Genomic DNA, 230,686 nt, shown 5'->3' with positions numbered 1-230,686 from the left:
GGCTCCCTCGTGGACCGCGCGGTCACCTCCGCCGCGTACGTGCTGGAGGCCGCGCCGGTCTTCTGGATCGCGCTGCTCGCGGTGTGGCTGTTCGCCCTCCAGCTGGACGTCCTCCCGGCGGGCGGCCTCACCGACACCGGCAGCGACCGGGTCACCTTCGGCGGCCTGATCGAGCACCTGGTCCTCCCCGCCGGTGTCCTCGCCGTCTCCCAACTGCCCTGGTTCACGCTCTACGTCCGCCAGGGCGTCGGCGACGCGCTCGCGGAGGACCCCGTCCGCGGGGCGCGGGCGCGCGGCCTGAGCGAACGCACCGTGCTGCTCGGCCACGCCCTGCGCTCCGGGCTGCTGCCGGTGCTCACCCTCATCGGCTCCCGCGTGCCGGAACTCATCACCGGGGCGCTCCTGGTGGAGACCGTCTTCAGCTGGCCCGGCATCGCCTCGGCCACGGTGGAGGCGGCCACGGCGGTCGACTTCCCGCTGCTCGCCGCGCTCACCACGCTCGCCACCGCCGCGGTCCTCGCCGGCAACCTGCTCGCCGACCTGCTCTACGGGCTGATCGACCCGAGGGTGAAGCTGGAGGAGATGTGACGACCGACGCCGACACGGCGGACGTGAGGCCGGCCTGGCGCGCGCACGGGACCTCCCGCCGCTCCACGCACGTCCTGCGGTTGCGCGCCTGCGCCGCCCTGGTCGCCGTGACCGTGCTGGCGGTGCTGCTCGTCCCGCCGCTGGTCCAGCTCGACCAGCAGGCTGTCGACCTGGCCGCCAAGCTCGAACCGCCCAGCTGGGCGCACCCGTTCGGCACCGACGACGTGGGCCGCGACCTGCTGCTGCGCTGCGTCTACGGGCTGCGGGTGTCGCTGCTGGTGGGCGTGGTGGCCGCACTCACCGCCACGGTCATCGGCACGGCGGTGGGGGCCGCCGCCGGCGCCCTGGGCGGCTGGGCCGACCGCCTGGTGATGCGCCTCGTCGACACCCTGTCCTCCGTGCCGCACCTGCTGCTCGGCATCTTCATCGTGGCCATGTTCCGTCCGGGCGTCTGGCCGGTGGTGATCTCCGTCGCCCTCACCCACTGGCTGTCCACCGCGCGCATCGTCCGCGCGGAGGTGCTGTCGCTGCGGTCCCGGCCCTTCATCGACGCGGCCGTCTCCGGCGGGGCGTCGCGGTGGCGGGTGACGGTACGCCACCTGCTGCCGGGCGTGCTGCCGCAGGCCGGTCTCGCCGCCGTCCTGATGGTCCCGCACGCCATGTGGCACGAGTCGGCCCTGTCCTTCCTCGGCCTGGGCCTGCCCACCCACACCGCGAGCCTCGGCACGCTGATCCAGGGCGCCCGAGGCTCCCTCCTCGCCGGCCAGTGGTGGCCCACCCTCTTCCCCGGCCTGTTCCTGATCGTCCCCACCCTCGCGGTCGCCGGCCTGGCCGGTGCCTGGCGCGAACGGATCAACCCCCGCCGCCGATCGGAGCTGATGCTGTGACGCCCGCGCCCCTGCTTGCGGTACGCGACCTGTCCGTCCGCTTCCTGCTCCCCGGAGGGCGCCGCGTCGACGCCGTGTCGGACGCGTCGTTCGACGTGGCGCCGGGGGAGTGCCTCGCGCTCGTCGGGGAGAGCGGGTGCGGCAAGTCCGTGCTGGCGTCCGCCCTGCTCGGTCTCCTCCCGGGCAACGCCCGCACCGCCGGCCACGCCCACCTGGGCGACCTCGACCTGCTCACGGCGGACGAACGCACCCTCGCCCGCACCGTACGCGGCCGCCGTGTCGGCCTGGTCCCGCAGTCACCGGCGGCCCACCTCACCCCCGTGCGCACGATCCGCTCGCACATCGAGGAGACGGTCGCCCGCCTCACCGGCGTCCGCGGCCGTGCCGCCCGCCGCAAGGCGGCCGAACAGGCTTCGCTGCGCGCCGAGTTCCCCCTGGACCACCTCGACCGGCACCCGCACGAACTGTCCGGCGGGCTGGCCCAGCGCGCCGTGACCGCCCTCGCGCTGATCGGCGGCGCCCCGCTGCTGCTCGCGGACGAACCGACCACCGGCCTGGACCGCGACCTGGTGGACCGCACGGTCGACGAACTGCGCCGGCACGTGGACGACGGTCACGCCCTGTTGATGATCACGCACGACCTGGCGGCCGCCGAGCGCATCGCCGACCGTGTCGCGGTCATGTACGCGGGCCGCATCGTCGAACTCACGGACGCGGCCGCCTTCTTCGGCTCCCCGGGTCCTCGCCACCCCTACAGCCGGGGCCTGCTGGAGGCGCTCCCCGAGCGATCCTTCACGCCCGTCCCGGGTCTGCCCCCGGAGCTGGGCAGCCTCCCCGACGGGTGCGCCTTCGCCCCCCGCTGCGACCGCGCGACGGACGCCTGCGGCGCGCTCCCGCCGTTCGCGGACTCCGTCGCCTGCCACCACCCGGTGACGGCCCCCGCCGACGCCTCTCACGCGACCCGCACCCCGGAGGACACCCGTGCTTGAGCTGCGCGCCGTCACCGCCGGCTACGACCGCCGCGCCCCCGTCGTCCGCGACGCGCACCTCACCGTCACCCCGGGCGAGGCGGTGGGCCTGCTCGGCCCGAGCGGCTGCGGAAAGTCGACCCTCGCCCGGGTCGCCGCGCTGCTGCACCGGCCGGACGCCGGGGAGGTCGTCCTCGACGGCACGCCCGTCCGCGGCTTCCGGCACCGCGCCCCCCGCGAGCAGCGCACCGCGATCGGCGTGGTCTTCCAGCAGCCCCGCCTCGCCGCCGACCCCCGGCTGCGCCTCGCCGACCTGATCGCGGAACCCCTGCGGGCCACGGGCCGGCGCGCATCGGCCGCCGAGCGCGTACGGGAACTGGCCGACACCGTGGCCCTCACCCCGGACCTGCTCGGCCGCCGCCCGCACGAGGTGAGCGACGGCCAGCTGCAACGGGCCTGCCTCGCCCGGGCGTTGTCCCTGGAGCCCCGCTGGCTGGTGTGCGACGAGATGACGGCGATGCTCGACGCGTCGACCACGGCCGCACTGGTGCGGGTCGTGGAGGACTACCGGGCGTCGACGGGCGCGGGCCTGCTGTCGGTCGGCCACGACCGCACCCTGCTGAACCGCTGGTGCGACCGTACGCTCCCCTGGGAGGCGGTGACCGCGGGCTGAGGCCCGGGAGGCCAGGACCCGCCTCCCGGAGACCGGGTCACCACATCTGGGCGTCGCCCGCGAGGTCCCCCTCCTCGAGCGGGACGTCCCCGAACTCCTCGTCGGCGGCGGCCCCGCCGAAGGCGCCGGAGAGCATGCTGGTCATCAGTTCCTCGATGTTCAGCTCGGTCGCCCCGGCGGGCGCCTCGGGCTTGTCGCCCTCGCTCACGCGCAGCACCAGCGCGAGCTTCTTGGGCTTCGCCTTCTCCGCCAGCTTCGCGAGGTCGACGGACACCTCGGTCAGCTCGCCGTTCTTCAGCGTGAAGTCGGCGCTGACCTTCTTGTTGGGGGCGTCGGCGAAGTCCTTGGCGGTGGGCAGCTCCTCGCCGCCCGGCAGCTCGTTCTGCAGCGGCTTCAGCGCACCGAACAGCTCGGTCACCAGCGTGCGGAACGGCGCGGTCGCCTTGATGTGCTCGGTGCCGTCCGAGCCGCCGGAGGTGGTGAAGTCGACCTCCTCGGCGATGACCTTCTTCAACGCGTCCGTCAGCTTCTTCTGCGTCTTGGCGTCGAGGCTGGGCTCCGCGGACGGCTCCTCGGTCCCGAAGCCCTCCGCCCCCGACATGTTCTTGCCGGCCTTCTCCATCTCCTTCATGGAGAGCTTGATCCACCCGCCTTCGAGGAGCTTCTTGAACGCCCCCGCCTCCGGCGGCAGTTCACCGGCCGACGGCAGCGGGCTGCCCGACATCTCGCCGAGCGCCGCGGCGTCGACACGGGCGTAGATCCAGTCCCCGACCAGCCGGTACTCGAGGAGGGCGCCGTCCGGACCGCTGACCTTCATCGCCATCGCCGTGAAGTCCTTCTCCTCGGACTCCTCGATCGGCTTCTTCGAGTGCATGGAGACGCTGATCGTCGCCTCGCTGAGCAGCTCGGCGATCTCGGGGGTCATCTCCTCGCCCGGCTCCGACGCCTCGGCGTCCAGCGCCATCAGCGACTTCGCGTCGGTGTCGAGGTCCAGCTCGAAGGCGACCGAACGCTCCTTGCCGAGCTTCTCGAAGGCGTTGTCCAGCTTCTGTCCGGCGGACAGGTTCTCCACGGTCCCGCAGGCGGCGGTGCCGGCGAGCACCATGCCGGCGACGGCGGTGGTGGTCAGGGTCTTGCGCAGCGCGAAAATGACGATCTCCTTGTCAAGCGACCGGTCCGGTCGTCATGTCAGACGACCGACCAACTCGAACGGTTGTATGGCAAAAGCAAGTTCAGCGGAGAAATGGCGCACGGAAGCGGCCCGCGCGCGACTCACCGGCCCGTACGCCGGGAAGAACCGGACCATGTCCACTCACACCACTGCCGCCGGAGGGGTCCAGGTCTGTTCCCTCAAACGGGACACCCCGCAGACCGTCCCGGCGAACAGTCCCTACACGGTCGTCCGGTTCCCCTTCGGATCCGCCGAGTCCAGCGACGCCTTCGCCATGCACCAGGTCAACCAGCCGGACGGCTACGTCATCACCAACTGGGACTCCGACCCCCGCTCCGGCCTGATATGGCCCAGCGTGGCGGGCTGGGGCACCCTCTACGCGATGATCCAGTGGGAGGCCGGCAACTACGCCGAACTCCGCGACCAGTTCGTCCGTGACCCCCTCGGTCTCACTCCCAACCCCGACGACACCACGGCCACGGAACACCGCCCGCCCAGCCCGGGCATGCAGTGCTGGACCAAGAGCTGGGGCATCTTCGTCGACCCGTCCGTCCCCCTCGCGGTGCGGGCCACCCACGACGACAGCGTGGCCCGCAGAATCGTGCTGGCGGAGTTCAAGCTGGTGATTCACGAGGCGGCGTGAGCAGGTGACCCCGGCCGCACGCCCCGGGGTCACCGCCACGGCTTCCCGGCGCCGACGGTGACGCAGGAGAAGACCTCGCCCTCCCGGGGCGCGCGGCTCCAGGACCGGGTGGTCGGCTCCGGCAGGACGCTCTCGGCCAGGGCCTGCCGGGGAAGGGAGAGGCCGAACCCCTCCTCCGGAGCGGCCCAGCAGGCGGCGCTCCGCGTCGGCAGCCTCGGCCTCGGACGCCGGCGGGGCCGCGAGCGCCGGACCGGCGAGGGTCGTGTCCCCCTCCGCCAGTTCCACGGCCTCGTCCTCGCTCGGCACCCGCTCGTCCTGCCAACGGCACGGGAGCGCCCCCCGGTCGAACTCCTCGCTGTCCATGCGCCGATGGTGGCAGCCACCACTGACATCACTGCTTCCTTGGTCCCGTCGGGCGGGGCCGACCGTGGACGAAAGTCGCCCGGCTGCCGACTTCCGCCGGATACCTCCGCAGGACGTCCGCGGATGAACTGGACGCATGCCGACCCGAACGTCCGAGCCGACCGCCGTCACCGCCCGTGCCCTCGCGCCCGATCTGGCGCGGGGCTTCATGCTCCTGTTCATCGCGCTGGCCAACTCCCACTACTTCCTGTCCGGCCGCCCGGTGCTCGGCGGCCATCCGCAGGAAGGCTCGTCCCTCGACTCGGCCGTCACCTGGCTGATCGCGACCTTCGTGGACGGCCGCGCGTTCCCGATGTTCGGCCTGCTCTTCGGCTACGGCGTCGCCCACATGGTGCGCCGCCGGACCGACGCCGGCCCGCGCGCGGTGCGGCGGCTGCTGTGGCGGCGCGCCCTGGCCCTGGTCGTCATCGGCACCCTGCACGGCCTGCTGCTCTACGCGGGCGACATCCTGACCGCGTACGGCGTCCTGCTGTTCCTGGGCGCGTGGACGGTCCGCTGGAAGGACGGCTGGCTGCTGGCGACCGCAGCGCTCTTCTTCGTGTTCTGCGCCCTGCCCGGCGACGACTCGCTGAGCATCAGCACGGATCCGCCGGACGCCGCGCTGCTCCCGCCGGACGTCGCGACGGCGGTTGTCGAGCGCGCGCAGGTGACGCCCTGGATCGCGCTGCTCGGACCGCTTGGCTTCCTGTGCCCTTTCCTGCTCGGCCTGTGGGCGGGACGCTGCCGCATCCTCGAACGGCCCGAGGGGTACGGCACGTTGCTACGGGTGACGGCGTCCGTGGGCATCGGCGCGGCCGTGCTGGGCGCTCAGCCGGTGTCCCTGATGCTCGCCGGGATCACGCCGGTGCCGGACCGTCCGGCCCTGGAACTGATCGGCCCTCTGCACGACGCGACAGGCGTCCTCGGCGGCCTCGGCTACGCGGCGGCGGTGACGCTGCTGGCGCACCGGCTCGGGAACCGGCGCGGAAAGGTGGTGGAGGCCGTCGCGGCGACGGGCCGGCGGTCGATGACCTGCTACCTGGCGCAGTCGGTCGTCTGGACGCTGGTCTTCACGCCGTTCCTTCTGGACCTGTCCGCGGACCTGACGGTCACCTCCACGGCGATCCTCGCCCTCGCGACGTGGACCGCGACCGTCCTCCTCGCCCGCCATCTCCACCTCAAGGGCCGCCGGGGTCCGTTCGAGGTGCTGGTCAGGCGGGTGACGTACGGGCGGTGACGCGTATGACCCGGGTGTCAGGCCCAGAATCAGCCGAGTACCTTCGGCGCACCTCCGCGACATGTAGCATTTGTCAACACGCTTTACTCTCAGGTCCTGGTCGCACCCCGTGTACGCTGGGCGTATGACGGACAACGCCGCTTCTTCGGCCGGGCCCCTTGTCACCGGCTCCGAGATCGCTCGGCTGGCAGGCGTCACCCGGGCCGCCGTCTCCAACTGGCGGCGCCGCTACGAGGACTTCCCCGCGCCGGCCGGAGGATCGGCGAACAGCCCGCTTTACGCGATGAGCGAAGTGCAGGCCTGGCTCGAGAAGCAGCGCAAGGGCCAGGAGGTCTCACCGGAGGTCGAACTCTGGCAGACGATGCGGGCCGCGTACGGGGAGCAGATGCTCACAGGCCTCGCCGACGTGGCCGCGCTGCTGGCCGGAGAGGACACACCCGCGCCGCCGGAGGACGTCGCCTCTCGTGTGCAAGAGCTCCTGCGCACCCACACCCCCGCCGACGTGGCCAACGGACTGGCGGAACGTTTCATGGACTCGGCCCGGCGCTCCGGCTCCGACCTGGTGACGTCCGAAAGGCTGGTGCGTGCGGTCCGCCACTTCGCTCCTGAGCTCCCGGCCGACGCGACAGTTCTCGACCCGGCCTGCGGCATCGGATCGCTGCTCCTGTCCGTCGCGCCCGCCGTCGATACCGACTGTCGGGGGCAGGAACTGGATGCCGACAGCGCGCGCTTCGCGCAGCACCGGGCCGACCTCATGGGCCGGTCGGATGTGCGCATCGTCGCGGGCGATTCGCTGCGCGCGGACCAGTGGTCGGACGTCAAGGCGGACCTGGTGGTCTGCGACCCCCCTGCCGGCGTGACCGATTGGGGCCGGGAGGAATTGCTGCTCGATGCCCGCTGGGAACTGGGCACGCCGTCCAAAGCCGAGGGCGAGCTCGCCTGGCTCCAGCATGCCTACGCCCACACGGCGCCCGGCGGCAGAGTTCTCATGGTCATGCCCGCCTCGGTGGCCTACCGCAAGGCGGGCCGGCGCATCAGGGCCGAACTCGTCCGCAGGGGCATCGTGTGCCAGGTGGTCGCCCTTCCGCCGGGGACGGCGACCTCCCACGCCCTGCCGGTTCACCTGTGGTGCCTGCGGCGTCCCGCGAACGCGAACGCCGGTGACGGCAACCGAACGGTGCGCATGGTCGACCTGACCGACAACGACCCCGACGCGAGCCTGGACCCGCGCCCCGACCAAGTCGCGGACGTGCCGCTGATCGAGCTCATGGACGACACGGTCGACCTGACACCCGGCAGACACATGAGGGCGCTCCACCGCGACTACCCCGGTGAGTACGCCGCCCTGCGGGAGGAACTGGCGGAGGAACTCGGCCGGCTGGCCGCCCTTCTGCCCCAGCTCGGCCCCGGCGACGGACCGGGTGCACTGGACGTCGCCACGACCAGCGTCGCGGAGCTCGCCCGCGCCGGTCTGGTCGCGTACGACGGCGCGGAACCGGTCTCGACCAGCGACCAGCTCGACACGGACTATTTGCAGGGTTTCCTGCGCAGTTCCGTCAACGCACGCAGATCCACGAGCGCCAGTGGCACGTATCGCCTGGATGGCAAGGGTTCACGTGTCCCCCGCATGGGCATCGACGATCAGCGCCGTTACGGATCGGCCTTCCGGGTCCTGTCAGAGTTCGAGGAGAGCATTCGCAAGGTCGACGAGCTGAGCCGCCGGCTCGCGGACATCGCCCGCGAAGGGCTGGCGACCGGCGCCCTGACACCGGAGAAGTGAGGCCAGGCCGCCGGCCGGATCATCAGGCGACGTGCGCGAGGAACGGGCTCGCGGCACCGCTCCACGTCACACTCAGCGCCTCCCGGGCACGCGTGCACGCGACGAACAGGAGACACCGCTCCCGGAGCAGGTCGGCTTCGTGCTGCGGTGCGTCCGCCTCGCGCGGGGTGATCTCCCGGGCGAAGGGGACTGATCCCTCGCCGACACCGAGCACGAACACCGCCCGGAACTCCAGCCCCTTCATCGCGTGCATCGTCGCCAACCGCACTCCCTCGGCGCCCTGAGCGGTCTGGCCCTTGACCCGGACCACGGGTATCCCGGCGGTCTTCAGCTTCTCCTCCGCGGCATCAAGGGAGAGGTTGAAGCGTGCGCACACGCCGATCTCGTGCGGGGCCAGGCCGTCGTCCAGCAGTTCGCGCACCCGGTCCACCAGGGCCTCCGTCTCCTCCTGACGCGTGGCGTAGCCCTGCGCCCGGGGGTGGCGCCCGTGCAGCAGAGAACGGTATCCGGCGAGCGAGTCCGTGCCCTCGCCCTCCAGCGCCTCGACCGTAACGGGCGCCAGAAGCCGCGCCGACCAGGTGAGGATCTCCTCGGTCGAGCGGTAGTTCACGCGCAGGCGGAAGCTGCGGCCGGCCGTAGCGATGCCCAGGGAGCCGAGCGACACACGGGAGTCGTAGATCCGCTGATGAGGGTCGCCGGTGATGAACAGATCATCGGAACCCGTCGCCACGGCGGCACGCAGCACACGCCACTGCGCGGGGTGCAGGTCCTGCGCCTCGTCGACCACGACATGGGCGTACGGGGCCGGCCCCTCGGCCAGGAGATCCGCGGCGCGTGCGCAGATGCCGAGGTGCGTGGTCTCACCGCGGTCCCGCAGCAGCCGCTCGAAACGCTCGACGCCGCTCCACACCTCCCGGCGGCGCGCCGGCCCGAGACCGGTGCCGCGTCCCCGGCGGCTCGCGCCGAGGTAGGCGTCGAGGTCGCGGAGGTCCTGACCGAGGACGACGTGACGATACTCCTGCGCCAGGAACCGGGCGGTGAACGGCAGGTCGAGCTGTTTGACGACCTTCTCCCACAGCTGCCGTTGGTCCCGGTCCCCGACCGGTTTGGGTGCGTTCGCCGACCCTGCCCGCACCACACCGTTGGCGAAGGCGTCCACGGTGGTCACGTCGACCCGCACCAGCAGCTTCTCGTCCTCGTCGAGCAGCAGGCCGAGCATGTCACGCAGTCCGGCGGCGAGCGCGTTCGTGTACGTGGTGAGCAGGACGCGGCTGTCGTCGGAGCGTCCCAGCAGGTGCTTGACACGGTGCAGGGCCGCCACCGTCTTGCCCGTTCCGGGGCCGCCGGTGACCTGGACAGGGCCGCCGAACGAGGCGCGGTAGGCGACGCGTCGCTGGGAAGGGTGGAGGAAGACCCGCCAGGCGGCGAACGGCTTGTCCAGGGCCTCCTCCAGCTCCCGCGGGCCCGTGACCAGGCGGATGCGCGCAGAGGTGTTGGCGATCACCGTGGCCAGGTCCTCGACCGGCTCGGCGGGCGCGTCGGCGGGCCGGCGGACGGCCACGACGTCCCGGTACACCTCTTCCGGGTTGAAGCCTTCGGCGAGGTACTGCAGCACCTCCAGCTGGTCCTCCGGAAGGAGCGTGGAGAACGCCTCCAGCTGGGCCTTGCTCGCCAAGGAGCGCGCGGCGCGCAGCACCTGGTCGTCGATGCCGAGCTCACGCAGCGTGCCGTCCGAGACGTGCTCGAAGAGCAGCCGGGAGGCGGAGCGGGCCGCGTTCTCGTACACCGGGGTCAGCTCGTCCAGGGCGACGGCGTTGCGCACCTCCAGGGCCCGGGTCGCGGAGTTCGCGCTGTAGAGGCGTTTCGCGGCCCAGGTGTAGGCGTCGTCGTGCGGCAGCACGTTGACGAGGAGGAAGACGTCGCTGCCGTCGTCGGGCGCCAGGACGACGCCGCGCCAGAAGTCCGTGATGCGGATGGTGCGCATGCGTTTGTCACGGGCATTTTCGACGGACTCCAGGTGCAGTCCCTTGTCCGCGTTGAGTTCTGCGGCGCTCATGGCCTGGAACTTCGCCATGGCCTTGCGCACTCCGGCTCTGACGGGCTTCTCCAGGGACTCGTAGCCGTCCCAGAAACTCTGGGCGAAGGCGAGCTGGGGCATACGGTGTCTTTCCTTTCCGTCGGGCCGGTGGTCGTGATCACGTGGAGGAGCAGGCACGGGTCAGGAGGACGGCGATGTCGCTCAGGGTCGAGAGGAGCTGCCGCGGTTCACGGGCGAGGTCGACGCTGTGCCGGTACAGCCGCAGTCCGCCTCCGTCCGCCCCGGCCGCGGTACCGCGCACCTCGTGGAAGCGCGTGGGCTCCCGCCCGGCCGCGTAGACCAGGTGTGCCTCGCGCAGGCCGAGCACCGTGGCGTACGCCAGGGCCTGGTAGAGGTCGGCGTTGAGACGGCCGTCGGCCTTCTCCACCTTGTACTTGGCGTCGACGACGGCGACCGGTGTTCGGCCGTCGCGGGTGCGCACCACGAGGTCGGGACGGATTCGCACGAGGCCGGCGGTGTCCAGGTGGTGGGGGTCCTGCGGACGAGGAGCCAGTCCCCGCTCCTTCAGCGCCGCGCTCAGCGCGGCGGTGATGAAGTCCTCGAACAACTGGTTCATGTCGAAGAGGAAGCCGTCCACGGCGAGCGGATCGGCGCCTGGGAGCAGGTGCTCCGGCGAGGAGCCCCGCAGGACGGCCTCGCAGAGCCGCAAGGCGGGCTGATAGCGGGAGTTGAGACGGGAGGGCTGCCAGCGCGGCAGTTCCTGTCCTCTGACCAGGGGCAGTGCGTCGGCGAGACGGACCCGCTGGTGCGCCAGGCGCCGCCGCACGGGTCCGGGAACGCCGGGCAACCGCAGGAGCCGCTCGACGGCGGCCCGCAGGATGCGGTTCTCGGCGGTGTCCGCGGTGTAGGCGTCGTACGCGATCTCCACGGGGGGCGTGCGACCGAAGTGCCGCCGGATCTGGTCGGCCTCGCGTATCCGCCCGCGCACCACCAGAGAGGACTCCTCCACCTCCCGGTAACCCTGGAGGACCCCTTGGCGCAGTGCCGCGTCGATCCGTCGTTCCACGGCGTGGGCGAGCGCGGGCACCACGTCGTCGTACGCGCCGGTGTCGACGGTGCCCTCCCGGTCGTCGCGCCAGGCCCGCTCCGGGTCGAGACTGAACCCGAGCAGGAAGAAGATCCGGCTCACCGGGGTCTTGGGCATGATCCGTACGATCGGACCGCCGGGCGTGCGGAGCGCGCCGACCCGGCTCCCCGCCCGCAGCAGCCAGTGCCCGTCCCGGGCGGGGTCCGGAGTGGCGGACTGGAGTATGCCGGAGGCGGCGAGGGCCCGGCCGGCCGCGGCGCCGAGCGGCACGGAGACGGCGGGCCCGTACTCGTGCAGCACCACATCCGGCACGGGTGCGGTCATGCCGGCCGCTCGCGCAGCGAGTCGAGGCCGTAACGGGCGGCGACGTCGATGCCCTCGCCGTAGTGGTGCTCTTCGAGGAGTGGCAGGATCTTCGTGCGCCAGGTCCGCTCGAGGCCGCCGTCGCGGTACACGCCCGGCTTCATCAGGTACGAGGGGCCGATTGCGAAGTCGGCGTCGTTGACCCGGGAGTTCAGGGCGTCGAGGAGGCGGGCCGGCTCCGGGTCGCGCCCTTCGCGCTCGAGCCAGCGTCCGAGCAGCCCGGCGGTCGGCTCGGTGCGCGGGGACAGCTCCACGAAGGCGAAGCGGCGCCGCATGGCCGCGTCGACCAGGGCGATCGACCGGTCGGCGGTGTTCATCGTGCCGATCACGAAGAGGTTGGGCGGCAGCGGGAAGTCGTCCCCGGAGTAGGTGAGCCGCACGGACCGGTCCCGGTACTCCAGCAGGAAGTACAGTTCACCGAACACCTTGGCCAGGTTGGCCCGGTTGATCTCGTCGATGATCAGGAAGTGCGGGACGTGCCGGTTGCCCTCGCGGGAGGCGAGGTCGGCGAGCTCCCGCAGCGGGCCGGCGGTCAGCCGGAACGCCACCTCCCGCGTCTCCGGATCCTCCACCGGCCGGAACCCCTCGAAGAAGTCCTCGTACGCGTACGACGGATGGAACTGCACGATTTTGACCTGTTCCGGGCCGCCGCCGAAGTACTCGGCCAGCTTCATCGCCAGGAATGTCTTGCCCGTGCCAGGCGGACCGTAGAACACCAGCTGCTTCTCGTCGAGCAGGAGCTCGCGCAGTTCCTCCAGCCACGCCCGGTCATGGACCAGAAGCTCGTCGGCGAGCGCGTCGCTGATCTCGGGCAGGGCCAGCTCCTTCGGCGCGGGCCGCTCAAGGGTCTCCGCGACCTCGGCCTCGTCCGTGCCGGCCGCCTCACCGGCCAGCCCGTCCAGCGCGTCCAGGACGCCGGTCAGATCGACCACGTCGTGCTGCACGGACAGCTTCTGCCGCACTTCTCCCGGTAGTTCGTCGTACGCGTGACCGTCCGTGCGCCAGGTGACCGGCCGGCGCAGGTTGGACAGCCCGCCGGGCGACGTGGTCTGCACGGCGTCCCCGGTGATCCGGCCGAGGTAGAGCCGGTCGTCGTCGTAGGTCGCCACCGTGTCCCCGACACGCATCTGCGTCAGGAAGGCGTGCAACTCGTCCACCAGCCCCTGCTTCTGGTGGTACGAGGCCGCTCCCTCGTAGCCCTCCTCGACGAAGCGGCGCAGCGCGCTCTTGGTCGGGTCGGATTCCTCCAGCGGGGGCAGGTGCGCGCCCGACAGCGACACGAAGCCTTCCTTCAGCCACAGTTGCCGCACCAGGTTGTGACCCGAGACGTTCGAGCCGCGCACCAGCCACGCCTTGAGCGGGGGACGCCAACCGGTGGACAGGTAGTCGGAGAGCGGATGGCCCTCGTCGGTGCGCCAGGACTCCGGCCCGGAGGCGTCGTAGCCGTACACGAGCGAGGCGGCGGCCGACGAGGAGTTGCACTCGATGTCCCGGGTCACCACCCAGCGTGCGGGCGCGTCCTGAATACGGCCGGGGACGGCCGGAGCATCCACGAGGGCGCCGTCCGCGCGGAGTTCCGCCCGGAAGCGGCGCGCGTGGCGGCCGAGCCCCGGCCACTCGTCGGCGGTCACGAGGGACCCCTCCCGCAGCAGGAACTTGTTCGTGCCGTTGCCGCCGAACGGCGTCAGCAGGTACCCGCGCGCCTCGGCGCCGTCCTGCGGCAGCTTGATGCGGAAGTCGGGCGTACCGGGGAGGCGGTCGGGGTGGGGCATGGGGTGACCTTCCAGAAGGGCGGGCCTGCGGGAAACAGACTACGCGTTGACGTTGTCAACGCGTTGGGGTGAGCGGTCTCAGGCTTCCTCGGACAGAGTCGCGCGCAGGTCGGCCAGCGTGACCTGGCCCTCAGGGGTGTCGGCCAGCCAGAAGGTCCAGCCGTTGGTGCCCGCGCCGACCGCGTTGGCGGCTCCGGACGGGGTGTCGTGGATCTGCTCGTCGATCCGGATGCGGCCCTGCTCGTCGACGACGGCCACCTGCTCGTGCTCCTCCCACGCCGGGGTCAGGACGGTTCCCGCGCTGATCAGGCCGGCGTCCAAGAGTTCCGACAGCTTGATCCGGCGGGAGGGGAGCCGGCCCGCCGTGCGCTGCTCGGGCACGACCGACGGAGGGCTGTAGACGGGGCGGTAGGAGTCGCTCTCCAGCTGCCCGAAGGCGTCACGGACGACCTGCGCCATCAGGGCGCGTCGAGCGGTGAGGAAGGTGTCGTAGTCCATCGACGGCCAGTCCTCCGGCAGCGCGTGCAGGTAGAGCTGACGGGCCAGAACGTCGGCGGGCAGCCCCTTGGCGGCCAGCTGCGCGGGCCAGTACTGCGCCGGCGCCTGGTCCGAGATGGAGATGTTGTCGCTCCACTCCAGCAGCGCCATGTTGGCGATCTGGTTGATGCGTGTGCTCGTGGTGATCTTGAGGGTGTTCTGCAGGTACTTCCGGGGGAAGAGGTGATGCCGTTCGACGCCCTTGCGCGCGAGGATGGCCGGGTCGAGCCGGGTACGGACCTTGACGTCGGACAGCAGGACGTCCGCGTCCAAAATGTTGAGAGCCGCGATGTACGCGAGCAGGGCGGGCGATTTGGCGGCGGAGCTGTTCAGCGTGTTGGGCAGGGTGATGGTCCAGAAGTCCGAGGTGAGGGTTTCCCGGACGACCCGGTCGAGGGTGGTGGTGTAACCGTCCGCGTCGCCGTGCGGGACGTCCCGCAGCAGGGCGAGATCGTGCTCCATCTGGGACTCCACCGAACCGGTGTAGCGGCCGGTGAGCTGAGCCATGAAGAACCAGCGCGCCATGACGGACCGGAGCCGGTCGAGGGGGACGCCGTAGCGGACACGGCCGATCAGCCAGAGCGCGTAGCTGTAGAGCAGCGCGTTCTGACTGGAGATCATCTTCTCGCCGCGGAAGCCGGCGCGCTCCAGGCAGAGGAAGAACTCGTGCCAGTGCTGCAGGTCGAGGACGTGCTTCTGCGCCTGCTGGAGCTGTTCGAAGCGTGCTTCGCGCTGCTCGGGGGACAGCTTCCCCGAGGCGTCCCGTCCGCGCAGGGTCGCGTACACCTGCTTGAGCACGGCGGAGTCCAGGCCGACGGCGGCGACCACGCGCAGCAGCTGGGGCGGCTTGGGCTTGATGTACCAGTTGAAGGGTGACGCACCGTGGAGCGCGGGAGTACGCGACTGCCGGCAGAACTCCTCCAAGGCGCGGCGTCCGTCCTCCCAGAACACGGAGGTGAGCGTCAGGATGAAGTCGGCCTGGTCGAGCTTCACGCCTTCGCTGTTGATGCGGACGAAGATCTCCGCGACCTGCTCCTCGTCGATGTCGGCGGAGAGCACCACCCCCTTGAACGGGTAGCTCTCCAGGTCGTGCAGTCGGTCGAGCGCGTCCTGGATGCGGTCCTCCTCGGCCTCGGTGAGGGGACGCTTGTCGTTCAGGCGGGCGAGGAAGTCACGGATGACCTTGCGGCGTCCTGTGGCGGTGTCCCACAGCACGCTGATGTCCGGGAGGTACTCGGGGTCCCTCTCGATAGCCGCGTCCGTGACGGCGAAGGTGTCGTCCGAGGGGCGGAAGGCGAGCCGGACGCGTGTCGTGCGGTAGTCCTCTCTCACCACGGGCGTGCCGGTCATGACGGCGAAGAGCGAGGTGAGGCGCTGCTGGCCGTCGACGATGAGCCGGCGAGCCGCCTCCGGCTTGGCCCCTTCGCCGATCTGCCGTGCGCCGGGCTCGATCCCGGTCTCCCAGAAGAGCAGGTAGCCGACCGGGAAGCCCTTGTACATCGAGTCGAACAGCTCGCGCGCCTTCGCCGGTTGCCACACGTAAGGCCGCTGCAGGTCGGGCAAGGCGATCTCACCACGCCGGATGTCGGTGATCAGGTCGGCTACCTGGTGGGTCGTGTCCTTGAACAGCACGGTGGCCATCGGCCGGGTCTCCTCGGGAAGTGTGGATGAAACTGGCGGACTGTGGGATCAGCCGGTCATGGTGAGCAACGCGGCGGTCGCAGTTCCGGTACTTCGACAGGTGTCGATTCGGCCGCTTCTTCGCCGCATCCGGACTCGTCGTCCCGGTTGCGCAGTCGGCCGACGGCCCACTTCAGACCCGCCCCGGCCAGGGTGAGGGCGAGGACGCCGGCAGTGGCCTCCACTCGCCCTTTCGTCCTGTAGTGGCCTCGTAAGTCGTCAGGCCCGCCCAGCTCCCCGGCTTCTTGGGTGAGCCGTGTCCAGTCGTTTCCCATGACTCCACTCGATCCGTCCGTGGTCCGATCGCCCGACGGGCAGCCGGCTCTCTCAGTCGCGCCTGGGACGCCGATGCCGCCAGTACTGGTGGACTTTCAGAACCTCGTAGCTCCACGTCATCCGTTGCTGCGCGGCAGTGCCCGAGCACGGCAAGCCGAGTTGCTCCGCGATAACCGGAAAACGGGGGTGCATCTGCCGGTCGCCGACCGTGAGGAGAGCACAGAGAAGGGGTTCGCCCTCACGGCGCTCCTCGTCCACCAGCCACAGGATGACGCTCTGGTCGTCCCGGTGGAGCCGCGGCAGTCCGGGGAGGCGCTTGCTGATACGGGACCAGGTGGTGGTCGCGCCCATGCGGGCGGTCTGTTCCAGCAGCGGGCGGAGCTCGGTGGCGATCTCCGACAGCTGACCGGTCCCCAACAGGGGCGGCTCGTCACGACGAACCGGTGTCCGAGCACCGGAACCGTCCGCCGGTGAGGGCGCGCGGTGCGCCGCGGTCTCCGTGGCAGGCTTCGCCTCACGACGCGGCACCTGACCGTTCGCGCGCTTCGCGGCAGGGCGGCGCCCCGGACGCGCCGTGGAGCGCTGCCCGGCCGGGGGCTCGTGCCGGACTTCGGCCGTCGCCGCGCGCCGGCGCCCCTCCTCCAGCCAGGATGCGGAGTTGATCACCTTCTTGAACGCCTGGAGTTCTTCCCGCTGCTTCCGGGTCTCACTGGGCGGTGCCTCGGCCACCTGAGACCAGGCCAGCCCGTAGAGGTCGGCCGCCTCGGCCACCGCGTACGTGTCCACGGCGCGCTGCAGGTCCAGGAGGATGTGGTTGACGTTTCGGTGGAGGCGGGCGACGTCCATGGCGGTGCGCACGGGGCGCCCCGTTGTCCTGCGACGGAAGTCCGTCTGCCAGCTCGAGCCGCCGCTGAGACGTACCCGGTTCCGCGTCAAGCCATCCCCCAACAGTGACACGCTGTGCGTCTCGTCCACGGCACGGACGAGGAAGCCGTCCCCCTCGACGACACCCGCCGATGCAGGCAACGCTAGATCGACGTGTTGGCAGTGTCAACAGAGTGTATGCTGGGTGTTGCTCGCGTCGTCGCGCCGACCGGCTGTGCCGAGAGGCGCTTGATGGGGACCGAGTGACAGACGGTGTGCTGATTCGGCTATACCGTTCTGCTGGGACGTCAGACACGGGCTGACGTGGGGAAGACTTGGGGGGACGATGATCGACTACCGCAAGGCACCGAACGTTCCGGTCTGGACGCTGGCGACACGCGATGTCCAGGTACCGGCAGTCATCGGGGACGGGCCGATGACGGCGGAGCGGCTGAGTGAACTGCGGGGTGTGCTCGCGGCACTGGCAGACCAGCGGATCGCCACGCTGGAGGCGCACCCGCTGCCCGACAAGCTCGACCGCAGCCGGGGCATCCCACTCGATGCCGCCAGCCCGCTTGCGCAGCACCTGTCGCAGCTCATCACCGAGTCGGCGAAGACGTCCGCTGCGGCTGCCAAGGCGACGGCGTCGGGAGAGCTCCTGTGCCGCGTGGTGGTCCCGGCGAAGGTCGCGGCCGAGATGGGACAGGGCTTGGTCCGCTGGGCGGAGCCGAAGGGGCCCGGGCTCTCGAGCGGGTTCTACGGCGACATCGTGCATACGGCGACCGGCCAGTTCGCTGCCAAGGCGAACCTCGTGCCGGTCAGCGGCGCTGCCGCGGCCGGCACGGTCGGTGGCGCGGGTGCGACTGCCGGCGCCGCCGCCGCAGGCGGCGCGGTGCTCACCGTGGCCGCTCCGCTCGTGCTCATGGCGGTGGCCGTCGGCGTGAGCGCGCGGGCCGACCGTCAGCGGCAGCAGGCCATCGAGCACATCACGGACCTTCTGGAGCAGCTCCAGGCCGACAAGCTCGACGACGAGCACAGCGCACTCAACGGCTGCCGTCCCGCCATCGACAAGGCCACGGCCATCCTGCTCGACCAGGGCAGGCTCGGTGTCTCGCTGGGCCTCGACTCCGCGGTGCACGCCATCGACACGGCCCTGAGCAAGGCCGACATCCGTCTCGCCCGCTGGCGGAGCGCGCTCGACAAGCTGCCCGCCGGTGAGCCCGTCGAGATGGGCTCGCTGACCGAGGTGTTCCCCGGCATCGACGAGCAGGGAGGAGTGTTCCGCACCCACCTCGAACTGGTCTCGCTGGCCATCGCGTTGAAGCGACGCGTCAACGTCCTCCAGGCGGTCGAGCGGGCCCAGAGCGAGCCCGACAACCTGTTCGAGAACTTCGCCCGTGCCCTCAAGGACGACGAGCAGCGTCTTGAGGAACTGGAGAAGGGCATCGCCGGAGTGCTGCTGGGTCTGTCGACGGTTGAGCTGGCCCGCCCGAGCAGCAAGCGCCCCGTCCTCCTGAACGCTGAGGTCGACCGGCTCCTGCGCTCGGCATACCAGCTCCGCAGCATGGGCGACGGCGTCGCACTCAACGGCCGCCCGGCGGACGTGGCGATCGAGATCGCCCGCGACCGGGACGGCTCGGTGGTGGTGTTCCCGGCGCTGCCCGCGGAGGCATAGCGCTGCGGAGGGGAGGGTGAGGGTGCGTGGCTCCGGCGCGATCGTGTGGCTCGGCGGGGAAGTCTGCCCGACGTGCGTCGCATCCTCGCCCGCACGCATGCTGGTGAGAGTTTCGGCGTTCTGAGGAGTGATCAGGTGGATGGTGCTTAAGGTCACCGCATGGTGGGGTTGAAAACGCTGAAGGGGTACCTGCTCGAAGAGGTGCTCGCCTGGCTGCTGAGATCGAGTGGATACCGTCTGCTGACGGAGGCGGACGACACGGCCAGGCCCCCGTGGAAGGTGCTGGAGAAGCGCAAACACGGGCTGGTGGTCCGGGGACGGGGGGCCTGGCACCAGGCGGACGCTTTGGGTGAGTTCCCCTACGTCCCTCCGTTCTCGCTCCCGATCCGTCTGTTCGCCGAGGCCAAGTTCACCAGCCCCCCGGTCGGACTCAGTGTCGTACGCAACGGCCACGGTGTCGTGCACGATCTGAACGCAGGCGACGTCACCACGCTGGGCAACGGTGCGGGTCCTCGGCGCCCGAGGACGCGCTACCACTACAGTTACGCGATCTTCTCGACGTCAGGGTTCACGCGGGACGCGCAGGAGTTCGCGCTGGCCCATCAGATCTCGCTCATCGATCTGTCGCTGCCTGACTTCAACCCCCTGTGCAAGCTGGTGAAGGACGCTGCCGAGGCGGTTTACGACGTGACCAAGTCGATGCCTCCGAGTCAGCGGCCCGCCGTGTACAGGATCCGCAACTACGTACGCCGCCACCTGCTGGACATGTACGAGGACCCCGTGCCTAGCTCCGCCGCGGTGACTCGTCCGCTCGACACGCTGGTGGCCGACCTGCAGCGTCTGCCGCTCGGGCTCGTACTCGCCTTTCCCGCGGCTCCGTTCGTCCTCGGGCTCGTCTCCGACGACCTCGAGCACTTCTTCAGATACGCGCGGGCACATCCCACTCACGCAGTGCGCGTGCGCAGGAGCCAGCGGAGCGCAGGGCATCCCCTCTGGTCCCTCGAACCCCGTGAAGGACGTGCCTACACGCTGACCTTCAGCCTCCCGGAGTACGTCGAGGACTGGATTCTCGACCAGGAAGAGGGGATCAGGTCCCGCACCCGTCGGACGGCGCGTGACCTGCTCTCCGCCATCACTGTCTACTGGGTCGAGGGCGGACACACTCACACCTTCCGGCTTCACTACGACCCGGACGAGTTCCGTGAGGTCAGCGGAAGGCCCAGAACACCGTTCAGCGACTTGGACCTCCTGTACTGATCCCGAGGGTGGTCGGCTTGGTGTGATCGAGGTCGTCTGCCGAGGCCGGGTGGGAAAGCCGGCGCGGTCGGTCGGCGAAGTGATCAGGGGATGGTGTCGAGCAGGTCCGCCCGGACGGTCTTGCCACTGGGCGGGTAGGGGACGCAGTCCCAGTGGTCGGCGAGGGCGGTGACGAGGGTCAGGCCGCGTCCGGTGGTGCCGAGTGGGTCGGTGTCCGTGGGGCGGGGGAGCAGGCGGAGGTCCCCGCGGGCGTCGCTGACCTCGATACGGAGGCGGCCGGCCGCCGGGTCGAGGGTGAGCGTGAGCCGGAAGCAGCGCCCCGGCACGCGTCCGTGCAGGACGGCGTTGGCGGCCAGCTCCGCCACGACGAGTTCGGCACGCTCCGTGAGGTCCTGCGAGACGTCCCAGGAACGCAGTTCGGTCACCGCGAGGAGCCGCGCGAGACGGGCGCCGCGCCGTGTGGACGAGAGCAGCTGGGTGAAGGTGCCGACGGGGGCGCCGACGTGAGGTGTTGCCTGGTTCATGGCGTCAGCGTGGCGGGAGTTGACGGGCGGAGGCGAGACCCGAGCCCCGTACGCTGAGTGAGCGTACGGAGCCGGAGCGAGCGGTCTTCTACGCGCAGGGGCACGGCAGTTCGAGGGCCGCGCGGTTCGGGGAGCACGTCACCACGGCGAGGGCGAGGTACGAGGGGCGTTCGAGGTAGTGGCCGTACGACATGTCACCGCCCGCGTGCAGCCGTTCGGCGGCGGCGTCCAACAGCAGGGCCAGGCGCGCGGTGTCCCGGTCGTGCTCCGCGGCGAACCGGGGGGCGTACTCGGCCAGGCGCTCGCCCAACCAGGTCGCCGCCTCCTTCGCGTCCTCCCAGGTGCCCCGCACCAACGAGCGGGGCTTGACGAGCCAGTACGCCGTCTCCAGGGGCGGCAGGTCCGACGGGCGGAACTCCGCGGCGACCTGGCGGTAGCGCTCGATCAGTTCCGGCCTGCTCCCGGCCGGGGGCGGGTCGGGGTGCGGAGGCCGTCGCAGGGCCTCGTCGTCGAAGCGCGCCTTCGGGCCGGTCCAGAGGTAGGCATGGTGGTGCACGTGCTGCTCCCGGAGGGCGGAGCGCCGGCCGGACGCGGGGAGGGACCCGGTCCGGCCGGCGACAGGGGGGAGGAGGGTCAGGCGCCGAGGCCGAAGCGGGCCGGGTCGATACCGGCGGCGTCCAGTTCCTCCGTGGTGAACCGCAGCGGCTCTGCGTCCGGCCGCTTGCTGTCGCCCAGCGCCCAGGCGTCCTCGCCGATCCGGGCGAGGGTCACGCACCCTTCCGTGCAGGGGCCGCCGCACGCCTTCGTGAACGAGGCCGCGCTGGTTCCGTTCTGCATGACTGCACCTTCCAGCTCGTCTGACGCGGCCGGGTCCGGCCCCGGCCGCCCGTAGGGGGCGGGAGTGCACGGAGGGGGCGTGCCGCCTGGGTGTTTCCGCAGGTGAGCGGTAGACACGGACGGCTCGTCCCGGATCTCCGTGACCTCAGAGTGGCGGTCGGACGGGGGCGGGGACGAGTGTGGCACCCCGTACGCTGAGTCAGCGTACGGACACGAAGAGTGGGCGGTACGTCTGATGATCCGTCAGGCTGGAGGCGGACGCGGGCGGCGTGAGAGGCGGCCGGCGCAGCGCGGTGCGGAGTCGAGGAAAGGGGCGGCGGATGGACGTGGTCGGGGTCGAGGGGGAGGCAGCGGCCGGGAGCGTCGGCGGTATGCGGGCGGTTCCGGCGGGGCCGGTGGGGGAGTGGGAGCGGGAGCCGCAGCCGTCGGACAGCCTACGGACGTTCGGGGCCGTCATCCAGGCGCTGCGCGAGCACGCGGGGCTGAGCCGGGCGGACCTCGGTGCGAGGGTCCAGTACTCGAAACACACGGTCGAGTCGGCGGAGTTGGGACGCCGGATGCCGGACGAGGCGTTCGTGGAGCGGGCGGAGGAGGCCCTCGGCAACACGGGGGCGCTGCGGAGGGCGGCTCGGCATCTGACGCGGGGGGAGGCGGGGCTGGCGGCGTGGTTCCGGCGGTGGGCGAGGTTGGAGCGGGAGGCGGTGAGTCTGTGCACGTATGAGTGCCGGTTGGTTCCGGGGCTGTTGCAGTCGGAGGCGTGTGCGCGGGCGGTGTTCGAGGGCACTATCCCCCTGCGGACGGACGAGGAGTTGGAGATGCAGCTCGCCGCACGGATGGAGCGGCAGGCGACGATGAGGGAGCGGCCCACGGTGCCGTTCAGCTTCATCGTCGAGGAGCACGTGTTCCGACGGCAGTTTGGTGATGCCGAGGCGATGCGTGGGTTGGTGGACCACGTCCTTGAGCTCACGGCTCCGCGTAACGTGACGCTCCAGGTGGTGCCGGTGGAGGCGCGGTTGCACGCGTGTCTGGATGGGCCGTTGCAGATTCTGAAAACCTTGGAGGGGCGGCGGCTTGCTTACTCTGAGGGGCAGAAGAACGGGCGGCTGATCTCCGACGCGAAAGAGGTGACCGTGCTGTGCCAGCGCTATGACACACTGCGCTCGCAGGCCCTGAACCCCACAGACTCCCGGGACCTGTTGGAGCGACTCCGAGGAGAGCTATGAGTAGCGGTACGTCGGAACTCGCCTGGTTCAAGTCCAGCTACAGCGGCAGCGAGGGCGACAGCTGCGTGGAGGTCGCGATCGCCGAACAGGCTGTCCACGTACGGGACTCCAAGGACGTGACCCGCCCGGCCTTCGCTGTCGGCCGCGAAGGCTGGGGACAGTTCGTACGGTTCGCGTCGGAGCGCTGAGCGACTTGGGTGTGTCGTCCGCCGAAGTGGCGGACGGCACACCCTTTGCAGCGCAAGGCGTCAGGTGAGGGTGTTACGCAGGTGCGGACCGAGGTACCGGACGTATACCGCTTCCGGAGCGCAGGAAGTCGTCGGAGAAGGAGGCGTGGGGCGATGGTGTCTCCTTCGCCAATCTTCAAATGAGCTTGAGTGAAGACCTGGCCGACGGGGTCCACGTCCTGCGATACCGGTAGCACGAACTCATTGCGAAGTATCGTCTAGCGGGCGTCCATGTCCGACTCGTCTCAGCTCGGAGAATCGTCAGAGGGCCTGGAGGATCGCACGCTGTTGATCATGTGAGGAATGAGGTTAGACTCCACCCTTCCTGCGATTGTCGTTCTTGCAGAGCATCTTGCAGTTTGCTGGGATGGTCGGTCCGCCGGCATGCCAAGGCGTAATGTGATCCGCCTCCATCTCGGTGAGCTCAAAATGTTTCTTACAGACAGGGCAGATGCCTTTCTGTCGCTCGTACGCCTCGCGCTTATGATTGTCGGTAAACGAGCGGATGCTCAGATGACGCTCTTCCCGATTAAGGACGTAGATATATATACCACTCTTTTTGGTGACGTCTTCGTCCTGCATGAGCCTGGAAATCTCGGCTTCCAGCTCAGTCGGATTAAGGTCAGCGTTTTTGAACTCATTGTAAAGAAACCCCCACTGGACAGGGCGCATCTCCTTGCGCCACTTGGGGAAGGTTGTCTTTACCCACTTCATGACATCCTGGAAGTACAGCCACAGCGCTTCGGCGCTGGCGTCATGCTGATGTTTGGCCATGTACCCGTCGACGTCACCATTATTAATCCACTTGATGGCTGTCTCGAGATAGTCCTGCCGGATATGCGATCCCGTCATGTAATTGGACGCGATAGCGTGGGCAGGGCAGTTGTTCTTCGAGAAGTACTTCTTAGCCGCAGAGACCCAGACACCATGGTAGACAGCGTTGCGCAGCTCCTGATCGGTGAGCTCCTCGCCAGCAATGTTGATCGTCTTGAACCATTCTAACTTTTCGGAATCGGTTCCCTCGCAGATGTAGACCATAAGCTCGTAGTCGAGGATCTGTTCTCGCTGGTCTTGCTGCAAGTTATGGAAAGCAAGCCGGTGCCCGTCAATTGGTATTGAGAAGTCGCCCTCAACGTACTGGCAGATCGAGATGGTGCGCTGCTGCCCGTCGATCACCTCGAAGGTGCCGTCGTGACGCACAGCCCAGTACATGACGTTCAACGGGAAACCCCGGCGCAGTGTCTCTATGACGGCATTGCGCTGCTTGTCCTTGTAGACGAACTCACGCTGATAAGGCGGACGTACGTCGAGCTTGTCACCATAGGCCCTCACGCCCAACTCGTCATTATCCTCGTAGCCTTCGACGAGGTCGCGCACCCGGATATTTTTGAGATCGATTTTCATGCGATCACTCTCTTGTGTCGGATAAGAATGCGTGCGTACAGTTGGACGTAGTACTCGCCATCGATTTCGTAGTAGGTTTTGTCGGTCGGCGGCGTCTCCACTTTTAGGGCAGGACCATCATTAAGCTTCGTGACCGTGCTCCGCGCGCCGTTCGCGCTGACCTGTGTCTGCTTCGGATAGATCTTAGACGGCTCTCCTAGCGGGGCCTTAGCGATCCCTACTATCTCGAACTGGTCGGGATTGTATTTACCAAGAAAGGTGATCGGCACACCCATTACCCCCTCCCAGTCAACGGGGATGTTGACAGCCTTGCCAACCTCGATGCCGTTGTAGTTGTCGTAGGAGAGGTAGGCGTCAGGGGCGTGAGTGCGATAGAGCGTGAGCTCCTCGTGCCGCTTTGAGTGATCAAGGTTCGTGAACCATGCTGAGTGGCCAATGGTCTGGTAGCGGTCGCCGTTCTCATCGACGCGCTGCCCCTTCTTCACCGGCGCGTCGTTCTTGATGCGAAACCACATCTGCCCGGTGCCGGTGCGGGTGACGCCGAGCCAGATTCGATTCTGCTGGATGTAGGGCCAGATCTCCTTGTACGTGACTGCGTTCATGTTCCCAATGATCAGGAACTTTTTGTTGTACTTCATTAGCTGCGCGACGTACTCGCGGAACAAGGAGAAGGGAGGGTTGGTTACGACAATGTCGGCTTCTTTAAGGAGAGTGATGCTCTCCTGGGAGCGAAAGTCCCCGTCACCGTTGAGGCACTTCACCTCGATCTCATTACGGCCCGGAATTCGATCACCATCCTTGTCACCTGTGTATTCCAGGTAGATGGCTCTCTCGCTATCCCCCGCGGAGAACAGGTCCATGTCTTGGCTTTTATAACAGGTGGCAATAAGTTTTTTCAGACCAAGTCTCTCAAAGTTGTAGCTGAAGTAGTGGAAGAACTGAGATGCGCGAGGGTCATCGCAGTTAAGGTAGACGACCTTACCTTTGAAGTGCTTCTTGTAGTGTCGAACCTCCTTCTCGATGTCGGATAGCTGTGTGTAGAACTCATCCAGCTTGGCCAGTTTGGCATCACCGAGACTCTGCCGCTTTGACGCCATATTTATTCGGTCCGTTCACCTAGTGCTCTATCGCGTTTCTCGTTTAAGGGATGCATCTGCGGATTCACCCTATCGGCGCGGTGGGACATTGCAAGGGTTGACCTCGATTATTCGATGAGTTTCCGATCGGCTGAGGTGTTGTATAAGCAGGTCAACCGTGGCGAGGGCCCTCGCCCGGCGGCGGGGTCAAGGTGGAGCGGTAGGTGCCGAATTCGCCCTCAGCGAGCGGGGTTTCCAGAGTCAGGCCGGCAGTGGCCATGCGGTCGTATTCGGCGAGAACCAGTCGCTTGGTGCGATATTCACCAAACTTGGCAATTTCGTTGTTCTTAAGGCCTCCCCTCTCTGTCTGGAAAGACTCAAGAATGTAGTCAGTGTCCTCGCGACTGATTCCATACAGGTGGAAAAAGTAAGCGTCCAGCTCGGCGCGCAGTTGGGCGCGGCGATGGTCGTTCCAGCGGAACGGCTCTCCTGTGTCGTCCAGATCGCGGGCGAAGGCAGTCAAGTCGCGGGCGGTGTACGTGAGCTCAAGGAATCGGGTGAGGATGAAATCCATGTGAGGTTCCACTGAGTCAGGGGGAAGCACTGGCAGCTGTTTTACAATGAAGTAGTTGAAGTTCACGCCGCCGATTTTCTGACGGGCGATATAGTCAAGCATCATGCTCGACAGAAGGGCTGCCAGGGTTGCCGTCTTCTTTGGGCTCTCGCGCGAGATGATGATGTTCCCTGAATCGCCTAGGCCGACGCGCGGCATGATGGACCCGATGAACGTACGCTCATCTGTTGAGCTCGTAATCTTACGGAACGCGAAGAACCACTCCCTGTCCCATTTATTTCGCCCAAGCTTCTCAGCAATTTCGCTTTCGGGTACCCAGTAGCGGCCTTGCGGCAGGTGTGTCGGATCATCCAGCATTTCGACGGATGGTGTCGGAAGTTGACGAACTGCCTTTCCGGTTTCTCCATCTGCGAGCTGGTAGTCGCCGAATCTGTGATTGTACAGGTGAAACATTTTCGCCTCGTAAAGAGGGAGGAGGCGTTCGTCGTTTCTTACTAGAGAACTGCCGTCAAAACGCCAACCGTCGATCAGTATCGACTCAAGGGTTTCTTGGTTAGCGGCGGAGGGGCGGAAGAGGTCAGATTCGTTGGCCATGTGAAACATGGTCATGAAAGATACGCCCCAGGGATCACCGCTTACCGTTCCGGGCTCCGTGAGTAGCGCCGGTGTCCGGCGGTAAATGTCAAGCGTAATTTTGGCGTCGCGGTGATTTGTGAAGATCGGGCAGGTTCCGGTGTTTGGGTTGAGGATGTTGATCTCTTGATTTGTGATATGCACGTGACGCTTAGGGTCTTCAAGATCGCTCAAACTCGTTGCTCGGAAGACGATGTCGATTGGATTTTCGTTTTTCCGTCCGGTGAGGGAGAGCAGGCAAAACCGGTTGCCTTGGGCGCCGGCGACATCTGCGAAAAACCCAGCGTTGCGGAAATCGTAAAGAGATGCCAATGCGCCGTGACTGGTCAAATCCTTGAAGAAGTACTGTGTAGTGTCGTCTGTTGCGATTCCCGTCGGAACAATCACTCCCGTGCGCCCTCGGTTTCCCGTCAATATGCGGTCGGTCTCCGTGAAGACGGCATACGTGTTGATGTCCCCTCGACCTGTGAGCGGGTAGCGGCCGCTAACGCGCAAGAAGTGGCTTTCCCCTTCCGCGCGCCGTTTAGCGGCCTCAAATTCCGCAGCGAGATGCGCGCGGTCAGGGTCGCTACGAAGCGTCACGATCAGACGCTTGCGGGCGGCTGCGTTCTTGGCGTTCGCGATTTCAGTGTCGCGCTGCGCGAAGAACTCTTGCTCCTGAAGCTTCACCCGCTCCCACGGAGGATTCCCCACCACCGCGTCGAACCCGCCGACCCAACCCGTCCCCTGCTGGATGCCCATCACCGATTCCTGGACGCCGAACACCTCCGGGAACTCAAGGTGCCAGTGGAAGAACCGGTACTGATCCCGCAGACTCATGATCTCGGCGTGCGTGGCCTCCGGCACCGCAGACTGGTCACGCCCGCGCAGCGCGCGGAACACCTGGTCGGTCGGCGCCTCTGGCGCTCCCTCCCGCTTGGGCCAGACGAACGCGGCGCACCATGCGTCAGCGGCGTGCAAGTCCTGGATGTACGTCGTGGACTCGACGTAGGCGCGGTACGCGGACTCCTGAGCCCGCACCTGCTCTAGAGAGTCGGCCGGGGCGGCGGTGATCCGGGCCAGCTCGGCGGCGTACTGGTCATTGCCGGGCAGGACGTCCGTGTCGAAGAGCAGCTCGTCCTGGCCACCGCGCTGAGCCTTGTTCCGCTTGACCAGTCCGGCCGCATACTTTTTGTCGTCCCCCTCGATCGGCTTGAACGCGTCGTCCGGGACGCCCTCCGCCAACAGCTTGGGCGTCGCGCCGATCAGACCATTGCCGTGCTTGACGTGGGCGTCCAGGAACCCGAGCGGCTTCCCCGGCTCCAGCGCCTCCAGCCACAGCGAGACCTTCGCCAGTTCCACCGCCATCGGGTTGAGGTCCACCCCGTAGATGCAGCGCGCGATGACCTCGTGCAGGGCGTGCCGTACCGCGTCGACCGTAGGCTCCGGGTTGCGCTCGCGCACCGACGCCACCCGCTTGGCGATACGCCGAGCCGAGGCGACCAGGAAGTGCCCGGAACCACAAGCCGGGTCGCAGACCGTCAGGGAGAGCAGCTCGTCGACGATGTCGTCGGCCGGGTCGGGCCGGCAGGCCTCAGTGGCCCGCTGCTCGCCCCGCTTCACCGCGTCGTCTATGACCGGATCCAACGTCGTGTCCAACAGGCACTCGATCAGCGACGACGGGGTGTAGTAACTACCCGTAGTCTTCCTGCTGTTGCCCGCGACCTCGATCAGCTCAAAGGTCCGGTCCGCAGCCGAGTGCTTCGGCTCCAGCTCCAGCAGCGACTCGTAGACCGAGCCCAGCTCCTCCGCGTCCAGGTGCCGGTAGTCGACGGACCGCCACCGCCGCGCACCCGGGTCCCGCACCTGAGCCAAATGCCGCACGGCAGCCAGCAGCGACTCGTTGGACAGCTTCAGCCCGTCCAGCGGCGCGTCGGCCTCCGTGTGCGTGAACAGACCACCGAGGCCGGGCAGCCCCAGCTCAGGACGGCCCCCCTCCTTACCCAGCGCGTCAAGAACGATCCGCAACGCCTCGTACTGGTCGCCATGTGCCGTGCCCTGCCGTCGCCGGGCCCGCTCCCGCAGTCGCGCCGACGAGAAGTACCGCTCGTACGCCTCCCGCTGCCGCTCACCCGCGTTCGGGTCGAGCAGAGCGTCCCGGTCCTCAGCCACAAACACGAACAACAACCGGTACACCAGCCGCAGCAGCGCATCCCGCAGTGCCTTCGGGTCCACGTCCTCCCGCAACCGGACGTTCTCCGGATGCCGCAGGAACCCGGTCCCGAGCACGGTCAGCGCGTTCTGCACGCCCAGCCGAAGCTGGTCCAGTGCCCGCGCCCCCGACGTGACGGCCTCCGCCCGCCACTTCTCCAGCCAGCACCCCGAAGGCGCCGCCCCCTCCGGCACAGCGAACCGCGACGCGTGCAGCACGCAGTACAGCAGCACGAACTCGCTGAACAGTTCCCCGTCGAAGATCGCCTCGAGGTCGAACTCGACGTACGCCGCCGTCGCGAAGGACGACGAGTCCCGCAGCAGCCGCAGCCGGCGCCCGTTAGTGAGCACCGCCCACAGGTGGGTCTCCGTACGGTTCAGGCAGTCCTGGAGCATCGACTGCGCCGGGACCTGACCGGCCGCCGGACGCTTGTCCAACTCCTGGTTCCACGGCACCAGATGCACCAGCGCGGGACCGTGCCGGTGCGACACGGGGAACCGCTTCTCCGGGTCCGAGTCGGCAGGGATGCCCGCCGCCCCGACCTCCGTCAGCGCACCGAAGTCCAGCTTGCGGAAGAGCTGGGCGAGCCAGTCGGAGCCGGCGCGGCCCGTCGGGTCGGCGGAGGGCGCGCCCGTGACCGGGTCCGAGGGCAGGGCGGCGCGCAGCTCGCGCCAGAGCGGCTTGAGGTACTCCCAGGCACGCTCGGCCTCGTCCCGCACGGGCACGGACGCGGGCAGGCCGTAGTCGGCGGGCTTGGTGCCCGGCAGGTTCCGCGCCTCGGCGATGCGCAGCAGCATGTCGGCGGGGAGCAGACCGCCGACCGTGGTGACGGCGGTGAAGGCCAGGGCGGTGCGAGTGGCGGCGGCGGACATCAGGCTTCGGCTCCGTACACGGTAGAGGCGGCGGGCGGCACGTAGACGTACACGCCGAGGACGTCGGCGGGCTCCTGCGGGACGACCTTCAGACCGCGGACGATCTCTTCGTTGGCCTTGCGCACGCGGCGGTGCGAGGCGTCGAGTTCGGCGGCCAGACGGGTGCCGTACTCGGTGAGGTGGTCGGCGAGGCCGGGCAGGCCCTCCAGCGCGCGGGTGATGGCCTTGCGGGCGGCCAGCTCGTGCGTGTTGGCGGTGGCGCGGGCCCCGAGCAGCGCGGCGGCCGCGTCGTCGTCCAGCCAGCGGGCGCGCTGCGGCAGACCCTCGTAGGCGAGCAGCCGCGCGTCCTCGGCAACCACCTGCCGCTCACCCGAACGGGACGGCAGGGTGAGGTGGAAGCGGTAGCGGACCAGCAGCAGCGTGGTGCGGACGCTGACCGCGTCCGTCGTCACCACACCGCAGCGGCGGGCCGGGCGCGGACCCAGCGCCTTTTCGTCCAGCGCCGAGTCCAGGACGTAGGAGGCGATGGCCCCGATCGCCGGGTCGGTGCGGACGAGGGCGGCCTCGCCGCGGCCGATCGCCGGCGTGGTGCGGAACGGGATCTCGCGGTCCTCCTCGACCAGCCGGTTGCCCAGCGTGGCCGCGAGCGCGTCCCGCAGTCCCGCCGGGGTGCCGCCGACCTGCGCGGTGAAGTCACCACTGCCGTCACGCGGGTCGCGGATCAGCGCGTCCAGGTCCCGCAGCGCCTCCAGCGTGAACTCGCGCACCTCCTCCGCACCGCCGAGCGCGGCCCGTACGGCGGCGACCTCGCGGGCCACCTCCTCCGGGTGGATGGCACGCTGCGCGTACTTGGAACGGGAGGTCTTCTCCCGTTCGGCGGCCGACGTCCACTCCCGCTCGATGCGGTCGAACGACTCCTGATGGGCGTCCATCTCGAACAGGCTCTCCTGGCTGCCCTGCCGCCCGTGCAGCAGCAGCCACTCCACCACGGCGTCGGTGACGCCGCTGGCGGTCTCGTCGGGGACGGAGACGGAGATGCCGAGGTCCTTCTTGATCTGGCGGTGCTTCTTGAACAGCACCTCCAGGACTTTGCCGTCGATGCCGTTGTCCTCGCCGTACATCGTGATGACGCGGACCTGGTCGCGCTTCTGCCCGTACCGGTCGACGCGGCCCTCGCGCTGGTCGTGGCGGGTCGGGTTCCACGCCAGGTCGTAGTGGACGACGGCGTCGAAGTGGTGCTGGAGGTTGACGCCCTCGGAGAGGCAGTCGGTGGCGATCAGAACGCGTCGCACGGACGGGTCGCCGCCCTCCTCGGCGGCGAGCTGCTCGATCCGCTCCAGCCGCTGCTGCGGGGAGAGCGTGCCGGTCACGGCGGCGATCCTCGTCTTCTTGCCGAGCTTGCCGTCCAGCTGCTGGGCGAGGTAGTCGGCCGTGGGGATGTAGCGGCAGAAGACGATCGGGTTGTAGCCCTTGCCGATCAGGTCCTTCAGGTGCTTGGTCAGCGCCTTCAGCTTCGCGTCCCCCGCCGGACCCATCAACTCCTCGGCACGTCCGGCGAGTTCCAGCAGGCGGGCGCCCGCGTCCTCCGACTCGGCGGCGCCGGGCGCCACGTCCATGCCCTCGTGCCGGTCGTTCTCGGCGGAGTCGGCGGCCACCGGGGACCCCAGCACGTCCGCCTCCTGCGCGGTGCGGGCGGTGGCGGACTCGGAGCGCGTCTTCAAGGTCTGCGCGGCGGCGGCCGGGGACGACACCATGGAGCGCAGCAGGGCGATCACCGACCACCAGGCGATGCGGGCCTCCCGCTTGCCCTGCTCGCCGGCCGCGTGGACGCGGTCCGCGGCGTAGGCGATCGCGTCGTCAAGGAGCGCCCGGTAGGCGGGCGTCAGCTTGTACGGCTCATCCTTCGTCCAGCGGTCGGACGGGAAAGCGGTCCGCTCCGCCAGGGAGTCGTCGGCGAGACCGTCCTCCTTGGTGAGGTAGTCGCGCACGTCGGCGCGCTTGCGGGCCACGAAGTGCTCGGCGAGCTTCGCCCGCCCCGCCGGCGTCTCCAGGTCCAGCGTCGCCAGCTCGGGCCGCACCAGGCCGAGCAGGTTGCGGAACGCGGACTCCTTGCCGGAGTGCGGGGTCGCCGTCAGCAGCAGCAGGTGGCGGTCGGCGTCGGCGGACACCTTGCGCAGCAGCTCGTAGCGGAGCTGGTTCGTCGCGGAGGACGCGCCGCCCTGCGCGGGGTCGTCGGCGGCCACACAGGTGTGCGCCTCGTCGACGATCACCAGGTCGGGGCAGTGCTTGACGAAGTCCTCACGGTGACGGGTCGACTTGATGAAGTCCGTCGAGATGATGGTGAACGGGTGCCGGTCGAAGAGGGACTGGCCCAGCTCCAGGTTCCGCTCCAGACGCGACACCGTGGACGCCAGCACCAGCTCCGCGTCGATGCCGAACTTCTCCCGCAGCTCGCCCTGCCACTGCTCGGCCAGCGCGGGGGAGCACAGCACCGCCAGCCGGGTCGCCTCGCCCTGCGCCAGCAGCTCCTTGGCGATCAGCCCCGCCTCGACCGTCTTGCCGATGCCGACGTCGTCCGAGATGAGCAGCCGTACCGTGCGCTGCCGCAGCGCCATCAGCAGCGGCACCAGCTGGTAGGCGCGGGGCTCGACGGCGATGGACGCCAGCGAGCGGAACGGGCCCGCGCCCGACCGGAACCCGATGCGCAGCGCCGTGCGCAGCAGACCGGCGGCACGCTGGTCGCCCAGGTCGTCCGGGCTCGGCGCGGCGAACTCGGCGGGGCGCACCTCCTCGAACGAGGGGAAGACGGCCGCGATGTCGTCCTCGCTCCCGCCCAGCGGGCGCAGCACCAGCATGTCGGGGGCGCTCTCGGGCAGCACCACCCATTCCCGGCCACGGGCCGCGACCAGCGAGCCGGCTGTGTACGTGGGGCTCATGGGATGTCTCAGTTCCTCGGATCGATACGTCGGGAGGTCGAAAGGGGGCGCGGAACGGTCAGCGCAGGTGGAAGTAGGCGGCGTGGTGCTCGACGACGGCGTCCCAGTCCGCGTCCGCCGGGAAGCGCACCACGTCCCAGCCGGCCTCCTCCAGGCGGTAGCCGGCCTCCACGTCACGGGAGGAGTCGGCCGGCCGGTCCGGGGTGTCGACGAACACGGCGAGGTGGACGCCGTCCAGGCGGAACACCAGGTCGGGCCGGGCCGCCGCCGCGTCGACGAACACGTCGACCTCGTCCGGCAGCCGGTAGCCCTTCGCCTTCAGCCAGCCGACCAGATCGCCCTGCGCGACGAGCGCCGCCAGGTCCGTCTCCAGCGGCGTCGGCACGGACACGGGGGAGTCCTCGGCAGCGGCGGGAGTCTCCGCGGCCGCCGTGGTGCCGCCCGTGCCGGCGGCCGTCACCGCCGGGACCAGCCTGCGGAACGCCTCGCTGCGCGACTCGCCCCGGTCCTCCCGCTCGGTGCGGGCGCCGGCCAGACGCAGCAGCAGCGGACGGGCGGTGTGCCGGCTCAGCTGCCGGTGGTGCCCTTGGTTGGCGTACGTCAGCAGGCAGGTGTAACAGCCGCGGGCGCACTTCTCGTGCTCCGAGGGACCGCCCAGGTCCTCGCCCGTGTCCGGGTCGAAGTGGCAGATCTCCAGCGCGGTCCGGGCGGCCTTCGCGAGGGCGTCCTTCTCGTGCTGGATGCGGCGCAGCACGCCCGCGCCGCCCTCCGCGGCCTCCGTGAACAGCATGCGGCGGCGCGGCCCGTCCTCCGGGGGCAGCAGCTCCGCCGTCAGCTCGGAGTCCTCCAGCTCGAACGCCGCCTCGATGCCCCGCTCCAGGGCGTACAGGAACGACAGCGCCACCGGCTCCGGCTGCGGCTCGTCCAGCGTCACCACGAGGATGTTCCGGCGGTCCTCCACGTACGGCAGGACCCGCTTCTTGCGGCGCTTCTCGTTGCCGTCCTCGTCGACCACCGGCATGCCGGTGCCCTCGATGGCGTCCGCGGCGGCCCGGTCGTTCAGCCAGCGGCCGTCGCCCAGGTCCAGCCAGTAGCCGTCCGGCTCGCCCTCCTTGTCGCGGACCCGGCCCAGGTTGGTGATGCGGACGGTCGCCGAGTCGCCGTAGTCCAGGTCGAGGACGGGCGCGCCGTCCCCGTCGCTGACGTGCGAGGTGAGACGGCCCTTGCGGGCGCCGTGGTCCTGGAACGCGTACGACGTCTCCAGGCGGAAACCGGCCCTGCGCCGCTCCTCCTCGTCGGAGGAGATCCGCTCGCGCGGGGTGGTGTACACGGTGTGCAGCTGGAGCAGGCCCGTGCGCTTGCCGCGCAGCGGCTCGCCGCACATCGCGCACAGGTCCGAACCCGCCTTGACGTCGTGGTGGTAGCCGCAGGCGTCACAGCGCCGGGCCTCCGCCGTGGCCAGGTCGCCCGAGGCGTCAGGCGGCAGCTGCACCCGGGTCACCTGGTAGCGGGCGCCCTCGTGGTAGATGAGCGCGCCGGGGCCGAACTCGCGGATCGCGAGGAACCGGGGCCGCTGCAGATAGTCGCCGTCGGCATTGCGGCGGTTGCCGGAACGCGGGATGTACGCGGCCAGCGGCAACCTCGGGAAGCTGTAGCCGGGCAGGAACCCCTCGGACGCCAGGTACCGGTACGGGTTGAAGTCGCTCATCACCGACTTGCTGTCGGTGGAGCGGTTCAGCAGCAGGTTCGTCTGCGTCTCCGCCTCCCGACGGCGGGTGCGCGCCCGCGCCTGCTCACCGGGGGAGAGGGTGTGGTCGACGACCCGCTTGTTCTGCTCGTACTGGTCGATGACCGCCGCCCGAAACAGGTCCCGCCACCGGTCGAACGCCGCGTCGAACTTCGCCGGGGCCCGCTCGATCCGGTCCTCGATCCACTCGTCGTACCACCAGGTCGTCGCCTCGAAGTCCGCGATCAGCGGGGCAAGGACCGTACGGGCGGCGGCGACCGCACGCCGGCGCGCGCCCTCGTCCAGGGACAGGTCACGGATCCGGTCGAGCAGCGGCAGCGGCATCTGCGGATCGGGGCGGTCGTCGCCGTCCGGGTCGTAGGCGACGTCGATGACGTCCGGGATCGCGGCACCGAGCTTCATCTCGGTCTCCGCCAGCCAGATGCCTTGGAGATGCGAACGGACCAGGTCCTCGTTCGCGAGGTCCAGGCGCGGCGGGGCCACCTGCCCCGACACCATGTCCTGGGAACGCCGGAAGTAGTACTGGTCGTGGCTGTTGCCCGTCGCGCAGTACGTGGTGACCAGCGCGGGCTGGCCGGAGCGGCCCGCCCGGCCCGAGCGCTGCGCGTAGTTCGCCGGGGTCGGCGGCACGTTGCGCATCATCACCGCGTTGAGCGAGGAGATGTCCACGCCCAGCTCCATCGTCGGCGAGCAGTACAGCAGCGGCAGTTCGGCGTCACGGAACTGCCGCTCGCGCTCCAGCCGGTCCTCCGGCGTGACCTGCGCGGTGTGCTCCCGCGCGAACAGGCCGGCCAGTTCGGCCGCCGCCGTACGGTACAGGTCGCGGAAGAATGGGTTGACGCGCGGTCCCTCGCCGCTGCTGTACGTGCGCGCCAGCGGGTCGACCGCGCCCCGCTCGCCGTCGCCGGCCCGCCAGATCAACGCGGCGGCCGCCACCCGGTAGCCGGTGCGCTTCTCCGACGCGCGGCGGCGGAAGGCAGGCCCCGATCGCTCAGGGGTCGCCTCCACCTCACGCACGAGCTCGGCGTCCCGCAGCACCTTCAACAGGTCCTCAATGACGCACTGGACGTCGTCGAGCGTGATGGACGCCTCGCGCAGTGCGGGCAGATTCCGCCGCAGGTACTTGCCGAACTTGCCGCGCGCCGACAGGAACAGCGCGGACCGCTCCATGCCGGGCCGCGAGCCGTACGGGTAGGCGGTGCCGACGGTCGGCTGGTCCGAGTCGCTCAGCACCCACGGCCCGGTCAGCCGCTCCTCGCTCGCCCGCTGCAAGGTGTCGAAGTCGTCGCGGAAGTACTGCACGTCGATGGCGAGTTCACGCCGCATGTAGTCGAGCAGCGTGCGACCGATCTCCTCGCGCAGTTCCGGGTCGGCGTCACGCAGCACCGCGTGCGCGGACTGCCAGCGGTCCGGCTGGGCGGCGACCCAGGCCAGGTCCTCGTAGTCGATCCGCAGCAGACCGGTCTGCTCCAGGTTCGGCATCGTGATGCGCCAGCCGCGCTCCAGGTCGCGGTAGAGGCGGTACCCGACGACGTCCCGGAACACCTTCGCCGCCCGCTTCTCCATGGACGGAGGCAGGTTGGTGCCCGCCGCGTAGTCGCGGGGCGTCAGGCCCATCACCTCGGTGACGGCCTCCGCGAGGTCGTCATGGCGCAGCCCGTCCTCACCCGCCTGCACCGCCGCCTGGTACAGCGCGCCACGCAACTGCGTCACCTGGGCGAAGTCGTTGAAGTGCCCTGCCTGCAGCGACGCGTCCTGCCGGTTGTCGACGAAGGTGAGGAGCTTGCGCGCCTCCTTGCCCAAGCTGTCCTCGGGCACCGCCCGCAGGGACTTCACGATCGACGCGGAGATCAGCGAGGTCGCGGACGAACGCCCCTCCTGGTCCAGGGTGGCCAGCTTGGCGAAGTCCCGACCGCGCGTCTGCTCGTAGCTGACCTGGCAGTGCACGCAGAAGAGGAACGGCGCCGGCACGAACGCCGCCACCAGGCCCTCCCCGGACTCGTTGCCGTGGGCGTCCACGACGACGCGCTTCGGCAGGCGGGGGCGGTAGGACTTCTTGACGGTCATCCCGCCGTTCGCGTCCGGCTCCAGCCATGACTCCGGCAGTCGGCGGTCGTCCACGGCCTTCTGCGGATCGGCCGGCCACTCGTAGTCCTGCCCGGGCATGCCGAGGTACAGGTAGCCCTCGCCCGCGCGTCCCCCAGAGGCGGAGGTGTCCCGGCGCGGCTCGTACCGGAAGGCGCCGCCGTCCTCGGTGCGCCAGACCGTCAGGTACTCCTGGCCGCACTCGCGGCAGAACGCCAGCGGGAACAGCGGCTTGCCGCCGCTGTCCGGCTGCTCCAGCTGATAGATGCGGGTCAGCGGCCGGGTGAGCGGGTCCTCCAGCGTCGTGTAGACGGTGTCGCCCTTGGACAGGAACTGGTGCAGCCGGAACGCGAACAGCGGCCGCTCCGTCACCGGGTGCTTGGCCTGCGCGCCCGCCTCCAGCGTCGTGCGGATCGCCTCCCGCACGGTCTCCTCGGCGACACCGGACACGGCGGACAGCTCCGCCGCCGCCTCCTCGACGGTCGCCGGGGCACGCCGGCGCAGCCGGCCCGTGCCCTCCTCCCGCTCCAGCCCGAACCGCGACTCCACCCAGCGCGCCAGCGGGTCCTTCGTCAGCGCCTCGTACGACCGGGGCGCCGAGGGCACCCGCAGCCGCTCGGCGGGCACGGACTCCGGCGCCTCGTCGGTGGCCCGCACCAGAGTCTCGCCGATGACCCGCTCGGGCAGCACCGTCGTGCCGAACAGCCGCTTGGCGACCTTGGCGACCTCACGCCGCTGGTCGTCCCAGGTGCCCTCGGTCGACATGGTCGCCGAGGTGCCGATGCACTGGAGGGACTCCGACGCCCGGCAGGCCTGCCGGACCCGGCGGATCAGGAACGCCACGTCGGCGCCCTGCCGGCCCCGGTAGGTGTGCAGCTCGTCGAAGACGAGGAACTGAAGGCCTTCCGCCATGCGGATCAGGCTGTCCCGGTCGTCCGGCCGGGTCAGCATCAGCTCCAGCATCACGTAGTTGGTCAGCAGGATGTCCGGCGGGTTCTTGCGCAGCTCACGGCGCTCCTCGCTGGACTCCTGACCGGTGTACCGGGCGAAGGTGACCGGCTCGCGGCCCTTCCCGAAACCGTGGCGCAGGTACTTCTCCAGCTCCCCGAGCTGCGAGTTGGCCAGCGCGTTCATCGGGTAGACGACGATCGCCCGCACCCGGCGCTCGGCGTTCGGTCCCGCCGCCTCACGCTCCTTCAGGACGCGGTCGACGATCGGCACGATGTACGACAGCGACTTGCCGGAACCGGTGCCGGTGGTCAGCACGTAGGAGTCGCCCGCCTGCGCGGCCTCGATCGCCTGGCGCTGGTGCAGGTGGAAGGTCAGCGGCCGTCCGTCGGGACGCGCCGACGTCTCCTTCTTGCCGGCCTGGAAGATCTCCGCGCACCTCGGGTGCAGGATGCCGTCCCGCACCAGATCGGTCACCTGGCCGCCGTCGGCGAAGAACGGGTTCAGCGACAGCCACGGGTCGGGCCACTGCGACTTCGCCCGCAGATCGTCGGCGACGAAGCCCTCGATGCGCGCGTCCCGGATCACCGTGCCGCTCTTGGTGAAGCTCTCGTACTCGGTGATCAGGTCGGCGTGGATGCCGAAGACGTCCATCGCCTCCGGCAGACGCGGCTGCCTGCGCGGCGCGGGCGCGGGTACGGTGGGGGCCCGCTCGGGGAGCAGGGCGCGCAGCCGCGCCACCGGGTCGGACTCCTGCCAGTGCGGAGCGAGCAGGGCGGCCGTCGGGTCGTGGGAGAGCGCGAGCGGGACCAGCACCTCGCGGACCAACGCGGCGTTCTCCGGGCGGTGTTCGGCGTCCTTCTCCAGCAAACGCTCCACCAGCCGGACCAGAGCGGCAGGCAGATCCGGACGCACCAGCGTCAACTGCGGGGGCAGTTCACGCAGATGCTGCTCGGAGATCTCGTAATGGGTCCGGCCGGAGAACGGCGGACGGCCGATGAGCAGTTCGTACAGGATGCAGCCGAGTGCGTAGAGGTCGGCCGAGGCGGAGACCTGCTCGGCGCGGAACTGCTCGGGCGCCATGTAGCGGGCCGTGCCGAGGCTGACGCCGGTGCTGGTCAGTCGCGTCTGGTCGGGGTCGTCGACGATCGAGCCCATCCCGAAGTCGAGGACCTTGACGGTGCCGTCACCGGTCAGCATCACGTTGGCCGGCTTCAGGTCGCGGTGGACGACCCCGGCGGTGTGCGCGGCGGTGAGCCCGGACGCGATCTGCGCACCGATGGCGGCGACCCAGGAGACCGGCAGCTGGGGCTCCTCGTCGATGAGGTCCGCGAGCGGACTGCCGTCCAGCAGCTCCATCGCCAGGTACGGCAGTCCGCCGCCGTCCGCGGTGTCGTCCACGCCGCCGTCGATCAGGAGGGTCAGGTTCGGGTGTCCCTGGGAGAGCATGCGCATGATGCGCACCTCGCGGCGGAAACGGGCGGTCTCCTTACCCGACCCGGAGGCGTCGATCGCGCCTCCGGTGCGGCTGCGCAGCAGGGTCTTGACGGCGACCTGCCGGTGCGGGGAGTCCGGGGCGGCCTCGAGGTCCTCGGCCCGGTGCACCTCGCCCATGTTCCCGCGCCCGACCACGCCCGTGATGCGGAAACGTCCGCCGACTGTCCCCAACCCCACTTACCCCTCCCCATGACGCCCGTCTCGTGCAAGATGGGTACATCTTGCTGGAGCGTACACCTTAGCCCGTACGGGCAGTCCACGTCTATGTGTTGAGGGTGTCAACACACTGGGCGTGCGTGAACCTCGTAGTCGTGTACGAAGGTGGTCTTGAGGTGGGCGTGACGTCGGTCCCCCCTACTCCCCGAGCGAAGCCACCGCCTCCTCGTAACCCCCCGTCGGCGGAGCCGTGTCCGGCCCGTACACCAGGTTCAGCACACCCGTGCCGAACGTCTCCGACTTCAGCAGCTTCAGCGGCACGGAGGACTCCCCCTCGTCGAACAGACGCATCCCCTTGCGCACGGCGATCGGGTGCACGAGGAGCTGCAGCTCGTCCAGCAGTCCGGCGGCGAGCAGCTGCCGGATGATCGAGATCGAGCCGCTCAGCCCGATGTCGCCGCCCGGCTCCCGCTTCAGCGCGGCGGCCACCTCCGCGACGTCGCCCTGCGCCTGCTCGGAGTTGCGCCACCGGAAGTCGAGGGGGCTGCGGGAGAACACGATCTTCCGCATGTCGCCGAGCTGCTTGGCGAAGCCCGCGTCCTCCCCGCCCGCGGACTCCCGCTCCGGCCAGGCGCCGGCGAAGCTGTCGTACGTCACGCGGCCGAAGAGCATGGTGTCGGCGTTGCTCAGACCCGCGCCCACGGCCGCGCCCATCTCGTCGTTGAAGTAGGGGAAGTGCCACTGGTCGGGCGCCTCGACGACGCCGTCGAGCGAGATGAACACGCTGGCCACGATCTTGCGGGACATGGGGTCCTCCTGTGCTGTCGGTCCGTGTACCGGTTACGACCGTGGCAGTCCCCGGAACTCATCGCCGGACGGCACGCGAAGAAGTGACTCCGGACGGCCGCCCCGCCCCGCCCGTCCGGCGCCGCCGGTCCGTGACGCTGCCCAGCCAGCCCAGCAGGAACCCGGCCGGCACGGTCACCACCCCCGGGATCGTCACGTCCCACAGCCGGAAGTCGTGCCCGGGCATGATCGCCCCGGGCGCACCCGACACGTACGGCGACACGGCGAGCGCGACCACGCACACCGCGGTCGCTCCCCACAGGCACCACAGCGCGCCGCGGGCGGTGAACCCCGGCCAGTACAGGGCGTACAGCAGGACCGGCGCGAGTGCCGCGCCGCAGAGGGCGAGCCAGAGCGTGGAGACCACGACGAGGTTCCAGTCGGCGCAGACGACGGCCACGGCCGCGGCGGCCAGCCCGGTCAGCGCGGCCGACCAGCGCGACGCGGTGCCGTCGAGCCGCCCGGCCGGCCGGTCACCGGAAGCGGCCAGTACGTCCCGGCCGAGGGTGATCCCGGCGGCGAGGGTGACGTCCACGACGGCGGCCAGCGCGGTGAGGAAGAGGACGCAGGCGAGGGCCGCGACCAGGAGGCCGCCGTCGTCCAGCGCCCGTCCCAGCAGCAGCGGCGTGAACACCTGCGCCGACGGTCCGGCCTCCCGCAGCACCCCGCCGACCAGCGCCGCCGCACCCACACCGACGACGGCGAGAGCCCCGTACAGCAGGACCAGCTCACCGAGCATCCAGCGGCCCACGGTCCGCGCCCCGCGCGGGCTCTTCGTCGCGATGGCCCGCATCAGCACGGCGGGCATGGCGAGCGTGGCCATGGTCATGCCGAAGATCTGCCCGACCCGGTTCACCGCCCCGACCCACCCGTCGCCCGTGTAGCCGCCCGGCCGCAGGAACGCCTCACCCGTCCCGGACCCGGCGGCGGCCGCGTCGAGCAGCCGCCCCAGGTCCCCGCCGAAGCGGTGCAGAACGAGCAGGGCCGCGACCACCAGCACGGGCAGCGCGATCGCCGACTTGGTAATCATCACCACGCCCGTGCCCCGGATCCCGCCGCTGACGGCCAGCGCGGTCATCACACAGCCGATGACGACGATGCACCCGGTCCGGGCTCCCGGCTGCCCGAGCAGGGCGGCGGCGACATTCCCGACCACCACCAGCTGCACGACCAGCAGGGGGAAACAGACCAGCAGCGTCACCACACCCCACGCCACCCGCACACCGGGCCCGCCGCTGCCGCGCGCGTCCAGCAGATCCGGCGTGGTGAGCGAGGCGTGCGCCCGCAACGGCTCGACGACGAGCACGAGGAAGAGCAGCACCCCGACGAGGCTGCCCAGCATGACGCCGAGCCCGTCGAACCCGGTCGTGGCGACCATGCCCACCAGCACGGTGACGGTCGCGACGGTCGTGGTGTCACCGCCCATCGCGATGCCCTGCTGCCAGGAGCGCAGCCGCCGGCTGTCGGACCGCACGAGAGCGCGGTCGTCCTCGTCGGCGCCGGTGACGACGCACAGCATCAGACAGATGACGACGAACACGGAGAACACGGCGAAGACGAGCGACCGTGAGGAGGAGTCGAGCAGCTCGGTCACGACCACCTCCGGTGTTCGGCATCGGCCGCCGTGACCCGGTCGACCCGGCGCCCGTACGCGACGACCCCGTGCACCCCGACCCCGAGCGGCACCAGGGCGAGCACGGCCCCGAGACTCACGGTCCCGGCGACCGGCGTGCCGTACACGCCCGGCACGAGCGCGGCGCCCGTCACGTAGACCAACCACACGACGGCGATCCGGGCCCCGATCCGCCGCCCGACGCTCAGGCGCGCCGCCGCCTCGACGTCGTCACGCTCGTGCTCGGCGGGAGGCCGGGTGGGGGCCGACCACGGGTCGGGATGGTGGTGCGGCGGCGGCCCGGACCAGGGCTGCTGTCCGAAGGACATGGGGCGACTCCGCTCATGCTGCTCGGGCACCCCCGACAGGGGCGCGGGCACGGTGTGGGGGTGAGCGCCGGAGTCAACCAGACCCACACCGCACCACGGAGCGCCTCGGAGGCCATGTTGTTCCGGCACCCAACGGGAGGCGGCGCGGACAGTGCACGGGCACTGCGGGGGCGGGGATTTCACATGCGTGACGGCGTCAGTGAGCGGCACGCCGGCCCCACTCAACACGCCCAGCGGTCACTTACTCAGGCCGCGGTGAGTATCCGCGCTCATTGTCCGTGCTTCCCCGCCCGGCGAGGATCGACGGCAAGGAAGGGCGGCCGTGGAGCGCCGCCCGGCTCGACCGATGACGTGGGGGAATCGTGATGTCGCCTCGTGTGACTCTGTCCGTTTTCGCAGGTGCCGTGGTCCTCGCCGCTGGTGCCGGAGCCTTCGCTCTCGCTCACGCGGACGAGCAGCCGCCGGCTCTGGGCGACAGCGTGGCGCGGTACACCGCTCCCCGCGTCGACCGCGACGGCTCGCTCACGTTCACCACCGACGTCGCCGCCTCCTCGGGCGTCGAGAGCGTCACGATTCTGGCCTACCCCGAGAACTCCTCCCTCGCCCGGCAGAAGCCGACCGCGAAGGACATGGCCGCGGCGGAATCCGCCACCTGCGAGCCCTCCGGCCACGACACCGCCCGCTGCACCTACACCGTCCCCGTCACCGCCACCGACGCCGACGCGTCGCCGGGCGGCCTGTGGCACGTCGCGGTCCTGGCCACCGCGGACGACGGTTCCAGCACCCTTGACCCGGAGGCGGCCGACTTCACCGTCCAGTAGCGCGGTCGGGGGAGGGACCGTCCCGTGCCCGTTGCCGAGGGCGTACGGGACGCCGTCGAGCGCGGCTGCCGGATCCTCGGATCGCCGGTCAGTGGTTCGAGCGGCCCTGAATGCGGACGTCGTTCCCTGTCACGGTGGGAGGCAACGACACACCGTTGAGGAGCCGACATGCCACGCAAGCCCATCGACATCACCGTCCCCGACCTGTCCGGCCGGCGCGCCGTCGTCACCGGAGCCAGCGACGGCGTGGGGCTGGAGCTGGCGGCGCGACTCGCGGCGGCCGGCGCCGAGGTCGTCATGCCTGTCCGCAACCCGCGCAAGGGAGAGGCGGCGATCGCCAAGATCCGTGAGAGCAGTCCCGCCGCCGACGTGTCGCTGCGCGAGCTCGACCTGTCCTCGCTGAGCTCCGTCGCGGCGCTCGGCAAGACGCTGGCGGACGAGGGGCGGCCGATCCACATCCTCGTCAACAACGCCGGCGTCATGACCCCGCCCGACCGGCGGACGACCGCTGACGGCTTCGAGCTCCAGTTCGGCACGAACCACCTCGGCCACGTCGCCCTCGTCGCCCACCTGCTGCCCCTGCTGCGGGCCGGCGGTGCGCGGGTGACCTCACAGAGCAGCATCGCCGCGCGCAGCGGCGCCATCAACTGGGACGACCTGAACTTCGAACGCTCCTACGACGGCGCGCGCGCCTACCGGCAGTCGAAGATCGCGGGCGGCCTGTTCGGGCTCGAGCTCGACCGGCGCAGCCGTGCCCACGGCTGGGGCATCACCAGTAACATCGCGCATCCCGGCGTCGCCCCGACGAGCCTGCTGGCCGCCCGCCCGGAGATCGGGCGCGGCAGCGACACTGTCGCCTTCCGCGTGATCAAGGCGTTGTCCCGGCGCGGCATCCTCCTCGGCACGCCACGGACCGCGATGCTCCCCGCCCTGTACGCCGCCACCTCGCCGGACGCCCGGGGTGAGCTGTTCTACGGGCCCCAGGGTCCCGGCAGGCTCGGCGGAGCCCCCGGGCAGCAGGCGCTGTGGCGTCCCCTGCGCAGCGCCGAGGACGCCGCGCGCGTCTGGCAGATCTCCCAGCAGCTCGCCGAGGTCCGCTTCCCCGACAGCTGAGCGGAGCTTCGCCGGACGCTCGCCGCACGGGAAGGTCGTACGGGGGGACCCGTAAGGGGGGACCGGCAGGCCGTGGATACGCGCGTCCACGGCCGGTAGAAGTGAACCGGGACGGAAGGAGGTGCGGCATGGAGATCGACCGGAGCGGACTGGCGGAGTTCCTCCGCAGCCGCCGGGCGGCGCTGCAACCCGAGGACGTCGGCCTGCCTCGCGGGCGACGCCGCCGGACCAGCGGGCTGCGGAGGGAAGAAGCCGCCCTGCTGTGCAGTATGTCGACCGACTACTACGCGCGTCTCGAGAGGGAGCGCGGACCCCGGCCGTCCGAACAGATGATCGCCTCCATCGCGCAAGGGCTCCACCTCTCCCTCGACGAGCGCGACCACCTGTTCCGTCTCGCCGGCCACAACCCGCCCGCGCGCGGCCCGGCCAGCGAACACATCAGCCCCGGTCTGCTGCGCATCTTCGACCGCCTTCAGGACACCCCCGCCGAGATCGTCACCGAGCTCGGCGAAACCCTGCGGCAGACTCCCCTCGGCGTCGCCCTCACCGGCGACCTGACCCTCTACCAGGGCCCGGCCCGCAGCCTCGGCTACCGCTGGTTCACCGACCCCGCCACCCGTGAGCTCTACGCCGACGACGAACACGCCTACCTCAGCCGCCTGTTCGCCTCGGGCCTGCGCGCCCTGGCCACCCGGCGGGGCCCCGGCTCCCGGGCGGCCCACCTCGCCGACCTGCTCCTGGCGCAGAGCGAGGAGTTCAAGGACGTGTGGAACGACCACGAGATCGGCCTCCGCCCCCGCGAGGTAAAACGCTTCAACCACCCCGGGCTCGGCATCATGGAGCTGAGCTGCCAGACGCTTCTCGATCCCGACCAGTCGCATCTGCTGCTCGTCTACACCGCCGTTCCCGGCAGCGAGAGTCACGAGAAGCTGCAACTGCTGTCCGTGATGGGGCCGCGGACGAGGCTGCATTGAGCCGGTCCCAGAAATGACCCAGACAGGCACCGGAGACGTCCCGGAGACGCCGCCGCACCCCTTCCTGACCCGCTGAACCGCAGGCCGGACGGGGTGCGGCGGCGGCCGTCGCTCAGATGTCCCGGGGAGAGACCGGCCAAGGCTGTGACCTGCGCCGTCCGACTGCCGTGAGTCGTTGACCTGCTGCAGGTTCGCTCTGTCCGCGTCCGAATTCCGCGTCCATGTCGGTCGCCTCGCAGCGCGGCGCGGACCGGTCCCGCCACCGCCCCTGGTCACGCACCTCGAGGGTCAGCGAGTGACGGCCGGCTTCGAGGGTCACCGTCAGGTCGGGGGCTGCCGCTGTGCAGGGTGTCCAGAGCCGTTCCATGTACGAATCGGAGTCTGACGACAACTTCTGAGCAGGTGTATGACGGATCGCCCGCGGGGGTTCGCGCTCCTCCTCCGCGGCCGGTCAGACGTTGACGAGGTCGAACGACTCGGAGGGGCCGATCGTTGTGCGGTTGGCGATGAGCGGGGCGGTTCCGGCGTTCCCGGCGCAGACGTACAGGCTGTTGGCCTGTGCGCGCAGGCTGGTGGTGCCGTCGGAGTTGTTCACGCGCTGGAAGGTCTCCCAGGGTCCGACGGCGGTGCGGTTGGCGATGAGCGCGTTGGCACCGGCGTTCTCGGCGCAGACGTACCGGCCGTTGACGTGGGCGCGCAGTGCGACGGCGCCTCCGCCGAGGTCGAGCAGGTCGAATCGTTCCCAGTCGCCGATGGCGGTTCGGTTGGCGATGAGTGGGTCGGTTCCGGCGTTCTCCGCGCACACATACTGGTTGTTGGCCCGGGATCGGAGGCTGACGATCCGCCCGGTGGGGAGGGGGGTGAGGACGGCTTCCCAGGTGGTGGTGCTGGTGTTGGAGGTGGCGTCGGCGGGGAGGCGGTCGCGGGCGGCGGTGTCGCCGTAGAGACTCCAGCGCATCCAGTCCACGTAGGTGGCGACGGTCTGGGTGTGGTTGTAGCCGCTCCATATGTACTGATCGTGGCCCGTGCCGCGGTGGGTGAGGAACGCCTTGGGCGCGGGAAGTTCCCCGTACGCCTGGCGGGCGGAGGAGTACTGCGTGAGGGTGTCTTGATCGCCGTGGACGAAGAGGACCTTGGCGGCGACCGTGCTGCTGGGGTTGCCCATGTCGACACAGGCGAAGGGGACGGCGGCGGCTATCCGGCTGTCCGGCCAGGCCGTCAGCAGCCCGTGGGTGGTCATGCCGCCCAGCGAATGGCCCGCGACGCCGACGCCGGTTCCGGTGTCGAGGTGCCCGGCGAGCGGGTCGCCGGCCGTGGTGTTGAGGGCGAGGGTGTTGGTGATGACCTGGGAGACGTCCATGGACTGGTTGCCGTTGTAGACGTCCTGGACGTTGCCCTGGGTGCCGCTGGAGGTCGTGGGGAAGACGGGTGCGGGGACGACGAATCCTGCCTCGGCCAGGGGCCGGACCAGGGGTGCGTAGCTCTCCGGGTTGCCGCCGAGGCCGTGGCTGAACTCACAGATGGGGAAGACGCCGTCCGCGATGGGGGCGTTGACGACGGGAGCGCCGCCCGGTGTGCCGGTGGCGGGGTAGAAGATCCGGGTGGTCAGCCGACGGCTGCCGCGGCTCCAGGCGTACTCCCTCACCCCGATGGCGAAGCGCTGGGTCGGCGCGGCTGCCGGGGCGAGCGAGGATGCCGTTGCCGCGGTGGTGCCGTACGCATGGACGGCGGCCACGGCTCCGGCTGCGCCCAGTCCCAGGAAGGTACGCCTGTTCATGGCCATGTTGTGCTCCTTGTCGGATGGTGTGGCTGGACAGGGGGGTTCCGGGGTGGCGGGTCTGCCAGGAGGTGAGCGGGCTCGCGGGCCAGCGGCTGAAGCCCTCAGCCCCCCTCGGTGGGAAGTCGTCGGATTCCACGGACGGAGAGCGGATCCGCCCGGCCGATCGCGTCTGCTCTCACAAGCGGGCAGCCGTATCGGGCCGCCGTTTCCAGCAGGGAGAGCAGGTGGTGGCGAGGCCGGGACGGCAGGGGAGTCGGGCGTAGTCGCCGCCGTCCGGGTTTCAGACCCTGGTGATGGAGCTGGATGTTTCAGGGGCCGATGGTCATGGTCCGGTCGGTGAAGCCGGTGTACGCCGGACTCCGTGCGCCGGCGGCGCCGACGAGGTGGAGAGCGCCGTGACGCGCCACGTTGGCCGCGTGCGCGGTCCGGGCGGCGATGACATCGTGTGACGGCGTGTGATGCTACCCATGGGATTCCTCTTCTGTGTTCGCGCTGGCGCTGAAGTGCGGAAGGCGGCGATCAGTGGAGGTGTACGGGCGGGCGACGCGTGCTGGTGGACCACGGTCCGGAGTCCAGCCGTGTCGGGGCGGCTCCTGACCGACGCTGGGACCGATGTGAGCGATCGTCTCTTGGGACGTCCCACCGGCCCGCCTGACGATTGTTCGATATATCGTTCAACGTTCGCCGACCTGAACGGAGAGTAGGTTGGGGCTGACGGGGTGTCAATCGCGGGATGTGGCGCCTGTCGGTCACATTTGCCGCGGCTCTGAGGTGACGTTCGAAGAGGTCGCTCTTGAGTGAAGCGTGAGGAGCTACGAAATATTATCGAAATCCGAAGCGGGGGCCGACGATGCGGGAAACAGGTACCGGTTTATCGGCGCTCCCGCAGGGTGTCACTTCCGAAACTCAACGAAATCGATCTGCCCGCTCGCTGTCCGAAACTGTTCCACGCCAGGAAGGGGAGGCTCCGGACCGCTCTGCGGTCGGCTGCGGCGATCAGCTGATCCAGAACGAGGGATTGCGCCTGCCGCCTGCTGCGGCGGCCCACCATACGAAGCCCGGGCCGCCGACACGATCGCCCGGGCCGAGCGCGAGGGCCTTGTCCCACACGGGCTTACATGTTGAGGTGTCGTGCCCCTTGCCTCCAAGAGGCACGACACCACGACGGTCAGATGTCCCGGAAGATCTCGATCTGCGCCCCGATCGAGTTCAGCCGCTCCGCCAGGTCCTCGTAACCGCGGTTGATGACGTACACGTTGCGCAGCACCGACGTCCCTTCCGCCGCCATCATGGCGAGGAGGACGACCACGGCCGGGCGCAGGGCCGGCGGGCACATCATCTCGGCCGCGCGCCAGCGGGTCGGGCCCTCGACCAGGACGCGGTGCGGGTCCAGCAACTGCAGGCGGCCGCCCAGGCGGTTGAGGTCGGTCAGGTAGATCGCGCGGTTGTCGTAGACCCAGTCGTGGATGAGGGTCTTGCCCTGCGCCACCGCCGCGATCGCCGCGAAGAACGGCACGTTGTCGATGTTCAGGCCCGGGAACGGCATCGGGTGGATCTTGTCGATCGGCGCCTCCAGCTTGGAGGGCCGGACGGTCAGGTCCACCAGCCGCGTACGGCCGTTGTCCGCGAAGTACTCCGGCGTGCGGTCGTGGTCGAGGCCCATCTCCTCCAGGACCGCCAGCTCGATCTCCAGGAACTCGATCGGCACCCGGCGGACCGTCAGCTCCGACTCCGTCACCACCGCGGCAGCCACCAGGCTCATCGCCTCGACCGGGTCCTCGGAGGGGGAGTAGTCCACGTCCACGTCGATCTTCGGCACACCGTGCACGGTCAGCGTCGTCGTGCCGATGCCGTCGACCTTGACGCCCAGCGCCTCCAGGAAGAAGCACAGGTCCTGGACCATGTAGTTGGAGGACGCGTTGCGGATGACGGTCGTGCCGTCGTGCCGCGCCGCGGCCAGCAGCGCGTTCTCGGTGACCGTGTCCCCGCGCTCGGTCAGCACGATGGGACGGTCCGGGGCGACGGCGCGGTCGACCACCGCGTGGTACTGGCCCTCCGTCGCCGCGATGTCCAGGCCGAACCGGCGCAGCGCGATCATGTGCGGCTCCACCGTGCGCGTGCCGAGGTCGCACCCGCCGGCGTACGGCAGCATGAAGCGGTCCATGCGGTGCAGCAGCGGGCCGAGGAACATGATGATCGAGCGGGTGCGGCGGGCCGCCTCCGCGTCGATCGCCGCGAGGTCCAGCTCGGCGGGCGGCACGATCTCCAGGTCGACGCCGTCGTTGATCCAGCGGGTGCGCACGCCGATGGAGTTCAGCACCTCCAGGAGGCGGTACACCTCCTCGATGCGGGCGACGCGGCGCAGCACCGTGCGGCCGCTGTTGAGCAGCGACGCGCACAGCAGTGCCACGCACGCGTTCTTGCTCGTCTTCACGTCGATGGCGCCGGAGAGCCGGCGGCCGCCCACCACACGCAGATGCATCGGACCGGCGTAGCCGAGGGAGACGATCTCACTGTCCAGCGCCTCGCCGATGCGGGCGATCATCTCAAGGCTGATGTTCTGGTTGCCGCGCTCGATCCGGTTGACGGCGCTCTGACTGGTGCCCAGAGCCTCCGCGAGCTGGGTTTGTGTCCAGCCGCGGTGCTGCCTGGCGTCACGGATGAGCTTGCCGATGCGTACGAGGTAGTCGTCTGCCATGAGGTTGAGGCTATCTCAGATATGAGATGGCACCTCTTGGGGGGTCCGTTCGGGTGACAGTCGGGTGATGTGACGTCAATGCGCCCCGGCTATCCGCTGGTCCGGCTGCTGCGGGTGGTGCGCCGCCACCCGAAAGGTCCGGGCAAATCCATCGATGTCGTACGACGTCCGGTACTGCTCCGCGTGTGCCGGGGTCCGTTCTTCCCGCCGGTGGTGATGGACCACGACTTCTTGTTGATGTTCAGCCGCACTCCCGGAAGGATCCGGAAACTCTTACGGAACGTGAGGGGCATCCTCGCCTCCCTGGTCGGGCCCGTTCGGGCCTGCCGTGACTGACTGTGTCTCAGTCGGATACCCCGGTCCGCGGCCGTCATGGCAGCCGCCGGCGGCCGTCACGGCCGTCATGGCGCCCGTCAGCCGTCACGGCCGCCCGTCCTCGTCGGCCGTCACGGCCGCCCGTCCTCGTCGGCCGTCACGGCCGCCCGTCCTCGTCGGCCGGCACGGCGCCGCCGGCCGTGTCAGCCGTGGCGCCGAGCCGCCCGCGGCGGGAGGGTGGGGGAAGCGAAGGAAGGGAAGGGCGAAGGCGTGCCCGAGAGGGCACGGGAAGGGCGCACCGGAACCCGGGCATGACCATTCCGCGCCCGTGTACTAGAGTTATCTCGACATCGAGATATCTGCCGAGGCGCACCGCGGTCGCCACGCGAGTTAGGCCTACCTAACTTAGCCTGACCTCACCGGAACGGCCAAGCCGGCGTGGCGGCACGATTGACGGTGGTACGCGCACATCAATGAAGGAGACTGTCGTGTCGGCGAACAGCTTCGACGCCCGCAGCACGCTGCAGGTGGGCGACGAGTCGTACGAGATCTTCCGGCTGGACAAGGTCGAGGGCTCCGCGCGCCTTCCCTACAGCCTGAAGGTGCTGCTGGAGAACCTCCTCCGCACCGAGGACGGCGCGAACATCACCGCCGACCACATCCGCGCCCTGGGCGGCTGGGACTCCCAGGCGCAGCCGTCGCAGGAGATCCAGTTCACGCCGGCCCGCGTGATCATGCAGGACTTCACCGGCGTGCCCTGTGTCGTCGACCTCGCCACGATGCGTGAGGCCGTGAAGGAGCTCGGCGGCGACCCGGCCAAGATCAACCCGCTGGCCCCGGCCGAGCTGGTCATCGACCACTCCGTCATCGCCGACAAGTTCGGCACCAACGACGCCTTCAAGCAGAACGTCGACCTGGAGTACGGCCGCAACAAGGAGCGCTACCAGTTCCTGCGCTGGGGCCAGACCGCGTTCGACGAGTTCAAGGTCGTCCCGCCCGGCACCGGCATCGTCCACCAGGTGAACATCGAGCACCTGGCCCGCGTCGTCATGATCCGTGACGGCAAGGCGTACCCCGACACCCTGGTCGGCACCGACTCGCACACCACGATGGTCAACGGCCTCGGCGTCCTCGGCTGGGGCGTCGGCGGCATCGAGGCCGAGGCGGCCATGCTCGGCCAGCCGGTCTCCATGCTGATCCCGCGCGTCGTCGGCTTCAAGCTCACCGGTGAGCTGCAGCCCGGCACCACCGCCACCGACCTGGTGCTCACCATCACCGAGATGCTGCGCAAGCACGGCGTCGTCGGCAAGTTCGTCGAGTTCTACGGCGAGGGTGTGGCCGCCACGAGCCTCGCCAACCGCGCGACCATCGGCAACATGTCCCCGGAGTTCGGCTCCACCGCGGCGATCTTCCCGATCGACGACGAGACCCTGAGCTACCTCCGTCTGACCGGCCGCTCCGAGCAGCAGGTCGCCCTGGTCGAGGCGTACGCCAAGGAGCAGGGCCTCTGGCTGGACCCGACGGCCGAGCCGGACTTCTCCGAGAAGCTCGAGCTGGACCTGGCCACGGTCGTCCCGTCCATCGCCGGCCCGAAGCGCCCGCAGGACCGCATCGTCCTCGCCGACGCCAAGGCCCAGTTCGCCCAGGACGTACGCAACTACGTCAAGGACGGCGGCGACGTCGACGAGGCCAGCAAGGAGTCCTTCCCGGCCTCCGACGCCCCGGCCATCTCCAACGGCGCCCCCTCCCACCCGGTCGAGGTCACCGCCCCCGACGGCACGACCTACACCCTGGACCACGGCGCGGTGACGGTCGCGGCCATCACCTCCTGCACCAACACCTCCAACCCGTACGTCATGGTCGCCGCCGCGCTGGTGGCCAAGAAGGCGGTGGAGAAGGGCCTGACCCGCAAGCCGTGGGTGAAGACCACCCTCGCCCCGGGCTCCAAGGTCGTCACCGACTACTTCGAGAAGGCGGGCCTGACCCCCTACCTCGACAAGGTCGGCTTCAACCTGGTCGGTTACGGCTGCACCACCTGCATCGGCAACTCCGGCCCGCTGCCGGAGGAGGTCTCCAAGGCCGTCAACGAGCACGACCTGGCCGTCACCTCGGTGCTGTCCGGCAACCGCAACTTCGAGGGCCGGATCAACCCCGACGTCAAGATGAACTACTTGGCGTCCCCGCCGCTGGTCGTCGCCTACGCGATCGCCGGTTCCATGAAGGTGGACATCACCCGCGAGGCCCTCGGCTACGACCAGGACAACAACCCGGTCTTCCTGAAGGACATCTGGCCCTCCGAGGCCGAGGTCAACGACGTCGTGGCCAACGCCATCGGCGAGGACATGTTCTCCAAGTCCTACGCCGACGTCTTCGCCGGCGACGCCCAGTGGCAGGCGCTGCCCGTTCCGACCGGCGACACCTTCGAGTGGGACAGCGAGTCCACCTACGTCCGCAAGCCCCCGTACTTCGAGGGCATGCAGATGGAGCCGGCCCCGGTCGAGGACATCACCGGCGCCCGCGTGCTGGCCAAGCTGGGCGACTCGGTCACCACCGACCACATCTCCCCGGCCGGCGCCATCAAGGCCGACACCCCGGCAGGCAAGTACCTCACGGAGCACGGCATCGAGCGCCGTGACTTCAACAGCTACGGCTCCCGTCGCGGCAACCACGAGGTCATGATCCGCGGCACTTTCGCCAACATCCGCCTGCGCAACCAGATCGCGCCGGGCACCGAGGGCGGCTACACCCGCGACTTCACGCAGGACGGCGGCCCGGTCTCCTTCATCTACGACGCCTCGCAGAACTACCAGAAGGCCGGCATCCCGCTGGTCGTCCTGGCCGGCAAGGAGTACGGCTCCGGTTCCTCCCGTGACTGGGCCGCCAAGGGCACCGCGCTCCTCGGCGTCAAGGCCGTCATCGCCGAGTCGTACGAGCGCATCCACCGCTCGAACCTCATCGGCATGGGCGTTCTGCCGCTGCAGTTCCCCGAGGGCCACACCGCCGAGTCCCTCGGCCTGACCGGCGAGGAGACCTTCTCCGTCTCCGGCGTCACCGCGCTCAACGAGGGCACCACCCCGCGCACGGTGAAGGTCACCACCGACACCGGTGTCGAGTTCGACGCGGTCGTCCGCATCGACACCCCCGGTGAGGCCGACTACTACCGCAACGGCGGCATCCTGCAGTACGTGCTGCGCAGCCTGATCCGCAAGTAAGCGGCTCGATCCGCGAGCAAGCGGCAGGCAGGGCGGACCGAGGGCCGCATCCCCGCGCGGGGATGCGGCCCTCGGGCGTCCCCGGGCCGCGCCGGCGTCCGCGGCCGATACGTGCGGTAACCGTTTACATCCCCGCCCCCCGGCGCTACCGTCCCTGTCACGGACGAGGTGGGAGCGCTCCCATGAGCGTGGCGGACCGGAACCCGTCGCCGGAGCGCCGCCACCTCGTCCGCCCCCACAGTCGCGGACGGGAGTGTCATGATCACGTCACCGAGCGACCCCGGCGCGAGGACGGCCCGGCACAGGGGCGACAGGGTTCTGTTCGTCGTCCTCGTCTGTGTCCTGGCCGCGGTGCCGGCGGCCGGCCTGGCTCTGACCTCGGGCGCCGTGACCCACACCCGCCCGGACACGCTGCCACGCTCCGAACTGCGCGCCGTGCTCTGCCGCGCGGGCCCGCTCACGGCCCCCGGGGCACTCACGCGCCCAGCACCGCGCGCAGCCATCCCAGTTGCCGCCGGACATGCACCGCGTCCCCGCCCTCATGCCCGTTGAACGGGTACGCGTGCAGCACCTTCTCCTCCTGGCCGCCCGTCAGCTCCGCATACCGGTTGTACGCCGCGTACGCCCCGCTCGGCGGGCACACCGTGTCGCGCAGGCCCACGCCGAAGTGGGCGGGCGCCTGGGCGCGACGGGCGAAGGAGATGCCCTCGACGTAGGACAGGGTGCGGTGGACCGCCTCCTCCGCGTCCCGGTGCACGGCGAGATACGCGCTGATCTCGCCGTACGGGGAGGCGTCCGTGAGGTCCAGAGCACGGCGGATCCCGCACAGGAAGGGCGCGGTGACCAGGACCGCCGCGAGGTCCGGCACCAGTCCCGCGACCGCCAGCGCGACGCCCCCGCCCTGGCTGTTGCCGACCGCCGCGACCCGGGAGGCGTCCACACCCGGCAGCGTGCGCACCGCCTCCACCGCGCGCACCGCGTCGGTGATCAGCCGGCGGTAGTGGTGGTCGCGCGGGTCGAGCAGTCCCCGCGTGGCCGGTCCGGGGCCGCCGGGCGCGCCGGCGTGCGGGTCGGGGGTGTCCCCGCCGCACCCGTACTGGTCGCCCTGGCCCCGGTTGTCCATCAGCAGGTGTGCGTACCCGGCGTTGACCCAGGTGAGCCGCTCGTGGGGGAGGCCCCGCCCGCGCCCGTACCCGGTGAACTCCACCACGGCCGGGAGGGGTTCGCCCACCCCGGCCGGGCGGCTGAACCACCCCCGCACCGGATCGCCCGCGAACCCGCGGAACGCCACGTCCCATGTCTGGATGAGCCGCAGCCCGTTGTCCACCGGGTCGGCGGAGACCAGCGCGTCGCCCGCGCCGGCCGCCTCCTCGAGCGTGCGCTTCCAGAAGTCGTCGAAGTCCGCGGGCTCGGCGACGTCCGGACGGTAGCGCTCCAGGTCGGCAGGGGGCAGGTCGAAGGCGGGCACGCGGCACCTCGCAGGCTCGGACGGCCGGCGCCCCCGATCGTTGCGGGCGGACCGCAGGAAATTTCGGGGACGGTAACAGATCATGGCCGGGTTCCACAGCGGTTCGTTCCGGACTTCCGTGCGGCCGTGTCGGAGACAAAAGTCGTGCGCACACCACCCATTGACACCGCTTACTACGACTCATAAGTTGCCGCGAAGTTATCGGCAGGCGCTCGAAAGTTTCGGTTCTGTGTCAGGCACGGGAGGCCCGGGCAATGAGCAGCTCCACCACGTCCGCTCCACCTCCGGGCACCCAGGAGCCGCCGCCCGCGCCCCCGCCCCGCGGGCGCCCCCGGTCGTCCTCGGCCACCACCAACTGGCGGCGCGCGCTGCGCAGGGACTGGCAGCTCTACTCGCTGGCCGTGCTGCCGCTGCTGTTCTTCCTGGTGTTCCGCTATCTGCCGATGATCGGCAACGTGATCGCGTTCCGCCGCTTCGAACCGGGCGGGTCGATCCTCGGCGAGTACTGGGCGGGCCTGCGCTACGTCGAGATGTTCCTGTCCGACCCGACGTTCTGGCAGGTCTTCCGCAACACCCTGTGGATCGGCGGGCTGACGCTCGTCTTCTGCTTCCCCGTCCCCCTCGTGCTCGCCCTGCTGCTCAACGAGGTCCGCCGCAGGTCGTTGAAACGACTCGTGCAGTCGGTGTCGTACCTGCCGCACTTCCTGTCCGTCGTGATCGTCGCCGGCATCACGATGCAGATGCTCGCCACGGACGGCCCGGTCAACCATGTCCTCGGCTGGTTCGGGCACGACCCGATCCGCTTCATCCAGGAGCCCGACTGGTTCCGCACCGTCTACGTCGGATCCGAGATCTGGCAGACCGCCGGCTGGGGCACGATCCTCTACCTCGCCGCGCTCACCACCATCGACGAGGACCTGTACGAGGCCGCCCGGATCGACGGCGCGAACCGCTGGCGGCAGATCTGGCACGTCACCCTGCCCGGCATCCGCCCCACCATGATCACGCTGCTGATCCTCAACATCGGCACGTTCCTGGCCGTCGGTTTCGAGAAGGTCCTGTTGCTCTACAACCCGCTGACATATCCCACCGCCGACGTGATCTCCACGTACCTCTACCGCACCGGTGTGGAGTCCAACAGCTTCAGTTACGCCGCCGCCATCGGCCTGTTCGAGGCGGTCATCGGCCTGGTGCTGATCACCTCCGCCAACCAGCTGTCGCGCCGCACGGTGGGGACGAGCCTGTGGTGAGCACGATCCGCCCCTCCCGGGGGTACCGCGTCTTCCAGGGCGTCAACGGCGTGATCCTCACCCTGGTCGTGCTGATCACGCTGTACCCGTTCGTCAACATCGTCGCCCGCTCGTTCAGCGGCGAGAAGGAGATCCGCGCCGGTGACGTGACGCTGTGGCCCAAGGGCTTCAACCTCACCACCTACGAGATCGTCTTCTCCGACTCGATGTTCTGGCGGAACTACGGCAACACCGTCCTCTACACGGTCGTCGCCACCGCCGTCGCCATGGTGCTCACCACCTGCTACGCCTACGTCCTGTCCAAGCACCACCTCAGGGGCCGCGGGGCGCTGGTCGGGATCGCCGTGTTCACCATGTTCTTCACCGGCGGCCTCATCCCCAACTACGTCCTGATCACCAGCCTCGGGCTGAAGAACAGCGTGTGGGCCATCGCCCTGCCGAACGCGATCAGCGTCTTCAACCTGCTGGTGATGAAGGCCTTCTTCGAGAGTCTGCCGTCGGAGCTGGAGGAGGCAGCGCAGATCGACGGCCTCAGCACCTACGGCATCCTGCTGCGGATCGTGCTGCCGCTGTCCAAGGCGGTCGTCGCGACCATGGTGCTGTTCTACTCGGTGTCCTTCTGGAACTCCTGGTTCTCGGCGTTCCTCTACATGGACCGCACCGAGCTGATGCCGGTCACGGTGTATCTGCGCAACCTCCTCGCCGGCGCCACCGGAGGCACCGCCGCCGGCGCGGGCACCGAAAGCCTCACCCAGGTCAACGCCAACATCCAGGCGGTGACGATCGTGCTCACCTCGCTGCCGATCCTCTGTGTGTACCCGTTCGTGCAGCGCTACTTCGTCTCCGGCGTGATGCTCGGCGCGGTCAAGGGCTGACGGCCGCCGGCGCTCCACCCATCCCCCCTTCAGGCAACCCCCACGTCACAGGAGTCCCCGTGAAGAACGACGGACAGCTCTCCCGGCGCCGGATGCTCGCCGCAGCGGGCTTCATCGGCCTCACAGCCCTCACCGGCTGCGGCAGCGGCGGCGACGGCGAGGACACCAAGGACCTGTCGAAGAAGCGCACGGGCGCCATGAAGAACTATCGCGCCGGACAGCAGTTCAAGGCCACCGAGCCGCTCACCTTCACCGTCCTGCACAACGACAACCCGGTCTACCCGATGAAGGAGAGCTGGCTGTTCTGGAAGGAACTCACCCGGCGCACCGGCGTCACCCTGGACGCCACCCCGGTCCCGCTCAGCGACTACGAGAAGAAGCGCAGCCTTCTCATCGGCGCGGGCGACGCCCCCCTGCTCATCCCCAAGACCTACCCGGGCGCGGAGACCGCCTTCGTCTCCTCCGGCGCGATCCTGCCGGTCAGCGAGTACATCGACCTGATGCCCAACTTCCAGGAGAAGGTCAGGAGATGGAACCTCCGGCCGGAGATCGACTCGCTGCGCCAGTCCGACGGCCGCTACTACCTGCTCCCCGGCCTTCACCAGAAGGTGCGCCAGCAGTACTCGCTGTCCTTCCGCACCGACGTCCTGGACAAGCACGGCCTCGCCCTGCCCACCACCTGGGACGAGGTGTACACGACCCTGAAGGCGCTCCGTGAGGAGTACCCGGACCGCTACCCCTTCACCGACCGCTGGAGCACCAACACCCCCTTCCCGGCGGGCGCGTTGTTCCAGTACCTCGGGCAGGCGCACGGCGTCCGCGCCGGCTGGTCGTACCTCAACACCACCTGGGACGCCAAGGCGGAGAAGTTCGTGTTCACCGGCGCCACCGACGCCTTCCGCCAGGTCGTGGAGTACCTGCGCAAGCTGGTCGCGGAGAAGCTGATGGACCCGGAGAGCTTCACCCAGACCGACGAGGAGGCGGTCAGGAAGCTGCTGGGGGAGAAGTCCTTCGCGATCAGCGCCAACGCGCAGGAGCTGGTGCAGAACTACCGCTACAACCTCCAGCGGCAGGTCAAGGGCGCCACCATCGAGATGATCCCGGTGCCGCTCGGTCCGGCGGGACCGGTCGTCATGGGCGGCGGACGCCTGGAGAACGGCATGATGGTCTCCAGCAAGGCGCTGGAGCGGGACGACTTCGTCGCGCTGATGCAGTTCGTGGACTGGCTCTGGTACTCCGACGCCGGCCAGGAGTTCTGCAAGTGGGGCGTGGAGAACACCACGTTCACCCGCTCCGGCGGCACCGGATACCGGCTCGAGCCAGGCATCTCCCTGATGGGCTCCGACCCGGACGCCCCGAAGGACCTGCAGAAGGACTTCGGCTTCTTCAACGGCGTGTTCACCTACGGCGGCAGCTGGGCCCTGGTGTCCTCGTCCTTCAGCCCGGACGAGAAGAAGTTCACCGACGCGATGGCCGCCCGCAAGGAGCTGCCCACCGACCCGCCGCACCCGCTGCGCGCCGAGGAGCAGGAGCAGGCCACCCTCTGGGACACCCCGCTGAAGGACCACGTCACCCAGAACGCCCTGCGCTTCGTCCTCGGCAAGCGTCCCCTGTCCGAGTGGGAGGACTACGTCAAGGAGCTCGAGGCGAAGAACATGGACCGCTACATCGAGCTGCACAACCAGGCGTACGAGCGCTTCCGGAAGGAGAACGCGTGATCCACGTGCCCCTGGAGCCGGCGGGCCGGCTGTCCGACGCCTGGCGCGCCTGCGTCGGCACCGGCCGGCTCGACCTCGCCCTGCGCCGCGACTACCAGGACTCCCTCGCTCTGCTCCAGCGCGACATCGGCTTCCGCCATCTGCGGGGTCACGGCCTGCTCAGCGACGGCATGGGCGTCCACCGCCCCTACGAGTGGCAGGGCGCCCGCCGCACCCACCACTCGTTCACCTACCTCGACCAGGTGTTCGACGCCCTCCTCGCCACCGGCATCCGGCCCTTCCTCGAACTCGGCTTCATGCCCGAGGAGATGGCGTCGGGCACGCAGACGGTGTTCTGGTGGGAGGGCAACGTCACCCCGCCCGCCGACGAGAAGGAGTGGACCCGCCTGGTGCGCGCGGTCCTCACCCACCTGATCGACCGCTACGGCCTCGACGAGGTGCGCACCTGGCCCGTCGAGGTGTGGAACGAGCCGGACCTGCCCCCGTTCTGGCAGGACGCCGACGAGGCGGCCTACCACCGGCTGTACGAGGCGACGGCGCACACCGTGAAGGAGGTGGACGCGGAGCTGGCGGTCGGCGGGCCCGCGCTGTCCCCGGCCGCCGACGGCTGGCTGGAGCGGTTCGCTGAGTTCGCCGAACGCCGTGACGTGCCCGTGGACTTCGTGTCCCGGCACGCCTACGCCTCCGGGCCCGCGCAGAACGTCCCGTTCGGCACCCACCAGACCCTCGCCCCGGCGAGCACCCTCCTCGACCAGTTCGCCCAGCCGCGCACGGCCCTCGCGGGCACCGGCCTGGCCGGACTCCCGGTCCACATCACCGAGTTCAACTCCTCCTACCGGCCCGACAACCTGATCCACGACACCGCGTTCCACGCCGCTTACCTTGCCCCGGTGGTGGCGGCGGGCGGCGACCACGCCGACTCCTTCTCCTACTGGACGTTCAGTGACGTCTTCGAGGAGACCGGCATCCCCACCGCCCTGTTCCACGGCGGCTTCGGCCTGCTCACCCACCGGCAGATCCGCAAGCCGACCTACCACCTGTACGCGTTCATGGCGCGGATGGGGGAGGAGCGACTGGCGCGCGGCGAGGACCACTTGGTGACCCGACACGCCGACGGCCGGCTCACGGTCCTCGCCTGGGCCCCCGTCGACCCCACAGGGCGGACTCCCGGCCCGGACCGGCACACCCTGCGCCTGTCCCTCCCCGTGGCCGGCGAAGGGCGCGGCGAGATGTTCGTACGCCGCTCCACCGTCGACGAGGAGCACGGCAACGCCTACACCGCCTGGCGGCGCATGGGATCCCCGCGCTCCCCGCGCCCCGGACAGCTCGACATGCTGCGCGAGGCCTCCGAGCCCGCCCGCAGCCACTCCCGGCTGCTCGTCGAGGACGGCCGGACGGACCTCACCGTCACCCTGGCCCGCCACGAGGTCACCCTCGTCGAGCTGACCCCGGTGGACGACGAGACCCCGCCCTGGTGGGACGAGCGGCGGCTGCTCGGAGCGGACACGGCATGAGCACCCTACGCGCCGACGCCTTCGGCACCGGCCCGCTGTCCCGGGCCGCCGCCCTGATCCACACGCTCGTCACCGTCGAGGCCCTGCTGCTGCTCACCGCGGCGCCGGGCCTCGCCGGCCTCCTGCTGCTCGCCCCCGACCCCGCCAACCTGCCCCTCGCCGCGCTCTGCCTGCTGCCGCTCGGCCCGTCCGCCGCCGCGGCCCTCTACGCCCTGCACCACCGCAGCGGCGACCTCACCGAACTCCGCCCGTCCCGCGCCTTCCTGCGCGGCTGGCGGCTGGGCGCCGTGCCCGCGCTGAAGCTGTGGGCGCCGCTGCTCGCCTGGCTCACGGTGATCGCGTTCACCCTCACGCACTTCCCGGCCACCGGACTGCCCGGCTGGTGGGCGTTCCTGCTCGCCCTGATCGGCGTGGGAAGCCTGTTGTGGGCCGCGCACGGGCTGGTGCTGACCGCCCTGTTCGCGTTCCGCGCCCGCGACACCGCACGCCTCGCCGCGTACTTCCTGGCGCAGCAGCCGCGGACCACCCTGGGCGCCCTGTCGCTGCTGATCCTCACGGCCGCCGGCACCGCGCTGCTCACGGAGGCGCTGCCCGCCCTGCTCGCCGCGCCGCTGCTGCTGTCACTGCTGCACGCCGGCCGCCCGGTGATCGAGGAGACCCGGGAGCACTTCACGGCCTGAGGCCGCGGGGGGCGCTCAGTGGATGGTGCGCCCGTGCGCGTCCGGCACCCCGGACTTGCGCAGGAAGTAGCTGTTGATCTGGTCCCGCCACTCACGGGCGCTGCGCAGCTGCTCCTCGAACCGCCGAGTCACACGCGTGTGCCGCTCCGGCTCCACCAGGTCCGCGAGTCCCGCCCACACCCGGCGGGCCTCCTCGGCCTCCTCCACGCCCTCGAAGTGGGTGTCGTAGATGTGCTGGATCACCGTCTTCCCGCTGTGCAGCACATGGCCGTACGGGACGTGGTGGAAGAACAGCAGCAGCTCGTCGGGGCAGGTGTCCGGGGACTCGTAGAGTCTCGCCCACGGCTCGGCGTACTGCCCGGCGTAGCCGGTGCCGGTCGCCACGGAACGGTCGACGCCGATGCCGTCCCGGTCGGCGAAGTGGTAGGTGCCCCAGGGGCTGTACTCGTAGCCGTCGACGCTCGGCCCGTAGTGGTGGCCCGGCTGCACCATGAAGCCCACGCCGAGCGGCGCCGTGTACTTCTCGTACGTCGCGCGGGAGCCGTCCAGGATCGCGTGCAGCCCCCCGGCCAGCCGGTCCGGGGCGTCCGGGTGGGTCAGCGCGATCCACTCGTCGAGGACGGCCCGCGGGTCCGCCGCCGGGTCCCACGCGAGGCGTCCGAAGGTGTACAGGTTGGCCTGGGCGAGCGGGTGCCCGGTCCAGAACCGGTCGTCGCCGGCGTTGGACACCGCGACCAGACCGTCCGCGAGCCGCCCGGCGGGCACCTCGCCGTCCGGACGGAACCGCAGCACCTCGCTCCACATCGGGCCCAGCCAGCACACGTGCTTCTGCTGTCCGGTGTACTCCTGGGTGACCTGGAGCTCCACCGCGAGCCGGGTGTCCGGCATCGCGCCGATCAGCGGCGAGACCGGCTCACGCACCTGGAAGTCCATCGGCCCGTGCTTCACCTGGAGCACCGCGTTGTCCGCGAACTCCCCGTCCAGCGGGGTGAAGTGGTCGTAGGCGGCCCGCGCCCGGTCGGTCGAGCGGTCGCGCCAGTCCTGGCGGTGGTCGTAGACGAAGGCCCGCCAGTGCACCGTGCCGCCGTGCGGCTTCAGGGCGGCGGCCAGCATGTTGGCCCCGTCGGCGTGCGAGCGGCCGTAGGCGAAGGGGCCCGGCTGCCCCTCGGAGTCGGCCTTCACCACATACCCGCCGAAGTCCGGGACCGCCTCGTACACCCGTGCGGTCGCCGCCGCCCACCAGTCGCGCACGGCCGGGTCCAGCGGGTCGGCGGTGTCCGGTCCACCCAGCAGCATCGGCGCGGCGAAGCTGACGGAGAGGTGCGTGCGGATGCCGTACGGGCGCAGCGCGCCGGCGATCGCGGCCACGTCCCCGATCCGGTCGGTCAGCAGCCGCGCCTCCGTGGCGTGCACGTTGACGTTGTTGACGGCGACGGCGTTGATCCCGCACGCGGCCAGCAGCCTGCCGTACGCCCGCACCCGGCCGAGGTCGCCGTGCGCCTCGCCGTCCGCCCAGAACAGGGAGCCGCCCGCGTAACCGCGCTCGACCTGCCCCATCACCGGGTGCACGGCCACGTTGTCCCAGTGGTCCAGCATGCGGGTGTCGAGGGCGGGCCGGTGCGTGCGCGGCGCCAGGTCCCCGGTGAAGGCGTCCTCGCCGAGCCGCACGACGTGGAACAGCCCGTACAGCAGCCCGCGCCCGCTCGGCGCGGTCAACGTCGTCGTCCCGCGCTCGCGTTGCAGGGTGTAACTCTCGTCGTCCGGGCTGCCGCCGGTCACTTCGAGGACGAACTCGGCCGCGTCCCGGTCCCGGACCGCCGCACCGCCGAACCGGGCGCGGGCATCGGCGAGTTCACCGCGCACCGTGTCCGCCAGCGGATCCGGGCCGCCCCGGACGAGTGAACGGCGGGCGCCGACCGCGCGGAACGCGGCGTCGGGCAGCCAGGCGGCGTCGAAGTCCCCCGGGTCCGTCATGGGTCCATTCTGGTGCACCGGGTGCTCCGGAGGTACCCGTGGTGATCCGGCCGGCCGAGGGGAAGCGGCAAGGAAAAGGCGGGTCCGGACCACGTCCGGACCCGCCAGGAGAGCGCGGGTCAGCTCAGCAGCTCCACCTCCGCCAGCGTCGCCTCACCGGTCAGCACCAGCCGGTAGTGCTCGTACGGTTCCGGCTTCGCCACCGAGAAGACGCGGGTCTGCCGGTCCCAGCGGAAGGACTCGTCCGTCCGCCGGTCCAGGTCCTGCCACGTCTTCCCGTCCGCGGAGCCCTGGAGCACCCAGCCGGTGGGCGCCTCGGCGGCCTTGGAGGAGGTCAGCGTGTACTGCACCGCCGTGGCGGCCTTCTCCACGGGCAGCTCCACCTCGGTCACCACGCCGCTGGTCTCCGACGTGTTGTCGAACAGCGGGCCCTCGCCCTTCACGGCGTCCTCGCGCGGGGCGGGCACCTCGTCGTCCTGGGTGATCGACACCGGGGCGGCGTCCTTGCCGGTGCCCCACGACGACGGGCGCGGGCCCATGTCGAACTCGAGCACGCCGCCCTTGGCGATCGCCGAGTGCGGCAGCGCCGTGGAGTTCCACCGCTTGCCGTTGACCTTCAACCCCTGCACGTAGACGTTCTTCGCGCTGTTCTTCGGCGCCTTGACGACCAGCTCGCGGCCGTTCTCCAGGTGCACGGTGACCTTCGTGAACAGCGGGGAGCCGATGGCGTACTCGCCGCTGCCCATCACCAGCGGGTAGAAGCCGAGCGAGGAGAACAGGTACCAGGCGGACTGCTCGCCGTTGTCCTCGTCGCCGTGGTAGCCCTGCCCGATCTCGCTGCCGGTGTAGAGGCGGGACAGCACCTCACGCACGTTCTTCTGCGTCTTCCAGGGCTGCCCGGCCGCGTCGTACATGTACAGGGCGTGGTGGGCCACCTGGTTGGAGTGGCCGTACATGCCCATGCGGACGTCGCGCGCCTCGATCATCTCGTGGATGACGCCGCCGTAGGAGCCCTTGAGCTCCGGGGAGGCCGTCTCGGGCGTGGAGAGGTACTCGTCCAGCTTGTCGGCGAGGCCCTTGCGCCCGCCGTACAGGTTGGCGAGGCCCCGGCTGTCCTGGGCGGCGGTGAACGCGTAACCCCAGCCGTTCGTCTCCGTGTAGTCGTAGCCCCACACGCGCGGGTCGTACTGCGAGGACTTCACCCGCCAGTCGCCCTTGAGGTCGCGGCCCTGGAAGAAGCCGGCCTCGGAGTCGAACAGGTTGACGTAGTCCTGCGCCCGGTCGAGGAAGTACGCCGACTCGTCCTTGTAGCGCTTCTCGCCGGTCTTCCTGTAGAGGGCCTCGCCCATCTTGGCGATGCCGTAGTCGTTGAGGTAGCCCTCCAGGGCCCAGGACAGGCCCTCGTGGGTCTCGGTGCTGGTGTAGCCGAGGAACGGCGAGGTCGCCATGCCCTTGCGGCCCACACCGGACGACGGGGGCACCACGGTGGCGTTCTTCACCGCCGCGTCGTACGCGGCCTTCACGTCGAAGCCGTCGACGCCCTTGACGTAGGCGTCCGCGAAGGCGACGTCCGAGGAGGTGCCGGTCATCAGGTCCGCGTACCCGGGGGAGGACCAGCGGGAGGTCCAGCCGCCGTCCTTGTAGTGCTGCACGAACCCGTCGACCAGCTCACCGGCCTTGGAGGGGGTGAGGAAGGAGTACGCGGGCCAGGTCGTCCGGTAGGTGTCCCAGAAGCCGTTGTTGACGTAGACCTTGCCGTCCACGATCTTCGCGCCCGTGTGGGTCGGCGTGTCCTGCTCCGGCATCCTCGAGAACGGCGAGGCGTACTTGTACGTCCCGTCGACCTTCTCGAAGCCCGAGTTCGGGTACAGGTACAGCCGGTACAGGCTGGAGTAGAGCGTGGTCAGCTGGTCCGGCGTGGCGCCCTCGACCTCGACCTTGCCGAGGATCTTGTCCCACTGCTTCCGGGCGTCGCGCTTGACCTTGTCGAAGGAGGTGCGCTCGCCGATCTCCTGGCGCAGGTTGTCCTTCGCCTGCTCCACGCTGATCAGCGAGGTGGCCAGGCGCAGGGTGACCGTGCGGTCCTTGCCCGCGTCGAAGCGCAGATATCCCTTGACGCCGCTCGCGTCGCCCTCGACGACCTTCTTGTCGAACTCGCCGTAGACGAACAGCCGGGTCGCGCCCGTGGACAGCCCGGACTTGACGTCCGAGTAGCCCGTGAAGGTGCCGTTCTCCTCGTCGAGGGTCAGGCCCGCCTGGTCGGTGACGTTGTCGAAGAGCACGCTCGCGTCGTCACCGGGGAAGGTGAAGCGCATCATCGCCGCGTGGTCCGTCGGCGCCATCTCGGCCTTCAGGCCGTTCTCGAACCGCACCCCGTAGTAGTACGGCCGGGCGGTCTCGTTCTCGTGCCGGAACGCCAGTTCGCGCTCCTCACGGCCCAGGTCCGGGGTGCCGGAGGCGGCGGACGGCATCACCTGGAAGGTCTGCCGGTCGCCCATCCAGGGGCTCGGCTCGTGGCTCGCGCTGAACGCCTGGATCGTCGGCAGGTTGTCCGCGTTGTTGCCGCGCGCGTAGTCGTACAGCCAGCTCAGCGAACCGGCGTTGGTGACCGGGGTCCAGAAGTTGAACCCGTGCGGCACGGCCGTCGCGGGGAAGTTGTTGCCGCGCGAGAAGCTGCCGCTGGAGTTGGTGCCCCGGGTCGTCACCGCGTAGTCGGAGAGATGGGCCTTCGGCCGCTCGGGCTTGACCGGCTTCAGCGACACGTCGTCGAGCCAGCCGCGGAACTTGGTCTCGCCCTTGGGGGAGTCGTACGCCACCAGGATCCGGTCGACGGTCTTGCCGGCGGCCACCGAGCCGATCCGGGAGACCACGTTGTTCCACTGGTTGACGTAGAGGATCTTCGACGCGCCCTGCCCCTGCGGGGTGAGCGGGAATCCGTGCTGGTCGGTGGCGCGCAGGTCGCTCAGATAGGTGCCGTCGGTGAAGGCGAGGTCGACGGAGACGTTGGTGGAGTCGTAGTCGAGGTCGCCGTCCGCCATCGACGGGAAGATGCGGTAGGACAGTTCGGTGTCCCGCTCGACCTTCGTGTTGACGTCGAACACCTTGTTGTACGAGTACGCCCGTCCCTCGCTGGTGTGCCGGCCGGCGTAGCGCAGGGCGCGCTTGCCGGTGAACCCGGCGCCCGCCTTGGCCGTCGGCGAGCCGGTGGGGCCGCGGTCGACCAGCGAGAGCATGTCCTGCGGTATCGGCGCCTCGTCGTCACCCGTGGAGAACTGGACGTCGGCGAGCTGGACGATGCCGCCGCTGCCGTTCTTGGTGATCTCCAGCCGGAAGTGCTGGTACTCGGCGACCGCGGAGGCGTCGATGTCGTAGATCCTGGTCTGGAAGCGTTCCGCGAACGTCTCGCCCGAGCGGGTGTCGAGGGTCTGCCAGTTCTCGCCGTCGGCGGAGCCCTTGAGGGTCCAGTCCCTCGGGTCGCGCTCGGCGGCGTCGTTGGCGGACGTGAGGGCGTAACGGAGCACCTTCACGGGGGCGTCCAGGTCGAACTCCACCCAGCCGGTGGACTCGAACGCCAGCCACTTGCTGCCGGGTTCGCCGTCGACGAGGTTCTCCTTCACCTCCCCGCCGCCGGTGTTCTCCGCGCTGGCGCGGACGTCCGTGACATGGTCGGTGACGTTGCCCGGGATGCCCGAGCTGTAGCCGCCGTCCACGCCCGAGGCGCGCTTCTCGCCGCCCCGCGTGGTGTCGACGGTGTTCTGCCAGTCCGGGGCGGGGTCCCCGGACTCGAACGACGAGGAGAACTCCCGGTCGGTCCTCGGCGGCGCCTGGGGGAGCGCCACGGCGACGCCCTGTGAGCCCGCGGCCAAGGCGAAGGCGGTCGTCGCGACGACCGCCGTTCCCCATCTGTGCCGAACCCTCTGTTGCATGCGCGAGCACCCTCCCTGCGCTGGACAACGTTGTCAATTTCAGTGCGCAAGGACCAGTAGTGGGTCAAGTGGCCTGGGATGTCAAGGGGTTGATTGTGGCATTCGCGAGCGATGGCGCGGACTTTTCCGTTGCGTAAGGTGCCCGAGGCTCTTATTTCCGCGAGGTCTCAACTCGGAAAAGACGTAAGGGGAACCTTGCATTCGATCTTGCTCCGTCGGCGTGAAGTGGACTATACCTGTCGGCACTCCGGGGCAATCTTCACCGCACCCGACCAGTACCAGCCGCACTTCCTGCACGACCCAGCTTGACCCGAACGCGGTGCCGGGAAGGATCCGGTTCACCGCCTGAGTCCTGGAGAAGGCGAGGACTTGAGCATGGGATCCACTTCCGGCACAGGCCATTGCGATCTGATCAGGTGGAGTGCGACCGCCGCTTTGGCCCCGGCGACTTCTGGGCCGGCATCGCTCAGCTGATCACCGGGGCCGCACCGCGGCTCCGAGACGACGGCGACAACGCCCCCCGGGCGGCCGGCGCAGGACCGGTCCGGCCACGGCGGGCGCACACGCAGCACACCCGTACAGAGCCCATCGATCAGTGAGGATGCAGAGATGACCATTCGTGCCGGCTCTCTTGACAGGCGGACGCTCCTGCGCGGGGCCATCGCCACCGCGGCGATGGGCTCGTTCGCGGTAGCGTGCAGCTCTCCCTCCAGCAAGGACGGCGACGGCGACAGCGGCCCGAAGGGCGAGAAGAGCGCCACGAATCCGTTCGGTGTCGCCGCGAACTCCACGGTCGAGGCGGCCATCTTCGACGGCGGCTACGGCACCGACTACGTCGACTACACCAACCAGGTGCTCGGCAGCCAGGTCAAGGGCCTCAAGGTCCAGGTCAAGCCGGTCGTCGACATCGCCCCCCAGCTTCAGCCGCGCTTCGTCGGCGGCAACCCGCCGGACCTCATCGACAACTCCGGTGAGGACCAGATCGGCTTCCTGGGCATCCTCGACCAGTTGGAGGAGCTCGACGACCTCTTCGAGGCCAACACCTACGAAGGCAAGAAGATCGCCGACATCGTCTACCCCGGCGTCAAGGCCCCCGGCACGTTCAAGGACAAGTTCGTCGCGCTCAACTACGTGATGACCGTGTACGGCGTCTGGTACTCGAAGACGCTCTTCGAGGAGAACGGCTGGACCCCGCCGAAGACCTGGGACGAGGCGCTCGACCTCGGCCAGCAGGCGAAGAAGAAGGGCAAGTACCTCTTCGTCCACGGCAAGGAGGCGGCGACCTACTACCGCACGCTCCTGATCGACTCGGCGATCAAGGAGGGCGGCGACGAGGTCCGGCTGGCCCTGGAGAACCTGGAGAAGGGCTGTTGGTCGCACCCGGCCGTCCAGGGCGTGATCAAGGTCATGGAGACCATGGTCAAGCAGAAGATGTTCGTCCCCGGCGGCTCCGGCACCCAGTTCCAGAAGGCGCAGGCTATCTGGAGCAACGACCAGAAGGCGCTGCTCTACCCGTCCGGCGGCTGGATCGAGAACGAGATGAAGAAGGCCACGAAGGCCGACTTCCAGATGACCGGCTTCCCGTCGATGACGCTCACCGACAAGCCGGCGCTGCCCTGGGAGTCGCTCCGCGCGGCCGCCGGAGAGCCGTTCATCGTGCCCCGGCAGGGCAAGAACCCGGCCGGCGCCAAGGAGGTGCTGCGGGCGATGCTGTCGGAGAAGGCGGCCGCCAACTTCTCCAGGACGAAGCTGGCCCCGACGATCGTCAAGGGCACCGTGCCCGCCGACGGTTACGGATCGACGGCCCTCGTCTCGCAGACCAAGATGCTGGAGGCCGCGGGCACCAACATCTTCAACTACATGTTCGTCGAGACCTACGGGATGAACACCGACCAGCTGGTGCCGTGGAACTCGTTCCTCGCCGGTGACCTCGACGGCAAGGGCCTGACCTCGGCCCTGCAGAAGATCTCCGACAAGGTCCGCGAGGACGACTCCGTCGACAAGGTCAAGGTCAGCTAGCACCGCGATGAAGGACACGATCCCCACTGCCAAGACCGCGAGCCGCCGGCCCGAGCCGGCCGCTCGCGGTGGGCGGCCACGGCGCCGCAAGCTCACGTTCGACCGGGTGACGTTCTTCCTCGCGTTCCTCGGTGTCCCGCTGGCCATCTTCGTGATCTTCGTCCTGATCCCGTTCGGCCAGGCGATCTTCTGGGCGATGACCGACTGGCGCGGCTTCAGCCCGGACTACAACTTCGTCGGCCTCGACAACTTCACGAAGATGTTCCAGGACGACGTCTTCCTGAAGGCGTTGCGCAACGTCGCACTCCTCGCGGTCTTCGTGCCGCTGGTGACGCTGACGCTCGCCCTCGGGGTCGCCGTGGCCATCACTCTGGGGGGACCCGGCAAGGGCCCCGTCCGGGGGATCCGCGGAGCGTCGTTCTACCGGATCGTCTCGTTCTTCCCCTACGTGGTGCCGGCGATCATCGTCGGTCTGATCTGGGCACAGATGTACGACCCGAACGCCGGGCTGCTCAACGGCGTCCTCACGGGCCTCGGCCTCGACCGGTTCGACACGTTCGCGTGGCTGGGCGAGAAGACGACGGCGATGCCGGCCGTGATGTTCGTCATCATCTGGGGGCTCGTCGGGTTCTACGCGGTGCTCTTCATCGCCGCGATCAAGGGCGTTCCCGCCGAGCTGTACGAGGCGGCGAGGATCGACGGGGCCGGGCGGCTGCGCACCACGGTCTCGATCACCCTGCCGGCGATCCGGGACAGCGTGCAGACGGCGTACATCTACCTGGGCATCGCCGCCCTCGACGCGTTCGTCTACGTCCAGGCGATGGTGCCGAACGGCGGCCCGGACAACTCGACCCTGACGATCAGCCAGCGTCTGTTCAACGTCGCTTTCGCCAAGCAGCAGTTCGGCTACGCCACCGCGATGGGCGTCGTCCTCGCCGTCGTCACCCTGGTGTTCGCGGCGCTGGTGTTCCTCGTCAACCGCCTCACGGGCGGCGGCGAGGGCGAGAGCAGGAGGAAGGCACCCGGGTCCGGAGCCCGGCGTGCCGCAGCCGAGGGAGGTGCCGGGTGAGCGTCATCGCCGCCGACCGGAAGCCGGTCGGTGACCGTGAACCGGCGAGGGACCGGAGGCTGACGCGCGTCGCCACGAGCAGCGACCGCAGATTCGCGGCGATCTCGCACGCCCTGCTGATCGTGTGGTCCGTGATCGTGATCGTGCCCATGCTGTGGGTGCTGATGTCGTCGTTCAAATCGACCGGCGAGATCCTTTCGTCGCCGTTCTCGCTGCCGGATCACTGGCGCATCGAGAACTACGCGAACGCGTGGACCGACGCGAACATCGGAAGGTATTTCCTGAATTCCGTGATCGTCGTGGTCTCGGCACTGATCCTGGTGATGCTGCTCGGCGCGATGTGCGCCTACATCCTCGCCCGGTTCGAATTCCCCGGCCGCCGGCTGATCTACTACGTCATGCTCGCCGGCCTGACTTTTCCGGTCTTCCTGGCGATCGTTCCGCTTTTCTTCCAGTTGCAGAACTTCGGGCTGCTGAATACGCGTCCAGGACTGATCCTCACCTATGTCGCGTTCGCGCTGCCGTTCACGATGTTCTTCCTCTACTCGTTCTTCCGGTCGCTGCCGCACGACGTGTACGAGGCCGCGCTGATCGACGGTGCCGGGGACTGGCGGGCGTTCTTCCAGGTGATGCTGCCGATGGCCCGTCCGGGCATGGCGGCAGTGGCGATCTTCAACTTCCTGGGTCTGTGGAACCAGTTCCTGCTGCCGGTGGCGCTCAACACCGACCAGGACATGTGGGTCCTCACCCAGGGCATGGCCGCCTACGCGTCCTCGCAGGTCTACGACATCGACTACGGCGCGCTGTTCGCGGCGATCGTGATCACGGTGGTGCCCGTACTGATCGTCTACTGCGTCTTCCAGCGGCGGATCGCCGGTTCGGTGTCCCAGGGAACCTTCCGCTGACGCCGCCGTCGCTCCACCCGTCGTACACAGGGGTCCGGCCCCGGAGAGACAGCTCTCCGGGGCCGGACCCCTGTGACGCACCGCACGTAGTCGGCCGGACACGGCCTGGAACCGATTTCTGTCAAGGTCTTGACGGCACTGGGCGATTCAGCGGAGCTTGGACTTCATAACTTGTACAAGGCCTCGTCGCCCCAGGGTGACGCGGGCCAGGGATGAGGGTGAGAGTCAATGGAGACTCCGGGGTCGCAGTCGTCGCTGCACCGAGCCAACCTGGAGCGGGTCGTCCGAGCAGTGCGTCTGGCGGGTTCCCTGACCCAGGCGGAGATCGCGAGGACGACCGGCCTGTCCGCGGCCACGGTCTCCAACATCGTCCGGGAACTGAAGGAGGGCGGGACGGTCGAGGTCACCCCCACCTCGTCGGGGGGACGCCGGGCGCGGAGCGTATCGCTGAGCGGGGACGCCGGCATCGTCATCGGGGTCGACTTCGGCCACACCCACCTGCGGGTCGCGGTGGGCAACCTGGCCCACCAGGTGCTGGCGGAGGAGTCCGAGCCGCTCGACGTCGACGCCTCCTCCTCGCAGGGCTTCGACCGGGCGGAACAGCTGGTCAACCGGCTGATCGAGGCCACCGGCGTGGACCGGTCCAAGGTCGCGGGCGTCGGTCTCGGCGTGCCGGGGCCGATCGACGTGGAGTCCGGCACCCTCGGGTCCACCGCGATCCTGCCCGGCTGGACCGGGACCCGCCCCGCCGAGGAGCTGCGGGGGCGGCTCGGCGTGCCGGTGCACGTGGACAACGACGCCAACCTGGGCGCTCTCGGCGAGATGGTCTGGGGAAGCGGCAGGGGCGTGCGCGACCTCGCGTACATCAAGGTCGCCAGCGGTGTCGGCGCCGGTCTGGTGATCAGCGGGAAGATCTACCGGGGCCCGGGCGGCACGGCGGGCGAGATCGGACACATCACCCTGGACGAGTCCGGCCCGGTCTGCCGCTGCGGCAACCGCGGCTGCCTGGAGACCTTCACGGCGGCGCGCTACGTGCTGCCGCTGCTCCAGCCCAGCCACGGCACGGACTTGACCATGGAAAGCGTCGTGAGGATGGCCAGGGACGGCGACCCGGGGTGCCGTCGGGTGGTCGCCGACGTGGGCCGCCACATCGGCAGCGGTGTAGCCAATCTGTGCAACCTCCTGAACCCGAGCCGGGTCGTGCTCGGCGGTGATCTCGCGGAGGCCGGGGAGCTGGTCCTTGGCCCCATAAGGGAGTCCGTGGGACGCTACGCCATCCCCAGCGCCGCGCGCCAACTGTCCATACTTCCAGGGGCACTTGGGGGCCGCGCGGAGGTGCTCGGGGCCCTCGCGCTGGCGCTGAGCGAGATGGGCGATTCGACCCTTCTGGACGGAACGGCGACGGGGTCCCTCGCCGCGTCCTCCCCTGCCTTCACTTAGAGAACGGATGGCACCGTTGCCATCTCGTTAAGGATTTACTTCTTGACGTCGCACGTGCGGCCGAGTTGACTTCCAGCCACCTCGGCCGCAACGACGCGGCCTCGTCAGGGAGGTTTGTAGAAGTGAACACGCGTATGCGTCGTGCCGCCTTCGCCATCGCCGCGGGTGCGATGGCCGTCTCGCTCGCCGCCTGTGGCAGCGCCGCCGAGTCCGGCGACAAGAGCGACTCGGGCGACTCCGCCGCCAAGGGCGACAACATCAAGGTCGGTCTGCTCCTGCCGGAGAACCAGACCGCGCGGTACGAGAAGCTCGACAAGCCCTTGATCGAGAAGAAGGTCAAGGAGCTCACGAACAACAAGGGCGAGGTCGTCTACGCCAACGCCAAGCAGGACGCCAGCCTGCAGAACCAGCAGGTCGACACGATGGTGACCAACAAGGTCGACGTGCTCATCGTGGACGCGGTGGACTCCAAGGCCATCGCCGGCTCCGTGAAGAAGGCCAAGGACGCGGGCATCCCCGTCGTGGCCTACGACCGCCTCGCCGAGGGCCCGATCGACGCCTACACGTCGTTCGACAACGTGACCGTCGGCAAGACGCAGGGCGAGGCCCTGCTCCAGGCGCTGGGCGCGAAGGCCAAGAGCGGCCAGATCGTCATGATGAACGGCTCCTCCACGGACCCGAACGCCGCCATGTTCAAGGAGGGCGCGCACTCCGTCCTCGACGGCAAGGTCAAGATCGGGCGCGAGTACGACACCAAGGAGTGGAAGCCCGAGAACGCCAACGCCAACATGGAGGGCGCCATCTCCGCCCTCGGCAAGGACAAGATCGTCGGCGTCTACTCCGCCAACGACGGCATGGCGGGCGGCATCATCACCGCCCTCAAGGCCGCGGGCCTGAAGAACATCCCGGTCACCGGCCAGGACGCCGAGCTCGCGGGCGTGCAGCGCATCGTGACCGGTGAGCAGTACATGAGCGTCTACAAGCCGTACCCGCAGGAGGCGAACGTCGCCGCGGAGATGGCCGTCGCGCTGGCCCAGGGCAAGTCGCTGGACTCCATCGCCAAGGACAAGGTCGACAGCCCCACCAACAAGGGCATCCCGTCGGTGATCGTCCCGGTCGTCTCGCTGACCAAGGACAACATCAACGACACCGTGATCAAGGACGGCATCTACACCGTCCAGGAGATCTGCACGGGCAAGTACAAGGCCGCCTGCGACAAGATCGGCCTCAAGTAAGCAGTCCCGCATCCCGTGACTGAGGGGAGTCCGCAGACCCGGACTCCCCGACGGGACGACTGCCCAGCGCTTCCGCCGGCGCCCCGCACACACCAGCCCCGCAAGCTACGCGGGGCGCCGGACGGAACACCCCCCAATCCCTTGCACAACCTCCCGCCGGGTCAGGCGGCGAAGGAGATGGTTCACGTGTCCGCTACGCCCGTGCTGGCGTTGCGCGGGGTCTCCAAGCGGTTCGGTGCCGTCCAGGCGCTCACCGACGTCGAGCTTGAGGTCCACGCCGGTGAAGTGGTCGCCCTGGTGGGCGACAACGGCGCCGGAAAGTCCACGCTGGTCAAGACGATCGCCGGCGTGCATCCCATCGATGAGGGCGTCATCGAGTGGGACGGCAAGGCCGTGCAGATCAGCAAGCCGCACGACGCCCAGAACCTGGGCATCGCGACGGTCTACCAGGACCTCGCGCTGTGCGACAACATCGATGTCGTCGGCAACCTCTACCTGGGCCGGGAGCTGCGCAGGCGCGGCGTCCTGGACGAGGTGGAGATGGAGCGCCGCTCCCGCGAGCTCCTCGACACCCTGTCGATCCGCATCCCCAGCGTCCGCATCCCGATCGCCTCGCTGTCCGGTGGTCAGCGTCAGGTGGTCGCCATCGCCCGGTCCATGCTCGGCGAGCCCAAGCTGGTCATCCTGGACGAGCCCACCGCCGCCCTCGGCGTCGAGCAGACCGCGCAGGTCCTCGACCTCGTCGAGCGGCTGCGCGAGCGCGGCCACGCGGTCATCCTCATCAGCCACAACATGGCGGACGTGAAGGCCGTGGCGGACAAGGTCGCCGTCCTGCGCCTCGGGCGCAACAACGGCGTCTTCGAGGTCAAGTCGACCTCGCAGGAAGAAATCATCTCCGCCATCACGGGCGCCACGGACAACGCCGTGACCCGTCGTGCGGCGCGCACCAATGGGGAGATCAAGAAGTGAGCACCGAGAAGACCTCCACCCCCACCGCCGAGGAACACTCCGTGGCGAACCCCGACGCGGCCGCCAAGGCGGTCACCGCGGTCGACCCCCGGCTGCTGGTGCGCGAACAGGGCCTGATGGGCTACTGGAACGAGTTCAAGCGGAAGATGAAGGCGGGTGACCTCGGCTCCATCCCCGTGGTGGTCGGCCTCCTCGTCATCTGGGCCATCTTCACCAGCCTGAACGGCAACTTCCTCACCGCCGGCAACTTCTCCGACATGTCCGTCGCCATGGTCGGCACCGGCATGATCGCCGTCGGCATCGTCTTCGTCCTGCTGCTCGGCGAGATCGACCTGTCGGTCGGTTCCGTCAGCGGTGTCGCGGGCGCCACGTTCGCCGTGCTGAACATCACGCACGGCATGAACGAGATACTCGCCCTCGTGCTGGCGATCCTCACCGGCACGGTGGCCGGCGCGATCCACGGCTTCATCTTCGCCCGGATCGGCGTGCCCGCCTTCGCCGTCACCCTGGCCGGCCTGCTGTTCTGGCAGGGCTTCATGCTCCAGATCCTCGGTGACAACGGCACCATCAACCTGGACTCCGAGGGCCTGGTCGTCAAGCTGACCAGCTACTACTTCAGCGATGTGGCCGCCGCGTACGGTCTGGCGCTGTTCGCGACCGTGGCGTACTTCCTCGCCGCGTTCTTCGACAACCGCCGCCGCGAGGCCGCCGGGGTGCCCTCCCGCCCGCTGAACGAGATCATCGTCCGTACGGCGCTGCTCGCGATCCTGGCCTTCGCCGTCGCGATCGTGTTCAACCAGTACAAGGGCCTGCCGCTGGCCGTGGTGATCTTCCTGGCCTTCCTGGTCCTCACGGACTTCGTGCTGCGCCGCACCTCCTACGGCCGCAAGGTGTTCGCGCTCGGCGGCAGCGTCGAGGCGTCCCGCCGTGCGGGTATCAACGTCGAGCTGATCCGGATCTCGGTCTTCGCGATCGCCGGTACGTTCGCCGCGATGGGCGGCCTGTTCGTGGCGTCGAAGATCGCCTCCGCGAACCAGGGCGCCGGTACCGGTGAGTTCCTGATGAACGTCATCGCGGCCGCGGTGATCGGTGGTACGTCGCTGTTCGGCGGCCGTGGGCGTACGTGGGACGCGCTGCTCGGTGTGATGGTCATCGTGTCCATCCAGTACGGACTGGCGCTGGAGGGCATCGCCTCGCCGGTGCAGTACATGATCACCGGTGGTGTTCTGCTGGCGACGGTCGTGATCGACGCCGTCACCCGGAAGACGCAGAAGACCGCGGGGCGGGCCTAGGCCTAGTCGCTCGGCCGCGGGCCGGTTCCGGCCGGTCGCGCCCAGGCGGCGGAGCCGCACGCCGATACGGTCCCCCGCTCCTTGGGGTGTCTGTGCCCGGTGCCTTCACAGGTGCCGGGCACAGCCGTGTCGTAGGGGCACCGTACGGGGGTACTGCCCGAACGGGTGATGTACGACGCACCGCCCTGGGAACGATCGGTTGAGCGGAAGATTAGACTCGACCCGCCCGGCAACAGCTCGATCAGCTCTACTGCAAGGAGGCACGGGTGCCGCTGCTGACCCGCATCAGGGGACCGCGCGATCTGGACCGGCTCACCCTCGAGGAGCTCGACCAGCTGGCCGGGGAGATCCGGACCTTCCTCGTCGACGCGGTCTCCAAGACCGGCGGCCACCTCGGCCCCAACCTCGGCGTGGTGGAGCTCACCATCGCCCTGCACCGGGTGTTCGAGTCCCCGAAGGACAAGGTCCTCTGGGACACCGGCCACCAGTCCTACGTGCACAAGCTGCTGACCGGCCGGCAGGACTTCTCCAAGCTGAAGATGAAGGGCGGCCTGTCCGGCTACCCCTCGCAGGCGGAGTCCGAGCACGACGTCATCGAGAACAGCCACGCCTCCACGGTGCTCGGCTGGGCCGACGGCATCGCCAAGGCCAACCAGCTGATGAAGCGGGACGACAGCCACGTCGTCGCGGTCATCGGCGACGGCGCCCTCACCGGCGGCATGGCCTGGGAGGCGCTCAACAACATCGCCGACGCCAAGGACCGCCCGCTGGTCATCGTCGTCAACGACAACGAGCGCTCCTACTCGCCCACCATCGGCGGCCTGGCGAACCACCTGGCGACCCTGCGCACCACCGACGGCTACGAGCGCTTCCTGACCCGCACCAAGGACCTCCTGGAGCGCACCCCGGTCGTCGGCCAGGCCCTCTACGACACCCTGCACGGCGCGAAGAAGGGCCTGAAGGACTTCATCGCCCCGCAGGGCATGTTCGAGGACCTCGGCCTGAAGTACGTCGGCCCCATCGACGGCCACGACATCGAGGCCCTGGAGTCCGCGCTGTCCCGCGCCAAGCGGTTCAACGGCCCGGTGATCGTCCACTGCATCACCGAGAAGGGCCGCGGCTACCAGCCCGCCCTCCAGGACGAGGCGGACCGCTTCCACGCCGTCGGCAAGATCCACCCCGACACGGGCCTGCCGATCGCCACCTCCGGCGCCGACTGGACGTCCGTCTTCGGCGAGGAGATGGTCAAGCTCGGCGAGGAGCGCGAGGACGTCGTCGCGATCACCGCCGCCATGCTCCAGCCGGTCGGCCTGGACAAGTTCGCCAAGCGCTTCCCCGACCGCGTCTACGACGTCGGCATCGCCGAGCAGCACGGCGCCGTCTCCGCCGCCGGCCTCGCCCACGCGGGCGTGCACCCCGTCTTCGCCGTGTACGCCACCTTCCTGAACCGCGCCTTCGACCAGGTGCTCATGGACGTGGCCCTGCACAAGTGCGGCGTGACCTTCGTGCTGGACCGGGCCGGCATCACCGGCACCGACGGCGCCTCCCACAACGGCATGTGGGACATGTCGATCCTCCAGGTCGTGCCCGGCCTGCGGCTCGCCGCCCCGCGCGACGCCGACCAGGTCCGCGCCCAGCTCCGCGAGGCGGTCTCCGTCGAGGACGCCCCCACCGTGGTGCGCTTCTCCAAGGGCGCCGTCGGCCCCGCCGTGCCCGCCGTGGGCCGCGTCGGCGGCATGGACGTACTGCGCGAGCCCGGCACCGACACCCCCGACGTGCTGCTGGTCTCCGTGGGCGCCCTCGCTCCGATGTGCCTGGAGATCGCCTCCCTGCTGGACCGGCAGGGGATCTCCACCACCGTCGTCGACCCGCGCTGGGTGAAGCCCGTCGACGAGGCGATGGCGCCGCTCGCCGCGAAGCACCGCGTTGTCGTCACCGTCGAGGACAACTCGCGCGTCGGCGGCGTCGGCTCCGCGATCGCCCAGGCGCTGCGCGACGCCGGGGTGGACATGCCGCTGCGCGACTTCGGCATCCCGCCGCGCTTCCTCGACCACGCCTCGCGCGCCGAGGTCATGGCGGAGATCGGACTGACCGCCCCGGACGTCGCCCGTCAGGTCACCGGCCTGGTGGCCAAGCTGGACGGAAAGTACGAGCGCTCCTCCGCCGACGCCGTCGAGTCGGTGGAGCCCGCCCGGGACTGACCCGCCGTCCGCGCGCGACCCGCCGTCACCGGTCCGGCCGCGCGTGCGTGGTCCGAACGGGCCGCGCGTGCCACCGTGAAGTGTGGCGCGCGCGGCCCGTTCGCGTGGAGGGGTCCGCGCCGGGGCATACGAACCACGCCCCCTCTCGATCATGTCGAGGACGACAAGCGTGGGAGGTACCCGTGACAAGCCCCCTCTTCCGGACGAAGAAGGTAGAGCAGTCCATCCGCGACACCGAGGAGCCCGAGCACGCCCTCAAGAAATCCCTGTCCGCGCTGGACCTGACCGTCTTCGGCGTCGGTGTCATCATCGGCACCGGCATCTTCGTCCTCACCGGCACGGTCGCCAAGGACAACGCCGGTCCGGCCACCGCTCTGGCCTTCGTGGTGGCCGGTGTCGTCTGCGCGCTCGCCGCGCTCTGCTACGCCGAGTTCGCCTCCACCGTCCCCGTGGCGGGCTCCGCGTACACGTTCTCCTACGCCTCCCTGGGCGAGCTGCCGGCCTGGATCATCGGCTGGGACCTGGTCCTGGAGTTCGCGCTCGGCACGGCGGTGGTGGCCGTCGGCTGGTCGGGCTACATCCAGTCGCTGATGGAGAACGCCGGCTGGGAGATGCCCGCGGCGCTCGGCAGCCGTGAGGGCTCCGACGTGTTCGGCTTCGACATCCTCGCCGCCGTCCTGGTGCTGGTGCTCACCGGCATCCTCGTCCTCGGCATGAAGCTGTCCGCCCGGGTCACCTCGGTCGTCGTCGCCATCAAGGTGACCGTGGTCCTGGTCGTGATCATCGCCGGCGCGTTCTTCATCACCGCCGACAACTACGACCCGTTCATCCCGGACTCCAAGCCCGTGCCGGCCGGTGACAGCCTGGACTCGCCGCTCATCCAACTGCTCTTCGGCTGGGCCCCCGCCAACTTCGGCGTGATGGGCATCTTCACCGCCGCCTCCGTGGTGTTCTTCGCCTTCATCGGCTTCGACATCGTCGCCACGGCCGCCGAGGAGACCAAGAACCCGCAGCGCGACATGCCCCGCGGCATCCTCGGCTCCCTGTTCATCTGCACCCTGCTGTACGTCCTGGTGTCGATCGTCGTCACCGGCATGCAGCACTACAGCGAGCTGTCCGTGGACGCCCCGCTCGCGGACGCGTTCAAGGCCACCGGGCATCCCTGGTTCGCCGGCTTCATCAGCTTCGGCGCCGCCGTCGGCCTGACGACCGTCTGCATGATCCTGCTGCTCGGCCAGACGCGGGTCTTCTTCGCGATGAGCCGCGACGGACTGCTGCCCCGGTTCTTCTCCCGGGTCCACCCCCGGTTCAAGACCCCGCACCGGCCGACCATCCTGCTCGGTGTCCTCATCGCGATCCTGGCCGGCTTCACCCCGCTCAACGAACTGGCCGCGCTGGTGAACATCGGCACGCTGTTCGCCTTCGTCATCGTCGCCATCAGCGTGCTGATCCTGCGCCGCACCCGGCCCGACCTGCCCCGCGCGTTCCGCACCCCGTGGGTGCCGGTGCTGCCGATCGTGTCGGTGGCGGCCTCCCTGTGGCTGATGCTCAACCTGCCCGCCGAGACATGGGTCCGGTTCGGCATCTGGATGGCGATCGGCATCGTCGTGTACTTCCTGTACAGCCGCAGCCACAGCCGGCTGGCCGGCGAGGAGAAGGACCGGCCGGCGGTCCCGCCCGCCCCCTGAGCCGCCGCCCACGGCGTCCACCGGCCCCGTGCACCCGGTCCGTCCGGGGGCGCGGGGCCTCGACGTGATGGACGTGACCGGGACTCAGTCCCGGCGCGGGGCGGGCCGTACGGTACGCGGCCCGGCGACGCCGGCGCCCAGTTCCCCGACCCGCCGGCGCAGCTCACGGTCGGCCGTGACGACCAGGACCGGACGGTCGCCCGCTTCCGCCACGAGGGCGACCATGTGGTCGTCGCCGCTGCCGGGCGCGGCCGCCACCCGCACGCCCGGGACGGGCTCCACGCCCCGGGCCGCGCCCTCCACCACCAGCACGATGTCCACGGGCCCGTCGTGCCCGGGCACCCCGTGGGCCGCGAGATGGTCCCGCAGCCGCTCGGCGGCGCCCCGGCGGTCCCGCCACCACCCGTCGGGCACCGATCCCACGACGTTCGCGGCGTCGACGATCACGAGCAGGGAACCGGCCTCTTCCATACGGTCAGGGTCCCACGCAAGCCCGGGCAATCCCCCCGCGGGGGAGACCGTACGGCGGGATCCCCACGCTCACGGCACGGACCGCAGTGCGTAAGGTGAACAGGTGAACGGCGACTGGCTTCTCCGCGGCCGCGACGGCCGCCTCACCGTCTATCTCAAATCGGACGACGCCGTCCTGTGCCGCGCGGAAACAGCCCCCGGCGGCCCCTGGGAGCCCTTCCGCCGGGCCGGCGGCGACCTGGGGCTCCAGCAGGGACCCGGGGCCGTGGGACAGGGCGCGGACGGATACGCGCATCTGGCCGCGTGGCGGCAGGCAGGACCGGGGGAGTCCCGGCTGGTGCACTGCACGCACTTCCGGCCGCTGCTCGCCCCGCTCGACTGGTCCCCGGTCGGCCACCCCAACGGCAAGGGCGGCCGCACGGGCACGCCCGCCGTGGCCGTGGACGACCGCAGGCGTGCGTACGTCTTCGTGCGCAACGCGGGCGGCGGGGTCAGCCTGCTGGTGCAGAAGGAGCGGGGTGGCTGGTACCCCTGGCGGGACCTGAAGGGCTCCGGCGTCCAGGACCAACTCGCCGCCGCGAGCCGCGAGTCGGGCCTGGTCGAGGTCTACGCGTCCACGCCTGACCGGATCCTGCACTGGCGTCAGGAGGAACCCGGCAGGACGCCCGCACGGGACGAGACGGCGGACGTCGCCGCCCGCCCCGGCACCCTGCGCGTGCTGCGCACCTCCGCCGAGCGGACCACCCTGTTCTTCACCGACCAGGACGGGGAGTTGTGCGCCTGGCGCCCCGGCGGCAAGCCGGTGCCGCTGCTCCGGGCGGCGGGCCCCGGCCCGGTCGCGGCGGTGCGCTGCGAGATAGACGGGCACGACTGCACGGTGCTGGCGCAGCGCTCGGCGAGCGGCCGGGTGGCGTTCGCGGCGTACCCCACGGAGCAGGAACAGGCGGGCGCCTGGTGGACCGAGTCCGGCCCGCCCCTCCCGTCCACGGCCGAGGTCGCCCTGGCGGTCGACGCCCAGGGCACCCTGGTCGCCGCGGCCCTCGACCCCACGACGGCCACGCTCCGCGTCACCCGGCGCAAGGAGGAGGCGGGGTTGGCGCTCGAGGGGTGGCGGGAGGTCTGAGGCTCCGCCGGGAGCCGCCGGTTCCGGCGTCTCCCGGCTCCCGGCGTGGGATCAGGAACCGCCCCCGGTCGCCGGGGACTTCTTGGCCGACTCCGGGATCTCCTGGTCGCTGCGGATGGCCTTCCACAGCGTGGACGCCTGCGGTTCGGCGGCCACGACCCGGTTGGGGTCCTTCTTGTCGTACGCCACGGGCAGCATGATCGTCTCCATGGAGCCCGGGTCGACCCCGTTCATGCTGCGTCCGAACTCGGCGAGCGCGGTGAGGGAGGCGAGCTCGGAGTCGGTGGTCAGCGCCGCGGTCAGGGTGTCCGCGATCTTGTAGGTCTTGGTGGGGCTGCCCAGCAGGTCCTGCTTCTTGATCTCGCTGAGCAGGGCGATCATGAACTCCTGCTGGAGACCGATGCGGCCGAGGTCGCTGCCGTCGCCGATGCCGTGCCGGGTGCGGACGAACTGCAGGGACTGGGTGCCGTCCAGGCGGTGGGTGCCGGCGGTCAGGTCGAGGCCGCTGGACTTGTCGTGGATGTCCTGGTCGACCGTGACCTCGACGCCGCCGATGGCGTCCACGAGGTCCTTGAAGCCGGCGAAGTCGATCTCGACGTAGTGGTCCATGCGGACGCCGGACATCTTCTCCACCGTCTTGACCACGCAGGCCGGACCGACCTGGGAGTAGATGGAGTTGAACATCACGCGCTCCGCCCCGGCCACCGTGGAGCCGTCCGCGTCCTTGCACTCGGGCCGGGTCACCAGGGTGTCGCGCGGGATGCTGACGGCGACGGCCTGGGTGCGGCCCTCGGGTATGTGCATCACGAGCGCCGTGTCGGAGCGGGCGCCCGCGATCTTGCCGGTGTTCAGTTCCGCGTTGTCGCCGCCGCGGGAGTCGGAGCCGAGGATCAGGACGTTCTGGCCGGAGGTGGGCAGCTTCTCCGGGCGGTCGTCACCGATCGCCTCGTTGATGTCGACGCCGTCGATGTTTCCGTCGAGTCCGCTGTAGAGCCAGTAGGCGGTGCCGCCCAGGGCGAGGACGAGCACGAGCAGGGAGAGGAGCACGATCCGGCCGGTACGGCGCTTCTTCTTCGGTCTGCGCCGCCCGGGGGGCGAAGCGTGGGAGGGCGGCACAGGGGTGCCCAGATCTTGGCTCACGGCGGGTCCTCGCAACTCGTGCCCGGAGGCAACGGCAGCAGGCCGCTCCCGTGAGGGGCCGGGTCGGTGCTGCTCAACTGACGCTTGGTTGGGATTGAACTATAAACATTGCTCGAGAACGTATTCGAGTGATGCGACCGGCCGCCGGTCCTGGCGCGGAAGGCCGGTCCGGTCCGCCCGCTCCGGGGGGAATGATCCGCCGTGCGCCGGAGCCGACGATGAGCTGGGACGTTTGTTCGGGTGTGCATATGATGTGGCGAATTCCTGAGTCATCTGTGGACTCCGGAGCGCGGCGCGGGAAGGGGCGGTACGCATGCGCGGCAGGCGTGCGCAGCAGGTGGACCGGCGGCCCCGGCCCGGCGCCGAAGCCGGCACGGGGCCGCGGCAGTCGTCCGTGACGGCGGCGGCCTCGGGGTCGTGGCTGCTGCGCGGCAATGACGACCGCCTGGCCGTGTTCGCGCTCTCCGAGGGGGGCGTGCACCGCTGGACGGAGACCTCCGCCGGCGGCGGACGCTGGGGCGGGCCGCACCTCTTTCCCGTCGACGGGCTGACCGGGCTGACCGTCGGCCAGGGGGCCAACCGCTACGTACACCTTCTGGGCCGCAGGGAGAGCCGGCCGGACGGCGGGGCGGCGAAGGTCGATCTGGTCTACGCCGTGCAGTACCAGTCGGGACGGACGCTGGGGGAGTGGCGTTCCCTGGGCAACCCGTTCCGGGACCCGACGGACGGCGCGACGCTCGGCGAGCCGGCCGTGGGGGTCGACGGACAGGGCACGGTCCATGTGTTCGTCTCGGGCGCTCCTGGCGGGATCATGCTGAGGCGGGAGTCCCGCAGCGGGGCCTGGGAGGCATGGAAGGACCTGCGCGGCGGCGCGGTCGCCGGCCGGCCGACGGCCGCCGCGAACTCCGCCGGCCTGGTGGAGCTCCTCGCGCCGGGGAACCGCTCGGTGATGCGCTGGGTGCAGACGGAGCAGGGGGCGGACCTGCGGCGGGCGCAGGACCTCACGCCCGCTCCTGCGCCCGGCTCGGCCGCACTGCTCGAGACCGCCCCCGGCGTGTTCACCGCGTACTGGTCCGAGTGGAGCGGGACGGGTGTCTACGCGCAACGGCCCGGTGAATGGGCCTTTCCCGTGGGCGGGGCCCCGGGGGAGGGGCCGCTCGCCACGCTCCGCGCCACCTTGGACGGTTACGACTGCACGGTCCTCGCCCACCGGGGGCGTACGGGGACCGCCGTCATCGGTGTCTGCGGCACCGGCGGCGAGGCGGAGGGACTGTGGTGGACCGACACCGGGGTCGCCTGCCTCGGAACCCCGGCCCTGGCGTTGGACGGGCGGGGGCGGGTCGTCGTGGCGGTCGTCACCGGGGACGGAAACGTCCTGGTGAACCGGCAGCGGCCGGAACCCGGTCTGACGTTGTCCGACTGGCATCCCCTGCCCGTCGGCTGAGCAGACCCCGCCGCGCTGCCCGGTCGAGTAAGGGCGGCGCCATGCTTGAGCGCTCTATACACCAGACCGTCCTGGAAAGCTAGAGCGACCAAAGGTTGTACGACCCATCAGTGATGATTGTCACGTCCTCACAGGCTGCCAAAAAGCTTCTCCACCTGGACTTTTAAGAAACGATTATGTGAAAGTTTGATGGTTCGCCGCTGTGCGGTGATTGTGACGTTGGGGATGTTAGGCCCCGAATTCGGTGGTGCGAGCTTCCTCCACGCCGAGGCCGCACCGAGAGGTGTGCGACAGCCTCGAGGGCGGAGCCGCTGGGCATGGATGGTGGAAGCCTCGTGGGCGGCTCGGACAACCCTGAAGCCGGAGCGCTGATCTCGGCGTACCGGGCGGCACTGCCGACCGGGGCGAGACAGGTTGTCGCGCGGGGAGTGCCGAGCCCGGTGCGCAAGGCCGTGAAGTCGTCGCTCGTCGCCGCCGACTCCGTGCGCTCCGCCGCCGTGGTCTGGGCGATGGGCGGCAGGAGGAACGCGCCCCGCCACAGCCCCGCCTACAGCCGGCGGGTCGTCCGGGTGGGCCGCCGCCACATGCGTGCGCTGCTGGTCGAGGGCGCGACGGACTGGGCGGCCCGCGCGCGCAACCTGAACATCGTGGTCTCCCTCCTGGAGACGGCGGGCGTCGACTACTTCTGTGTCCGGGGCACGAGATCCGGGCTGCCCGCGGTCGCGGTCCCCGCCGCCGCTCGCCCCGTGGTCGAGGAGTTGCTGCGGCTGGCATTCGAGCAGGCTCCGGGCTATGTGGGCCCGGCGGGGGGGAACGAAGCCCGCATGCAACCCGGCCACGACGAGCGGTCGTGGCGGCAGCTGCGCAACCACAAGGTCCTGAGGGTCGCCTGGTACGTGTGCGATCCCACCCAGCAACTGGTCTTCGGCGCGGCCAACGGCTGTGACGTGGAGATGTGGACGGAGCGGGACGGTCAGCTGTGTGCCCCGCGCCCCAACCGCGTCATCGACGCCGTCCCGGTCGGCTCGCCGCGCAAGTCGGCGCCGCAGAGCCTCTTCAGCCCGATACCTCCCCTGTATCACACGGGCGAGGCCAGGACGCTCGCCGAGTTCGCCGTCCCGCTCCCGGAGGACCACCAGTTCCCCATCGACGTCGTCTACACCTGGGTCGACGACTCCGACCCGGCCTGGCGGGCGTCGCGCGACCGGGCGCGCAACGGCGTCCGTACGCAGGAGCTGCACGAACAGGCGGCGAACGACTCCCGGTACACCAGCCGGGACGAGCTGCGCTATTCGCTGAGGTCGCTCCACCAGAACGCGCCCTGGGTGCGCAACATCTACCTGGTGACGGCGGGCCAGGCCCCGGCGTGGCTTCGGACGCAGCCGAACTTCCGCGTGGTGGACCACCGCGAGATCTTCTCCGACGCGTCCGCGCTTCCGACGTTCAACTCGCACGCCATCGAGAGCCAGCTGCACCACATACCGGGCCTCTCGGAGTGCTTCCTCTACCTGAACGACGACGTGTTCCTCGGCCGGCCGCTCACGCCCTCGCACTTCTTCCACCCGAACGGCATCACCAAGTTCTTCCCCTCGCCCGCGCTGATACCGGGGGGAGCGATCTCCCCGACCGACCTGCCGGTCAACGCCGCCGGCAAGAACAGCCGCTGGATCATCGCGCAGAAGTTCGGTACCGCCATATCGCAGAAGGTGAAGCACACGCCGCACGCACTGCGCAGGAGCGTCCTGCAGGAGATAGAGGAAACCTTCGTGGAGCAGCATGCGGCCACCCAGCACTCACGCTTTCGATCCCCCGGCGACGTGCCGATCGCCTCGTCGCTGCACCACTACTTCGCGTACCACTCCGCCCGGGCCACGGTCGGGGAGATCCAGTACCGGTACGTCGACCTTTCGTCCGACCTGGCCCAGCGCCGTCTGAATCTGCTTCTCGCCAGGCGCAACATGGACACCTTCTGTCTCAACGACACCGTGGACTCCACCGACCCGGAAGCCCAGCGAGCCATGCTGAAACGTTTCCTTGACGCCTACTTCCCGGTGCCCAGCCCCTATGAGGCCGTGGAACAGGACCACGCCCTCGCGCCCGCCAGTGAGCTCAGCGGCACATGAGCACCTACGACGTCACGCTGGTCGTGCCGGTTCACAACGTGGAGCAGTACCTCGAGGAATGCCTGGCCTCCATCGAGGCGCAGACGGTGTTCGAGCGCTGCGAGGTCGTGCTCGTCGACAACGGCAGTACGGACGGCTCGTACCGCCTCTGTGCGGAGTTCGCCCGCCGGCATGCCAACGTCACAGTCCTGGTCCGCCACGGCGGCGGCGCGGGAGCGGCCCGCAACCTCGGCATGGACCGCGCGACCGGTCCGCGCATCACATTCTGCGACTCCGACGACGTGCTCCCGCCCACCGCGATCGAACGCATGCTGGACGCCTCCCTGGCGACCGGCGCCCCCGTGGTGGTCGGCGCCATGGAGACCTTCCCCCGGCCGACCAAATGGGCCTGGAAGCATCACTTCGGCAAGGGCGACCGGACCTTCGCCGGCCTCTCCGAAGCGCCTGAACTGGTGCACAGCGCCAGTGCCTGCAACAAGCTGTTCGACCTTTCCTATCTCCGCTCCTACGGCATCCGCTTCGCGGAGGGAGTCCACTTCGAGGACGCCTACGTCGGTGTCTCCGCGCTTCTGTTCGCCACACGGATCGCCCTGGTCGACGCCTGCGTCTACCGGTACCGCAAGCGCGCCGCGGGCGACTCGACCATGGACGCGATATGGACGCGGCGGCAGAACTACTGGGACCACCTTCAGCTCGTCGAGTATCTGCACCGGCTGGGTGCGGGCCTGCCCGACGCCTCCAAGGCGGTGCTCGACCTGTTCCTGGTGCGGAGCTACCAGGGATTCGCGCTTCGGGCTCCCGATCTCTTCGAGGGCGCGGAGCTCCAGGAGATCTTCTCGCGGTGCCGCGCGGTCTACTGGGACGTCCCGCCCGACCTGATCGTCCGGGCCACCGCGGACGCGCGCCATCGCGTGGCCTACCTCGCCTTCGTCACCGGGGACTACGCCCTGTTCGCGGACCGGGCGGCCCGACTGCACAAGCTGTCCGTGCGCGACGGCGTTCCCTACCTCGTGGACGGAGCGCCGCAGCAGCTGGGCGCGTTGGCGCAGGCCTCCCCCTTCACAGCTCACCTGGAACACGTGCGCCGGGTGCCGGGAACGGGGATGCTGCGGCTCGCCGGACGGTTCGAGGTCAGCGGCATGCCCCTCGTCCGCCCACTGGCGGGGCACCTGGGTCTGCGTGTGAGGGGCAGCCGCCTCAGCGTCCCCGCCACGCAGGTCCGCCGACGGGACCTGAAGAACACCCGGACCGACACGGAGTGGGGCGGCTTCACCGCGGACCTGCCCCTCGACGCCCTGCGAGAAGGCGTCCACGACCTCGAACTCGTCATCGACTCCGAGGGCGGTCAGGCGGCCACCCCGTGCCTGGTCGCCGCCGGCTACCTGCGCGGGGCGCGCGTCGTGAAGCACGGCCGGACCCGGGTCGTGCCCCATTGGAAAGGCAAGAACCGGGCCGTCCTGATGGTCCACGGTGCGGCGCGCGGGCGCGGCGTCCTGCGCGGCCTCCTCGCGAAGGACGCCAAGCACGTGCTGCGACGCAGGCCGTTCTGGAAACAGCGGCTGCTCCGGCTGCTCACCAAGCCCCTGGCACCGCTGTTCCTCGGCCGGGAGATCTGGCTGTTCGGCGAGCGGGGCGACACCGCACAGGACAACAGCTGGCACCTGTTCCGGCACGCGCGCACGGTGGAGAAGCGGCGCGGAGCGTACTACCTCATCCGGGCGGGCAGCGCCGACCGGGCCCGTCTGTCAGGGCTGGGGCACGTCGTCGCGCACAGCTCCTGGAAGCACAAGCTGCTGATGCTGCACGCGTCCGTCCTGGTCAACTCCTACGACATCGACACCTACATGCTGCCCGACGGCTGGGACCGCACCCGCTACCTCAAGCACGTGAACTGGCGGGTGGGCGCCCGCAGGGTCTTCCTCCAGCACGGAGTGACGGACAAGGACGTCAGCAAAGGGCTGCACCGCAACCGTACGGGCGTCGACCTCATCCTGGCGGTGAGCCGACAGGAGGCGCGGTTCCTGTCGGAGGAACTCGGCTACGAGGGACAGGTGGAGGTGACCGGTTTCCCCCGTTTCGACGCGCTGGTCCCGGACCGGGGCAGCCGCACCGTCCTCTTCATGCCGACGTGGCGGGCCTATCTGACCGTCGCCTCGTACAGCCGTGACGGGAGTGCGAGCGACGCGCACCGGGCCGTGCGTGACCGTTTCCTCGCCTCCGCGTACCGGGAGTTCATGGACCGGTTCCTGAATCACCCGCAGCTTCTCGCCGCCCTGGAACTCCACGACTACACGCTGGAATTCCTGCCGCACTACGAGATGCGGTCGATGCTCGGAGAAATGGTCCCGGGGCGGGACCGGGTCCGAGTGGTCGACCAGACGGAAGTCGGTGTGCAGGAGGCCATGCGGCGGTGTGATCTCTTCGTGACGGACTGGTCGTCCACGGCCTTCGACGTCGCCTACCTCGGAACTCCCGTGGTGTACGCGCAGTTCGACGCCGAGGAGTACTGGGACGGCCACTACCGGAAGGGCTACTTCGACGCCCGCCGGGACGGCTTCGGGCCGGTCGGCGAGACCGTCGACGAGGTCGTGGGCGAGGTGGTCCGCTACCTCGGAGGCGGCTGCCGCAGGGAGCCCCACTACCAGTGGCGGGCCGAGCAGTTCTTCGCCCACCGGGACCGGCGGAACAACGTGAGGACGTCGGAAGCGATCGAGCGTCTCGTCCGGGGATCGAATCATTGATGTGGTGTGCCAGGAGGAATTGTGTCCCAAGTCGAGCGTGACGTGACGGTCGTCGTGCCGTTCCGCGACGTCCAGAACTTCTTCGCGGAGTTCTTGGACTCGGTGGCCGCGCAGACCGCTTTCGCGCGTGCCCATGTGATCCTCGTCGACAACGGCAGCACGGACCGGTCGGTGGCGATCGCGGAGGAATTCGCCGCCCGGCACGGCAACGTCGACCTGGTCTCGGAGCCCCAGGGCCGGGCCGGAGACGCCCGCAACATGGGCATGGACATGGCCGTGACGCCGTACATCGTCTTCTGGGACGCCGACGACATCGTGCCCGAGCGGTCCCTGGAGGTGCTGCGGAACACCATCGTCAAGACCAGGGCCACGGTCGTCGTGGGCCGTGAGAAGCATGTGCCGAAGCCGGTCAAGGCCCCCTGGCACAAGTACTTCGGCAAGAGCGTCAAGATCGTGGGCAGCGTCGTGGACATCCCCGATCTGATCCACTCGGCGTCCTGCTGGAACAAGATGTTCGACCTCGACCTGCTCCGCTCGCAGGGCATCCGGTTCGGCACCGGCACCGCTTTCGAGGACGCCTACGTCTCGATCCCCGCACTGCTGCTGTCGGAACGCATCGCGCTGGTCGACGCCCCGGTGTACGAGTACCGCAGGCGCGGCGACGGCACCTCCGTGATGGACACCATCTGGGACCTCCCGCAGAACTACGCGGATCAGCTGCTGATGCTCGAGTACCTCGCCGGGATGCGCCAGGGACTCACGCCGTACCAGCAGGAAACCCTGGAACGGTTCCTGATCCGCAGCATGCAGGGCTTCCTGGTGAGGGCCCCGCAGATCTTCGGTGAGGCCGACTGCCGGCAGCTCTTCGAACGCTGCCGCGCGCTCTACTGGGGAATCACCTCCGAGCAGGTCGCCCGGAGCACGAACGACACCAGGCACCGACTGCCTTACCTCGCGCTGCACTTCGCGGACTTCGACCTCTTCTACCGGCCGGCCTCCGTGCTGGGCCCCGTCCACGGCCGTGAGGGCGACCTCTACGTCGACTATCCGGGCACGTCCTGGGGACTGCCGCTCACCAAGGTCTCCTCCGTCCCGGCACGGATCGAGGGAATGACCGGGGGCGAGGGCGGGACCGTGGTGCTCCACGGCAGCTTCTCGGTCAACGGGATCCCCGACCCGCTGCTGGGCGGGCTGGACCTCCAGGTCTGGTTCGAGCGCAGCGGCAGGACGCTTCCGGCGGTGAACCACGGACAGGTCCAGGACGGACCCGGGCAGGGGGGAGCGGTGTTCACCGTGACCGTCGACCCCGCGCAGTTCCCGGCCGGTTCCTTCCCCGTGCGCCTGGTGGTGTGCACCCGCGGCAGGGACGTCTCGCGCCCCTGCTCGGTCTCCCCGGCCCTGAGCCACCGGCCGCCCGTCAGCGGCTCCCGCGGCTCGGCACGCATCACCGCCGACGGCGGGAACGCCCAGCTCGTGGTCGAATCCGCCCCCCACTGATCATTGTCCGCTCCAGAGATGGGGTGTCGTCAGAAAACAGGAGTTACACGTGCTCGATCCCCTCTACGCCGTCGCCGTCGTGGTGCCCGTCTTCAACACGGAGAGATACCTCCAGGAGTGCCTGGACTCGCTGGCACGCCAGACGATCTTCGACAGCTGCCAGGTGATAGTGGTCGACAACGGCAGCAGCGACAGTTCGCCCGAGATCGCCGCGCGGTTCGCCGCGGCGCACCAGAACGTGTGGGCGCTCGTGCATCCGGAGGGGAAGGCCGGCGGGGCCAGGAACGCGGGAATGGACCTGGTCGACGCCCGCTACATCACGTTCTGCGACTCCGACGACGTACTGCCCGAGGACGCCCTGGAGTCGATGTGGCGGACCGCGGTCAAGGAGGGCGTGCCGCTCACCATCGGGCGCATGGAGACGTTTCCGGAGGAGACCAAGTGGCCGTGGCTGCGGTACTTCGGGAAGCAGGTCCAGGTGCACCCCGGCATCGAGAACATCCCGGAGATGATCCACGGCGGCAGCGCCTGCCACAAACTCTTCGATCTCGAATTCGTCCGTGCGAACAACATCCGGTTCCGCGAGGGCGTGCACTTCGAGGACGCCTTCTTCTCGGTCCCCGCGATGCTGCTCGCCGACCGTATCGCGGTGGTGCCCACCACGGTCTACCGCTACCGCAAGCGGGCGGCGGAGGACTCGACGATGGACAAGCTGTGGGAACGTCCGGAGAACTACTGGGACCACCTCCTCCTGGAGGAGTACCTGATGACCTTCCGGCGTCACCTCTCCGGCCACCGGCAGGAGGTCCTCAACCGGTTCCTGGTACGCAGCTACCAGGGTTTCGCCCTGCGCGCGCCTCAGGTCCTGCCCGAGCCCGAACTGTTCAGGCTGTTCGAGCGCGCCCGTGCCGTCTTCACGCTGGTACCGCCCGACGCTGTCCTGGCCTCCACGCACGACACCCGCCACCGGGTGCCCTTCCTGGCCATGTACATGAACTCGTTCGAGCTCTTCGCGCACCCGGAGCGCTCCCTCAGGGGTGTGTACGGACGCGGCGGAGACCTCTACCTCGACATCGCGGTGCAGAGCGTGCTGCTCCCGCTGACGAAGATTTCCTCCACCAGCGTGCACGTGGAGCGGATCCGTGCGAACGCCAGGTCCGGGGAGATGCTCGTGGCCGGCCGTTTCGTGCTCAACGGCCTTCCGATGAGCAAGCCCATGCGTACCTCCCTCAAACTGTGGGTGGAGAAGAGCGGTCAGCTGGTGCCCGCACAGCAGGTGTGGCGCAGTGACCTCATGGCCACGCGCGACGACCTGGCCTGGGGCGGGTTCGAGGCTGTCGTCCCGGCCCATGCCCTCGGGGACGGCGAGTTCCCGCTGAAGCTGGTGTTCTGCACGTCCGGCCGTGACGTTTCCCGCCAGTGCATGATCACCACCGCGATGCTGCGCAGCGCGCGGCCGATGAAGGTCGCGGACCGCTATGTGCTCCCCCTGTCCAAGGGCAAGGACAACGCCGTGCTGGTCGTCCGGGAAGCGCGGGGCCGCGCCGGGGACAAGGCCTGGGAGGACTTCCTGGAGGGCCTGGACGAGGACCAGAAGAAGCACAAGGCGCCCTTCTGGCGTGCCCGCGCCATCCGGCGGTCCACCCTCCGGTTCTTCCGCCGCAAGGAGATCTGGCTGATCGGTGAGCGCAGGGACACGGCCCAGGACAACAGCCTGCATCTGTTCCGGTACCTGCGGAAGCACGAACCCCGGCGCAAGGCCTACTACATCATCGAGAAGGACAGCCCCGACCGCGCCAAGCTGAAGGGCCTGGGCAACGTGGTGGCGCACAGCTCCTGGAAGCACAAGCTGCTCATGCTGCACGCGTCGCTGCTCATCAACGCCTACGACATCGACTCGTACATGCTCCCCGACGGCTGGAACCGCACCGCCTACCTCAAGCACCTCAACTGGCGCGTGGGCGCCCGGCGGGTCTTCCTCCAGCACGGGGTCACGGACGAGGACGGCAGCAAGGCCCTGCACCGCAACCGGACCGGGGTGGACCTGGTGTTCGCGACCAGCGACCGGGAGGCCGAGTACTTCTCCGAGCACATGCACTACTGGGACCAGGCCAAGGCTCTGGGCTTCCCCCGGTTCGACGCGCTCCAGCCGGACCGCGGCCGGCGCCGTGTCCTGCTGATGCCCACCTGGCGCAAGTACCTGACGGTCCCCTCCTACCTCCAGCAGGACGGTGCCGACAAGGAAGCGGTGGACGAGATCTTCCGGGAGTCGGCCTACCGGGACTTCCTGGTGCGGCTGCTCAGCCACCCGAAGCTGATGGAGGCACTGGAGCACTACGACTACGTGCTGGACTTCCTCCCGCACTACGAGATGCGGAACATGGTCGACGGAGTCGTTCCGGACCATCCGCGGGTGCAGCGTCTGGACCAGACGAAGGTCAGCGTCCAGACGGCCCTGCGTCAGTGCGACCTGTTCATCACCGACTGGTCCTCGGTCCACTTCGACATGGCCTATCTCGGCACGCCGCTCGTCTACGCCCGTTTCGACCCGGACGAGTACTGGGCGAAGCACGCGCGCAAGGGCTACTTCGACGCGGTGTACGACGGGTTCGGGCCGGTCTGCGGTGACGTCGAGGAAGTGGTGACCGAGGTGATCCGCTACCTCGGCAACGGCTGCGTGCGCGAGGCGGAGTACGACCGCCGTGCCCGCGCCTTCTTCGCCTTCCAGGACCGCGACAACTGCGCACGCGCCACGGCAGCGATCGCGCAGCTGGCGGCGGCGGACGTCTGAGCCCCGGCCGGGCGGGCGGTGATGCCGCTCGCCCGGCGCGGGTGAGTGGTCCGACGGCAAGAGGCGCGGGGCACCACACGTCTGCCGCAGCAGGCATGTGGCGCCCCGCGCCTCTCAGGTCGGGCGGGCGCAGCGCTTACGCGGGAACGCTCGCCACCCCAGGCTCCAGGAACCGCTTCCCGTTCACCCGCTCGGAGACGCCCTCGCGGTCCAGGTACGGGGTGATGCCGCCCAGGTGGAAGGGCCAGCCGGCGCCGGTGATGAGGCACAGGTCGATGTCCTGGGCCTCGGCGACGACGCCCTCGTCGAGCATCAGGCCGATCTCCTGGGCCACCGCGTCCAGCACCCGGTCGCGGACCTGCTCCTCCGTCAGGACGGTGTCGCCCTGCTTCAGCAGCGCCGCGACCTCGGGGTCGAGCTCGGGCTTGCCGGAGTCGTAGACGTAGAAGCCGCGTTTGCCGGCCTCGACGACCGCCTTCAGGTTCGGGGAGACCGTGAAGCGGTCCGGGAACGCCCGGTTGAGCGTCTCCGAGACGTGCAGGCCGATCGCGGGGCCGACCAGCTCGAGGAGGACCAGCGGGGACATCGGCAGGCCGAGCGGCTCCACCGCCTTCTCCGCGACCTCGACGGGCGTGCCCTCGTCGATGACGTTCTGGATCTCGCCCATGAAGCGGGTCAGGATGCGGTTGACGACGAACGCCGGGGCGTCCTTCACCAGTACCGCGGTCTTCTTCAGCTTCTTGGCGACACCGAACGCCGTGGCCAGCGACGCGTCGTCGGTCTTCTCGCCGCGGACGATCTCCAGCAGGGGCAGGACGGCGACCGGGTTGAAGAAGTGGAAGCCGACGACCCGCTCGGGGTGCCGCAGCTTCGACGCCATCTCGGTGACCGAGAGGGACGAGGTGTTCGTCGCGAGGATCGCGTGCGCCGGGGCGACCGCCTCGACCTCCGCGAACACCTGCTGCTTGACGCCCATCTCCTCGAACACGGCCTCGATGACGAAGTCCGCGTCCGCGAAGCCCTCGGCCTTGTCCAGCACACCGGTGACCAGCGCCTTGAGGCGGTTGGCCTTGTCCTGGTTGATGCGGCCCTTGCCGAGCAGCTTGTCGATCTCGGCGTGGACGTAGCCCACACCCTTGTCGATGCGCTCCTGGTCGATGTCCGTGAGGACGACCGGCACCTCGAGGCGGCGCAGGAACAGCAGCGCGAGCTGGGAGGCCATCAGACCGGCGCCGACGACGCCGACCTTGGTGACCGGACGCGCCAGGCTCTTGTCCGGGGCGCCCGCGGGACGCTTGCCGCGCTTCTGCACCAGGTTGAACGCGTAGATGCCGGCGCGCAGTTCACCGCCCATGATCAGGTCGGCGAGCGCCTGGTCCTCGGCGTCGTAACCCTTCTGCAGGTCGCCGTCCTTGGCCTCGGCGATGATGTCCAGGGCGCGGTAGGCGGCCGGGGCCGCGCCGTGCACCTTGGAGTCCGCGACGAAGCGGCCCTTGGCGACGGCCTGGTCCCAGGCCTCGCCGCGGTCGATCGCCGGACGCTCGACCGTGATCTCGCCCTTGAGGACGGACGCGGTCCAGATCAGCGACTGCTCCAGGAAGTCCGCGCCCTCGAACAGCGCGTCCGCGATGCCGAGTTCGTAGACCTGCTTGCCCTTGAGCTGCTTGTTCTGGTTGAGGCTGTTCTCGATGATCACCGAGACGGCCTTCTCCGCGCCGATCAGGTTCGGCAGCAGGGTGCAGCCGCCCCAGCCGGGCACCAGGCCGAGGAAGACCTCGGGCAGCGAGAACGCGGGCAGCGCCGCGGACACCGTGCGGTAGGTGCAGTGCAGACCGATCTCCACGCCACCGCCCATGGCGGCGCCGTTGTAGTACGCGAAGGTCGGCACGGCCAGCTTCGACAGCCGCTTGAAGACGTCGTGGCCGCCCTTGCCGATGGCCAGCGCGTCCTCGTGGCGCTTCAGCAGTTCGACGCCCTTGAGGTCGGCGCCGACCGCGAAGATGAACGGCTTGCCGGTGACGCCGACGCCGACGATCTCGCCGTCCGCGGCCTCCTTCTCGACCTGGTCGATCGCGGCGTCGATGTTCGCCAGCGACTGCGGGCCGAGGGTGGTCGGCTTGGTGTGGTCGTGGCCGTTGTCCAGGGTGATCAGGGCGAAGCGCCCGGCACCCAGCGGCAGGTCGAAGTGGCGCACGTGCGCCTGCGTGACGACCTCACCCGGGAACAGCTCGGCCGCACCCTTCAGAAGCTCAGCGGTGGTGCTCACTTGTCCCCCTCGAAGTGCGGGTTCTCCCAGATGACCGTCGCGCCCATGCCGAAGCCGACGCACATGGTCGTCAGGCCGTAGCGGACGTGCGGCTGCTCCTCGAACTGGCGGGCCAGCTGCGTCATCAGACGGACGCCGGAGGAGGCCAGCGGGTGGCCGAACGCGATGGCGCCGCCGTACTGGTTGACGCGGGCGTCGTCGTCGGCGATGCCGTAGTGCTCCAGGAACGCGAGGACCTGGACGGCGAAGGCCTCGTTGATCTCGAACAGGCCGATGTCGGAGATGGACAGGCCCGCCTGGGCGAGCGCCTTCTCCGTGGCCGGGATCGGGCCGTAGCCCATGACCTCGGGCTCCACGCCGGCGAAGGCGTAGGAGACCAGGCGCATCTTGACCGGCAGGCCGTTCTCGCGGGCGAAGTCCTCGGAGGCGATGACCGAGGCGGTGGCGCCGTCGTTCAGACCGGCCGCGTTGCCCGCGGTGACCCGGCCGTGCACGCGGAACGGCGTCTTCAGGCCGGCCAGGTTCTCCAGGGTGGTGCCCGGGCGCATCGGCTCGTCGGCGGTGACCAGGCCCCAGCCCGTCTCCCCGCCCTCGGGGCTGGTGCGGCGCACCGAGATCGGCACCAGGTCGGCCTGGATCTTGCCGTTGGCGTACGCCTTGGCGGCCTTCTCCTGGGAGCGCACCGCGTACTCGTCGGCGCGCTGCTTGGTGATCGACGGGTAGCGGTCGTGCAGGTTCTCCGCGGTCATGCCCATGAACAGGGCGGACTCGTCGACCAGCTTCTCGGAGACGAACCGCGGGTTCGGGTCCACGCCCTCGCCCATCGGGTGGCGGCCCATGTGCTCGACACCGCCCGCGATGGCGACGTCGTACGCGCCGAAGGCGACGGAGCCGGCCACCGTGGTGACGGCGGTCAGCGCGCCGGCGCACATGCGGTCGATGGAGTAGCCCGGCACCGACTGCGGCAGACCCGCGAGGATGCCCGCCGTACGGCCGATGGTCAGGCCCTGGTCGCCGATCTGCGTGGTCGCGGCGATGGCGACCTCGTCGATCTTCTTCGGGTCGAGACCCGGGTTGCGGCGCAGCAGCTCCCGGATCGCCTTGACGACGAGGTCGTCGGCACGGGTCTCGTGGTAGATGCCCTTCGGGCCCGCCTTGCCGAACGGGGTACGGACGCCGTCGACGAAGACGACGTCCCTGACGGTACGAGGCACGATGGCTCTCCTCCAGGTACGGGATGCTGAGCGCTTGCTTACGGCCCATGCTACTTGCGGGTAACGTCACTGCACACCCCCGTCGGCCGGAGCGGCGAACATCACACGACCGGCCCCCGCGAACGGGAGCCGGTCGTGTGACGTCCAGTGACGTCCGGGGCGGTGCTACGACCGCCAGAGCCGCCGTCGCAGGCCCCGGCGCAGCCGCGCCCGGGTGATGACCCGCTCGTTCCGGCCGGAGGTCCGGCGGGCCACGGAGGAGGCCCGGTCCTCCCGCACCTCCAGCTCACCGGCCTGGTGCGCGAACAGCCCGCCGCCGACGCTCATGGCGATCTCCGCCGTGTACGTCCCCGGCGGCACGTCCGACAGGTCCACGCCGTCCTTGTCCACCGCGGTGAAGTACCCGAAGGAGTACGACCCGAAGTCGCCCGGCGCCATGTGCGGGCGCACCTTGTCCTCCCGCTTCACCGCCTTGAGGGCGACGGTGTGCGTGCCGTCCGCGCCGCGCAGCGTGAGGTAGTACGTCGAGTGGGTGGCGCGGTCGGCGTTGCGGCCGGGGAGGAAGAAGACGCCGTGGACCCGGAGTCTCGGGCCCTCCGTCGCGAACCGCTTCAGCGAGAACACGGACCCGCCGGGGCCGGCCGCCGTGAGGTCGCGCTTGATCACCCGGACGCTCTTCGCGTCACCCCTGAGGATGACCTCGCGCCCCCCGGAGGCGGCGCGCCGGTCGATCGCCCGGTAGGCGACCAGCGGCACCCTGCGGTCGATGTCCTCGCTCTCGCTGGTCACCCGGGCGAACACGTCGTACACACCGTCGGGCAGCGCGTCGAACAGCTCCCGCGCCTCGCAGGTGAAGCCGCCGTCCTTGTAGGACGCGAAGTGCGTGTCGAAGTACTTCAGGTAGAGCTGGTCCACCGGCACGGTCTTCGCGTCGGCCACCCACGCCTGCTCGTCGCGGACCAGCACGAGCTGCTTGGTCTCCCGCGCCCCGGCCTCCTCGCCCTGCTCGGCGGAGACGCCGGGCAGGAAGGCGTGCCCGGAGAGCGTGGCCTGCTCGGGGGTGAGCTGCGCGGCCGTCAGCACGCCCGCCGCGGTGTCCCGCGCCCGCAGGTCCGACAGGTGCTCGGTGGCGGCGTCCCCGTCCACCTCGTTGGAGCCGATCTGCACCTCGCCGAACCGCGGCACCGTCCCCTCGGTCAGCGCGTAGATGACGCTGAGGATCACCGAGAGGCCCTGCCGCGTCACCTCCGCGTGCTTCACCAGGGCGGGCGATTCCACCATGAAGAAGTTGAAGTTGGAGTACTTCCGCAGAGCCGGGAGGAAATGGACGACGTGTTCCTCGTACTGGTAGTCCTTCGTCGAGGAGAACAGGTAGATGTTCCGGTCGAGGTCGGTGGTCTCGGCCAGCAGTTCCGGAAGCACCGAGTCGAGGCGGTCCACGTTCTCCTGCGGCTGCCCCTCGCCGAGCACCCACTCGCCGAGCACGCCGTGCCCCTGGGAGTAGCTGCCGATGAAGTACTGCGGCGTGGAGGCGACGATGTGCCGGTAGCCGTACTTCAGCGCGTAGAAAATGGCGGCGCTGCCGCCCTTCGAGGAACCGGCGAGAACCACCGTCTCCCGCGCCAGACCGAGCTTTTCCCGATAGTGGGTAATCAGTTCCTCGACGGCGTCCGAAACGGAGAAGTCCATCGCCCGTGCCACGTAGTACGACGGGCCTCCGTCGAACCGGTCGCGGATTCTCAGCACGTTGCACTGGACGCCCGAAAGGGCGGCGCCGAATCCGTACTTCGAGCCCACGGAGGAAAACACCACGAGCAGGTTGCCGTGATCACCCGCAGCGGGCGTGAACTCGTACTCGATCTCCCAGTTGCCGTATTTCTCCACACGTATCTCGGGCGTGCGGATCGTCGCTGTCCTGTAGTTTTCGGACGTGTGGGGGAGTGTGTCCGAATGCTGCGGATTGGCCGGGCGGACCTGGGTGGGTTCCATGAAATGGTGCCCCTTGTTCCTGTCAGAGATTTTCCGTTCGGAGTTCGGGCCGCTCCGCAGGAAACACTCTCCGACGTGGGGGTGCGGGCGTTTTCGCAGGAAGAGCAGCCGGGACGAGGCTAACCTATGCTCCCGCTGTGGAGCGAGAGGCGGACCTGTGCCTCGTTCCGCGTATTCCCGGTCACCGGCGACGCATGCGGACAGTGCGCCGGAATTGAGGTCAAGTGACCCTCGTAACAACGGACTTCCCCGCGCGGCCGGGGGGTCGCCCCCCGGTCCGTCCCCGGTGAGCGTCCCGAACAGGGTACGCGCCACCTCCGCGCCGGAGCCGTGCACGTCATGGCTCGTCGCCGACAGGGCGGGCCGGGTCAGCCGGCACAGCCGCAGGCGTGGTCCGGGACCCAGTTGACCGATCCATGCGGGGAGCGACGAGGTGAGGGCCGGGTGCGCCGGGCGTGCCTACGCGCGCCAGTAGCCACGCCGGAGCAGCACCGCAAGCGGCACGATCTCGATCCGGCCGAGCAGCATCAGCGCGCCGAGGATCACCTTCGACGCCCCGCCGAGCGGCGCGTACGAGCCGGCCGGGCCCAGTTCCCCGAAGGCCGGGCCGACGTTGCCGAGGCAGGCCGCGGCGGCGCCCAGCGTGGTGAACACACCGGCGCCGCCCGCGTCCGCCCCGGCGTCCAGGGCCAGGCCGAACGTCCCCACCGCCAGGACGAGGAGGTAGAGCAGCGCGTACAGCAGCACCGAGCGGAGCACCTGCCCGCCGATCACCCGGCCGCTCACCCGCACCGGCAGGACCGCGTCCGGGTGTACCGCCTGCTCCAGCTCGCGCCGGGCGAAGCGGAAGATCACGAGATGGCGGACGACCTTGACCGAACCGCTCGCCGACCCGGCGCACGCCCCGGCGAACATCAGCGCCAGCAGGGTGAGCGTGGCGGCCGTGCCCCAGGCCGCCCAGTCGACCGTGGCGAAACCGGTCGTGGTCATCACCGACACCGCCTGGAACGCCCCGTGCCGCAGGGCGCCGGCCCCGCCCGCGTCACCCGCGGCCCACAGTTCCGCCGTCACGACGCCCGAGCCGACGACGAGCAGAACGGCGTACAGCTTCAGCTCCTCGTCCCGCGCGGCGGCCCGGACCTGACGCAGCACCGCGAGCCGGTACAGCCGCAGCAGGTTCACCCCCGCCACCGCCATGAGCCCGCACAGCACCCACTGCGTCACCGGCGCGAGACCCCGCGCCGAGTCGTCGTGCGGGGCGAACCCGCCGAGGGACACGGCGGACGTCGCGTAGGAGAACGCGTCGAAGAGGCCCATCCGCCGGTCGAGACCGGCCCACCCCAGGGCGGCCAGCGCCAGGACGCCGGCTGCCGTCACCGCCAGATACACCTTCCACAGCCGCCGGGCCGTGCCCCGGACGGTCTCGCCGAGCGTCTCGATCTCCACCGGCCCCGGCAGCTCCGACCGCAGCAGCTCACGGCCGCCGATGCGCAGCCGCGGCAGCACCGCGAGCGCCAGCACGATGATGCCGGCGCCGCCCAGCCAGTGGGAGAACTGACGCCAGAACAGCATGTCCGGGCCGAGCGCGTCCAGGTCGCCCACCACGGTCGCGCCCGTCGCGGTGAACCCCGACATCGCCTCGAACCAGGCGTCGGCCGGCCGGTCGAGCTGGGGGACGTCGCCGAGCAGGAACGGCACCGCGCCGAACGCCGGCGCGAGCAGCCACACGGCGACGACGAGGAACCCCTCCCGCACGCCCAGCGGTGGTCGCGGGCCCGTCAGCCGCTTCAGTGCCAGCCCGGTCAGCGCCACGGCCGAGCCGGTGACGAGGAACGGCCACGGCGGCTCGCCCGCCGCGAGCGCCACCGCCGCCGGCGGCACGAACGCGAGCGCGAACCACGCGAGGAGGGCGCCGACGACGCCCAGCGCGGTCCGCACGTCGACGTCGGTCCGGGCGCGCGGCAGCCATCGGCGGCGGTGCGGCAGCCGGCCTGGCGGCCTCACAGGTCGTGCTCGATCGAGGGGGCGCGGTCGGGCTCCGTGAGGACGACGACCCGGTCGCCGGGCCGCAGTTCGTCCCCCGCGCCGGGGAAGAGCACCGTGCCGTCCCGCACGATCGCGCCCACGGCGGCGCCGGGGAGCGCGCCGGCGGGACAGTGGGCGAACCGGCTGCCGGGCCGCACGGTCACGTCCAGCACCTCGAAACGGTCGTCGCCCAGGATCGCCATCTGGTGGGTGCGCTCCCCGAACGTGAAGCGGGCCATCTTCTCGGCGGTCTCGTCACCCGGGTCGATCGTCACGTCCGCGCCTGCCGCCTCGAACACCTCGGCGGCGGCCGGGTCGTCGAGAACCGTCAGGGTCAGCCGCACGCCGTGCAGCTTCACCAGCACCGCCGCGTGCAGATTGCGGGAGTCGTCCTTCTCCGCCAGCACCGCCGCGCCCGCCGTGCCGATGCGCTCACGGTGCAGGAACGCCGGGTCCAGGCCCCGCGCGTGGAACACCCGCGCCCGGTCCAGCGTGGCGGCTGCCGCGCGGGCGAGGTCCGCGTCCGGTTCGACGATCCGCACCCGGACGCCCCGGTCGAGCAGCACCCGCGCCACGGCCGTGCCCATGCGTCCCGCGCCGTAGATCACCACGTCGTCGACGGGATCGGCGCCGGTGACGACCCGGCTCCAGGCGCGGGCAGCCGTGGGGGACGCCATCGCGATGATCCAGTCGTCCTCCCGTACGACCTCGTCCGCGTCCGGCACGGTCCAGTTCCCGTCGCGTACCAGGGCGACCACCCGGGACGCGGCGGGCAGCCCCGTCTCCCGCAGCCGCCGTCCGGCGAGCCGGTTGGCCGCCGTCCCGCGGACGTCGACGCCGAGCACGACGACCTCGCCGTGGGCGAAGAAGTCCACGTGCCGGGCGCCCGGCACCCGCAGCACACGCTCCACGGCGCCGGCCGTCTCGAACGCGGCCGACACCAGCAGGTCCACGTCCAGGTCACCCGCCCGCCAGGCCCCCAGATAGTCCGTCCCGGTGGCCCGTACGACCGTGCGCGCCGACGACAGCCGGCGCGCGAGCATGGCGGTGACGAGATTGACCTCGTCCCGCGAGGTGCAGGCCATCACCAGATCGGCGTCCGCCACGCCTGCGTCCAGCAGCGTCTCCCGCCGGGTCCCGCTGCCCTGCACGATCCGTACGTCGTACGCGTGCGACACGGCCTCCAGCCGCGCCCGGTCGACATCGATCACCGTGCAGTCGTGCGTCTCGGCCAGCGACTTGACGACGGTCCCGCCCACCTGCCCGGCCCCGACCACGACAACCCGCATGCCAGCATCGTGGCACGTGGGCGAAGCACCCGCGCGGCTCGCGCGCCGGGCGTGGGACGGGGGGACGCGAGCGGCGTCGCGGTCCGGCGTGTCCGTCCGGGCCGGCGGGATCAGCCCGTCAGGGCCGCCACCAGGACCGGAGTCACCTGTTCCACCTGCCAGGCGCGGGCGCCGTGCGCGGTCAGGGCCGCGGCGACCGTCTCGGAGGTGGCCGGGGCCGGCGGCTCCCAGCAGACCCTGCGCACGGTGTCCGGCGTGATCAGGTTCTCCGCGGGCATGTTCAGCCGCTCCGCGAGCGCGGTCACGCCCGCCCGCGCGGCCGACAGCCGGGCCGCGGCCGCCGGGTCCTTGTCGGCCCAGGCGCGCGGCGGCGGGGGGCCGGTCACCGGCTGGCCCGGCTGGGGCAGCCGGTCCTCGCTCAGTGCCTTCGCCCGGTCGACCGCCGCCTGCCACTGCTCGAGCTGGCGGCGGCCCACCCGCTGGCCGAAGCCGTTCAGCGCGGCCAGGGCGTGGGGGTTGGACGGCATGGCGAGGGCGGCCTCGACGATCGCCGCGTCGGACAGCACCTTGCCGGGGGAGACGTCACGGCGCCGGGCGATCCGGTCCCGGGTCTGCCACAGCTCCCGTACGACGGCCATCTGCCGGCGGCGGCGCACCTTGTGCATGCCCGACGTACGGCGCCAGGGGTCCTTGCGGGGCTCCGCCGGCGGCGCCGAGGCGATCGCGTCGAACTCCTGCCGCGCCCAGTCCAGCTTGCCCTGCCGGTCCAGCTCCTTCTCCAGCGCGTCCCGCAGGTCGACCAGCAGCTCGACGTCGAGGGCGGCGTACCGCAGCCACGGCTCGGGCAGCGGGCGCGTGGACCAGTCGACGGCGGAGTGGCCCTTCTCCAGCAGGAAGCCGAGCACGTTCTCCACCATCGCGCCGAGGCCGACCCGGGGGAACCCGGCCAGCCGGCCCGCCAGCTCGGTGTCGAAGAGCCGCGTCGGCGCCATGCCTATCTCACGCAGGCAGGGCAGGTCCTGGGTGGCGGCGTGCAGCACCCACTCCACGCCGGACAGCGCCTCGTTCAGAGCGGACAGATCAGGGCAGGCGACCGGGTCGATCAGCGCCGTGCCCGCGCCCTCGCGCCGGAGCTGGACGAGGTAGGCGCGCTGCCCGTAGCGGTAGCCCGAGGCCCGCTCGGCGTCCACGGCGACGGGTCCGCGGCCCGCGGCGAAGGCGGCGACCACCTCGGCGAGGGCGGCCTCGTCGGCCACCACGGGGGGGACGCCGTCGCGGGGCTCCAGCAGGGGGATCGGCGCCTGTGCAGCAGAGGATCCGCCGTCGTCCGGAGGGGCGCCTCCGGTGGTGCGCAGTGAACTGTCTGCTGCGGTGTCGTGGGCGTCGGTCACCTGTCAAGAGTATCCGTACGGGCCGGTACCCGGCCCGCCCCTCGGCCCGGTGACCCCGCCGACCAGCGAAAACAGGCCGCCGCCGGTCCCGCGCGGCCCTTGGTGCGGCCGTGCGCGCGAGGGCGCCCGCCGACGCGGGGGCGTCGGCGGGCGCGGGCAGCGTCAGGCTGGGAGGGGCAGGGGTAGTTGGAAGCGGACCGGGGACGGCTCGGCAGGAGGAAGGGTCAGTGGATGATGCCGGTGCGCAGGGCCACCGCCACCATCCCGGCGCGGTCGCCCGTGCCGAGCTTGCGGGCGATGCGGGCGAGGTGGCTCTTCACGGTCAGGGCGGACAGGCCCATCGAGACGCCGATCGCCTTGTTCGACTGGCCCTCCGCAACCAGCCGCAGCACCTCGACCTCACGGCCGGACAGCTCGCGGTAGCCACCCGGGTGGCTCGGGGCACCCGGGGGACGGCGGTGCAGGCGGGCGGCCGCCGCGCCGATGGGGGCCGCACCGGGACGGGTGGGGAGCCCGAGGTTGGTGCGGGTGCCGGTGACGACGTAACCCTTCACGCCGCCGGCGAGGGCGTTGCGCACGGCGCCGATGTCGTCGGCGGCCGAGAGGGCGAGGCCGTTGGGCCAGCCCGCGGCGCGGGTCTCGGAAAGGAGGGTGAGGCCGGAACCATCCGGCAGGTGGACTTCGGCGACGCAGATGTCGCGGGGGTTGCCGATGCGGGGACGAGCCTCCGCGACGGACGAGGCCTCGATCACATCGCGCACACCGAGCGCCCACAGATGGCGGGTGACGGTGGAACGTACGCGGGGGTCGGCCACGACCACCATGGCGGTCGGCTTGTTCGGGCGGTAGGCGACCAGGCTTGAGGGCTGCTCGAGGAGAACGGACACCAGGCCTCCTGGGGTGCGGGACGGGGCCGGCTCGTGGGGGTGAAGCCGGGGACGAACCGTGCTTTCAAGGTCACAGTCGTCTTCGGCAGCAAACCTGATGTCCTTTAGGAAATGATCACGATCTGGTGAGTAACAATCCGGGCAATTCGGACGCGCGATCGATCATTCGAAGATCGAACGGTTTCGGTCTGCGGCGGAACGCTTCCGAATGTGGCCGTATCGACAAAGAGACGGCCACTGGGGCGTCCGTGAGGTTTGAGCAGGACGGCAACGGGGTTCCCTCTGCGACTGGCCGAAACCCGACCACCCGGCGGACCTCAGCGCGACTGGGGTCCCCGCCGCTGCGGCAGCGTCACCACCGACGCGTCCCCGGGCGCGGTCGGCGGCAGCCCCGCCACCTGCGCGAGCAGATCGCACCAGGCGACCAGATGGGTCGCCGTGTCCGGCACTCCGCCGAGTCCCTCCCGCGGCGTCCACGAGGCGCGGATCTCGATCTGGGAGGCGGCCGGCCGCTCGGACAGCCCGCCGAAGTAGTGGGAGCTCGCCCGCGTCACCGTCCCGCTCGGCTCGCCGAACGCCAGCCCGCGCGCGGTGAGCGCACCCGTCAGCCAGGACCAGCACACGTCCGGCAGCAGCGGGTCCGCCGCCATCTCCGGCTCCAGCTCCGCGCGGACCAGGGTCACCAGCCGGAACGTGCCGCGCCAGGCGTCGTGCCCGGCCGGGTCGTGGAGCAGCACCAGCCGGCCGTCGGCGAGGTCCTCCTCGCCGTCCACGACCGCCGCCTCCAGCGCGTACGCGTACGGCGCGAGGCGTTTCGGCGCGGGGGTGGGCTCGACCTCGATCTGCGGGCGCAGCCGCGCGCCGCGCAGCGCGTCGACAGCGGCCCGGAAGGGCAGCGGGGGCGTACCCCCGGGTCCGGTGGTGCCCCCTGCCTCCTTCGGTTCGTCCATTCCGCCAGCGCCGTCCGACAGTCGTCCCTGAGCCGCAGCCATGCGGGGAAGATTAAGCGGAACGGGTCGTCGGCGCAGGGAGGGACACCCGTGCCGTCCGGGGGTGTCCGGATCACGCCGCACCCCCGCCGCGCGCCCCCGCTCCCCGGGACCCGGCATCCCGGCGGCCGGGACGGTTCGGGCGACATGCGAGACTGGCCGGTGTGAGCGCCAACGTGAGCCCGACGGGCAGCCAGCCGACTTCGACGTACGACAGCGCCTTCCTCAAGGCGTGCCGGCGTGAGCCGGTGCCGCACACCCCGGTGTGGTTCATGCGGCAGGCCGGGCGCTCCCTGCCGGAGTACCGCAAGGTGCGCGAGGGCATCGGCATGCTGGACTCCTGCATGCTCCCCGAGCTGGTCACCGAGATCACGCTCCAGCCGGTGCGCCGCCACCAGGTCGACGCGGCCATCTACTTCAGCGACATCGTCGTGCCCCTCAAGGCCATCGGCGTCGACCTCGACATCAAGCCGGGCGTCGGCCCGGTCGTCGAGCGGCCGGTGCGCACCCGCGCCGACCTCGACCGGCTGCGGGACCTGACCCCCGAGGACGTCCCGTACGTCACCGAGGCGATCGGGATGCTGACCCGGGAGCTGGGCGCCACGCCGCTGATCGGTTTCGCGGGCGCCCCCTTCACCCTCGCCAGCTACCTCGTCGAGGGCGGCCCGTCCCGCACGTACGAGAACGCCAAGGCGATGATGTACGGCGACCCGGAGCTGTGGGCCGACCTGCTGGACCGGCTCGCGGAGATCACGGCCGCCTTCCTGAAGGTGCAGATCGAGGCCGGCGCCTCGGCCGTGCAGCTCTTCGACTCCTGGGCCGGCGCGCTCGCCCCCGCCGACTACCGCCGCTCGGTGCTGCCCGCGTCGGCGAAGGTGTTCGACGCGGTGGCCCCCTACGGGGTGCCGCGCATCCACTTCGGCGTCGGCACCGGTGAGCTGCTCGGGCTGATGGGCGAGGCCGGCGCGGACGTCGTCGGCGTCGACTGGCGCGTTCCGCTGAACGAGGCCGCCCGACGTGTCGGCCCCGGCAAGGCGCTCCAGGGCAACCTGGACCCGACCGTGCTGTTCGCCGGCCGCGAGGCCGTCGAGACCAAGGCCCAGGAGGTCCTGGACGCGGCCGCCGGCCTGGAGGGCCACGTCTTCAACCTCGGCCACGGCGTCATGCCGTCCACCGACCCGGACGCCCTGACGCGCCTGGTGGAGTACGTCCACACGGCTTCCGCCCGCTGACCGTATACGGCTGACCGCCGTCCGGCGGCCCCTCGGGGGCCGCCCGTGAGGCCGGTGCCGCGCGCTCCCACGCGCGCGGCACCGGCCTTCTGGCTTTCCCGTCGGCTCACCGCACCCGCCCGACACCTCGTTCGTCATCTCGAACAACGGTCGTTATGTCGGTAACGATTGGGCAACTTGCGAAAACTTTCTGTTGCTCCACCGACATTTTCGGCGGTAGACCTTGCCCAACTTCGCGGATGGCTCGTTAGTTTGCGCAAACTTTTCAGATGTGGATCACTGACGACAGATCAGGAGCGCCCGATGACGAGGAAGACCCGCAGCGCGACGGCTGCCGCGATCGGCCTGTGCTGCCTCGCACTCGCCGCAGCCGGATGCGCCGGTGGCGGCGACGACGGCGCGGTCGGCGGCGAGGCGACGGTGACCGTCTGGACGAACGCGATGGAGGGACGCGGCCTGGTGTTCTGGCAGAACGCCGCGAAGGAGTACCGGAAGCTGCACCCCGACGTCACGATCAAGATCCAGACCGTGCAGAACGAGGACCTGGACGGCAAGCTGCAGAACGCCCTCAACTCGGGCTCGGCGCCGGACGTCTTCCTCCAGCGCGGCGGCGGCAAGATGCAGGCCATGGTCGACGCCGGCCAGATCAGGGAACTGGCGCTCACCGACACCGACCGGGCCAACGTGGGCGAGGCGGCCCTCGAGGGCGCCTCCATCGACGGCAAGGTCTACGCGATGCCGCTCGACACCCAGCCCGAAGGCATCTACTACAGCAAGGACCTCTTCGAGAAGGCCGGCATCACCGCGCCGCCGACGACTCTGGACGAGCTGAAGGACGCCGTCGCCAAGCTGAAGGCGATCAAGGTCGCCCCCATCGCGGTCGGCGCCAAGGACGCCTGGCCCGCCGCGCACTGGTACTACAACTTCGCCCTGCGCGAGTGCAGCCAGGAGACCATGCAGGAGTCGGCCAAGTCGCTCACCTTCGACGACCCCTGCTGGACGAAGGCCGGCGAGGACCTCGCGGAACTCCTGGGCACCGACCCCTTCCAGAAGGGCTTCCTCACGGCCACCTCGCAGCAGGGCGCCGGATCGTCGGCCGGCCTGATCGCCAACCACAAGGCCGGCATGGAGCTCATGGGCAACTGGAACCCGGGCGTCATCGCCGACCTGACCCCGGACAAGAAGCCGCTCCCCGACCTCGGCTGGTTCCCCTTCCCGGCCGTCCCCGGCGGCAAGGGCGACCCCACCGCCATCATGGGCGGCGCCGGCGGCTACTCCCTGTCCAAGAACGCGCCCGAACAGGCCCTCGGTTTCCTCCAGTTCGTGGTGACCAAGGAGCAGCAGGTGGCCTACGCCGAGGCGTTCGACACCATCCCGGTGAACAAGGCGGCCCAGGGCGTCGTCACCGAGCCGTACAACATCTCGGCGCTGCAGGCCTTCAACAAGGCCGCCTACTCCATGCAGTTCCTCGACACCGTGTACGGCCAGAACGTGGGCAACGCCATGAACATCGCCGTCGTGAACCTGCTGGCCGGCAAGGGCTCCGCGGCCGACATCGTCAAGGACGTCAAGGCCGCCGCGGAGAAGGGCTGACCGGACAGACATGAGCGACACCCTCGCCCCGCGGCGCGCGGCCGCACGCCGCCGGGGCAGGACGCGACTGGAGATCGCCGTCCTGTCCGCACCGGCGGTCATCGTGTTCCTGGCGTTCGTGATCCTCCCCGTCGCGCTCGCCGCCTACTACGGCTTCTACCGGTGGAAGGGCTACGGAGACCCCACCGACTGGGTCGGCCTGAACAACTACCGGCTGATCCTCACCGACCCCGCGTTCCACGACGTCCTGTGGCACAACGGCCTGATCCTGGTGCTGTCCCTGGCCGTCCAGGGGCCGCTGGCCATCGGTCTCGCCCTGCTGCTCAACCGGCGGATACGCGGCCGCTCCACGATCCGCGTCCTGGTCTTCGTGCCGTACATCATCTCCGAGGTGATCGTCGGCACCGGCTGGAGCCTGATGCTGCAGAGCGACGGTGCCGTCAACGGCCTGCTGCGCGCGACCGGCCTCGGCTCGCTGGAGGCCGACTGGATCTCCGACCCGGACCTGGCCCTCTGGACGCTGATGGCCGTCATCACCTGGAAGTACCTCGGCTTCGCGGTGATCCTGATGCTCGCGGGGCTGCAGTCGGTCCCGGACGAGATCTTCGAGGCCGCGCAGATCGACGGCGCCTCCTACTGGCAGATCCAGCGCCGGATCACCCTGCCGCTGCTGGGACCGACGGTCCGCATCTGGGCGTTCCTGTCGATCATCGGCTCGCTGCAGCTGTTCGACCTCGTCTACATCATCTGGGGCCAGTACGTCTCGGGCACCGCCGGGACCTCCACCATGGCGATCTACATGCTCGCCCAGGGCCGTAACGCGGGCAACTACGGCTACGGAAGCGCCGTCGCCGTCGTGATGTTCGTGATCTCGCTGGTCGTCGCGCTGATCTACCAGCGTTTCGTCCTGCGCCGCGACCTCCGGGGCGCCGTCACCGAAGGGACCGTGTGATGAGCGCGACGACCACCGTCTCCCGGAAGCCCACGGGGCGCGACGGCGGCCCGGTCACCTACTTCGTCGCGCTGCTCTTCGTCGGAGTCTGCGTCGCGCCGGTGCTGTACATCGTGCTCGGGGGGTTCCGCACCAACGCCCAGATCACCACCGATCCGGCCGCGCTGCCCGACCCCTGGGTCGGCGCCAACTACGCCGGCGTCCTCACGTCGTCGGTCTTCTGGGGAGAGTTCGCCAACTCCCTGATCGTCGCGCTCGCCAGTACGGCCGGCATCGTGACGCTCGGGCTGATGGTCAGCTTCGTCATCGCCCGCTACGACTTCCGGTTCAAGGGCGCCATGTACTCCTTGTTCGCGGCGGGCCTGATGTTCCCGATGGTCATCGCGATCACCCCGCTGTACCTGGTGATCAAGGACCTCGGGCTGGTCGACAACCTGCTCGGCGTGATCGTCCCGCAGATCGCCTTCGGACTGCCGACGACCGTCATCATCCTCGTGCCGTTCCTGCGGGCCATCCCGAACGAGATCGAGGAGGCCGCCGCGCTCGACGGGATGAGCAGGCTCGGGTTCTTCTTCCGCATGGTGGTCCCGCTGTCGCTGCCCGGCGTGGTCACCGTCGGCATCCTCGCCTTCGTCGGCAGCTGGAACAACTACCTGCTGCCCCTGTACGTCCTCAACTCGCAGGCCAACTTCACCCTGCCGCTGGGTGTGCAGGTGTTCTCCTCGCAGTACTCCACGGACACCGCGAAGGTGCTCGCCTTCACCTCGCTCGCCATGCTGCCCGCCCTGGTGTTCTTCTCGGTCTTCGAGAAGCGCATCGTCGGCGGTCTCACCGGCGCGGTGAAGGGCTGAGGGAAAGGGACCGCAGCCGTGCCCGTCTCCTCCCGGCCGACACCGGACCCGGTCGCCGAACGCCGGGAGGTGACCTGCCCGTTGCGCGACGGAACACGGCTGCGGACCCTCCTGCTCCTCCCGCACGGCACCGGACCCTGGCCGGCCCTCCTCACCCGCCACCCCTACGACGTGGCCCGCGAGGAGGACGACGGGTACCTGGACGTCCGCCGCATGGTCGCCGCCGGCTATCTGGTCGCGCTCCAGGACGTGCGGGGCCGCTTCGGCTCCGAGGGCGTCTTCGACCCCTGCTCCCAGGAGGAGGCGGACGGCGCCGACGCCGTGGCCTGGCTCGCGGCCCGCCCCGAGTGCGACGGCGCCGTGGGCATGTGGGGCGCGTCCTACGCCTCCGACACCCAGTTCGCCGCGCTGCTCGGCGGCGCCCCGGCGCTGCGGGCGCTCGCCCCCGCCATGACGCCCGCGCTGTCGGCGCTCGACGGTTTCCGCTTCCGCGGCGGCGTGCCGGAGCTCGGCAGCACCCTGGCATGGACGCACTACGCCATCGCCCCGGACACGATCAGCCGTCTCGCGTCCGCCGGTGAACGGGAGGCCGAGCGGCGGCGATGGGAGGCGACCGAGCACGCGATCACGACGGGCGAGGCGTACCGGGCCGGGGCCCTGCACACGGGACGGGACGTCGAGGGCATCGTCCGGTGGGGGCTGGACCGGCTGCGGGAGCCGCTGGACTCGCCGCGTCACCGGGCGGGGAAGATCGTCGACCGGACCGACGCGGTCGACTGCCGGTGCTGTTGACCGGCGGCTGGTTCGACGTCTTCCTCGGTCCGACCCTGGAGCTGTACCGGCGGCTGCGGCGCCGCGCGGAGGAGACGGGCGGGCCGGCGCCCCGGCTGGTCGTGGGCGCGTGGACGCACGACGACCTGTCCGGCCGGGCGGCGGGCCTGGACTTCGGCCCGGAGGCGTCCGCCGGGTCCGTGGACCTCACCGCGCTGCACCTGCGCTGGTTCGACGCGGTGCTGCGCGGGGATGCGCTCGACTCCCCGCCGGTACGGGTGTTCCTGACGGGCGCCGACCGGTGGGTGGAGGCGGACGGATTCCCGCCGCGTGACGCGCGGGCACTTGAGCTGTACCTGACCCCGGAGGGCGCGCTCGCGCCCGAGCCGGCCGGGAGCGGAGGCCGGCGGCTCGTCAGCGACCCGGCGTCCCCGGTGCCGACGTGCGGCGGGGCCGTCCTGCTCTTCGCGCCGTTCGGGGCGGGCCCCGCCGACCAGACGGCGGTCGAGGCCCGGCCGGACGTCGTCTCGTGGCGCACCGGGCCGCTGGAGGAGGGCCTCACGGTGATGGGCGCGGTCCGTGCCGTCGTCCACCTCGTCACCACGGGGACGGACGCGGACGTGGTGGTCCGGCTGTGCGACGAACGCCCCGACGGCACCAGCCGCGTCGTCGCCGACGGCGTGCGGCGGGGATCGGCACGGTCCGCCGACCCGGTCACCGGCCGTGGCGAGCGGGGACCGCTGGAGCCGGGCCGGGCGTACGAGCTCGCCGTGGACCTGTGGTCGGCCGCGCACACCTTCCTGCCGGGTCACCGGATACGCGTCGACATCGCCCCCAGTTCCTCACCCCGCTGGGACGTCGGAACCAACACCTACGCGCCGGAAGGGGAGTGCGCTCCACCCGTCACGGCCGAGCACACGATCCTCCAGGGCGCCGGCCGGCCGAGCCGGCTCGTCCTCGACGTCGTCGCGTCACCGCTGTGACACGGGGCCGGTCGAGGCGCGCACGACCAGTTCGGTCGCCAGCTTCATCCGGGCCGGGGGCCGGGCCGCGCCGTCCTCGCCCCGGGAGAGGTCGAGCAGCAGCTTGACCGCCGCGGCGCCCAGTTCGGTGCTGGGCTGGCGGACGGTCGTCAGTCCGGGAGTGATGTACTGCGCCTCCGGCAGGTCGTCGAAGCCGATGACGCTGACGTCGTCGGGGACCCGCAGGCCCCGCTCGCCGAGCGCGTCGTAGACGCCGAGCGCCATCGAGTCGGCGCAGGCGAAGACCGCCGTGATGCCCGGATGCTCGTCGAGGAGGGTGTGGGTGGCGGCCGCCGCCTTGGCGCGGTTCCAGCCGCCGTGGGTCACCGTCACCGTGGCCCGCCCCCCGGTCTCGGTGTCGGCCGCCCCGCGGAAGCCGTCCACGCGGGCCCGGCTGAACAGATGGCGGGCGTGCCCGGCGACCACGCCCAGCCGCTCGTGCCCCAGGGACAGCAGATGCTCGGCGGCCATGCGGCCGCCCTCCCAGTTCGCCACGCCGACGCTCGTCACCCCCGCGGGCGGTGTGGTCATCGGGTCGATCAGCACCACCGGGACGCCCGCCGCGAAAAGCGCGCCGAACTGCGGCGACGCCGGGTCGACCAGCGTGCCGACCACGCCGAGGGCGCGCCTGCGCAGCACCCGCGACACCCAGTCGCCGTGCGGCTCGGCGAGCGTCAGCACGACGTCGAGCCCCGCCGCGGCGGCCTCGCGGCCGACTCCGGCGATGAGGAGGTTCGCCCACGACCCCTCGAAGTGGGTGACCACCAGGTCGAGGACCTGGGACCGGCCCTTCTCGTCCCGCACGCCCTCGCTCCTGCCCCCGGCCCTGCGGGTGTAGCCGACGGCCCGTACGGCCTCCATGACCCGCGCCCGGGTCTCCGCCGAGACGTCGGTCCCGCCGCGCAGCACCTTCGACACGGTCGGCACGCTCGTGCCGGCGGCCTCGGCGACCAGGGACAGGGTGGGACGCGTTCCGGCTGGTCGGGGTGGCATGGGGGACAGATTAGCCGAACCGCCGCCGGGCCCCGCGGGCCTCGGGCGGTCCCTCACACGGCGGGCGACGGGACGTACTCGAACCAGTCGAAGGCGACCGAGCCCTTCGTGGCGTACATGCCGATGACGCGGCCGGTGAAGCCGGCGGCGACCTCGGTGGACAGGTAGCGCCCGTCCAGTTCGGCGAGCGGGTGGGCGCCCGGGGCGGTGGGGTCGCCCAGCCAGAAGGCGAGGGTGTCGGGGCCGGTGGTGTGACCGTCGGTGAGCAGGGGTGAGGCGGGCACCAGGTCCGTGGTGCGGACGGTCACGCCGAGGAGCAGCGGACCGGGCGGGGCGGACCGCTGGGCCACGGTCTGGCTCAGCGGACCGATCCGCGCCACGACGCGCACCTCCCCGTCGCCGGCCTCCACCTCGTAGTGATGGGCCTCGTCCAGGCGTACGCAGATGCCGCCGCGTCCCGTCCCCGGGTCGACCAGGGCGGTGACCCGGCAGTCGTGGTGCTGCTGGCGGCGGCCGACGAACGTGTAGCCGGGGGTGTCCAGGGTGGGGCCGGTGGCGTGCAGCACCAGCGATCCGGGGCGCTCCGTGAGCGACCAGGAGCCCTCCGGGCGGGTGAACGGCGAGATCCAGTGCGGTGCGAGGGCGGCCCCGTCGAAGTCGTCACGGGCGGGCGGGTCCTGCACGGGGTGCCAGGCGCCGCCCGGGGCCGGATGACGCTCCGGCACGGGTGCGACGACCGGCCAGCCGTCCTCGTCCCACTCCACGGGCGTCAGGAACGTCTCCCGGCCCAGGACGTGCACGTCGGGCGTGAACCCCCGCGGCCGGACGCCGAGCAGCACCATCCACCAACTGCCGTCGGGAGCCTGCACCAGATCGGCGTGGCCGGTGTTCTGGATCGGGCGGCCGGTGCCGCTGTGCGACAGCAGCGGATTTCCGGGCGCGCCCTCCCAGGGGCCGCGTGGGGAGCGGGCGCGGGCCACCGACACGGCGTGGCCGCGCTCCGTGCCGCCCTCGGCGATCAGCAGGTACCACCAGTCGCCGATGCGGTGGAGGTGCGGCGCCTCGGGGTACTTGAGACCGGTCCCCGACCAGGTGGGGAAGGGGCCCTCCAGCACCGCGCCCGTGACCGGGTCGATCCGCGCCAGGTTGATGCCGCCCGCGGGTCCGGAGAAGGCACACCAGCAGGTGCCGTCCTCCTCCCACGCCAGATCGGGGTCGATCCCCTCCAGGTCGATCCGGACGGGGTCGCTCCACGGCCCCTCGGGCCGTTCGGCCGTGACGACGAAGTTGCCGCCGCCGCCGACGTTGGTGTTGACCACCCAGAAGCGGCCGTCGTGGTGCCGGATCGTGGGGGCGTAGAGACCGCCGGACGCCTTCGAGCCGGGAAGCGGCAGCGGCAGTTGGGAGGGGCGGTCGAGCACGTTGCCGATCTGCTCCCAGTGCACCAGGTCCCGGCTGTGGAAGAGGGGCAGCCCGGGGAAGTACTCGAAGCTGGAGCACACCAGGTAGTAGTCGTCGCCGACCCGGCACACGCTCGGATCGGGGTGGAAACCGCTGATCACCGGGTTGTCGTACGTGTGGTCGAACATGGTCCTCCCCATCGAACGGCGGGCCGCTGGGGGGAGTCTAGGCCCGGAGGCGATCAGGCGGGCGGTCGTTCTACCAGCCGGGCCCGTTCTGCCGGCCGGACCTGTTCCGCAGGCCGGGCCGCGCCCGCCTGCCGAAGAGGACGCCGCGCGGCTCGGGCGGCGGGGGAGTGCCCGGCTTCAGCGGCCACGCCAGCAGCATGCCCACGACGAAACCGACGACGTGCGCCGCGTACGCCACCGTGCCCGCGTCCGTGACGCCCTGGCCCGCCGAGTACACCGCCTGGAGCCCGAACCACAGGCCCAGCACGATCCACGCGGGCAGCCGCAGCGGCAGGAAGATCAGGAACGGCACCAGCACCCAGACGCGTGCCCTGGGATAGAGGACCAGATACGCGCCCAGGACGCCGGCGACGGCGCCCGACGCGCCGATCAGGGGCTCGCCCGAGCCGGCGTTCAGCAGCGCGAAGCCGTACGCGGCCGCGTAGCCGCAGACCAGGTAGAACAGCAGGAAGCGGAGGTGCCCCATGCGGTCCTCGATGTTGTTGCCGAAGATCCACAGGAACAGCATGTTGCCCAGCAGGTGCAGCCAGCCGCCGTGCAGGAACATCGCCGTCAGCACGCTCAGCTCGGGCGATTTGTCGTAGCGGGGCGGGCCGATCACGCACCCGGCGCCCTGCGGGCCCACGCCGGTGGCGCCGGTCGGCACCAGGTTCGGCAGCTGGTGGTGGATCAGCTCCCTGGGCACCACCGCCCACCGCTCCAGGAACGCCTGGAGGTGGCACAGCTCCGCCAGGCTGCCGCCGCCCCCGGTCAGGGAGCCGACGACACCGGGCGTGAGCGCCACGAAGACGACGAAGTTGGCGATGATCAGCGCGTACGTCACCCAGGGGGTGCGGCGCGCGGGGTTCACGTCATGGACGGGGATGACCACGTCCCACTAGTGCCCGGACGGCCGCCGGTGAATCAACGGGCCCCTGAACGCCGCCCGTCCGCCGTGCGTATGTCTCCTCAACCGCCCGCGGCGCGGGGAAGGCGCCGCGGGGCCGACGTGAGGACACAGGCGATGAACGACCGAGTGACCGTCCCCGTGCACGCCCTGCCCGACGGCGAGGCCGAGCTGACGCTCGTGGTCCGCCTCCCCTGGGAGGACGTCGCCCGGCTCGGCCAGGAGGCGGGGCGGCTCGCCGCGCAGATGCAGCGGCCGGTGACGCTGGACGAGGCGGTCGGCCACCGCCTCCGCTCCCCCCGCGCGGCCGCCGCCCACGCCCGCCCGACGGCCGGCGAGCAGCCCCCCGCCGTCCCGCCGGCCACCGCCTCCGCCGCGTCGACGGCCGGCTCGGTCTCCTCCCTCCCGTCCCGCCCGCCGGGGGAGCAGGCCCGCCAGGCGATCGAACGGATCAACGGCACGGCGTGACGCCGTCCCGTCGAGGGTGGACGGGCGGGGCAGGTGTGCTCACCGCGCCCTCACCTTCGCCGCCGCCTTCCGGGCCGCCACCTGGACCGGGTCCCAGACCGGGGAGAACGGCGGGGCGTAGCCCAGGTCCAGGGCCGCCACCTGGTGGACCGTCATGCCCGCCGTGAGGGCGACCGCGGCGATGTCCACGCGTTTGCCCGCGCCCTCGCGGCCGACGATCTGGACACCGAGGAGGCGGCCCGTGCCCAGTTCCGCCAGCATCTTCACCGTCATGGGGGCGGCGTTCGGGTAGTAGCCCGCGCGGCTGGTCGACTCGATCGTCACCGCCTCGAAGCGCAGGCCCACACGGTGGGCGTCCTTCTCCCGCAGGCCGGTGCGCGCGATCTCCAGGTCGCACACCTTGCTGACCGCCGTGCCGACCACGCCCGGGAAGGTCGCGTAGCCGCCGCCGGCGTTGGCGCCGATGATCTGGCCGTGCTTGTTGGCGTGGGTGCCGAGCGGGATGTGCCGCAGCTGCCCGGAGACCAGGTCGAGCACCTCCACGCAGTCGCCGCCCGCCCACACGTTCCCCTGGCCGCGCACCCGCATCGACCGGTCGGTGAGCAGCCCGCCGTGGTCGCCGAGGGGCAGTCCCGCGGCCCGCGCGAGGGTGGTCTCGGGCCGCACGCCGATGCCCAGGACGACGACGTCGGCGGGATACTCGGCGTCCGCGGTGGCGACCGCCCGCACCCGGCCGTCGGCGCCGGTGGCCAGCCCGGTCACCTCGGCGTCGTTCACCATGGTGATGCCCATGCCGGTCATGGCCTCGTGCACCAGCCGGCCCATGTCGGGGTCGAGCGTCGCCATCGGCTCCCGGCCCCGGTTCACGACCGTCACCTCGTAGCCGCGGTTGATCAGCGCCTCGGCCATCTCCACACCGATGTAGCCCGCCCCCACGACCACCGCGCGGCGCCCTCCCGTACGGGACAGCGTGTCCAGCAGGGCCTGCCCGTCGTCCAGGGTCTGCACCCCGTGCACCCCGGGCGCGTCGATCCCGGGCAGGTCGGGGCGGACCGGCCGCGCACCGGTCGCGATCACCAGCTTGTCGTACGACGTCCATGACTCGGCGCCGGACTCCACGTGACGGGCCCGCACCCGCCCCCGCTCCACGTCGATCTCCGTGACCTCGGTGCGCAGGCGCACGTCGATGTCCCGCGCGCGGTGCTCCTCGGGGGTGCGGGCGATCAGATCGTCCCGGTCACCGACGTCACCGCCCACCCAGTAGGGGATGCCACAGGCGGAGTAGGAGGTGAAGTGGCCGCGTTCGAACGCCACGATCTCCAGCTCGTCCGGGCCCTTCATCCGCCGGGCCTGCGACGCCGCGGACATGCCCGCGGCGTCGCCGCCGATCACGACCAGCCGTTCCCTCGCCCCGTGCGCAGCACTCGTGTTCATGCCGCCCACGCTACGGGGGAGGGTCGAGCACGGTTCCTCAGGCGTCGCCGTTCCCGGCGCCGGGGGCGCGCCCCGGGACCGGCGGGGCGACGGGCAGCGAACCGGCGCCCGTGCCCGGACCGCCCTCCGCCGCGGGTCCGTGACGCGGGCGGCGCGGCAGCCGGGGGCTGATCAGCTTGCTCCACACCAGGACGAGCAGCGCCGCCACCGCCGCGAACGGCAGGACCGCGCCCAGCGCCAGCATCAGCCAGCGCAACAGGGTCAGGAAGACGCTCCAGCCGCCCTCGAGCGCGTCCAGGAAGCCGGGGTCGTCGTCCTTCGCCTCCTTCTCCACCGGCGTCTCGGACAGCGTGAGCGTGACGGTGGCGAGGCTGGTGCGGTCCTTCAGGGACGCCTGCTGGGCGAGCAGCGACTCCAGGTCGGCCTGGCGGCTGCTCAGCTCGCCCTCCAGCGTCACCACGTCGCTGAGGCGGGTCGCCCGGTCCATCAGCTCGCGGATCCGCGCCACGCTCGCCCGCTGCGACCGGATGCGGCTCTCCACGTCGACCACCTGGTCTGTGACGTCCTCCGCGTTCGCACTGCGCTCGACCAGGGTGCCCGTGCCCTCCAGCTCGGCCAGCACCTTGTCGTACGCGTCCACGGGCACGCGCAGCACCACGCGGGTGCGCTCGTGGCCCTGGCCGTCCCGGCGGGTGGTCTCGTCGCCGACGTAGCCGCCCGCGTTCGTGGCCGCGGTGCGCGCCTCGTCGAGCGCCGTCGGCACGTCCTTGACGCGCACCGTCAGGGAGGCGGTGCGGATGATGTGCTCCGCCGCCGGCCGGGGCGCGGAGGGGACGGAACGGTCCGCCGCGCCGCCGGGCGCGCCCTGCTTCCCGGACTCGGGCGCCGCGTCCACGGCCGCCCCCTCGTCCGCCGCCACCCCCTTCCCCCCTCCGGCCTTGCTGTCGGCGCTGTCGCCGGCCCCGCTGCACCCGGTGGCCAGGAGGGCCGCCGCCAGCAGTGCTCCCGCCAGGACATGGGCGGACCGTACGGATCGTCGTGTGCGCATTGCGGGACTCCCCCTGTTCGTGGTGACACTGACGCTCCTCAGACGCCGTGAGGGGGGCGGGCGTTCGGGCCGGACGGTCGCGATGGGGTCACGGTAGGGACTCGGCGGGGCCACACGGCCCTGGCGGGCCGGCGTGCGGCGTTTGAGAAGGTGGAGGGCATGAGCGGATCACACAGGGACGGCGGCCGGCACGCCGTCGTCGTCGGAGCGGGCATCGCCGGACTGGCCGCCGCGCACCGGCTGCTGGAGCACGGGGCGCGGGTCACCGTGCTGGAGGCCTCGGACCGGGTCGGCGGCAAGCTGCTGCCCGGCGAGATCGCGGGCGCCCGCGTCGACCTCGGCGCGGAGTCGCTGCTGGCCCGCCGGCCCGAGGCGGTCGGACTCGCCCGCGCGGTCGGGCTGGCCGGCCGGCTCCAGCCGCCCGCCACCGCCTCCGCCGCGCTGTGGACCCGCGGCGCCCTGCGCCCCATGCCGAAGGGGCACGTCATGGGCGTCCCCGGCACCGCCGCCGCCCTCGCCGGCGTGCTGTCCGAGGAGGGCCTCGCCCGGATCGAGCGGGACGCCGAGCTGCCGCCCACCGAGATCGGCGACGACGTCGCCATCGGTGAGTACGTCGCCGAGCGGTTCGGCCGGGAGGTCGTCGACCGGCTCGTGGAGCCGCTGCTCGGCGGGGTGTACGCGGGGGACGCGTACCGCATCTCGATGCGCTCGGCCGTCCCGCAGCTGTTCGAGGCCGCCCGCACGCACGCCACGCTGACCGAGGCGGTCCGGGCCGTGCAGGCGAGGACGGCCGCCGCACAGCAGGCCGGTCCCGTCTTCACGGGCGTCGCGGGCGGCGTGGGCACGCTGCCGCTCGCGGTCGCCGACTCCCTGCGCTCCCGGGGCGTCCGCGTCCTCACCGGCACCCCGGTCACCGAACTGCGCCGCGAACCCGACGACGGCTGGCGCCTCGTCGCCGGCGGCGAGACGCTGCACGCCGACGCGGTCGTCGTCGCCGTGCCCGCCCCGGCCGCCGCGGGCCTGCTGCGCGCCGAGGCGCCGGGCGCCGCCGCCGAGCTGTCCGCCGTCGAGTACGCCTCGATGGCGCTGGTCACCCTCGCCTACCGGCGCGACGAGGCGCGGCTGCCCGAGGGCAGCGGGTTCCTGGTGCCGCCCGTCGAAGGCCGCAGCATCAAGGCGTCCACGTTCGCCTCCCGCAAGTGGGGCTGGGTCGCCGAGGAGAACCCGGACCTGGCCGTCGTACGCACCTCCGTGGGGCGCCACGGCGAGACGGAGATCCTGCACCGCGACGACGACGAGCTGGTGGAGCTGTCCCGGCACGACCTCGAGGCGGCCACCGGCCTGGTCGCCGCCCCCGTCGCCGCCCGCGTGACCCGCTGGGACGACGGACTGCCGCAGTACCCGGTCGGCCACCACGCGCGCGTGGCCCGCGTCCGCGCCCACCTCGCCGGCCTGTCCGGGCTGGCCGTCTGCGGCGCCGCGTACGACGGCGTCGGCGTCCCGGCGTGCATCGCGAGCGCGTATGCCGCCGCCGACCAGATCAGCGGTGACCTGCGCGCTGTGCAGGAGCTCACCGCCCACCCGGTGCAAAGCCTTCACGGAGGAGCAGGAGAATAAGGGACATGAGTGACGACGCCACCACCCCCGCGCCCGACCGGATCCCCAACAAGGGCAAGCTGGCCAAGGACCTCAACGAGGTCATCCGCTACACCCTGTGGTCCGTGTTCAAGCTGAAGGACGTCCTGCCGGAGGACCGCGCCGGCTACGCCGACGAGGTCCAGGAGCTGTTCGACCAGCTCGCCGCCAAGGACGTCACGGTCCGCGGCACCTACGACGTGTCGGGCCTGCGCGCGGACGCCGACCTCATGATCTGGTGGCACGCGGAGACCGCCGACCAGCTCCAGGAGGCCTACAACCTCTTCCGCCGCACCAGGCTCGGCCGCGCGCTGGAGCCGGTCTGGTCGAACATGGCGCTGCACCGCCCCGCCGAGTTCAACCGCTCGCACATCCCGGCGTTCCTCGCCGACGAGACGCCCCGCGACTATGTGAGCGTCTACCCGTTCGTGCGCTCCTACGACTGGTACCTGCTGCCGGACGAGGACCGCCGCCGGATGCTCGCCGACCACGGCAAGATGGCCCGCGGCTACCCGGACGTGCGCGCCAACACGGTCGCGTCGTTCTCGCTCGGCGACTACGAGTGGATCCTCGCCTTCGAGGCCGACGAGCTGTACCGCATCGTCGACCTGATGCGTCACCTGCGTGGCTCCGAGGCCCGTATGCACGTCCGTGAGGAGGTCCCGTTCTTCACGGGCCGCCGCAAGGACGTCGCCGACCTGGTCGCCGGTCTGGCCTGACGCCGCTCAGGTCGCGGGCGACGCGGGAGCGGGCGCCGGGTGCGGTGCGCAGGACGCGCGCCGGCCCGGCACCCGGCCCTCCAGCAGATACGCCGTCAGATGCGCGTTCACGCAGGCGTTGGCGCCGCCCGCGAGGCCGTGGCTGCCGGCGTCCCGCTCCGTCACCAGCGCCGCCCCGGCCAGCCGCCGGTGGAGCTCCAGCGCCCCGTCGTACGGGGTCGCCGCGTCCCGTTCCGCCGCCAGGACGAGTGTGGGCGGCAGGGCGCCCTGCCCGGCGCGCACGTCCAGGGGCCGCTGCCGGGGCGCCGCCCAGTAGGCGCAGGGCAGATTCGTCCACACGTTGTCCCACGTCCCGAACGGCGCCCGGCGCGCGAGCCGCGTGCTGTCCCGGTCCCACACCGCGAAGTCCGTCGGCCAGGGAGCGTCGTTGCACTCCACGGCCAGATACACCGCGCGTGTGTTCTCCGCCTCCGCCGCCGCCTCGGGCTGCTCCTCCGCCTGCTCCACCAGCGGACCGGGGTCGCCCTTCAGATACGCCGACAGCGCGTGCGCGCGCTGCGGCCAGTGGTCGTCGTGGTACGCCGCCTTCAGCATCGACGCGTGCAACTGCGCCGGACCGACCTTCCCGCCCGCGGGTTCCCCCGCCAGCCGCTCCCGCACCACGTCGTAGCTGTCGCCCACCTTCCGCGCCGTGTCGCCCAGCCCGTACACGTCGTGGTGGCGGGCGACCCAGGCCCGGAAGTCCGCCCAGCGGTCCTCGAACGCGGCCGACCGGGCGAGGTTGTTGCGGTACCAGACCCGCTCCGGCGCCGGGTTCACCGCCGAGTCGAACACCATCCGCCGCACGTGCGAGGGAAACATCGTCGCGTACAGCGCCCCGATGTACGTGCCGTACGACGAGCCGAGGAAGGTCAGCCGGGTCTCGCCCAGCGCGGCGCGCAGCACATCCAGGTCACGGGCGTTGTTCAGCGACGTGTAGTGCCGCAGCGCGTCGCCGGACCGCTCGGCGCACCCGCGCGCGTACGCCGCCGCGCGGGCCGCGCGCTCCCGCTTGACCGCCGCCGACGGGTGCTGCGGGGCGGGCGCGGGGCCCTGGTGGAAGGCCGTCGGGTCGGTGCATGACAGCGGGGCGGAACGGCCCACCCCGCGAGGGGCGTAGCCGATCATGTCGTACGCCGCCGCCAGCCGCTTCCAGACCGGGACCACGCCCAGCATCGGGAAGGACATGCCGCTGAAGCCCGGCCCGCCCGGGTTGTTCACCAGGGAGCCCTGACGGGGCACCGCGCGCCCGGTCACGGGGTCCTTCCCGGAGGCCCGGGAGCGGCTGACGGTGAGCCGGATCTGCTCGCCGTCCGGGCGGGCGTAGTCGAGCGGGACGCGCACCGTGCCGCACTCCACGGTGGGCGGCAGCTCCTGCTCCCCGGAGCACCGGACGAAGTCGATCCCCTCGGAGGCGGCCCGCGCGGCGGCCACCGCGGTGCCGCGTGCCTCGGACGCGGACGCGGACCCGAGGGCCGGCGCGGAGGCCGGCGCGGCGGTCCGGGCGGCGGAGGCCGGGGTGGTGAGAAGCAAGGACCCGGCGGCCACGAGGGCGGCGGCGGTTCTCATCGGTGAGGTGATCCCTTCGGTGCGCTGCGGCGACAAAAGGGATGTTTTCGGCATGCCTGGTGCCGGGCAAGGACCGTCCGCCGGGTGTCGGCGACCGGTTCACCGCCTCCGGGTCACCACTCCACGCGGGGCTCCCGGTGAGCGAAGGCCGCCCGCACCTGCGGTTCGCCCACCGCGTGCACCCCGTGCACGGCGACGGTGGTGAGGTACGCGCGGTCGTCGTCGGTGTCGCCGGCCGCCGCCCGCCGTACGGAGGCGAGCAGCCGCTGTCCCGCAGGGGACGCCCAGGGCGAGGCGGGGCTCAGCTCGAAGCGGGCGACGGCGAGACAGCCCAGCGTGAACGCCAGCGGCAGCGCGAACCACAGGGCGATCAGCGGGCGCGGCATCTGCGGAGGCGCCGGCATGAGCAGCGCGACGGCGGCGAGACCGGCCACCGCCGGCACGGCGAGCCGCATCCGGCGCAGCGCCTCGGCGACGGTCCGCCCGTCGTCCTCCGGCACCGCGAGGCCGGCGCGCACCAGCCGTTCCGCCAGCGTCCGCACCGCCTCCGCGGTCGCCGCGGCCTTCCGCACCGGCGCTATCCGCGACTGGCCCTCCGGTCCGATCGCCCCTATCACCGTGCGCTCCATGTCGTCCCGCCCGCGCGGATCGACGACGGTGGCCCAGCCGGTGTGCGCCAGCAGCAGCCGCCGCTGACGGGCCATCGCGACGAGCGTGAGATCGGCGACCCGCGCCGGACCGCCCGACAGGAACGCCGCCTCGTACAGCGTCAGCCCGCGCCGCTCTCCCGCACCGTCACCGGCGGCCGCCGCCTCACGCACGGCGGCCCGGCACAGCCGCACCCCGGCGACCCCGGCGATCGCCCAGGCCAGCAGCAGGAGAGGAACCCAGAACATGAGTTGTTTGTAAGGGACACGGTCGCGAAAACACCATGCCTTGTTCACCATCCGGACGCAGCGTTGCGGGTATGTGACGTTCCGCGGAGTCGTCCCATGACGTTCTTCGTCCGCCGCGCGGACATGGAGGACCCGTACGCGACCGTGGAGATCGGGAATCCCGACGCTCGTGAGGCCGTGCTGGACGCCCGTGTCAGCGTCGGAGCAGGGCGCGGCGGGTCGCGCGGGCCAGGCGGGTGACCGGGCGGGCCGGGCGGGGCCTCGGGCCTGAGCGGTCGAGCCACCATTCGCGCAGCTCGCGCCGCGCCCGCGTGTCCTCGGGCCGCCCGGTCAGCAGCAGATCCGCGGCGAAGTCCAGTGCGTCGCGCCGGTACCCGCCCGTCATCGGCCGCGTCTGCGCGTACGCGAGGAAGGCCGCCCGGTAGCCGTCGCCGAGGATCACCGGCAGCTCCGGGGCCACCTTGGCGACCACATCGGCCCGCTTGGCGGCCAGCGCCCGCGCCTGCACCCGCATCCGCGTCCGGTCGAACCCCTCCGGCACCGGCGTCCCCGCGACCAGCGAGGACAGCACCGCGGCCTGGGCCAGCGCCAGCCGTTCCCGGGTGGCCTCGGTGACGGGCCCGACGGCGGCCGGCTCCCGCAACCGCTGTGGCGTCGAAGCCCCGCGGACCCGGGCACCCGCCTCCACCGCCCCGCGGATCGCGCCCAGTTCGCGCTCCAGCTCCACCGGCGGCGGGAAGTTCTCGTCCCGTTCCAGCAGCACGCCCGGGGGCGACACCCGGGACGCGAGGTCCGTGAGGATGTCCAGCACCGGCGGGGGCACCGGGTGGGCGTGGCTGTCGTGCCACACGCCGTCCCGCTCGAACCCGCCCGCGACATGGACGTACGCGATGGCCTCCAGGGGGAGTTCGGCGAGCGCCTTGGCCGGGTCCTCGCCGCGGTTGACGTGGTTGGTGTGCAGGTTGGCGACGTCGATGAGCAGTCGTACGCCGGTGCGGTCGGCCAGCTCGTACAGGAACTGCCCCTCGGTCATCTCCTCGCCGGGCCAGGAGAACAGCGCGGCGATGTTCTCCACGGCGAGCGGCACGGGGAGCGCGTCCTGGGCGATGCGGACGTTCTCGCACAGCACGTCGAGGGCGTCGCGGGTGCGCGGCACCGGCAGCAGGTGCCCGGCCTCGATGCCGGGGGACGCGGTCAGCGGACCGCCCGCCCGCACGAACGCGATGTGCTCGGTGACCAGGGGCGAGCCCAGCGCCGTGGCGCGCTCGGCGAGCGCGGTGAGCCGGTGCTCGTCGGGGCGTTCGGCGCCGCCGAGCCCCAGGGAGACGCCGTGCGGCACGACGGTCACGCCGCGCTCGCGCAGCCGCAGCAGCGACGCGGGCAGATGACCGGGGCAGACGTTCTCCGCCACCACCTCGACCCAGTCGATGCCCGGCATGGCCTCCACCGCGTCCGCGATCTCCGGACGCCACCCGATCCCGGTCCCCAGCCGCACCGTCGTCATCCCCGTCCCCTCCTTCACCCCGGCGTTCCCGCCCGGCCCCCGATCCGTCCGCACCGGACGTGCCGGGGATATGACCCCGCGCGCGGCGCCCGAACCGTCCCCCGGCCGCCTTCAGAGGAACATTTGAGGTTGGGGGAGGACCGCTCACCGCACCTGGAACGCCGTCGACACACCCTCGATCGACGAGATCTTCCCGCCCAGGCTCTTCGCGTCGCCGCGGTAGACGACGCGATAGGTGCCCGAGGGGGTGCCCCGGGGGATGTCCCAGGTGATGGTCACCTTGGACGCGGCGACGCCGTCGCGCGCCCAGTGGAAGCGGGTCGCCCAGTCGCCGTCGTCGGCGACGGCGCGCCACGCGCCGCCGGAGTCGCGCCGCTCGATCCGCAGATACGTGTCGCCGCGGTGCAGGTCGTTGCCCGGGTGGGCGCCGGCGAAGACGACCTCGACGCGTTCCCCGGTCCGGTAGGTCTCCCGCGGCGGCACCAGCACGTCGCCGAACCTCCGGAACAGCGGCGGCGCGTCCAGCACCACACCGGGCTGGAGCGAGAGCGCCTTGCCGGTCAGGTCCGGCGGCTCGGGCCCGAGCGGCAGGTCCGTGCCGTCGCGCAGGGAGACCGCCAGGTCGGCCGCGGTCTGCTGGAGCGCGGGGAGCTGCCAGCGCCCGAAGAGGGTGCTGCCGCCCTCGTACTGCTGGGCGTCGTACTCCTCCGGCGTGGTCACGTAGTGGAAGTAGGAGTTGCTGTACCCGGCGACCAGGACGTCGTCGAGGTCCGCGCCGACGATCCCGGCGACCGTGCGCCGCAGCCGCAGGCCCGCGCAGACGGTCACCTCGCCGGGGATGCCGATGAGGTACAGGCCGCCGATGCGGACCAGCATCACCGGCACCCGCTCCTGCACCCACGGGTAGATCCGGTTCATCTCCCCGATCGGCACGAAGACGTCCTTCGGCGCCTGTGCCTGCTTCAGCTCGGGGGAGACCGTGTAGATGACCGAGTTCGAGACGGCGTCCCAGAAGGGGTTGTCGCCCTCGTCGAAGCCGGGGAAGGCGGGCCCGTCCTCCAGACTGCCCGCCGCCATCGCCGCGCCGACGCACGGCTTGGACGTGCGGTGGGTCCTGCCGTCGCCGGTGAACTCCGGGCGCACGGTGACGTCGGAGAGGTCGACGTACACGAGCCGTGAGTCGACCGGCCCGGACAGCCGCGTGCCCGGCTTCTCCGCCTGCGCCGCGGCCGCCTCGTACTGCCGCAGCCCGCTGACGCGGGTGGCCTCGAAGTCGGCGGGCGTCGTGGGCGGCACCAGGTCCAGGTTGGGCGACATGTCGCCGCTGTTGGTCTGGGCGAACGCCGACACGAACTCCGGGGCGCCGTCGGCGAGATAGTCCACGCCGTGGACCTCGCGCTCCCAGTGGTAGGCGGCGTAGCCCTTGTTGTCGGCGCTGATCAGCCGGTTGTCGCCGGACATGCTGGTGCCGTGCACCGGGAACCAGTTGACCGCCCCGACCGTGCGGCCCTCCCGCTCGACCCTCAGCAGGGTGGTCAGGGTGTCCACGCCGTCCGGGAAGTGGTCCCGGTCGGCCTTCGGGTTGCGGTCGAAGGCGGTCCGTGAGCGGTTGACGCTGGCGCCGGTCAGCGTGCCGTGGCTGAGCAGCAGTTCGGACGGGGCAAGGTCCTCGTGCGCGTTGCGCGCCGCCTCGAACAGACCGTCCGCCACCGCCTCGAAGGTCGCCTCGTGGAAGCCGAACGTCGTGGTGTTGTACAGGAGATGGTGCGAGTAGCCACCGGGGCCCGCGTGGGTGTGGGTGGCGGTGACGAGGACGTTCCGCGCCGTGTACAGATCGCCGTACGCCTGCCCCAGCCGCCGTAGCACCGCCCGGTGCACGCTCTCGAAGATCATGGGGGAGTCGGCGACGATCAGCAGCACGCGGCGCCCGCTCGTCTGCTCGGCCACGACGAACGCTCGCGCCCGCAAACGGGTGTGGAGCCCCGCCGCCTGCTGGTCGAAACGCCCGTACCCCATCATGCCGACCTCGGCGACCTCACCCGTCGCGTCGGAGATGCCCCGGCCGACGAGATACCCGCCGCCGCCTCCCGCGGCGGCGGCCGCGGCGCCCGGCGGAACCAGGTGCGCGCCCGCGAGGCCCAGGCCGGTGACAGCGCCCGCCTTCAGGACGGTCCGGCGGCTGCGCGAGGGAGGACGTTCCGCGGTCATACGCTGCTCCTCAGGGTCGGTCGGCCCCCGGCGAACAAAACATGAACAACATTCAAGTTCCGCGCCTCATTGGTACACCGTCCGCCATGAACACGGCAAGAGTCGTGCGCGCATGACGCGGCCGGCCCGGTGGGTCCGCGTCCCGCGGACCCACCGGGCCGGCTTCCGCCCTACGGCAGCCGCGTCACTCCTTGCCCTGGAGCGGCTCCCGCTCGCACACGGTCCCCGCCGCCGGCACCGTGCCGTCCAGCAGGTAGGCGTTCACGGCCGTGCGCACACAGGTGTTGCCGGAGTGGTATGCGCCGTGGCCCTCGCCCTCGTAGGTGAGTTCCACGCCGACGCCCTTGCCGAGCCGCTCCGCCATCCGCGCGGCGCCCTCGTACGGCGTCGCCGGGTCGCCGGTGTTGCCGACGAGCAGGATCGGCTGCGCGCCGGGCGCGCTCACGTCCGGATGCTCGGCCTTGCCCCGCACCGGCCAGCCGGTGCACTCCAGAGCGCCCCACACCATGCTGTCGCCGAAGAGGGGGGAGGCCTTCTCGAACGCGGCGCTCCGTTCCAGCACGTCGTCCACGGTGTAGCGGTCGCTGCGGTCGGCGCAGGTGACGGCGGCCTGGGCGTCCTGCTGGTCGCTCCAGCCGCCGGCGTGACGGCCGCCGAGGGCGTCCGCGAGGCCGAGCAGGGTCTCGCCCTCGTCGGCGGCGACGAGTTGCAGGCCCACCTCCAGCGCGGGCCAGGCGGTCTTCAGGTAGAGCGCCCGGACGACGGCGTCCACGAGCTGGGAGCCGGTCAGCACCCTCTCCCCGTCGACGGCCAGCGGCTCGTCGTCCAGCGTCTCCTCCAGCTCCATGACGAGCCGTGTGATCTCCTCCGGGGTGTCGCCGAGCGCGCAGCCGGTGTCCACGCACCACTGGGCGAAGTGGTCGAAGGCCAGTTGGAACCCGCCCGCCTGCGCGAGCGCCCCCTCCATCCGGTCCAGCGTCGGGTCGACGACGCCGTCCAGGACGGCACGGCCCACGTGCCGGGGGAACAAGTGGGCGTAGACGCCGCCGAGTTCGGTGCCGTACGAGATCCCGAAGTAGTGCAGCTTGTCGTCGCCGAGCAGGTGGCGCAGCAGGTCCATGTCGCGAGCGGCGTCCTCGGTGCCCACGTGCGGCAGCACGCGGCCCGACTTGCGTGCGCAGGCGTCCGCGTACCGCTGCCGCGCCTGGAGCAGGGCGGTCACCTCGTCGTCGCCGTCGTCGGGGGTGTCGTCCTGCTCGGTCATCGCCTGCGCCGCCTCGGCGTCCAGGCAGGTGACCCCGGCGCTCGCGCCGACCCCGCGCGGGTCGAAGCTCACCAGGTCGTAGCGGGACCGGAGTTGTTCGTAGTCGGGGGCGAGGGCGGGCAGGGTGGCCACGCCGGACTCGCCGGGCCCGCCGAAGTTGAACAGCAGCGAGCCGATGCGGTCGGCGGCGTCCGCGCGGGACGCCGCCCGGATCAGGGCGACGTCGACGGTCTCACCGCCGGGTCTGTCCCAGTCCAGCGGCGCCCGCATGGTGGCGCACTGCCAGCGGGTGCCGTCCGGCAACGGCTCTGGCGCCTCTCCTCCGCCTTGCAGGGGGGACGGTGCGGGGCAGTCCTTCCAGTTCAGGGACTGCGCCCATATCCGTCCGCGGTCGTCCTCCTCGCCGCCTCCGCCTCCGGCCCCGCCCTCGCCGGCCGGGCCGCAGGCGGCCAGGGAGGCGGAGAGCAGGACGGCGCCGGACAGCAGGGCAGCGGCTGTCGTACGTCGTGTCGGCATGCGCCCAGCCTCCGGCGGGCCGACGGCAGCCGCACGGCCGCACAACCCATCCGGGGGACGCCCCGGGTCAGCGCAGCGCCGGGTGGTCCGCCACCACGGTGCACGAGCCGGGGGCGATCTCCGTGAAGCCCGCGTCGCGCACCGTCGGCAGGCCGCCGCCGGTCAGCGCGGGCCAGTCGGCGGGGTCGGCGGTGCGCACGGCGAGCGGGAAGCCGGCCGCGCGCCAGGCCGCGCGGGCCGCGTCCGGCAGTTCCCACCAGGCGAGTTGGGCGCCGTGCCCGGCCTGGGCCATCGCCTTGCCGGCGGACATCTCCAGCTCCGGGTTCATCCAGAGCGTGGGGACGCCGGGGTCCGCCGGCGGCACCGGGTCGGGGTCGTCGAGGTCGGTGCCGGACACCTGGAGCCGGGCCAGGTCCTTGGGCCAGCCGTCCAGCGGCACCGGCGGAAAGACGCGCACCTCCGCCGACTTCCCGGTCACGGTGATCCCGGGGAGCGCCTCCGCGCGCCGCCACTCCGCGCCGCGCGCCCGCCGCACCACCTTGCGGATCCGGGCGTCCTGCCAGTCGCGCATCGCCTGCGCCCACTCGCCGTCGCCCACCGACCGCTCGTCGGTCAGCATCACCAGCACCGCGCGGGCCGCCGTCTCCAGCGCGTCCGTCCGCGCGGGCGGTGAGCCGCGCTCGATGCGGACCACCAGCGGCAGCACGAACTGCGGCGCCGCGTCGCGGTCACCCGGGTCGGGTCGGAAGGGACTGTCGGGGGCGGGTGTCGTCCGGTCGTCGTTCACCCGCCCAGTGTGCCAAGCGGGACGGGGACGGTGCCGGGCGGCGCCGGCGGACATCAAGGGGCTCCGAGGGGGCACCAGGGTACGGGGAAGGGGCTGATGCGCGATGACTCAGGCGGTGCCGCAGCGTGGCGGAGGAGGCTCCAGTGGCCTCTACGACGTACTGGAGCTGATCCTCGACCGAGGGCTGGTGATCGACGCGTTCGTACGGGTGTCGCTGGTCGGGATCGAGATACTCAAGATCGACATTCGCATCGTGGTGGCGAGCGTCGACACCTATCTGCGCTTCGCCGAGGCGTGCAACCGGCTGGACCTGGAGTCCGGTCCGCGCAAGCCGGTCGGGCTGACCGAACTCCCCGGCAAGATGCGCGAGTCGGGTTCCAAGGGGGCGGCCAAGGGCATCCTGTCCGGCGCCGCGGAGACGGTCTCCGAGGCGTTCCGGTCGGCGCGTGCGGAATCGGGGCGGCGGTAGCGGCAGCGTGCGGACACCGATCAGGTGACCGCCCTCCCGCCTGGTCGCCCTCCGCGGCGCGGACCGGCACGGCGCGTACGGCGGGGAGGCGGGCGGTCAGCCGGAGCAGGAGGTGCGCTCGGCCTCGCGCCATTCGCAGACCGGGCACAGCGTGATGCCCTTGTACGACTCCGGGTACTCCGTGGGCTCCTGGCACAGGACGCACGCCGCGTAGGGCGGGCCGTCCGCCTTCGGCGGGCGGTCCGTGCCGACGAGGCAGTAGTCGCGGTCGGTCACGTCGTCGCTCATGCCTCCAGCGTAGGACGGTCAGCCGCGTCCGTTCGCCGCGCCGATCAGCTCGGAGACCTTGACGAAGCGGTAGCCCTGGCGGCGCAGCTCCGGGACGGCCTTCCGTACGGCCTCCTCCGTGGCCGGGGCGGCGCTGCGGGTGCAGTGCAGCACCACCACCGAGCCGGGCCGCACCCCGTCCAGCACCTGCCGGGCCACCGCGTCCGGGTCGGTGGCGAAGGCGTCGCCGCCGACGACGTCCCACTGCACGGCCGTGACGCCGGCCGGGGTGAGCGCCTTGAGGGCGCGCCGGTCGTAACAGCCGCCCGGGAAGCGGAAGTACGGCATCGGAGCGGGCACGCCCACCGTGCGGAACGCCTGGTACGCCCGCTCCACGTCGGCCCGCATCCGCTCCTCGGCCACCGCGGGCAGGCCGTAGCAGTCGCCGGTGAAGGCGTAGTGGCTGTACGAGTGGTTGGCGACCTCGAAGAGCGGGTCACGGCCGATGGCGCGGGCCTGGTCCGGGTACTCCTCGGCCCACCGGCCGGTCATGAACACCGTCGCCGGCACGTGCAGCTCCCGGAGCGTCTCGATCAGTCGCGGGTGGTCGAAGCGCTCGCCCGCCGCGGCCCGCGGGCCCTGGTCGGCGGTCATGTCGGCGTCAAAGGTGAGGGCGACGGTCCTCCCGGCGTCCCGGGGGCCGTGCTCGAAGACCGGGGTGAGGCCCGCGGGACCCGCGGCGAGCGTGGGCGGCGCCGACGGGGCGGCGGGGGAGGGCGCGGGGGCCGGAGGGCGCGCGGCGGGACCGGCGGAGGAGCCGCACGCGGTGAGGGCGGCGGCGAGGGCGCAGACGGCGATAACACGACGTGAAAGTGTGATCACCGTATGACAGTAGGGCGGCGGTCGGCGGTGAGCGTCGCGGCTCGGGCGGGGGCGGCGGCGCGCTCACCCGGTCGGAGGGGCGGGCCGCCGGTCGGAGGGGGGCCCGCCCCCTCCGACCGGCGGCCCGGCTCAGATGTCCCGCCGCTCCAGGGGCTTCGTCGCCGGCCCCTGGACGACGTTCCCGTCCGTGTCGAAGCGGGAACCGTGGCACGGGCACTCCCAGGCCCGCTCGGCCGCGTTGAAGTCGACCAGGCACCCCATGTGGGTGCAGCGGGCGGACACCGCGTGCAGGGTGCCGGCGTGGTCGCGGTACACCGCCAGACGGCCGTTGTCCGTGCGCACCACCGCGCCCTCGCCCGGCGGCAGCGCCTCCACCGGGGGTGACGGGCGCAGCCGGTCCCCGACGAAGTGCTTGGCAACGTGCGCCTGGTGCTTGAGGAAGGCCGGCGCCTCCCGCACGGCCGAGGCCACGCGCCGAGGGTCGTAGAGCCCGGCCCACGCGCACTCCCCGCCCGTGATCAGCGCGGTCAGCAGCCGGCCCGCCATCATGCCGCCGCTCATGCCCCAGCCGCCGAAGCCGGTGGCCACGTACGTGTGCTCGGCGCCCTGGTGCAGCGGCCCGACCAGCGGCACCGTGTCGGTGGGGTCGTTGTCCTGAGTGGCCCAGAAGTGCGTCAGCTCCACGCCCGGGAAGTGCCGGCGCGCCCACTGCGCCAGCCGGTCGAAGCGGGCGCGGGTGTCGCCGGTGCCCGGTGTGAAGTGCTCACCGGTGACCACCAGCAGCCGGCGGGACGCGTCGTCGCCGTAGGGCGCGGTGCGCACCGAGCGGGAGCCGCCGTAGGGGGTGATGTACATGCCCTCCGGGTCCAGCTCCGCCGGCACCGGTCCCGCGACGACCAGCTCGCGGCGCGGGGAGAGGCGGGTGAACAGCAGCGCGCGGTCGAAGACCGGGTAGTGCGTGGCGACCACGACGTCCCGGGCCGTCACGGACGCCCCGGTCGACGTCGACAGCCGGCAGGGCTCGCCCTCCTCCAGGCCCAGTACCGTCGTGTCCTCGTACAGCCGCCCGCCGTGCGACTCGATGTCGTCCGCGATCGCCAGCAGGTACTTGCGCGGATGGAACTGCGCCTGGTCCGGCACCTCCACCGCCCCCGCCACCGGGAACGGCAGCCCCGTCTCCGTCACGAACGACGCGGGCAGGCCCGCCTCCCGCGCGGCCCGCGCCTCCGCGCGCACCTCGTCCACCCGGTCCGCGTCCGTCACGTACGTGTACGAGCCGCGCCGCTCCCACTCGCACTCGACGCCCAGCTCCTCCACCACTCCGGCCGTCCGCTCGATCGCCTCCGCCTGCGACCGGGCGTACAGGCGCGCGCCCTCGCTGCCGCGGGTGCGGCGCAGCCTGTCGTAGACCAGCGAGTGCAGCGCGGTGACCTTTGCGGTGGTGTGTCCGGTGACGCCCGCCGCGAGCCGGCCCGCCTCGAGCACGGCGACGCTGCGCCCCGCCCTGGCCAGCTCCCACGCCGTGCACAGACCGGCGATGCCGCCGCCGATCACCGCCACGTCGACGTCCAGGTCGTCGGCCAGTGCGGGGCGGCGCTCCCCGCCGGGCGCGGTGTTCAGCCAGTACGAGTCACCCGAGTGCTGCTTCTCCGTCATGCGGGGGCGGGTACCCCGGCGCGAGGGCTTCACGGCGGACGGAACGGGAGCCGTGCTGTTGCCGGCGGGCGTGCGCGGGCGTAACGTACAACCAAATGGTTGTAGATGGGACGGGTGAGGCCGACCGGGCCGTGGACCGGCTGTTCCACGCGCTGGCCGACGCGACGCGGCGCGACATGCTGCGTCGCTGTGTCCGCGGTGAGCTGTCCGTGTCACGGCTGGCCGCCGCGTACCCGATGAGCTTCGCCGCGGTGCAGAAACACGTCACGGTGCTGGAGCGGGCGGGGCTGGTCACCAAGGAGCGGCGCGGAAGGGAGCAGCTCGTACGCACCGACCGCGACGCGGTGGCCCGCGCACGGCAGGCGCTCGACGCGCTGGAGTCGGCCTGGCGGGCCCGGGTGGACCGGATGACCGGACTGCTCTCCGAGGAGGGCGGGGAGGACGGCTCGGACACCGGCTGAGGCCCGCGTACGGAAGCGGCAGGAGGCCGCAGGAAGCGACAGGAAAGGACCGGACGGATGACTGTCATCCGTGTCGACAAGGACGTCGACACCCTCACGCTCACCCTCGTCGCGGACTTCACCGCACCGGTGGAGCGGGTCTGGCAGCTGTGGGCCGACCCGCGGCTGCTGGAGCGCTGGTGGGGCCCGCCCGGATTCCCGGCGACCGTCGAGGAGCACGACCTCACCCCCGGCGGCGGCGTGAGGTACCACATGACCGGGCCGGAGGGCGAGAAGTACGGCGGCTGGTGGCGGATCTCGTCGGTCGCGCCGCCGACGTCGCTGGAGTTCACCGACGGTTTCGCCGACCAGGACGGGAAGCCGGACCCGGAGATGCCGGTCACCACGGTCCGGATGACGCTTTCGGGGCACGAGGACGGCACGCGCATGGAACTGCGGTCCGTGTTCGACACCCGGGAGCAGATGGAGCGGCTGGCCGAGATGGGCATGGTCGAGGGCATGAGCCAGGCCGTCGGCCAGATGGACGCGCTGCTGGAGGGCTGAGGGGGAAAGGGGGCGGGCGCGGCACGCGCCCGCCCCCCGGTCCTACCGGCGCCAGGGTCCGGTCACGGCGAACGTCGTGCCCGGGTCGTAGACGTTGACGTACATCGTCCTGCCGTCCGGGGAGAACGTGACGCCGGCGAACTCGCCCCACTCGGGGTCCTCGGCCGTACCCGTGTTCTGGCGGTTGCGGGCCATCGGATAGACCTCGCCGCGCCGGGTGACGCCGAAGACGTGCTGGGCGCCGCCCCCGTCCTCACACACCATCAGACCGCCGCTGGGCGCGAGGCAGATGTTGTCCGGGGACTCGCCGGGCAGCTGGATGTCGGTGTCCGGGCCGAAGACGATCACCAGGGTGAGCCGGCGCCGGCCGGGGTCGTAGCGCCAGATCTGGCCGTAGTGGTCGGCGGCCGAACCCTCGGAGCTGTGGGCGAAGGACGACACGAAGTACACGGAGCTGCCGCCCCAGTAGCAGCCCTCGAGCTTCTGCGCGTGGGTGATGCCCTTCGGGCCGAAGTCCTGGAAACGGATGGGCGTTTCGACGGCCAGCGGGTCGGGGACGTCCACCCACTCGATGTCGTCGAAACGGGCGCCGATCTCCTGGATCGAGGACAGGTCCGGCACACCGGGCACCCGCATCGCCTGGAGCTTGCCGCCCGCGCGCAGCGAACCCGTGCCGCCGAGCGGCTTCTTCGGCAGGAAACGGTAGAAGAGGCCGAAGGGGTGCTCGAAGGCGTCCTCGGTCTCGTAGACCACGCCCCGCCGCGGATCGACCGCGATCGCCTCGTGCTGGAAGCGGCCCATCGCGGTCAGCGGCACGGCGCCGGTGCGGCGCGGGTCGGCGCCGTCCACCTCGAAGATGAAGCCGTGGTCCTTGGTGTAGCCGTTGGTGCCCGCCTTGTCCTCGGTCTCCTCGCAGGTGAGCCATGTCTTCCACGGGGTGGGTCCGCCCGCGCAGTTGACGGCCGTACCGGCGATCGCCACCCGTTCGTCGACCACACGGCCGCTCCGGTCGAGGGTGAGCGCGGTACACCCGCCCTTGCCCTGCGGGTCGTACGTCAGGCCGTCGATCACCGGGACCGGGACTCTGCCGGTGGCGCGGTTCTCGTGGTTGCGGACCAGGTGGGTGCGGCCCTGCCGGCCGGCGAAGGCAGCCATGCCGTCGTGGTTGGAGGGGACGGGGCCCTCACCGGAGCGGAGCTGGTCGCCCTCCTTGGAGAGCACGGTGTAGCGGAAACCCTTGGGCAGGTCGAGCAGTCCGTCGGGGTCGGGGACCAGGTCGCCGTAGCCGTAGTGGCCGAGGTTCTGGGCGGCGGCGCTGTCGGTGAACAGTTCGGAGAGGGCGCCGGTGAAGGCGATGCCGACGCCGACGGCGCCGGAACGGGCGAGCATCTGGCGCCGGGTGGTTGCCGTGGAGCCGTGGGGGGACCCGTTTTCTGACATGGGGAAACCTTCCTGCTGGCGGACAGGAACTGTGACCCCGCCGTGTCTATCACCTGCCGCCGATCCCGTGAACCACGCAAGCCGCCCGTGTCCCGCGAACCGGGCCCGGCCTCGTGGACCCAGGTGGTCCTTCCGGCCCCGGTGGCACCGGGCGCCGGCCCCGGGGCGGGGAGGCCCCGCTCCCGGGGCCGCCTCACCGCGTCGTCAGCCGCACCGGCGGTGTGTCCGCCCCGCTGTGGCGCTCCGCCCAGTGGCTCAGTGCCGTGCTGCAGGCGTGGTCCAGGTGGTGGAGGGCGGTGAGGTCGAGTTCGACCGGGCGGTCCTCGGGCAGGGACTCCAGGGTGTCCAGGATCTTCGGCAGGCGCAGGAACGTGGCGTTGCCGGAGAGGTGGACCTGGACAGGGCCCGCGCCCTTGTCCATGACCTCCAGTTTGACCTTCGAGGACTCCCAGGCCGTCTTCACCACCGACAGGGCCAGCCCGATCAGCACGCCCTCGAACATGTTCACCGCGACGATGGACACGGCCGTCGCGACCAGGATCAGCGCCTCGCCCCGCTGGCCGCGCCACAGTGTGACCAGCCCCCGGAAGGGGATCAGCTTCCAGCCGGCGTGGATGAGGATGCCGGCCAGCGCGGGCAGTGGGACGAGGGCGAGCACGGACGGCAGCAGCGCGGCGAACAGCAGCAGCCACACCCCGTGCAGCACCCGGGACGCCTTGGTCCGCGCGCCCGCCTGGACGTTGGCCGAGCTGCGCACGATGACCGCGGTCATGGGCAGCGCGCCGAGCAGCCCGCAGACCGTGTTGCCCGCGCCCTGCGCGATCAGCTCCTGGTTGTAGCGGGTGCGCGGGCCGGTGTGCAGCCGGTCCACGGCCGCCGCGCTGAACAGGCTCTCCGCGGAGGCGATGAGGGCGAAGGCGACGATCGTGCCCAGCACGCCCACGTCCGTGAGGACACCGAAGGCGTCGGGGCCGGGCGGCTGGACGGACTCGAGCAGCCCCCGCACCTCGACCGTGGCGACCGGCACGGCGAACGCCGCGGTGACCGCGGTCGCCAGCAGCACCGCGGCGAGCGCGCCCGGCACGGCCCCGGCCGGTCCGGGCAGCCGCCGCCACAGCACCATCACCACGACCGTGCCCGCGCCCACCGCCAGCGAGGCGAGCGTCTCCCGCCCGGCCAGCGCGTCCGCGGCGGCCCCGGGCAACCCGAGGATCTTGTCGACGCCTCCGGCGGGCGCCTCGAGCCCGGCGGCGGAGTAGAGCTGGCCGGCGATGAGGACCAGGCCGATGCCGGCCAGCATGCCCTCGATCACCGACAACGACATCGCCCGGAACCAGCGGCCGAGCCGCAGCGCCCCCATGGCGAGCTGGAGCAGCCCGGCGGCGAGCACGATCACGCCCAGCGCGGGAAGCCCGTAGGAGTCCACCGCCTGGTAGACCAGCACGGTGAGTCCGGCCGCCGGGCCGGACACCTGGAGGCTGCTGCCCGGCAGCAGACCGGTGACCAGGCCGCCCACGATGCCGGTGACGAGGCCGAGTTCGGCGGGGGCCCCGGAGGCGACGGCGACGCCGACGCACAGCGGGACGGCGACGAGGAACACCACGAGGGAGGCGGCGACGTCCTGCCGCAGATGGGGGAAGCGGAGCACGCTCGCCCTCACCGGGTCCGGCACGCGCGGACGGCGGCGCGCTCGGTGGCGGCGGAGGGCGGTACGGCGCCGGGGAAGGGTGTCCCGGCGCGGCGGGCGGACGGTTCAGGGTGCCGGCCGGGCGAGTGGGGGTGGTCGACGAAAGGGCGGTGCATCTGTTTCCTCCTGGCGCGTGTGGGGACGCGTCGGACGGGCACGACGAGGACCGGCACGCTGATCACTGGCCCGCGGTGTGACGGACCGTGTGCGCGGATGCGAAGGCCGCGAAGTCGCGGCAGCGGATGGCCGAGGTAAAGCGACGGCAAGGCCCGGAAGTGCGGCCATCAGTCGCCCGACCTCGTAACACCCGTACCTGACACGGTGGTTCGCATCCGGCGCCACAGGTAAGCTCATGGTCAACGGTTGGTCAAGAAACACGTTAACCCCCGCGTGGCCGTTTGCACCGTCTCATCGACGGACTGCGCCGCACTCAGCCCGAAAAGGACACGTGGGTTGGCGCGATCACTTCCGTGCCCGCCGATGGCCCGTTCAGGTGTCGAACACCTGTCCCAAGGTGTGTGCCGCCCGGGTCAGACGGTGCCGGCGAGCCTCTTGGCGTCCCTGGCCAGAGCGGTGAGACGGGAGATCGCGCGGAAGTACTTCTTGCGGTAGCCGCCCTTCAGCATCTCCTCGCTGAAGAGCTGGTCGAACGGCAGCCCCGACGCCAGCACCGGCACCTCCCGGTCGTACAGCCGGTCCGCGAGGACGACGAGCCGCAGCGCGGTCGACTGGTCCGGCACCGGCCGCACCCCGGTGAGGCACACCGCGCCGATGCCGTCGGTGAGGGCGCCGTAGCGGCTCGGGTGCACCCGGGCGAGATGGTCGAGCAGGTCGGGGAAGGCGTCCAGCGACGCGCCCTCGGTGGCGTGGGCCACCCGGGTCACCACCTCGTCGGAGTACGGCGGCGGAGCCTCGGGCAGGCCCCGGTGCCGGTAGTCCTCGCCGTCGATCCGCAGGGCCCGGAAGTGCGCCGACAGGCCCTGGATCTCGCGCAGGAAGTCCGCCGCCGCGAACCGGCCCTCGCCGAGCTTGCCCGGCAGCGTGTTGGAGGTGGCGGCGAGCGCGACGCCCGCCTCGACCAGCTTGCCGAGCAGGGTGGAGACCAGCACGGTGTCGCCCGGGTCGTCCAGCTCGAACTCGTCGATGCACAGCAGCCGGTGCCCGGAGAGCGTCTTCACGGTCTGCTGGAAGCCCAGCGCGCCCACCAGGTTGGTCAGCTCGACGAACGTGCCGAAGGCCTTCAGCGCCGGCTCGGCCGGGGTGGCGTGCCACAGGGAGGCCAGCAGGTGCGTCTTGCCGACGCCGTAGCCGCCGTCCAGGTAGACGCCGCGCGGCCCGGACGGGGCCTTCTTCTGCGCCTTGCCGAAGCCGAACAGCCGGCGCCGGCCCGACTCCCCGCCCGGCTTCCCGTCCAGACCCGCCGCGAAGCCCTCGAGGACGCGCACGGCCTCGGTCTGGCTCGGCTGGTTCGGGTCGGGGATGTACGTACCGAAGCGGACGGCGTCGAACCGCGGCGGGGGCACCATCTCGGCGACGAGCCGGTCCGCGGGGACGTGCGGCTCGCGGGCGCACAGCGAGAGCGGGGCCACGTCGGTTATGGGACCGGGACGGGAGGCTGCGGAGGACGACACGGTCCCCCATCGTACGGGGCGTGGAAGACTGCCTGACATGCGACGCCTGTTCCCCGTGACCGATGTGACCGACGAGACGGCAGCCACCGGCGGGGCGGCCGGCCGGGAGTGGAGCCTGGCCGAGCTGGCCGCCGCCTACGCCTACCCGGAGCCCGGTCCCGAGCGCGCCGCGCCCTGGCTGCGCGGCAACATGGTCTCCACCCTCGACGGCGCCGCCCAGCACGAGGGCCGCTCGCAGCCCATCTCCTGCCCGGCCGACATGCGGGTCTTCGGCGTGCTGCGGGCCCTCGCGGACGCGGTCGTGGTCGGTGCGGAAACGGTACGGCAGGAGGGCTACCGCCCGGCCCGCGCCCGCGCCGAGTTCGCCGCGGCCCGGGAGGCCGCGGGACAGGGCCCGGCGCCCGCGATCGCGGTGGTCTCGGCGAGCCTGGACCTCGACTTCTCCCTGCCCCTGTTCACCTCGCCGCTGGTGCGCACCCTGGTCCTCACCGGCGCCGGCGCCGACCCGGAGCGCGTGGCCGCCGCGGAGAAGGCGGGCGCCCGCGTGGTCGTCGCCGGGGAGGGCGCCGGGGTGGACCCCGGCCGGGCCGTGCACGCCCTCGCCGAGCTGGGGCACACCCGCCTGCTGACCGAGGGCGGGCCCCGGCTGCTCGGTCAGCTGATCGCCGCCGACGTGCTGGACGAGCTCTGCCTCACCGTGTCGCCGATGCTCACAGCTGGTGACGCTCAGCGCATCGCCGGTGGTCCCTCAGTGACACTTCCGCGGCGGTTCACGCTGTCGTCGATGTTGGAAGAGGACGGATTCCTGTTCACGCGCTACCGCCGGACCTGACCGGCCCGGCCGGACACGACACCTCCGGAAGGAGGACAACCGGTACGACGACCGAAGCCGCCGCCGGTCCGGCGATCGGCGGAACCGTCCGCCCGTCCCGCGCGGTGACGGGCGACACTGAATCCGGCCGTACTCGCGCCCGCACGGGGAAGGATGATCTCCGAGGGGGCCTGGCTCGGCCCACGGAGCAGCGAGGGCTCGCGGGTCCTCCGAGGAGTAAGGGGCGCCTGGTGTTCACAAGCGTACTGATGATCGAGAAGGCCCTGACGTCCGCCGACGTGGAGTTCGTCACCACCCTGCACGGAGACGAGCCGGTCGCCTTCCACGTCCTGCTCCAGCCACGCGGGGAACAGGCCGACCGGCTGCTGAGAGCCATCGACGACGTCGCGCTGGGCGAACTCGACGAGGCCGTCCGCGAGGGCGAGACCCCCGAGGGCGACGAGGCCCGGAGCATGGGGGAGCGGGCGCTCGAGGTGTCCCTGAAGGCGCTGCGCACGACCGGCGACACCGCCGAGGGCCGTCTCGTCGAGGACCACCCGCTGGACGCGCTGAAGAACCTCGTCGAAGAGGTGCGCGCGGACGAGGTGATCGTCCTGACCGACCCGCACTACGTGGAGGAGTTCTTCCACCGGGACTGGGCCTCCCGGGCCCGCCACAAGGTCGGGGTGCCGGTGCTGAAACTCTTCTCCCACAGCAAGGCATAGGCTGGGGCCGCGCTCTCCCGGCTCGGCACGCGAGGGCGCGAAGAACGTCGTCCCGCTCGTCGCACCACTGGGAGAACACGCATGGCACCCGGCCTTCCCACCGCCATGGACCGACCGCACTTCATCGGCATCGGCGGCGCCGGGATGTCGGGCATCGCCAAGATCCTCGCCCAGCGCGGCGCGAAGGTGGCCGGCAGCGACGCCAAGGACTCGGCGACCGCCGAGGCCCTGCGCGCCCTCGGCGTCACCGTGCACATCGGGCACGCCGCCGCGCACCTCGCCGACGACGCCAGCTGCGTCGTGGTCTCCTCCGCGATCCGCGAGGACAACCCGGAGCTGCGGCGCGCCGCCGAGCTGGGCATCCCCGTGGTGCACCGCTCCGACGCCCTCGCCGCCCTGATGGACGGCCTGCGCCCGATCGCGGTGGCCGGCACCCACGGCAAGACCACCACCACCTCCATGCTGGCGGTCGCCCTCACCGAACTGGGCCGCGAGCCGTCGTACGCCATCGGCGGCGACCTCGACGCCCCCGGCTCCAACGCGCTGCACGGCACGGGCGAGATCTTCGTCGCCGAGGCCGACGAGTCCGACCGCAGCTTCCACAAGTACGCCCCCGAGGTCGCGATCATCCTCAACGTGGAGCTGGACCACCACGCGAACTACGCGTCGATGGAGGAGATCCACGAGTCCTTCGAGACGTTCGTCGGCCGGATCGTCCCCGGTGGCACGCTGGTGATCTCCGCCGACCACGAGGGCGCCCGCGAGCTGACCCGCCGCCTGGACGGCGCCGTGCGGACCGTGACGTACGGCGAGTCCGCGGACGCCGACGTGCGGGTGCTGTCGGTCGTCCCGCAGGGACTGAAGAGCGAGGTGACCGTCGAGCTGGACGGCGCCCCGCTCACCTTCACCGTGTCGGTGCCCGGCAAGCACTACGCGCACAACGCCGTCGCCGCCCTCGCCGCGGGCGTCGCGCTGGGCGTCCCGGCCGCCGAACTGGCCCCCGCGCTGGCCGCGTACACCGGCGTCAAGCGCCGCCTGCAGCTCAAGGGCGAGGCGGCCGGCGTCCAGGTCGTCGACTCCTACGCGCACCACCCCACCGAGATGACCGCGGACCTGGAGGCGATGCGCTCCGCCGCCGGTGACGCCCGCATCCTGGTCGTCTTCCAGCCCCACCTGTTCTCCCGCACCCGCGAGCTCGGCAAGGAGATGGGCGTCGCCCTCGCCCTCGCCGACGCCTCGCTGGTCCTCGACATCTACCCGGCCCGTGAGGACCCGGTCCCCGGCGTCACCAGCGAGCTGATCATCGAGGCGGCCCGCGCGGCCGGCGCGGACGTGACGGCCGTCCACGACGCGGCGCAGGTCCCCGCCGCGGTCGCGGGAATGGCCGAGCCCGGCGATCTGGTTCTCACCATGGGAGCGGGCGACGTCACCGACCTCGGCCCGCGCATCCTGGACCGTCTGTCGAACTAAGGGGCTGGAACCTCATGCCGTACGACGTGGAGAAGCCGGACGAGCAGTGGCGCGCGGAGCTGTCGCCGTCCGAATACGCGGTTCTGCGCCAGGCGGCGACGGAACCGGCCTTCACCGGTGAGTACACCGACACCAGGACCGAGGGCGTCTACTCCTGCCGTGCCTGCGGCGCGGAGCTGTTCACCTCGGACACGAAGTTCGAGTCGCACTGCGGCTGGCCGTCCTTCTACGACCCGAAGGACACCGACGCCGTCGAGCTGGTCGAGGACCGCTCGCACGGCATGGTGCGCACCGAGGTGCGCTGCGCCCGCTGCGGCTCGCACCTCGGGCACGTCTTCGAGGGCGAGGGCTACCCGACGCCCACGGACCAGCGGTACTGCATCAACAGCATCTCGCTGAAGCTGCGTCCCGCCGGGTCCTGACCTGCGAACCCGCTCCTCACCACCCGGTCAGCACCAGGTGGTTGAGGAGCAGGGCCAGTGCCGCCTGCCCGGCGAGCCAGCCGCGCGGACCGGGCAGGAAGGAACAGGCGGGCAGCAGCCACAGGGCGAACGGCAGCCAGATCCGCTCCGTCTCCGCCTTGCTCATCCCGGACACATCCGCGACCAGCAGCGCCAGGAGCGCGGACCCCACCAGCAGCGCGAGCCGGGTCGCCGCACCCCGGAGCACGGCCGCACGGCCCGATCTCCACAGCTCCGCGCCGCCCCGGCGCAGCCCCGCCACCGTCGCGGGGCCCACGACCAGCACCGTGCACGCCAGGTTCGCCCACACCCAGTAGCCGTACGGGCGGACACCGCCCGCGCCCTGGTGGTAGCGGGTCACCAGCAGCCGGTACGCCTCCCACCAGTCGAAGCCGAGCGCCGTGAACACGGCCGGCGCCACCAGGAAACCGGCGGCCGCGTACAGCAGCGGCCGCAGCCGGCGTGTGCCCAGCAGCAGGACGGCCGCCGCGGTCACCGCGATCAGGGTGAGCCCGTACGACAGGTACACCGTCAGTCCGGACAGCAGCCCGGCGCCGAGACCCGTCCAGCCCGGGCGGCAGCCGGTGACGGCGAGGGACAGCAGGGCGAGCGCCCAGGCGGCGACCGCCGCGAACCAGCCGTCGGCGGAGGTGCCCATCCAGACGGCCGCGGGGGCGAGGACGAGGAAGGACGCGGACCGGCGGGCGAGATCCTCGCCGGCCAGCCGTCGCACGGTGACCAGGACGGCGACGGCCGCCGTGGTGCCGGCCGTGATCACGAACGCCCCGGCCCACGCCCCGCCGCCCAGCCCGATCCGGTCCAGCAGCACGAAGGTGAGGGTGGCGCCCGGCGGGTGCCCGGCCACGTGCGCCGGCCAGTTGTCGGGGGCGCCGATGAGGATGTGCGCGTGGAAGTCCCGCAGGGCCGCCGGGACGTCCCCGAAGCGGTCGACCACCTGGAGGTACTCATGGCGGGTGGTCAGTCGTCCGGCGACGCCCCGCTGCCAGCCGTCGACCAGGGCCAGCGACCACGTCCAGGCGAGCGCCCCGCCCCACACGGCGAGCAGCAGCGGCCGCCACGGCAGCCGCGCCGCGAGCGAAGGACCGTACGCCACGACCGCCACGGCGACCGCCGACGCGGCCGGGGTGCCCGGTCCGACGTGCGGCATCCAGTCGCCCACGAGGGGCGGCCGGCCGACGCGGAGGGTGCCGTAGCGGTTCTGCAGGTACGTGCCGATCAGGGCGGCGGCCAGCACCAGCGACGCGGCGGCGGCGACGGCGTACCCGTCGCGCCGCGACCCGCGGGCGCGGCCGGCCGGGTCGGGGAGGCCCGTGCGGGGAGGAGTGCGCTTCACGACGTCACACGCTAGGCCTCCCGGCCTGCGGCAAGCAGCTGACGAGCGGCGACGTCAGCGTTTCGTCACCGGTTGCGGACCCCTTCCGGGCGCCGCGCCGACCTACCGTCGGCACATGGCACGGTCCTCCCTCCCCGGCCGCCTCCCGCGCGGCCCCTTCTCGCCCGGCTTCTGGCGCAGCCCGCTGCGCGGCACGTGGTTCACCTCGGTGCTCGGCGTGGTGCTGCTCGCCGGCATCACCGTCCTGTTCGTGACGGGCCTGGTGTCGTACGCGGCGTACAACCCGGATCTGTCGCCGGTGAACGACCGCACCCCCGGCAAGGGGATCCTCGGCTTCTACCTGTTCTCCTGGCCCACCGACCCGCCGTGGCTCTACCGGCTCACCCAGGGCGTCCACGTCACCCTCGGCCTGGGGCTCGTCCCGGTACTGCTGGCCAAGCTGTGGTCGGTCGTGCCGAAGCTGTTCACCCTGCCGCCGGCCCGCTCCGTCACCCACGCGCTGGAGCGGATCTCGCTGATCCTGCTGGTCGGCGGCGCGCTGTTCCAGTTCGTCACCGGCATCCTCAACATCCAGCTGGACTACGTCTTCCCGGGCTCGTTCTACCCGCTGCACTTCTACGGCGCGTGGGTCTTCTTCGGGGCGTTCCTCGCGCACGTGGTGCTCAAGGCGCCGGCCGCCTTCCGGACCCTGCGGCGCGTGCGGCGCGGGGAGGACGAGGAGCCGGACGAGGAACTGACCGCGACGCGGCCCGACCCGCCGACCGTGTCCCGGCGCGGCGCGCTCGGCCTGGTCGGCGGGGGCTCACTGCTGCTCGTCGCCACCTCCGCCGGGCGCAGCTTCGACGGACCGCTGCGCCACACCGCCGTCCTCACCCCGCACGGCGGGTCCGAACCGGGCAGCGGGCCTGGCGCCTTCCAGGTCAACAAGACGGCCGAGTACGCCGGGATCCGCTCCGACGACACCACCGAGGAGGCCTGGCGGCTGACCGTCACCGGCCGCACCGGCGCCGTACGGCTGAGCAGGGCCGACCTGCTCGCCATGGACCAGCACGACGCGGACCTGCCCATCGCCTGCGTCGAGGGCTGGTCCACCTCAGACCAGGCGTGGCGGGGCGTACGGCTGCGGGACCTCGCCGCGCTGGTGGGGTACGACGAACCGGCCGACGTGTTCGTGGAGTCGCTGCAACTGCGCGGCACCTGGCGGCACGCCGCCCTGAGCGCCGGTCAGGTCGCCGACGGGCGCTCCCTGCTGGCCCTGTCCGTCAACGGCGCGGACCTGACCCCGGACCACGGCCACCCGGCCCGCGTCATCGTCCCGGCCGCGCCCGGCGTGCTCAACACCAAGTGGGTCACGCGGCTGACCTTCGGCGAGCTGTGAGGAGAGGTCCCGTGGCCCAGCGCATGCCCCGGCCCGTGCCGGGCAGCCCTTTCCGACTGCTGGTGCTGCTGTGCTCGTTGGCCCTGTGCGCGTACGCGGGCGTGCGGCTGCTCGACGGCGACCGGCTGATGATCACGGTGTGGTTCGTGGGCGCGGCGCTCGTCCACGACCTGGTGCTGCTGCCGCTGTACGCGGCGGCCGACCGTGCCCTGGTCACCGTCACGGCCGGCCGCACGGCCTGGGTGAACCACGTCCGCGTCCCGGCCGCCCTCTCCGGGCTGCTGCTCCTGGTGTGGTTCCCGCTGATCTCCGGCCGGGTGTCGGAGCGGTACGCGGCCGTCACCGCCCTCTCCGCCGACGGCTTCGCGGCCCGCTGGCTCCTGATCACGGCGGCGCTGTTCGCAGGGTCGGCGGTGCTGTTCGCGGTGCGGGCGGGGAGGAGGCGGCCGGAGGCGGCGGAATGAGGGCGCGGAGGCGTCGGACGTGAGGGCGGGGGAGCCGCCCGCCGCGAAGGGGCCGGCGGACCCGCGTGCGCCGGAGGGCGGGAGCCGCAGCGAGCGGCCCGCCCTCCGGCGTGCCGTCAGCCGGCGTGTCCCGTCGCGGGCGCCCGGAGGGCGACGAAGGCGCGGCCGTCCGTGGACCACCGGTCCGCCACGCGCCAGCCGCACGCCCGCGCGCAGCGCAGCAGCGCCGGGGTGCCGAGGCGGGCCCAGGGGAAGGGAGCGCCCGGGCTGTCGTGGGGGCCGGTGACCCGCACGGTGACGCGTTCGTCGACGTCCGGGTACGGGACCGTCTCGGCGAGCAGCAGCCCGCCCGTCCTCAGGACGCGCGCCATCCTGTGCAGCAGCGCGTGCGGGTCGCCGCCGATGCCGATGTTTCCGTCCATCAGCAGCGCCGTGTCCCAGCGTCCGGTGCCGGGCAGCGGATCGAACACCGAGGCCCGCAGCGCCCGTCCGCCGCGCCGGACGGTCCGCGCCACCGCGGCCTCGCTGACGTCGATGCCGAGCGCCCGGCGCCCTTGCCCGCCGAGCGCGGTCACCAGCCGGCCGGGTCCGCAGCCCACGTCCAGCACCGCGCCCTCGCAGCGCCCCAGCACCTCGAGGTCGGCCGGGTCCGGCTCCGCGCACCAGCGTTCCACGTCCAGCGGCAGCAGCCGGCCGTCGGCGCGGCGCAGGAACAGCGGGCCCCGGCCGGTGCGCAGGGCGTCGGTGTACGGGTCGGCCGACCAGGCGGGGCCGGCGGCCGGGAGCGGCCGGGCGGGGGTGCGCTGGGGGCCGAGCGGGGGCGTGGCCGTCGTGCGTGCCCCGCTCACCGGCGGGCCGCCGTCAGCCGGGCCAGCCGTGCGGCGAACCGTCCGTCAGGCGCCGCGTCCGCGACGGCCGCGGCGTCCCGGGCCGTGTCGACGTCCCGCAGCAGCGGCAGGTCCCGTACCCGCAGGCCGTCCAGCCGCCGCCGTTGTGCGGCTCCCGTGCGGGGCGTCGACATGGGCACCCCGCGCAGCAGGTGCGGGTCGGGGTCGGCCAGGCCCAGCGCCCAGAAGCCGCCGTCCACGGCCGGGCCGAACCAGGCGTCGCAGTCCGCGAAGTCCACCGTCAGCAGCTCCGGCGTGACCTGCGGGGTGTCCATGCCGATGAGCAGGGCGGGCCCGTCGCAGCCGGCGAACGCGCCGGCCAGCCGCTCGTCGAGACCGCCCGCACACTGCGGCACGACCTCCACGCCGGCCGGCAGCCACGGCCCGGGCGCCCCGTCCAGCACCAGCACCCGGCGCCGCGCGGGCGTGCGCGCCACCGCGTCGAGGGTGTCGGCGAGCGCGGCCTCGGCGAGCGCCGCCGCCTCCTCCGGCGTGAACGGCGGGGTCAGCCTGGTCTTCACCCGTCCCGGCCGCGGCTCCTTCGCGATGACCAGCAGCGTCACCTCCGGCGCGGTCACGGAGTCACCTCCTCGCGTGTGGGCGGCCCCTGGAGCACCCGGCTCATGTCCCGGACGGCCTGGTAGGTGCCGCGCCAGGTGCCGGTCACCTTGGAGGCGCCGGTGCGCGGGGTGTACGGCACGTCGTGCTCGGTGATCCGCCAGCCGGCGTCGGCGGCGCGCACCACCATCTCCAGCGGGTAGCCGCTGCGCCGGTCGGTCAGGTCCAGCGCGAGCAGCTCCTCGCGCCGGGCGGCCCGCAGCGGGCCCAGGTCGCGCAGCCGCAGTCCGGTTCGGCGGCGCAGCAGCAGGGAGAGGGCCGCGTTGCCCGCGCGGGCGTGCGGCGGCCAGGCGCCCCGCCCCTTCGGGCGGCGCCGGCCCAGCACCAGGTCGGCGGCGCCCGAGCGGACCTCGTCGACGAACGGCACCAGGTCCGACGGGTCCAGCGAGGCGTCGCAGTCGCAGAAGCAGACGATCTCGGCCGTGGCGGCGGTCAGTCCGGCGTGGCAGGCGGCGCCGAATCCGCGCCGTGCCTCGCGCACGACCGTGGCGCCGAGCTCGCGGGCGACGCGGCCGGAGCCGTCCGTGGAGCCGTTGTCCACGACGAGCGCCCGCCAGCCGGGCGGGATCCGCCGCAGCACCCACGGCAGCGCCGCGGCCTCGTCGAGACACGGCAGGACGACGTCCACGGACGGGGCCGGGCCGCCCGACGGTGGTTCCGGGGAGGAGGGGGAGGTGGTCACGGCTCTCACCCTACGAACGCGAAACGGGCATACCGGGCATCGGCTCCTTACGAAACTCGGACGTCGGCTCCCGCCCCGGACGGTTCGCGCGCGCGGGATGCGAGGCTGGACGGCATGGAACAGCCACCCGCCGGCGGGGCCGGAGCCCGGGTCCTCGTCGTCGACGACGACCCCACCGTCGCCGAGATCGTCACGGGCTACCTCGACCGCGCCGGGTACGTCGTCGACCGGGCCGGCGACGGCCCCGACGCACTCGCCCGCGCCGCCGCCCACCGGCCCGACCTGGTCGTCCTGGACCTCATGCTGCCCGGCATGGACGGCCTCGAGGTCTGCCGCAGGATGCGCGGGCAGGGGCCGGTGCCGGTCATCATGCTCACCGCGCGCGGCGACGAGGACGACCGGATCCTGGGCCTGGAGGTCGGGGCCGACGACTACGTCACCAAGCCGTTCAGCCCACGTGAGCTGGTGCTGCGGGTGGGGTCCGTGCTGCGGCGCGTGCGGCCGGTGGCGGACCCGCCCGCCGACGGCTCCGGCGTGCTGCGGGCGGCCGGGCTCACCGTTGATCCCGAGGCCCGGAGGGTTCTCAAGGACGGGGCCGAACTTGCGTTGACCGTGCGGGAGTTCGACCTGCTCGCGTTCTTCCTCGCCCACCCCGGGAGGGCGTTCGCGCGGGAGGAGTTGATGCGGGACGTGTGGGGCTGGGACTTCGGTGACCTTTCCACCGTGACGGTCCATGTGCGGCGGCTGCGCGGCAAGGTCGAGGACGACCCGGCGCGGCCCCGGCTCATCCGCACCGTGTGGGGCGTCGGCTACCGCTTCGACCCCGCGACGACCGAGGAGGGGTGAGGCAGGTGCGCGACGCTTCGCTCATCGCCCTGTTCGCGTTCCTCGGCGCCACCACGGCCGGGGTGCTCGGCGCGGGCGTTCTGCTGCTGATCCGCCGGCGGTCGCTGACCGCGCACCTCGCGGTCGTCGCCGCCGTCGCGGTCGCGGCCATGCTGGCGGGGACGCTGGCCGTGGCCCGCGCGATGTTCCTGTCGGCGCACGATCTGAGTGTGGTGACGACCGTCGTGGCCATGGCCGCGGTCGTCTCGCTCGTCACCGCGTTGCTGCTGGGGCGGTGGGTCGTCGCACGGAGCCGTGAACTCGCCATGGCGGCCCGGTCGTTCGGGGACGGTGGGGACTTCGCCGCGCCGGACGGGCCGGCCGCGGCCGAGTTCGCCGCGCTGAGCCGGGAGCTGGAGGCCACCAGCGCGAAGCTCGCGGAGTCCCGGGACCGGGAACGGGCCCTGGAGTCCTCGCGGCGTGAGCTCGTCGCCTGGATCTCGCACGACCTGCGGACCCCGCTCGCCGGGCTGCGCGCCATGGCCGAGGCGCTGGAGGACGGGGTGGCCGCCGATCCCGACCGCTACCTCAGGCAGATCCGTACGGAGGTGGAGCGGCTCAACGAGATGGTCGGCGACCTTTTCGAACTGTCCCGGATCCACGCGGGGGCGCTGTCGCTGTCTCCCGCCCGGATGAGTGTGTACGACCTTGTCGGTGACGCCCTCGCGGGGGCGGATCCGCTTGCTCGTGAGCACGGGGTGCGGCTCGTCGGTGACGGGGTGGAGCCGGTGCCGGTGGAGGTGGACGGACGGGAGATGAGCCGGGTGCTGGGGAATCTCCTGGTGAACGCGATTCGGCGGACGCCGGCGGACGGCACGGTCGCGGTGTCCGCGCGGCGGTCGGGGGAGGGGGTGGTGCTGTCCGTCACGGACGGGTGCGGGGGGATTCCCGAGGAGGATCTGCCGCGGGTGTTCGACACGGGGTGGCGGGGGAGCCATGCGAGGACGCCTCCGGCGGGTGCGGGGCTGGGGCTCGCCATTGTGCGGGGGATCGTGGAGGCGCACCGGGGGAGGGCGGCCGTGCGGAATGTCGAAGGTGGGTGTCGGTTCGAGGTGACGTTGCCCGCGGCGGGGTGAGGGTTCTTCACCGCGGGCCGGTGAGGGCTGGTCGCGCAGTTCCCCGCCCCTTGAGGCGTGCTCGTCCCGCAACTCCGAAGGAACCTACGGGGCGCTTGCGAACTCTCTCATTCCCTCCTCGAAGGTGACCTCCGGCTTCCAGCCCAGGTCCGTTCGCAGGCGGGTGGAGTCCGCTGTGATGTGGCGGACGTCGCCCAGGCGGTAGTCGCCGGTGACGACCGGGGACGGGCCGCCGTGCGCCTCGGCCAGGGCGTGGGCCATCTCGCCGACCGTGTGCGGGGTGCCGCTGCCCGTGTTGTACGGGGTCAGGGCGCCGGCGGCCGGATCCGCTTCCAGGGCTGCCACGTTGGCCGACGCCACGTCCCGGACGTGGACGAAGTCCCGTCGCTGGCCGCCGTCCTCGAAGACGCGTGGGGCCTCGCCGCGGGCCAGGGCGGAGCAGAAGAAGGACGCGACCCCGGCGTACGGGGTGTCCCGGGGCATGCCCGGGCCGTACACGTTGTGGTACCGCAGTGACACCGCCGAGCCGCCCGTGGCGCGCGCCCACGCCGCGGCCAGGTGTTCCTGCGTCAGCTTGGTCGCGGCGTACACGTTGCGCGGGTCGGCGGGGGCGTCCTCGGTGACCAGTCCCGGGGCGAGGGCGGCCCCGCACACCGGGCACGGGGGTTCGAAGCGTCCGGCCGCGAGGTCCTTCTCGGCGCGCGGGCCCGGGCGTACGACGCCGTGCTCGGCACACTCGTAGCGGCCCTCGCCGTACACCACCATCGAGCCGGCCAGCACCAGCCGCCGTACGCCCGCGTCGGCCGTCGCGGCCAGCAGGACGGCCGTGCCGAGGTCGTTGCGGGAGACGTACTCGGGCGCGTCGGCGAAGCCGGTGCCGAGGCCGACCATGGCCGCCTGGTGGCAGACCGCGTCCACGCCGTCGAGGGCCGCCCGCACCGCGTCCGGCGCGCGGACGTCCGCCGCCGGGTCGGCGCGGACGTCGAAGACGACGGGTTCGTGACCGCGTGTCCGCAACGCCGTGACGACATGGGACCCGATGAAACCGGCACCGCCGGTGACCAGCACACGCATGACGTCACGCTAAGCCCGCGGCCGCTTCGGACGCGGCTGCGCGCCCGGCACGTCACCGGTCCGTAAGACCCCGGCACGGCAAGCGCATCGTGAAGACCGTCGCCCCCGGCCGGCTCGTCAGGCCGATGTCGCCGCCGTGGGCGCGGACCAGGGAGCGGGCGACCGCCAGGCCGAGTCCGCTGCCGCCGCGGTCGCGGGTGCGGGCCTTGTCGACGCGGTAGAAGCGGTCGAAGACCCGGTCCCGGTGGTCCGCCGGGACACCCGGACCCGCGTCGGCGACCCGCACCAGGACCGCGCCGGCGGTGGCGTCCAGCTCGACGGTCACCGGGGTGCCGGGCGGGGTGTGCACGGCCGCGTTGGCGAGCAGGTTGTCCAGCACCTGCCGTATCCGCTGCGGGTCGAGGCGCAGGACCAGCGGCCCGGCGACGCGGGTGGTCACCGTGAGCGGATGCGTGGGGCGGCCCGCGCGGAACGCGTCCGCCGCCTGCTGCACCAGCTCCGTGAGGTCGGTGTCCGCCGTCCGCAGCGGTGCCTCCACCTCCGCCGCGTCCAGCCGGGCGAGCAGCAGCAGGTCGTCCAGCAGGACGCCCATCCGTGCCGCCTCGGCCCGCAGCCGCGCCAGATGCCTCTCCCTCTCGGCCGGTTCGTTCGCGGCGGCGTACTGGAAGAGGTCCGCGTAGCCGCGCACCGACATCAACGGGGTGCGCAGTTCGTGCGAGGCGTCCGCGACGAAGCGGCGCAGCCGCAGCTCGGCCTCCGCGCGGACCGCGAGGGAGTCGTCGATGTGCTCCAGCATCGTGTTGAACGCGGTGCGCAGCTCGGCCACTTCGCGTCCCCCGTCGCGTCCGTCCGCGCGCAGCGGCAGCCGGGCCGCCGCCTCGGTCAGGTCGTGCGAGGTGATGCCGTGCGCGGTGTGCGCCATGTCGCTCAGCGGCTTCAGCCCGCGCCGCAGCATCCGCCGCCCGAACACCACCAGAGCCGTCAGCGCCAGGGCGAACACCACCACCTGCACGGTGACCAGCCGTTCGACGGTCTTCTCCCCGTCCTCCACCGGGGCCGCGCTGACCAGCACCACCCCCGGCTCCACCTCGCAGCCGCGCAGCCGGTACGTGCCCTCCCCGTCGATCCGCGCGGTGCGCATCAGCTCGGTGTCGGAGTGCGCCATCGCCCGCGCGAGGTCGGCCAGCGGACCGGTGTCGGCGGGCACGTCGGCGGGCCTGCGCAGACTGACCGCGTCCCCGGTGACGTCGTACACCGCCGTGTACCAGCCGTAGTACGGCTTGCGCCGCACCGTGCCGTGCGCCGCCGCGTCCTTGGCCTGAACGGTCTGGATCAGCTTCAGCTGGTCGCCGAGCTGCTGTTCGAGATAGTCCCGCATGTACGCGGTGAGCGCGGTGCCGACGACCGCGAACACCGCCAGCGACAGCACCCCGAGGCCCAGCGCCAGGCGGGTGCCGAGCCGCATCCGCCGGTAGGTGTCCCGCAGCCGCCGCGCGGCGGCCCTCACTCGCCCGCCTGCCGGATCACGTACCCGAAGCCCCGCACGGTCCGGATCAGCGGCACGCCGGTGGCGTCCAGCTTGCGCCGCAGCCGGCTGACCACCAGCTCCACCACGTTGGACCGGCCGCCGAAACCGTACTCCCACACATGGTCGAGGATCTGCGCCTTCGTCAGGACGGTGGGGGAGCGGCGCATCAGGTAGCGCAGCACCTCGTACTCGGTCGGGGTGAGCGCCAGCAGATGCCCGCCGCGCCGCACCTCCCGGGTGTCCTCGTCCATCGTCAGATCGCCCACGCGCAGCACCGACCGGGCGAAGCCGGGGCCCGTGCTGCGCCGCAGGACCGTCCGCAGCCGCGCCATCAGCTCCTCGACCGCGAACGGCTTGACGAGGTAGTCGTCCCCGCCCCGGGTCAGTCCCGCCACCCGGTCGGCTACCCCGTCCCGCGCGGTGAGGAACACCACCGGCACCATCCGCCCCGAGCGGCGCAGCCCGTCCAGCACCCCGAACCCGTCGACGTCCGGCAGCATCAGGTCGAGCACGACGATGTCCGGGCGGAACGCTTCCGCGCGGCGCAGCGCCTCCTCGCCGGTGTGGGCGGTGACCGCCTCCCACCCCTCGTACCGGGCGACTGTCGCCACCAGGTCGGCTATCGGAGGGTCGTCGTCCACCACGAGCAGTCGCACTCTGTCCACCCGCCCATACTGCGTCACCGCTCCCCTCGCGCCCGAGGCCGCTGCACGACCGGGACCTGATCGACAGCGAACCGACAGGAAACGGGAGGCGTCCGACATGCGGTCAGGCCGAGAACGGGTGGTTTGGCACACCGGAATCCGGGCAGGTGGCGGCGTGGCCCCCGGCCGCCCCCACGCCGGGCTCCCGCGAATTCTCCGGGGCCTTGCAGGTGCCGACGTCTACACTCGACCGGCACACCGGCGCGGGCGACCTCGGCCGACCAACTTCTGCCACCCGAAGGGCAAGCGGCGTCTTGATACGGATCGACTCAGTCACGAAGCGGTACCCGGACGGCACGGTGGCGGTCGACCAGCTGTCGCTGGAGATCCCCGACCGCTCGATCACCGTTCTCGTCGGCCCCTCGGGTTGCGGCAAGACGACCACCCTGCGCATGATCAACCGGATGGTCGAGCCCACCGAGGGCACGATCCTCCTCGACGGCGAGGACGTCCAGCGGCAGCCGGTCACGGCCCTGCGCCGCTCCATGGGCTACGTCATCCAGAACGCGGGTCTCTTCCAGCACCGCACCATCGCCGACAACATCGCGACCGTGCCCCGCCTGCTCGGCTGGGGCAAGCGGCGCGCCCGGGAGCGGGCGGCGGAGCTGATGGAGCGGGTGGGGCTCGACGCCTCCATGGCCGGGCGGTACCCGTACCAGCTGTCCGGAGGCCAGCAGCAGCGCGTCGGGGTGGCGCGGGCGCTCGCCGCGGACCCGCCGGTGCTGCTGATGGACGAGCCGTTCTCGGCCGTCGACCCGGTGGTGCGCAAGGGCCTCCAGGACGAACTGCTGCGCATCCAGGACGAACTGGGCAAGACCATCGTCTTCGTCACCCACGACATCGACGAGGCCGTCAAGCTCGGCACCATGGTCGCCGTGCTGCGCGAGGGCGGCCGGCTGGCCCAGTACGCGCCGCCCGCCGAGCTGCTGTCGGACCCCGCGGACGCCTTCGTCGAGGACTTCCTCGGCGCCGACCGCGGCATCCGCCGGCTGTCCTTCTTCACCTCGGACGCGCTGGAGCTGACCACCGACGCGGTGATTCCGGCCGACGCGCCCGCCGAACGTCTCGCCGCCGCCGAGGCGCCGTACCTGCTGGTGACCGACGCCGAAGGGCGCCCGCTCGGCTGGCGGGAGCGCGGGAGCGACGGCGGCCGGCTGCTGAGCCACGGGCGTCCGTTCCGCCCCGGCACGGACTCGCTGCGGGCCGCGCTGGACTGCGCGGTCCTCTCGCCCACGGGCTGGGCGGTCGCGGTCGACGCGGACGGCCGGGTGACCGGCGTGGTCTCCCAGCAGACCATCGGCGAGGCCATCCGCGCCGCGCACTCGCGGGCCGAACCGGACCCGGACCCGGACCCGGACCCGGACGCGGACCCGGCGCGCGGCGAGGACGAGAAGGTCGCCGGATGAACGGCTTCTTCGACATCCCCAGCGACCTCCAGCACAGCTGGGCAGGACTTGTCGGGGTGCATCTGCGCGAGGCACTGCTGCCGGTGGCCGCGGGCCTGCTGCTCGCCCTGCCGCTGGCGCTGCTGTGCGACCGGTTCCGCTGGCTGTACCCGCCGGTGCTCGGGCTGACGACCGTGCTCTACGCGGTGCCGTCCCTCGCCTTCTTCGTCGTGCTCATCGACTGGACGGGCCAGAGCGAGCTGACCGTGATGATCCCGCTGGCCCTCTACAGCCTGGTGGTGCTGGTCCCGGCGATCGCCGACGGCGTGCGCTCGGTGCCGGACGAGACCCTCTCCGCCGCCACCGCCATGGGCTTCGGTCCCGTACGGCGGTACCTCCAGGTGCAGTTGCCGGTCGCCGCGCCCGCGATCATCGCGGGCCTGCGGGTCGCCACCGCGTCCAGCATCTCCCTGGTGAGCGTCGGCGCCCTCATCGGCAACCAGGGGGCCCTCGGCAACCTGATGGCCGCCGCGCAGAAGTACGACCGGCCCGAACTCGCGGCGAACGCCGTGCTGACGACGGCGGTCCTGGCGATCCTGTGCGACGCCGCGCTGGTCGCCCTGCGCCGGGTGCTGACCCCGTGGATGCCCCGCTCCGGACGGGAGCGGACCGCCGTCCCGCGCGAGGAACTTCTCGCGAAGGGCGCCGCCCGGTGAACGTCCTCAACTTCGTCCAGGCGTTCTTCGGCGACAGCGCCCACTGGCACGGTTACGACGGCATCCCGTCCCGCTTCCTGGAACACGTCCGGTACACCGTGCTGGCCCTCGCGGCCGCCGCGGCGATCGGCCTGCCCGTCGGACTGCTGACCGGGCACACCGGACGCGGCGGCAACGCGATCGCCGTCGTGGCCAACGCCGCCCGTGCCCTGCCCAGTTTCGGCCTGCTGGTGCTCTCCGTGCTGCTGATCGGCTTCGGCCTGCTGCCCGTGATGATCCCGCTGGTCGTGCTCGCCGTGCCGCCCATCCTGGTGACCACGTACGAGGCGGTCCGCACCGTCGACCCCGCCCCGGTCGACGCGGCGCGCGGGATGGGGATGGGCGAGGCCCGGATCCTGTTCCGGGTGGAGATGCCGGTGGCGCTCCCGCTGATCCTCAGCGGACTGCGGTCCGCCGCCGTCCAGATCGTGTCCACGGCCACCATCGCCGCCTACGTGAGCCTCGGCGGGCTGGGCCGGTACGTCATCGACGGGCTCTACCAGCGCGACTACGAGAAGGTCGTCGGCGGGGCGACGCTGGTGGCGGTCCTCGCCCTGATCACGCTCGCGCTGTTCTGGGCCGTGGGGCGGTTCGCGGTGTCGCCCGGAGTGCGCCGCCGCTGATATTCGATCAGTTGTACGACAAATGTGACCTGACGTCCTTGACCGGGCGCCGGACGGCTGGATTGGATCGGTGAATGACTTCTACGGCGAAGAGCAGCAGATCGAGGACGAGGCACCACGGGGCGGCGGCGGCCGCGCTCGCCGCCGCGACGGCGCTGCTCACGGCATGTTCCTCCGGGGACACCTCCGACAACCCGCTCGACGGTGACAAGGCCGAGGCGGGCACGGTCGTCGTCGGCTCGAACAACTTCGCCGAGTCCACCCTGCTCGCCGACATCTACGGCGAGGCGCTGCGCGCCAAGGGCCTCAAGGTCACCTACAAGCACAACATCGGCAGCCGTGAGACCACCTACGGCCTGATGAGGAACGGCTCGGTGACGGTCCTTCCGGAGTGCAACGGCTCCCTCCTCGCCTACCTCGACCCGAAGGCCGAGCAGACCTCCGCCGACGCGGTCGACGAGGCGGTGAAGGCCAAGCTGGACAAGCAGCTCACCCTGCTGGAGTCCTCGCCCGCCGAGGACAAGGACTCGGTCGCCCTCAACGCGGCCACGGCGAAGAAGTACGGCCTCACCGCCGAGTCCACGCTCGCCGACCTCAAGGAGGCCGCGCCCGAGCTGGTGATCGGCGGCTCGCCCGAGTTCCAGACCCGGCAGCAGGGCCTGAAGGGGCTGGAGACGGTCTACGGGCTGACGTTCAAGTCCTTCAAGGCGCTGGACGCGGGCGGCCCCCTGACCCAGGCGGCCCTCGCGCAGAACGAGGTCCAGGCGGCGGACGTGTTCACCACGGACCCGACCATCGTCAAGGAGAAGTTCGTCGTCCTGAAGGACCCGGAGAACCTCTTCGGGTTCGCCAACGTCACCCCGCTGGTCCGCAAGGACGGACTGCCGCGGGAAGGCGTCGAGGCGCTGAACGCGGTCTCCGCGAAGCTGGACACCAAGACGCTGCTCGACCTGGACGCCCAGGTGCAGCTGGAGAAGAAGGACCCGCTGGACGTGGCCAAGGCCTGGCTGAAGTCCGCCGGTCTCGTCTGAGACCCGTCGCGGGGTGCGGCGGAACGGTCCGCCGCACCCCACGGCTCATCCCGCGGCGGCCGCCGCCTGCGCGATCAGCAGGTCGATCAGCGCGATCAGCACGTCCCGCGAGGACTCCCGCTCCCGCGCGTCGCACAGCAGCACGGGCACCTCCGCCGGCAGCGTCAGCGCCTCCCGGATGTCCTCCACCGGGTAAGGGTGCTCGCCGTGGAAGCCGTTGACGGCCACCACGAACGGAATGCCCCGCCGCTCGAAGAAGTCGATCGCGGCGAAACTCGACTTCGGCCGCCGCACGTCGACCAGGACCACCGCGCCCAGCGCGCCGAGGGCCAGGTCGTTCCACATGAACCAGAACCGCTGCTGCCCCGGAGTGCCGAACAGGTACAGCACCAGGTCGTCGGACACGGTGATCCGGCCGAAGTCCATGGCCACCGTGGTGACACGTTTCTCCTCGACGCCGTCCAGGTCGTCGACGTCCAGGCCCGCCATGGTCAGCGGCTCCTCGGTGCGCAGCGGCCTGATCTCGCTGACCGAGCCGACCATGGTCGTCTTGCCCACGCCGAAACCGCCGGCGATCAGGATCTTGACCGTGTCGGGCGCGCCGCCGTCGGCGGACGCCCGGGCGTCGGTGTCAGAGCCGGCCAAGGCCTTCCCTCACTTTCTGCAGCAGGTCCGGATCCGGGGTGGTGACGGAACGCGGCGGGCGGACGGTGATCCGGCCCGCCTCCAGCAGGTCGCAGAGCATGATGACGACGACGCTCACCGGCAGGTCCAGGCGTGCGGCCAGCTCGGCGACCGCCATCGGACGGGCGCACAGCCGCAGGATCCGCGTGTGCTCGGGCTGCGGCCGGGCGGCCGTCTCGGGCTGCGGGTCCGCAGCCGTCACCGTCGTGATGAGCGTGAAGTCGGCGCGGCTCGGCCGGGTGCGGCCCCCGGTCAGGGTGAACGGCCGTACCAGCCGGCCCGAAGGGTCGCTCCCGCCCACCTCACACGCCGGGGTCTTCGGCGGGGCCGCCGGCGTCCCGCGGGGCCGCGCTGAGGTGCTCGCCGATCTTCTTCACCAGCATGTTCATCTGGTACGCGACCACGCCGACGTCCGCCTTCGGGCCGGTCAGCACCACCAGATGGGCGCCGGGGCCGGCCGAGGTGAGGATCAGGTAGCTGTGCGCCATCTCGATGAGCGCCTGGCGCACCGGGCCGCCGCGGAAGTCCATGCTGACGCCCTTGCTCAGGCTCATCAGGCCGGACGCGGTCGCGGCCAGACGCTCGGCGTCGTCGCGCAGGAAGCCGGTGGACTTGGAGACCACCAGGCCGTCCTCGGAGAGCACCACGGCCTGGTTCACGTCGGCGACCCGTTCCACGAGTCCGGTGAGCAGCTGGTCCAGCTGGGTGTGAGTGGCGGGCAGGGGGCGTGTCATAACGGGGTTCCTTCGTCGGCGGTCGGCGGTCGGCGGTCGGCGGTCGGCGGTCAGCGGTCGGCGTCGGCGGTCGGGGTCGGGTGACCGGAGGCGGGCGCGGGCACCTGGGGCGGCGCATTCTCGGGCACGTCATCGACGGCGTCCCGCGCCCGGAGCGTGCCCTGCTGGAAGCAGGCCAGGGAGGAGGCGGCGTGCTCGGCGGTGAACTCGTCGTCGCACGGGTCCCCGGCGGAGGGCTCCTCGAGCAGCTCGGCGGCGAGACTGGTCTGAGGCACCCGCCGGGGGAGCGGCGCGAGGCCGCCCCTGCGGGCGGCGCCGGCGCCGTTCTGCCCGGGTGCGGAACCCGTCCCGAGGGAGTGGGCGCCGGCCCGTACGGGCGTGGGACGGTCGCCCGCGCCGCCGCTTGTGTCGGCGGCGTCCTGGCCGGCGGGGGCGTCCTGCGCGGACCCGGCGACGTCCCCTCCGGACGCGGGGTCCTCCGCCTTGCTCGCCGCGCCCTTGCGCGCGGCGCCCGAGCGGTCACGGGCCGGGAGAGGACGCAGCGGGGAGGAGTCGTCCTGCGGGGAGGCGTCCTTCCTCGGGCCGTCCTCGGAGGCGGACGCCTCCCGCGCCGCGTCCGACAGCTCGTCGGCCACGACGACCACCTCGTGCGGGACCAGCACGATCGCCGTCGTCCCGCCGTACGGAGACGGGCGCAGGGTGACCGTGATGCCGTGGCGGTGCGCGAGCTGGGAGATCACGAACATGCCGAGCCGCAGGTCGTCGGCGAGTGCCACCACGTCGAACTGCGGCGGCTCGGCCAAGTGGGCGTTGAGGGACGCGTAGTCCTCCTCGGACATGCCGAGCCCCCGGTCCTCGACCTCGACGGCGAGGCCCTTGGCGACCATCGCCGCCCGCACCGTGACGGGGCTCGGCGCCGGCGAGTACACCGTCGCGTTGTCGATCAGCTCGGCGAGCAGATGGATCACGTCGGCCACCGCGGGCGGCGCGAGCGACACCTCCTCGTCGGCGAACACCTCCACCCGCTGGTACTCGGCGACCTCACCCACCGCGCTGCGCAGGATGTCGATCAGCGCGACCGGCTCGCTCCAGGTGCGGCCGGGGCGCTCCCCGCTGACGATGACCAGGTTCTCCTCGTACCGGCGCAACTGGCTGGCGGCGGAGTCGAGTTCGTACAGGCCCTTGAGGACCTCGGGGTCGGTGTGCCGGCGTTCCAGCGCGTCGAGCTTGCTGAGCTGGAGGTTGACCAGGTTCTGGCTCTGCCGCGCGATGCCCAGGATGATCTTCTGGAAGCCGCGCCGGGTGTCGGCGAGTTCGACGGCGGTGTGCACGGCGGTGCGCTGCGCCGTGTTGAACGCCTGCGCCACCTGGCCGAGTTCGTCGTGCCCGTAGTCCAGGGGCGTGGTCGCCGACTCGGGGTCGACCTTCTCGCCCCGCTCCAGCCGGGCCACGACGTCCGGCAGCCGCTCCTGGGCCAGGCCGAGGGTGGCCAGCCGCAGTCCGCGCAGCCGGCGGGACAGCGAGCGGGTGATGCGCCAGGACAGGCCCACGCACAGCAGCAGCGCGAGCAGCCCCGCCGCGCTCAGCGAGGCGGCCGTCACCAGCAGGCCGCTCGCCTCGTCGGCGCTGCGGTCGAGCAGCGCGTCGGTCTGCTGCCGGAGCATGGCGTTGTACTGCGGAGCGACCTTGTCCATGGCGTCGGACCACCGGTCGCGCAGGTCCGGCAGTTCGACCTCGTGGGCCTTCCCCTCGGCCGGGGTGGCCATGACCTGGTCCTCCACCGCCTCCAGCGCGCGCCACTCGGGGCTCGACAGGATCCGCTCGGTCTGCGTCTTCAGGTCGCCGGTGAGCGCCGGCATGATCTGGTCGGCGACCAGCCAGCGCCGGGTGTGCACCAGCTCGGCGAACTCCCGCCACCGCTCGGCCGCCAGACGGCCGGACGGCCAGGCGAGGGTGAGCAGCGCGTCCTCCCGGGACACCAGCTCCGCCGCGTGCGCCAGGGAGACCAGCGGCTGCGCCTGGGAGGTGAGGTCGCCGTCGTCGACCTGGGACAGTTCCTGGAAGGCGTGGATCTGGTCGTCGATGACCGACGTGTACTGCTCCAGCGCCTCCTCGGCCGTGATGTCGCGCGGGTCGTCGATCTGGCCGCGGTAGTACTCCAGGCTGCCCACCGAGCCGAGCACCGAGTACAGCCGGTCCGAGATCCGCGCCGGGGCCTGCCCGATCGCGTCGGCCTGCCCCATGAGCCGCGCCACGGACCGGTCGGTGGCGCGCCGCTGGGTGACCAGCGCGGACCGTGAACCGTCCGGCCCGGCCAGCCACTCGGCGGTGAGCGCCCGCTCCCGCTGGAGGTCGAGCGCGGCGTGCGTGCCCATCGCGCCGGTGGACCGGCTCAGCTGGGTCTGCGACCGCAGCTCCAGACCTTCGGAGAACATGCGGATCGTGGTCAGGCCCCACAGCGCGGCGAGGGTGACGCAGGGCACCAGGGCGAGCAGGATCAGCGAGAGGCGTATGGAGCCGAGTCGGCGCCGGGCACCTGTCCGTCGAGACATCGTGGTCCTAGAGCTGTCGGATGGTGGGGACGGTACGCACGGCGGCCGTCAGCGGGTTCCGGCGGCGGCGAACCCGGCGACCGAGTCCGCCTCCGCTTTCGTGACGAACGCCGGCCCGGTGAGGACGGGCGCGGCCCCGCCGCCGCTGACGTTGCCGTTGGTCCGGTACAGCCACAGCGCGTCCACGGCGAGGTAGCCCTGGAGGTAGGGCTGCTGGTCGACGGCGAAACGGACGTTGCCGCCGCGCACGGCGTCCACCAGTTCCTCGTTCAGGTCGAAGGTGGCCACCTCGGCCTTGCTGTCCGCCTCGGCCGCCGCGTCCACGGCCAGGAGCGCGAAGTCGGCGCCGTTGGTGACGATGTGGTCGATGGAGGGGTCCTGGCGCAGTTTGGCCGTGAGGATGCCGGAGACGGCCTGCTCGTCGGTGCCGTCCACGTACAGGTTCTCGCTTCGGCCGCGGAACGTCTTCTTCACGCCGGCGCACCGGGCCTCGAGACCGACGTTGCCCTGCTCGTGCACCAGGCACAGCGTGTGCCCGGCCTTCAGCTGGTTCAGCTTCTCGCCGACCGCGCGGCCCGCCAGGCTCTCGTCCTGGCCGAAGAACGTCAGCAGCCCGGCCTTCTTCCAGGCGTCCACGCCCGAGTTGAGGCCGACCACCGGGATGTCCGCGGCCCGCGCCTCGTTGACCGGGCCCTTCATGGCCTGCGGCTTGGCCAGCGTGAGCGCGATGCCGTCGACGCCGTCGCGGACGGCCTGGCGCACCAGGTCGGCCTGTCCGGCGCCGTCCGGGTCGCTGAGATAGGTCAGTTCGATGCCGTCCTTGGCGGCGGCGGCCTCGGCGCCCTTGCGCACCCGGTCCCAGAACTCGTCGCCGTCGCTGCCGTGGGTGACCAGCGCGACCCGCAGGTCCCCGGAGCCGCGCGCGGCGCCCGCGCCGTCGCCCCCCTCGTCCGTGCCGGAGGAGGAGCAGCCCGCCACCAGCAGACCGATCGCGGCCGCCAGGACCGCCGTTCGGCGTCTCGGGATGCGGCGGGACGGAGGACGAGTGTTCATGAGGAGCGCGGACCTCGCTGTGCGGCAGAGCTAAGTGCGGGGGAGAGACACCGGCGGATCCCTGCCACCGTGAGGTACGGCCGTCCGGGTGACTCTCGCTGGCCGGAGCCAACCGCGTGGAACCACTGGTCGTCAAGTGAACAGCCACGCGAAGTGAGGTGCCGCTGCCGCATTGTGATGAACCGTGAGAACCTGCTAAGCGGAAGTGCAGGCTCCGTACAGCATGAGGGGAGGGCGTGCGCGGATACCTCGCGTGCTGTTTCATCTCGCGGCGTACGCCCTGTATGCCCGGTGTGTTCAACTGGGCCCGCCCGGCGGGGGGATGGACGTCAGCGCACAGTGAGTTATCGTGTACGGGGCGTTAAGAACAAACCGCTCGGACCGTCGCTTCCCGGCAACAGGAGTGCAGTCGATGGCAAGGCAGGTACGCGCCGAGAAGACCCGCGCGACGATCATCACGGCCGCCGCCGACCTGTTCGACCGGCAGGGCTACGAAGCGACCAGTCTGAGCGACATCGTCGAGCACGCCCGCGTCACCAAAGGGGCCCTCTACTTCCACTTCGCCGCCAAGGAGGACCTCGCCCACGCCATCCTCGAACTCCAGTCCGCGACCTGCCACCGGCTCGCCCGCGACACCGCCGCCCGCGGCCGCACCTCCCTGGAGGCGCTGATGCGCCTCACCTTCTGCGTGGCCCGCATGTCCGCCGAGGACCCCGTGCTGCGGGCCGGGCTGCGGCTGGCCACCGGCATCACCCGGCCGCGTCCGCCGCTCAGCCACCCCTTCACCGAGTGGCTCGACATCGTCTCGGCCCGGCTGGCCGCCGCCGTCGAGGAGTCCGACGTCCACCCGGACGCCGACATCGACGTCGTGGCCCACTCCCTGGTCTGCTTCTTCGTCGGCACCCGGGTCGTCGGCCGCGCCCGCGAACCCGTCACCCGCCAGCCCCGCCGCACCGCCGAGATGTGGCAGCTCCTCATCCGCGGCCTGGTCCCCGTCACCCGCCGCGCACGCTACCTGTCCCTCGCCGCCCGGCTGGAACGGGAGCCCGCCCCCCTGTGAGCCCGGCGCACGGCCGCCCGGCGGGTTACGGTGAGCCCCATGCCCGACACCCCCGCCGCCCCCGTGATCGTCGCCGACGAGCCCGGCACCTTCCCGTACGGCGTGCTGGCCGAGCGTCACCCGGCGATCCTCCGTCAGGTCGCCGAGGACACCCCCTACGGACCGGAGCAGCGCCGCGCGCTCGACGCCCTGCTGGTGAACTGCACCGAAGGCGCCGTCACGCCCCTGCCCGCCGGCGCGCACGACCGCGACCGCTGGGCCGCCTGGGGCATGGACGCCCACGCCGGCCGCTCCTGGCACGACGTGCCCTGGCTGTGGTCCGAGAGCTGGTTCTACCGCCAACTGCTGCAGGCTGTCGGCTACTTCGAGCCCGGATCCTGGCAGGGCATCGACCCCTTCCGCCCCGCCAAGCTCGTCGAGCTCGACGCGCCCGCCACGGACGAGGAACTCGCCGCGCTCGACGCCCTCGACGAGCTCCCCGAGGACGAACGCGCCCGCGCCCTGCTGCACGGCTCCCTCTGGGGCAACCGCGCCGACCTCGGCTTCCGCATGTCCGCCGAGGGCGCCGAGGAGACCGCCGCCGTCCCCGCCCTCGTGGCCGACGACAGCGAGCGCCTGTGGTCCCTGCTCGACGGCTCCCGGGCCGGCGCCCTCTGCCTGGTCGCCGACAACGCCGGCCGTGAACTCGTCCCCGACCTGCTGCTGATCGCCCACCTGCTCGCCCACGGGCGTATCACCCGCGCCGTACTGCACGTCAAGCCGCACCCGTACTACGTCTCCGACGCCACCACCGCCGATGTCCTCGACGCCGTCCGCCGCCTCACCGCCGCCAAGGGCGCCGCCGGGGCGTACGGGCGCCGCCTGCGCGCCGCCCTCGGCGACGGCCGGCTCGAACTGCGCGCCCACCCCTTCTCCTGCGCGCCCCTGCCGTACGCCGACATGCCGGACGACCTGCGCGCCGATTTCGCGGAAGCCACCCTCACCGTCCTCAAGGGCGACCTCAACTACCGCCGCCTCGTGGGCGACCGGTACTGGCCCCCGACCACCCCGTTCGCCGACGTCACCGCCTACTTCCCGGGCGCGGCCGCCGCCCTGCGCACCCTCAAGTCCGACGTGATCACCGGACTCGCCCCGGAGACGGAGACGGCGCTGGACGCGGAGGAGGGCGGGCGCTGGCGCACGAGCGGCACCCACGCCCTGATCCAGGTACGGACCTGAGCCCCCAACTCCCCTTTCCGGGCAGGTTTCACGCGAAGGTGTGATCACTGGGCGGGGCGCGGATGCGGCCGGAGCGGCACGGGTAGCCCCCGGCCATGACGCAGCCCTTCGAACTCCCGCACTTCTACATGCCGCACCCCGCGCGCCTCAATCCGCACGTGGACCAGGCCCGGGCCCACTCCACGGCCTGGGCGCGCGAGATGGGCATGCTGGAGGGCAGCGGGGTCTGGGAGCAGGCCGACCTCGACGCGCACGACTACGGCCTGCTCTGCGCCTACACGCACCCCGACTGCGACGGCCCCGCGCTGTCCCTGATCACCGACTGGTACGTGTGGGTGTTCTTCTTCGACGACCACTTCCTGGAGAAGTACAAGCGCACCCAGGACCGCGTCGGCGGCAAGGCCCACCTGGACCGGCTCCCGCTGTTCATGCCCCTGGAACCGGGGACGCCCGTCCCGGAGCCGGAGAACCCGGTCGAGGCCGGCCTCGCCGACCTGTGGGCGCGGACCGTGCCGGCGATGTCCGCCGACTGGCGCCGCCGGTTCGCCGTCGCCACCGAGCACCTCCTCAACGAGTCGCTGTGGGAGCTGTCCAACATCAACGAGGGGCGGATCGCCAACCCCGTCGAGTACATCGAGATGCGCCGCAAGGTGGGCGGCGCCCCCTGGTCGGCCGGTCTGGTGGAGTACGCCACCGCCGAGGTGCCGGCCGCCGTCGCCGGGACCCGCCCGCTGCGGGTGCTCATGGAGACGTTCTCCGACGCCGTGCACCTGCGCAACGACCTGTTCTCCTACCAGCGTGAGGTCGAGGACGAGGGCGAGCTCAGCAACGGCGTGCTCGTCCTGGAGACCTTCTTCGGCTGCACCACGCAGCAGGCCGCCGACCTCGTCAACGACGTCCTCACCTCGCGGCTGCACCAGTTCGAGCACACCGCGTTCACCGAGGTGCCCGCCGTCGCCCTGGAGCAGGGGCTCGGCCCGGCCGGGACCGCCGCCGTCGCCGCGTACGCCAAGGGGCTGCAGGACTGGCAGGCCGGCGGCCACGAGTGGCACATGCGCTCCAGCCGCTACATGAACGAGAACGCCCGCCCCGGCCCCTCCTGGCAGGCCCTGACCGGCCCCGGCACGTCCGCCGCCGACGTCGGCGCGCTGCTCGCCCGCGCCGCCTCGGAGCGGCTGCGCCCCTACCGGCACGTGCCGTACCGGAAGGTCGGCCCGTCGGTCGTCCCGGAGATCCGGATGCCGTTCCCGCTGACCCTCAGCCCCGCCCTCGACGGATCACGGCGGCACCTGCTGGAGTGGTCGCACCGCATGGGCATGCTCAGCGAAGGCGTCTGGGACGAGGACAAGCTCGCCAGCTGCGACCTGCCCCTGTGCGCGGCCGGCCTGGACCCTGACGCCACCCAGGAGCAGCTCGACCTCGCCTCCGGCTGGCTGGCCTTCGGCACCTACGGCGACGACTACTACCCACTGGTCTACGGCCACCGTCGCGACCTCGCCGCAGCCCGGCTCACCACGGCCCGGCTGTCGGCCTGCATGCCGCTGGACGGCGAGGAGGTGCCGCCCCCCGCCAACGCGATGGAGCGGTCCCTGATCGACCTGTGGGCCCGCACCACGGCCGGGATGACGCCCGAGCAGCGGCGCCCGCTCAGGACGGCCGTCGACACGATGACCGAGTCATGGGTGTGGGAGCTGTCCAACCAGATCCAGAACCGCGTCCCGGACCCCGTGGACTACCTGGAGATGCGCCGCGCCACCTTCGGTTCCGACCTCACACTCGGGCTGTGCCGCGCCGGACACGGCCCCGCGGTCCCGCCCGAGGTCTACCGCACCGGTCCCGTCCGCTCCCTGGAGAACGCGGCGATCGACTTCGCGTGCCTGCTGAACGACGTGTTCTCGTACCAGAAGGAGATCGAGTTCGAGGGGGAGATGCACAACGCGGTCCTCGTCGTGCAGAACTTCTTCGGCGTCGACTACGCGACCGCGCTGCCCGTCGTCGCGGACCTGATGAACCAGCGCATGCGCCAGTTCGAGCATGTCGTCGAGCACGAACTGCCCGTCCTCTACGACGACTTCCAGCTCTCGGAGGAGGCGCGCGCGGTCATGCGGGGCTATGTGACCGACCTGCAGAACTGGATGGCGGGCATCCTCAACTGGCACCGGAGCGTGGACCGGTACAAGGACGAGTACCTGTCCGGACGGGTGCACGGCTTCCTGCCGCACCGGCCCCCGGCGCCCCCGGTCCTCGTCTGACGGCCGGCCGCCATGGAACCCTCCGCGCTCCGCCCCCGGCCGATGCCCGGCGACCACACCGGTCCCCGGCCGGACCCCGCTCCCGCCGCCCCCGAGGAGCCGTCCCGCGAGCGCCCGCGGGGCCGGCGGGCGGCGGCGGGGCCGGCGCTGCTGCTGACCGGAGCCGCTCTGGGCGTCCTGGTCACCGCGTGGGCGGGCCCGGCCCCGGCGTCCGGGCCGGCCCTCTCCGCCCGGCTCGGGGTGGAGGTGACCGACGACGGCCGGCCGGGCGCCCTGGTGGTCGGCGTGCAGAGACCCGGCCCCGGCCACACGGCCGGCCTCCGCGAGGGCGACCTGCTGCTCGCCGTCGGCGCCACCCGCGTCGACACGGCCGCGGACCTGGCCCACGCGGTCTCCCGCACCCCACCGGGCACGAGCATCCGCCTGACCGTCCGGCATCCCACGGGCGGCTTCCGGCAGCTGACGGCGGTTCCCGGGATCCTCACGTGAGGGGGGTGGGTGCCTTCGGGAGGCGGGGGCGCGGAGCCGCACGGCCGCGTCGGGGCCGGCGGAGCCGGCGGTGCCGCCCCCGGACGGGGTGACTCCGGGGGCAACCCCGGCAACCGGCTCGCGCCGTACCCGTTCGGCGGGCAGGATGCTGCCCGTAGCCCCGACGTCCGCCCTGGGAGGCACCCGGATGACCGGCACCGCACCTGTGCCCTTCACCGCCGACGACTACAAGGCCCGTATGGACCGGGCGGCGCGGCAGGCCGCCGACGCCGGGCTCGCCGGGCTGCTCGTCGCGCCGGGCCCGGACCTGGTGTGGCTCACCGGGTACGCGCCGCCCGCCGTCACCGAGCGGCTCACCCTGCTGGTCCTGGCCGCCGGCCGGCAACCCGTGCTCGTCGTCCCCACCCTGGAGGCCCCGGACGCCGAGAAGGCCACCGGCGCTCCCGCCCTCGCCCTGCGCGACTGGACCGACGGCAAGGACCCCTACGCCCTCGCCGCCGCCCTCCTCGACGACCGGGGGCGGTTCGGCGTCAGCGACAACGCCTGGGCGCTGCACCTGCTGGGACTGCAGCAGGCGCTCCCCGACACCTCGTACGTCTCCCTCACCGAGGCGCTGCCGATGCTGCGCGCCGTGAAGGACGCCGCGGAACTGGAGCGGCTCGCCGCGGCCGGCGCCGCCGCCGACGCCGCGTTCGAGGAGATCAGGAACGTCCGCTTCTCCGGCCGCCGGGAGTCGGAGGTGGCCGCCGACCTCGCCGCGCTGCTGCGCCGCTTCGGCCACTCCCAGGTCGACTTCACCATCGTCGCCTCCGGCCCCAACGGCGCCGACCCGCACCACGAGGCCGGGGACCGCCGCATCGAGCGCGGCGACATGGTCGTCCTCGACTTCGGCGGCCTGAGGGACGGCTACGGCTCCGACACCTCCCGCACGGTGCACGTCGGCGAGCCCACCGAGGAGGAGCGCCGGGTGCACGACCTGGTGCGCGAGGCGCAGGAGGCCGGCTTCCGCACCGTGCGGCCGGGCGCGGCCTGCCAGGACGTCGACCGGGCGGCCCGCGCGGTCATCGCCGACGCGGGGTACGGCGATCACTTCATCCACCGCACCGGGCACGGCATCGGCGTCACCACCCACGAGCCGCCGTACATGATCGAGGGCGAGGAGCGGCCGCTCGTCCCCGGCATGTGCTTCTCCGTCGAGCCGGGCGTCTATCTGCCGGGCCGGTTCGGGGTGCGGATCGAGGACATCGTGACCGTCACGGAGGACGGCGGACGGCGGCTGAACGACACGGAGCGGGGGATGGTGATGGTCGACTGAGCGGCACCGACCGGTTCTTCCGCCCCGTCCCCACCTGCCTCTCCCGAACGGTTACGGCGCGACCATGACCCAGGCACCGACACCCACCGTTGACACCGTCCGCCGACTGGCCCGGTCCCTGCTCAAGGACAGCGGGCACGGCACGGGCGCGTCCGCCGCCCTCGACGTGCGGCCCGCCGGCGACGGCGCCGACCCCACCACCTGGACGGTGGGCACCCGGTACGTGCTGCACCTCGCCCCGGACCGCGCGACCGGCGTGCGGTGGCGCCGCGAGCTGCGGCTGCGCGAGGTGGTGCGCCCGCACGTGTCCGTGGCGCTGCCCGTCGCGATGGCGCAGGGCGAGTGGGCCCCCGGCCTGCTGTGCACGCTGGAGACGCGGCTGCCCGGCGGCACGGCGGAGGAGAACACCGTGTCCGCCGTCGGCGAGACCGACCTGGCGGGCCTGCTCACCGGGCTTCACCAGGTGCCGGTACGGCAGGCCGAGTCGCTGGGCGTGCCCCGGGTGCCGCCGCGCTCGCTGGAGACCCTGCGGCGGGCGGCGGGTGAGGCCGTCGAACTCCTCGACAAGGCGGACGAGTTCGAGGCGGCGCGGCTGCGCCAGTTCACCCAGGCCGCGACGGTGCAGCTCGCCGCACAGGCCGGTTCGGCGGTGCTGGTGCACCACGCCCTCACGGGCGGGAACCTGGTCGTCGGCCCGGACGGCCGGGTGCGGGGGGTGCTCGGCTGGGACACGGCGGTGGTCGGCGATCCGGCCGAGGACATCGCGGGCCTGGCCCGCGCCGTCGGCGCCCCCGCCGCGGTCCGCGCGGCCACGCTGGCGGGCTACGGCGCCCGCCCCTGCCTGCGCGGCCTGTGGCTGGCCCGCTGCGACTGCGTCATCCACCTCGCCGAGGCGTTCGTCCACAACGACACGGCGTCCCTGCCGCTGCTCCGCACCCGCCTCCGCCGCGCCTGGGAGCCGATCATGCTGGAGCGCGTCACCGACCTGCGGGACAGCGACGCGGCGCCGTGACGCGGCGCACCGCGGGCGTCCCGAGGCGCGGAGCGGGCGGACCCGCCCCGCGCCCCCCTCACCCCTGAAGCAGCACCACCGCCGACTCCCCGGGCAGCCGCAGCAGACCGTCCGCGCCCGGCACGTCCACCGGCTCCCACGCCGCCAGGACGCGGGCCTCGCGGGAGCCGAGGGGGATGTCGGCCGGTTCGACGCCCAGGTTCACCGCCACGCGGACGTCGCCGCGGCGGAAGGCCAGCCAGCGCCGGTCCTCGTCGTAGGCCACCTTGGTGTCGGCGAGGTCCGGGTCGGTGAGGTCGGGCTGCTCGCGGCGGACCGCGAGGAGCTGCCGGTACCAGGCCAGCATCCGCGCGTGCGGCTCCCGCTCCGGCTCGGACCAGTCCAGGCAGGACCGGTCACGGGTGGCCGGGTCCTGCGGGTCGGGCACGTCCTGCTCCGCCCACCCGTGCGCCGCGAACTCCCGGCGCCGCCCCTCGCTGACCGCCTTCGCCAGCCCCGGGTCGGTGTGGTCGGTGAAGAACTGCCACGGCGTGCCCGCCGCCCACTCCTCGCCCATGAACAGCATCGGCGTGAACGGCGCGGTCAGCGTCAGCGCCGCCGCGCAGGCCAGCAGCCCGGGGGAGACCAGCGCGGCCAGCCGGTCGCCCTGGGCGCGGTTGCCGACCTGGTCGTGCGTCTGGCTGTAGCCGAGCAGCCGGTGCGCGGCCACGCGGGTGCGGTCGAGCGGCCGGCCGTGGTGCCGGCCCCGGAAGCTGGAGTAGGTGCCGTCGTGGAAGAAGCCGCTGGTGAGCGTCTTGGCCAGGGCCGTCAGCGGCGCCCGGGCGAAGTCGGCGTAGTAGCCCTGCGACTCGCCGGTGACGGCGGTGTGCAGGGCGTGGTGGAAGTCGTCGTTCCACTGCGCGTGGATGCCGTGGCCGCCCTTCTCGCGCGGGGTGATGATCCGCGGGTCGTTGAGGTCGGACTCGGCGATCAGGAACAGCGGCCGGCCGGTGTCGGCGGCCAGTTCGTCCACGGACTGCGACAGCTCCTCCAGGAAGTGGCGCGCGCGGGTGTCCACCAGCGCGTGCACCGCGTCGAGACGCAGCCCGTCGATCCGGTAGTCGCGCAGCCACGCCAGCGCGCTCTGCACGAGGTACGCGCGCACCTCGTCCGAGCCGGGCGCGTCCAGGTTGACCGCGACGCCCCAGGGTGTGTGGTGCGTGTCGGTGAAGTACGGGCCGAACTGCGGCAGGTAATTGCCCGACGGGCCCAGGTGGTTGTGCACCACGTCCAGGACGACGCCGAGCCCCAGCGCGTGCGCCCGGTCGACGAACCGTTTCAGTCCCTCGGGCCCGCCGTACGGCTCGTGCACCGCCCACAGCGAGACGCCCTCGTACCCCCAGCCGTGCCGGCCCGGGAACGGGCACACCGGCATCAACTCGACGTGGGTGACGCCCAGGTCGGCGAGGTGGCCGAGCCGTTCGGCGGCGGAGTCGAAGGTGCCCTCGCGGGTGTAGGTGCCGACGTGCATCTCGTACAGCACCGCACCGGGCAGCGGGCGTCCGGTCCACTCGGCGCCCCACTCGAAGCGGTCGTGGTCGACGACGGCGCTGAGCCCGTCGGGGCCGTCGGGCTGGCGGCGCGACCGCGGGTCCGGCAGCACCGGTCCGTCGTCCAGTGCGAAGCCGTACCGGGAGCCGTCGTGCGCCTCGGCCTCCCCCCGCCACCACCCCTCCCGCTCGGGATCGCGCTCCAACGCGCGCGTGACGCCGTCGCACCGGAGCGTCACTCGGCCGGCCTGTGGTGCCCACACCTCGAACTGCACGGACGGTTCCCCTTCGTCTGCTCACCGTGATGAAGCGCCTCCATCGTGCGGCATAGGAGATCAATTCGCCGGGGGATCCGCCGTTTTGCGGCGGGTGTCGCCCGAAGTGCGCGGGCGGGCGCGGCCGCCGCGGGCGCGGGCCTGGGCGAGTCTTCCGTTAGCGGGGTTTCTGGACAGCTCGCCCCCGGCTGACCGACAATCACCGCGTGACGTCGTCCTTCGAGTTCTCCACGTACCCCGCGCGGCTCTCCGACGCGGAGCGCGACAAGGCGCTGAGCGTGCTGCGGGACGGCGTCGCCAAGGGGCGCCTGTCCCATGACACGTTCATCCGGCGCATGGAGCTGGCGCTCGTGGCGCGGCGCGCCGACGAACTCGCCGCGCTCACCGCCGACCTCCCGCGCGAGAGCCGCCTCTCCCGCGCGGTGTTCGGCACGGTCGAGTCCGTCTCCGGGTTCACCGTACGGCTGCGCCGGGCCTGGCGGGCCGAGAAGCTGCCGAAGCTGCTCCTGCCGCACCCCGCGCACGGACACCCGCTGCGGATAGGGCGCGACCCCGCCAACGGGCTGCGGCTCACCCACGAGACGGTGTCCCGCGTGCACGCCGAACTCACCCACCAGGGCGGGCTGTGGGTGCTGCGCGACCTCGGCTCCACCAACGGCACGACGGTGAACGGCCGCCGGGTCGTCGGCGCGGCCGTGGTCCGCGACGGCGACCAGGTGGGTTTCGGGCGGATCACCTACCGGCTCGCCGCCAACTGACGTACGAACGAGTGGTGTCGACACGTGACGGTGTTGACGGGCCCCGGCAGTCGTGACTGACTGCAGGAGGATGCTGCACTCCCTGTACTCCCCGCACGGCCTGTACCTCCGGTGGACGACGGCGTCGCTTCGTGGAGGTCTGCGCCTCGCCGGAAGGCGCCTGGCCCTGCGCACCGCCGGGCTGCTGCACCAGCTCGTCACCCGAGCCGGACACGACCCGGCCGACGCGCTGCCCGAGCTGAACCGCCTGATCGACGCGCGTTGCGCGGACCTCCGGGACACGCTCGACGCCCGCTGGATCCCCGTGGACCGCCAGGCGGAGTACCAGGCCCGGGTGATCCGCGCCGTGTGCGCCCCGGCCGTACGGAGGACGTCCGGAGCCTCCCGTTCGGGTGAGCCGGGCTGGGGTCCGGGGCCCGCCGTGCCGATGCACCGGGAATGACGCACACCTCAGTGAAGACGGTAGGGGCGGGGCTGTCCGCCGCCGCCCTCCTCCTGCTCGCGGGCGCGACGCCCTCCGCCCACGCCGACACCGGGAACTGGCTGATGCTCAGCGTCAGCCACGGGGAGACGCAGGTGGCCGGGGCGGAGGGCGGCACGCTGCTGCGGTGCGACCCGCCCGGCGGCGGCCACCCGCACGCGGAGGAGGCCTGCGCGCAGCTGTCGGCCGCCGACGGCCGCATCGCCGCACTCCCCGCGGAGGACGTCCTCTGCCCGATGATCTACGCCCCGGTGACGGCCCACGCGGAGGGCATGTGGCGCGACCGTCCGGTCACCTGGACGGAAACCTTCCCGAACGCCTGCACGCTGCGTGCCCGCACGGGGGCCCTGTTCGCGCTGGACGGGACGTGAGACGCGCCGAGCCGTCCGGCGCGGCGCGGCAGGACACGCGGGCCGGTGTACGGGGGCCGTCACGGTTTGCCCGCCGGGCACGGGCCGGCCTCCGTGCCGAGGGAGTGGCGCAGCCCCGGAGGCTCGGTCAGCCGGGCGCCGTGGTCGGCGCCCGACGTGCGGGCAGCAGCCGAGCAGCGCCCCGCCGCCGCCCAGCGTCAGCACCGTCTCGCCGCTCCCCGGCGTGGCCTGCGGGCCGACCCGTGAGCCGGACAACAGGGCACGACGACCGCGCGGCGTCGTCCCGTGCCGGGAAACGCGCCTCCCGCCCCCCTCACATCAACCCCGCCCGCGCCTGCCGCGCCGCCGCCACCACCGTGCGTGACTGGTGTTCCACCTGGTGCCGCACCGGCACCCAGCGGGCGCGGAAGCGGGCGGCGAAGGCGTCGCTCCAGTGGGCGACCAGGTGGTCCAGGCGGGCCGCCGCCCGGGCGTCGGTGTCGTGCAGTGCGCGCCGCAGCATCGCCGCCGCCCGGAGCGGCACCCGGCGCGCGAAGGCGTCCACGCTGCCGACGTAGGCGCGGGTGCCGTCCGCGGGCGGGGTGCGGACCAGGTCGGCCGCCAGTCCAGGCACCAGCTCCAGCACCCAGGTGGCCGCCCGCAGCAGCGGACCGCCGGCCTCGGCGGGCGGCGGCCCCGGCCGTGAGTCCTCCAGCACGTGCCGCACCTCGCCCGCGTCCCGCAGCAGCCGCTCCGCGAGCGCGTGCATCGCGGTGTCCGGCGCCGGGTGCGGGGCCGGGTCGTCGACCAGGTCGCTCGCCCACATCGGCACCTCGACCACCGCGGTCAGGCCGCCGTACCGGTGCGCGTGGTACCAGGTGCTGTGCCGGGCGTCGTCGCTCAGGCTCGGATAGGCCGGGGCCGCCTCCGGCGCGGGCATCACGTGCACGCCGGGCCCCGACGCGGGCCAGCCCGCCGCGTCCGAGGCGCCCGTCTCGACGGGGATGTGCAGCTCGGCCGCGGACTTGGCGAACGGTTCCGCCAGTCCGGGCACGTCCCGCGTCAACTGCACCCAGCTGCCGCCCAGATCGGTGCCGTGCAGGGACACCTGGAGGAAGGGCCGCAGCTCGTCGATCACCCCGGTCAGCGCCCGTGTCTCCGGGGGGAGCCGGTCGGCGGGCAGCACCGAGGGCGCCCACTCCGGCTGCTCGGGACCGGCCGGGCGGAAGAAGCCCAGGTGGTAGTCGTACAGACTGCGCGGCGCCGGGGTGACGTGCAGGCTCGCCCCGTCGGGGTCCGCGCACAGCAGGAAGTGCCAGGAGACGCCGTCCCGCAGCTCCCGCTCGAGCAGGGTCCGCCGGGCCAGCTCCAGCAGCGTCCCGTTGCCGGCGGGCTCGTTGGCGTGGGCGCCCGCCACGACCAGGACGGCGTGCCGGGCGCGTCCCACGGACAGCAGGTGCAGCGGCCGCCCCCCACGGGACACCCCCACCTGCCGCAGCGCACACAGACCCGGCCACTGGATCGCCAGCGCCCGGGCGGAGAAGACCAGTTCGGACACCGTCGGATAGCGCGACTCCCGCAGCGGACCCACCCCCCGTCACCGCCCGCACTCGCACTGCGCAGTACCCCACGGCCGCGAGACGGTGTCAAGGGCGGTGCGGGGGAGCCGCCAGGGGGCGCTCAGAGGCATGGGGTGAGCCTCTTCCCGCACGTCGGCCGTCCCGCGCCCGCCGCGCGTCCCCCGGGTCCGCACCGGCCGTGCGCCGGCCGGTCACCGAACCCGCACAGCGCCCCACGACCACCGTCACTCCGGCAACCGCTCGAGCAGCGTCACCGGCGACGAGGCGAACAGCTCCGCCACCCGCACGTCTGCCTCGAACTCCCGCCCAGCCCCCAGGACATCGACCCACCGCCCCGGCGGCAGCGGCAGCCGGGTGTCACCCCAGCCCTCCGACTCCGCGAGACGCAGGGACAGGCGGGTCACCGCCGTGACCACCGCGCCGGAGCGGGCGAACGCCAGGCAGTGGTCCGCAGCCGGTCCCTGGGCCGCCAGCGGCTCGTACGACGCCGTCGTGCCGAAGACCTCCGGCCGCCGCGTCCGCAGCGCCAGCGCCGCCCGGGTCACCGCACTCTTGTCCGCGCCGTCCGCGCCGTCCCGGCCGTCCTCCCCGAACCGCGGGGGCCGCCGGTTGTCCGGGTCGACGAGCGCCCGGTACTCGTGCTCCGTGCCCTGATAGAGGTCCGGCACGCCCGGCATGGTCAGGTGCACCAGCGCCGCGCCCAGCACGTTCGCCCGGATGTGGGGCTCCAGCGCCTCCCGCAGCTCCGCGACCTTCCGCCCCGGCACCCCGCACGGCCCCGCCGTCACGAACCGCGCCACCGCCTCCTCGTACGGCGGCACCTGCTCCGTCCAGCTGGTGAACAGGCCCGCCTCGCGCACATGCTTCAGCAGCGCCGCCTGCACCCGCTCCTCCTCGGCCGGGCCGAGGCCGAACACCGTCTGCCAGGCCGCCCACGCCGTCTGCCCGTCGGGCACGGCCTCCCCGGCCCGGGACACCTCCGCGAGCAGGGACGCCCAGCGCTCCGGGCACTCGGTGAGCACGTGCAGCGCCGCCCGCACGTCCGCGCTGCGCTTGGCGTCGTGCGTGGACAGCACCGTCCCCGTGGCCGGCCAGTCGCGCTGCACGCGCGCGCAGTACGCGTGGAAGCGGTCGGGGGCCACCGCCGGATCGCCCGGCTCTCCGCCCACCTCCGTCGCCGACAGCAGCGGCACGTAGCGGTAGAACGCCGTGTCCTCCACGGACTTGGCCCGCAGCGCCGACGCCGTCTGCGCGAACCGCGTACGGAACTCCACGTACGCGGGCCCGTCCCCGTACCGCCCCAGCAGCAGGTCCCGTACGACGTCCACCGCGCCCGCCTCCTCCGGGACGGCGAAGGCGCGCCGGGCCTCGGCCGCGGCCTCCTCGGTCACCACGGTGGCCGCGTCCTCGGGTGTGTAGGGCCGGTACACCTCCAGCCGCACCAGCAGCTCCGTCAGCGCGGTGCGCAGCGCCCAGGGCGCGCGGTCGCGCAGCGCGGTCTCGGGGGCGGTCGCGCACAGCCGGCCCGCCACCCGGGTGAGCCGGTCCAGCTCGGCGGCCAGCTCGTGCGTGAGCACCTTGTACGCGGCCCGCCGCACCGTGGTGTCCCAGTCGCCGCCCCGGTCCGTCTGCGGGGCCGCGTGGGCCCGGTAGCGGTCCAGCAGCTCCCCGAACCCGCCCGGGTCCACGAACAGCCCGTCGACGTGACGCAGGGCGTCGTAGCCGGTGGTTCCGGCGACCGGCCAGGAGGAGGGCAGAGCCTCGCCGTCGGCGAGGATCTTCTCCACCACCGTCCAGCGGCCGCCCGTCGCCTCGTGCAGCCGCCGCAGATAGGTCCCGGGGTCGGCGAGCCCGTCCGGATGGTCGACGCGCAGCCCGTCGACCACGCCCTCGTGCAGCAGCTCCAGGATCTTCGCGTGCGTCGCCTCGAACACCTCGGGGTCCTCCACCCGCACCCCGATCAGCTCGGAGATGCTGAAGAACCGCCGGTAGTTCAGCTCGGTGCGGGCCAGCCGCCACCACACCGGGCGGTACCACTGCGCGTCCAGCAGCTGCGGCAGCGGCAGGGAGGCCGTGCCCTCGCGCAGCGGGAAGACGTGGTCGTAGTAGCGCAGCACGTCCCCGTCGGCCTTCAGCCGGCCGGCCTCCTCGCCGAGCGGCCCGCCGAGCACCGGCAGCAGCACCTGCCCGCCCTGCGCCTCCCAGTCGATGTCGAACCAGCGGGCGCGGCGCGAGGACGGGCCGTCGCGCAGCACCTCCCACAGCGCCGGGTTGTGACGCGGGGACATCGCCATGTGGTTCGGGACGATGTCCACCACCAGCCCGAGCCCGTGCCGCCGCGCGGTGCGGGACAGCTCCCGCAGCCCCTCCTCGCCGCCCAGCTCCTCCCGTACGCGCGTCGGGTCCACGACGTCGTAGCCGTGCTGCGAGCCGGGCACCGCCTCCAGGACGGGCGACAGATGCAGATGGGACACGCCGAGCGAGGCCAGGTACGGCACGGCCTCCGCGGCCGCCGCGAACGGGAAGGCGGACTGGAGCTGCAGCCGGTAGGTCGCCGTGGGGACTGCCGGGTCAGGGCGCTCAGAGGTCATGGGAACCTACGTACCCGCGTAGTGGCTTCTCGTGCCATCGCTGCTCCGTTCGGGGCGGGAGCGGGATGCCCGCAGACGTCGGAGGGGCTGGACATCAGCCCCTCCGACGTCTGCGGAACGGGGTCCTGGGCGGAGCCCCACGGGCCGCGGGGCCCTTACGCCGGCCGTTGCAGCACCGTGAGGCTCCGGTCGGCCAGCGTCAGCCGCGTGCCCGCGGACACCTTCGGACCCGTGCCCGGCGGCACGCCGTCCCCGCGGGCGGTGTCGACCACCACCTGCCACTGCGCGCCGTGGTCCACGGGCACCACGAAGTCCAGCGGCTTGGGGGAGGCGTTGAACATCAGCAGGAACGAGTCGTCGGTGATCCGCTCGCCGCGCTGCCCGGGCTCGGAGATGGCGTTGCCGTTGAGGAACACGGTCAGCGCCGACGCCCGCGCCGACTCCCAGTCCCGCTGGGTCATCTCCGCGCCCTCGGGCGTGAACCAGGCGATGTCGGAGAGGTCGTCGTGGGTGCCCTCCACGGGACGGCCGTGGAAGAAGCGGCGGCGCCGGAAGACGGGGTGGTCCTTGCGCAGCCACACCATCGCCCGCGTGAACTCCAGCAGCTGCCGCCGGAGGTCCCCGTCGTCGCCCTCGCCCTCGCTCTCCTCCCCGTCCGGCCAGTCGAGCCAGGCCAGTTCGTTGTCCTGGCAGTAGGCGTTGTTGTTGCCCCGCTGGGTGCGGGCCAGCTCGTCGCCGTGGCTGATCATCGGCACGCCCTGGGAGAGCATCAGGGTGGCGATGAAGTTCCGCATCTGCCGGGCCCGCAGCGCCAGCACGTCCGGGTCGTCGGAGTCGCCCTCGGCCCCGCAGTTCCAGGACCGGTTGTGGCTCTCGCCGTCCCGGTTGTCCTCGCCGTTGGCCTCGTTGTGCTTCTCGTTGTACGACACCAGGTCGTGCAGGGTGAAGCCGTCGTGGCAGGTGACGAAGTTGATCGAGGCGAGCGGGCGCCGCCCGTCGTCCTGGTAGAGGTCGGAGGAGCCGGTCAGCCGGGACGCGAACTCGGCGAGCGTGCGCGGCTCGCCCCGCCACAGGTCCCGCACGGTGTCCCGGTACTTGCCGTTCCACTCGGTCCACAGCGGCGGGAAGTTGCCCACCTGGTAGCCGCCCTCGCCGACGTCCCACGGCTCGGCGATCAGCTTCACCTGGGAGACCACCGGGTCCTGCTGCACCAGGTCGAAGAACGACGACAGCCGGTCCACCTCGTGGAACTGCCGCGCCAGGGTGGCCGCGAGGTCGAAGCGGAAGCCGTCGACGTGCATCTCGGTGACCCAGTACCGCAGCGAGTCCATGATCATCTGGAGTACGTGCGGGGACCGCATCAGCAGCGAGTTCCCCGTGCCCGTGGTGTCCATGTAGTACCGCGGGTCCTCGGCCAGCCGGTAGTACGAGGGGTTGTCGAGGCCCTTGAAGGACAGCGTGGGGCCCAGGTGGTTGCCCTCGGCGGTGTGGTTGTAGACCACGTCGAGGATCACCTCGATCCCGGCCTCGTGCAGCGCCTTCACCGCCGACTTGAACTCCAGCACCTGCTGGCCGCGGTCGCCCCAGGACGCGTAGGCGTTGTGCGGGGCGAAGAAGCCGATGGTGTTGTAGCCCCAGTAGTTGTTCAGCCCCATGTCGACCAGCCGGTGGTCGTTCACGAACTGGTGGACCGGCATCAGCTCCAGCGCCGTGACGCCCAGTTCGGTCAGGTGCTCGATGATCGCCGGGTGCGCCAGGCCCGCGTACGTGCCGCGCAGCTCCTCGGGCAGCCCCGGATGGCGCATGGTGAGGCCCTTGACGTGGGCCTCGTAGATCACCGTGTGGTGGTACTCCGTCCGGGGGCTCCGGTCGTCCCCCCAGTCGAAGTAGGGGTTGACCACGACCGACGTCATCGTGTGCGGCGCCGAGTCCAGGTCGTTGCGCCGTTCGGGGTCGTCGAAGTGGTAGCCGTAGACCTCCTCGCCCCACTGGATCGAGCCGCTGATCGCACGTGCGTACGGATCGAGCAGCAGTTTCGCGGAGTTGCAGCGCAGCCCCCGCTCGGGGGCGTACGGCCCGTGGACACGGAAGCCGTACCGCTGCCCGGGCATCACCCCGGGCAGGTACGCGTGCCGCACGAACGCGTCGCTCTCCCGCAGTTCGACCGCGGTCTCGGAGCCGTCGTCGTGCAGCAGACACAGCTCTACTCGGTCCGCGGCCTCCGTGAAGACCGCGAAATTCGTTCCGGCGCCGTCGTACGTGGCACCGAGCGGATACGCCTCGCCAGGCCAGACCTGCATGGACACGACTCTTTCAGGTGTACGGCGCCGGTGGGGACGCCTTGGCTCCGAGTGTCCCCGTGTCTCCCCGAACGGGCGGGAAGCAGGGCGGGTCCACCTTCTACCCATGCCCCGGTCGCCGCCGACCGCACATCCTGCGAATCCGCTATGAATATGCTCACTCGCCGGACCCCGGAGGGCGGAACGGTCGCCTGCACGGCGGACGTTGGGGAAACGACCCTGTCCATCGGGCTGCATCGCGCACCGCATGCGGAGTACTCTCCTTGATCGTTGGACGGGGAGTGCTCGGGGGACTGGAAGGCGGTGCGCGGGTGGGCTCGGGAGGGCTGGAACTGCCCCCTGGTGACGAGGGTCACGAGGGGAGCGGCTCCACGGACGTCCCGCCCGGTGCGGTGTCCCTGGCACGGCCGATGGACGCGGGTTCGATCGGACCGGAGCTGGACTGGGGCGCGGACGCGTGGCGCGAGGTGCGCACGCGCGCGCAGCGGGCCGGCCGGGCCTACATCTGGCTGAACCTGGTCGAGCAGCGGCTGCGCGCGGTCGTCGCCGCCGTGCTGCGGCCGATCTACGAGCCCGTGCACGGCGACGACTGGGTGGTCGCCGCGGCCGGTCCCGCCGGACAGGAGTGGGTGCAGCGCGCGGTCGCCGTGCGCGAGGTCAGCCGCCGCAAGGGCTATCTGCTCGATCCGGCCGACGACAACGTGCTGTCGTTCCTCACCCTGCCGCAGCTGCGCGAGCTGATGGTGCAGCACTGGCCGTGCTTCGAGCCGTACTTCGACGACCGCCGGGACGTCGAGCTGGCCCTGGACGAGCTGGAGGTCACCCGCAACGTGGTCTCCCGCAACCGGGCGCTGTCCGAGGCGGTGCTGAACCAGGCGGAGCGGGCCTCCGCCCGGCTGCTGGAGATGCTCGGCGCGGGCGGCGACGTGCCCTCGGCGCGCCGGCTTCCGGTGGACGCGGTCGAGGACCTGGTCGGCGACCGGTACGCGGACGTGGTCGCGGTGCATCCCGACCGGGTCCGGCTGCTGCGGCAGTTCCCCGCCGAGGACATGTTCGGCGGGGCCCGGAGGCTCGACGCCGTCGGCATCGGCCTGAACCTGCTCGTGCAGAACTTCTCGGGCCGCCGGCTGGTGCGCCTGGCCGAGTCCGGCTGCCGGGTGCGGCTGCTGTTCCTCAACCCGGCCTCCAGCGCCGTCAAGCGACGCGAGCGCGAACTGGGCATCAAGCGGGGCGAGCTGGGCCGGTCCGTGGAGATGAACATCCTCCACATGCGCCGCGTGCGGTCCCGGCTGCGCGACCCGGGCGCCTTCGAGATCCAGGTCTACGACGAGACGCCGCGCTGCACGGCCTACCTGGTGGACGGCGACGGCTCCGACGGCATCGCCGTGGTGCAGAACCACCTGCGCCGCACCCGCGGCATGGAGGCGCCGGTGCTGGTCCTGCGCAACGGGACGAAGGTGGTCAAGCCGGGCGAGACCGAGGAGGGCGGTCTCTTCCCCACCTATCGCGAGGAGTTCGAGCAGATGTGGGCGGATTCGCGGCCGGTGTCCTGAATTTCCGGGTGCGTGTGCGTTCCGGGGCCGCCCGGTCCGCGCGGGAAACGGAATGCGATCCTCTGGTTGTCAGTGGCGCGTGCGAGGGTGAAGCCACTGGGGGAACGCACCGCACAGAAGGGGGGCAGCCCATGGGCTGGCACCGGGAGCTGCTGATCGGCTTCGACCTGGAGACGACGGGGACGGATCCGAGCGAGGCGCGGATCGTCACGGGAGCCGTGATCGAGCTCCGCGCGGGGGAGACGCTGGGGCGCCGGGAGTGGCTGGCCGACCCGGGCGTGATGATCCCCGCCGACGCGGTCGCGGTCCACGGCATCAGCAACGAGCGCGCGGCCGCCGAGGGCCGCCCCGCCGACCAGGTGGCCGACGCCGTCGCCGGCGTCCTCGCCGCCTACTGGAAGACCGGCGTCCCGGTCGTCGCCTACAACGCCTCGTTCGACCTGAGCCTGCTCTCCGCCGAGCTGCGGCGGTACGGACTGCCGTCGCTGCGCGACCGCCTGGACGGCGCCGACCCGGCCCCGGTGATCGACCCGTACACCATCGACCGCGCCGTCGACCGCTACCGTCGCGGCAAGCGCACGCTCGAGGCGGTCTGCGCGGAGTACGGCGTCCGCCTCGACGCGGCGCACGACGCGACGGCCGACGCCCTCGCCGCCGCCCGGCTGGCCTGCGCGATAGCCGACCGCCACCCGAAGGTCGCTGCCCTCGGCCCGGCGGAGCTGCACCGCCGTCAGATCGAGTGGTACGCGGCCTGGGCGGCGGACTTCCAGGACTTCCTGCGCCGCAAGGGCGACCCGGCCGCCCTCGTCGACGGCACCTGGCCGCTGCGCGAACCGGCGGGCGAACCGGTCTGACCCGCGCTCACCGAGCCGCGGGACCCGCTCAGAACGGGTACCAGCGCACGGTCTCGTCCCCGTCCCGCAGCGACGCCACCCGGCGGCGGAACTCGGCCAGCGCCTTGGGGTTGCCCGGGGCGTGCTGGGCGACCCAGGCGCAGCTCGCGGTCTCCCGCGCCCCGCGCAGCACCGAGCACCCCTCCCACTCGCGCACGTCCCAGCCGTAGGTCCCGGTGAAGGAGTCGTAGGCCTCGTCGGGCAGGCCGTAGCGGTCGTGGGAGAGGGCCATCACCACCAGGTCGTGCTCACGCAGGTCCGAGGAGAAGGTCTCCAGGTCGATCAGCACGGGACCGTCCGGCCCGACGTGCACGTTGCGGGGAAGCGCGTCGCCGTGGATCGGCCCGCGCGGCAGCCGGGGCGTCAGCGCGGCCGCGGCGGCCGCGAACCCGTCGCGCCGCTCGCGCAGATACGCCGCGTCCGCCGGGTCGATCGCGTCCCCCGCGAGCCGCAGCCAGCGCTCGACACCGTCCAGCAGCGAGCGGGGCGGCAGGGCGAAGGTCGGCGCGGGCAGCGCGTGCACCTGCCGCAGCAGCACGGCCAGGTCCCTGGGCTCGGTGGGGCGCACCGGGTCGGGCAGCCGGTGCCACACGGTCACCGGGTGCCCCTCCACCAGCAGCGCCTCGGACACGGCGGGACGCACGGCGGGCACGCCCTGCTCGGCCAGCCATCCGGCCACGGCCAGTTCGCGGCGGGCCCGCTCCAGCAGCTCCGCGTCCCGGCCCACCTTCACCGCCAGGTCCCCGGCGGCGAACACCGCGTTCTCCCCGAGCGCCAGCAGCCGCGGATCCCCGGCGCCCCCGGGCAGCACCCCGGCGGCCTCCACAACCTCCCGCGCCCGTGCCTCGTCCATCGCTTCCGCCTCCGTGTCCGTCCCGGGCCCCGCCGGGCGCCTCCGTCCGGCCGTTCGCCGGCCAGTCTCGCATTCGCACAGGTCGGGCGATGTGCGCGGGCCCTTGACGTGCGCTGTCGCGTTCACGACCATGACCGGGCCCACCCCCCACGCGCGAAGGGGCTGATGCCGTGACGTCGGTGACCGAGGCGAGGAGATCCGAGCCCCGCGCGCCCGACCCGAGCCGCCGGGGACGGCGTGCCGTCGATCACGGCCCGTGGTTCCTGGTGCTGCCCGCGCTGATCCCCATCCTGGTGCTCAGCGTCGGCCCGCTGCTCCACGGCATCCTGCTGGCCTTCACCGACGCCCAGTCGGGCCGTACCGAGCCGACCCGCTGGATCGGCACGCTGAACTTCCAGGACCTGCTCCAGGACACCCTGTTCTGGGAGTCGTTCCGCATCGGGCTGGTGTGGGCGGTCGGCGTGACCGTCCCGCAGTTCCTGCTGGCCCTCGGCCTCGCCCTGCTGCTCGACCAGGACCTGCGGCTGCGCTGGGCGGCCCGCGCCCTGGCGATCGTGCCCTGGGCGATGCCCGAGGTGGTCGTCGGCATCATGTGGCGCCTCACGTACAACCCGGACGCCGGCATCCTCAACGAGACGCTGCGCGACCTCGGGTTCGGCGGCGACCGGGACTGGCTGAGCGGACTCGCCACCGCCCTGCCCGCGGTGATCGTCGTCGGTGTGTGGGCGGGCATGCCGCAGACCACTGTGGCGCTGCTCGCCGGGCTGCAGAACACCCCGCGCGAACTGCACGAGGCCGCGGCCGTCGACGGCGCCGGCGCCTGGCGCCGCTTCCGCACAGTCACCTGGCCCGCCCTGCGGCCCGTCGCCCTCGCCATCACGGCGCTCAACCTCATCTGGAACTTCAATTCCTTCGCCCTGGTCTACGTGCTCACCAACGGCGGCCCCGGCGGACGCACCCGTCTGCCCATGCTGTTCGCCTACGAGGAGGCCTTCCGGTACGGCCAGTTCGGCTACGCGGCCGCCATGGGATGTGTGATGGTCGCTGCGATCTCCGTGCTGCTCGCCGTGTTCCTCGTGGGCCGGCTGAGGGGAGGTGACGAGCGTTGAGGACCCGTCCCGCGGCCCGCGCCGGCCAGTACGCGGCCCTGCTCGCCTATCTCGTCTTCCTGGCCTTCCCGTTCGTGTGGCTGGCGTCCACCGCGTTCAAGCCGGCCTCCGAGCTGGCCGGGCTGCACCCCGCCTGGATCCCGCAGGACCCCACCCTCGCCAACTTCCGTCAGGCCTTCGAGGAGCAGCCGCTGCTGCGCGCCGCCCTCAACTCCCTGCTCACCGCGTCCGCCGCGGCCCTCGTCGCGGTCGCCGTGGCCACCCCGACGGCGTATGTCATGGCCCGCCACCGCAGCGCCCTGGCACGGGCGGCGACCGGCTGGGTGGTCGTCAGCCAGGCGTTCCCGTTCGTGCTGCTGATCATCCCGTTGTTCCTGGTGCTGAAGAACCTGCGGCTCATCGACTCGCTGCCCGGCCTGGTGCTGGTCTACGTCGTCTGGTCGCTGCCCTTCGCCCTGTGGATGCTCACCGGCTACGTCCGCGCCGTGCCGGCCGAGCTGGAGGAGGCGGCGGCCGTGGACGGCGCCGGACGGCTGCGCACCCTGGTGTCGGTGACCGTGCCGCTGCTCGCGCCGGGCATCGCCGCGACCGCGCTGTTCGCGTTCGTCACCGCGTGGAACGAGTTCTTCTTCGCCCTCGTCCTGCTGAAGACGCCGGAACAGCAGACGCTGCCGGTGCTCCTCACCCGCTTCATCGGCGCCGAAGGGGTCGCCGATCTCGGCCCGCTGGCCGCCGCAGCGTTCCTCGCGACGCTTCCGTCCCTGCTGGTGTTCGCGCTCATCCAGCGCCGCATCACCGGCTCCCTCCTCGCCGGGGCGGTGAAGGGCTGATGACCCGCATGACTCGAAGGACCCGCACGACGCCCGTCAGGACGCTCGTCGGGGCGGTCGCCCTCGCCCTGCTCCTCGCGGGCTGCTCCTCCGGCGGCACCCGCGACGACGGCCGGGTCACCCTGCGCTTCCAGTCCCTGGCCTGGCAGCAGGAGTCGGTCGAGGCCACCAAGGAACTCGTCGACGAGTGGCACGCCCTCCACCCCGACGTCCGCGTGGAGTACGTCCAGGGCAGCTGGGACAGCGTCCACGACCAGCTCCTCACCTCCTTCGAGGGCGGCGAGGCCCCCGACATCGTCCACGACGCCTCCGACGACCTCGCCGACTTCGCCTACGGAGGCCACCTCGCCGACCTCACGGACCTGCTGCCCGAGCGGCTCACCTCCGACATCCCCGAACTCTCCTGGCAGTCCGTCACGTTCGGCGACGGCGTCTACGGCGTGCCCTTCCTCCAGGAGCCGCGCGTCCTCATCGCCGACGCCGCCCGCCTGAGGGAGTCCGGCGTCCGCGTCCCGACGCCCGGACACCCCTGGAGCTGGGCCGAGTTCCGCCGGGTGACGAAGGAGCTGTCCGGCGACGGCCGCTACGGCGTGGCCTGGCCCCTCAAGGAGCCGGTGTCCGCCACCCTCAACCTGTCCCTCTCCGCGGGCGGCCGGCTCTTCCACCGCGACGCCGAAGGGAAGGTCACCGTGCGGTTCGAGGAGGGCGACGCGGTCGTCCCCCGCACCGTCCACGAGCAGCTGAACACTGACCGCAGCGCCTCGCCCACCACCCTCGGCAGCGGCGGCTCCGACACCCTGCCCGGCCTCTTCGCGGGCAAGTACGCGATGGTCCCGCTCGGCTTCTCGTACCGCCAGCAGATCGTCCAGCAGGCGCCGAAGGGCTTCGAGTGGCAGGTGCTGCCCGCACCCGCCGGGGCCGGCGGGCTCGCCCAGGGCGTCAGCCCGCAGACGCTGTCCGTCGCCGAGGACTGCCCGCACAAGAAGGAGGCCGTCGCCTTCCTGGACTTCCTGCTCCAGCCGCGGAACATGGTGCGCCTCGCACTCGGCGACTGGATGCTGCCCACCGGCCGCCAGGCCCTCGCCGACCCGGCCCTGCGCACCCCCGAACACGGCTGGGCCACCGGCACGGCGCTGGCCGCCCGGCTGAGCCCGGCGCCCGCGCAGTCCGTACGGGGCTACCCGGAGTGGAAGGACAAGGTCGCCACGCCGGCGCTCCAGGAGTACTACAGCGGCGCGATCGGCCTCGACGAGCTGCGGAGGCGGCTGGAGAAGGACGGCAACCTGGTCCTCGCCCGGTACCAGCGGTGAGCGGCGTACCGGTTTCGATTTGTACGAGACGTTTCGTCTCGTTTAAGGTCGGGGCATGACCGCTCGCGCGCACATCGCCATGTTCTCCATCGCCGCCCACGGGCACGTGAACCCCAGCCTCGAGGTGATCCGGGAGCTGGTGGCGCGCGGGCACCGGGTGACGTACGCGATCCCGCCCCTGTTCGCCGACAAGGTCGCCGCGACCGGCGCCGAGCCCAAGCTGTGGAACTCCACCTTGCCCGGCCCCGACGACGACCCCGAGGCCTGGGGCACCACCCTCCTCGACAACGTCGAGCCGTTCCTCGCCGACGCCGTGCAGGCGCTCCCGCAGCTCATCGAGGCGTACGAGGGCGACACCCCCGACCTCGTGCTGCACGACATCACCGCCTACCCGGCCCGCGTCCTCGCCCACCGCTGGGGCGTGCCCGCGATCTCCCTCTCGCCGAACCTCGTCGCCTGGGAGGGCTACGAGAAGGAGGTCGCCGAGCCGATGTGGGAGGAGCCGAAGAAGACCGAACGCGGCAAGGCGTACTACGCCCGCTTCCGGGCCTGGCTGGAGGAGAACGGGGTCACCCTGCACCCCGACGACTTCGTCGGGCGTCCGGACCGCTCCATCGTGCTGATCCCGAAGGCGCTCCAGCCGCACGCCGACCGGGTCGACGAACGCGTGTACTCCTTCGTGGGGGCCTGCCAGGGCGACCGCGGCGCCGAGGGCGGCTGGCAGCGGCCGGCCGGGGCGGAGAAGGTCGTCCTGGTGTCGCTGGGCTCGTCCTTCACCAAGCAGCCGGCCTTCTACCGGGCGTGCGTCGAGGCGTTCGCCGGCCTGCCCGGCTGGCACCTGGTGCTGCAGATCGGCAAGCACGTCGACCCGGCCGAGCTCGGCGACGTGCCGCCGAACGTCGAGGTGCGGAGCTGGGTGCCGCAGCTCGCGATCCTCAAGCAGGCCGACCTGTTCGTCACCCACGCGGGTGCGGGCGGCAGCCAGGAGGGGCTGGCCACGGCCACCCCGATGATCGCCGTGCCGCAGGCCGTGGACCAGTTCGGCAACGCGGACATGCTCCAGGCGCTCGGGGTGGCCCGGCACCTGCCCAGCCAGGAGGCGACCCCCGAGGCGCTGCGCACCGCGGCCCTCTCCCTGGTCGACGACCCGGAGGTCGCCCGCCGCCTGAAGGACGTCCAGGCGGAGATGGCGAAGGAGGGCGGCACGCGAAGGGCGGCCGACCTGATCGAGGCGGAGCTCCCGGACCGCGCCTGAGCCGCGCGCAGGCCGCCCCGGCCCGTCGCCCCCCGACGGCCGGCACCCCGACGACACCGGCAGGGCCCGGCGGTGGCAGCCGCCGGGCCCTGGTCGTCGGGGTGCCGGTCCGGTCAGACCGGCACCCTCTCGCCCTCGCCGTCCCGCGCCTTCGGCGTGAGAGCCGCGGGCGCCTCGTCGTGCGTGAGGTCGGGCAGGCGGTGCAGCCACTTCGGGAAGTACCAGTTCCGCTCGCCCAGCAGCGCCATCACCGCCGGGAGCAGCACCCCCCGGATGACCGTGGCGTCGATCAGCACCGCCGCCGCCAGACCCACGCCCATCTGCTTCATGGACTGCATGGACAGCGTCCCGAAGATCGCGAACACGGCGACCATGATGACCGCGGCACTGGTCACCACGCCGGCCGTGGTGACCACCCCGTGCCTGATCGCGTCCTGCGTCCGGAGTCCCCGTGCCCGCGCCTCACGGATCCGGGACACCACGAACACGTGGTAATCCATCGACAGGCCGAACAGGATCACGAAGAGGAACAGCGGCAGCCACGTGATGATGGCGCCCACCCCCTCCGCGCCCACCAGGGACGCGCCCCAGCCGTGCTGGAAGACCGCCACGAGGATGCCGTACGCGGCGCCCACCGACAGCAGGTTCAGCACGATCGAGGTGACCGCGACCGTCAGCGAGCGGAACGACAGCAGCATCAGCAGGAAGGCGAACACCACCACGAACGCGAACACCGGGACCACCGAGCCGACCAGCTGGTCGTTGAAGTCCTTGTTGCCCGCCACCTGGCCGGTGATCGGCGCCTCGACCCCGTCGACCTTGCCGAGCGTCGCCGGCCGCACCTCGTCGCGCAGCTTCTCCAGGCTGGCGCCCGCCGCGTCCTGGTCGGAGCCGCCCACCAGCGGCACGTAGACGAACGCCAGGTTCTGCTGGTCGTGCAGCTTGATCTCGACCGGGCCGCGCGAGGCGCCCGAACCGACCGCCTGCTCACGGAAGTCGGCCAGCGCCGCCTTCACCTCGGGGGCGTTGATGTCGTCCGCCTTGACGACCACCTCGGCCGGCTCGGAACCGCCCGGGAACGCCTCGTTGACCCGGTTGTACGTCTGCACGATCGGCAGCGAGTCCCCGAACTCCTGGTCCAGCGTGAGGTTCTCGGTCTTCATGCCGAGCGCGGGCGCGGCCACCGCGAGCAGCGCACCGGTCGCCACGACCACCGACAGCACCGGCCGGGCCAGCACCCGCTTCAGCACCGCCGACCAGAACCGGCTGTCGTTCCGGCCGCTCGTCCGCCGCCGCAGGAACGGCACCCTGCCCTTCTCGACCCGTTCGCCCAGCAGCGACAGCAGCGCCGGCAGCACCGTCACGGAGCCGACCATCGCGACGGCCACCACCATCAGCGAGGCCAGGCCCATCGCCTCGAACTCGGCGATCCCGGTGAACAGCATGCCCGCCATGGCCACGCACACCGTGACACCGGAGACGACGATCGCCCGGCCGCTGGTCGCGGCGGCGATCCGCAGCGCGGTCCGCGCGTCCCGGCCCGCTGCCCGCTCCTCGCGCTCGCGGCGCAGGTAGAACAGGCAGTAGTCGACGCCGACGGCCAGACCCACCAGCAGCATCACCGAGTTGGCGGTGTCGCTCATCGGCTGGAGGTGGCTGACGAGCCCCATCAGCCCCATCGTCGCCATGATCGCGGTGATCGCCAGGGCGACCGGCAGCAGCGCCGCCACCAGCGCGCCGAACGCGATCAGCAGGATGCCGAGGGCGACCGGCACGGCCGAGTACTCGGCCTTCTTGAAGTCGTCGCCGAACGCGTCGTCGAACGTCTTCATCATGCTGGCGCCGCCGATCTCCTCGATCCGCAGCGAGTCGTGGTCCTTCTGGACCTCCGCGACCGCGTCCAGCACCGGCTGGATCCGCTCACCTGCCGTCCCGGGGTCACCCCGCACGTCGAACTGGACCAGCGCGCTGCGCCCGTCCTTCGAGACGGTGCCGCTGTCGTACGGCGAGGTGACGTCCGTGACCTCGCCGGTCCGCTCCACGGCCGTCATCACCGCGGCGACCGCCGAGCGGAACTCCGCGTCGGTGGACGTGGGACCGTCGTCCTTCGCCTGGACGAGCACGGTTTCCGAGGCCGGCTCCTCGATCCCGGCCTCCTCGATGATGCGGGCCGCGGTGCCGGTCTCCCCCTTGAGCTGTTCGCTGTCCTCGACGTCGACCCGGCCCGCCGCCGAGCCGAGCCCCATCGCCAGCACCACGAACAGCACCCAGATGCCGACGGCCGCCCAGCGGTGCCGCGCGCTCCAGCCGCCGGCGCGGGCGGCGAGCCCCCGTACCCGCGCGTCTCCGTTCCCCATGACGGGTTCGCTCCCTCGTCCGCGGCGGCGACCCCCTGCCGCCACCTGACGTTTCGACGGTATGGGCGGCGTGAGCCCGTCTCGTCGTGCTGCCCGGTGAAGCCGGCGGGCCCCGGCTCATCCCGACGGTGCGCCCGGCCTCCCCACTGGGGAGGACCGTGGCCCCCTACACATGTCCGGGACACCGGCACGGTGGATCAGGGGCGGGGGCGGAGGGACAGGAACCGGCCTCGGCCATTCCGCAACCTTGTCGAATCAGTCACAGCAGTGTGTTCGGGTTGCTCCGGGAGCCGCCCGTCGGCCAGAGTTGCGAGGCCCCGCCGCGCGCGGGCCCCGGCCGTCGTGCCCACCCCCACGGGGCACGACGGCCGCACTACAGTCGGGGCCATGGCGAACAGATACGCGGCCCTGCTGCGCGGCATCAACGTGGGCGGCGGCAAGAAGGTCCCGATGGCCGAACTGCGCGCACTGCTGGAGAGCCTCGGCCTCCAGGACGTGCGCACCCATCTGCAGAGCGGCCAGGCCGCGTTCACCGCGGGACACGGCGACGAGGAGTCGCTGGCCGCCGACCTGTCCGGGGCGCTCGCCGGCCGCTTCGGCTTCGACGTGGACGTGATCGTCCGCGACCACGCCTATCTGAAGGGCGTGGTCGACGCCTGCCCCTTCCCGGCCGCGGACCTGGAGCCGAAGCAGCTCCACGTCACCTACTTCTCCGCACCCGTCACCGAGGACCGGTTCGCGGAGATCGACCGCGAGGCGTACCTCCCCGAGGACTTCCGCCTCGGCGACCGCGCCCTCTACCTGTACGTCCCCGACGGCCTCGGCCGCTCCAAGCTCGCCGAGCACCTGGCGAAGCCCCGCCTGAGCAAGGGCGTCGTCGCCACCAGCCGCAACTGGAACACGGTGCGCAAGCTGGTGGAGATGACCGCCGGCTGAGACTCAGGCGCCCAGCGCCGTCAGCAGCGGCGTCCGGGCCGCGTCGTAGCGCTCGAGGAGAACCTGGGCGACCTCAGGGGAGGGGCCCAGCACGTCCGCCAGGACGTCGGCCTCGGCCGCGCCCCGGGCGATCCGGTCGGGCAGGCGCCCCGGCGCCAGGACGTACGGGGCCACGGCGACGCGCGCGCAGCCGAGCTCTCGCAGCTCCCGCACCGCGTCCTCGGTGCGGGGAAGGGATGCGGAGGCGAACGCAGGCCGCACGGCGCACCAACCGGTGTGCCGCCACTCCCGCGCGACGTCTGCGATCACTGCGATCGCCTCCGGGTCGGAGGACCCCGCCGAGGCCAGCACGACCCCGGTCGAGGACTTGTCGGCGGGCGTCAGGCCCGCCTCGTACAGCCGGCGTTCCAGGGCCGCCACCAGCAGCGGTGACGGGCCCAGCACGTCCGCCTGGCGGATCCGCAGGCGCGGTGGCGCCTCGGACAGCACCGCGGGGATGTCCGCCTTGGCGTGGAAGGCCCGGGTGAGCAGCAGCGGCAGCGCGACCACGTCACGCACCCCCTCCGCGTCCAGGGACTCCAGCACCGCGCCGACGGAGGGCACGTTGAAGTCCAGGAACCCGGTCTCCACCCGCAGCCCGGGCCGCTGCGCGCGTACCCGGCGCACCAGGTCGTGGACGGTCGCGGCGTGCCGCGGGTCGCGGCTGCCGTGGGCGACGACGAGCAGGACGGGACGACGCATCACAGGCACCTCAGCTCTTCACCAGGAGTCCGCGGGTGCGCAGGACCCGGCGTTCGAGAGGGCTGAAGATCAGCAGGTCGATGGCGATGCCGACGGTGAGGATGAGCAGGATCGCCTCGAAGACCATGGCCATGTCGCTGGCGTTGCGGCCGTTCTCCAGGAGCTGTCCGAGGCCGACGCCGAGGTCGGGGAAGGAGGCGATGATCTCGGCGGCCATGAGGGAGCGCCAGGAGAAGGCCCAGCCCTGCTTGAGTCCGGCGACGTAGCCGGGGAGGGCGGCGGGCAGGGTGATGTGCCAGGTGCCCTTCAGTCCGGTGGCGCCGAGGGTGCGTCCGGCGCGCTGGAACAGCGGCGGAACCTGGTCGACGCCGGAGAGGAGGCCGTTGGCGATGGAGGGCACGGCGCCGAGGAGGATGACGGCGTACATCATCTGGTTGTTCAGGCCGAGCCAGATGACGGCGGGCGGGACCCAGGCGACCGAGGGCAGGGACTGCAGGCCGGACAGGATGGGGCCGATCGCGGCGCGGACGAGTTTGATGCGGGCGAGGAGGAGGCCCAGGGGGGTGGCGATGAGCAGGGCGAGGCAGAAGCCGAGCAGGCCGCGGGAGACGGAGGTCCAGATGTAGCCGAGGAGTTCGCCCTGGAGCCAGGCCTTCTCCAGGACGTGCCAGACGTCGGCGGGAGCGGGCAGCTTGGTGGGGTCGTCGACGACCTTGAAGGTGATCAGCGACTGCCACACGGCCAGCACGAGCGCGACGGCGACGACCGGCGGGAGGACCTTCTGGGTGAGGGTCTGCCTCAGCGGCTTGCGCGTGGTCTGGACGGTCTCGAGCGCGTCCAGGCCCGCTTCCAGTCCGGCCAGGTCCCCGGCGTCCCTGGGGGTGGTGTCAGTGCTGGCCATGTCGGCGGATCTCCCCACGGAGTTGCTCGGTGATCTCGACGGACAGCTCGGCCACGGCCGTGTCCTCGATGCGGCGCGGGTGCGGGATGTCCACGGTCCACTGCCGCGCGATGCGGCCGGGGCGGGAGGACAGCAGGACGACGCGCTGGGCGAGACGGACGGCCTCGCGGACGTTGTGGGTGACGAAGAGGACGGACAGGCCGGTCTCGCGCCAGATGCGGGTGAGTTCGTCGTGGAGGACGTCGCGGGTGATGGCGTCGAGCGCGGCGAACGGCTCGTCCATCAGCAGCAGGCGGCTCTCCTGGGCGAGGGCGCGGGCGAGGGCGACGCGCTGGCGCATGCCGCCGGACAGCTCGTGGACGCGCTTGCCGTGGGCGCCGCCCAGGCGGACCAGCTCCAGCAGCTGTTCGGCGCGCTCACGCCGTTCGTTCTTGGGGACGCCGCGCAGTTTCAGGGCGAGTTCGATGTTCTTGCCGGCGGTGAGCCAGGGGAACAGGGCGTGTTCCTGGAACATGAGGGCGGGACGGCCGTCGGTGGTGATGGCGCCGGCGGAGGGCCGGTCGAGGCCGGCGACGAGGTTGAGCAGGGTGGACTTGCCGCAGCCGGAGGCGCCGAGGAGGGTGACGAACTCGCCGGGGGCGACGTCGAGGCTGATGTCGTCCAGCACGAGCTGCTGTCCGGCGGGGCCTGCGAAGGACTTCGAGACGTGCTCGATACGGGCCGCGTGCGTGGCCGACTGCGTGCCGTCGGCGGCCTTGGCGAGGGTCGTGGCCATGGTCGTCACCTCCTGGGAAGCGTGCGTGATCCGGTTCAGGCGACGCCGAGTCCGGCGTCGTCGACGGCGGGGCGGCCGGCCGCCTTCAGGACCTTGCGGAGCAGGGACAGCTCGTAGATCCCCTTCAGGTCCGGCTGCTCCAGCAGGCCCGCCTCGACGGCGTGGCCCGCCTGGGTCCTGAGGGTGGCGGCCAGCGGGTCGTCCAGGAACGTGATGGACCTCCAGGCCGGGTCGAGCACGTCGGCGGGCAGCGGCTTGCCGGTGTCGGCCGCGAGCCGCGCGTTGGCGGCCTCCTTGGCCTCCTCGGGGTGGGCGTTGATCCACCGGTTGGACTCGACGGACGCCCGCAGCACGGCCTCGACGGCCTTGGGGTGCTTGTCGAGGAACTCCTGGCGGACGACGATGTTCGTGATCACGAACCTGCCGCCCGGCCACAGCGACGACTCGTCCAGCAGCACCTTGCCGCCCTGCGCGACCAGCCGCGACGCGGTCGGCTCGGGCACCCAGGCTCCGTCCACGGAACCGGACCTGAAGGCGTCGGGAGTGACCTTGTTGTCGCTGCGCACCACGGTGACGTCGCCCTTGCCGCTCTGCGGGTCGACCTTCCAGCCCTGCTCGGCGGCCCAGTTGAGGAACGCCACGTCCTGTGTGTTGCCGAGCTGAGGGGTCGCGATCCGCTTGCCCTCGACATCCTCGACGGACTTCACCTTGTCGGGGTTCACGACCAGCTTCACGCCCCCGGACGCCGAACCGCCCACGATGCGCAGGTTCTCGCCCTCCGCCTTGGTCCAGCCGTTCACCGCGGGGGAGGGACCGATGAACGCGACGTCCAGGGAATCGGAGTTGAGCGCCTCGATCGCCGACGGGCCCGCGTTGAACACCGCGTACTTCGCCTCGGTGCCCTTGAGTTCCTTCTGGAAGAACCCCTTCTGGGCGCCGACCAGGGCGGTGCCGTGGGTGAGGTTGCCGAAGTAGCCGATCCGGACGGCGTCCAGACCGTCGGTCCTCGGACCCGAGGCGACCTGCGCGGTGTCGGTGTCCTTGGCCTGGGACCCGTAACCGCAGGCGGCCAGGGCCGGCAACGGCAGCACGGCCGTCACCGCGAGGGCGCGGCGCAGGGCGGTCGTGGCAGGCAAGGGGGACGTTCCTCTCGGTGGCGGCCCGGCGGTCGCGCGGCGGTCGCGCGGCCGGGCCGTCGGCGGGCTCAGGGCAGTACGGGGGCGGCGGGAGGCCGGCGGGTGGTCAGAAGTCCCACCCGTCGTCGTCCGCCCCGTCGTCCACCGGGTCGGGTGAGGCGAAGGACTCGCCGACCATGCCCGCGGTGAGCGTGGTCCCGTCGTTGGGGTCGATCAGGATGAACGACCCGGTGCGGCGGGAGTCGGCGTAGGTGTCGGCGGGCAGCGGTTCGGCGGTGCGGATGGTGACGCGGCCGATGTCGTTGGCGGTGAGCCGGCCCGGGTGCGGGTGCAGGGACAGGTCGTCCAGGGTGAGCCGGGACGGGATGTCCTTGACGATCGCCTTGACCGTGCGGGTGCCGTGCTTGATCAGCACCCGGTGACCGACCGTCAGGGGTTCGTCGGCGACGTGGCAGACGGTCGCCTCCAGGTCCTGCGTGGTGGCCGGGGCGTCCTTGGCGGGGACGATCAGGTCGCCGCGGGAGATGTCGATGTCGTCGGCGAGCAGCAGCGTCACCGACTGCGGCGTCCACGCCACGTCGACGGGTTCGCCGAGCAGGTCGATGCCGGTGATCGTGGTCGAGCGGCCCGAGGGCAGCACGGTGATCTCGTCGCCGACGCGGAAGGTGCCGGCGGCGATCTGCCCGGCGTAGCCGCGGTAGTCGGGGTGCTCGGCGCTCTGCGGCCGGATCACGTACTGCACGGGCAGCCGGGCGTGGCAGCGGGTCAGGTCGTGGCTGACCGGCACGGTCTCCAGGTGCTCCAGCACGGTCGGGCCGCCGTACCAGTCCATGGTGGCGGACGGGTCCACCACGTTGTCCCCGACGAGCGCCGAGATCGGGATCGCGGTCACCTCGGGGACGCCCAGCTCGGTGGCGTAGGCGGTGAACTCCTCGGCGATCCTCGCGAACACCGGCTCCCGGTAGCCGACGAGGTCCATCTTGTTCACGGCGAGCACCACGTGCGGCACCCGCAGCAGGGCGGCGATCGCCGCGTGCCGGCGGGTCTGCTCGACCACGCCGTTGCGGGCGTCGACCAGGATCACCGTCAGCTCGGCCGTCGAGGCGCCGGTGACCATGTTCCGCGTGTACTGCACATGGCCCGGGGTGTCGGCGAGGATGAACCGCCGCCGGGGCGTGGCGAAGTAACGGTACGCCACGTCGATCGTGATGCCCTGCTCCCGCTCGGCGCGCAGGCCGTCGGTGAGCAGCGCGAGGTCGGGGGCGTCCTGGCCGCGGCTGGCGGAGGCGCGCTCCACCGCCTCCAGCTGGTCGGCGAGCACCGACTTGGAGTCGTGCAGCAGCCGGCCCACCAGGGTGGACTTGCCGTCGTCGACGGAGCCGGCGGTGGCGAACCGCAGCAGGGTGGTGGCCGAGAGCTCCTCGGTCGTGATCGTGCTCATGCTTAGAAGTACCCCTCGCGCTTGCGGTCTTCCATCGCGGCCTCGGACAGCTTGTCGTCGGCGCGGGTGGCGCCGCGCTCGGTGAGCCGGGAGGCGGCGATCTCCGTGATCACCTTCTCGATGGTGTCGGCGTCGGAGTCGACGGCACCGGTGCAGGACATGTCGCCGACGGTGCGGTAGCGCACCAGGCGCTTCTCGACCGTCTCGCCGTCCTTCGGGCCGCCCCACTCGCCCGCGGTCAGCCACATCCCGCCGCGCTTGAAGACCTCGCGCTCGTGCGCGTAGTAGATCTCGGGCAGTTCGATGTTCTCGCGGGCGATGTACTGCCACACGTCCAGCTCGGTCCAGTTGGACAGCGGGAACACGCGCACGTGCTCGCCGGGGGCGTGCCGGCCGTTGTAGAGGTTCCACAGCTCGGGGCGCTGGCGGCGCGGGTCCCACTGGGAGAACTCGTCGCGCAGCGAGAACACCCGCTCCTTGGCGCGGGCCTTCTCCTCGTCACGGCGGCCGCCGCCGAAGACGGCGTCGAAGCCCTCGTCGCGGATCTTCTCCGTGAGCGGCACCGTCTGCAGCGGGTTGCGGGTGCCGTCCGGGCGCTCCTTGAGCACACCCCGGTCGATGTAGTCCTGCACGGAGGCCACATGCAGGCGCAGGCCGTGCTCGGCGACCGTGCGGTCGCGGTAGTCCAGGACCTCCGGGAAGTTGTGCCCCGTGTCCACGTGCAGCAGCGCGAACGGCACCGGCGCGGGCGCGAACGCCTTCAGCGCCAGGTGCAGCATGACGATGGAGTCCTTGCCGCCGGAGAACAGGATCACCGGCTTCTCGAACTCACCTGCCACCTCACGGAAGATGTGCACGGCCTCCGACTCGAGGGCGTCCAGGTGGGAGAGGGCGTACGGGCTGTCCGTACCCTCCTCGACAGTGGTGGCGGCGGTCGTCATGCCAGTCCCCTTTCGCTGAGCACGGCGTGAACGGCCGCCGCGGACTCCTGCACGGTCTGGTGCTGCGACTCGATGCGCAGATCGGGCTTCTCGGGCTCCTCGTACGGGTCGTCGACCCCGGTGAGGCCGGACAGCTCACCCGCCGCCTGCTTGGCGTACAGGCCCTTCACGTCACGGACGGAGCACACCTCCACCGGCGTCGCCACGTGCACCTCGACGTACGGCGTGCCGTTCGCCTCGTGGCGGGCCCGGACGGCCTCGCGGCTGTCGGCGTAGGGGGCGATCACCGGGACGAGCGCCAGCACGCCGTTGCGGGCGAGCAGTTCGGCGACGAAGCCGATGCGCTGCACGTTGGTGTGCCGGTCCTCGCGGCTGAAGCCGAGGCCCGCCGAGAGGAACTCGCGGATCTCGTCCCCGTCGAGCACCTCGGTCGGCCGGCCAAGCTCGCGCAGCCGGGCGGCGAGTTCGTGCGCGATGGTGGTCTTGCCCGCACTCGGCAGACCCGTGAGCCAGACGGTGGCTCCGGTCGTCACGTGGTTCTCCTGGTTCGTCGAAGGCGCGGTCATGGCGGTCAGCCGTGCAGTCCGCACTCGGTCTTGGCGCGGCCCGCCCAGCGGCCGGCGCGGGCGTCCTCGCCCTCCAGCACGCGGCGGGTGCAGGGGGCGCACCCCACGGAGGCGTAACCGTCCTGCAGCAGCGGGTTGGTGAGGACTCCGTGCTCGGCGACGTAGGCGTCCACGTCGTCCTGGGTCCACCTGGCGATGGGGGAGATCTTCACCTTCCGCCGCTTCTCGTCCCAGCCGACGACCGGGGTGTTCGCCCGGGTCGGGGACTCGTCGCGGCGCAGGCCGGTCGCCCAGGCCAGGTAGTCCCTCAGGCCCTCCTCCAGCGGCTGCACCTTGCGCAGCTTGCAGCACAGGTCGGGGTCGCGGTCGTGGAGCTTCGGGCCGTACTCGGCGTCCTGCTCGGCGACCGTCCGCCGGGGGGTGAGCGTGATGACGTTCACGTCCATCACGGCCTCCACGGCGTCCCGAGTGCCGATGGTCTCGGGGAAGTGGTAGCCGGTGTCGAGGAACACCACGTCCACCCCGGGCAGCGCCCGGGAGGCGAGGTGGGCGACGACCGCGTCCTCCATGGAGGAGGTCACGCAGAAGCGCCTGCCGAACGTGTCGGCCGCCCACCGGAGAATCTCCGGCGCGGAGGCGTCCTCCAGGTCCCGGCCCGCCTGCTCGGCCAGTTCCCGCAACTCCACGGTGCCGCGCTCGTCCGATACGGCCGTCATGCCGGGTCCCCTCCCGTGTCGGATCGGTCCAGACCCCGGGCCAGCAGCCCGAGGAACTTCAGCCGGAAGGCGCGGTTGCACCCCGCGCACTCCCAGGCGCCGTGCCCTTCCTCGCTGGGGCGCAGGTCCTCGTCGCCGCAGTACGGGCAGTAGAACGGCGCCGCTCGCTCGCTCACTGCAGGGCCTCCTCGGAGGCGCGGGTGACCCAGGACGCGAACCGCTCGCCGTCCTCGCGCTCCGCCTCGAAACGCTTCAGCACCCGCTCCACGTAGTCGGGGAGCTCGTCCGCGGTGACCTTCAGGCCGCGCACCTTGCGGCCGAAGCCGGCCTCCAGGCCGAGCGCGCCGCCGAGGTGCACCTGATAGCCCTCGACCTGCTCGCCCTCGTCGTTCAGCACCAGCTGGCCCTTGAGACCGATGTCCGCCACCTGGATACGGGCGCAGGCGTTCGGGCAGCCGTTGAGGTTGATGGTGATGGGCTCGTCGAACTCCGGCATGCGCCGCTCGAGTTCGTCGATCAGCGAGGCGCCGCGCGCCTTGGTCTCGACGATGGCGAGCTTGCAGAACTCGATGCCGGTGCAGGCCATGGTGCCGCGCCGGAACGGGGAGGGGCGGGCGCTGAGGTCCAGCGCCTCCAGGGATTCCACCAGGGACTCGACCTGGGACTCCTCGACGTCAAGGACGATCATCTTCTGTTCGACGGTGGTGCGCACCCGGCCCGAGCCGTGCGCCTCGGCGACGTCCGCGATCTTGGTGAGGGTGGTGCCGTCGACCCGGCCGACGCGCGGCGCGAAGCCGACGTAGAAGCGGCCGTCCTTCTGGCGGTGCACCCCGATGTGGTCGCGCCAGCGGGACACCGGCTCGGCGGGCGCCGGACCGTCCGTCAGCCTGCGCTTCAAGTACTCGTCCTCCAGCACCTGACGGAACTTCTCCGCGCCCCAGTCGGCGACCAGGAACTTCAGCCGCGCCCGGTTGCGCAGTCGGCGGTAGCCGTAGTCGCGGAAGATGGACAGGACGCCCTCGTACACGTCGGGCACGTCCGCGAGCGGCACCCAGGCGCCGAGCCGCACGCCCAGCTTGGGGTTGGTGGACAGGCCGCCGCCGACCCACAGGTCGAAGCCGGGTCCGTGCTCGGGGTGGCGGACGCCGACGAACGCCACGTCGTTGATCTCGTGCACCACGTCGAGCACCGGCGAGCCGGAGATGGCCGTCTTGAACTTGCGGGGCAGGTTCGAGTACGCCTTGTTGCCCAGGACGCGGCGCTTCATCTCCTCCAGCGCCGGCGTGCCGTCGATGATCTCGTCCTCGGCGATGCCCGCCACGGGGGAGCCGATCATCACACGGGGCGTGTCGCCGCAGGCGGTGACCGTGGACAGGCCGACGGCCTCCAGGCGGTTCCAGATCTCGGGCACGTCCTCGATGCGGATCCAGTGGTACTGGACGTTCTGCCGGTCCGTGATGTCCGCGGTGCCGCGCGCGAACTCCTGTGAGATCTCGCCGACCACCCGCAGCTGCTGCGTCGTCAGCGCGCCGCCGTCGATGCGCACCCGCAACATGAAGTACTCGTCGTCCAGCTCCTCCGGCTCCAGGACCGCGGTCTTGCCGCCGTCGATGCCGGGCTTGCGCTGGGTGTAAAGGCCCCACCACCGCATACGGCCGCGCAGGTCGTTGGGGTCGATCGAGTCGAAGCCCCGCTTGGAGTAGATCGTCTCAATGCGTGTCCGCACATTGAGACCGTCGTCGTCCTTCTTGAACTGCTCGTTGCCGTTGAGCGGGGTGAAGTGCCCCGCCGCCCACTGTCCCTCTCCGCGGTGACGGCTCGCCTTGCGGCGGGGGGTCGCGGTGGCAGGCTTCTGCGCGGCGGCAGGCTTCTGCGGGGTGGCGGCCATGGTTGATACGTCCTTCGGGACAGCGGTGGATGGTCTCTCGGCGCGGGGCGCCATGCCGGGGTGGGCGGCTCTGACCTGCGCCTACGCGCACGCGGGCAGAGTCGTGCGCGTCCTTGCGCAGCAAAGGAGGGGAGAGGGGTGTCGGGCGCTGCTGGGTGCTCTCAGCGCGCCGGACAGATGGCGCTGGACATGCGGCCGAGGTCGACGTGCCGCCGACTCACCAAGGCGATTCCAGTTCCAGGCATGACGGAAGCCTGGCACGGCGAAATGGAGGCAGTCCACCGTTATCCGAAATGTGGACACCCTTGTCCCACTCTTCGAGACAAGGGTGTCCTTGGTCACACACGGCGCGAGCGGTCTTGCCGGAACCGTTCAGGCGGAGTAGGCCCCGGGCCACGGGCCCGGCGTGGCCACGTCCGGCTCGTCCTCCACCTTGGTGTCGAACAGCCGGAAACCCCGCCGCAGATAGTTGTCCAGGGCGTGCTCGCCGTCCTTGCTGCAGGTGTGCAGCCACACCCGCGTGGTCGGCTTCACCCCGGGCCGGCGGTCCGCCAGGTCCCAGGCGCGCGCCACCCCGTACGACAGCAGATGGCCGCCGATGCGCCGGCCCCGGAAGGCGGGCAGCAGCCCGAAGTAGAGGATCTCCACGACCCCCTCGTCCTGGGCCTCCAGCTCCACGTACCCGGCCGGGGTGCCCCGGTCGTAGGCGACCCACGTCTCCACGCCGGGCCGCTCCAGATGCTCCTGCCAGCGGGCGTACGACCAGCTCAGCCGGTCGGTCCAGCGGATGTCGCCACCCACCGACGCGTACAGGAACCGGCTGAACTCGGGAGAGGGCACCTCGGAGCGGACCACCCGCACGTCCCCCTCCGGCACGGCGGCCGGGCGGAGATCGGTGGGCGCGGTCTGCTCCAGGGACCAGGTGGTCACGGAGAGGGTCGTCATGTCCGAAAGACAACCATCCGCCGCACACCCGTGTCGAACGCCTGCCCACAGGCCGGACGCCGGTGGGCAGGCTACCGCTCCAGAGCTTCGTCGACCGACGCCAGCGGCAGCGCGAACAGCATCCGCCCCGACTGCGACCACACGTCCCCGGTCGCCTGCCAGTACGACAGGGACGTCGCGGGCCCGCTCCAGCAGCGGTAGGTCTCGTCCGCCCCGCAGCGCACCGGGCTCGCGCCCTTCGTGTCCTGCCGCCACAGCGTGCCGCGCTCCTCGGACGCGCCCGTGGCACGGCTCACGTACCAGTCCGACCGGTGCGCCAGCACCCCGCGCACATGCGTCAGCTCCGTCTCGTACACCGCGACCGGTTCCGTCCGCAGCAGCGGGCCGTGCTCCGGGCGGGAGCCGAACGCGTACCGCCACAGCCGGGTCGGGCCCTCCTCGTCCGGGGCCGTCGCCTCGTGCACCACCAGGCTGTCGGGCACGGTGCTGCGGTCCAGGGCGATCCCGCCGGGCCGTGGCGCGCCCGCGTCCGCCGTCCCGTAGGAGGCGACCGCCGGGAGCACGTACCGGGCGCCCGCCGCCGACCAGCCGCCGGGCACCCGCCCCACGGCCCGGGCGTCCACGGTGGCCCGCTGCACCCGGTCCAGGTCGTACACGTACAGCGTGCCGCTCTCGCCCCGGCCCGCCGTGACGAGCAGCTTGTCCCGGTACCAGACCATGCCGGACACGTCGGAGCCCAGACCGCGGAAGTCCCGCCCGCCGTCCACCGGCACCGCGAGTAGCGCCCAGGTGTAGCGCGGCGCCCGGCCGTCGTCGGCCGCCACGAAGGCGATCCGCGCCAGCCCCTGCTCGGCGGGCGTGCCGGAGCTGCGGGTCCAGCCGGAAAGGATCACCCGATGCGCACCCCAGTGGCCGTCCTCGTCGGCGTCCCCGGACGTGGAGACCGCGCCGGCCCGCCAGCCGTCGGTGTCCCGTTCGGGCCAGCAGTACGCCGTCGTCACGGCCGGCTCGACGGGCAGGGCCCGCCGGTCGTCGTCCGTGCAGTCGTCGGCGTCCTTCAGGGCCCCGTCCGGGTCGGCGAGCACGGCGCCCACGCCCACGGAGGGGCCCATCGACGCGGTGAGACGGTTCAGTTCGGCGCCCGGCACGGCGTGTTCGGCCAGCCGCAGCGGCGCGGTGTCGGCGGCCGCGGTGAGCGGCTTCAGCGCGCCGGGGTCGTCGGCGTCGGTGGCCTGCGAGGTGCTGATCATGGTGGCCGCCGCGGTGAGCGCCAGAGCCGTACCGGCCAGCGTGGCGCGCAGCGCCCTGCCTCTGCGGCGCCGGCGATGTCTGCCGCGATGCTTCATGACGTCCTCCCGAGCGAGCCAACTGCGTCCGGTGATCCGCGGGTTGACCGTGGAGCAGATGGGACGGCCCGTCCCCGGATGCTACGGCAGCCGGACGCCGGACGGGACGAGGACCCTGCAATTTCACGCGCGGGCCGCCCGAGGGCACGTGCCCACGTACAGATGTACCCCGTCGGCGCGGCGGTTTCCGGCCAGATCCTCAGTGCGAGCCGCGCACCAGCCCGGGGGAGGTCGCCGTGCGCGGGAACAGGCCCCCGGGACTGTCCGGCAGCACCACCTCCACCTCGGCGGACTCCGTGAAGCGGTACGGCCGGTGCTCCAGCAGCGCCCCCAGATAGCGCCGTACGCGGGACATCTCCGCGCGGACCGTCACCGTGCGGGCCGGGTCGCCGAACACGTCACGGGCCAGGTCGGCGGCGCTGCGGCCCGCCCGGTGCACGGCCAGCAGATACAGCAACTCGGCATGCCGCGGGCTCAGTTCACGGGTCCACGAGCCGGCCCCGTCGGACACCCGCACCGACCGGCGGCGCGGCCCGCCGAGGTCCAGCACGATCCGCGCGGCGGGACGCGGCGACGGCTCGTCCGCCGCCCGCACCAGCCAGCCCCCGGCGAGCGGCTCCAGCGAGCACCGGCCCAGCGCCGGCAGCCACCGCTGGCCCGCGGACACCGACTTGGGCAGCGCCAGCCGCTCCGTGTACGGCATCCCGGTCACCGCCGCCGTCCACCCGTGCCGGTCCACCACCAGTGCCCGCCCGTCGATCCGGGACAGCACCGGCGCCGCCACCGCGCGCAGCCGCTCCAGCGACCGCAGGTGCATCTCCCGCAGCCGCGCCTCGGCCAGCTTCGCCACCGAGTCCACCCACGCAAGCGTCGCCGGGTGCATGCTGTCCAGCGGGCCGCTCACGTCGACCACGCCGATCAGCCGCCCGTCCCGCGGGTCGGTGATGGGCGCGCCCGCGCAGGTCCACGTGGCGTGCGACCGGACGAAGTGCTCGGAGGCGAAGACCTGCACGGGACGCCCGGTCACCGCGGGCGTGCCCACCCCGTTGGTGCCGACGACGTCCTCACGCCAGTCCGCGCCGACCTCGAAGCCCAGCCCGTCCGCCTTGCGCAGCACCGGCGCGCTGCCCTCCCGCCACAGCACCCGGCCCTCGTCGTCGGCCACCACCATGATGTGGCGGGCGACGTCCGCGACCGACAGCAGCCCCTCGCGCAGCACCGGCACCACGTGCCGCAGCGGCGAGGTCTCCCGGCGCCGCCGCACCTCGTCCATCGACAGCAGCCCGCTGCGCCGGCCGTGGTCCGGGTCCACCCCGCTGCGCAGCACCCGCTCCCAGGACTGCCCGATCACCGGACGGGGAGGGACGGGCGCGGGCCGCCCCGACAGCGCGGCGGAACGGACCTCGTCGAGTACACGCGCCGCGCGCACGGTGTCGACGGCGGCCAGATGCGACACGTCCATCGGCGAGAGCGCCACCGGACCCCTCCCGGAAGAAAACCTGTCGGACCCCAATACTGCCGTCTGCCCGCGCTGAGGACGCTCAGTACCCACACGGAAACAGCAAGTTGCAACCCCCTGCAACTCTGGTGACACGAACGCTCACTGATTGAAACTTGAGCGACGCCGTCCCGAGCGGCGTGCACGGCTCTTCGGGAGTCCGTGGCGGCGGGGGTGGTGCCGTGTCGGCGCAGCACCACCCCCGCGGCATGCCTGCCGACGGCTTGGCGGTGTGCGCTGACGCGGGGTGCCTCTTGGTGCGCGTCGGCGGGTGCGGGTGCGTGGGGGTCGGTCGCGCAGTTCCCCGCGCCCCCGGGGCGTTTCCCCGAGCCGGGTATCAGAGGTGCGGGCGGGCCCGGTCCACCACCGATGCCAGATCCAGGGAGTGCGGCAGCGTCCCGAACGCGGCGCCCGCGTCGCCGCCCAGCCGCCCCGCGCAGAACGCGTCCGCCACCTCCGGCGGCGCGTACCGCACCAGCAGCGACCCCTGCAGCACCAGCGCCAGCCGCTCCGTCAGCCGCCGCGCCCGCCCCTCGGCGCCCTCCAGGTCCGCCAGATCCGTCAGCAGGCCCTTGATCGCCGCGTCCAGCCGGTGGTCCGCCCCGCGCGCCCGCCCGACCTCCCGCAGATACGCGTCCAGCGTCCCCGGGTCACGGCCCAGTGCCCGCAGCACGTCGAGCGCCTGCACGTTGCCCGCGCCCTCCCAGATCGAGTTCAGCGGCGACTCCCGCACCAGCCGGGGCATCCCCGACTCCTCCACGTAGCCGTTGCCGCCGAGGCACTCCGACGCCTCCACCGCGACCGGCGCGCACCGCTTCGTCACCCAGTACTTCGCCGCCGGCACCGCGATCCGCAGCAGCGCCCGCTCCTGCTCGCCGCCGTCGTCGTACGCCGCCGCCAGCCGCAGCGCCAGCGTCGTCGCCGCCTCCGACTCCAGCGCCAGGTCGGCCAGCACGTTCCGCATCAGCGGCTTGTCGACCAGCTTCCCGCCGAACGCCTCCCGGTACGCGCAGTGGTGCACCGCCTGCGCCACGGCCTGCCGCATCAGCCCCGCCGAGCCCAGCACGCAGTCCAGCCGCGTGGCCGCCACCATCCCGAGGATGGTGCGCACCCCGCGGCCCTCCTCGCCGACCCGGCGCGCCCACGTCCCGTCGAACTCGACCTCGGCGGAGGCGTTGGAGCGGTTGCCCAGCTTGTCCTTGAGCCGTTGCAGGGCGAAGACGTTGCGGGAGCCGTCCTCCAGCACCCTCGGCACCAGGAAGCACGTCAGCCCGCCGGGCGCCTGCGCCAGTACCAGGAAGGCGTCCGACATCGGCGCCGAGCAGAACCACTTGTGCCCGGTCAGCGCGTACGTCCCGTCCTCGGCCAGCGGCCGCGCGGCCGTCGTGTTCGCCCGGACGTCGCTGCCGCCCTGCTTCTCGGTCATCCCCATACCGAACAGCGCGCCGGGCTTCTGCCCGGCGGGCCGCAGGGCGCGGTCGTAGACCACCGACGTCAGCCGGGGCTCCCACTCCGCGGCCAGCTCCGGGTCGGTGCGCAGCGCGGGCACCGCCGCGTGCGTCATCGACAGCGGACAGCAGTTGCCCGCCTCCACCTGCGTCCACATCAGGAAGGCCGCCGCCCGCCGCACATGTCCGCCGGACCGTCCCCAGGCCGCCGTCAGCCCCGCCGAGACGCCCTTGCCGAGCAGCCGGTGCCAGGCCGGATGGAACTCGACCTCGTCGATCCGCCGGCCGTACCGGTCATGGGTGCGCAGCCGCGGCGGGTTCTCGTTCGCCTGCGCCCCCCACTCCTGCACCTGGGCGGATCCGCACGTGTGCCCCAGCGCCGACAGCTCCGCGAGCCCGTCCTCCCGGGCCTCGGGCGTCAGGTGCCGCTCGACCGCCTCCACCAGGGCCGGGTCCGAGCCGAACACGTCGTACTGGACGAGCGGCGGAACCTGGTTGGTCACGGTGTGCGTGATGCCTGCCATGGGGCGAACCTACCCCGCCCCCCGGCCCGCCTCACGTGAGGACCCGGCCTGTGGGTGAGTGGCGCCGGGCGTGGCGGATACCTTTGGTTCGTGCAGCCAGCAAGTGAATCCCCAGACGCGCCCTCCGGTCGCCTCCACCGGGCACGCGCCCTGTACCGGAACGTCTCCAAACGCAGGACGGCCTGGCTGCTGCTCAAGGACACCGTCAACTCGTGCATGGAGTACCGCATCCTGGGCCTGGCGGCCGAGGCGGCGTTCTTCACGCTGCTGTCGGTGCCCCCGCTGCTGCTCAGTCTGATCGGTCTGCTCGGCTACGTCGACGCGTGGACCGGCGCGGACACCATCCAGAGCGTGCAGCGCAACCTTCTGGACGCCTCCCGCACGGTGCTGTCCGACCGCGGCGTCACGGAGGTCGCGGAGCCGATCCTGAGAGACGTCACCAAGGGCGGCCGGCCCGACGTGATCTCCCTCGGCTTCCTGATCGCCGTGTGGTCGGGCTCCCGGGCGGTGAACGTCTTCATCGACACCATCACCGTCATGTACGGCCTCGACGGCGTCCGGGGCATCGTCAGGACCCGGCTGCTCGCCTTCCTGCTGTTCATCGTGGCCCTGCTGATCGGCTCGGTCGCGCTGCCGCTGATGGTCGCGGGACCGGACGCGGTGGTGGACGTCGTGCCCTGGTCGACGACGGTCGTGCAGATCCTCTACTGGCCCGTCGTCATCCTGCTCTCCGTGGCCTTCCTGACCACGCTCTACCACGTGTCCGTGCCCGTCCGCTCCCCGTGGATCGAGGACGTGCCGGGCGCGCTGGTCGCCCTCGCCATGTGGGTGCTGGGCAGCTTCCTGCTGCGCATCTACCTCACCAACACCGTCGAGGGCCCCACCATCTACGGCTCCCTCGCCGCCCCCGTGGCCGTACTGCTGTGGATCGGCGTGTCCGCGTTCGCCGTGCTCGTCGGGGCGGCCGTCAACGCGGCCATCGACCGGGTGTGGCCGGCCGCCGCCACCGCCGCGGCCCGCGAGGCCAACGAGCGGCAGCGGCAGGCGCAGGTCGCCGAGTACGTCGCCCGCACCACCGCGTCCGGGAACGCGGACCCCGACATGCCGTCCGAGTTCCCCGAACGCTGGTCGCGCTTCCTGCCCCCCGAGGACGTCACCTCCCGCCTCCGCACCCACTCCAAGTCCGCCCAGCCCCGCAACGGGTCCGGGGACGTCCCTGGGCACGACGACAAGCGCCGCGACTGACACGAGGGGTTCCGGCTGGGCCGACGCGAAGGGTTCCGGGGGGCCTCACCCCTTCCAGACCCCGTCCGCCGCCGCCTGCCGCACGACGTCGGAGAAGTCCCGCGGCTCCCGGCCCAGCACCCGGCGTACCCCGTCCTCCACGTGCGCGTTGCGTCCGTCGAGCAGGGTCGCGAACACCTCGACGAGGAACGCGGCCTCCTCGTCCGGCACCCCGAACCCGGTCAGCGTCCCCCGGTAGGCGTCCGCCGGCACCGCCCGGTACGTCAGCGGCCGTCCCGTCGCCTCCGCGATCTCCGCCACCGCCTCCGCCCAGGTGAGCAGCCGCGGCCCCGTCACGGTCAGTGTCCGCCCCGCGTACCGCTCCCCGCCGGCCAGCGCGGCCACCACCACCTCCGCGACGTCCCGTACGTCGACGAACGGCTCCGCCACCTCGCCCGCCGGGAACACCAGCTCCCCGCTCCGCAGCTCCTCCGCCAGCGGCCCCTCGCCGAAGTTCTGCGCGAACCACGCCGACCGCACCACCGTCCAGTCCGCGCCGGACGCCCGCAGCGCCTCCTCCGCGGGCAGCGCCTGGTCCTCGCCCCGCGCCGACAGCAGCACCAGCCGCCGCACCCCCACGCCCAGGGCGGTCTCCGCCAGCGCGCCGACCGCCTCGGCCGTCCCCGGTGCGCCCACGTCGGCCGGGTGCACCAGATAGGCCGCGTCGGCCCCGCGCAGCGCGCCCGCCCACGTCGTCCGGTCCGCCCAGTCGAAGCCGGTCGCCCGCGACGCCGGGCGCACCGTCATCCCGGCCGCCTCCGCGGCCCGCGCCACCCGGCTCCCGGTCCGTCCCGAGGCCCCGGTGACCACCAGTGTCATGTCCTTCGTACGCGTCGTCCCGTCCATGCCTCCGAGTCAACCGCCGTCGGCCGGGGGGAACCATCGCCGAGCGGCGCGCCCGCATACGCACGCGTCTACGCTGACCCTCATGGACGCACTCACCGGTCTGCTGGAGGGCCCCCGCGCCCGCGGCGCGTTCATGATCCGGGCGTGCTTCGACCCGCCGTGGGCGGTGCGGGTGGAGGACCGCGCCCCGCTGACGGTGATGCTCCTCGTACGCGGCGACGCCTGGCTGCTGCCCGACCGGGGCGAGAGGATCCGGCTGCGCGCCGGCGACCTCGCCGTCGCCCGCGGCCCCGACCCGTACACCTGCGCCGACGCCCCCGGCACCGCGCCGCAGGCGCTGATCCTGCCCGGCGGCCGGTGCCACTACCCGGACGGACGGCCCCTCAACGGCTCGATGGACCTCGGCGTCCGCACCTGGGGAGACCGCCCCGACAGCGGGACCGTGCTGCTCATCGGCACCTACCAGATGCGCGGCGAGATCGGCGGCCGGCTGCTGGACGCGCTGCCGCCGCTGCTCTCCCTGGGCGCCGACGTGTGGGAGTGCCCGCTCACCCCGCTGCTGATGCAGGAGGTCGGGCGGGACGCCCCCGGCCAGGAGGTCGTTCTGGACCGGCTGCTCGACCTCCTCGTCATCGCCGCCCTGCGCGCCTGGTTCGCCCGCCCCGAGGCGAAGCCGCCCGCCTGGTACGAGGCGCTGTCCGACCCGGTCGTCGGCCCGGTGCTGCGGCTCCTCCAGGACGACCCGGCCCGCCCCTGGACCGTTGCCGGGCTCGCCGGGAAGGCCGGCGTCTCGCGGGCCGCGCTCGCCCGACGCTTCACCCGGCTCGTCGGCGAACCTCCGATGTCGTACCTCACCGGCTGGCGCCTCGCCCTCGCCGCCGACCGGCTGCGCGAGACCGACGACACCCTCGCCGCCATCGCCCGCCAGGTCGGCTACAGCAGCGCCTTCGCCCTCTCCACCGCCTTCAAACGGGCCTACGACGTCAGTCCGCAGGAGTGGCGGAACCGGGCCGCCGCGTAACCTGGACCCGTGTACAGGGAGCGCGCGTCACGGCTGCCGGGCGCGGTCGTGTGGACCAGCGTGCCCGCCGGTGAGGACGGGACGGGCCGGGTGCTGCCGGACGGCTGCATGGACCTGCTGTGGCACGACGGCCGCCTGCTGGTCGCGGGCCCCGACACCCACGCGCACGTCGACGGAGGAGCGGCAGGACCCTGGTCCGGGATCCGCTTCCACCCCGGCACCGCGCCCTCGCTGCTGGGCGTGCCCGCGCACGAACTGCGCGACCTCCGCGTGGAGTTGGCCGATCTGTGGCCGGCGGCTGAGGTGCGGCGCGTGACCGCCCGCGTGCGCGCGGCGCACCACCCGGCGCGCGGCCTCGAGGAGGTCGCCCTGCGCCTGGCCGCGTCGGCCGGCCCGCCCGACCCGCTACTGAGCCGCCTCGTCGCGGCCCTCGACGCAGGCCGCCCGGTCGCCGGGACGGCCGACGAACTGGGCCTCGGCCCACGCCAGTTGCACCGCCGCTCGCTCACCGCCTTCGGCTACGGCCCGAAGACCCTGGCCCGCATCCTCCGCATGCGCCGTGCCCTGGCGCTGGCCCGCTCGGGCGTCCCCCTCGCGGAGACCGCGATCCGCGCCGGCTACGCGGACCAGCCCCATCTGTCGCGTGAGGTACGGAGCTTGACGGGGGTGGCGCTGCGGGAGCTGGTGCCGCCCGGGCCGGCCGCATGACGCCTAAGGAGTCCAGGGGCCGATGACGCCGTCGCGCCACGCCGCCTGACGGACCTCTTCGGCGACCGGATCGCCACCACGAACGGCATGCTCGACAGCCTGCTCGCGCTGACCGGCGCGGGCGGGACCGCCTGTGCGCGGACCCGGACCGAGCTGCTGACCGCCGTCACCGCCCTCCTGGACGCGGGCCGTGCGGCGGGCGGCCTCCTCCGGCGTCACCGCGGAGGACGTGGCCGCCGCGCTCATCGGCGTGTTCACCGTGGCCCCCCGGTCCGGGAGCGAGGCCCGGGCCGCCCGTCTGCCGGACCTGCCGAGGGACGCCCGCGGCCCACGCGCCGAGCGTCAGTCCCGGGAGGGGAGCGGGGCGAAGAGGTCCACCCCGTTGCCGTCCGGGTCGAGCACGACGGCGTACCGCTGCCCCCACACCGCGTCCCACGGCTTCAGCTCGGCACGGGCCCCGGCCTCCACCAGCTCCGCGTACAGCGCGTCGACCTCCGCGGGGCTGTCGCAGCGCACGGCCAGGGAGGTGCGGCCCCCGCCCGACGGAGGCCGCCATCCCGGGTGGAACGACCGGACCGTCTCCTCGGTGTCCAGCAACAACCGCATCCCGCCCGGCAGTTCCGCCTCGACGTGTCCCTCCGTCTCGGCCCCTTGAGGGAACGCAGGCCCGAGCCGCCGGTAGAAGGCGACGGAGGCGGCCATGTCCGAGACGACCAGTCCGATGGCATCGAATCGTGTGCTCATGCGGCCGACGGTAGGGCGGGGACGGGGCGGGCGTCTTGAACGAATCGGACACGGGTCCTGGAGGAGGCCATAGGCGATGCCTATACCCTCGCCTCACTTTTCGTCTTTGATTTCCGTTTCCGGGCGCACGTACGGTCTTCTCGTTCCCCGAATTCCTCAGTTCCGTGGAATTCCCTCCCGATGGCCCGTCGACGAAAGGACGGATCATGTCCACCGCACTGCAGAACGAAAAGTCCGCCGGAACGCGCGAACTCACGGGAAAGCGCGCCCTCGTCACGGGCGGCACCCGGGGCATCGGGGCGGCCGTCGTGCGCCGGCTCCTCGACGCGGGCGCCGACGTGCTGACCACCGCCCGCTCGGCCTCCGGCACCGTGCCGGAGGGGGCCCGCTTCACGGCGGCCGACGTGCGGACCCGCGAGGGCGCGGAAGCGCTCGCGGAAGCCGTGCGGGAGGGGCTCGGAGGCGTGGACATCGTCGTCCACAATGCGGGCGGCGCGACCCCGTACCCCGGCGCCCTGGTCATCCCGGACGCGGAGTGGCAGGGCGCGCTGGACCTCAACTACCTGTCGGCGGTACGGCTGGACGCGCTGCTGGCGCCGGGGATGCGGGAGCGGCGCGCGGGGGCGATCGTGCACGTGTCGTCGGCCGTGGTGCCCGTTCCGGGCCCTCTGTTCCTGCACTACACGGCGGCCAAGGCGGCTTTGGAGAACTACAGCCGCGGACTGGCCGCTGAGCTGGCGCCCGACGGAGTCCGGGTCAACACGGTGACCCCCGGCCGCACGGCCACCCCCGGCGGTGAGGAGACGCGCAGGCAGTGGGCCGCCCTGAGCGACACCACCGGCGCCACGTCGACCCCGCCCCTCGGCCGTGAGGGCCTGCCGGACGACATCGCCCACGCGGTGCTGTACCTCGTCTCCGACCGGGCGAGCTGGGTCACCGGCACCAACCTCGTGGTGGACGGCGGGGAATTCCCGCGGTGAATTCACGGTCGGTCCGCGGCCGGCCGCGTCAGGAATTCCGGGAAAGCGACACGGCTTCCGGCGCGGCCCCCGACCACTTCTCCTTCCGCAGGAGCTCGAGCAGCGTCCTCTCCGCCGGGCCCGCGTCCTGCCGGAGCACGGCGATGACCGGGCGGGAGAGGGCCGGGGCCACCGGGCGGACGACGTGCTCGTGACCGGGCGGCACCGCCGACGCGGGCAGCAGCGTCACGCCCAGCCCTTCGGCGGCCCAGCGCACGGCCGTCGCCGCCTGGGACACCCGGGCGGCGGTCACCGGCGTCAGCCCGTGATCCTGGACCACCTCCACCAGGACGGCGTCGAGGGCGCTGTCCCGGTCGAACCGCACCCACGGCTCATCCTTCAGCTCGCTCAACTCCACCCGCTCCGAGTCCAGTCGCGGGTGGCCCTCGCCCAGCACCACGACCAGCTCCTCGTGGCCCAGGCGGTGGGCGTCGGAGGGGGTGCGGTCGCAGGCCGCCATCAGCGCGAAGTCCAGCGCGCCCCGGCGGCACAGCCGGTCCAGCTCGGCCGCGCTGGGCTCCTCGAAGACGGTGGTCTCCAACCGGGGGTACCGGCGGCGCAGTTCGCCCAGGGCGCGGGGCAACTGGCGTGTGCCGAAGCCCATCTGCACGGCGACCACCAGCTCGCCCACCAGGTCCTCGGCACCGGCCCGTGCGGTCGCACGCGCCCGCCGGGACGCGGTCACGGCGACCTGCGCCTCCCGCAGGAACGCCCAGCCCACCGTGGTGGGCACCAGCCCCGTCGGAGTGCGGGCGAACAGCTTCACCCCGAGCTCCCGCTCCAGCCCGCGGATCTGCTGGGACACCGAGGGCTGTGCCACGTGCAGCCGTTCGGCGGCCGCGGTCACCGAGCCCTCCTCGGCGACGGCGAGGGCGTACTCGTACTGGCGCAGGCTCATCGGCTCCGGTGTCCCCTTCCCGTGGTGCGGCGCGCTGAGCCCATCGTAGGCGCGGGCCCCGCGGCCGGGGCTCGCGCACGCGCGCGTAGGCTCCGGCGCATGGCTGACCCCGCGCTCCTCGTCTACACCCGCACCACCGACTACCGGCACGACTCCATCCCGGCCGGCATCGCCGCGCTGCGTTCCCTCGGCGGCTTCGAGGTCCACGCCCACGAGGACCCCGCGGCGCTGGAGGAGCCGCTCGACCGGTACGCGGCGGTCGTGTTCCTCTCCACCAGCGGCGACGTGCTCACCCCGGCCGGGCGCGAGCGGCTCGCCGCGTACGTCGAGGGCGGCGGCGGCTTCGTCGGCGTGCACGCGGCGGCCTGCACGGAGTACGGCTGGCCCTACTACGGCGACCTCCTCGGCGCACGTTTCGCCGGCCACCCCCCGGTCCAGCCCGGCCGTGCCCTCGTCGAGGACCACGACCACCCGGCGACCCGGCACCTGCCTCCCGTCTGGGAGGTGACCGACGAGTGGTACGACTTCCAGGCCGGCCCGCGGCCCTCGGTGCGCGTCCTGCTCTCCGCCGACGAGACCTCGTACGCCGGGGGCACGATGGGGGACGACCACCCGCTGGCCTGGTGCCGCACGCAGGGCGCGGGCCGTGTCTTCTACACCGCCCTCGGCCACACCGTCGAGGCCTACGGCGACCCGCTCTTCCGCGCCCATCTGCGCGGCGGGATCACCTGGGCCGCGGCCCGCTGACAGCCCCGTTCGGCCCATCGGGTCCACCCGTCTCTCCCCACCGGACAGAAAGCGCTTCCTGGTGGAGACCGCGGCCACGGGGCGGGAAGAACCCCGTCACGCGGTCTCGGGCCGCGAACCGTTCGGGGAGGAATAGCGGGGGGAGGTGTGGTGCTCTTGTTGTTACCGGCGGGTTGGGCTCGCGCCCGGTGGGGGGCTCGGCGCCACGGCGCCCCGTGTGCCGGTGGTGACCGGACCGCGAGGCCCGGTCGAGTGCACGGAGCGCGTGCGGCGTGCCCGTACCGCGCGGGGTGAAAGGGCGGTGGGCGTATGACGACAGCGGCGCAGCGGGAGATGCCCGTGGTCACGACGGCGTACGGTGCCGTGCGGGGGCGGTGGGAGAAGGGGGTCGCCGTGTTCCGCGGCATCCCCTACGCCGCACCCCCGTTCGGGCCGCGGCGCTTCCGGCCGCCCGTGCCGCCCGAGCCGTGGGACGGCGTGCGGGACGCAGGCGCGTTCGGGCCCACCGCGCCCAAACCCCCGTACAGCCCCGCCTTCGCCGAGTACCTCTCCGACCCCGACATCGGGGGCGACGACTGTCTCAACCTGAACGTCTGGACCCCCGACCCGTCGCCGGGCGCCCGGCTGCCCGTCCTGGTGTGGCTGCACGGCGGCGCGCTGACCCGGGGCTCGTCCGCCGTCCCGGTGTACGACGGCCGCACCTTCGCCCGCGACGGCGTCGTCTTCGTCTCCCTCAATTACCGCCTCGGCGTCGAGGGGTACGGCCTCTTCCCGGACGCCCCCGCCAACCCCGGCCTGCGCGACCAGCTCGCCGCGCTCCGGTGGGTGCACGAGAACATAGCCGCGTTCGGCGGCGACCCCGGCCGGGTCACCCTCGCCGGCCAGTCCGCCGGAGCCATCAGCGCGGGCGCCCTGGTCGCCGCGCCGCAGTCCCAGGGGCTGATACGGCAGGCCGTCCTGCAGAGCGGACCGCCCGAGTCCATGGAGCGGGACAAGGTGCGGCGCATGGTCCGCCGCATGGCCGCCCGCCTCAAGGTGCCCGCCACCGCCGAGGCCTTCGCCGCCGTCGACCGGGAACAGCTGCTGCGCGCCCAGGCGGACGTCGGCCGGCTCGGCAGCCCGCTGCTCGGCGGGCCCGCCTTCGGCATCGTCGTCGACGGAGACCTCGTCCCGCGCGACCCCCTGGAGGCCCTCACCGACGGCGCGGCCCCCGGCATCACCCTGATGACCGGCTGGACCCGCGACGAGTACCGGCTCTGGCTGGTCCCCGGCGGCCTGACGGAACGCGTCGACCGTCTCGGCCCGGTCGCCCTGGCCGGCGCGATGGCGCGCTGCCGCTGCGGCAGCGAGGTCCCGCGCGGCTACCGCGCCCTGCACCCCGGCGCCGGCACCGCCGAGACCGTCGGCCAGATGGTCACCGACCGCCTCCTGCGCGACCCCCTGCACCGGCTGTCCGACGGCCGCGCGGAACCCTCGTACGTCTACGAGTTCGCCTGGCCCTCCAACCGTCCCGGCATGGGCGCCTGCCACGCCCTGGAGCTGGGGTTCGTCTTCGACAGCGGCGACAGCCCCGACGCCCGCAAGCTTGCGGGCGAGGGTGCCCCGCAGGAGCTGGCGGACGCCATGCACGGGGCGTGGGTGCGGTTCGTCACCGACGGCGCCCCCGGCTGGGAGCCGTGGGGCCCGCACCACCCGGTCCAGGTGTACGGCGACGGCGCACCGCACGTCGTGCACGGCCCCCGCGACCGCGAACTGGCCCTGTGGGCCGCCCCCGGCGCCGAGCGGGCCGCGCGCACACCGCAGTCGCCGGAACTCCGCCCGGTCATCCGGCGCCTCCGCCGCAACGGGGCGCTCCGCCGCACCTGAGGTCCCGGGGCGCTGCTCGGGCAGCCGGGTTCTCGGGTGGACCCGGCTCCGGGCAGCGCGTACTGGCCGGGATGCGCAGGGCGAGCAGCGCCATGTCGTCCTGGCCGTCGCTCGGGTGGTGGTCCGCCAGCGCCCGCACGAACTCCTTCAGCGGCCGTTCGGCGTGGGTGGCGGCGAGGTCGGCCAGGGCGGTCAGGCCCTCGTCGATGGAGTGCGCGTGGTGCTCGACCAGCCCGTCGGTGAAGAAGAGCAGGATCGAGCCGGCGGGCAGTTCGTGCGTGTGGTCGGGCCGCTCGAAGCCGGTGTTCACCGCGAGCGGCAGGCCCGGCTCGGCCTCCAGGTACTCCGTCTCCAGGTCCGGGGTGATCAGCAGCGGAGGGAAGTGACCCGCGGTGCTCCAGCGCAGCACCCAGCCGGTCTCGTGCGGCTCGATCCGGGCCAGGCAGACCGTGGTGACCGGGATGTCCGCGGTGGCCTGCAGCGTGCGGTCCAGCTGGACGAGCACCTCGCTGGGCGGGGTGCGGCGGTCGTAGAGCAGAGCGCGCAGCATGCTGTGGATACGGGCCATGGCGGCGGCCGCGTCCAGGTCGTGGCCGCCGACGTCCCCGATCGCCACGCCGACCGTGTCGTCGGGCAGCACCATCGCGTCGTACCAGTCGCCGCCGAGCCGGCGGGGCTGCGCGGCCGGCCGGTACACGGTCGCCGCCTCGAAGGGGCTCAGGTCGGGGAGGGCGGGCAGCAGCAGGCGCTGGAACCGCTCGGCGCTCTCCCGCACCTGCCCGAACAGGCGGGCGTTCTCGATGGCGATGCCGGCGGCGCCCGCCAGGGCGACGACGACGTCCTCGTCCTGCCGGTCGAACGGCCGGCCGTCGTACCGCTCGGAGAGGTACAGATCGCCGTAGATCTCGCCGCGGACGCTGACGGCCACGCCGAGGAGCGTCCGCATCGGGGGATGCCCGGGCGGAAACCCGGCGGAGGAGGGGTGCCCGGGGATGTTCCGGACGCGCAGCGGCTCCGGATTCCGGATCAGCAGTCCCAGCACTCCGCGGCCGTGCGGGAAGGGCACCCCGGACAGCGCGCCGCGCTCCTCCTCGCTCAGTCCCGCGGTGATGAACTCCTTCAGGTACTCGCCGGACTCGTGGAGCACGCCCAGGGCTCCGTAGCGGGCGCCGATCAGGTCCATCGCGGTGGTGACGATCCGCCGCAGCACGGCGGACAGGTCCAGCTCGCCGCTGATGGCGAGGACGGCGTCGAGCAGCCCCTGCAGCCGGTCCTTGGCGTCGGTCAGGGCACGCAACTGGGTGCCGATCCGTTCCAGCTCGCTGTCCAGGTGGAGCCGGAGGTCCGGGTCCTGGGGAGGCTCCGCGCCGGGACCGGGCCCCGCCCGCTCGCCCTGCTCGTCGTGCTCGCTCAACGCGTCCACCCCGGCCACGCGCCGGCGGCAGCCGCACGCCGGCCACGGCTGGTCCGCTCGTCCAGCCCTCCACGCGAGGGGTCCACCCGGCCTCCCGACACGCCCGTGATCGAACAAAACCACAGCATGACACGGGCATAGCGGGCATTTCCCCTATTGGTACACCATCGGCATGCCGCCGCACACGGGCGGACGCGGGGGCGACGCCCCGTTCACTGCCCCACGCGGCCGTCGACGCACTCGCGGAGCAGGTCGGCGTGGCCACAGTGCCGGGCGTACTCCTCGATCCGGTGCACGAGCAGCTCCCGTACGGCGATGTTCTCCCGCCCGATGTGTTCGCCGAGGTCCGGATGCGCGTCCAGCACGGCGTCGGTGGCCTCCTGCTCCCGCTTCAGGTCCGCGAACGCGGCGTCGACCAGGGCCTGCTCGCCGACGGCCTCGTCGAAGTCCGCGTCCCTCCGCCCGTACAGCTTCGGCAGGGGCTCCCCGTGGGTGATCCAGTTCCGCCAGTCCCGCTCGTCCTCGGCGATGTGCCGCACCAGCCCGAGCAGCGACATCGTCGACGGCGGCACCGACCGCCGCGCCAGTTGCTCCGGGGTGAGACCCTCGCACTTCATGAGCAGCGTCAGCCGGTAGTTCTGGAGGACGTCCTGAAGCGTCGGCAGCTCACCGTCGGGCCCGGGGCCCTCGTTGTTCCGGGGGTCGTCGTCCGGGTCGGTCCACATGTCGGGGTGGACGGTGGCCCGGGTCCATCGCGCGGGTGCGTCGGTCATACGGCTCATGCTCGGCCGTGGCGGCCGCGGTCCGCCAATGGTTTTCGCCGCCCCCGCCGCCGCTCAGGAGACGGGTGCGACACGGAGCACGGCGGTCTCGCCGCGGACCTCGACGACGGTGAGGCGCATGGCGTCGTTGAGGGTGGCGGCGGGTCCCACGCCGCACCGCAGCCGCACACCCCCGCCGCCCTGCGACGTGACGCTGCCGCCCCCGGAGCATCCGGCGATGCTGTACCCCGACCCGTGGATCGGCGCGACCATCTCGACGTCGTCCCCACCGACCGCGGTGACCTCGATCGGCCCGAGCCCGTACGACGCGGGAACCTCGACGACGTCCCCGACGCCGACGGTGACCTCACAGGAGCCGTCGGCGCAGGGGCCGGTGGGGGTGGGGGAGGGCGAGGGCGTAGGCGAACGGGACGCGGACGCGGAGGCGTCACCCCCGCCCGCCGCCCGGCCCTCACGACGGTCGTCACCGTCACCGGAGGAACAGGAAGCGAGGGAGAGAACGGCCGCGGCGACGGCGGTGAGGACACGTGAAGTTGTCGATGTGCGCACCATGCCTGCCATTGAAGGCGCGGACGGGCTCGGCGTCGCGGACGTTGCCCCATCCGCAACGCGCTGTTCGATGCGAAGGGGGGCGCACCGGCGCACACGTAGGCTTTGGCGGTGCGCACGGTGGAACTGTTGTTGGACGAGGCGGCGGAGTCGACGGTACGGGAGGCGTGGCGGCGGCTCGCGGACGCCGGGCTGCCGAGTCAGGCACGCCACCGCTCACCGACCAACAGCCCGCATCTCACCCTGGCCGCATGCCCGGAGCTGACGCCCCCCATCCGCTGGGAACTGGCCGAGGCGGCAGCCGCGTTGCCCCTGCCGGTCCGCTTCGCGGGCCTCATCCGCTTCGAGCGGCCCACGTCCGTCCTGGCCTGGTCGCTGGCGATCGACGCCGCGCTGGCCGGCCTGCATCGGAGGGTCTGGGACGCGGTGACCTCCGACAACCGCCCCGAGACGCTCAACCCGTTGCACGCGCCGGGCAACTGGAGCCCCCACATCACCCTCGGCCGCACCCGCCGCCCCGGCGCCTTCACCAGCCGCCGCATCCCGGACCTCCTCCCCCCACCCCCGCTGTCGGCCCACCTCACGACCCTGCGCAGCTTCGACACGGAGACGGGGACACTGGAAATCCTGCATCCCCGCCCCTGAAGGGGCGATGTCATGGAAAGGGAGGTCGCCCCGGTGACCCTCGCACGCATACTCGCCGGCACGTCATCGGCCCTGGCGGTGCTCGGCCTGTCCGGCTGCGGAGTTCTGTGGAGCTGCTCCGACTCGACCGCGGAGCGCGGGAAAGCGGGTGTGCGGGTGGAGATCGTGGACGAGAGCGGACGGCCCGTCGGCGTCACCGCCGAGGTGACCGGCTGGCGCAGGGAGCCGCATCCGCAGGTGCCCGCGGAAGGCGACCAGATCCACTTCGACATCCGCTTCGAGGGAGCCGGGCAGGGAAGCGAACCCGCGGTCGACGTCTGCGCGGTGGACGAGAAGCGCGTGGTGCTGGGCTGTCAGACGATGTACTCCGCCCAGGTGTTCGGCCCGAAGGGCCCCTACACGGGCGACTACTACCTCGAGGCCGACCGCCCCGAACGGGTCGACGAGGTCCTGCTGATCCCCAACGACCAGTCGACCCACGACCGGCGTACCTGCGAGGACGACATCAAGGACGGCGGAGGGGTGCACCCGCCGGACATGCCCGAGCGGGGGGAGCAGCTGTGACTCCCGGGCCGCCGTCAGCCGTTCCGCAGCGTCGGCCGTACCTGGCGCAGGAACGCCGCGTTGTCCGGGGTCTCCTGCAGGCGCGTCAGCAGCGTCTCCAGGTCGGTCGCCGGGTCGCGGGAGGTCAGGGCGCGGCGCAGGCCCTGCGTGGCTGTCAGTTCCTCGGAGGTGAGGAGGAGTTCCTCGCGGCGGGTGCCCGAGGTGGTGATGTCGACGGCCGGGAACAGGCGCCGTGACGCCGACTCGCGGTGCAGGCGCAGCTCCATGTTGCCCGTGCCCTTGAGCTCCTCGAAGAAGAACTCGTCCGCACGGGACCCGGTGTCCACCAGCGCGGAGGCGAGGATCGTCAGCGAACCGCCCCCCTCCGTCTCGCGCGCGGCGCCGAAGAACCGCTTCGGGCCGATCAGCGCGGCGGAGTCCACGCCGCCGCTGAGGGTGCGGCCGCCCGGGCCCGCCGCGTTGTTGTACGCCCTGCACAGCCGCGTCAGCGAGTCCAGCAGGATCACCACGTCCTCGCCGGCCTCCGTGAGCCGCTTGGCCCGCTCCACGACCAGCTCGGCGAGCGCGATGTGCTGCTTGGCGGGACGGTCGAACGTCGAGGAGTACACCTCGCCGTGGACCGAGCGCCGCATGTCGGTGACCTCTTCGGGACGCTCGTCGAGCAGCACCACCATCAGCCGGCACTCGGGGTGGTTCCCCGCGACGGCCGCCGCGAGCTGCTGGATGAGGACCGTCTTGCCGGTCTTGGGCGGCGCGACGAGCAGTCCGCGCTGCCCCTTGCCCACCGGGGCCAGCAGGTCGACGACCCGGCCGGCGAGTCCGGACGCCCGGTGTTCGAGGCGCAGCCGGCGGTGGGGATGGACCGGGGCCAGGTCGCGGAAGTGGGGACGGCCCGCGAGCGAGCCGGGCGTACGGCCGTCGACGCGGGCGATGTCGGTGAGCGCCCGGCGGTCGCCGAGGACGCCCTCCACCAGGTCGCCCTTGCGCAGGGAATGCCGGCGCACCAGGGCGGCGGAGACGACGGGGTCGGACGACCCGGCCACGAGGCCGGCGCCGCGCAGGTACCCCTTCCCGGTCGCGTCGACGTCGAGGACACCGGTGACGGTGACGGACCGCTGTTGCTGCTGCCGTCCGGAGGACTGACGGGTGGGGCGGTCGAGGGCGGTGGTCATGTGGTGAGTCCTTTCGAGGACGGACAGAAACAGGAACATGAAGCGAAGAAGGGGGAACCGCGGTCTTGGGGGAGGGCGTGTTCGCGCCTCACAGCGGTGGAACCTCACTGCGGTCGCCGTGCGACCGTGTGGGAAAGCCGTACGCAAGCGATGCGAGAGCCGACGTGACGGCTGAGAGAGACGCCGAAGCGAAGAAGGTTTCGGCGGTGAGGACCGGCCCGGCGCCCGACGGGGCGCCGCACGGCACTCATCGCACCGTACCACGGTGCGGGCCCGGCACAAGAGAGTTCGAAAGGCGCCCTACGCCGCCCGCAGCGTCCCCGCGATCGACGTGATCGTGTCCGGACCCACTCGGCAGCACCCTCCGATCAGCCGCGCCCCCGCGTCCCGCCAGCCCGTCACCCGGGACGCCGAGAACGTGGGCTCACCGGTCCAGGCGCGGGCCCGGGCGTCCCACTGTTCGCCGCTGTTCGGGTAGACCACCACCGGCTTGCCCGTCACCCCCGCGGCGACGGCGACCGCGTGGTCCGCGTCCTGCGGCGTGCAGCAGTTGACGCCGACCGCGATCACCTCGTCCGCCCGCGCGGCCAGGGCGAACGCGTCCTCCAGCGGCTGCCCCGCCCGCGTGCGCCCGCCTGCCGCCGAGTACGACAGCCAGGCGGGCACCCCCAGCCCGCGCACCGCGCGCAGCAGCGCCTCGGCCTCGTCCGTGTCCGGGATCGTCTCCAGGGCGAGGACGTCCGGGGCGGCGGACGCCAGGACCTCCAGCCTCGGGCGGTGGAACCGCTCCAGCTCCGCGACCGGCAGTCCGTAGCGGCCCCGGTACTCGGAGCCGTCCGCGAGCATCGCGCCGTACGGGCCGACGGAGGCCGCCACCCACCGCGGGCGGCGCGGACCCGGGGCGCGGCGGGCCGCCGTACGCGCGCACTCCACGCTCAGCGCCAGCAGTTCCGCGCCGCGCTCCCGGCCGATCCCGCGCCGGGCGAAGCCCTCGAACGTCGCCTGGTAGCTCGCCGTGATCGCCACGTCCGCGCCCGCCTCGAAGTACGCGAGATGCGCCGCCGTGACCGCCTCCGGCTCGTCCGCGAGGAGCCGTGCCGACCACAGCTCGTCGCTCAGGTCGTGCCCGGCCGCCGCGAGCTGGTTGGACATGCCGCCGTCCAGGACGACCGGGCCGTCCGCCAGGGCCGCGGCGAGGGACTCCGTGGTGCTCATACGGCGACGCTAGCCGAGACCCCGGCCTCGGCGCGCCCCCCGGCCCCGCTGCTGGGATGCTGGAGGCGAGCGCGGCCCGACGAGGGCGGTGAATGCCGTGACATCCGCAGACGAGGGCGACGTCAGCCCTGCCGGGGAGCAGCACACGGGCCCCCACGACCCGCAGAGCGGGCCGTACGACCCGCACGGCGACCCGTTCCTGCGCACCCGCTTCGCCGTCCCCGCGCCGCCGCACACGTTCCTGCGCAGGGAGCGGCTGGCCGGGCACCTCGACGGTGCCCTGCACACCCCCCTGACCATGGTGAACGGCTCTGCCGGCGCCGGGAAGACGCTGCTGGTCGCGGACTGGGTGGCCGGGCGCCCCGAGCTGCCCGTCGCCTGGCTCACCACCGACACCGACGGGCAGGGCGCCGGCATGTTCTGGGCGTACCTCCTCCAGGCGCTGCGCACCGGTGGCGTGCCGCTGCCCGGGGACATCGCCTCCCCGGCCGACGCGAACCGGGTTAGCGATGCCCTGCCGGCCCGGCTCGCCGCCCTCCTCAGCACACGGGACCGGCCGGTGGTCCTGGTGCTGGACGAGTTCGACCGGGTCACCGCCCCGGAGACCGCCGCCCAGCTCGACTTCCTGCTGCGCCACTCGGCGCCCGGGCTGCGGCTGGTCCTCGTCACCCGCACCGAGCCGCTGCTGCCCCTGCACCGCTACCGGGCCGCGGGCGAGCTGACCGAGATCCGCGACGCGGAGCTCGCCTTCACGCCCGGCGAGGCGGCCCGGCTGATGGAGGCGCACGGCCTGCGGCTGTCCCCGGCCGCGGTGCGCGGGGTCGTGGAGCGGACCCGGGGGTGGGCCGCCGGACTGCGGCTGTGCGCGCTGGCGGCCGAGGAGGCCCCGGACCCGGAGCTCTGCCTCAAGGAGTTCGAGGCCGACCGCAGCGCCGTCGCCGACTTCCTGCTGGCCGAGGTGCTCAGACGGCAGGACGACGGGACGCAGGAGCTGCTGCTGCGGGTCAGCGTCCTCGACCGGTTCGGCCCGCGGCTGGCCAACGCGGTCACGGGACGCGCCGACGCCGAGGCCGTGCTGGCCCGGCTGCACCGGAGCAACGCCTTCGTCCAGCACGTCGGCCACGGCGTGTACCGGCTGCACCCCCTGTTCGCGGAGATCCTCCGCGCCCACCTGCGGATGCGCCGGCCGGGACTGGAGCCCGAGCTGCACCGGCGGGCCGCCGTCTGCCTCCGAACGGCCGGGGCGCTCCCGGCGGCGCTCGGGCACGGCGCCGCCGCCGAGGACTGGGAGTTCACCGCCTCCGCCCTGGTCGACGACCTCGCTCTCGGCCAGTTCTTCACCGGCCCCCGCGCCGACGTCCTCGACGTGATGTTCTCCCGCATGGGGCCCGGGGGCGGTGACGGGCCCGCGCCGGAACTCGTGCGCGCCGCCGCCCGGCTCTCCCGGGGCGACCTCGCCGGAGGCGCCCTCCGGCTGCGGCGGGCACGGCAGCGGACCGCCCGGTACGACGGCCCGGAGGGTGAGACGGACACGGCCGCCGTCCGGATGGGGTGTGCCCTCCTGGACGCCCTCGTCGCCCGGCTGTCCGGCGCGCCCGGCCGCGCCGAGGACGCCGTGCGCGAGGCCGAGGCGCTGCGGTGCCTTCTCCCCGCCGAACTGCTCGACCGGCACCCGGAGTTCTTCGCGCTGCTGCTGGACCACCTGGGGTCCGCCCGGCTGTGGGCCGGGGACTTCGCGGGCGCGCGGGCCGCGCTGTCACGGGCGGCGGCGACCGGCCCCGGCGCCCCGGCCACCGCCCTGCCCCGCGAGGACGCGCTGGCACGGCTCGCCCTCCTCGACGTGTTGCACGGCTGGCCCGGCCGCGCCGAACGCACGGCACGCGAGGCCCTCGCGGAGACGGAACGGTCCGGGATCGCCCGGCCCGCCGCCTCCGGCGTGGAACGTCTCGTCCTCGCCGCCGTGGCCGTGGAACGCGAGGAACTGGGGCAGGCGCGGACGCTGCTCGACACGGCGGGCGAGTCGCACCCCGCGCTGCGGGACCCCGTCCTCGAGGCCGGGCGGGCCCTGGTCGCCGCACGTCTGCATCTGGCGCGCGGTGAACCCCGCGCGGCGTGGAAGGCGGTCGAGCCCGGGGTGCGGGCCGACGCCGTCTCGCCGTGGGCCAGGGGCGAGACGGCCCTGGTCGCGGCGGCCGCCGACCTCGCCGAGGGCCGCCCGCAGGACGCCGCGGCACTCTTGCCCGAGGTGCCCCCCGGCCAGCCTGCCTGCGCGGTGGGGGCGGCGCGGGTGCTGCTGGCCGCAGGACGGCCCGAGGCGGCCGTACGGCTCCTCGACCGCGCGGTCGTCGACGGGCACGCCGGACCGGCCGTGACCGTACGGGCCGCGCTGGTACGGGCACGGGCGGCCGACCGCGCGGGGGACGCCCCCGCGGCCCGCCGCCTGGTCGCCCGTGCGGTGACGGAGGCACACCGGGAGGGTCTTCGCCGCCCCCTCGCCGAGGCGGGTTCCTGGATCCGCCCCTACCTGGCGCCCGCCCCACGCCACCGCCGCCCCACCCCTCCCCGCCCGGCCGGAGGCCCACCCCCTCTCGTCGAGGAACTGAGCGGCCGTGAACGGGACGTACTGCGGCGACTGGCCCTGGCGATGTCCACGGAGGAGATCGCCGCCGACCTGTACGTCTCGGTGAACACGGTGAAGACGCACCTGAAGAACGTGTACCGGAAACTGTCGGTGGGCCGCCGCAGCGAGGCGGTCCGCCGCGCCCGCGAACTGGGCTTGCTGTGAGCGGGCGTCACGCCATGACGCCCCGACGGGCCCCGTGGTCATGGGGCCGCCCCGAGCGGAAACCCACGGCGTCGGCGGGCGGTACCTCCGCGCCGGGTACGACGCGGGACCCGGTCCCGGCCGGTGAGACCTCCGCGGCGCCCCGCGTGAGGGACCCGGCGGAGGAGACGACCGCGCCGCGCGCCGAGGGGAGCCCGGCGGACGCGGCACCCGCAAAGACGCCGGCCGCGGGGCACCCGGGAGCGCCGGACGAGGCCGGGTCGCGCGCCATGGGCGACGCGCAGGCCCCGTCGGGCGCCCCCGATGCCGGGGGTTCGGCGGACCCCGGGACGGGGGCGGACGGCACGCCCGCCCCCCGCCGCACGCACGCCGACTACACCGGCGGTGTCTACGGGTCCATGCTCGCCGCCTCCGTCATCGTCGGTGCCGGCACGCTCGGGTCCTTCCCCCGGCTGGAGCTCGTGCTCCTGCTCCTGCTCACCGGTGTGGTGTTCTGGATCGCCCATGTGCACGCCCACCTGTTCGGAGCACGGCTGGCGCAGCGTCCGCCGGACCTCGCCGTCGTCCGGCGGGTGTGCCGGCAGGAGTGGACGATCGTCAAGGCCGCGGTGCCGCCGGCGGTCGCCGTCGGCGTCGGACCCGTGCTGGGACTCGACGTGCAGGGGGGCCAGTGGCTCGCGCTGTCCGTCGCCGTGACGGGCCAGGTGGGCTGGTCCGTGGCCGCGGCCCGGCAGGCGGGCGCGCCGGGACGGTTGCTGGTGCTGTCGGCCCTGGTCAACCTTGTCCTGGGGCTGATCATCCTGGCGAGCAAGCTGTGGCTGAAACACTGAGCGCGCCCCGCGCCGCCCCTCTCACCTGTGGGGGGTGAGCCGCGCCGCCGCCGAGGGCCGGACCATCGGAAAGGGGCGGGCGAGGTCCGCCCGCTCCGGGCACCACCCGTGGAGCGGCTCATGCGCTACGAGATCCGCGTCGAGGGGCAGCTCTCGGAACCGCTGATCCGCATGTTCCCGGAGCTGGAGCACGTGACGCTGTCCGGGCAGACCCTGCTGTTCGGGCAGGTGGTCGACGAGGCGCACCTCTACGGGCTGCTCGCCCGCTGCCAGTCCCTCGGCCTGCGGATCCTGGAACTGCGCCAGGCGCCGCGGTGAGCGCCGCCAGGGACGCGGAGGCTCAGTCAGTCCCCTCGGCGCGCACCCGGCCGGCCCGCACCGCCTCGCCCAGCGCCGCGAAGTCGCGTTCGTTGCGGTCGGCGTAGTCCTGCGCGAACGCCGCGAGCGCCCGGTCGAAGCGGTCGCTCCGCCCCAGGTAGGCGGCGACGGCGACCGGGTCGCCGGACCTGGCGTGGGCCCGCGCCAGGCTCGCTCCGCACAGCCGGGCGAACTGGCGCAGCAGGCCGGGGTCCATCGTCTCGGGCCGGGCGATGCCCTTCCAGTCGCGCAGCTGCCGTACGTAGAAGTCGCGGGGCCGGCCGTCGAGCCCGGTCGCATGGGTCCAGCCGAGCAGGATGTCGTTGGTCGTCTGGATCAGCCGCTGCCCCTCCACGACCCGCCGGCCCTGGTTGTCGGGCTCCTCGCCGTCCGTGTACGGGGCGAGCACCGACTCCTGCGCCTCCTTGGCCTGGAGCAGCAGCGGATCGTCGTCGTCCCGGCCGAGCAGCAGCACGATCCAGCAGCGGGTGCCGACACTGCCGACGCCCACCACCTTCCGGGCCACGTCGACCGGACGGTAGCGGCTCAGCAGGTGCCGGCGGTCCGACGCCAGCGACCGCGCGTAACCGTCCAGCACCGCGCGCAGGCCCTTCTCCTCGGCCGGCGCGCCGTCCAGCAGGTCGCGCAGCGGGGTGATCAACGGCGGGTCCGCCGCGATGCGCCGCCCCTGCGGCGTGGCACGGGTGAGCTTCGTGTACGCCTGGAGGTGGGTGCGGCTGCGCGCCTTGCGGGCCGCCTCGGCCGTACGCCGCCGGGCCTCCGCGGTCAGGGAGGAGGACGCCAGCTCGCGCAACCGGTCCGCGTCGTCCTGCGCGTACCAGATGTCCAGCGCGCGCATCCCGGCGAACTCCCGCATGCGCAGCCGGTACGCGGCGACGCAGGCCCGCACCGCGCCGCTCTGCTCGGCCACGGTGAAACCGTTCGCCCGCCCGGCGATGGCGAAGCTGGCCGCGAGCCGCTTGACGTCCCATTCGAAGGGGCCGGCATGCGTCTCGTCGAAGTCGTTGATGTCGAAGACCAGATGCCGCTCGGGGGAGGCCAGCAGCCGGAAGTTCAGCAGATGCGCGTCCCCGCACAGCTGCACGGTCAGCCCGGTGTCCGGGACCGGCGCGAGGTCCGCCGCCATGATCGCTGCGGCGCCCCGGTAGAAGCGGAACGGCGACTCCAGCATCCGTCCGTAGCGGACCGGCACCAGCTCGGGCAGCCGGGTCGCGGACTGCCGTTCCAGCACGTCCACGGGGTCCGGCCGGCCGTGCGCCGGAGTGAACCCGGCATGCGACGAGCGGGGCGCACGCCCCCGCGCCCGCTTGCCGTACGAGGCCCGCGCGGCCGGCGAGGGGGAGGCCGCCCGCGCGTCGAACAGGTCCGGTACCGCCATCGCTGTCCTCCCGTCGCGCACGGACCACGACTCCACACCGTCATCCCACCCCGTGCGCCCCGCCCGCCGGATCACCCGCGCCGGGTGAGGCGACGGGGACGCCGTACGGAGCACGCTGAGGTCGGCACGACGCGACGGCGCGCCGCGGGCGGGCGCAGAGGGCCCGCGAGCCAGGAGGAGATGACCGGCATGACGTATCTCGCGTACGACTACCCGCTGCTCAGCGCACTGCTGACGATGCTGGTGTTCTTCCTGTGGATCATGTGGTTCATCCTGCTCTTCCGGGTGGTCGTCGACATCGTCCGCGACGACTCCCTCAGCGGCTGGGCCAAGACGGGCTGGATGGTCTTCACGATCGTCCTGCCCTTCCTGGGCGTCTTCGTCTACGTAGTCGCCCGCGGCAGGAACATGGGCAGCCGTGAGCTGGCCCAGGCGCGCGCCCAGCAGGAGGCGCTCGACAGCTACATCAGGGAGACGGCGAAGGGGGCCGGGGAGCGGACCAGCAGCGTGGACGAACTGGCCAGGCTCTCCGAGATCAAGGCGCGCGGGGACATCTCGGACGACGAGTTCCGCAGGGCGAAGGAGCTGGTCCTGAGCGGTCACGGCCCCCGCTCCTGAGGGGGACGTGACCGGGAGGTCCCGCCCGCCGACGCGGGGGACACCGTCCGCCACAGCGCGGACACGACACGGAACCGAGGCACAGCGATGACAGCGACACATCCGACACACGGGGCGCACGCGCCGTCGGCGAAGCGCGAGTGGGCGGGCGGCCTGACCGTCTTCGCCGCCGTCACCCTGATGCTCGTGGGGGTGCTGGACATCTTCCGCGGGATCATGGGCATCGCCGAGGACGACGTCTTCGTGACGACACAGAACTACGTCTTCAAGTTCGACCTGACGGCCTGGGGCTGGACCCACCTCGTGCTCGGCGCGATCGCGGTGCTCGTCGGCCTGGGCCTGGGCCGGGGAGCCTTGTGGGCCCGCGTCTCCGGCGTGGTGATCGCGGGGCTCGTCGTCATCGCGAACTTCCTGTCCCTGCCGTACTACCCGGTCTGGTCCGTGGTGATGATCGCCTTCTCCGGGTTCGTCATCTGGGCGCTGTGCGTGGGCGGCCGCTCCCGCACCTGACGCGGGACGCGTCCCGTCCGGCGGGATGGGTACCCGGTGGGACGTGCGGTGTCCCGGGCGGGCGTGGGCCTCGCAGCTCACGCCCGCCGGGGCGTACGCGGTCCGTCCCACCAGGGAAGGCGGTGGACATGTGCCGTTGGCTCGCCTATTCGGGCTCGCCCATCCTGCTCGAGAACCTGCTCTACCGGCCGGTCCACTCCCTGATCGACCAGAGCCTGCACGCCCGGATGGGTGTGGAGACCACCAACGGCGACGGCTTCGGCATCGGCTGGTACATGCCGGACAAGGAGAGCCCCGCCGTGGTCAGGGACATCGGCCCGGCCTGGAGCGACCGCAACCTGCGGGAGATCGCCGGGCACGTCGTCTCCCCGCTGTTCTTCGCCCACATCCGCGCCTCCACCGGCACGGCGGTGCAGCAGACCAACTGCCACCCCTTCCGGTACGGCCGCTGGATGTGGATGCACAACGGGGCCATCGACAGCTTCCCCCTGCTGCGCCGCGACCTCGCCCTGGCCGTCCGCCCGGACCTCTTCCCGTACCTCGAGGGGTCCACGGACTCCGAGATGATGTTCTACCTGGCGCTCAGCTTCGGTCTGGAGGACGATCCGCGCGGCGCCGTCGCACGCATGGCGGGCCTGGTCGAACGCACCGGCCACGAGCACGGCGTCGAGCACCCGATGCAGATGACCGTGGCGGTCACCGACGGCGTACGGCTGTGGTCCTTCCGCTACTCCTCGCAGCGCCGGTCGCGGTCCCTCTTCTACAGCACCCGCGTCGAGACGCTGAAGTCCCTCCACCCGGACGTGGCGTTTTTGCGCGACATCGCGGACGACGCCCGCCTCATCGTCTCCGAACCTCTCGGGAACCTGCCCGGCGCCTGGAACGAGGTCCCGGAGAGCTCGTACGGGGTGGTGCAGCCGGAGGGCGACGAGATGCACACGTTCGCGCCGGAGTGAGCGGCGCGCCCCTGCCGAGGACAGGGCGGACGCGGACGGTCCGGCGGGCGGCGACGCTTCGGCGGCCGCCGAAGCGTCCCGGGCCTAGCGTGGCCCGCATGACCGACGACCACGCCGCCCGCCCCGCCGAGACCTTCGCCGCGCTCCACCACCAGGACCGGCCCCTGCTGCTGCCCAACGCCTGGGACCACGCCTCCGCGGCCCTGCTCCACGCCCACGGCTTCCCCGCCGTCGGCACGACCAGCCTGGGCGTCGCCGCGGCGGCCGGGCTGCCCGACGGGGTCCGGGCCACCCGCGAGGAGACCCTGCGGCTTGCCGGCACCCTGCAGACACTGCCCTTCCTGCTGTCCGTCGACGCGGAGGACGGTTTCAGCGACGACCCCGGCGAAGTGGGGGCCTTCGCGGCGGAGTTGCAGGCGCGGGGCGCGGTCGGGATCAACCTCGAGGACGGACTGGGGCCGGCCGGCCGGCACGCGGCGAAGATCCGGGCCGTGCGCGCCGCCGCGCCCGGTCTGTTCGTCAACGCCCGGACGGACACGTACTGGCTCGGCGACGGCGAGGGGACGAGGGAGCGGGTGCTGGCGTACCGGGACGCCGGGGCGGACGGGGTGTTCGTGCCGGGGCCCACCGACCTCGGCGTGATCGCCGCTCTGGTGCGTGACCTGGAGGGGTGCCCCCTCAACGTCCTGTACGCGCCCGGCGGTCCGTCCCTCGCCCGGCTCGCCGACGTCGGCGTGCGGCGCGTCAGTCTGGGTTCGCTGCTGTACCGGCGGGCGCTCGGCGCGGCGCTGGACGCGGTGGTCGCGGTGCGGGAGGGGCGGGAGACGGGGGAGGGCACGGTGCCGTCGTACGGGCAGGTGCAGGAGCTCGCCGGCTGAGGCACCCGGTGGGTCAGTCGGCCGCTCTGCGGGGCCAGTTCTGCAATGTCAGGTGGAGCGCGTCGATCATCCGGTCCCAGGACGCCTCCAGATCGCGCGGGGCGCCGAACGCGCCGGCGGACTCCAGGGCGCAGTAACCGTGGAAGGAGCTGCGCAACAGCCGTACCGCGTCGGTGAGATCGGGCTCCTCCAGACCGTACGCGCGGAGCAGACCGTAGGTGACCTCGGCGGTGCGGCGCAGCGCGGGGGAGTCCGTCACCGTGGCCTCGTCCAGACGGATCTGGGTGGCGGCGTACCGTCCGGGGTGGGCGAGGGCGTAGCCCCGGTAGGCGCCGGCGAACGCGGCCAGGGCGTCCTTGCCGGTGCGGCCCTCGACGGCCGCCGCGATCCGGTCGATCATCTCGCCGCCCGCCAGCAGCGCCATCCGGGTGCGCAGGTCCGACAGCCCGCGCACGTGCGCGTACAGGCTCGCGTCCTTGACGTTGAACCGCCGGGCCAGCGCGGACAGGGTGACGTTCTCGTAGCCGGCCTCGTCGGCGAGGTCGGCGGCGGCCGCGACGAGGCGGTCGGCGGTGAGTCCGGCGCGGGGGATGCGGGCCTCCCGGGGGCGGGCGGGTTTCGGACAGGTGAATGTAGCCGACGCGGGCGGGTTGCAGGTCACCCGACGGTGGGTAGTGGTTGCTCGCGCGGGTCCCCGCGCCCTCCCGAGGGGCGCGGGGACCCGCGCGACCGGCCCCCGGACGGCCCGCAGCCGTCGTGTCGGTGGCATGCGCCGGTCACTCCATGGACGACCGTGGTTCACACGCCGCCCGAATGCTCCACTGCGGCGCGTTCGAGACGAGGAGGCAGTCATGGGGCACGGGCACGCGCACGGACCGCACCACCACCACCACGACCACGGGTCCGGCGCGTCGGCGCCCCTGCCCGCGGCCTTCGACACCTCGGTGCCCGACGAGGCACTGGACCCCGGACAGGCGTCCCGCCGCGCCCTGTTACGCCGCGCGGGCCTGCTGGGCGCGGGTCTTGCCTCGGGCACCGTGCTCTCCGGCAGCGGCGCAGCCGCCGCGGGCGGCCGCAGAGACACCGGAAGAACCCCGCGCCGCGGGTACCTCTGGCTCGCGGGCGACCACCACATCCACACCCACTACAGCAGCGACGGCAAGTACCGCGTCGTCGACCAGGTCCGCCAGGGCGCCCGGCACGGCCTGGACTGGCTGGTCATCACCGACCACGGCAGCGTGACGCACGCGAGGATCGGCGTCGAGAAGGTCAACCCGGACATCAGGCAGGCGCGCGCCGCCCACCGGGACACCCTCGTCTTCCAGGGCCTGGAGTGGAACGTCCCGGCCGCCGACCACGGCACCGTGTTCGTCCACCCCGGACGCAACGAGGTCGCCGTGCTCAAGCAGTTCGAGACCGACTACGACGGCGTCGTGAAGGGCGTGGGCGACTCCAGCCCCGCCAACGAGGCCCTCGCCGTCGCCGGGCTCCGGTTCCTCGCCGAGCAGGTACGCCGCCGCACGGTGGACGACGCGCTGATGCTCGCCCACCACCCCTCCCGCAAGGGCATCGACTCCCCCCACGAGATCCGCGCCTGGCGCGACGCCACCGGCCCCGACCGGCCGATCGCCGTCGGCTTCGAGGGCGCCCCCGGCCACCAGGCCGCCGGACTGCCCGCCCCGCTCGGCCCGGGCCTCGCCCGCGGGTACTACAACGGCAGGCCCGGCGCGGACTCCTTCCCCGGCTACCCGCCGGAGAGCTACCGCACCTGGGGCGGCTTCGACTGGATGACCGCCACCGTCGGCGGTCTGTGGGACAGCCTCCTCGCCGAGGGCCGCCCCTGGTGGATCACCGCCAACTCCGACTCGCACCTCGTGTACGCCGACACAACCGCCCGCGGTCCCGGCGACTTCGCCACCGACGGCCGGCACGGCGACCCCGTGTACGCCGGGAAGATCGACACCAAGGCGGTCGACTACTGGCCCGGCCAGTACAGCCGCACCCATGTGGGCGCCGACGGCTTCTCCTACGCCGCCGTCATGGACGGCATCCGCGCCGGCCGCATCTGGGTCGACCACGGGCAGCTGATCTCCGGCCTCGACGTCCGCGTCTCCGGCGGCGGCCGCTGGACCACCCTCGGCGGCGCCCTGCACGTCCGCAAGGGGACGAAGGTCACGCTGACCGCGGACGTGGCCCTGGCCGGCGGCCCCAACTGGGCAGGATTCACCCCCAGACTGGCCCGCGTGGACGTCGTCCAGGGCGACGTCACCGGCCCGGTCGCCGACAAGGACACGTTCACCGCGCCCACGGCGGCCGTCGTCCGGTCGTACGACGTCGGGAGGTCGACGGGCAGCGTGCGGCTCACCTTCGACCTGGGGCGGGTCGACCGGCCCGTGTACCTGCGGCTGCGCGGCACCGACGGCAACCGGTCCGCCGTCGGCGTCATGGGCGCGAAGGCCGACCCGGCAGGCCCCGCCCAGGACGTCATGGGCGACGCCGACCCGTGGCGCGACCTGTGGTTCTACTCGAACCCCGTGTGGGTGCTGCCGTCGTGACGGCGTAGGCGCTCACCGTGGACGCGGGCGCGGGACCCGGCACCCTGCCGCGTCGGCCACTGACACGTCCGGCTGCGCGGGCCCCCGGGCCCCCGCGCCCGGTCAGTCGCCCAGCACCCCCCGCACGAACGCGTTCCCGAACACGCCCTCCGGGTCCAGCTCGCGGACCAGGGCGCGGAAGTCGTGGAGGCGCGGGTAGCGGGCGTGCAGTTCGGCCGGCGGGGTGGCGAACACCTTGCCCCAGTGGGGGCGCGGCGCGAACGGCGTGAGCGCCTCCTCCACCCGCCGCACCACCGGCAGGACCGTCGCCGTGTCCTCGATCCACGTGAAGTGCAGGGCCACCGTGTCCCGCCCGTAGGACGGGCTCATCCACTGGTCGTCGGCGGCGACCGTGCGCACCTCACAGGTCTGCAGCACCGGCGCGACCGTCTCCCGGACGGCGTCCAGGGCGCGCAGCGCGTCCACGGCGGTCCCGCGGGGCAGCAGGTACTCCGACTGGAGCTCCGCGCCGCTGCTCGGCGTGAACTCCGCCCGGAAGTGCGGCAGCCGCTCGTGCCAGGGGCCCGGCGCCCCGAACTGCTCGGTGCAGTTCATCCCCGGCATCCCCGGCACCGGGTGCATCTTCTCCGTCGCGGGCGCCGCCCACGGGAAGTCGGTGCGCGGTCGGTCGGCGCGGTGCTTCACCCACACCTGACGGAAGCCGGGCTCCCGCCAGTCGGTGAACAGGCTCACGCTGTACGCCGCCGACATCACCGCGTCGAACGTGTCCGCGTCCAGCGCGTCGAGCGGCAGCTCGGTGAACACCCGCTGCTCCACCTCGTACGCCGGCTCCAGGTCCAGGGTGAGCGCCGTGACCACGCCGAGGGCGCCCAGCGCGGTGACCGCGCCGCCGAACCGCTCGTCGCCGCGCTCCAGGACGAGCGTCGAACCGTCCGCCGTGACCAGCTCCACCGCACGCACGGACGACGCGAGCGGGCCGTTGCCGACGCCCGAGCCGTGCGTGCCGGTGGCGACC

184 protein-coding genes and 2 pseudogenes (2 of these 186 only partly in view) are annotated in these 230,686 nt (G+C 72.0%); 91 read left to right on the top strand and 95 right to left on the bottom strand.

What is annotated here, in order from left to right; all coding sequences use genetic code 11:
• The 4 genes in view from ELQ39_RS06840 to ELQ39_RS06825 are tightly spaced (each overlapping or abutting the next) and all read left to right on the top strand, a layout consistent with a single transcriptional unit that may run on beyond the window.
• Positions 1-588 carry the 3' portion of an ABC transporter permease gene (locus tag ELQ39_RS06840; protein ID WP_242595557.1) on the top strand. The gene continues 381 nt to the left of window position 1, outside the view, so only the last 588 of its 969 coding nucleotides appear in the window; its start codon lies beyond the left edge, outside the window; the stop codon is at positions 586-588.
• Positions 585-1,475: an ABC transporter permease gene (locus ELQ39_RS06835; protein ID WP_225640307.1), complete on the top strand. Its 891-nt coding sequence runs from the start codon at positions 585-587 to the stop codon at positions 1,473-1,475. The genes ELQ39_RS06840 and ELQ39_RS06835 overlap by 4 nt, the downstream gene beginning before the upstream one ends.
• On the top strand, positions 1,472-2,464 hold the full coding sequence (locus ELQ39_RS06830) for an ABC transporter ATP-binding protein (protein WP_242591373.1): 993 nt from the start codon (positions 1,472-1,474) through the stop codon (positions 2,462-2,464). Before ELQ39_RS06835 ends, ELQ39_RS06830 begins: the two co-directional genes overlap by 4 nt.
• On the top strand, positions 2,457-3,116 hold the full coding sequence (locus ELQ39_RS06825; RefSeq protein ID WP_242591372.1) for an ABC transporter ATP-binding protein: 660 nt from the start codon (positions 2,457-2,459) through the stop codon (positions 3,114-3,116). The genes ELQ39_RS06830 and ELQ39_RS06825 overlap by 8 nt, the downstream gene beginning before the upstream one ends.
• Before the next feature lie 37 nt (positions 3,117-3,153).
• Here ELQ39_RS06825 and ELQ39_RS06820 read toward each other — a convergent pair whose 3' ends face one another.
• A complete protein-coding gene (locus tag ELQ39_RS06820; RefSeq protein ID WP_242591371.1) occupies positions 3,154-4,221 on the bottom strand; it encodes a hypothetical protein in 1,068 nt (355 codons plus the stop codon).
• 199 nt (positions 4,222-4,420) lie between these two features.
• On the opposite strand from ELQ39_RS06820, the gene ELQ39_RS06815 reads away from it, so the two are divergent.
• The 3 genes from ELQ39_RS06815 to ELQ39_RS06805 all read left to right on the top strand — a co-directional run bounded on the left by ELQ39_RS06815 (position 4,421) and on the right by ELQ39_RS06805 (position 8,349).
• A complete protein-coding gene (locus ELQ39_RS06815) occupies positions 4,421-4,930 on the top strand; it encodes a hypothetical protein (protein ID WP_190001197.1) in 510 nt (169 codons plus the stop codon).
• A gap of 499 nt (positions 4,931-5,429) precedes the next feature.
• Positions 5,430-6,569, top strand: a complete 1,140-nt coding sequence (locus ELQ39_RS06810; protein WP_242591370.1) for a DUF418 domain-containing protein — start codon at positions 5,430-5,432, stop codon at positions 6,567-6,569.
• A gap of 124 nt (positions 6,570-6,693) precedes the next feature.
• Positions 6,694-8,349, top strand: coding sequence for an N-6 DNA methylase (locus ELQ39_RS06805; protein WP_242591369.1), 1,656 nt, complete (start codon positions 6,694-6,696; stop codon positions 8,347-8,349).
• Positions 8,350-8,371: 22 nt separating this feature from the next.
• Here the strand turns inward: ELQ39_RS06805 and ELQ39_RS06800 are convergent, their stop codons facing one another.
• From ELQ39_RS06800 to ELQ39_RS06780, 5 genes are all read right to left on the bottom strand, one after another.
• Complete coding sequence (locus ELQ39_RS06800; RefSeq protein ID WP_242591368.1) at positions 8,372-10,507, bottom strand: UvrD-helicase domain-containing protein; 2,136 nt, start codon at positions 10,505-10,507, stop codon at positions 8,372-8,374.
• A 37-nt stretch (positions 10,508-10,544) separates the two neighbouring features.
• Entirely contained in the window at positions 10,545-11,798 is a 1,254-nt protein-coding gene (locus ELQ39_RS06795) for an McrC family protein (RefSeq protein WP_242591367.1), read from the bottom strand.
• Positions 11,795-13,609, bottom strand: coding sequence for a DUF4357 domain-containing protein (locus ELQ39_RS06790; RefSeq protein WP_242591366.1), 1,815 nt, complete (start codon positions 13,607-13,609; stop codon positions 11,795-11,797). Before ELQ39_RS06790 ends, ELQ39_RS06795 begins: the two co-directional genes overlap by 4 nt.
• Positions 13,610-13,687: 78 nt before the next feature.
• Complete coding sequence (locus ELQ39_RS06785; protein ID WP_242591365.1) at positions 13,688-15,787, bottom strand: GmrSD restriction endonuclease domain-containing protein; 2,100 nt, start codon at positions 15,785-15,787, stop codon at positions 13,688-13,690.
• 366 nt (positions 15,788-16,153) lie between these two features.
• Positions 16,154-16,960, bottom strand: coding sequence for a hypothetical protein (locus tag ELQ39_RS06780; RefSeq protein ID WP_242591364.1), 807 nt, complete (start codon positions 16,958-16,960; stop codon positions 16,154-16,156).
• 352 nt (positions 16,961-17,312) lie between these two features.
• Here ELQ39_RS06780 and ELQ39_RS06775 point away from each other — a divergent pair, with 352 nt between their 5' ends.
• Together ELQ39_RS06775 and ELQ39_RS06770 are read left to right on the top strand one after the other, a co-directional pair.
• Complete coding sequence (locus tag ELQ39_RS06775) at positions 17,313-18,641, top strand: hypothetical protein (RefSeq protein ID WP_242591363.1); 1,329 nt, start codon at positions 17,313-17,315, stop codon at positions 18,639-18,641.
• Between the two features lie 159 nt (positions 18,642-18,800).
• Positions 18,801-19,898 (top strand): restriction endonuclease, encoded by a 1,098-nt coding sequence (locus ELQ39_RS06770; protein WP_242591362.1) that lies wholly within the window; start codon positions 18,801-18,803, stop codon positions 19,896-19,898.
• Positions 19,899-19,981: 83 nt separating this feature from the next.
• Here the strand turns inward: ELQ39_RS06770 and ELQ39_RS06765 are convergent, their stop codons facing one another.
• The 3 genes from ELQ39_RS06765 to ELQ39_RS06755 form a co-directional block, all read right to left on the bottom strand.
• Entirely contained in the window at positions 19,982-20,422 is a 441-nt protein-coding gene (locus tag ELQ39_RS06765; protein WP_242591361.1) for an ATP-binding protein, read from the bottom strand.
• A gap of 88 nt (positions 20,423-20,510) precedes the next feature.
• A complete protein-coding gene (locus ELQ39_RS06760; protein WP_242591360.1) occupies positions 20,511-20,978 on the bottom strand; it encodes a hypothetical protein in 468 nt (155 codons plus the stop codon).
• A 77-nt stretch (positions 20,979-21,055) separates the two neighbouring features.
• Positions 21,056-21,259, bottom strand: coding sequence for a DUF397 domain-containing protein (locus tag ELQ39_RS06755; protein WP_242591359.1), 204 nt, complete (start codon positions 21,257-21,259; stop codon positions 21,056-21,058).
• Positions 21,260-21,579: 320 nt separating this feature from the next.
• On the opposite strand from ELQ39_RS06755, the gene ELQ39_RS06750 reads away from it, so the two are divergent.
• Positions 21,580-22,482, top strand: coding sequence for a helix-turn-helix domain-containing protein (locus ELQ39_RS06750; protein WP_242591358.1), 903 nt, complete (start codon positions 21,580-21,582; stop codon positions 22,480-22,482).
• Positions 22,479-22,670, top strand: a complete 192-nt coding sequence (locus ELQ39_RS06745) for a DUF397 domain-containing protein (protein ID WP_107476688.1) — start codon at positions 22,479-22,481, stop codon at positions 22,668-22,670. Before ELQ39_RS06750 ends, ELQ39_RS06745 begins: the two co-directional genes overlap by 4 nt.
• A 348-nt stretch (positions 22,671-23,018) precedes the next feature.
• On the opposite strand, the gene ELQ39_RS06740 is transcribed toward ELQ39_RS06745, so the two are convergent.
• The 8 genes and pseudogenes from ELQ39_RS06740 to ELQ39_RS06705 form a co-directional block, all read right to left on the bottom strand.
• Complete coding sequence (locus tag ELQ39_RS06740) at positions 23,019-24,113, bottom strand: HNH endonuclease family protein (RefSeq protein ID WP_242591357.1); 1,095 nt, start codon at positions 24,111-24,113, stop codon at positions 23,019-23,021.
• Positions 24,110-25,210, bottom strand: coding sequence for an adenine-specific methyltransferase EcoRI family protein (locus ELQ39_RS06735; RefSeq protein ID WP_242591356.1), 1,101 nt, complete (start codon positions 25,208-25,210; stop codon positions 24,110-24,112). Before ELQ39_RS06735 ends, ELQ39_RS06740 begins: the two co-directional genes overlap by 4 nt.
• Before the next feature lie 151 nt (positions 25,211-25,361).
• Entirely contained in the window at positions 25,362-29,459 is a 4,098-nt protein-coding gene (locus tag ELQ39_RS06730; RefSeq protein WP_242591355.1) for an Eco57I restriction-modification methylase domain-containing protein, read from the bottom strand.
• Positions 29,460-30,670: 1,211 nt separating this feature from the next.
• Positions 30,671-32,074, bottom strand: a pseudogene (locus ELQ39_RS32670) (helicase-related protein); the annotation flags it as partial.
• Between the two features lie 379 nt (positions 32,075-32,453).
• Positions 32,454-38,789 carry a protein kinase domain-containing protein gene (locus tag ELQ39_RS06720; protein WP_242595556.1) on the bottom strand — a complete coding sequence of 2,112 codons (6,336 nt, stop codon included), beginning with the start codon at positions 38,787-38,789 and terminating at the stop codon, positions 32,454-32,456.
• A gap of 237 nt (positions 38,790-39,026) precedes the next feature.
• A complete protein-coding gene (locus tag ELQ39_RS06715; RefSeq protein ID WP_225625067.1) occupies positions 39,027-39,635 on the bottom strand; it encodes a dihydrofolate reductase family protein in 609 nt (202 codons plus the stop codon).
• Positions 39,636-39,693: 58 nt separating this feature from the next.
• Positions 39,694-41,268 carry a sodium:solute symporter family transporter gene (locus tag ELQ39_RS06710; RefSeq protein ID WP_242591353.1) on the bottom strand — a complete coding sequence of 525 codons (1,575 nt, stop codon included), beginning with the start codon at positions 41,266-41,268 and terminating at the stop codon, positions 39,694-39,696.
• The gene (locus tag ELQ39_RS06705; RefSeq protein ID WP_242591352.1) at positions 41,265-41,615 is read right to left on the bottom strand and encodes a hypothetical protein; all 351 of its coding nucleotides are present in this window, start codon (positions 41,613-41,615) and stop codon (positions 41,265-41,267) included. Before ELQ39_RS06705 ends, ELQ39_RS06710 begins: the two co-directional genes overlap by 4 nt.
• Before the next feature lie 365 nt (positions 41,616-41,980).
• Here ELQ39_RS06705 and ELQ39_RS06700 point away from each other — a divergent pair, with 365 nt between their 5' ends.
• The 3 genes from ELQ39_RS06700 (at position 41,981) to ELQ39_RS06690 (ending at position 44,523) form a co-directional block, all read left to right on the top strand.
• Complete coding sequence (locus ELQ39_RS06700) at positions 41,981-42,436, top strand: DUF5707 domain-containing protein (RefSeq protein ID WP_242591351.1); 456 nt, start codon at positions 41,981-41,983, stop codon at positions 42,434-42,436.
• A 168-nt stretch (positions 42,437-42,604) separates the two neighbouring features.
• A complete protein-coding gene (locus tag ELQ39_RS06695; RefSeq protein ID WP_242591350.1) occupies positions 42,605-43,549 on the top strand; it encodes an SDR family oxidoreductase in 945 nt (314 codons plus the stop codon).
• Positions 43,550-43,677: 128 nt separating this feature from the next.
• Positions 43,678-44,523, top strand: a complete 846-nt coding sequence (locus tag ELQ39_RS06690) for a helix-turn-helix transcriptional regulator (RefSeq protein WP_242591349.1) — start codon at positions 43,678-43,680, stop codon at positions 44,521-44,523.
• A 451-nt stretch (positions 44,524-44,974) separates the two neighbouring features.
• Here the strand turns inward: ELQ39_RS06690 and ELQ39_RS06685 are convergent, their stop codons facing one another.
• From ELQ39_RS06685 to ELQ39_RS06675, 3 genes are all read right to left on the bottom strand, one after another.
• Positions 44,975-46,300, bottom strand: coding sequence for a poly(ethylene terephthalate) hydrolase family protein (locus ELQ39_RS06685; RefSeq protein WP_242591348.1), 1,326 nt, complete (start codon positions 46,298-46,300; stop codon positions 44,975-44,977).
• A gap of 1,171 nt (positions 46,301-47,471) precedes the next feature.
• Complete coding sequence (locus ELQ39_RS06680; protein WP_006135941.1) at positions 47,472-49,001, bottom strand: helix-turn-helix domain-containing protein; 1,530 nt, start codon at positions 48,999-49,001, stop codon at positions 47,472-47,474.
• Between the two features lie 89 nt (positions 49,002-49,090).
• Positions 49,091-49,294: a DUF4236 domain-containing protein gene (locus ELQ39_RS06675; protein ID WP_190001207.1), complete on the bottom strand. Its 204-nt coding sequence runs from the start codon at positions 49,292-49,294 to the stop codon at positions 49,091-49,093.
• A gap of 510 nt (positions 49,295-49,804) precedes the next feature.
• Between ELQ39_RS06675 and acnA the strand changes: the two genes are divergently transcribed.
• Positions 49,805-52,528 (top strand): aconitate hydratase AcnA, encoded by a 2,724-nt coding sequence (acnA, locus tag ELQ39_RS06670; RefSeq protein ID WP_337662992.1) that lies wholly within the window; start codon positions 49,805-49,807, stop codon positions 52,526-52,528.
• A gap of 475 nt (positions 52,529-53,003) precedes the next feature.
• Here acnA and ELQ39_RS06665 read toward each other — a convergent pair whose 3' ends face one another.
• Complete coding sequence (locus tag ELQ39_RS06665) at positions 53,004-53,996, bottom strand: acetylxylan esterase (protein ID WP_242591346.1); 993 nt, start codon at positions 53,994-53,996, stop codon at positions 53,004-53,006.
• A 254-nt stretch (positions 53,997-54,250) separates the two neighbouring features.
• Between ELQ39_RS06665 and ELQ39_RS06660 the strand changes: the two genes are divergently transcribed.
• Genes ELQ39_RS06660 through ELQ39_RS06640 form a run of 5 tightly spaced genes read left to right on the top strand, consistent with a single transcriptional unit; the run spans position 54,251 to position 60,033 of the window.
• Positions 54,251-55,246 (top strand): ABC transporter permease, encoded by a 996-nt coding sequence (locus ELQ39_RS06660; protein ID WP_242591345.1) that lies wholly within the window; start codon positions 54,251-54,253, stop codon positions 55,244-55,246.
• Positions 55,240-56,121: an ABC transporter permease subunit gene (locus ELQ39_RS06655; RefSeq protein WP_190001211.1), complete on the top strand. Its 882-nt coding sequence runs from the start codon at positions 55,240-55,242 to the stop codon at positions 56,119-56,121. Before ELQ39_RS06660 ends, ELQ39_RS06655 begins: the two co-directional genes overlap by 7 nt.
• 59 nt (positions 56,122-56,180) lie before the next feature.
• Positions 56,181-57,839 carry an ABC transporter substrate-binding protein gene (locus ELQ39_RS06650; protein ID WP_225640294.1) on the top strand — a complete coding sequence of 553 codons (1,659 nt, stop codon included), beginning with the start codon at positions 56,181-56,183 and terminating at the stop codon, positions 57,837-57,839.
• Positions 57,836-59,353 carry a GH39 family glycosyl hydrolase gene (locus ELQ39_RS06645; RefSeq protein ID WP_242591344.1) on the top strand — a complete coding sequence of 506 codons (1,518 nt, stop codon included), beginning with the start codon at positions 57,836-57,838 and terminating at the stop codon, positions 59,351-59,353. The genes ELQ39_RS06650 and ELQ39_RS06645 overlap by 4 nt, the downstream gene beginning before the upstream one ends.
• Positions 59,350-60,033, top strand: coding sequence for a hypothetical protein (locus tag ELQ39_RS06640; RefSeq protein ID WP_242591343.1), 684 nt, complete (start codon positions 59,350-59,352; stop codon positions 60,031-60,033). The genes ELQ39_RS06645 and ELQ39_RS06640 overlap by 4 nt, the downstream gene beginning before the upstream one ends.
• A gap of 15 nt (positions 60,034-60,048) precedes the next feature.
• Here ELQ39_RS06640 and ELQ39_RS06635 read toward each other — a convergent pair whose 3' ends face one another.
• Both ELQ39_RS06635 and ELQ39_RS06630 read right to left on the bottom strand, forming a co-directional pair.
• Positions 60,049-62,007 (bottom strand): alpha-glucuronidase, encoded by a 1,959-nt coding sequence (locus tag ELQ39_RS06635; RefSeq protein ID WP_242591342.1) that lies wholly within the window; start codon positions 62,005-62,007, stop codon positions 60,049-60,051.
• A gap of 119 nt (positions 62,008-62,126) precedes the next feature.
• Entirely contained in the window at positions 62,127-65,933 is a 3,807-nt protein-coding gene (locus tag ELQ39_RS06630; protein ID WP_242591341.1) for a GH92 family glycosyl hydrolase, read from the bottom strand.
• 675 nt (positions 65,934-66,608) lie between these two features.
• Between ELQ39_RS06630 and ngcE the strand changes: the two genes are divergently transcribed.
• From ngcE to ELQ39_RS06585, 9 genes are all read left to right on the top strand, one after another.
• Complete coding sequence (ngcE, locus tag ELQ39_RS06625; RefSeq protein WP_337663036.1) at positions 66,609-67,952, top strand: N-acetylglucosamine/diacetylchitobiose ABC transporter substrate-binding protein; 1,344 nt, start codon at positions 66,609-66,611, stop codon at positions 67,950-67,952.
• Between the two features lie 7 nt (positions 67,953-67,959).
• Positions 67,960-69,021 (top strand): carbohydrate ABC transporter permease, encoded by a 1,062-nt coding sequence (locus ELQ39_RS06620; protein WP_190001218.1) that lies wholly within the window; start codon positions 67,960-67,962, stop codon positions 69,019-69,021.
• Positions 69,018-69,926, top strand: coding sequence for a carbohydrate ABC transporter permease (locus tag ELQ39_RS06615; protein WP_242591339.1), 909 nt, complete (start codon positions 69,018-69,020; stop codon positions 69,924-69,926). The genes ELQ39_RS06620 and ELQ39_RS06615 overlap by 4 nt, the downstream gene beginning before the upstream one ends.
• Positions 69,927-70,154: 228 nt before the next feature.
• Positions 70,155-71,366, top strand: coding sequence for an ROK family transcriptional regulator (locus ELQ39_RS06610; protein WP_225640289.1), 1,212 nt, complete (start codon positions 70,155-70,157; stop codon positions 71,364-71,366).
• 134 nt (positions 71,367-71,500) lie between these two features.
• A complete protein-coding gene (locus ELQ39_RS06605; RefSeq protein ID WP_190001680.1) occupies positions 71,501-72,601 on the top strand; it encodes an ABC transporter substrate-binding protein in 1,101 nt (366 codons plus the stop codon).
• A 177-nt stretch (positions 72,602-72,778) separates the two neighbouring features.
• A complete protein-coding gene (locus ELQ39_RS06600; protein WP_190001221.1) occupies positions 72,779-73,570 on the top strand; it encodes an ATP-binding cassette domain-containing protein in 792 nt (263 codons plus the stop codon).
• Entirely contained in the window at positions 73,567-74,862 is a 1,296-nt protein-coding gene (locus tag ELQ39_RS06595; RefSeq protein ID WP_190001222.1) for a sugar ABC transporter permease, read from the top strand. Before ELQ39_RS06600 ends, ELQ39_RS06595 begins: the two co-directional genes overlap by 4 nt.
• Positions 74,863-75,128: 266 nt before the next feature.
• Positions 75,129-77,063 (top strand): 1-deoxy-D-xylulose-5-phosphate synthase, encoded by a 1,935-nt coding sequence (dxs, locus tag ELQ39_RS06590; RefSeq protein WP_242591338.1) that lies wholly within the window; start codon positions 75,129-75,131, stop codon positions 77,061-77,063.
• Positions 77,064-77,245: 182 nt separating this feature from the next.
• Positions 77,246-78,751 (top strand): amino acid permease, encoded by a 1,506-nt coding sequence (locus ELQ39_RS06585; RefSeq protein WP_225625084.1) that lies wholly within the window; start codon positions 77,246-77,248, stop codon positions 78,749-78,751.
• Between the two features lie 84 nt (positions 78,752-78,835).
• Here the strand turns inward: ELQ39_RS06585 and ELQ39_RS06580 are convergent, their stop codons facing one another.
• Complete coding sequence (locus tag ELQ39_RS06580; RefSeq protein WP_242591337.1) at positions 78,836-79,222, bottom strand: NTP pyrophosphohydrolase; 387 nt, start codon at positions 79,220-79,222, stop codon at positions 78,836-78,838.
• 103 nt (positions 79,223-79,325) lie between these two features.
• On the opposite strand from ELQ39_RS06580, the gene ELQ39_RS06575 reads away from it, so the two are divergent.
• Positions 79,326-80,345 (top strand): hypothetical protein, encoded by a 1,020-nt coding sequence (locus ELQ39_RS06575; protein ID WP_225625086.1) that lies wholly within the window; start codon positions 79,326-79,328, stop codon positions 80,343-80,345.
• Between the two features lie 51 nt (positions 80,346-80,396).
• Here the strand turns inward: ELQ39_RS06575 and ELQ39_RS06570 are convergent, their stop codons facing one another.
• On the bottom strand, positions 80,397-81,473 hold the full coding sequence (locus ELQ39_RS06570; RefSeq protein ID WP_277994892.1) for an LCP family protein: 1,077 nt from the start codon (positions 81,471-81,473) through the stop codon (positions 80,397-80,399).
• 325 nt (positions 81,474-81,798) lie between these two features.
• Here ELQ39_RS06570 and ELQ39_RS06565 point away from each other — a divergent pair, with 325 nt between their 5' ends.
• The 5 genes from ELQ39_RS06565 (at position 81,799) to ELQ39_RS32510 (ending at position 92,081) form a co-directional block, all read left to right on the top strand.
• Positions 81,799-82,929: a hypothetical protein gene (locus ELQ39_RS06565; protein ID WP_242591336.1), complete on the top strand. Its 1,131-nt coding sequence runs from the start codon at positions 81,799-81,801 to the stop codon at positions 82,927-82,929.
• A 317-nt stretch (positions 82,930-83,246) separates the two neighbouring features.
• Entirely contained in the window at positions 83,247-85,052 is a 1,806-nt protein-coding gene (locus ELQ39_RS06560; protein WP_242591335.1) for a stealth conserved region 3 domain-containing protein, read from the top strand.
• A complete protein-coding gene (locus ELQ39_RS06555) occupies positions 85,049-87,793 on the top strand; it encodes a bifunctional glycosyltransferase/CDP-glycerol:glycerophosphate glycerophosphotransferase (RefSeq protein ID WP_242591334.1) in 2,745 nt (914 codons plus the stop codon). The genes ELQ39_RS06560 and ELQ39_RS06555 overlap by 4 nt, the downstream gene beginning before the upstream one ends.
• Positions 87,794-87,814: 21 nt before the next feature.
• On the top strand, positions 87,815-89,290 hold the full coding sequence (locus tag ELQ39_RS06550) for a glycosyltransferase family 2 protein (protein WP_242591333.1): 1,476 nt from the start codon (positions 87,815-87,817) through the stop codon (positions 89,288-89,290).
• A 49-nt stretch (positions 89,291-89,339) separates the two neighbouring features.
• On the top strand, positions 89,340-92,081 hold the full coding sequence (locus tag ELQ39_RS32510; protein ID WP_242591332.1) for a bifunctional glycosyltransferase/CDP-glycerol:glycerophosphate glycerophosphotransferase: 2,742 nt from the start codon (positions 89,340-89,342) through the stop codon (positions 92,079-92,081).
• Positions 92,082-92,217: 136 nt separating this feature from the next.
• Here the strand turns inward: ELQ39_RS32510 and ELQ39_RS06540 are convergent, their stop codons facing one another.
• The 8 genes from ELQ39_RS06540 to ELQ39_RS06500 form a co-directional block, all read right to left on the bottom strand.
• Positions 92,218-94,347, bottom strand: coding sequence for a 3-hydroxyacyl-CoA dehydrogenase NAD-binding domain-containing protein (locus ELQ39_RS06540; RefSeq protein ID WP_190001232.1), 2,130 nt, complete (start codon positions 94,345-94,347; stop codon positions 92,218-92,220).
• Positions 94,344-95,561 (bottom strand): thiolase family protein, encoded by a 1,218-nt coding sequence (locus ELQ39_RS06535; RefSeq protein WP_190001233.1) that lies wholly within the window; start codon positions 95,559-95,561, stop codon positions 94,344-94,346. The genes ELQ39_RS06540 and ELQ39_RS06535 overlap by 4 nt, the downstream gene beginning before the upstream one ends.
• A 165-nt stretch (positions 95,562-95,726) precedes the next feature.
• A complete protein-coding gene (locus tag ELQ39_RS06530) occupies positions 95,727-97,445 on the bottom strand; it encodes a hypothetical protein (RefSeq protein ID WP_242591331.1) in 1,719 nt (572 codons plus the stop codon).
• Between the two features lie 564 nt (positions 97,446-98,009).
• Positions 98,010-99,554: a TrkH family potassium uptake protein gene (locus tag ELQ39_RS06520; protein WP_242591330.1), complete on the bottom strand. Its 1,545-nt coding sequence runs from the start codon at positions 99,552-99,554 to the stop codon at positions 98,010-98,012.
• A complete protein-coding gene (trkA, locus tag ELQ39_RS06515) occupies positions 99,551-100,864 on the bottom strand; it encodes a Trk system potassium transporter TrkA (protein ID WP_242591329.1) in 1,314 nt (437 codons plus the stop codon). Before trkA ends, ELQ39_RS06520 begins: the two co-directional genes overlap by 4 nt.
• 110 nt (positions 100,865-100,974) lie before the next feature.
• A complete protein-coding gene (locus ELQ39_RS06510; protein ID WP_242591328.1) occupies positions 100,975-102,255 on the bottom strand; it encodes an HRDC domain-containing protein in 1,281 nt (426 codons plus the stop codon).
• A gap of 224 nt (positions 102,256-102,479) precedes the next feature.
• Positions 102,480-103,142: a helix-turn-helix transcriptional regulator gene (locus ELQ39_RS06505; RefSeq protein ID WP_006130493.1), complete on the bottom strand. Its 663-nt coding sequence runs from the start codon at positions 103,140-103,142 to the stop codon at positions 102,480-102,482.
• Positions 103,143-103,459: 317 nt separating this feature from the next.
• Complete coding sequence (locus tag ELQ39_RS06500) at positions 103,460-104,134, bottom strand: DUF3000 family protein (RefSeq protein WP_190001237.1); 675 nt, start codon at positions 104,132-104,134, stop codon at positions 103,460-103,462.
• Between the two features lie 161 nt (positions 104,135-104,295).
• Here ELQ39_RS06500 and hemE point away from each other — a divergent pair, with 161 nt between their 5' ends.
• The 6 genes from hemE to ELQ39_RS32360 all read left to right on the top strand — a co-directional run bounded on the left by hemE (position 104,296) and on the right by ELQ39_RS32360 (position 110,513).
• Positions 104,296-105,363 (top strand): uroporphyrinogen decarboxylase, encoded by a 1,068-nt coding sequence (gene hemE / locus ELQ39_RS06495; RefSeq protein WP_242591327.1) that lies wholly within the window; start codon positions 104,296-104,298, stop codon positions 105,361-105,363.
• A gap of 303 nt (positions 105,364-105,666) precedes the next feature.
• Positions 105,667-106,956: an ABC transporter substrate-binding protein gene (locus ELQ39_RS06490; RefSeq protein WP_242591326.1), complete on the top strand. Its 1,290-nt coding sequence runs from the start codon at positions 105,667-105,669 to the stop codon at positions 106,954-106,956.
• 10 nt (positions 106,957-106,966) lie between these two features.
• A complete protein-coding gene (locus tag ELQ39_RS06485) occupies positions 106,967-107,908 on the top strand; it encodes a carbohydrate ABC transporter permease (RefSeq protein ID WP_242591325.1) in 942 nt (313 codons plus the stop codon).
• Positions 107,908-108,759, top strand: a complete 852-nt coding sequence (locus ELQ39_RS06480; RefSeq protein ID WP_242591324.1) for a carbohydrate ABC transporter permease — start codon at positions 107,908-107,910, stop codon at positions 108,757-108,759. The genes ELQ39_RS06485 and ELQ39_RS06480 overlap by 1 nt, the downstream gene beginning before the upstream one ends.
• Before the next feature lie 18 nt (positions 108,760-108,777).
• Complete coding sequence (locus ELQ39_RS32365; RefSeq protein ID WP_337662991.1) at positions 108,778-109,551, top strand: CocE/NonD family hydrolase; 774 nt, start codon at positions 108,778-108,780, stop codon at positions 109,549-109,551.
• On the top strand, positions 109,542-110,513 hold the full coding sequence (locus ELQ39_RS32360; protein WP_337662990.1) for a CocE/NonD family hydrolase: 972 nt from the start codon (positions 109,542-109,544) through the stop codon (positions 110,511-110,513). The genes ELQ39_RS32365 and ELQ39_RS32360 overlap by 10 nt, the downstream gene beginning before the upstream one ends.
• Here ELQ39_RS32360 and ELQ39_RS06470 read toward each other — a convergent pair.
• The 3 genes from ELQ39_RS06470 to ELQ39_RS06460 form a co-directional block, all read right to left on the bottom strand.
• Complete coding sequence (locus tag ELQ39_RS06470) at positions 110,502-111,545, bottom strand: LacI family DNA-binding transcriptional regulator (RefSeq protein WP_242591323.1); 1,044 nt, start codon at positions 111,543-111,545, stop codon at positions 110,502-110,504. The genes ELQ39_RS32360 and ELQ39_RS06470 overlap by 12 nt on opposite strands.
• A gap of 53 nt (positions 111,546-111,598) precedes the next feature.
• On the bottom strand, positions 111,599-113,134 hold the full coding sequence (locus ELQ39_RS06465) for a glycoside hydrolase family 43 protein (protein WP_242591322.1): 1,536 nt from the start codon (positions 113,132-113,134) through the stop codon (positions 111,599-111,601).
• Positions 113,135-113,204: 70 nt separating this feature from the next.
• Positions 113,205-114,065, bottom strand: a complete 861-nt coding sequence (locus tag ELQ39_RS06460) for a rhomboid family intramembrane serine protease (protein WP_242591321.1) — start codon at positions 114,063-114,065, stop codon at positions 113,205-113,207.
• A 132-nt stretch (positions 114,066-114,197) separates the two neighbouring features.
• On the opposite strand from ELQ39_RS06460, the gene ELQ39_RS06455 reads away from it, so the two are divergent.
• Positions 114,198-114,548, top strand: a complete 351-nt coding sequence (locus ELQ39_RS06455; RefSeq protein WP_190001246.1) for a hypothetical protein — start codon at positions 114,198-114,200, stop codon at positions 114,546-114,548.
• 39 nt (positions 114,549-114,587) lie between these two features.
• Here the strand turns inward: ELQ39_RS06455 and ELQ39_RS06450 are convergent, their stop codons facing one another.
• Both ELQ39_RS06450 and ELQ39_RS06445 read right to left on the bottom strand, forming a co-directional pair.
• A complete protein-coding gene (locus ELQ39_RS06450; protein WP_225625101.1) occupies positions 114,588-115,982 on the bottom strand; it encodes an FAD-dependent oxidoreductase in 1,395 nt (464 codons plus the stop codon).
• Between the two features lie 37 nt (positions 115,983-116,019).
• The gene (locus ELQ39_RS06445) at positions 116,020-117,030 is read right to left on the bottom strand and encodes a DUF4349 domain-containing protein (protein ID WP_242591320.1); all 1,011 of its coding nucleotides are present in this window, start codon (positions 117,028-117,030) and stop codon (positions 116,020-116,022) included.
• Positions 117,031-117,189: 159 nt separating this feature from the next.
• On the opposite strand from ELQ39_RS06445, the gene hemG reads away from it, so the two are divergent.
• Together hemG and hemQ are read left to right on the top strand one after the other, a co-directional pair.
• Complete coding sequence (gene hemG, locus ELQ39_RS06440) at positions 117,190-118,647, top strand: protoporphyrinogen oxidase (protein WP_242591319.1); 1,458 nt, start codon at positions 117,190-117,192, stop codon at positions 118,645-118,647.
• A 5-nt stretch (positions 118,648-118,652) separates the two neighbouring features.
• A complete protein-coding gene (gene hemQ / locus ELQ39_RS06435) occupies positions 118,653-119,384 on the top strand; it encodes a hydrogen peroxide-dependent heme synthase (RefSeq protein WP_190001250.1) in 732 nt (243 codons plus the stop codon).
• 6 nt (positions 119,385-119,390) lie between these two features.
• Here hemQ and ELQ39_RS06430 read toward each other — a convergent pair whose 3' ends face one another.
• The 6 genes from ELQ39_RS06430 to ELQ39_RS06405 form a co-directional block, all read right to left on the bottom strand.
• The gene (locus tag ELQ39_RS06430) at positions 119,391-120,992 is read right to left on the bottom strand and encodes an alpha/beta hydrolase (RefSeq protein ID WP_242591318.1); all 1,602 of its coding nucleotides are present in this window, start codon (positions 120,990-120,992) and stop codon (positions 119,391-119,393) included.
• A gap of 113 nt (positions 120,993-121,105) precedes the next feature.
• On the bottom strand, positions 121,106-121,888 hold the full coding sequence (locus ELQ39_RS06425; RefSeq protein WP_242591317.1) for a TIGR04222 domain-containing membrane protein: 783 nt from the start codon (positions 121,886-121,888) through the stop codon (positions 121,106-121,108).
• Between the two features lie 193 nt (positions 121,889-122,081).
• Positions 122,082-123,392, bottom strand: coding sequence for a DUF692 domain-containing protein (locus ELQ39_RS06420; RefSeq protein WP_242591316.1), 1,311 nt, complete (start codon positions 123,390-123,392; stop codon positions 122,082-122,084).
• A 144-nt stretch (positions 123,393-123,536) separates the two neighbouring features.
• Positions 123,537-125,600 carry a neutral/alkaline non-lysosomal ceramidase N-terminal domain-containing protein gene (locus ELQ39_RS06415; RefSeq protein ID WP_242591315.1) on the bottom strand — a complete coding sequence of 688 codons (2,064 nt, stop codon included), beginning with the start codon at positions 125,598-125,600 and terminating at the stop codon, positions 123,537-123,539.
• A gap of 184 nt (positions 125,601-125,784) precedes the next feature.
• Positions 125,785-127,380, bottom strand: a complete 1,596-nt coding sequence (locus ELQ39_RS06410) for an alpha/beta hydrolase (RefSeq protein ID WP_242591314.1) — start codon at positions 127,378-127,380, stop codon at positions 125,785-125,787.
• A gap of 67 nt (positions 127,381-127,447) precedes the next feature.
• Positions 127,448-128,167: a peptidyl-tRNA hydrolase gene (locus ELQ39_RS06405; protein ID WP_242591313.1), complete on the bottom strand. Its 720-nt coding sequence runs from the start codon at positions 128,165-128,167 to the stop codon at positions 127,448-127,450.
• A 103-nt stretch (positions 128,168-128,270) separates the two neighbouring features.
• Between ELQ39_RS06405 and ELQ39_RS06400 the strand changes: the two genes are divergently transcribed.
• A complete protein-coding gene (locus ELQ39_RS06400) occupies positions 128,271-128,636 on the top strand; it encodes a gas vesicle structural protein GvpA (protein ID WP_190001257.1) in 366 nt (121 codons plus the stop codon).
• 96 nt (positions 128,637-128,732) lie between these two features.
• Here the strand turns inward: ELQ39_RS06400 and ELQ39_RS06395 are convergent, their stop codons facing one another.
• The 3 genes from ELQ39_RS06395 to ELQ39_RS06385 form a co-directional block, all read right to left on the bottom strand.
• Positions 128,733-128,924, bottom strand: a complete 192-nt coding sequence (locus tag ELQ39_RS06395) for a hypothetical protein (protein WP_242591312.1) — start codon at positions 128,922-128,924, stop codon at positions 128,733-128,735.
• Positions 128,925-128,942: 18 nt separating this feature from the next.
• Positions 128,943-129,785 (bottom strand): polysaccharide deacetylase family protein, encoded by an 843-nt coding sequence (locus ELQ39_RS06390; protein ID WP_242591311.1) that lies wholly within the window; start codon positions 129,783-129,785, stop codon positions 128,943-128,945.
• A 129-nt stretch (positions 129,786-129,914) separates the two neighbouring features.
• Positions 129,915-131,441 carry an FAD-dependent oxidoreductase gene (locus ELQ39_RS06385; protein WP_242591310.1) on the bottom strand — a complete coding sequence of 509 codons (1,527 nt, stop codon included), beginning with the start codon at positions 131,439-131,441 and terminating at the stop codon, positions 129,915-129,917.
• Positions 131,442-131,536: 95 nt separating this feature from the next.
• Here ELQ39_RS06385 and ELQ39_RS06380 point away from each other — a divergent pair, with 95 nt between their 5' ends.
• Both ELQ39_RS06380 and ELQ39_RS06375 read left to right on the top strand, forming a co-directional pair.
• On the top strand, positions 131,537-131,902 hold the full coding sequence (locus ELQ39_RS06380; protein ID WP_190001261.1) for an ArsR/SmtB family transcription factor: 366 nt from the start codon (positions 131,537-131,539) through the stop codon (positions 131,900-131,902).
• 57 nt (positions 131,903-131,959) lie between these two features.
• Positions 131,960-132,445 carry an SRPBCC family protein gene (locus tag ELQ39_RS06375; RefSeq protein WP_242591309.1) on the top strand — a complete coding sequence of 162 codons (486 nt, stop codon included), beginning with the start codon at positions 131,960-131,962 and terminating at the stop codon, positions 132,443-132,445.
• 42 nt (positions 132,446-132,487) lie between these two features.
• Here the strand turns inward: ELQ39_RS06375 and ELQ39_RS06370 are convergent, their stop codons facing one another.
• The 3 genes from ELQ39_RS06370 to zapE form a co-directional block, all read right to left on the bottom strand.
• Positions 132,488-133,885 carry a PhoX family protein gene (locus tag ELQ39_RS06370; protein ID WP_242591308.1) on the bottom strand — a complete coding sequence of 466 codons (1,398 nt, stop codon included), beginning with the start codon at positions 133,883-133,885 and terminating at the stop codon, positions 132,488-132,490.
• 193 nt (positions 133,886-134,078) lie between these two features.
• Positions 134,079-135,533 carry a SulP family inorganic anion transporter gene (locus ELQ39_RS06365; RefSeq protein ID WP_242591307.1) on the bottom strand — a complete coding sequence of 485 codons (1,455 nt, stop codon included), beginning with the start codon at positions 135,531-135,533 and terminating at the stop codon, positions 134,079-134,081.
• Between the two features lie 569 nt (positions 135,534-136,102).
• The gene (zapE, locus tag ELQ39_RS06360; RefSeq protein WP_225640265.1) at positions 136,103-137,242 is read right to left on the bottom strand and encodes a cell division protein ZapE; all 1,140 of its coding nucleotides are present in this window, start codon (positions 137,240-137,242) and stop codon (positions 136,103-136,105) included.
• Here zapE and ELQ39_RS06355 point away from each other — a divergent pair.
• From ELQ39_RS06355 to msrB, 4 genes are all read left to right on the top strand, one after another.
• Complete coding sequence (locus tag ELQ39_RS06355; protein ID WP_242591305.1) at positions 137,241-138,035, top strand: pyrimidine reductase family protein; 795 nt, start codon at positions 137,241-137,243, stop codon at positions 138,033-138,035. The two genes, zapE and ELQ39_RS06355, sit on opposite strands and share 2 nt — an antisense overlap.
• A 230-nt stretch (positions 138,036-138,265) precedes the next feature.
• Positions 138,266-138,739, top strand: a complete 474-nt coding sequence (locus ELQ39_RS06350) for an indole-3-glycerol phosphate synthase (protein ID WP_242591304.1) — start codon at positions 138,266-138,268, stop codon at positions 138,737-138,739.
• Positions 138,740-138,820: 81 nt separating this feature from the next.
• Positions 138,821-140,209, top strand: a complete 1,389-nt coding sequence (murC, locus tag ELQ39_RS06345; RefSeq protein WP_225625117.1) for a UDP-N-acetylmuramate--L-alanine ligase — start codon at positions 138,821-138,823, stop codon at positions 140,207-140,209.
• A gap of 14 nt (positions 140,210-140,223) precedes the next feature.
• Positions 140,224-140,631 carry a peptide-methionine (R)-S-oxide reductase MsrB gene (msrB, locus tag ELQ39_RS06340; protein WP_019523432.1) on the top strand — a complete coding sequence of 136 codons (408 nt, stop codon included), beginning with the start codon at positions 140,224-140,226 and terminating at the stop codon, positions 140,629-140,631.
• Positions 140,632-140,647: 16 nt separating this feature from the next.
• Here msrB and ELQ39_RS06335 read toward each other — a convergent pair whose 3' ends face one another.
• Entirely contained in the window at positions 140,648-142,024 is a 1,377-nt protein-coding gene (locus ELQ39_RS06335; RefSeq protein ID WP_242591303.1) for a hypothetical protein, read from the bottom strand.
• Positions 142,025-142,139: 115 nt separating this feature from the next.
• On the opposite strand from ELQ39_RS06335, the gene ELQ39_RS06330 reads away from it, so the two are divergent.
• Together ELQ39_RS06330 and ELQ39_RS06325 are read left to right on the top strand one after the other, a co-directional pair.
• Entirely contained in the window at positions 142,140-143,402 is a 1,263-nt protein-coding gene (locus tag ELQ39_RS06330; RefSeq protein WP_225625119.1) for a molybdopterin-dependent oxidoreductase, read from the top strand.
• 23 nt (positions 143,403-143,425) lie between these two features.
• Positions 143,426-143,866 carry a hypothetical protein gene (locus ELQ39_RS06325; RefSeq protein WP_242595554.1) on the top strand — a complete coding sequence of 147 codons (441 nt, stop codon included), beginning with the start codon at positions 143,426-143,428 and terminating at the stop codon, positions 143,864-143,866.
• Between the two features lie 116 nt (positions 143,867-143,982).
• On the opposite strand, the gene ELQ39_RS06320 is transcribed toward ELQ39_RS06325, so the two are convergent.
• From ELQ39_RS06320 to ELQ39_RS06310, 3 genes are read right to left on the bottom strand one after another with little or no spacing between them, the layout of a single operon-like run.
• The gene (locus ELQ39_RS06320; protein WP_242591302.1) at positions 143,983-144,714 is read right to left on the bottom strand and encodes a class I SAM-dependent methyltransferase; all 732 of its coding nucleotides are present in this window, start codon (positions 144,712-144,714) and stop codon (positions 143,983-143,985) included.
• Entirely contained in the window at positions 144,711-145,331 is a 621-nt protein-coding gene (locus ELQ39_RS06315) for a TIGR04282 family arsenosugar biosynthesis glycosyltransferase (protein ID WP_242591301.1), read from the bottom strand. The genes ELQ39_RS06320 and ELQ39_RS06315 overlap by 4 nt, the downstream gene beginning before the upstream one ends.
• The gene (locus ELQ39_RS06310) at positions 145,328-146,062 is read right to left on the bottom strand and encodes a glycosyltransferase family 2 protein (protein WP_391671639.1); all 735 of its coding nucleotides are present in this window, start codon (positions 146,060-146,062) and stop codon (positions 145,328-145,330) included. Before ELQ39_RS06310 ends, ELQ39_RS06315 begins: the two co-directional genes overlap by 4 nt.
• 105 nt (positions 146,063-146,167) lie before the next feature.
• On the opposite strand from ELQ39_RS06310, the gene ELQ39_RS06305 reads away from it, so the two are divergent.
• A complete protein-coding gene (locus ELQ39_RS06305) occupies positions 146,168-146,899 on the top strand; it encodes a response regulator transcription factor (RefSeq protein ID WP_225640259.1) in 732 nt (243 codons plus the stop codon).
• A gap of 5 nt (positions 146,900-146,904) precedes the next feature.
• Positions 146,905-148,014, top strand: a complete 1,110-nt coding sequence (locus ELQ39_RS06300) for a sensor histidine kinase (protein WP_242591300.1) — start codon at positions 146,905-146,907, stop codon at positions 148,012-148,014.
• Between the two features lie 84 nt (positions 148,015-148,098).
• Here ELQ39_RS06300 and ELQ39_RS06295 read toward each other — a convergent pair whose 3' ends face one another.
• From ELQ39_RS06295 to ELQ39_RS06285, 3 genes are read right to left on the bottom strand one after another with little or no spacing between them, the layout of a single operon-like run.
• Positions 148,099-149,088, bottom strand: a complete 990-nt coding sequence (locus ELQ39_RS06295) for an NAD-dependent epimerase/dehydratase family protein (protein WP_242591299.1) — start codon at positions 149,086-149,088, stop codon at positions 148,099-148,101.
• 52 nt (positions 149,089-149,140) lie between these two features.
• Positions 149,141-150,553: a sensor histidine kinase gene (locus tag ELQ39_RS06290; protein WP_242595553.1), complete on the bottom strand. Its 1,413-nt coding sequence runs from the start codon at positions 150,551-150,553 to the stop codon at positions 149,141-149,143.
• Positions 150,554-150,591: 38 nt separating this feature from the next.
• Complete coding sequence (locus tag ELQ39_RS06285; RefSeq protein ID WP_190001274.1) at positions 150,592-151,281, bottom strand: response regulator transcription factor; 690 nt, start codon at positions 151,279-151,281, stop codon at positions 150,592-150,594.
• A gap of 293 nt (positions 151,282-151,574) precedes the next feature.
• On the opposite strand from ELQ39_RS06285, the gene ELQ39_RS06280 reads away from it, so the two are divergent.
• The 4 genes from ELQ39_RS06280 to ELQ39_RS06265 all read left to right on the top strand — a co-directional run bounded on the left by ELQ39_RS06280 (position 151,575) and on the right by ELQ39_RS06265 (position 155,114).
• On the top strand, positions 151,575-152,726 hold the full coding sequence (locus ELQ39_RS06280) for an ABC transporter ATP-binding protein (protein WP_242591298.1): 1,152 nt from the start codon (positions 151,575-151,577) through the stop codon (positions 152,724-152,726).
• Positions 152,723-153,421: an ABC transporter permease gene (locus tag ELQ39_RS06275; RefSeq protein WP_242591297.1), complete on the top strand. Its 699-nt coding sequence runs from the start codon at positions 152,723-152,725 to the stop codon at positions 153,419-153,421. The genes ELQ39_RS06280 and ELQ39_RS06275 overlap by 4 nt, the downstream gene beginning before the upstream one ends.
• Positions 153,418-154,083, top strand: a complete 666-nt coding sequence (locus tag ELQ39_RS06270; RefSeq protein ID WP_242591296.1) for an ABC transporter permease — start codon at positions 153,418-153,420, stop codon at positions 154,081-154,083. The genes ELQ39_RS06275 and ELQ39_RS06270 overlap by 4 nt, the downstream gene beginning before the upstream one ends.
• Before the next feature lie 74 nt (positions 154,084-154,157).
• Complete coding sequence (locus ELQ39_RS06265; RefSeq protein WP_242591295.1) at positions 154,158-155,114, top strand: ABC transporter substrate-binding protein; 957 nt, start codon at positions 154,158-154,160, stop codon at positions 155,112-155,114.
• A 45-nt stretch (positions 155,115-155,159) separates the two neighbouring features.
• On the opposite strand, the gene ELQ39_RS06260 is transcribed toward ELQ39_RS06265, so the two are convergent.
• Genes ELQ39_RS06260 through ELQ39_RS06240 form a run of 5 tightly spaced genes read right to left on the bottom strand, consistent with a single transcriptional unit; the run spans position 155,160 to position 160,137 of the window.
• Positions 155,160-155,759, bottom strand: coding sequence for a GTP-binding protein (locus tag ELQ39_RS06260; RefSeq protein WP_093766215.1), 600 nt, complete (start codon positions 155,757-155,759; stop codon positions 155,160-155,162).
• On the bottom strand, positions 155,746-156,099 hold the full coding sequence (locus tag ELQ39_RS06255) for a DUF742 domain-containing protein (RefSeq protein WP_190001279.1): 354 nt from the start codon (positions 156,097-156,099) through the stop codon (positions 155,746-155,748). The genes ELQ39_RS06260 and ELQ39_RS06255 overlap by 14 nt, the downstream gene beginning before the upstream one ends.
• A 1-nt stretch (position 156,100) precedes the next feature.
• Complete coding sequence (locus ELQ39_RS06250) at positions 156,101-156,532, bottom strand: roadblock/LC7 domain-containing protein (protein ID WP_093766213.1); 432 nt, start codon at positions 156,530-156,532, stop codon at positions 156,101-156,103.
• 50 nt (positions 156,533-156,582) lie between these two features.
• Entirely contained in the window at positions 156,583-159,084 is a 2,502-nt protein-coding gene (locus ELQ39_RS06245) for a sensor histidine kinase (RefSeq protein WP_242591294.1), read from the bottom strand.
• Positions 159,085-159,132: 48 nt separating this feature from the next.
• Entirely contained in the window at positions 159,133-160,137 is a 1,005-nt protein-coding gene (locus ELQ39_RS06240) for a substrate-binding domain-containing protein (RefSeq protein ID WP_190001281.1), read from the bottom strand.
• A 412-nt stretch (positions 160,138-160,549) separates the two neighbouring features.
• On the opposite strand from ELQ39_RS06240, the gene ELQ39_RS06235 reads away from it, so the two are divergent.
• The 6 genes from ELQ39_RS06235 to ELQ39_RS06210 all read left to right on the top strand — a co-directional run bounded on the left by ELQ39_RS06235 (position 160,550) and on the right by ELQ39_RS06210 (position 167,483).
• Entirely contained in the window at positions 160,550-161,197 is a 648-nt protein-coding gene (locus ELQ39_RS06235) for a ScbR family autoregulator-binding transcription factor (protein ID WP_190001282.1), read from the top strand.
• Positions 161,198-161,236: 39 nt separating this feature from the next.
• Positions 161,237-162,415, top strand: a complete 1,179-nt coding sequence (locus ELQ39_RS06230) for a damage-control phosphatase ARMT1 family protein (RefSeq protein ID WP_242591293.1) — start codon at positions 161,237-161,239, stop codon at positions 162,413-162,415.
• Positions 162,416-162,510: 95 nt separating this feature from the next.
• Positions 162,511-164,667 carry a germacradienol/geosmin synthase Cyc2 gene (gene cyc2, locus ELQ39_RS06225; protein WP_242591292.1) on the top strand — a complete coding sequence of 719 codons (2,157 nt, stop codon included), beginning with the start codon at positions 162,511-162,513 and terminating at the stop codon, positions 164,665-164,667.
• Between the two features lie 12 nt (positions 164,668-164,679).
• A complete protein-coding gene (locus tag ELQ39_RS06220) occupies positions 164,680-165,156 on the top strand; it encodes a PDZ domain-containing protein (protein WP_242591291.1) in 477 nt (158 codons plus the stop codon).
• Positions 165,157-165,343: 187 nt separating this feature from the next.
• Positions 165,344-166,471 (top strand): aminopeptidase P family protein, encoded by a 1,128-nt coding sequence (locus tag ELQ39_RS06215; protein WP_242591290.1) that lies wholly within the window; start codon positions 165,344-165,346, stop codon positions 166,469-166,471.
• 64 nt (positions 166,472-166,535) lie between these two features.
• Positions 166,536-167,483, top strand: coding sequence for an aminoglycoside phosphotransferase family protein (locus tag ELQ39_RS06210; protein ID WP_190001287.1), 948 nt, complete (start codon positions 166,536-166,538; stop codon positions 167,481-167,483).
• A gap of 58 nt (positions 167,484-167,541) precedes the next feature.
• Here the strand turns inward: ELQ39_RS06210 and treZ are convergent, their stop codons facing one another.
• Positions 167,542-169,287 (bottom strand): malto-oligosyltrehalose trehalohydrolase, encoded by a 1,746-nt coding sequence (gene treZ, locus ELQ39_RS06205; RefSeq protein WP_242591289.1) that lies wholly within the window; start codon positions 169,285-169,287, stop codon positions 167,542-167,544.
• A 206-nt stretch (positions 169,288-169,493) separates the two neighbouring features.
• Here treZ and ELQ39_RS06200 point away from each other — a divergent pair, with 206 nt between their 5' ends.
• The 3 genes and pseudogenes from ELQ39_RS06200 (at position 169,494) to ELQ39_RS06190 (ending at position 170,897) form a co-directional block, all read left to right on the top strand.
• On the top strand, positions 169,494-170,045 hold the full coding sequence (locus tag ELQ39_RS06200; RefSeq protein WP_190001289.1) for an FHA domain-containing protein: 552 nt from the start codon (positions 169,494-169,496) through the stop codon (positions 170,043-170,045).
• A gap of 93 nt (positions 170,046-170,138) precedes the next feature.
• A pseudogene (locus tag ELQ39_RS06195) lies at positions 170,139-170,487 on the top strand (dehydrogenase); the annotation flags it as partial.
• Positions 170,484-170,897: an SSI family serine proteinase inhibitor gene (locus tag ELQ39_RS06190; RefSeq protein ID WP_190001290.1), complete on the top strand. Its 414-nt coding sequence runs from the start codon at positions 170,484-170,486 to the stop codon at positions 170,895-170,897. The pseudogene ELQ39_RS06195 and the gene ELQ39_RS06190, both read left to right, overlap by 4 nt.
• 313 nt (positions 170,898-171,210) lie before the next feature.
• On the opposite strand, the gene ELQ39_RS06185 is transcribed toward ELQ39_RS06190, so the two are convergent.
• The 3 genes from ELQ39_RS06185 to glgX all read right to left on the bottom strand — a co-directional run bounded on the left by ELQ39_RS06185 (position 171,211) and on the right by glgX (position 177,347).
• Positions 171,211-172,467: a M14 family zinc carboxypeptidase gene (locus ELQ39_RS06185; RefSeq protein WP_242591288.1), complete on the bottom strand. Its 1,257-nt coding sequence runs from the start codon at positions 172,465-172,467 to the stop codon at positions 171,211-171,213.
• 213 nt (positions 172,468-172,680) lie between these two features.
• Positions 172,681-175,047, bottom strand: coding sequence for a malto-oligosyltrehalose synthase (gene treY / locus ELQ39_RS06180; RefSeq protein WP_242591287.1), 2,367 nt, complete (start codon positions 175,045-175,047; stop codon positions 172,681-172,683).
• 155 nt (positions 175,048-175,202) lie between these two features.
• A complete protein-coding gene (gene glgX / locus ELQ39_RS06175) occupies positions 175,203-177,347 on the bottom strand; it encodes a glycogen debranching protein GlgX (RefSeq protein ID WP_190001293.1) in 2,145 nt (714 codons plus the stop codon).
• A 311-nt stretch (positions 177,348-177,658) separates the two neighbouring features.
• Here glgX and ELQ39_RS06170 point away from each other — a divergent pair, with 311 nt between their 5' ends.
• On the top strand, positions 177,659-178,900 hold the full coding sequence (locus tag ELQ39_RS06170) for an SAV2148 family HEPN domain-containing protein (protein WP_190001689.1): 1,242 nt from the start codon (positions 177,659-177,661) through the stop codon (positions 178,898-178,900).
• 131 nt (positions 178,901-179,031) lie between these two features.
• Positions 179,032-179,754 (top strand): 3'-5' exonuclease, encoded by a 723-nt coding sequence (locus ELQ39_RS06165; protein ID WP_190001294.1) that lies wholly within the window; start codon positions 179,032-179,034, stop codon positions 179,752-179,754.
• A gap of 28 nt (positions 179,755-179,782) precedes the next feature.
• On the opposite strand, the gene ELQ39_RS06160 is transcribed toward ELQ39_RS06165, so the two are convergent.
• Entirely contained in the window at positions 179,783-180,646 is an 864-nt protein-coding gene (locus tag ELQ39_RS06160; RefSeq protein WP_242591286.1) for a phosphotransferase enzyme family protein, read from the bottom strand.
• 170 nt (positions 180,647-180,816) lie between these two features.
• Here ELQ39_RS06160 and ELQ39_RS06155 point away from each other — a divergent pair, with 170 nt between their 5' ends.
• Genes ELQ39_RS06155 through mgt form a run of 4 tightly spaced genes read left to right on the top strand, consistent with a single transcriptional unit; the run spans position 180,817 to position 185,150 of the window.
• Positions 180,817-181,755, top strand: a complete 939-nt coding sequence (locus tag ELQ39_RS06155; protein ID WP_242591285.1) for a carbohydrate ABC transporter permease — start codon at positions 180,817-180,819, stop codon at positions 181,753-181,755.
• Positions 181,752-182,585 carry a carbohydrate ABC transporter permease gene (locus tag ELQ39_RS06150; RefSeq protein WP_242591284.1) on the top strand — a complete coding sequence of 278 codons (834 nt, stop codon included), beginning with the start codon at positions 181,752-181,754 and terminating at the stop codon, positions 182,583-182,585. Before ELQ39_RS06155 ends, ELQ39_RS06150 begins: the two co-directional genes overlap by 4 nt.
• 8 nt (positions 182,586-182,593) lie before the next feature.
• Complete coding sequence (locus ELQ39_RS06145; RefSeq protein WP_242591283.1) at positions 182,594-183,895, top strand: ABC transporter substrate-binding protein; 1,302 nt, start codon at positions 182,594-182,596, stop codon at positions 183,893-183,895.
• A gap of 55 nt (positions 183,896-183,950) precedes the next feature.
• On the top strand, positions 183,951-185,150 hold the full coding sequence (gene mgt / locus ELQ39_RS06140; protein ID WP_242591282.1) for a macrolide-inactivating glycosyltransferase: 1,200 nt from the start codon (positions 183,951-183,953) through the stop codon (positions 185,148-185,150).
• A gap of 113 nt (positions 185,151-185,263) precedes the next feature.
• Here the strand turns inward: mgt and ELQ39_RS06135 are convergent, their stop codons facing one another.
• Positions 185,264-187,507, bottom strand: coding sequence for an MMPL family transporter (locus ELQ39_RS06135; protein WP_242591281.1), 2,244 nt, complete (start codon positions 187,505-187,507; stop codon positions 185,264-185,266).
• 387 nt (positions 187,508-187,894) lie between these two features.
• Here ELQ39_RS06135 and ELQ39_RS06130 point away from each other — a divergent pair, with 387 nt between their 5' ends.
• Entirely contained in the window at positions 187,895-188,443 is a 549-nt protein-coding gene (locus tag ELQ39_RS06130) for a DUF1697 domain-containing protein (RefSeq protein ID WP_242591280.1), read from the top strand.
• Positions 188,444-188,446: 3 nt separating this feature from the next.
• Here the strand turns inward: ELQ39_RS06130 and ELQ39_RS06125 are convergent, their stop codons facing one another.
• From ELQ39_RS06125 to ELQ39_RS06060, 15 genes are all read right to left on the bottom strand, one after another.
• A complete protein-coding gene (locus tag ELQ39_RS06125) occupies positions 188,447-189,184 on the bottom strand; it encodes a sirohydrochlorin chelatase (RefSeq protein WP_225625146.1) in 738 nt (245 codons plus the stop codon).
• A gap of 10 nt (positions 189,185-189,194) precedes the next feature.
• Positions 189,195-190,085 carry an ABC transporter permease gene (locus ELQ39_RS06120; RefSeq protein WP_242591279.1) on the bottom strand — a complete coding sequence of 297 codons (891 nt, stop codon included), beginning with the start codon at positions 190,083-190,085 and terminating at the stop codon, positions 189,195-189,197.
• Positions 190,072-190,860, bottom strand: coding sequence for an ABC transporter ATP-binding protein (locus ELQ39_RS06115; RefSeq protein ID WP_225625148.1), 789 nt, complete (start codon positions 190,858-190,860; stop codon positions 190,072-190,074). Before ELQ39_RS06115 ends, ELQ39_RS06120 begins: the two co-directional genes overlap by 14 nt.
• Before the next feature lie 35 nt (positions 190,861-190,895).
• A complete protein-coding gene (locus tag ELQ39_RS06110) occupies positions 190,896-191,996 on the bottom strand; it encodes an ABC transporter substrate-binding protein (protein ID WP_242591278.1) in 1,101 nt (366 codons plus the stop codon).
• A 106-nt stretch (positions 191,997-192,102) separates the two neighbouring features.
• Complete coding sequence (locus ELQ39_RS06105) at positions 192,103-193,437, bottom strand: sulfate adenylyltransferase subunit 1 (protein WP_190001306.1); 1,335 nt, start codon at positions 193,435-193,437, stop codon at positions 192,103-192,105.
• Between the two features lie 2 nt (positions 193,438-193,439).
• A complete protein-coding gene (cysD, locus tag ELQ39_RS06100; RefSeq protein ID WP_225625150.1) occupies positions 193,440-194,378 on the bottom strand; it encodes a sulfate adenylyltransferase subunit CysD in 939 nt (312 codons plus the stop codon).
• Positions 194,375-194,944, bottom strand: coding sequence for an adenylyl-sulfate kinase (gene cysC, locus ELQ39_RS06095; protein WP_190001308.1), 570 nt, complete (start codon positions 194,942-194,944; stop codon positions 194,375-194,377). Before cysC ends, cysD begins: the two co-directional genes overlap by 4 nt.
• Positions 194,945-194,949: 5 nt before the next feature.
• Positions 194,950-195,660: a phosphoadenylyl-sulfate reductase gene (locus tag ELQ39_RS06090; RefSeq protein ID WP_225625151.1), complete on the bottom strand. Its 711-nt coding sequence runs from the start codon at positions 195,658-195,660 to the stop codon at positions 194,950-194,952.
• On the bottom strand, positions 195,657-195,836 hold the full coding sequence (locus ELQ39_RS06085; protein WP_190001310.1) for a hypothetical protein: 180 nt from the start codon (positions 195,834-195,836) through the stop codon (positions 195,657-195,659). The genes ELQ39_RS06090 and ELQ39_RS06085 overlap by 4 nt, the downstream gene beginning before the upstream one ends.
• Positions 195,833-197,548, bottom strand: a complete 1,716-nt coding sequence (locus tag ELQ39_RS06080) for a nitrite/sulfite reductase (protein WP_242591276.1) — start codon at positions 197,546-197,548, stop codon at positions 195,833-195,835. The genes ELQ39_RS06085 and ELQ39_RS06080 overlap by 4 nt, the downstream gene beginning before the upstream one ends.
• A gap of 161 nt (positions 197,549-197,709) precedes the next feature.
• A complete protein-coding gene (locus ELQ39_RS32505) occupies positions 197,710-197,793 on the bottom strand; it encodes a putative leader peptide (RefSeq protein WP_310887545.1) in 84 nt (27 codons plus the stop codon).
• Positions 197,794-197,920: 127 nt separating this feature from the next.
• Positions 197,921-198,493 (bottom strand): GNAT family N-acetyltransferase, encoded by a 573-nt coding sequence (locus ELQ39_RS06075; RefSeq protein ID WP_225640235.1) that lies wholly within the window; start codon positions 198,491-198,493, stop codon positions 197,921-197,923.
• 71 nt (positions 198,494-198,564) lie between these two features.
• Complete coding sequence (locus ELQ39_RS06070) at positions 198,565-199,839, bottom strand: hypothetical protein (RefSeq protein ID WP_242591275.1); 1,275 nt, start codon at positions 199,837-199,839, stop codon at positions 198,565-198,567.
• 199 nt (positions 199,840-200,038) lie between these two features.
• A complete protein-coding gene (locus ELQ39_RS06065; RefSeq protein WP_400763842.1) occupies positions 200,039-201,316 on the bottom strand; it encodes a GAF domain-containing protein in 1,278 nt (425 codons plus the stop codon).
• Positions 201,317-201,674: 358 nt separating this feature from the next.
• The gene (locus ELQ39_RS06060) at positions 201,675-203,309 is read right to left on the bottom strand and encodes an acyl-CoA dehydrogenase family protein (protein WP_242591274.1); all 1,635 of its coding nucleotides are present in this window, start codon (positions 203,307-203,309) and stop codon (positions 201,675-201,677) included.
• Positions 203,310-203,399: 90 nt separating this feature from the next.
• Between ELQ39_RS06060 and ELQ39_RS06055 the strand changes: the two genes are divergently transcribed.
• Positions 203,400-204,554 carry a YhjD/YihY/BrkB family envelope integrity protein gene (locus ELQ39_RS06055; RefSeq protein ID WP_190001315.1) on the top strand — a complete coding sequence of 385 codons (1,155 nt, stop codon included), beginning with the start codon at positions 203,400-203,402 and terminating at the stop codon, positions 204,552-204,554.
• A gap of 45 nt (positions 204,555-204,599) precedes the next feature.
• On the opposite strand, the gene ELQ39_RS06050 is transcribed toward ELQ39_RS06055, so the two are convergent.
• Positions 204,600-205,439, bottom strand: coding sequence for an NmrA family NAD(P)-binding protein (locus ELQ39_RS06050; protein WP_242591273.1), 840 nt, complete (start codon positions 205,437-205,439; stop codon positions 204,600-204,602).
• A gap of 82 nt (positions 205,440-205,521) precedes the next feature.
• Here ELQ39_RS06050 and ELQ39_RS06045 point away from each other — a divergent pair, with 82 nt between their 5' ends.
• On the top strand, positions 205,522-206,460 hold the full coding sequence (locus ELQ39_RS06045) for an AraC family transcriptional regulator (protein WP_242591272.1): 939 nt from the start codon (positions 205,522-205,524) through the stop codon (positions 206,458-206,460).
• Between the two features lie 9 nt (positions 206,461-206,469).
• Entirely contained in the window at positions 206,470-207,168 is a 699-nt protein-coding gene (locus ELQ39_RS06040; protein ID WP_242591271.1) for a helix-turn-helix domain-containing protein, read from the top strand.
• Positions 207,169-207,171: 3 nt separating this feature from the next.
• On the opposite strand, the gene ELQ39_RS06035 is transcribed toward ELQ39_RS06040, so the two are convergent.
• Together ELQ39_RS06035 and ELQ39_RS06030 are read right to left on the bottom strand one after the other, a co-directional pair.
• Positions 207,172-207,414: a hypothetical protein gene (locus ELQ39_RS06035; protein ID WP_242591270.1), complete on the bottom strand. Its 243-nt coding sequence runs from the start codon at positions 207,412-207,414 to the stop codon at positions 207,172-207,174.
• A gap of 96 nt (positions 207,415-207,510) precedes the next feature.
• On the bottom strand, positions 207,511-207,912 hold the full coding sequence (locus ELQ39_RS06030) for a VOC family protein (protein ID WP_190001319.1): 402 nt from the start codon (positions 207,910-207,912) through the stop codon (positions 207,511-207,513).
• Positions 207,913-208,118: 206 nt separating this feature from the next.
• Here ELQ39_RS06030 and ELQ39_RS06025 point away from each other — a divergent pair, with 206 nt between their 5' ends.
• A complete protein-coding gene (locus tag ELQ39_RS06025; RefSeq protein WP_242591269.1) occupies positions 208,119-208,892 on the top strand; it encodes an SDR family oxidoreductase in 774 nt (257 codons plus the stop codon).
• A 28-nt stretch (positions 208,893-208,920) separates the two neighbouring features.
• Here the strand turns inward: ELQ39_RS06025 and ELQ39_RS06020 are convergent, their stop codons facing one another.
• Positions 208,921-209,829, bottom strand: coding sequence for a LysR family transcriptional regulator (locus ELQ39_RS06020; protein WP_242591268.1), 909 nt, complete (start codon positions 209,827-209,829; stop codon positions 208,921-208,923).
• Between the two features lie 99 nt (positions 209,830-209,928).
• Here ELQ39_RS06020 and ELQ39_RS06015 point away from each other — a divergent pair, with 99 nt between their 5' ends.
• Both ELQ39_RS06015 and ELQ39_RS06010 read left to right on the top strand, forming a co-directional pair.
• The gene (locus ELQ39_RS06015) at positions 209,929-210,576 is read left to right on the top strand and encodes a ThuA domain-containing protein (protein WP_242591267.1); all 648 of its coding nucleotides are present in this window, start codon (positions 209,929-209,931) and stop codon (positions 210,574-210,576) included.
• Between the two features lie 309 nt (positions 210,577-210,885).
• Positions 210,886-212,442, top strand: coding sequence for a carboxylesterase/lipase family protein (locus ELQ39_RS06010; protein WP_242591266.1), 1,557 nt, complete (start codon positions 210,886-210,888; stop codon positions 212,440-212,442).
• On the opposite strand, the gene ELQ39_RS06005 is transcribed toward ELQ39_RS06010, so the two are convergent.
• From ELQ39_RS06005 to ELQ39_RS05995, 3 genes are all read right to left on the bottom strand, one after another.
• Entirely contained in the window at positions 212,399-213,865 is a 1,467-nt protein-coding gene (locus ELQ39_RS06005) for a PP2C family protein-serine/threonine phosphatase (protein ID WP_443334331.1), read from the bottom strand. The genes ELQ39_RS06010 and ELQ39_RS06005 overlap by 44 nt on opposite strands.
• 203 nt (positions 213,866-214,068) lie before the next feature.
• Positions 214,069-214,638, bottom strand: coding sequence for a DinB family protein (locus ELQ39_RS06000; RefSeq protein WP_242591265.1), 570 nt, complete (start codon positions 214,636-214,638; stop codon positions 214,069-214,071).
• A 54-nt stretch (positions 214,639-214,692) separates the two neighbouring features.
• Positions 214,693-215,190 carry a hypothetical protein gene (locus tag ELQ39_RS05995; RefSeq protein ID WP_242591264.1) on the bottom strand — a complete coding sequence of 166 codons (498 nt, stop codon included), beginning with the start codon at positions 215,188-215,190 and terminating at the stop codon, positions 214,693-214,695.
• A gap of 108 nt (positions 215,191-215,298) precedes the next feature.
• Between ELQ39_RS05995 and ELQ39_RS05990 the strand changes: the two genes are divergently transcribed.
• Entirely contained in the window at positions 215,299-215,832 is a 534-nt protein-coding gene (locus ELQ39_RS05990; protein ID WP_242591263.1) for a 2'-5' RNA ligase family protein, read from the top strand.
• Positions 215,833-215,844: 12 nt separating this feature from the next.
• Entirely contained in the window at positions 215,845-216,396 is a 552-nt protein-coding gene (locus ELQ39_RS05985; RefSeq protein ID WP_228754729.1) for a hypothetical protein, read from the top strand.
• 14 nt (positions 216,397-216,410) lie between these two features.
• Here the strand turns inward: ELQ39_RS05985 and rho are convergent, their stop codons facing one another.
• Both rho and mmuM read right to left on the bottom strand, forming a co-directional pair.
• Positions 216,411-217,568, bottom strand: coding sequence for a transcription termination factor Rho (gene rho / locus ELQ39_RS05980; protein ID WP_242591262.1), 1,158 nt, complete (start codon positions 217,566-217,568; stop codon positions 216,411-216,413).
• Positions 217,569-217,868: 300 nt separating this feature from the next.
• Positions 217,869-218,783 carry a homocysteine S-methyltransferase gene (gene mmuM, locus ELQ39_RS05975; protein ID WP_242591261.1) on the bottom strand — a complete coding sequence of 305 codons (915 nt, stop codon included), beginning with the start codon at positions 218,781-218,783 and terminating at the stop codon, positions 217,869-217,871.
• 97 nt (positions 218,784-218,880) lie between these two features.
• Here mmuM and ELQ39_RS05970 point away from each other — a divergent pair, with 97 nt between their 5' ends.
• From ELQ39_RS05970 to ELQ39_RS05960, 3 genes are all read left to right on the top strand, one after another.
• Positions 218,881-221,568: a LuxR C-terminal-related transcriptional regulator gene (locus tag ELQ39_RS05970; RefSeq protein ID WP_242591260.1), complete on the top strand. Its 2,688-nt coding sequence runs from the start codon at positions 218,881-218,883 to the stop codon at positions 221,566-221,568.
• 269 nt (positions 221,569-221,837) lie between these two features.
• Positions 221,838-222,398 carry a hypothetical protein gene (locus ELQ39_RS05965; protein ID WP_391665870.1) on the top strand — a complete coding sequence of 187 codons (561 nt, stop codon included), beginning with the start codon at positions 221,838-221,840 and terminating at the stop codon, positions 222,396-222,398.
• Between the two features lie 120 nt (positions 222,399-222,518).
• The gene (locus ELQ39_RS05960) at positions 222,519-222,716 is read left to right on the top strand and encodes a hypothetical protein (RefSeq protein WP_190001330.1); all 198 of its coding nucleotides are present in this window, start codon (positions 222,519-222,521) and stop codon (positions 222,714-222,716) included.
• A 22-nt stretch (positions 222,717-222,738) separates the two neighbouring features.
• Here ELQ39_RS05960 and ELQ39_RS05955 read toward each other — a convergent pair whose 3' ends face one another.
• Positions 222,739-224,154 carry a DUF2252 domain-containing protein gene (locus ELQ39_RS05955; protein ID WP_242591259.1) on the bottom strand — a complete coding sequence of 472 codons (1,416 nt, stop codon included), beginning with the start codon at positions 224,152-224,154 and terminating at the stop codon, positions 222,739-222,741.
• A 180-nt stretch (positions 224,155-224,334) separates the two neighbouring features.
• Between ELQ39_RS05955 and ELQ39_RS05950 the strand changes: the two genes are divergently transcribed.
• From ELQ39_RS05950 to ELQ39_RS05935, 4 genes are all read left to right on the top strand, one after another.
• A complete protein-coding gene (locus ELQ39_RS05950) occupies positions 224,335-224,772 on the top strand; it encodes an SHOCT domain-containing protein (RefSeq protein WP_242591258.1) in 438 nt (145 codons plus the stop codon).
• An 87-nt stretch (positions 224,773-224,859) separates the two neighbouring features.
• Positions 224,860-225,282 carry a DUF7144 family membrane protein gene (locus ELQ39_RS05945; protein ID WP_033273935.1) on the top strand — a complete coding sequence of 141 codons (423 nt, stop codon included), beginning with the start codon at positions 224,860-224,862 and terminating at the stop codon, positions 225,280-225,282.
• A gap of 128 nt (positions 225,283-225,410) precedes the next feature.
• The gene (locus tag ELQ39_RS05940; RefSeq protein ID WP_190001333.1) at positions 225,411-226,238 is read left to right on the top strand and encodes a class II glutamine amidotransferase; all 828 of its coding nucleotides are present in this window, start codon (positions 225,411-225,413) and stop codon (positions 226,236-226,238) included.
• 98 nt (positions 226,239-226,336) lie between these two features.
• Positions 226,337-227,116, top strand: a complete 780-nt coding sequence (locus tag ELQ39_RS05935) for an isocitrate lyase/PEP mutase family protein (protein ID WP_242591257.1) — start codon at positions 226,337-226,339, stop codon at positions 227,114-227,116.
• A gap of 13 nt (positions 227,117-227,129) precedes the next feature.
• Here the strand turns inward: ELQ39_RS05935 and ELQ39_RS05930 are convergent, their stop codons facing one another.
• Positions 227,130-227,708, bottom strand: a complete 579-nt coding sequence (locus ELQ39_RS05930; protein WP_242595550.1) for a TetR/AcrR family transcriptional regulator — start codon at positions 227,706-227,708, stop codon at positions 227,130-227,132.
• A gap of 259 nt (positions 227,709-227,967) precedes the next feature.
• Here ELQ39_RS05930 and ELQ39_RS05925 point away from each other — a divergent pair, with 259 nt between their 5' ends.
• Entirely contained in the window at positions 227,968-229,671 is a 1,704-nt protein-coding gene (locus tag ELQ39_RS05925) for a PHP domain-containing protein (RefSeq protein ID WP_242591256.1), read from the top strand.
• Positions 229,672-229,773: 102 nt separating this feature from the next.
• On the opposite strand, the gene ELQ39_RS05920 is transcribed toward ELQ39_RS05925, so the two are convergent.
• Positions 229,774-230,686 carry the 3' portion of an FAD-binding protein gene (locus ELQ39_RS05920; protein WP_242591255.1) on the bottom strand. 341 nt of this gene lie beyond the right edge of the window, so 913 of the gene's 1,254 nt are visible here — the last part of the coding sequence; its start codon lies beyond the right edge, outside the window; the stop codon is at positions 229,774-229,776.

The organism is Streptomyces sp. GB4-14, from assembly GCF_022696125.1.
GTDB lineage: Bacteria > Actinomycetota > Actinomycetes > Streptomycetales > Streptomycetaceae > Streptomyces > Streptomyces werraensis.
This window is presented reverse-complemented; position numbering and strand designations above follow the sequence as displayed.

Excerpts from the sequence above, each read along its gene's own strand:
- ELQ39_RS06355 (WP_242591305.1), top strand. The coding sequence starts at position 137,241 with ATGCGACGCCTGTTCCCCGTGACCGATGTGACCGACGAGACGGCAGCC.
- ELQ39_RS05935 (WP_242591257.1), top strand. The coding sequence starts at position 226,337 with ATGACCGACGACCACGCCGCCCGCCCCGCCGAGACCTTCGCCGCGCTC.
- ELQ39_RS06790 (WP_242591366.1), bottom strand. The coding sequence starts at position 13,609 with ATGCCCCACCCCGACCGCCTCCCCGGTACGCCCGACTTCCGCATCAAG.
- ELQ39_RS06010 (WP_242591266.1), top strand. The coding sequence starts at position 210,886 with ATGACGACAGCGGCGCAGCGGGAGATGCCCGTGGTCACGACGGCGTAC.
- ELQ39_RS06210 (WP_190001287.1), top strand. The coding sequence starts at position 166,536 with ATGACCCAGGCACCGACACCCACCGTTGACACCGTCCGCCGACTGGCC.
- ELQ39_RS06400 (WP_190001257.1), top strand. The coding sequence starts at position 128,271 with ATGACTCAGGCGGTGCCGCAGCGTGGCGGAGGAGGCTCCAGTGGCCTC.
- ELQ39_RS06675 (WP_190001207.1), bottom strand. The coding sequence starts at position 49,294 with ATGCCCCTCACGTTCCGTAAGAGTTTCCGGATCCTTCCGGGAGTGCGG.
- ELQ39_RS06735 (WP_242591356.1), bottom strand. The coding sequence starts at position 25,210 with ATGGCGTCAAAGCGGCAGAGTCTCGGTGATGCCAAACTGGCCAAGCTG.
- ELQ39_RS06420 (WP_242591316.1), bottom strand. The coding sequence starts at position 123,392 with ATGACGACGGTGCGGCTGGGGACCGGGATCGGGTGGCGTCCGGAGATC.
- ELQ39_RS06415 (WP_242591315.1), bottom strand. The coding sequence starts at position 125,600 with ATGACCGCGGAACGTCCTCCCTCGCGCAGCCGCCGGACCGTCCTGAAG.
- ELQ39_RS06160 (WP_242591286.1), bottom strand. The coding sequence starts at position 180,646 with ATGGACGAGGCACGGGCGCGGGAGGTTGTGGAGGCCGCCGGGGTGCTG.
- mmuM (WP_242591261.1), bottom strand. The coding sequence starts at position 218,783 with ATGAGCACCACGGAGTCCCTCGCCGCGGCCCTGGCGGACGGCCCGGTC.
- ELQ39_RS06165 (WP_190001294.1), top strand. The coding sequence starts at position 179,032 with ATGGGCTGGCACCGGGAGCTGCTGATCGGCTTCGACCTGGAGACGACG.
- ELQ39_RS06125 (WP_225625146.1), bottom strand. The coding sequence starts at position 189,184 with ATGCGTCGTCCCGTCCTGCTCGTCGTCGCCCACGGCAGCCGCGACCCG.
- ELQ39_RS06565 (WP_242591336.1), top strand. The coding sequence starts at position 81,799 with ATGCGCGGCAGGCGTGCGCAGCAGGTGGACCGGCGGCCCCGGCCCGGC.
- ELQ39_RS06720 (WP_242595556.1), bottom strand. The coding sequence starts at position 38,789 with ATGGGCGAGGTGCACCGGGCCGAGGACCTCGAGGCCGCCCCGGACTCC.
- treY (WP_242591287.1), bottom strand. The coding sequence starts at position 175,047 with ATGACCTCTGAGCGCCCTGACCCGGCAGTCCCCACGGCGACCTACCGG.
- ELQ39_RS06715 (WP_225625067.1), bottom strand. The coding sequence starts at position 39,635 with ATGTCCCGCAAGATCGTGGCCAGCGTGTTCATCTCGCTCGACGGCGTC.
- ELQ39_RS05940 (WP_190001333.1), top strand. The coding sequence starts at position 225,411 with ATGTGCCGTTGGCTCGCCTATTCGGGCTCGCCCATCCTGCTCGAGAAC.
- ELQ39_RS06020 (WP_242591268.1), bottom strand. The coding sequence starts at position 209,829 with ATGAGCCTGCGCCAGTACGAGTACGCCCTCGCCGTCGCCGAGGAGGGC.
- cyc2 (WP_242591292.1), top strand. The coding sequence starts at position 162,511 with ATGACGCAGCCCTTCGAACTCCCGCACTTCTACATGCCGCACCCCGCG.
- ELQ39_RS06325 (WP_242595554.1), top strand. The coding sequence starts at position 143,426 with ATGCCCCGGCCCGTGCCGGGCAGCCCTTTCCGACTGCTGGTGCTGCTG.
- ELQ39_RS06395 (WP_242591312.1), bottom strand. The coding sequence starts at position 128,924 with ATGAGCGACGACGTGACCGACCGCGACTACTGCCTCGTCGGCACGGAC.
- ELQ39_RS06135 (WP_242591281.1), bottom strand. The coding sequence starts at position 187,507 with ATGGGGAACGGAGACGCGCGGGTACGGGGGCTCGCCGCCCGCGCCGGC.
- ELQ39_RS05945 (WP_033273935.1), top strand. The coding sequence starts at position 224,860 with ATGACAGCGACACATCCGACACACGGGGCGCACGCGCCGTCGGCGAAG.
- ELQ39_RS06700 (WP_242591351.1), top strand. The coding sequence starts at position 41,981 with ATGTCGCCTCGTGTGACTCTGTCCGTTTTCGCAGGTGCCGTGGTCCTC.
- ELQ39_RS06660 (WP_242591345.1), top strand. The coding sequence starts at position 54,251 with ATGAGCAGCTCCACCACGTCCGCTCCACCTCCGGGCACCCAGGAGCCG.
- ELQ39_RS06485 (WP_242591325.1), top strand. The coding sequence starts at position 106,967 with ATGAGCGACACCCTCGCCCCGCGGCGCGCGGCCGCACGCCGCCGGGGC.
- ELQ39_RS06050 (WP_242591273.1), bottom strand. The coding sequence starts at position 205,439 with ATGGACGGGACGACGCGTACGAAGGACATGACACTGGTGGTCACCGGG.
- ELQ39_RS06580 (WP_242591337.1), bottom strand. The coding sequence starts at position 79,222 with ATGGAAGAGGCCGGTTCCCTGCTCGTGATCGTCGACGCCGCGAACGTC.
- ELQ39_RS06490 (WP_242591326.1), top strand. The coding sequence starts at position 105,667 with ATGACGAGGAAGACCCGCAGCGCGACGGCTGCCGCGATCGGCCTGTGC.
- ELQ39_RS06740 (WP_242591357.1), bottom strand. The coding sequence starts at position 24,113 with ATGAAAATCGATCTCAAAAATATCCGGGTGCGCGACCTCGTCGAAGGC.
- ELQ39_RS06295 (WP_242591299.1), bottom strand. The coding sequence starts at position 149,088 with ATGCGTGTGCTGGTCACCGGCGGTGCCGGTTTCATCGGGTCCCATGTC.
- ELQ39_RS06275 (WP_242591297.1), top strand. The coding sequence starts at position 152,723 with ATGAACGGCTTCTTCGACATCCCCAGCGACCTCCAGCACAGCTGGGCA.
- ELQ39_RS06820 (WP_242591371.1), bottom strand. The coding sequence starts at position 4,221 with ATGGTGCTCGCCGGCACCGCCGCCTGCGGGACCGTGGAGAACCTGTCC.
- ELQ39_RS06630 (WP_242591341.1), bottom strand. The coding sequence starts at position 65,933 with ATGCAACAGAGGGTTCGGCACAGATGGGGAACGGCGGTCGTCGCGACG.
- rho (WP_242591262.1), bottom strand. The coding sequence starts at position 217,568 with ATGACCACCGCCCTCGACCGCCCCACCCGTCAGTCCTCCGGACGGCAG.
- ELQ39_RS06695 (WP_242591350.1), top strand. The coding sequence starts at position 42,605 with ATGCCACGCAAGCCCATCGACATCACCGTCCCCGACCTGTCCGGCCGG.
- ELQ39_RS06795 (WP_242591367.1), bottom strand. The coding sequence starts at position 11,798 with ATGACCGCACCCGTGCCGGATGTGGTGCTGCACGAGTACGGGCCCGCC.
- ELQ39_RS06105 (WP_190001306.1), bottom strand. The coding sequence starts at position 193,437 with ATGAGCACGATCACGACCGAGGAGCTCTCGGCCACCACCCTGCTGCGG.
- ELQ39_RS06230 (WP_242591293.1), top strand. The coding sequence starts at position 161,237 with ATGCCCGACACCCCCGCCGCCCCCGTGATCGTCGCCGACGAGCCCGGC.
- cysD (WP_225625150.1), bottom strand. The coding sequence starts at position 194,378 with ATGACGACCGCCGCCACCACTGTCGAGGAGGGTACGGACAGCCCGTAC.
- ELQ39_RS06620 (WP_190001218.1), top strand. The coding sequence starts at position 67,960 with ATGAAGGACACGATCCCCACTGCCAAGACCGCGAGCCGCCGGCCCGAG.
- ELQ39_RS06060 (WP_242591274.1), bottom strand. The coding sequence starts at position 203,309 with ATGGCAGGCATCACGCACACCGTGACCAACCAGGTTCCGCCGCTCGTC.
- ELQ39_RS06075 (WP_225640235.1), bottom strand. The coding sequence starts at position 198,493 with ATGACGACCCTCTCCGTGACCACCTGGTCCCTGGAGCAGACCGCGCCC.
- mgt (WP_242591282.1), top strand. The coding sequence starts at position 183,951 with ATGACCGCTCGCGCGCACATCGCCATGTTCTCCATCGCCGCCCACGGG.
- ELQ39_RS06240 (WP_190001281.1), bottom strand. The coding sequence starts at position 160,137 with ATGAACACTCGTCCTCCGTCCCGCCGCATCCCGAGACGCCGAACGGCG.
- ELQ39_RS05925 (WP_242591256.1), top strand. The coding sequence starts at position 227,968 with ATGGGGCACGGGCACGCGCACGGACCGCACCACCACCACCACGACCAC.
- ELQ39_RS06500 (WP_190001237.1), bottom strand. The coding sequence starts at position 104,134 with ATGGCTGCGGCTCAGGGACGACTGTCGGACGGCGCTGGCGGAATGGAC.
- ELQ39_RS06120 (WP_242591279.1), bottom strand. The coding sequence starts at position 190,085 with ATGGCCAGCACTGACACCACCCCCAGGGACGCCGGGGACCTGGCCGGA.
- ELQ39_RS06430 (WP_242591318.1), bottom strand. The coding sequence starts at position 120,992 with ATGAGAACCGCCGCCGCCCTCGTGGCCGCCGGGTCCTTGCTTCTCACC.
- zapE (WP_225640265.1), bottom strand. The coding sequence starts at position 137,242 with ATGTCAGGCAGTCTTCCACGCCCCGTACGATGGGGGACCGTGTCGTCC.
- glgX (WP_190001293.1), bottom strand. The coding sequence starts at position 177,347 with ATGCAGGTCTGGCCTGGCGAGGCGTATCCGCTCGGTGCCACGTACGAC.
- ELQ39_RS05995 (WP_242591264.1), bottom strand. The coding sequence starts at position 215,190 with ATGGTGCGCACATCGACAACTTCACGTGTCCTCACCGCCGTCGCCGCG.
- hemG (WP_242591319.1), top strand. The coding sequence starts at position 117,190 with ATGAGCGGATCACACAGGGACGGCGGCCGGCACGCCGTCGTCGTCGGA.
- ELQ39_RS06030 (WP_190001319.1), bottom strand. The coding sequence starts at position 207,912 with ATGAGCACACGATTCGATGCCATCGGACTGGTCGTCTCGGACATGGCC.
- ELQ39_RS06070 (WP_242591275.1), bottom strand. The coding sequence starts at position 199,839 with ATGAAGCATCGCGGCAGACATCGCCGGCGCCGCAGAGGCAGGGCGCTG.
- ELQ39_RS06680 (WP_006135941.1), bottom strand. The coding sequence starts at position 49,001 with ATGGCAGACGACTACCTCGTACGCATCGGCAAGCTCATCCGTGACGCC.
- ELQ39_RS06685 (WP_242591348.1), bottom strand. The coding sequence starts at position 46,300 with ATGAACAGGCGTACCTTCCTGGGACTGGGCGCAGCCGGAGCCGTGGCC.
- ELQ39_RS06690 (WP_242591349.1), top strand. The coding sequence starts at position 43,678 with ATGGAGATCGACCGGAGCGGACTGGCGGAGTTCCTCCGCAGCCGCCGG.
- ELQ39_RS06045 (WP_242591272.1), top strand. The coding sequence starts at position 205,522 with ATGGACGCACTCACCGGTCTGCTGGAGGGCCCCCGCGCCCGCGGCGCG.
- ELQ39_RS05965 (WP_391665870.1), top strand. The coding sequence starts at position 221,838 with ATGGGCGACGCGCAGGCCCCGTCGGGCGCCCCCGATGCCGGGGGTTCG.
- ELQ39_RS06090 (WP_225625151.1), bottom strand. The coding sequence starts at position 195,660 with ATGACGGCCGTATCGGACGAGCGCGGCACCGTGGAGTTGCGGGAACTG.
- ELQ39_RS06455 (WP_190001246.1), top strand. The coding sequence starts at position 114,198 with ATGAACGACCGAGTGACCGTCCCCGTGCACGCCCTGCCCGACGGCGAG.
- ELQ39_RS06250 (WP_093766213.1), bottom strand. The coding sequence starts at position 156,532 with ATGACACGCCCCCTGCCCGCCACTCACACCCAGCTGGACCAGCTGCTC.
- ELQ39_RS06410 (WP_242591314.1), bottom strand. The coding sequence starts at position 127,380 with ATGCCGACACGACGTACGACAGCCGCTGCCCTGCTGTCCGGCGCCGTC.
- ELQ39_RS06800 (WP_242591368.1), bottom strand. The coding sequence starts at position 10,507 with ATGCCCCAGCTCGCCTTCGCCCAGAGTTTCTGGGACGGCTACGAGTCC.
- ELQ39_RS05955 (WP_242591259.1), bottom strand. The coding sequence starts at position 224,154 with ATGGCGGTACCGGACCTGTTCGACGCGCGGGCGGCCTCCCCCTCGCCG.
- ELQ39_RS06470 (WP_242591323.1), bottom strand. The coding sequence starts at position 111,545 with ATGCCACCCCGACCAGCCGGAACGCGTCCCACCCTGTCCCTGGTCGCC.
- ELQ39_RS06805 (WP_242591369.1), top strand. The coding sequence starts at position 6,694 with ATGACGGACAACGCCGCTTCTTCGGCCGGGCCCCTTGTCACCGGCTCC.
- ELQ39_RS06245 (WP_242591294.1), bottom strand. The coding sequence starts at position 159,084 with ATGTCTCGACGGACAGGTGCCCGGCGCCGACTCGGCTCCATACGCCTC.
- ELQ39_RS06425 (WP_242591317.1), bottom strand. The coding sequence starts at position 121,888 with ATGTTCTGGGTTCCTCTCCTGCTGCTGGCCTGGGCGATCGCCGGGGTC.
- trkA (WP_242591329.1), bottom strand. The coding sequence starts at position 100,864 with ATGCGGGTTGTCGTGGTCGGGGCCGGGCAGGTGGGCGGGACCGTCGTC.
- ELQ39_RS05960 (WP_190001330.1), top strand. The coding sequence starts at position 222,519 with ATGCGCTACGAGATCCGCGTCGAGGGGCAGCTCTCGGAACCGCTGATC.
- ELQ39_RS06745 (WP_107476688.1), top strand. The coding sequence starts at position 22,479 with ATGAGTAGCGGTACGTCGGAACTCGCCTGGTTCAAGTCCAGCTACAGC.
- ELQ39_RS06770 (WP_242591362.1), top strand. The coding sequence starts at position 18,801 with ATGGTGGGGTTGAAAACGCTGAAGGGGTACCTGCTCGAAGAGGTGCTC.
- ELQ39_RS06560 (WP_242591335.1), top strand. The coding sequence starts at position 83,247 with ATGGATGGTGGAAGCCTCGTGGGCGGCTCGGACAACCCTGAAGCCGGA.
- ELQ39_RS06190 (WP_190001290.1), top strand. The coding sequence starts at position 170,484 with ATGACGCACACCTCAGTGAAGACGGTAGGGGCGGGGCTGTCCGCCGCC.
- ELQ39_RS06600 (WP_190001221.1), top strand. The coding sequence starts at position 72,779 with ATGGTTCACGTGTCCGCTACGCCCGTGCTGGCGTTGCGCGGGGTCTCC.
- cysC (WP_190001308.1), bottom strand. The coding sequence starts at position 194,944 with ATGACCGCGCCTTCGACGAACCAGGAGAACCACGTGACGACCGGAGCC.
- ELQ39_RS06305 (WP_225640259.1), top strand. The coding sequence starts at position 146,168 with ATGGAACAGCCACCCGCCGGCGGGGCCGGAGCCCGGGTCCTCGTCGTC.
- msrB (WP_019523432.1), top strand. The coding sequence starts at position 140,224 with ATGCCGTACGACGTGGAGAAGCCGGACGAGCAGTGGCGCGCGGAGCTG.
- hemQ (WP_190001250.1), top strand. The coding sequence starts at position 118,653 with ATGAGTGACGACGCCACCACCCCCGCGCCCGACCGGATCCCCAACAAG.
- ELQ39_RS06015 (WP_242591267.1), top strand. The coding sequence starts at position 209,929 with ATGGCTGACCCCGCGCTCCTCGTCTACACCCGCACCACCGACTACCGG.
- ELQ39_RS06810 (WP_242591370.1), top strand. The coding sequence starts at position 5,430 with ATGCCGACCCGAACGTCCGAGCCGACCGCCGTCACCGCCCGTGCCCTC.
- ELQ39_RS06705 (WP_242591352.1), bottom strand. The coding sequence starts at position 41,615 with ATGTCCTTCGGACAGCAGCCCTGGTCCGGGCCGCCGCCGCACCACCAT.
- ELQ39_RS06380 (WP_190001261.1), top strand. The coding sequence starts at position 131,537 with ATGGTTGTAGATGGGACGGGTGAGGCCGACCGGGCCGTGGACCGGCTG.
- ELQ39_RS06220 (WP_242591291.1), top strand. The coding sequence starts at position 164,680 with ATGGAACCCTCCGCGCTCCGCCCCCGGCCGATGCCCGGCGACCACACC.
- ELQ39_RS06640 (WP_242591343.1), top strand. The coding sequence starts at position 59,350 with ATGAGCACCCTACGCGCCGACGCCTTCGGCACCGGCCCGCTGTCCCGG.
- ELQ39_RS06290 (WP_242595553.1), bottom strand. The coding sequence starts at position 150,553 with ATGCGGCTCGGCACCCGCCTGGCGCTGGGCCTCGGGGTGCTGTCGCTG.
- ELQ39_RS06785 (WP_242591365.1), bottom strand. The coding sequence starts at position 15,787 with ATGGCCACCGTGCTGTTCAAGGACACGACCCACCAGGTAGCCGACCTG.
- ELQ39_RS06215 (WP_242591290.1), top strand. The coding sequence starts at position 165,344 with ATGACCGGCACCGCACCTGTGCCCTTCACCGCCGACGACTACAAGGCC.
- ELQ39_RS05985 (WP_228754729.1), top strand. The coding sequence starts at position 215,845 with ATGGAAAGGGAGGTCGCCCCGGTGACCCTCGCACGCATACTCGCCGGC.
- ELQ39_RS06815 (WP_190001197.1), top strand. The coding sequence starts at position 4,421 with ATGTCCACTCACACCACTGCCGCCGGAGGGGTCCAGGTCTGTTCCCTC.
- ELQ39_RS06000 (WP_242591265.1), bottom strand. The coding sequence starts at position 214,638 with ATGAGCCGTATGACCGACGCACCCGCGCGATGGACCCGGGCCACCGTC.
- ELQ39_RS06610 (WP_225640289.1), top strand. The coding sequence starts at position 70,155 with ATGGAGACTCCGGGGTCGCAGTCGTCGCTGCACCGAGCCAACCTGGAG.
- ELQ39_RS06115 (WP_225625148.1), bottom strand. The coding sequence starts at position 190,860 with ATGGCCACGACCCTCGCCAAGGCCGCCGACGGCACGCAGTCGGCCACG.
- ELQ39_RS06755 (WP_242591359.1), bottom strand. The coding sequence starts at position 21,259 with ATGCAGAACGGAACCAGCGCGGCCTCGTTCACGAAGGCGTGCGGCGGC.
- ngcE (WP_337663036.1), top strand. The coding sequence starts at position 66,609 with ATGGGCTCGTTCGCGGTAGCGTGCAGCTCTCCCTCCAGCAAGGACGGC.
- murC (WP_225625117.1), top strand. The coding sequence starts at position 138,821 with ATGGCACCCGGCCTTCCCACCGCCATGGACCGACCGCACTTCATCGGC.
- ELQ39_RS06080 (WP_242591276.1), bottom strand. The coding sequence starts at position 197,548 with ATGGCCGCCACCCCGCAGAAGCCTGCCGCCGCGCAGAAGCCTGCCACC.
- ELQ39_RS06750 (WP_242591358.1), top strand. The coding sequence starts at position 21,580 with ATGGACGTGGTCGGGGTCGAGGGGGAGGCAGCGGCCGGGAGCGTCGGC.
- ELQ39_RS06235 (WP_190001282.1), top strand. The coding sequence starts at position 160,550 with ATGGCAAGGCAGGTACGCGCCGAGAAGACCCGCGCGACGATCATCACG.
- ELQ39_RS06370 (WP_242591308.1), bottom strand. The coding sequence starts at position 133,885 with ATGTCAGAAAACGGGTCCCCCCACGGCTCCACGGCAACCACCCGGCGC.
- ELQ39_RS06450 (WP_225625101.1), bottom strand. The coding sequence starts at position 115,982 with ATGAACACGAGTGCTGCGCACGGGGCGAGGGAACGGCTGGTCGTGATC.
- ELQ39_RS06555 (WP_242591334.1), top strand. The coding sequence starts at position 85,049 with ATGAGCACCTACGACGTCACGCTGGTCGTGCCGGTTCACAACGTGGAG.
- ELQ39_RS06375 (WP_242591309.1), top strand. The coding sequence starts at position 131,960 with ATGACTGTCATCCGTGTCGACAAGGACGTCGACACCCTCACGCTCACC.
- ELQ39_RS06730 (WP_242591355.1), bottom strand. The coding sequence starts at position 29,459 with ATGTCCGCCGCCGCCACTCGCACCGCCCTGGCCTTCACCGCCGTCACC.
- ELQ39_RS05950 (WP_242591258.1), top strand. The coding sequence starts at position 224,335 with ATGACCGGCATGACGTATCTCGCGTACGACTACCCGCTGCTCAGCGCA.
- ELQ39_RS06025 (WP_242591269.1), top strand. The coding sequence starts at position 208,119 with ATGTCCACCGCACTGCAGAACGAAAAGTCCGCCGGAACGCGCGAACTC.
- ELQ39_RS06605 (WP_190001680.1), top strand. The coding sequence starts at position 71,501 with ATGCGTCGTGCCGCCTTCGCCATCGCCGCGGGTGCGATGGCCGTCTCG.
- ELQ39_RS06445 (WP_242591320.1), bottom strand. The coding sequence starts at position 117,030 with ATGCGCACACGACGATCCGTACGGTCCGCCCATGTCCTGGCGGGAGCA.
- ELQ39_RS06330 (WP_225625119.1), top strand. The coding sequence starts at position 142,140 with ATGGCACGGTCCTCCCTCCCCGGCCGCCTCCCGCGCGGCCCCTTCTCG.
- ELQ39_RS06480 (WP_242591324.1), top strand. The coding sequence starts at position 107,908 with ATGAGCGCGACGACCACCGTCTCCCGGAAGCCCACGGGGCGCGACGGC.
- ELQ39_RS06635 (WP_242591342.1), bottom strand. The coding sequence starts at position 62,007 with ATGACGGACCCGGGGGACTTCGACGCCGCCTGGCTGCCCGACGCCGCG.
- ELQ39_RS06385 (WP_242591310.1), bottom strand. The coding sequence starts at position 131,441 with ATGACGGAGAAGCAGCACTCGGGTGACTCGTACTGGCTGAACACCGCG.
- ELQ39_RS06145 (WP_242591283.1), top strand. The coding sequence starts at position 182,594 with ATGACTCGAAGGACCCGCACGACGCCCGTCAGGACGCTCGTCGGGGCG.
- ELQ39_RS06465 (WP_242591322.1), bottom strand. The coding sequence starts at position 113,134 with ATGTTCGACCACACGTACGACAACCCGGTGATCAGCGGTTTCCACCCC.
- ELQ39_RS06130 (WP_242591280.1), top strand. The coding sequence starts at position 187,895 with ATGGCGAACAGATACGCGGCCCTGCTGCGCGGCATCAACGTGGGCGGC.
- ELQ39_RS06265 (WP_242591295.1), top strand. The coding sequence starts at position 154,158 with ATGACTTCTACGGCGAAGAGCAGCAGATCGAGGACGAGGCACCACGGG.
- ELQ39_RS06775 (WP_242591363.1), top strand. The coding sequence starts at position 17,313 with ATGATCGACTACCGCAAGGCACCGAACGTTCCGGTCTGGACGCTGGCG.
- ELQ39_RS06035 (WP_242591270.1), bottom strand. The coding sequence starts at position 207,414 with ATGAGCGCGGCGGCCACGTCCTCCGCGGTGACGCCGGAGGAGGCCGCC.
- ELQ39_RS06765 (WP_242591361.1), bottom strand. The coding sequence starts at position 20,422 with ATGAACCAGGCAACACCTCACGTCGGCGCCCCCGTCGGCACCTTCACC.
- ELQ39_RS32505 (WP_310887545.1), bottom strand. The coding sequence starts at position 197,793 with ATGCCTGGAACTGGAATCGCCTTGGTGAGTCGGCGGCACGTCGACCTC.